This is a genomic window from Cryobacterium sp. 10C3 (genome assembly GCF_034314285.1).
GTDB classification, from domain to species: Bacteria; Actinomycetota; Actinomycetes; order Actinomycetales; family Microbacteriaceae; genus Cryobacterium; species Cryobacterium glucosi.
In genome coordinates, this window is record NZ_JAVIWF010000002.1 from 3,662,771 (window position 1) to 3,893,456 (window position 230,686).

General features: G+C 66.0%; 206 protein-coding genes, 1 tRNA gene, 1 other RNA gene, 18 pseudogenes and 1 riboswitch (2 of these 227 cut by a window edge). Of the genes and pseudogenes, 173 read left to right on the top strand and 53 right to left on the bottom strand.

Annotated elements, in window-relative coordinates; translation table 11 throughout:
- On the bottom strand, nt 1-198 hold the 5' end (the start) of the coding sequence (locus RGU41_RS18420) for an NADP-dependent oxidoreductase (RefSeq protein ID WP_322137040.1). 810 nt of this gene lie to the left of the window's left edge; only the first 198 of its 1,008 coding nucleotides appear in the window; the start codon lies at nt 196-198; the stop codon falls past the left edge of the window.
- Nucleotides 199-610: 412 nt separating this feature from the next.
- Between RGU41_RS18420 and RGU41_RS18425 the strand changes: the two genes are divergently transcribed.
- The 7 genes from RGU41_RS18425 (at nt 611) to RGU41_RS18455 (ending at nt 4,720) form a co-directional block, all read left to right on the top strand.
- On the top strand, nt 611-1,174 hold the full coding sequence (locus RGU41_RS18425) for an alternate-type signal peptide domain-containing protein (protein WP_134446719.1): 564 nt from the start codon (nt 611-613) through the stop codon (nt 1,172-1,174).
- A 203-nt stretch (nt 1,175-1,377) separates the two neighbouring features.
- The gene (locus RGU41_RS18430; protein ID WP_134558063.1) at nt 1,378-1,869 is read left to right on the top strand and encodes a hypothetical protein; all 492 of its coding nucleotides are present in this window, start codon (nt 1,378-1,380) and stop codon (nt 1,867-1,869) included.
- Nucleotides 1,870-1,872: 3 nt separating this feature from the next.
- The gene (locus RGU41_RS18435) at nt 1,873-3,063 is read left to right on the top strand and encodes an RICIN domain-containing protein (RefSeq protein WP_322137041.1); all 1,191 of its coding nucleotides are present in this window, start codon (nt 1,873-1,875) and stop codon (nt 3,061-3,063) included.
- The gene (locus tag RGU41_RS18440; RefSeq protein ID WP_322137042.1) at nt 3,060-3,191 is read left to right on the top strand and encodes a hypothetical protein; all 132 of its coding nucleotides are present in this window, start codon (nt 3,060-3,062) and stop codon (nt 3,189-3,191) included. Before RGU41_RS18435 ends, RGU41_RS18440 begins: the two co-directional genes overlap by 4 nt.
- Nucleotide 3,192: 1 nt before the next feature.
- Nucleotides 3,193-3,996, top strand: coding sequence for an LPXTG cell wall anchor domain-containing protein (locus tag RGU41_RS18445; RefSeq protein WP_322137043.1), 804 nt, complete (start codon nt 3,193-3,195; stop codon nt 3,994-3,996).
- Complete coding sequence (locus tag RGU41_RS18450) at nt 3,993-4,361, top strand: S26 family signal peptidase (RefSeq protein ID WP_322137044.1); 369 nt, start codon at nt 3,993-3,995, stop codon at nt 4,359-4,361. The genes RGU41_RS18445 and RGU41_RS18450 overlap by 4 nt, the downstream gene beginning before the upstream one ends.
- Nucleotides 4,358-4,720 (top strand): hypothetical protein, encoded by a 363-nt coding sequence (locus tag RGU41_RS18455; protein ID WP_322137045.1) that lies wholly within the window; start codon nt 4,358-4,360, stop codon nt 4,718-4,720. The genes RGU41_RS18450 and RGU41_RS18455 overlap by 4 nt, the downstream gene beginning before the upstream one ends.
- Here RGU41_RS18455 and RGU41_RS18460 read toward each other — a convergent pair.
- The gene (locus RGU41_RS18460; RefSeq protein WP_416173171.1) at nt 4,680-5,384 is read right to left on the bottom strand and encodes a YqaJ viral recombinase family protein; all 705 of its coding nucleotides are present in this window, start codon (nt 5,382-5,384) and stop codon (nt 4,680-4,682) included. The two genes, RGU41_RS18455 and RGU41_RS18460, sit on opposite strands and share 41 nt — an antisense overlap.
- Nucleotides 5,385-5,563: 179 nt before the next feature.
- On the opposite strand from RGU41_RS18460, the gene RGU41_RS18465 reads away from it, so the two are divergent.
- Nucleotides 5,564-6,310: a response regulator transcription factor gene (locus RGU41_RS18465; protein ID WP_134446731.1), complete on the top strand. Its 747-nt coding sequence runs from the start codon at nt 5,564-5,566 to the stop codon at nt 6,308-6,310.
- Nucleotides 6,311-6,485: 175 nt separating this feature from the next.
- A complete protein-coding gene (locus tag RGU41_RS18470; RefSeq protein ID WP_322137046.1) occupies nt 6,486-8,012 on the top strand; it encodes a sensor histidine kinase in 1,527 nt (508 codons plus the stop codon).
- 18 nt (nt 8,013-8,030) lie between these two features.
- Here RGU41_RS18470 and RGU41_RS18475 read toward each other — a convergent pair whose 3' ends face one another.
- Together RGU41_RS18475 and RGU41_RS18480 are read right to left on the bottom strand one after the other, a co-directional pair.
- Nucleotides 8,031-8,519 carry a MarR family winged helix-turn-helix transcriptional regulator gene (locus tag RGU41_RS18475; protein ID WP_134446733.1) on the bottom strand — a complete coding sequence of 163 codons (489 nt, stop codon included), beginning with the start codon at nt 8,517-8,519 and terminating at the stop codon, nt 8,031-8,033.
- Nucleotides 8,520-8,521: 2 nt separating this feature from the next.
- On the bottom strand, nt 8,522-10,279 hold the full coding sequence (locus tag RGU41_RS18480; protein WP_322137047.1) for an MDR family MFS transporter: 1,758 nt from the start codon (nt 10,277-10,279) through the stop codon (nt 8,522-8,524).
- Between the two features lie 417 nt (nt 10,280-10,696).
- Here RGU41_RS18480 and rplJ point away from each other — a divergent pair.
- The 4 genes and pseudogenes from rplJ (at nt 10,697) to RGU41_RS18500 (ending at nt 13,635) form a co-directional block, all read left to right on the top strand.
- Nucleotides 10,697-11,219 (top strand): annotated as a pseudogene (rplJ, locus tag RGU41_RS18485) (50S ribosomal protein L10).
- 44 nt (nt 11,220-11,263) lie between these two features.
- The gene (gene rplL, locus RGU41_RS18490; RefSeq protein WP_134446737.1) at nt 11,264-11,647 is read left to right on the top strand and encodes a 50S ribosomal protein L7/L12; all 384 of its coding nucleotides are present in this window, start codon (nt 11,264-11,266) and stop codon (nt 11,645-11,647) included.
- A 183-nt stretch (nt 11,648-11,830) separates the two neighbouring features.
- On the top strand, nt 11,831-12,346 hold the full coding sequence (locus RGU41_RS18495) for a MarR family winged helix-turn-helix transcriptional regulator (protein WP_322137048.1): 516 nt from the start codon (nt 11,831-11,833) through the stop codon (nt 12,344-12,346).
- Nucleotides 12,343-13,635: an MFS transporter gene (locus tag RGU41_RS18500; protein ID WP_322137049.1), complete on the top strand. Its 1,293-nt coding sequence runs from the start codon at nt 12,343-12,345 to the stop codon at nt 13,633-13,635. Before RGU41_RS18495 ends, RGU41_RS18500 begins: the two co-directional genes overlap by 4 nt.
- Here the strand turns inward: RGU41_RS18500 and RGU41_RS18505 are convergent.
- Both RGU41_RS18505 and RGU41_RS21110 read right to left on the bottom strand, forming a co-directional pair.
- On the bottom strand, nt 13,632-14,507 hold the full coding sequence (locus tag RGU41_RS18505) for a substrate-binding domain-containing protein (protein ID WP_322137050.1): 876 nt from the start codon (nt 14,505-14,507) through the stop codon (nt 13,632-13,634). The genes RGU41_RS18500 and RGU41_RS18505 overlap by 4 nt on opposite strands.
- Nucleotides 14,504-14,668: a LacI family DNA-binding transcriptional regulator gene (locus RGU41_RS21110; protein ID WP_416173172.1), complete on the bottom strand. Its 165-nt coding sequence runs from the start codon at nt 14,666-14,668 to the stop codon at nt 14,504-14,506. The genes RGU41_RS18505 and RGU41_RS21110 overlap by 4 nt, the downstream gene beginning before the upstream one ends.
- A gap of 365 nt (nt 14,669-15,033) precedes the next feature.
- On the opposite strand from RGU41_RS21110, the gene RGU41_RS18510 reads away from it, so the two are divergent.
- The 34 genes and pseudogenes from RGU41_RS18510 to RGU41_RS18675 all read left to right on the top strand — a co-directional run bounded on the left by RGU41_RS18510 (nt 15,034) and on the right by RGU41_RS18675 (nt 52,413).
- On the top strand, nt 15,034-16,398 hold the full coding sequence (locus tag RGU41_RS18510; protein WP_134446745.1) for an ABC transporter substrate-binding protein: 1,365 nt from the start codon (nt 15,034-15,036) through the stop codon (nt 16,396-16,398).
- 167 nt (nt 16,399-16,565) lie between these two features.
- Entirely contained in the window at nt 16,566-17,537 is a 972-nt protein-coding gene (locus RGU41_RS18515) for a carbohydrate ABC transporter permease (RefSeq protein WP_134446746.1), read from the top strand.
- The gene (locus RGU41_RS18520; RefSeq protein WP_134446748.1) at nt 17,534-18,514 is read left to right on the top strand and encodes a carbohydrate ABC transporter permease; all 981 of its coding nucleotides are present in this window, start codon (nt 17,534-17,536) and stop codon (nt 18,512-18,514) included. Before RGU41_RS18515 ends, RGU41_RS18520 begins: the two co-directional genes overlap by 4 nt.
- Before the next feature lie 114 nt (nt 18,515-18,628).
- A pseudogene (locus RGU41_RS18525) lies at nt 18,629-20,643 on the top strand (ABC transporter ATP-binding protein).
- 150 nt (nt 20,644-20,793) lie between these two features.
- Entirely contained in the window at nt 20,794-22,158 is a 1,365-nt protein-coding gene (locus RGU41_RS18530; RefSeq protein ID WP_134446750.1) for a cystathionine beta-synthase, read from the top strand.
- A gap of 25 nt (nt 22,159-22,183) precedes the next feature.
- Complete coding sequence (locus RGU41_RS18535) at nt 22,184-23,356, top strand: cystathionine gamma-synthase (RefSeq protein ID WP_134446752.1); 1,173 nt, start codon at nt 22,184-22,186, stop codon at nt 23,354-23,356.
- A gap of 104 nt (nt 23,357-23,460) precedes the next feature.
- Nucleotides 23,461-24,834, top strand: coding sequence for an APC family permease (locus tag RGU41_RS18540; RefSeq protein WP_322137051.1), 1,374 nt, complete (start codon nt 23,461-23,463; stop codon nt 24,832-24,834).
- On the top strand, nt 24,831-25,523 hold the full coding sequence (locus RGU41_RS18545) for a cyclase family protein (RefSeq protein WP_322137052.1): 693 nt from the start codon (nt 24,831-24,833) through the stop codon (nt 25,521-25,523). The genes RGU41_RS18540 and RGU41_RS18545 overlap by 4 nt, the downstream gene beginning before the upstream one ends.
- Before the next feature lie 100 nt (nt 25,524-25,623).
- On the top strand, nt 25,624-26,646 hold the full coding sequence (locus RGU41_RS18550; RefSeq protein ID WP_134446758.1) for a LacI family DNA-binding transcriptional regulator: 1,023 nt from the start codon (nt 25,624-25,626) through the stop codon (nt 26,644-26,646).
- 192 nt (nt 26,647-26,838) lie between these two features.
- Entirely contained in the window at nt 26,839-26,970 is a 132-nt protein-coding gene (locus tag RGU41_RS18555; RefSeq protein ID WP_255454105.1) for a hypothetical protein, read from the top strand.
- Nucleotides 26,967-27,677, top strand: coding sequence for an L-ribulose-5-phosphate 4-epimerase (locus RGU41_RS18560; protein ID WP_134446760.1), 711 nt, complete (start codon nt 26,967-26,969; stop codon nt 27,675-27,677). The genes RGU41_RS18555 and RGU41_RS18560 overlap by 4 nt, the downstream gene beginning before the upstream one ends.
- Nucleotides 27,678-27,892: 215 nt before the next feature.
- Nucleotides 27,893-29,017, top strand: coding sequence for a multiple monosaccharide ABC transporter substrate-binding protein (chvE, locus tag RGU41_RS18565; RefSeq protein WP_134446762.1), 1,125 nt, complete (start codon nt 27,893-27,895; stop codon nt 29,015-29,017).
- A 134-nt stretch (nt 29,018-29,151) separates the two neighbouring features.
- Complete coding sequence (gene mmsA, locus RGU41_RS18570) at nt 29,152-30,672, top strand: multiple monosaccharide ABC transporter ATP-binding protein (RefSeq protein WP_370294730.1); 1,521 nt, start codon at nt 29,152-29,154, stop codon at nt 30,670-30,672.
- A pseudogene (gene mmsB / locus RGU41_RS18575) lies at nt 30,669-31,849 on the top strand (multiple monosaccharide ABC transporter permease). The gene mmsA (RGU41_RS18570) and the pseudogene mmsB (RGU41_RS18575) overlap by 4 nt, the downstream one beginning before the upstream one ends.
- Nucleotides 31,850-32,053: 204 nt before the next feature.
- Nucleotides 32,054-33,618: pseudogene (gene mmsA, locus RGU41_RS18580) on the top strand (multiple monosaccharide ABC transporter ATP-binding protein).
- Nucleotides 33,618-34,941: pseudogene (gene mmsB / locus RGU41_RS18585) on the top strand (multiple monosaccharide ABC transporter permease). Before mmsA (RGU41_RS18580) ends, mmsB (RGU41_RS18585) begins: the two co-directional pseudogenes overlap by 1 nt.
- Nucleotides 34,942-35,033: 92 nt before the next feature.
- On the top strand, nt 35,034-36,125 hold the full coding sequence (locus tag RGU41_RS18590; protein ID WP_134558053.1) for a sugar-binding protein: 1,092 nt from the start codon (nt 35,034-35,036) through the stop codon (nt 36,123-36,125).
- Between the two features lie 265 nt (nt 36,126-36,390).
- Nucleotides 36,391-37,377 carry an ABC transporter substrate-binding protein gene (locus RGU41_RS18595; RefSeq protein ID WP_134446772.1) on the top strand — a complete coding sequence of 329 codons (987 nt, stop codon included), beginning with the start codon at nt 36,391-36,393 and terminating at the stop codon, nt 37,375-37,377.
- Nucleotides 37,378-37,495: 118 nt separating this feature from the next.
- The gene (locus RGU41_RS18600; protein WP_322137053.1) at nt 37,496-39,046 is read left to right on the top strand and encodes a sugar ABC transporter ATP-binding protein; all 1,551 of its coding nucleotides are present in this window, start codon (nt 37,496-37,498) and stop codon (nt 39,044-39,046) included.
- Nucleotides 39,043-40,092 carry an ABC transporter permease gene (locus RGU41_RS18605; protein WP_134561679.1) on the top strand — a complete coding sequence of 350 codons (1,050 nt, stop codon included), beginning with the start codon at nt 39,043-39,045 and terminating at the stop codon, nt 40,090-40,092. Before RGU41_RS18600 ends, RGU41_RS18605 begins: the two co-directional genes overlap by 4 nt.
- Nucleotides 40,089-41,108 carry a galactofuranose ABC transporter, permease protein YjfF gene (yjfF, locus tag RGU41_RS18610; protein WP_322137054.1) on the top strand — a complete coding sequence of 340 codons (1,020 nt, stop codon included), beginning with the start codon at nt 40,089-40,091 and terminating at the stop codon, nt 41,106-41,108. The genes RGU41_RS18605 and yjfF overlap by 4 nt, the downstream gene beginning before the upstream one ends.
- 96 nt (nt 41,109-41,204) lie before the next feature.
- Nucleotides 41,205-42,239: a LacI family DNA-binding transcriptional regulator gene (locus RGU41_RS18615; RefSeq protein ID WP_322137055.1), complete on the top strand. Its 1,035-nt coding sequence runs from the start codon at nt 41,205-41,207 to the stop codon at nt 42,237-42,239.
- A 1,011-nt stretch (nt 42,240-43,250) separates the two neighbouring features.
- On the top strand, nt 43,251-43,580 hold the full coding sequence (locus tag RGU41_RS18620) for a hypothetical protein (protein WP_322137056.1): 330 nt from the start codon (nt 43,251-43,253) through the stop codon (nt 43,578-43,580).
- A 316-nt stretch (nt 43,581-43,896) separates the two neighbouring features.
- Entirely contained in the window at nt 43,897-44,130 is a 234-nt protein-coding gene (nrdH, locus tag RGU41_RS18625) for a glutaredoxin-like protein NrdH (RefSeq protein ID WP_134446781.1), read from the top strand.
- A 54-nt stretch (nt 44,131-44,184) separates the two neighbouring features.
- The gene (nrdI, locus tag RGU41_RS18630) at nt 44,185-44,589 is read left to right on the top strand and encodes a class Ib ribonucleoside-diphosphate reductase assembly flavoprotein NrdI (RefSeq protein ID WP_134446783.1); all 405 of its coding nucleotides are present in this window, start codon (nt 44,185-44,187) and stop codon (nt 44,587-44,589) included.
- Between the two features lie 32 nt (nt 44,590-44,621).
- Complete coding sequence (nrdE, locus tag RGU41_RS18635; RefSeq protein WP_322137397.1) at nt 44,622-46,727, top strand: class 1b ribonucleoside-diphosphate reductase subunit alpha; 2,106 nt, start codon at nt 44,622-44,624, stop codon at nt 46,725-46,727.
- Between the two features lie 102 nt (nt 46,728-46,829).
- Entirely contained in the window at nt 46,830-47,804 is a 975-nt protein-coding gene (nrdF, locus tag RGU41_RS18640) for a class 1b ribonucleoside-diphosphate reductase subunit beta (RefSeq protein WP_134446785.1), read from the top strand.
- Nucleotides 47,805-48,221: 417 nt separating this feature from the next.
- The gene (locus RGU41_RS18645) at nt 48,222-48,539 is read left to right on the top strand and encodes a hypothetical protein (RefSeq protein ID WP_322137057.1); all 318 of its coding nucleotides are present in this window, start codon (nt 48,222-48,224) and stop codon (nt 48,537-48,539) included.
- A 179-nt stretch (nt 48,540-48,718) separates the two neighbouring features.
- Nucleotides 48,719-49,297, top strand: coding sequence for a hypothetical protein (locus RGU41_RS18650; protein ID WP_322137058.1), 579 nt, complete (start codon nt 48,719-48,721; stop codon nt 49,295-49,297).
- Nucleotides 49,298-49,401: 104 nt separating this feature from the next.
- Nucleotides 49,402-49,743: a hypothetical protein gene (locus tag RGU41_RS18655; RefSeq protein ID WP_322137059.1), complete on the top strand. Its 342-nt coding sequence runs from the start codon at nt 49,402-49,404 to the stop codon at nt 49,741-49,743.
- A 124-nt stretch (nt 49,744-49,867) separates the two neighbouring features.
- The gene (locus RGU41_RS18660; protein WP_322137060.1) at nt 49,868-51,064 is read left to right on the top strand and encodes a Fic family protein; all 1,197 of its coding nucleotides are present in this window, start codon (nt 49,868-49,870) and stop codon (nt 51,062-51,064) included.
- A 127-nt stretch (nt 51,065-51,191) separates the two neighbouring features.
- Nucleotides 51,192-51,548: a helix-turn-helix transcriptional regulator gene (locus RGU41_RS18665; protein WP_322137061.1), complete on the top strand. Its 357-nt coding sequence runs from the start codon at nt 51,192-51,194 to the stop codon at nt 51,546-51,548.
- A 52-nt stretch (nt 51,549-51,600) separates the two neighbouring features.
- Entirely contained in the window at nt 51,601-51,798 is a 198-nt protein-coding gene (locus RGU41_RS18670) for a hypothetical protein (protein WP_322137062.1), read from the top strand.
- Between the two features lie 276 nt (nt 51,799-52,074).
- Complete coding sequence (locus RGU41_RS18675; protein WP_322137063.1) at nt 52,075-52,413, top strand: Fic/DOC family protein; 339 nt, start codon at nt 52,075-52,077, stop codon at nt 52,411-52,413.
- 31 nt (nt 52,414-52,444) lie between these two features.
- Here RGU41_RS18675 and RGU41_RS18680 read toward each other — a convergent pair whose 3' ends face one another.
- The 9 genes from RGU41_RS18680 to RGU41_RS18720 form a co-directional block, all read right to left on the bottom strand.
- Nucleotides 52,445-52,822, bottom strand: a complete 378-nt coding sequence (locus tag RGU41_RS18680) for a hypothetical protein (RefSeq protein ID WP_322137064.1) — start codon at nt 52,820-52,822, stop codon at nt 52,445-52,447.
- 739 nt (nt 52,823-53,561) lie between these two features.
- A complete protein-coding gene (locus tag RGU41_RS18685; RefSeq protein WP_322137065.1) occupies nt 53,562-54,767 on the bottom strand; it encodes a nucleotide-binding protein in 1,206 nt (401 codons plus the stop codon).
- Between the two features lie 289 nt (nt 54,768-55,056).
- Entirely contained in the window at nt 55,057-55,356 is a 300-nt protein-coding gene (locus RGU41_RS18690) for a transcriptional regulator (RefSeq protein ID WP_322137066.1), read from the bottom strand.
- Complete coding sequence (locus tag RGU41_RS18695; protein ID WP_322137067.1) at nt 55,353-55,796, bottom strand: hypothetical protein; 444 nt, start codon at nt 55,794-55,796, stop codon at nt 55,353-55,355. The genes RGU41_RS18690 and RGU41_RS18695 overlap by 4 nt, the downstream gene beginning before the upstream one ends.
- Before the next feature lie 102 nt (nt 55,797-55,898).
- On the bottom strand, nt 55,899-56,483 hold the full coding sequence (locus RGU41_RS18700) for a GNAT family N-acetyltransferase (RefSeq protein ID WP_322137068.1): 585 nt from the start codon (nt 56,481-56,483) through the stop codon (nt 55,899-55,901).
- Nucleotides 56,484-56,725: 242 nt separating this feature from the next.
- Nucleotides 56,726-57,118 (bottom strand): hypothetical protein, encoded by a 393-nt coding sequence (locus RGU41_RS18705; protein WP_322137069.1) that lies wholly within the window; start codon nt 57,116-57,118, stop codon nt 56,726-56,728.
- A gap of 88 nt (nt 57,119-57,206) precedes the next feature.
- On the bottom strand, nt 57,207-57,626 hold the full coding sequence (locus RGU41_RS18710) for a hypothetical protein (RefSeq protein ID WP_322137070.1): 420 nt from the start codon (nt 57,624-57,626) through the stop codon (nt 57,207-57,209).
- A gap of 38 nt (nt 57,627-57,664) precedes the next feature.
- Nucleotides 57,665-58,168, bottom strand: coding sequence for a hypothetical protein (locus RGU41_RS18715; protein WP_322137071.1), 504 nt, complete (start codon nt 58,166-58,168; stop codon nt 57,665-57,667).
- 461 nt (nt 58,169-58,629) lie between these two features.
- Nucleotides 58,630-59,406: a GNAT family N-acetyltransferase gene (locus tag RGU41_RS18720; protein ID WP_322137072.1), complete on the bottom strand. Its 777-nt coding sequence runs from the start codon at nt 59,404-59,406 to the stop codon at nt 58,630-58,632.
- Between the two features lie 104 nt (nt 59,407-59,510).
- Here RGU41_RS18720 and RGU41_RS18725 point away from each other — a divergent pair, with 104 nt between their 5' ends.
- Nucleotides 59,511-59,921 (top strand): GNAT family acetyltransferase, encoded by a 411-nt coding sequence (locus tag RGU41_RS18725; RefSeq protein WP_322137073.1) that lies wholly within the window; start codon nt 59,511-59,513, stop codon nt 59,919-59,921.
- A gap of 97 nt (nt 59,922-60,018) precedes the next feature.
- Here RGU41_RS18725 and RGU41_RS18735 read toward each other — a convergent pair.
- Both RGU41_RS18735 and RGU41_RS18740 read right to left on the bottom strand, forming a co-directional pair.
- A pseudogene (locus RGU41_RS18735) lies at nt 60,019-60,491 on the bottom strand (DUF1990 family protein).
- On the bottom strand, nt 60,488-61,456 hold the full coding sequence (locus tag RGU41_RS18740; RefSeq protein ID WP_322137076.1) for an NAD(P)H-binding protein: 969 nt from the start codon (nt 61,454-61,456) through the stop codon (nt 60,488-60,490). Before RGU41_RS18740 ends, RGU41_RS18735 begins: the two are co-directional and overlap by 4 nt.
- 158 nt (nt 61,457-61,614) lie before the next feature.
- On the opposite strand from RGU41_RS18740, the gene RGU41_RS18745 reads away from it, so the two are divergent.
- Entirely contained in the window at nt 61,615-62,199 is a 585-nt protein-coding gene (locus RGU41_RS18745) for a recombinase family protein (RefSeq protein WP_322137398.1), read from the top strand.
- Nucleotides 62,200-62,264: 65 nt separating this feature from the next.
- Here the strand turns inward: RGU41_RS18745 and RGU41_RS18750 are convergent, their stop codons facing one another.
- On the bottom strand, nt 62,265-62,642 hold the full coding sequence (locus tag RGU41_RS18750; protein ID WP_322137399.1) for a GNAT family N-acetyltransferase: 378 nt from the start codon (nt 62,640-62,642) through the stop codon (nt 62,265-62,267).
- Here RGU41_RS18750 and RGU41_RS18755 point away from each other — a divergent pair.
- The 3 genes from RGU41_RS18755 (at nt 62,547) to RGU41_RS18765 (ending at nt 64,335) form a co-directional block, all read left to right on the top strand.
- Nucleotides 62,547-62,858 (top strand): hypothetical protein, encoded by a 312-nt coding sequence (locus tag RGU41_RS18755; protein ID WP_322137425.1) that lies wholly within the window; start codon nt 62,547-62,549, stop codon nt 62,856-62,858. The two genes, RGU41_RS18750 and RGU41_RS18755, sit on opposite strands and share 96 nt — an antisense overlap.
- Before the next feature lie 350 nt (nt 62,859-63,208).
- Entirely contained in the window at nt 63,209-63,916 is a 708-nt protein-coding gene (locus RGU41_RS18760; RefSeq protein ID WP_322137077.1) for a hypothetical protein, read from the top strand.
- The gene (locus tag RGU41_RS18765; protein ID WP_322137078.1) at nt 63,913-64,335 is read left to right on the top strand and encodes a GntR family transcriptional regulator; all 423 of its coding nucleotides are present in this window, start codon (nt 63,913-63,915) and stop codon (nt 64,333-64,335) included. The genes RGU41_RS18760 and RGU41_RS18765 overlap by 4 nt, the downstream gene beginning before the upstream one ends.
- A 545-nt stretch (nt 64,336-64,880) precedes the next feature.
- On the opposite strand, the gene RGU41_RS18770 is transcribed toward RGU41_RS18765, so the two are convergent.
- Nucleotides 64,881-65,234 carry a hypothetical protein gene (locus tag RGU41_RS18770; protein ID WP_322137079.1) on the bottom strand — a complete coding sequence of 118 codons (354 nt, stop codon included), beginning with the start codon at nt 65,232-65,234 and terminating at the stop codon, nt 64,881-64,883.
- Between the two features lie 337 nt (nt 65,235-65,571).
- On the opposite strand from RGU41_RS18770, the gene RGU41_RS18775 reads away from it, so the two are divergent.
- The 3 genes from RGU41_RS18775 (at nt 65,572) to RGU41_RS18785 (ending at nt 68,479) form a co-directional block, all read left to right on the top strand.
- Nucleotides 65,572-65,892 carry a hypothetical protein gene (locus RGU41_RS18775; RefSeq protein WP_322137080.1) on the top strand — a complete coding sequence of 107 codons (321 nt, stop codon included), beginning with the start codon at nt 65,572-65,574 and terminating at the stop codon, nt 65,890-65,892.
- 129 nt (nt 65,893-66,021) lie between these two features.
- Nucleotides 66,022-66,645: a hypothetical protein gene (locus RGU41_RS18780; protein ID WP_322137081.1), complete on the top strand. Its 624-nt coding sequence runs from the start codon at nt 66,022-66,024 to the stop codon at nt 66,643-66,645.
- A 1,198-nt stretch (nt 66,646-67,843) separates the two neighbouring features.
- Nucleotides 67,844-68,479, top strand: coding sequence for a hypothetical protein (locus tag RGU41_RS18785; RefSeq protein WP_322137082.1), 636 nt, complete (start codon nt 67,844-67,846; stop codon nt 68,477-68,479).
- 142 nt (nt 68,480-68,621) lie between these two features.
- Here the strand turns inward: RGU41_RS18785 and RGU41_RS18790 are convergent, their stop codons facing one another.
- Nucleotides 68,622-68,852, bottom strand: coding sequence for a hypothetical protein (locus RGU41_RS18790; protein WP_322137083.1), 231 nt, complete (start codon nt 68,850-68,852; stop codon nt 68,622-68,624).
- 247 nt (nt 68,853-69,099) lie between these two features.
- Here RGU41_RS18790 and RGU41_RS18795 point away from each other — a divergent pair, with 247 nt between their 5' ends.
- The 5 genes from RGU41_RS18795 (at nt 69,100) to RGU41_RS18815 (ending at nt 76,509) form a co-directional block, all read left to right on the top strand.
- Nucleotides 69,100-71,211, top strand: coding sequence for a site-specific DNA-methyltransferase (locus RGU41_RS18795; protein WP_322137084.1), 2,112 nt, complete (start codon nt 69,100-69,102; stop codon nt 71,209-71,211).
- Complete coding sequence (locus RGU41_RS18800; RefSeq protein WP_322137085.1) at nt 71,211-73,763, top strand: DEAD/DEAH box helicase; 2,553 nt, start codon at nt 71,211-71,213, stop codon at nt 73,761-73,763. Before RGU41_RS18795 ends, RGU41_RS18800 begins: the two co-directional genes overlap by 1 nt.
- A gap of 2 nt (nt 73,764-73,765) precedes the next feature.
- Nucleotides 73,766-74,404 (top strand): hypothetical protein, encoded by a 639-nt coding sequence (locus RGU41_RS18805; protein ID WP_322137086.1) that lies wholly within the window; start codon nt 73,766-73,768, stop codon nt 74,402-74,404.
- Nucleotides 74,405-75,217: 813 nt separating this feature from the next.
- Nucleotides 75,218-75,769, top strand: coding sequence for a hypothetical protein (locus tag RGU41_RS18810; RefSeq protein WP_322137087.1), 552 nt, complete (start codon nt 75,218-75,220; stop codon nt 75,767-75,769).
- Between the two features lie 182 nt (nt 75,770-75,951).
- A complete protein-coding gene (locus tag RGU41_RS18815; RefSeq protein WP_322137088.1) occupies nt 75,952-76,509 on the top strand; it encodes a recombinase family protein in 558 nt (185 codons plus the stop codon).
- 145 nt (nt 76,510-76,654) lie between these two features.
- On the opposite strand, the gene RGU41_RS18820 is transcribed toward RGU41_RS18815, so the two are convergent.
- Nucleotides 76,655-77,209 (bottom strand): aminoglycoside phosphotransferase family protein, encoded by a 555-nt coding sequence (locus tag RGU41_RS18820; RefSeq protein WP_322137089.1) that lies wholly within the window; start codon nt 77,207-77,209, stop codon nt 76,655-76,657.
- Nucleotides 77,210-77,397: 188 nt separating this feature from the next.
- On the opposite strand from RGU41_RS18820, the gene RGU41_RS18825 reads away from it, so the two are divergent.
- From RGU41_RS18825 to RGU41_RS21120, 7 genes are all read left to right on the top strand, one after another.
- Entirely contained in the window at nt 77,398-77,787 is a 390-nt protein-coding gene (locus RGU41_RS18825; RefSeq protein ID WP_322137090.1) for a hypothetical protein, read from the top strand.
- Nucleotides 77,774-78,442: a hypothetical protein gene (locus RGU41_RS18830; protein ID WP_322137091.1), complete on the top strand. Its 669-nt coding sequence runs from the start codon at nt 77,774-77,776 to the stop codon at nt 78,440-78,442. The genes RGU41_RS18825 and RGU41_RS18830 overlap by 14 nt, the downstream gene beginning before the upstream one ends.
- Nucleotides 78,443-78,638: 196 nt before the next feature.
- Complete coding sequence (locus tag RGU41_RS18835) at nt 78,639-79,427, top strand: TnsA-like heteromeric transposase endonuclease subunit (RefSeq protein ID WP_322137092.1); 789 nt, start codon at nt 78,639-78,641, stop codon at nt 79,425-79,427.
- Nucleotides 79,428-79,431: 4 nt separating this feature from the next.
- Nucleotides 79,432-81,471: a Mu transposase C-terminal domain-containing protein gene (locus RGU41_RS18840; protein WP_322137093.1), complete on the top strand. Its 2,040-nt coding sequence runs from the start codon at nt 79,432-79,434 to the stop codon at nt 81,469-81,471.
- Nucleotides 81,471-82,502 (top strand): TniB family NTP-binding protein, encoded by a 1,032-nt coding sequence (locus tag RGU41_RS18845; protein ID WP_322137094.1) that lies wholly within the window; start codon nt 81,471-81,473, stop codon nt 82,500-82,502. The genes RGU41_RS18840 and RGU41_RS18845 overlap by 1 nt, the downstream gene beginning before the upstream one ends.
- A gap of 1,176 nt (nt 82,503-83,678) precedes the next feature.
- A complete protein-coding gene (locus RGU41_RS21115; protein WP_416173191.1) occupies nt 83,679-84,635 on the top strand; it encodes a zinc-ribbon domain-containing protein in 957 nt (318 codons plus the stop codon).
- A 7-nt stretch (nt 84,636-84,642) separates the two neighbouring features.
- Entirely contained in the window at nt 84,643-85,104 is a 462-nt protein-coding gene (locus tag RGU41_RS21120; RefSeq protein WP_416172979.1) for a PA14 domain-containing protein, read from the top strand.
- Between the two features lie 166 nt (nt 85,105-85,270).
- On the opposite strand, the gene RGU41_RS18850 is transcribed toward RGU41_RS21120, so the two are convergent.
- Complete coding sequence (locus RGU41_RS18850; protein WP_322137095.1) at nt 85,271-86,128, bottom strand: hypothetical protein; 858 nt, start codon at nt 86,126-86,128, stop codon at nt 85,271-85,273.
- A gap of 524 nt (nt 86,129-86,652) precedes the next feature.
- On the opposite strand from RGU41_RS18850, the gene RGU41_RS18855 reads away from it, so the two are divergent.
- A complete protein-coding gene (locus RGU41_RS18855; RefSeq protein ID WP_322137096.1) occupies nt 86,653-86,898 on the top strand; it encodes a hypothetical protein in 246 nt (81 codons plus the stop codon).
- Entirely contained in the window at nt 86,856-87,476 is a 621-nt protein-coding gene (locus tag RGU41_RS18860; RefSeq protein ID WP_322137097.1) for a hypothetical protein, read from the top strand. Before RGU41_RS18855 ends, RGU41_RS18860 begins: the two co-directional genes overlap by 43 nt.
- Nucleotides 87,477-87,605: 129 nt before the next feature.
- On the opposite strand, the gene RGU41_RS18865 is transcribed toward RGU41_RS18860, so the two are convergent.
- Nucleotides 87,606-88,037, bottom strand: a complete 432-nt coding sequence (locus RGU41_RS18865) for an organic hydroperoxide resistance protein (protein WP_322137098.1) — start codon at nt 88,035-88,037, stop codon at nt 87,606-87,608.
- Nucleotides 88,038-88,122: 85 nt separating this feature from the next.
- Between RGU41_RS18865 and RGU41_RS18870 the strand changes: the two genes are divergently transcribed.
- The gene (locus RGU41_RS18870; protein ID WP_322137099.1) at nt 88,123-88,680 is read left to right on the top strand and encodes a MarR family winged helix-turn-helix transcriptional regulator; all 558 of its coding nucleotides are present in this window, start codon (nt 88,123-88,125) and stop codon (nt 88,678-88,680) included.
- A gap of 28 nt (nt 88,681-88,708) precedes the next feature.
- On the opposite strand, the gene RGU41_RS18875 is transcribed toward RGU41_RS18870, so the two are convergent.
- The gene (locus RGU41_RS18875; protein ID WP_322137100.1) at nt 88,709-89,578 is read right to left on the bottom strand and encodes a hypothetical protein; all 870 of its coding nucleotides are present in this window, start codon (nt 89,576-89,578) and stop codon (nt 88,709-88,711) included.
- A 157-nt stretch (nt 89,579-89,735) separates the two neighbouring features.
- Between RGU41_RS18875 and RGU41_RS18880 the strand changes: the two genes are divergently transcribed.
- Entirely contained in the window at nt 89,736-90,212 is a 477-nt protein-coding gene (locus tag RGU41_RS18880; protein ID WP_322137101.1) for a universal stress protein, read from the top strand.
- A 7-nt stretch (nt 90,213-90,219) separates the two neighbouring features.
- Here RGU41_RS18880 and RGU41_RS18885 read toward each other — a convergent pair whose 3' ends face one another.
- On the bottom strand, nt 90,220-90,621 hold the full coding sequence (locus tag RGU41_RS18885; protein ID WP_322137400.1) for a substrate-binding domain-containing protein: 402 nt from the start codon (nt 90,619-90,621) through the stop codon (nt 90,220-90,222).
- Here RGU41_RS18885 and RGU41_RS18890 point away from each other — a divergent pair.
- Nucleotides 90,620-91,252 carry an ATP-binding cassette domain-containing protein gene (locus RGU41_RS18890; protein ID WP_322137102.1) on the top strand — a complete coding sequence of 211 codons (633 nt, stop codon included), beginning with the start codon at nt 90,620-90,622 and terminating at the stop codon, nt 91,250-91,252. The genes RGU41_RS18885 and RGU41_RS18890 overlap by 2 nt on opposite strands.
- A 117-nt stretch (nt 91,253-91,369) precedes the next feature.
- On the opposite strand, the gene RGU41_RS18895 is transcribed toward RGU41_RS18890, so the two are convergent.
- Entirely contained in the window at nt 91,370-93,646 is a 2,277-nt protein-coding gene (locus RGU41_RS18895; protein WP_322137103.1) for a putative bifunctional diguanylate cyclase/phosphodiesterase, read from the bottom strand.
- Between the two features lie 88 nt (nt 93,647-93,734).
- Nucleotides 93,735-93,808, bottom strand: a riboswitch (cyclic di-GMP riboswitch).
- A gap of 134 nt (nt 93,809-93,942) precedes the next feature.
- Here RGU41_RS18895 and RGU41_RS18900 point away from each other — a divergent pair.
- Nucleotides 93,943-96,208 (top strand): annotated as a pseudogene (locus tag RGU41_RS18900) (HelD family protein).
- An 80-nt stretch (nt 96,209-96,288) separates the two neighbouring features.
- Here the strand turns inward: RGU41_RS18900 and RGU41_RS18905 are convergent.
- The 10 genes and pseudogenes from RGU41_RS18905 to RGU41_RS18950 all read right to left on the bottom strand — a co-directional run bounded on the left by RGU41_RS18905 (nt 96,289) and on the right by RGU41_RS18950 (nt 104,674).
- On the bottom strand, nt 96,289-96,648 hold the full coding sequence (locus tag RGU41_RS18905) for a CHY zinc finger protein (protein ID WP_322137104.1): 360 nt from the start codon (nt 96,646-96,648) through the stop codon (nt 96,289-96,291).
- A 10-nt stretch (nt 96,649-96,658) separates the two neighbouring features.
- Nucleotides 96,659-97,546, bottom strand: a complete 888-nt coding sequence (locus tag RGU41_RS18910; RefSeq protein ID WP_322137105.1) for a DsbA family protein — start codon at nt 97,544-97,546, stop codon at nt 96,659-96,661.
- 103 nt (nt 97,547-97,649) lie between these two features.
- On the bottom strand, nt 97,650-98,711 hold the full coding sequence (locus RGU41_RS18915; RefSeq protein ID WP_416173192.1) for a sterol carrier protein domain-containing protein: 1,062 nt from the start codon (nt 98,709-98,711) through the stop codon (nt 97,650-97,652).
- Nucleotides 98,609-99,034: pseudogene (locus RGU41_RS21125) on the bottom strand (GNAT family N-acetyltransferase); the annotation flags it as partial. The pseudogene RGU41_RS21125 and the gene RGU41_RS18915, both read right to left, overlap by 103 nt.
- Nucleotides 99,035-99,067: 33 nt before the next feature.
- Nucleotides 99,068-99,238 carry a hypothetical protein gene (locus RGU41_RS18925; protein WP_322137107.1) on the bottom strand — a complete coding sequence of 57 codons (171 nt, stop codon included), beginning with the start codon at nt 99,236-99,238 and terminating at the stop codon, nt 99,068-99,070.
- An 86-nt stretch (nt 99,239-99,324) separates the two neighbouring features.
- A complete protein-coding gene (locus RGU41_RS18930; protein WP_322137108.1) occupies nt 99,325-99,702 on the bottom strand; it encodes a LacI family DNA-binding transcriptional regulator in 378 nt (125 codons plus the stop codon).
- A 197-nt stretch (nt 99,703-99,899) separates the two neighbouring features.
- Nucleotides 99,900-101,405, bottom strand: a complete 1,506-nt coding sequence (locus tag RGU41_RS18935; protein WP_322137109.1) for an alpha-N-arabinofuranosidase — start codon at nt 101,403-101,405, stop codon at nt 99,900-99,902.
- Nucleotides 101,302-102,375 (bottom strand): carbohydrate ABC transporter permease, encoded by a 1,074-nt coding sequence (locus RGU41_RS18940; protein ID WP_322137110.1) that lies wholly within the window; start codon nt 102,373-102,375, stop codon nt 101,302-101,304. Before RGU41_RS18940 ends, RGU41_RS18935 begins: the two co-directional genes overlap by 104 nt.
- Nucleotides 102,372-103,331: a carbohydrate ABC transporter permease gene (locus RGU41_RS18945; protein ID WP_134446821.1), complete on the bottom strand. Its 960-nt coding sequence runs from the start codon at nt 103,329-103,331 to the stop codon at nt 102,372-102,374. Before RGU41_RS18945 ends, RGU41_RS18940 begins: the two co-directional genes overlap by 4 nt.
- A 65-nt stretch (nt 103,332-103,396) precedes the next feature.
- Complete coding sequence (locus RGU41_RS18950; protein ID WP_322137111.1) at nt 103,397-104,674, bottom strand: ABC transporter substrate-binding protein; 1,278 nt, start codon at nt 104,672-104,674, stop codon at nt 103,397-103,399.
- Nucleotides 104,675-104,977: 303 nt separating this feature from the next.
- On the opposite strand from RGU41_RS18950, the pseudogene RGU41_RS18955 reads away from it, so the two are divergent.
- A pseudogene (locus RGU41_RS18955) lies at nt 104,978-106,035 on the top strand (LacI family DNA-binding transcriptional regulator).
- Nucleotides 106,032-106,979: an aldose 1-epimerase family protein gene (locus tag RGU41_RS18960; protein WP_322137112.1), complete on the top strand. Its 948-nt coding sequence runs from the start codon at nt 106,032-106,034 to the stop codon at nt 106,977-106,979. Before RGU41_RS18955 ends, RGU41_RS18960 begins: the two are co-directional and overlap by 4 nt.
- A 32-nt stretch (nt 106,980-107,011) precedes the next feature.
- Here RGU41_RS18960 and RGU41_RS18965 read toward each other — a convergent pair whose 3' ends face one another.
- The 7 genes from RGU41_RS18965 to RGU41_RS18995 form a co-directional block, all read right to left on the bottom strand.
- Nucleotides 107,012-108,520 (bottom strand): xylulokinase, encoded by a 1,509-nt coding sequence (locus RGU41_RS18965; protein WP_322137113.1) that lies wholly within the window; start codon nt 108,518-108,520, stop codon nt 107,012-107,014.
- Nucleotides 108,521-108,658: 138 nt separating this feature from the next.
- Nucleotides 108,659-109,852: a xylose isomerase gene (gene xylA, locus RGU41_RS18970; protein WP_134446831.1), complete on the bottom strand. Its 1,194-nt coding sequence runs from the start codon at nt 109,850-109,852 to the stop codon at nt 108,659-108,661.
- A 127-nt stretch (nt 109,853-109,979) separates the two neighbouring features.
- The gene (locus RGU41_RS18975) at nt 109,980-111,194 is read right to left on the bottom strand and encodes a glycoside hydrolase family 3 C-terminal domain-containing protein (protein ID WP_322137402.1); all 1,215 of its coding nucleotides are present in this window, start codon (nt 111,192-111,194) and stop codon (nt 109,980-109,982) included.
- Entirely contained in the window at nt 111,113-112,375 is a 1,263-nt protein-coding gene (locus tag RGU41_RS18980; protein ID WP_322137114.1) for a glycoside hydrolase family 3 protein, read from the bottom strand. The genes RGU41_RS18975 and RGU41_RS18980 overlap by 82 nt, the downstream gene beginning before the upstream one ends.
- 2 nt (nt 112,376-112,377) lie before the next feature.
- Nucleotides 112,378-113,196 carry a carbohydrate ABC transporter permease gene (locus RGU41_RS18985; protein WP_134446835.1) on the bottom strand — a complete coding sequence of 273 codons (819 nt, stop codon included), beginning with the start codon at nt 113,194-113,196 and terminating at the stop codon, nt 112,378-112,380.
- Nucleotides 113,196-114,113 (bottom strand): carbohydrate ABC transporter permease, encoded by a 918-nt coding sequence (locus tag RGU41_RS18990; protein WP_134558039.1) that lies wholly within the window; start codon nt 114,111-114,113, stop codon nt 113,196-113,198. The genes RGU41_RS18985 and RGU41_RS18990 overlap by 1 nt, the downstream gene beginning before the upstream one ends.
- A gap of 10 nt (nt 114,114-114,123) precedes the next feature.
- Complete coding sequence (locus RGU41_RS18995) at nt 114,124-115,431, bottom strand: ABC transporter substrate-binding protein (RefSeq protein ID WP_134446839.1); 1,308 nt, start codon at nt 115,429-115,431, stop codon at nt 114,124-114,126.
- 135 nt (nt 115,432-115,566) lie between these two features.
- Between RGU41_RS18995 and RGU41_RS19000 the strand changes: the two are divergent.
- Together RGU41_RS19000 and RGU41_RS19005 are read left to right on the top strand one after the other, a co-directional pair.
- Nucleotides 115,567-115,728: pseudogene (locus RGU41_RS19000) on the top strand (LacI family DNA-binding transcriptional regulator); the annotation flags it as partial.
- 284 nt (nt 115,729-116,012) lie between these two features.
- Nucleotides 116,013-116,732, top strand: coding sequence for a substrate-binding domain-containing protein (locus RGU41_RS19005; protein ID WP_322137115.1), 720 nt, complete (start codon nt 116,013-116,015; stop codon nt 116,730-116,732).
- Here the strand turns inward: RGU41_RS19005 and RGU41_RS19010 are convergent.
- Nucleotides 116,689-118,278: a glycoside hydrolase family 43 protein gene (locus RGU41_RS19010; protein WP_241975174.1), complete on the bottom strand. Its 1,590-nt coding sequence runs from the start codon at nt 118,276-118,278 to the stop codon at nt 116,689-116,691. The two genes, RGU41_RS19005 and RGU41_RS19010, sit on opposite strands and share 44 nt — an antisense overlap.
- A 158-nt stretch (nt 118,279-118,436) precedes the next feature.
- Between RGU41_RS19010 and RGU41_RS19015 the strand changes: the two genes are divergently transcribed.
- From RGU41_RS19015 to RGU41_RS19105, 19 genes and pseudogenes are all read left to right on the top strand, one after another.
- On the top strand, nt 118,437-119,471 hold the full coding sequence (locus RGU41_RS19015) for a LacI family DNA-binding transcriptional regulator (protein WP_134446845.1): 1,035 nt from the start codon (nt 118,437-118,439) through the stop codon (nt 119,469-119,471).
- 132 nt (nt 119,472-119,603) lie between these two features.
- The gene (locus RGU41_RS19020; protein ID WP_322137116.1) at nt 119,604-120,482 is read left to right on the top strand and encodes a PAS domain-containing protein; all 879 of its coding nucleotides are present in this window, start codon (nt 119,604-119,606) and stop codon (nt 120,480-120,482) included.
- Nucleotides 120,412-120,897 carry a GGDEF domain-containing protein gene (locus RGU41_RS19025; RefSeq protein ID WP_322137117.1) on the top strand — a complete coding sequence of 162 codons (486 nt, stop codon included), beginning with the start codon at nt 120,412-120,414 and terminating at the stop codon, nt 120,895-120,897. The genes RGU41_RS19020 and RGU41_RS19025 overlap by 71 nt, the downstream gene beginning before the upstream one ends.
- Nucleotides 120,898-121,231: 334 nt before the next feature.
- Complete coding sequence (locus RGU41_RS19030; protein WP_134446913.1) at nt 121,232-122,524, top strand: extracellular solute-binding protein; 1,293 nt, start codon at nt 121,232-121,234, stop codon at nt 122,522-122,524.
- A gap of 114 nt (nt 122,525-122,638) precedes the next feature.
- Nucleotides 122,639-123,640: a carbohydrate ABC transporter permease gene (locus RGU41_RS19035; protein ID WP_134446848.1), complete on the top strand. Its 1,002-nt coding sequence runs from the start codon at nt 122,639-122,641 to the stop codon at nt 123,638-123,640.
- Nucleotides 123,641-123,642: 2 nt separating this feature from the next.
- A complete protein-coding gene (locus tag RGU41_RS19040) occupies nt 123,643-124,551 on the top strand; it encodes a carbohydrate ABC transporter permease (protein WP_134446850.1) in 909 nt (302 codons plus the stop codon).
- Nucleotides 124,551-126,904 (top strand): annotated as a pseudogene (yicI, locus tag RGU41_RS19045) (alpha-xylosidase). The gene RGU41_RS19040 and the pseudogene yicI overlap by 1 nt, the downstream one beginning before the upstream one ends.
- The gene (locus RGU41_RS19050) at nt 126,901-128,346 is read left to right on the top strand and encodes a GH1 family beta-glucosidase (protein ID WP_322137119.1); all 1,446 of its coding nucleotides are present in this window, start codon (nt 126,901-126,903) and stop codon (nt 128,344-128,346) included. Before yicI ends, RGU41_RS19050 begins: the two are co-directional and overlap by 4 nt.
- Nucleotides 128,347-128,701: 355 nt before the next feature.
- Nucleotides 128,702-129,823 carry a multiple monosaccharide ABC transporter substrate-binding protein gene (gene chvE / locus RGU41_RS19055; protein WP_134446856.1) on the top strand — a complete coding sequence of 374 codons (1,122 nt, stop codon included), beginning with the start codon at nt 128,702-128,704 and terminating at the stop codon, nt 129,821-129,823.
- A 117-nt stretch (nt 129,824-129,940) separates the two neighbouring features.
- Entirely contained in the window at nt 129,941-131,470 is a 1,530-nt protein-coding gene (gene mmsA, locus RGU41_RS19060; RefSeq protein ID WP_322137120.1) for a multiple monosaccharide ABC transporter ATP-binding protein, read from the top strand.
- Between the two features lie 6 nt (nt 131,471-131,476).
- Nucleotides 131,477-132,664: a multiple monosaccharide ABC transporter permease gene (gene mmsB, locus RGU41_RS19065; RefSeq protein WP_322137121.1), complete on the top strand. Its 1,188-nt coding sequence runs from the start codon at nt 131,477-131,479 to the stop codon at nt 132,662-132,664.
- A gap of 54 nt (nt 132,665-132,718) precedes the next feature.
- Nucleotides 132,719-133,897, top strand: a complete 1,179-nt coding sequence (locus tag RGU41_RS19070) for an ROK family transcriptional regulator (protein ID WP_134446862.1) — start codon at nt 132,719-132,721, stop codon at nt 133,895-133,897.
- 182 nt (nt 133,898-134,079) lie between these two features.
- Nucleotides 134,080-135,339, top strand: a complete 1,260-nt coding sequence (locus RGU41_RS19075) for a multidrug effflux MFS transporter (protein WP_241984983.1) — start codon at nt 134,080-134,082, stop codon at nt 135,337-135,339.
- Between the two features lie 151 nt (nt 135,340-135,490).
- Nucleotides 135,491-136,747, top strand: coding sequence for a multidrug effflux MFS transporter (locus RGU41_RS19080; protein ID WP_241975172.1), 1,257 nt, complete (start codon nt 135,491-135,493; stop codon nt 136,745-136,747).
- A 137-nt stretch (nt 136,748-136,884) separates the two neighbouring features.
- Complete coding sequence (locus RGU41_RS19085; protein ID WP_322137122.1) at nt 136,885-137,631, top strand: phosphatase PAP2 family protein; 747 nt, start codon at nt 136,885-136,887, stop codon at nt 137,629-137,631.
- A 108-nt stretch (nt 137,632-137,739) separates the two neighbouring features.
- Nucleotides 137,740-139,041, top strand: coding sequence for a saccharopine dehydrogenase family protein (locus RGU41_RS19090; protein WP_322137123.1), 1,302 nt, complete (start codon nt 137,740-137,742; stop codon nt 139,039-139,041).
- Nucleotides 139,038-140,462 (top strand): FAD-dependent oxidoreductase, encoded by a 1,425-nt coding sequence (locus RGU41_RS19095; RefSeq protein ID WP_322137124.1) that lies wholly within the window; start codon nt 139,038-139,040, stop codon nt 140,460-140,462. Before RGU41_RS19090 ends, RGU41_RS19095 begins: the two co-directional genes overlap by 4 nt.
- A gap of 97 nt (nt 140,463-140,559) precedes the next feature.
- A complete protein-coding gene (locus RGU41_RS19100) occupies nt 140,560-141,417 on the top strand; it encodes a GNAT family N-acetyltransferase (protein WP_134561655.1) in 858 nt (285 codons plus the stop codon).
- Between the two features lie 163 nt (nt 141,418-141,580).
- The gene (locus tag RGU41_RS19105) at nt 141,581-143,506 is read left to right on the top strand and encodes a helicase HerA-like domain-containing protein (protein WP_322137125.1); all 1,926 of its coding nucleotides are present in this window, start codon (nt 141,581-141,583) and stop codon (nt 143,504-143,506) included.
- 19 nt (nt 143,507-143,525) lie between these two features.
- On the opposite strand, the gene RGU41_RS19110 is transcribed toward RGU41_RS19105, so the two are convergent.
- The 3 genes from RGU41_RS19110 to RGU41_RS19120 form a co-directional block, all read right to left on the bottom strand.
- Entirely contained in the window at nt 143,526-144,026 is a 501-nt protein-coding gene (locus tag RGU41_RS19110) for a hypothetical protein (protein WP_134564563.1), read from the bottom strand.
- Nucleotides 144,027-144,282: 256 nt separating this feature from the next.
- A complete protein-coding gene (locus RGU41_RS19115; protein ID WP_322137126.1) occupies nt 144,283-144,639 on the bottom strand; it encodes a hypothetical protein in 357 nt (118 codons plus the stop codon).
- A gap of 130 nt (nt 144,640-144,769) precedes the next feature.
- Complete coding sequence (locus tag RGU41_RS19120; RefSeq protein WP_322137127.1) at nt 144,770-144,901, bottom strand: hypothetical protein; 132 nt, start codon at nt 144,899-144,901, stop codon at nt 144,770-144,772.
- A 104-nt stretch (nt 144,902-145,005) separates the two neighbouring features.
- Here RGU41_RS19120 and RGU41_RS19125 point away from each other — a divergent pair, with 104 nt between their 5' ends.
- From RGU41_RS19125 to RGU41_RS19135, 3 genes are read left to right on the top strand one after another with little or no spacing between them, the layout of a single operon-like run.
- A complete protein-coding gene (locus tag RGU41_RS19125) occupies nt 145,006-146,373 on the top strand; it encodes a TrkH family potassium uptake protein (RefSeq protein WP_322137128.1) in 1,368 nt (455 codons plus the stop codon).
- Nucleotides 146,366-147,064: a potassium channel family protein gene (locus RGU41_RS19130; RefSeq protein ID WP_134564282.1), complete on the top strand. Its 699-nt coding sequence runs from the start codon at nt 146,366-146,368 to the stop codon at nt 147,062-147,064. Before RGU41_RS19125 ends, RGU41_RS19130 begins: the two co-directional genes overlap by 8 nt.
- A 37-nt stretch (nt 147,065-147,101) precedes the next feature.
- Nucleotides 147,102-147,353 (top strand): ferrous iron transport protein A, encoded by a 252-nt coding sequence (locus RGU41_RS19135; protein WP_134446880.1) that lies wholly within the window; start codon nt 147,102-147,104, stop codon nt 147,351-147,353.
- Between the two features lie 147 nt (nt 147,354-147,500).
- Here the strand turns inward: RGU41_RS19135 and RGU41_RS19140 are convergent.
- Nucleotides 147,501-147,588 (bottom strand) — tRNA-Ser (locus tag RGU41_RS19140).
- 120 nt (nt 147,589-147,708) lie between these two features.
- Here RGU41_RS19140 and ffs point away from each other — a divergent pair.
- The 4 genes and pseudogenes from ffs to RGU41_RS19160 all read left to right on the top strand — a co-directional run bounded on the left by ffs (nt 147,709) and on the right by RGU41_RS19160 (nt 153,876).
- An RNA gene (ffs, locus tag RGU41_RS19145) (signal recognition particle sRNA small type) lies at nt 147,709-147,805 on the top strand.
- A 190-nt stretch (nt 147,806-147,995) separates the two neighbouring features.
- The gene (locus tag RGU41_RS19150; protein WP_134558025.1) at nt 147,996-150,464 is read left to right on the top strand and encodes a phosphoketolase; all 2,469 of its coding nucleotides are present in this window, start codon (nt 147,996-147,998) and stop codon (nt 150,462-150,464) included.
- Nucleotides 150,465-150,466: 2 nt separating this feature from the next.
- Nucleotides 150,467-152,691: pseudogene (gene pta, locus RGU41_RS19155) on the top strand (phosphate acetyltransferase).
- Nucleotides 152,688-153,876, top strand: a pseudogene (locus RGU41_RS19160) (acetate/propionate family kinase). Before pta ends, RGU41_RS19160 begins: the two co-directional pseudogenes overlap by 4 nt.
- Nucleotides 153,877-154,026: 150 nt before the next feature.
- Here RGU41_RS19160 and RGU41_RS19165 read toward each other — a convergent pair.
- Nucleotides 154,027-155,016 (bottom strand): LacI family DNA-binding transcriptional regulator, encoded by a 990-nt coding sequence (locus RGU41_RS19165; protein WP_416172978.1) that lies wholly within the window; start codon nt 155,014-155,016, stop codon nt 154,027-154,029.
- A 263-nt stretch (nt 155,017-155,279) separates the two neighbouring features.
- Here RGU41_RS19165 and RGU41_RS19170 point away from each other — a divergent pair, with 263 nt between their 5' ends.
- The 13 genes and pseudogenes from RGU41_RS19170 (at nt 155,280) to RGU41_RS19230 (ending at nt 175,407) form a co-directional block, all read left to right on the top strand.
- On the top strand, nt 155,280-156,209 hold the full coding sequence (locus tag RGU41_RS19170) for a carbohydrate ABC transporter permease (RefSeq protein ID WP_134449850.1): 930 nt from the start codon (nt 155,280-155,282) through the stop codon (nt 156,207-156,209).
- A gap of 61 nt (nt 156,210-156,270) precedes the next feature.
- Nucleotides 156,271-157,155: a carbohydrate ABC transporter permease gene (locus tag RGU41_RS19175; RefSeq protein ID WP_241975181.1), complete on the top strand. Its 885-nt coding sequence runs from the start codon at nt 156,271-156,273 to the stop codon at nt 157,153-157,155.
- A 76-nt stretch (nt 157,156-157,231) separates the two neighbouring features.
- Entirely contained in the window at nt 157,232-158,596 is a 1,365-nt protein-coding gene (locus RGU41_RS19180) for an ABC transporter substrate-binding protein (protein WP_134449852.1), read from the top strand.
- 98 nt (nt 158,597-158,694) lie between these two features.
- Nucleotides 158,695-160,233, top strand: coding sequence for an alpha-N-arabinofuranosidase (locus RGU41_RS19185; RefSeq protein ID WP_322137130.1), 1,539 nt, complete (start codon nt 158,695-158,697; stop codon nt 160,231-160,233).
- Nucleotides 160,230-162,350 (top strand): annotated as a pseudogene (locus RGU41_RS19190) (beta-galactosidase); the annotation flags it as partial. The gene RGU41_RS19185 and the pseudogene RGU41_RS19190, both read left to right, overlap by 4 nt.
- A 34-nt stretch (nt 162,351-162,384) precedes the next feature.
- Nucleotides 162,385-164,262, top strand: a complete 1,878-nt coding sequence (locus RGU41_RS19195) for a beta-galactosidase family protein (protein ID WP_322137131.1) — start codon at nt 162,385-162,387, stop codon at nt 164,260-164,262.
- Between the two features lie 64 nt (nt 164,263-164,326).
- Nucleotides 164,327-166,822 carry a DNA polymerase III subunit gamma and tau gene (locus RGU41_RS19200; protein ID WP_322137132.1) on the top strand — a complete coding sequence of 832 codons (2,496 nt, stop codon included), beginning with the start codon at nt 164,327-164,329 and terminating at the stop codon, nt 166,820-166,822.
- Nucleotides 166,823-166,825: 3 nt separating this feature from the next.
- Entirely contained in the window at nt 166,826-167,425 is a 600-nt protein-coding gene (recR, locus tag RGU41_RS19205; protein WP_134449856.1) for a recombination mediator RecR, read from the top strand.
- 120 nt (nt 167,426-167,545) lie between these two features.
- Nucleotides 167,546-168,886: an aspartate kinase gene (locus RGU41_RS19210; RefSeq protein WP_134450073.1), complete on the top strand. Its 1,341-nt coding sequence runs from the start codon at nt 167,546-167,548 to the stop codon at nt 168,884-168,886.
- 101 nt (nt 168,887-168,987) lie between these two features.
- Nucleotides 168,988-170,049, top strand: coding sequence for an aspartate-semialdehyde dehydrogenase (locus RGU41_RS19215; protein ID WP_322137133.1), 1,062 nt, complete (start codon nt 168,988-168,990; stop codon nt 170,047-170,049).
- Nucleotides 170,050-170,112: 63 nt separating this feature from the next.
- The gene (locus tag RGU41_RS19220) at nt 170,113-172,554 is read left to right on the top strand and encodes an EAL domain-containing protein (protein ID WP_322137134.1); all 2,442 of its coding nucleotides are present in this window, start codon (nt 170,113-170,115) and stop codon (nt 172,552-172,554) included.
- A gap of 43 nt (nt 172,555-172,597) precedes the next feature.
- Entirely contained in the window at nt 172,598-174,223 is a 1,626-nt protein-coding gene (locus RGU41_RS19225; protein WP_322137135.1) for a sensor histidine kinase, read from the top strand.
- A 26-nt stretch (nt 174,224-174,249) separates the two neighbouring features.
- Entirely contained in the window at nt 174,250-175,407 is a 1,158-nt protein-coding gene (locus RGU41_RS19230; protein WP_322137136.1) for a diguanylate cyclase, read from the top strand.
- Between the two features lie 40 nt (nt 175,408-175,447).
- Here RGU41_RS19230 and RGU41_RS19235 read toward each other — a convergent pair whose 3' ends face one another.
- Nucleotides 175,448-176,059 carry a hypothetical protein gene (locus RGU41_RS19235; RefSeq protein WP_322137137.1) on the bottom strand — a complete coding sequence of 204 codons (612 nt, stop codon included), beginning with the start codon at nt 176,057-176,059 and terminating at the stop codon, nt 175,448-175,450.
- Between the two features lie 118 nt (nt 176,060-176,177).
- On the opposite strand from RGU41_RS19235, the gene RGU41_RS19240 reads away from it, so the two are divergent.
- Both RGU41_RS19240 and RGU41_RS19245 read left to right on the top strand, forming a co-directional pair.
- Entirely contained in the window at nt 176,178-177,632 is a 1,455-nt protein-coding gene (locus RGU41_RS19240; protein WP_134449862.1) for a glycosyltransferase family 2 protein, read from the top strand.
- Entirely contained in the window at nt 177,629-178,117 is a 489-nt protein-coding gene (locus RGU41_RS19245) for a hypothetical protein (RefSeq protein WP_322137138.1), read from the top strand. Before RGU41_RS19240 ends, RGU41_RS19245 begins: the two co-directional genes overlap by 4 nt.
- 54 nt (nt 178,118-178,171) lie before the next feature.
- On the opposite strand, the gene RGU41_RS19250 is transcribed toward RGU41_RS19245, so the two are convergent.
- Nucleotides 178,172-179,419 (bottom strand): winged helix-turn-helix transcriptional regulator, encoded by a 1,248-nt coding sequence (locus RGU41_RS19250; RefSeq protein ID WP_322137139.1) that lies wholly within the window; start codon nt 179,417-179,419, stop codon nt 178,172-178,174.
- Nucleotides 179,420-179,504: 85 nt separating this feature from the next.
- Nucleotides 179,505-180,503, bottom strand: coding sequence for a glycoside hydrolase family 6 protein (locus RGU41_RS19255; protein WP_322137140.1), 999 nt, complete (start codon nt 180,501-180,503; stop codon nt 179,505-179,507).
- A 168-nt stretch (nt 180,504-180,671) separates the two neighbouring features.
- On the opposite strand from RGU41_RS19255, the gene RGU41_RS19260 reads away from it, so the two are divergent.
- From RGU41_RS19260 to RGU41_RS19505, 50 genes and pseudogenes are all read left to right on the top strand, one after another.
- Nucleotides 180,672-182,144, top strand: a complete 1,473-nt coding sequence (locus RGU41_RS19260) for a malate:quinone oxidoreductase (RefSeq protein WP_322137141.1) — start codon at nt 180,672-180,674, stop codon at nt 182,142-182,144.
- A gap of 115 nt (nt 182,145-182,259) precedes the next feature.
- A complete protein-coding gene (locus RGU41_RS19265; RefSeq protein ID WP_322137142.1) occupies nt 182,260-183,843 on the top strand; it encodes an Rv2578c family radical SAM protein in 1,584 nt (527 codons plus the stop codon).
- Nucleotides 183,844-183,996: 153 nt separating this feature from the next.
- Nucleotides 183,997-185,277, top strand: a complete 1,281-nt coding sequence (locus RGU41_RS19270; protein ID WP_322137143.1) for a sensor histidine kinase — start codon at nt 183,997-183,999, stop codon at nt 185,275-185,277.
- Nucleotides 185,274-186,308 carry a hypothetical protein gene (locus RGU41_RS19275; protein WP_322137144.1) on the top strand — a complete coding sequence of 345 codons (1,035 nt, stop codon included), beginning with the start codon at nt 185,274-185,276 and terminating at the stop codon, nt 186,306-186,308. The genes RGU41_RS19270 and RGU41_RS19275 overlap by 4 nt, the downstream gene beginning before the upstream one ends.
- 390 nt (nt 186,309-186,698) lie before the next feature.
- Nucleotides 186,699-187,418, top strand: coding sequence for a thymidine kinase (locus RGU41_RS19280; RefSeq protein WP_134449868.1), 720 nt, complete (start codon nt 186,699-186,701; stop codon nt 187,416-187,418).
- A gap of 151 nt (nt 187,419-187,569) precedes the next feature.
- Nucleotides 187,570-188,205: a response regulator gene (locus RGU41_RS19285; protein ID WP_241987385.1), complete on the top strand. Its 636-nt coding sequence runs from the start codon at nt 187,570-187,572 to the stop codon at nt 188,203-188,205.
- Entirely contained in the window at nt 188,202-190,406 is a 2,205-nt protein-coding gene (locus RGU41_RS19290; protein WP_322137145.1) for a hypothetical protein, read from the top strand. The genes RGU41_RS19285 and RGU41_RS19290 overlap by 4 nt, the downstream gene beginning before the upstream one ends.
- Before the next feature lie 160 nt (nt 190,407-190,566).
- Nucleotides 190,567-192,240, top strand: coding sequence for a GspE/PulE family protein (locus RGU41_RS19295; RefSeq protein WP_134449871.1), 1,674 nt, complete (start codon nt 190,567-190,569; stop codon nt 192,238-192,240).
- A gap of 30 nt (nt 192,241-192,270) precedes the next feature.
- Entirely contained in the window at nt 192,271-194,100 is a 1,830-nt protein-coding gene (locus tag RGU41_RS19300; protein ID WP_322137146.1) for a PilT/PilU family type 4a pilus ATPase, read from the top strand.
- Nucleotides 194,100-195,026: a type II secretion system F family protein gene (locus RGU41_RS19305; protein WP_322137147.1), complete on the top strand. Its 927-nt coding sequence runs from the start codon at nt 194,100-194,102 to the stop codon at nt 195,024-195,026. Before RGU41_RS19300 ends, RGU41_RS19305 begins: the two co-directional genes overlap by 1 nt.
- Nucleotides 194,953-195,329: pseudogene (locus RGU41_RS19310) on the top strand (type II secretion system F family protein). Before RGU41_RS19305 ends, RGU41_RS19310 begins: the two are co-directional and overlap by 74 nt.
- 136 nt (nt 195,330-195,465) lie before the next feature.
- Nucleotides 195,466-195,927 (top strand): prepilin-type N-terminal cleavage/methylation domain-containing protein, encoded by a 462-nt coding sequence (locus tag RGU41_RS19315; RefSeq protein ID WP_322137148.1) that lies wholly within the window; start codon nt 195,466-195,468, stop codon nt 195,925-195,927.
- A 135-nt stretch (nt 195,928-196,062) separates the two neighbouring features.
- Nucleotides 196,063-198,105: a prepilin-type N-terminal cleavage/methylation domain-containing protein gene (locus tag RGU41_RS19320; protein ID WP_322137403.1), complete on the top strand. Its 2,043-nt coding sequence runs from the start codon at nt 196,063-196,065 to the stop codon at nt 198,103-198,105.
- A complete protein-coding gene (locus RGU41_RS19325) occupies nt 198,105-199,922 on the top strand; it encodes a hypothetical protein (protein ID WP_322137404.1) in 1,818 nt (605 codons plus the stop codon). Before RGU41_RS19320 ends, RGU41_RS19325 begins: the two co-directional genes overlap by 1 nt.
- A gap of 41 nt (nt 199,923-199,963) precedes the next feature.
- Complete coding sequence (locus tag RGU41_RS19330) at nt 199,964-200,788, top strand: prepilin peptidase (protein ID WP_322137149.1); 825 nt, start codon at nt 199,964-199,966, stop codon at nt 200,786-200,788.
- A 55-nt stretch (nt 200,789-200,843) separates the two neighbouring features.
- Nucleotides 200,844-201,893: a type IV pilus assembly protein PilM gene (gene pilM / locus RGU41_RS19335; RefSeq protein ID WP_322137150.1), complete on the top strand. Its 1,050-nt coding sequence runs from the start codon at nt 200,844-200,846 to the stop codon at nt 201,891-201,893.
- Between the two features lie 139 nt (nt 201,894-202,032).
- Nucleotides 202,033-202,554, top strand: a complete 522-nt coding sequence (locus tag RGU41_RS19340; RefSeq protein ID WP_322137151.1) for a hypothetical protein — start codon at nt 202,033-202,035, stop codon at nt 202,552-202,554.
- A gap of 2 nt (nt 202,555-202,556) precedes the next feature.
- A complete protein-coding gene (locus RGU41_RS19345) occupies nt 202,557-203,285 on the top strand; it encodes a hypothetical protein (protein WP_322137152.1) in 729 nt (242 codons plus the stop codon).
- A 119-nt stretch (nt 203,286-203,404) separates the two neighbouring features.
- Nucleotides 203,405-204,346 carry a hypothetical protein gene (locus RGU41_RS19350; protein ID WP_134449879.1) on the top strand — a complete coding sequence of 314 codons (942 nt, stop codon included), beginning with the start codon at nt 203,405-203,407 and terminating at the stop codon, nt 204,344-204,346.
- Between the two features lie 60 nt (nt 204,347-204,406).
- Complete coding sequence (locus RGU41_RS19355; RefSeq protein WP_134449880.1) at nt 204,407-204,895, top strand: DUF6121 family protein; 489 nt, start codon at nt 204,407-204,409, stop codon at nt 204,893-204,895.
- 50 nt (nt 204,896-204,945) lie between these two features.
- Nucleotides 204,946-205,602: a spermidine/putrescine ABC transporter substrate-binding protein gene (locus RGU41_RS19360; RefSeq protein WP_134449881.1), complete on the top strand. Its 657-nt coding sequence runs from the start codon at nt 204,946-204,948 to the stop codon at nt 205,600-205,602.
- 366 nt (nt 205,603-205,968) lie between these two features.
- Nucleotides 205,969-206,343 carry a 30S ribosomal protein S12 gene (gene rpsL, locus RGU41_RS19365; protein ID WP_055787040.1) on the top strand — a complete coding sequence of 125 codons (375 nt, stop codon included), beginning with the start codon at nt 205,969-205,971 and terminating at the stop codon, nt 206,341-206,343.
- Nucleotides 206,343-206,813 (top strand): 30S ribosomal protein S7, encoded by a 471-nt coding sequence (rpsG, locus tag RGU41_RS19370; RefSeq protein ID WP_066597688.1) that lies wholly within the window; start codon nt 206,343-206,345, stop codon nt 206,811-206,813. Before rpsL ends, rpsG begins: the two co-directional genes overlap by 1 nt.
- A gap of 102 nt (nt 206,814-206,915) precedes the next feature.
- A complete protein-coding gene (fusA, locus tag RGU41_RS19375; RefSeq protein WP_134449882.1) occupies nt 206,916-209,030 on the top strand; it encodes an elongation factor G in 2,115 nt (704 codons plus the stop codon).
- 144 nt (nt 209,031-209,174) lie between these two features.
- On the top strand, nt 209,175-210,368 hold the full coding sequence (tuf, locus tag RGU41_RS19380) for an elongation factor Tu (protein WP_322137153.1): 1,194 nt from the start codon (nt 209,175-209,177) through the stop codon (nt 210,366-210,368).
- Between the two features lie 142 nt (nt 210,369-210,510).
- Entirely contained in the window at nt 210,511-210,906 is a 396-nt protein-coding gene (locus RGU41_RS19385) for a hypothetical protein (protein WP_322137154.1), read from the top strand.
- 827 nt (nt 210,907-211,733) lie between these two features.
- The gene (rpsJ, locus tag RGU41_RS19390) at nt 211,734-212,042 is read left to right on the top strand and encodes a 30S ribosomal protein S10 (protein WP_035834607.1); all 309 of its coding nucleotides are present in this window, start codon (nt 211,734-211,736) and stop codon (nt 212,040-212,042) included.
- 8 nt (nt 212,043-212,050) lie between these two features.
- The gene (rplC, locus tag RGU41_RS19395; protein WP_134449885.1) at nt 212,051-212,710 is read left to right on the top strand and encodes a 50S ribosomal protein L3; all 660 of its coding nucleotides are present in this window, start codon (nt 212,051-212,053) and stop codon (nt 212,708-212,710) included.
- A gap of 4 nt (nt 212,711-212,714) precedes the next feature.
- Nucleotides 212,715-213,365 carry a 50S ribosomal protein L4 gene (rplD, locus tag RGU41_RS19400; RefSeq protein ID WP_134449886.1) on the top strand — a complete coding sequence of 217 codons (651 nt, stop codon included), beginning with the start codon at nt 212,715-212,717 and terminating at the stop codon, nt 213,363-213,365.
- Nucleotides 213,365-213,667, top strand: a complete 303-nt coding sequence (gene rplW, locus RGU41_RS19405; protein ID WP_104100968.1) for a 50S ribosomal protein L23 — start codon at nt 213,365-213,367, stop codon at nt 213,665-213,667. The genes rplD and rplW overlap by 1 nt, the downstream gene beginning before the upstream one ends.
- Nucleotides 213,668-213,692: 25 nt before the next feature.
- Complete coding sequence (gene rplB, locus RGU41_RS19410; protein WP_322137155.1) at nt 213,693-214,532, top strand: 50S ribosomal protein L2; 840 nt, start codon at nt 213,693-213,695, stop codon at nt 214,530-214,532.
- Nucleotides 214,533-214,541: 9 nt separating this feature from the next.
- Nucleotides 214,542-214,823: a 30S ribosomal protein S19 gene (gene rpsS / locus RGU41_RS19415; protein WP_134449888.1), complete on the top strand. Its 282-nt coding sequence runs from the start codon at nt 214,542-214,544 to the stop codon at nt 214,821-214,823.
- 26 nt (nt 214,824-214,849) lie between these two features.
- A pseudogene (gene rplV, locus RGU41_RS19420) lies at nt 214,850-215,214 on the top strand (50S ribosomal protein L22).
- Nucleotides 215,214-215,976: pseudogene (gene rpsC / locus RGU41_RS19425) on the top strand (30S ribosomal protein S3). The pseudogenes rplV and rpsC overlap by 1 nt, the downstream one beginning before the upstream one ends.
- A 2-nt stretch (nt 215,977-215,978) precedes the next feature.
- Nucleotides 215,979-216,398, top strand: coding sequence for a 50S ribosomal protein L16 (rplP, locus tag RGU41_RS19430; protein WP_322137156.1), 420 nt, complete (start codon nt 215,979-215,981; stop codon nt 216,396-216,398).
- Nucleotides 216,398-216,742 carry a 50S ribosomal protein L29 gene (rpmC, locus tag RGU41_RS19435; protein WP_134449892.1) on the top strand — a complete coding sequence of 115 codons (345 nt, stop codon included), beginning with the start codon at nt 216,398-216,400 and terminating at the stop codon, nt 216,740-216,742. The genes rplP and rpmC overlap by 1 nt, the downstream gene beginning before the upstream one ends.
- Nucleotides 216,743-216,744: 2 nt before the next feature.
- Nucleotides 216,745-217,044: a 30S ribosomal protein S17 gene (gene rpsQ, locus RGU41_RS19440; protein WP_134449893.1), complete on the top strand. Its 300-nt coding sequence runs from the start codon at nt 216,745-216,747 to the stop codon at nt 217,042-217,044.
- Nucleotides 217,045-217,077: 33 nt separating this feature from the next.
- Complete coding sequence (gene rplN, locus RGU41_RS19445; protein ID WP_134449894.1) at nt 217,078-217,446, top strand: 50S ribosomal protein L14; 369 nt, start codon at nt 217,078-217,080, stop codon at nt 217,444-217,446.
- 14 nt (nt 217,447-217,460) lie between these two features.
- A pseudogene (gene rplX / locus RGU41_RS19450) lies at nt 217,461-217,808 on the top strand (50S ribosomal protein L24); the annotation flags it as partial.
- Entirely contained in the window at nt 217,808-218,407 is a 600-nt protein-coding gene (gene rplE / locus RGU41_RS19455) for a 50S ribosomal protein L5 (RefSeq protein ID WP_134449896.1), read from the top strand. The pseudogene rplX and the gene rplE, both read left to right, overlap by 1 nt.
- A gap of 108 nt (nt 218,408-218,515) precedes the next feature.
- Entirely contained in the window at nt 218,516-218,914 is a 399-nt protein-coding gene (gene rpsH, locus RGU41_RS19460; RefSeq protein ID WP_066597609.1) for a 30S ribosomal protein S8, read from the top strand.
- Between the two features lie 6 nt (nt 218,915-218,920).
- Nucleotides 218,921-219,457, top strand: coding sequence for a 50S ribosomal protein L6 (rplF, locus tag RGU41_RS19465; RefSeq protein ID WP_134449897.1), 537 nt, complete (start codon nt 218,921-218,923; stop codon nt 219,455-219,457).
- Nucleotides 219,458-219,459: 2 nt separating this feature from the next.
- Nucleotides 219,460-219,831 (top strand): 50S ribosomal protein L18, encoded by a 372-nt coding sequence (rplR, locus tag RGU41_RS19470; protein WP_134449898.1) that lies wholly within the window; start codon nt 219,460-219,462, stop codon nt 219,829-219,831.
- 35 nt (nt 219,832-219,866) lie between these two features.
- Nucleotides 219,867-220,538, top strand: coding sequence for a 30S ribosomal protein S5 (gene rpsE / locus RGU41_RS19475; RefSeq protein WP_104101028.1), 672 nt, complete (start codon nt 219,867-219,869; stop codon nt 220,536-220,538).
- Entirely contained in the window at nt 220,538-220,720 is a 183-nt protein-coding gene (gene rpmD / locus RGU41_RS19480; RefSeq protein ID WP_174774564.1) for a 50S ribosomal protein L30, read from the top strand. The genes rpsE and rpmD overlap by 1 nt, the downstream gene beginning before the upstream one ends.
- Nucleotides 220,720-221,265: a 50S ribosomal protein L15 gene (rplO, locus tag RGU41_RS19485; protein WP_134449899.1), complete on the top strand. Its 546-nt coding sequence runs from the start codon at nt 220,720-220,722 to the stop codon at nt 221,263-221,265. Before rpmD ends, rplO begins: the two co-directional genes overlap by 1 nt.
- A gap of 94 nt (nt 221,266-221,359) precedes the next feature.
- The gene (gene secY / locus RGU41_RS19490; protein WP_134449900.1) at nt 221,360-222,682 is read left to right on the top strand and encodes a preprotein translocase subunit SecY; all 1,323 of its coding nucleotides are present in this window, start codon (nt 221,360-221,362) and stop codon (nt 222,680-222,682) included.
- Complete coding sequence (locus RGU41_RS19495; RefSeq protein ID WP_174775128.1) at nt 222,679-223,293, top strand: adenylate kinase; 615 nt, start codon at nt 222,679-222,681, stop codon at nt 223,291-223,293. The genes secY and RGU41_RS19495 overlap by 4 nt, the downstream gene beginning before the upstream one ends.
- Nucleotides 223,294-223,315: 22 nt before the next feature.
- A complete protein-coding gene (gene map, locus RGU41_RS19500; protein WP_322137157.1) occupies nt 223,316-224,146 on the top strand; it encodes a type I methionyl aminopeptidase in 831 nt (276 codons plus the stop codon).
- A 198-nt stretch (nt 224,147-224,344) separates the two neighbouring features.
- Nucleotides 224,345-224,674 carry a PTS sugar transporter subunit IIB gene (locus tag RGU41_RS19505; RefSeq protein ID WP_166788281.1) on the top strand — a complete coding sequence of 110 codons (330 nt, stop codon included), beginning with the start codon at nt 224,345-224,347 and terminating at the stop codon, nt 224,672-224,674.
- A 20-nt stretch (nt 224,675-224,694) separates the two neighbouring features.
- On the opposite strand, the gene RGU41_RS19510 is transcribed toward RGU41_RS19505, so the two are convergent.
- On the bottom strand, nt 224,695-226,605 hold the full coding sequence (locus RGU41_RS19510; protein WP_134449903.1) for a BglG family transcription antiterminator: 1,911 nt from the start codon (nt 226,603-226,605) through the stop codon (nt 224,695-224,697).
- Between the two features lie 153 nt (nt 226,606-226,758).
- On the opposite strand from RGU41_RS19510, the gene RGU41_RS19515 reads away from it, so the two are divergent.
- From RGU41_RS19515 to RGU41_RS19535, 5 genes are all read left to right on the top strand, one after another.
- Complete coding sequence (locus tag RGU41_RS19515) at nt 226,759-227,061, top strand: PTS IIB subunit (protein WP_322137158.1); 303 nt, start codon at nt 226,759-226,761, stop codon at nt 227,059-227,061.
- A gap of 42 nt (nt 227,062-227,103) precedes the next feature.
- Complete coding sequence (locus tag RGU41_RS19520; RefSeq protein WP_322137159.1) at nt 227,104-227,412, top strand: HPr family phosphocarrier protein; 309 nt, start codon at nt 227,104-227,106, stop codon at nt 227,410-227,412.
- A complete protein-coding gene (gene ptsP / locus RGU41_RS19525; RefSeq protein WP_322137160.1) occupies nt 227,409-229,109 on the top strand; it encodes a phosphoenolpyruvate--protein phosphotransferase in 1,701 nt (566 codons plus the stop codon). The genes RGU41_RS19520 and ptsP overlap by 4 nt, the downstream gene beginning before the upstream one ends.
- A 65-nt stretch (nt 229,110-229,174) precedes the next feature.
- Nucleotides 229,175-230,665, top strand: coding sequence for a PTS mannitol transporter subunit IICB (locus tag RGU41_RS19530; protein ID WP_134558000.1), 1,491 nt, complete (start codon nt 229,175-229,177; stop codon nt 230,663-230,665).
- Nucleotides 230,662-230,686, top strand: the start of a protein-coding gene (locus RGU41_RS19535) for a PTS sugar transporter subunit IIA (RefSeq protein ID WP_134449908.1). The gene runs 416 nt beyond the window's last position; 25 of the gene's 441 nt are visible here — the first part of the coding sequence; it begins with the start codon at nt 230,662-230,664; the stop codon falls past the right edge of the window. The genes RGU41_RS19530 and RGU41_RS19535 overlap by 4 nt, the downstream gene beginning before the upstream one ends.

A 230,686-nucleotide genomic window follows, 5' to 3' on the forward strand; every position in this document is an offset into this window, starting at 1 on the left:
GATCGCCGCCGCCACGCCCGAGCCGGCCCGGGTCTTCGCGTCGATCGGGTTGACGCCCGCGGCGACGACCCGCACGATGAGCTCGTCGAGCACGGGAATCGGCGTCGGCACGGTGTCCAGATGTAATTCCTCGGCCGCGCCGGTGCGGTCGATGACGAGGGCACGCATGGTCGGAGGCACGTTCGTTGCATTTCCCATGAGTCCATTGTCTCCCGGCGGGCACCGGGTGGACAGCCTGAGAAACCATCGGCCACCGGCCGGATTCGGTTAGGGACGTGACTCGATCTGGGGGTGCGAAAACGACGGATGTGCCTCACCTTGGGGGCTTGGAGGTCTGGATTTGCCGTGTCGCGCCGTCATAGTCTGTCCACATAAAGGGGGACCGAAGTCCTCATTTAGGGGGACCGTTCGAGTCGAGCTCCACCGGGTGACCGGCGTGGCTTTGGCCTGTATCCGGTGACCCGTTGCCCGAGTGGAGTTTCGCGCCGCACCCGAAGTGGCGCGATCCTTCCCGCCCGGGCAACGAACGAACTGTCCTTCCCACATTGGTCGGCCGAATCTCGGCCTGCAACTACCCTGATGCCCGTCGCGGCGTCGAAAAGGATCCATCATGAACAAGCTTCTCAAAGGCTCCCTCGCTGGCGCGGTCGGCGTGGCGCTCCTCCTCGGCGGTGCGGGCACCTTCGCCTCGTGGAACTCGACGGTGACCGCTGGTGGCGCTGCGACGATCGCGGCCGGCACCTTGTCCGTTACCGAGCCGACGCCCGCCGCGCCCGGAACCTGGACGAGCACGGTGGGAACGAACGCGCCGGTCCCGATCACGAGCATCGCGGCATACAAGGCAGTCCCCGGTGATGTTCTCACCTACACCAAGGTGCTCAACATTTCAGCCACAGGCGACAACCTGAAGGCGACGCTGTCCCTGAGTGGGGCCGCGATCACTGCGACGTCGTCGAGCACATTCGACACGAAGCTGGCGACGGCACTGAGCAGCAGCGCCGCCCTCACCGCCAACTTGACCGCCGTTACCGGTGGATACTCGGTCGTCAAGGGAGCGACAACCGTGACGGTCACAGCGACCATCACCTGGCCATTCGGCACCTCCGTCGACAACTCCGCCCAGGGCGGTTCCGTAAATCTCAGCAACTTCTCGGTCCTCCTGACCCAGATCTAGTCGGTCCCGCCGGTGCGTCTGGTCTCGGCCAGACGCACCGGCTTCCTAGCCTCAGAAACACTGTTGGTCGATGAATTGGGGTGCACATGTTTCCCCTCCAAACGTCTTCCCGCATGGTTCGGATCCAGTCAGTCCTTCGAAAAGGCCTGCGAGCCGCGACGCGTGTCCCCTCTTTTCGGACCATCGTCTCGACCGCGGTCTCTGTGGCGGCCGCGATCTGCCTTGCGGTCCTCGGCGCTGGTGGCTCATACGCATACCTCAATGCGAGTGCCCCGGTGTCTGCGGCCACGACCATCAAATCCGGCACCGCGACCCTGACCGTGTCCACTCTCACCCTGCCGACCAGCGTGCTCTACCCGGGCGTCACGGTCAGTGCCCCGGTCACCGTCACCAACGTCGGTAACGTTCCGCTCGCACTCCGGATCGCCGGATTCACTCCGCCGGTTCCGGCGACGACCCTCTCGGCGTCCCTGAGCATCGGCCTCTTCGTCGGTACCTGCCCGGTCGCGCCTGCCCCGACCTGGACCGCAGTCCTCAACACCACCCCGGTCGTCACGAGTCTGGGCAAGACCCTCCCCGTCGGCGGGTCCACCACCCTCTGCGTCTCCGTCACCCTGCCGCTGTCCGCCCCTGCCACGGCCCAGGGCCTCTCCGCCGCGAACTTCGGCATCGTCATCGACGGAATCCAGGCCTGAGCCATGTCCACCGTGCAGCGCCGCGCTCCTCGCATCCGTTCGCCCAAACGGATGCTGGCGCTCGCGTTCACCCTCTTCCTTACCCTGGCAGGCACGAGCGTCGCCCAGGCGAGCTGGACCGCGCCGGGGGTGACCGCAATCGCGTCCGTCACGGCCGGCAGCCTGTCCGTCACGCAGACCGGCTTCGACACGCTTGCCGTCCTGTATGACTCGAGCACGCTGTCGGTCACCAAGGTCGTGACCGTTACGAACAAGGGGAACATCCCTGCGCCGTACACGCTTACGCTGACTGCTCCCGCGACGACACTCGCGACCAGCGTCGACCTGCAGACCTGGCCCGTCGCCTCGGCGGCGTCCTGCTCGACCGGGGCGACCTCGACCAGTCCCACCGGCCAGCACTGGACCTCGGCACTGACCTTCTCCGGCAGCGGCGCGACCGCGCTCGCCGTGGGAACGTCCGCATACTTCTGCGTGCGCAGCACGATCACGCAGGCGCAACGCTTCGCACTCGTCGGTATCTCCGCAGTGCCGACCGTCACCCTCACCTCGAGCGTCGGCAACTGGGCGATCGCCCCGCTCGCCATCTACGCGACCCAGACGGTCGCGAACACCCTGACACCCGGCGCGCCCACTTCAACCACGACGGACCACACGGCGACCCTGACCTGGGCCAAACCCGCCGACACCGCAGCCATCATCACCTACCAGGTCTTCCGCAACGGGACCCTGATCGGGACGACGACGGCGCCCACGGTGACCTACACCGACACCGGGCTCGACGTCGGCACGGCGTACAGCTACACGGTCAGGGCCCTCGATGCGGCCGGCGATGCCTCGCCCCTGTCCACAGCTGCAGTCATCGCGACCGCCGGCCCCAATTCCGGGGCCTGGTACAAGGTCAAGAATGCGACGACCGGACTCTGCATCGACGGCGAGAACCAGTCGACGGCGGCCGGAACTGCGATGATCAGCTTCGGCTGCAAGTCGACCGGTTTCGACAACCAGTCCTGGAACTTCTCGAACCCTGCCGGTGTGTCTGCGGTGAAGGCGAAGTACGCCCTCAGCTCTTCTGGGATACCGGCAGGGGCGCCGCCGCCGGCCTCGCCGCACAACTCCAGAATGCCGGGACCTCGAACCAGAGCTGGCGCATCACGGCCGTCGGGGCTGTTGGAAGCGGTACCTACCGCTTCGTGAACGACAGCGGCCAGTGTCTCGACGTCAGCGGGCAGACCACCGCAACGAACAACATCCAGCTGGAGCAACAGCCGTGCGGTGTTCTCGGGCTGGCCAGCCAGACCTTCACCATGACGTGGGTGGGCTGACATGCGCCCGCACCCGATCCGGGGTCGCCGGGTCGCGGCATCCGCCCTCGGAATCGCTGCGCTCGCGATGTCACTCGCCGTTTCGGGCGTCGCAGCGCCGGCAAGCGCCTCGGCTGGCGCCACTCCGATCGCCCCCGTCGACCTGCTCCTCAGCACCGATGGCGTGACGTTCGCGACGACGCTCAACGCCGGCCTCTTCGACGGCCTCGGCCTGCTCGTCCCGCGCGGCAGCCAGCAGGCCGCCCTCTGGGTGCGCAACCCGACCGCCGCGCCGGCCGAGGTGCGGGTGAGCGCGCACAACGTGCTGCTCCCGTCCGGCGGATACGCCGATCACATCACTCTCGCCGCGTGGAACTCCGGAACCGGCGACACCCTCACCCGCACCCTCCGCAGGCTCGACAGCTGCGCGATCGTCGTGCCCTCGCAGCCGATCGCGGCAGGCGGAACGATGAAACTCGTCGTCACGTTCACGATGGCGGATGTCTCGGGGACTGTCGACCAGGGAGCGAGCGCGAGCCTGGGCTTGCTCGTGGCGATGCGGGATGCCGTTGCCGGCCCGTTCGCGGCAGCCCCGTGTGACGACCCGGGAACGGTCGTGCCGGCATTTCCCGGCGCTCCGCCGACGCCGGTGTCCCCGACCGCCACGACTCCGACGGCGTACCCGGCAGTCGTCGGCAGCGGAATCCTCGCGCACACCGGCGTCGAACCGCCCGCACCCGTGCTGGTCGTCGGCGGGTTGTTGCTCGGGATCGGCATCTTTCTCCTGCTCGCCCGCCGTCGCCGCCCTGAGGAGGACCGCGAATGACCGAGACCCGGATCGATCCGACTCCCGAGCGGGCGTTGGCGCCCGAACCGTCCGGCGACGCGGCGAACGGACCCGCGGCAGCCGTTCCCGCCACCCCCGACGGGCCACCCACGCCGGAGAAGAGCCTGCTGCACTACCTCGGCCTCGCGGCCAGTGGTGCGATCCTGCTCCTCGTCGTCGCCATCGCGCTGCTGCTGATCGTGGTGCCCAAGGCCACGGGGTCGACGCCGCTCACCGTACTGACCAGCTCCATGGAACCCACCCTGCCGCCGGGAACGCTCATCATCGTGCGTCCGGTCACCCCGGACGAGATCCGCATCGGCGACGTCGTCACGTACCAGATCCGCTCGGGGAGCCGGGCGTGATCACCCACCGGGTCACCGCGATCAGCTCGAGCTCCGAAGGCGGACGTACCTTCACCTTCAAGGGAGACAACAACAGCGTCGCCGATGCAGACCAGGTGCTTCCGGTACAGATCCAGGGGCGCCTCTGGTACTCCGTGCCGTGGGTCGGCTGGGTCAACAACGCCGTCAACGGCCAGAGCCGCAGCTGGATCGTGCCCATCGTCGCCGGGCTGCTGTTCGCCTACATGGGATACATGTTCGCGAGCGGCGCCGTGTCCGCGCTGCGCAAGCGCCGCCGCGCGGCCGCCGCCGTGGCCGCCGGGGCCGCGAGGATCGCGTCTACGCCCGAGCCTGCTGCGCCCGGGTCGCCATTGCGTTGAGCACGTCGATCAACTGGTTCGCGTAACCGACCAGGATCGCGATCTGGTCCTCGTCGCGTTCGATCCAGCGGCATTCCGGCTGCGACCGGATCGGCACGAAGTCCCGGTGCTGCTCCCAGACCAGCAGCGTGCGATCGGCGCCGAGCACGTACTGCTGCCACCAGACCTGCCGCATATAGGAGCGCGGGATGCTGCGCCACGCCTTGTTCGTCGTCTTGATCTCCGAGAGTTCGAGCGTCCGGGCATCCGTGCCCACGCCGTCGGGGGTCGCGAGGTGGCGGCGGTGGCCGGCGGCATGGAACAGGGTCGTGCTCGGTTCGATGCCGTAGTTGTCGAGTACCCAGGACGCGATCACGGGCTCGCGGGCGCGACCGTGGTCGGTGTAGGTGTTGCCGCCGAAGTTGCTGCCGTTCATCTTGTCGTTGGCCGCGTTCTGCACCGATTTGGGAGTGGCGAGCTTGGCGACATCCGTGGCCGTGATGCCCTGGTTGCGGGCGCGCATCCAGGCCGCCCAGTCCGTTGAGTCGCCGACGATGCGCAGCAGGTGCGGTGCGATCGCCGGCGCGGCGACTGCTGCGGTGACGGCGGCGACGGATGCTGCGGCTGCCGAGGAGACCGTGAGTGACCCTGCCGGCTCAAAAAGCGGGAGCAGGGTATCGGTCACCCTCCCCATTGTGCCAGCCGCGACCGCCGTTCCCGCCCAACCGATCCGTCGAATTGGTTGGGCGCGGGGTGCGAACGATGGGGCGGCAGGGGAGGGGCAGAGCGGGCGCGAACCCCATTCACAGGAGCGCCAAGGCCCCCGCATAGGCTTTTCATAGAAAGCTCGCGATACTGAGATCTATGAGCACACGTGAAACAGACCACTCGACCCGCGGGCCGCGTCTCCATAAGGCCGACGGAAGCCCCATTCGAGTGCTCGTCGTCGACGACGAACCCACGCTCACGGATTTGCTCTCGATGGCCCTCCGTTACGAGGGCTGGGAGGTGCGCACCGCAGGCGAGGGACGCCAGGCGCTGACCATCGCCCGCGAGTTCCGGCCGGATGCGATCGTGCTCGACATCATGCTTCCCGACATCGACGGCCTCCAGGTGCTGCAGCGCGTGCGCGCCGACGGCTATGAGACTCCCGTTCTCTTCCTGACCGCGAAGGATTCCCTCGACGACCGCATCGCCGGCCTCACCGCGGGCGGCGACGACTATGTCACCAAGCCGTTCAGCCTCGAAGAGGTCGTCGCCCGGCTGCGCGGCCTGATCCGCCGCTCGACCCTGGCCGTGTCGGACTCCGTCGACCCGCGCATCTCGGTCGGTGACCTCACCCTCGACGAGGACAGCTACGAAGTCTCCCGGGCCGGCGACGCCATCGAGCTCACCGCGACCGAATTCGAACTGCTCCGTTTCCTGATGCGCAACCCACGCCGCGTGCTGAGCAAGGCCCAGATCCTCGACCGGGTCTGGAGCTATGACTTCGGCGGCAAGTCCTCCGTCGTCGAGATCTACATTTCGTACCTGCGCAAGAAGATCGATGCGGGACGCGAGCCGATGATCCACACCGTGCGCGGTGCGGGGTACATGCTGAAAACCGCGTGATGACGCCGACCGACCGGCCGGATGCGCTCGACCCGGCTGACGCGGCTGACCCGACCCACGCGGCTGACGCGGCTGACGCGGCTGGCGCGGCCGGCGCGGCCGACCGGACTGACCCGTTCGGCCCGGCCGGCTCGACCGTCCGACCCGGCCCGCAGCATCCGTCGCGGCGACCGCAGTGGCTCCGCCGCCCGCGGTGGCTGCGGCGTCCGCTCTGGCTGCGACCCGGACGCGCCCCTGGACCCTGCGCCGCCGGCTCGTGCTCGCCGTCGTCGGGCTGCTCGCCCTCGTGAGCATCTCGATCGGTGTCGTGAGCGTCACGGTGCTGCGCGCCAACCTGCTCGCGGGCCTCGACCAGCAGGTGAGCTCCGCCGCCGAACGGTCGCACTCGATGCTCGAGGGCCGCCGCGACAACGACCTCGGCGCCGCGCTGCCGGTGTTCGTGCCCTCCGCGAGCGTCATCCTCAACGGCCCCGGCCAGCCGGGCACTCTCGCCCTCGTCTTCTACGATTCCACGCTCACGGCCGGCTACACCGACGACACCGGCACGATCGTCGCACTCACGGCCCACCAGGTCGACCTCCTCGTGCAGAAGGCCGATATCCTCGCGAGCCAGACCGGTACCGCGCAGCCCGTCACCGTCGACCTCGGCGGCGATGTCGGCAACTACCGGATCCTCGCAAGTTCGAGCCGCACCGGCACCCTCTCGATCGTCGGCCTCCCGCTCAGCACGGTCGACGGCACCGCGACGCAGCTCGCCATGATCATCGGCGTCGTCTCCCTCGCTCGGTCAGTTCATCGTCGTCGCGATCCTGCGATGTGGATCGTGCGCCTCGCACTTCGCCCGCTGCAGCGCGTCACGGCAACGGCCGCCCGCGTCTCGGAGCTCCCGCTCGACCGCGGCGAGGTCAGCCTCGTCGACCGGGTCCCCGCCGCGGACACCGACCCCCGCACCGAGGTCGGCCAGGTCGGCTCCGCGCTCAACCGCATGCTCGACCACGTCGACCTCGCCCTCGAGACCCGGCAGGCGAGCGAGAACAAGGTACGGCAGTTCGTCGCGGATGCGAGTCACGAGCTCCGCACGCCCCTCGCCTCGATCCGGGGTTACTCCGAGCTCACCCGGCGCTCCGGCCAGGAGCTGCCGCCGGACGCCCTGCATGCCCTCAGCCGGATCGAATCCGAGTCGGTTCGGATGACCGGGCTCGTCGAGGACCTTCTGTTGCTCGCCCGCCTCGACGAGGGCCGCGAACTCGAACACGGCACCGTCGACCTCACGAGCCTGCTCGTCGACGTCGTCAGCGATGCGCACGCGGCCGGCCGAGACCGGGTGCTCAACCTCGAGCTTCCCGATGAGCCGATCCAGGCCATTGGCGACACGCCCCGGTTGCACCAGGTCTTCACCAACCTGCTCGCGAACGCGCGCATCCACACCCCGCCGGACACGACCGTCGAGGTCGCGCTGTCCGAGCAGGACGGCCGTGCGATCGTGACCGTGACGGATGACGGCCCCGGCATCCCGGCGAACCTGCAGACGACCCTCTTCGAGCGTTTCGCCCGCGGCGACAGCTCGCGGTTCCGCGGAACCGGAAGTACCGGACTCGGCCTCGCCATCGTCCAGGCTGTCGTGACCGCGCACCAGGGAGAGGTCACGGTGTCGAGCCGGCCGGGCCGCACCGAGTTCCGAGTGTCGCTCCCGCTCGCCTGACCCGCGGCGTGGCGCGGGCTACGGGGTGTTGAGCTGGGCGAGGAGCGTGGCGAGCTGGTGCAGGTCGTCCGTCGGCCAATCGCTCAGGCGCTTGTGCACGATCGCGGTCTCACCGTTTCGTACGGCGTCGAGTTTGGCCCGTGCCAGGTCTGTGACGGCGAGGAACCGGGCGCGGCCGTCGTCCGGGTCGACTTCCGTGCGCACGAGACCGAGTTCGCAGAGCTGCTTCGCCTGGCGGCTGATCACGCTCTTGTCCACGTAGAGCGCAGCGGCGACCGCGCTCGAGTGCGTCGGCCCGTAGCGCTCGATGTGGCGCAGGAGCTTGAACGCGAACGGCTGCAGCGACGCGTCGATGAAGAGCGCGGCATCCCGCATGCTCGCCCGGATCAACCCGGCGAGCACGCTCAGCTGCTCCTCGACCTCGGCGATCGCCGTCGCCGACTCAGCGCCCGGTGCGTCCTCCCGCTCGTCGGTGTGCGTGGACGCTGTCGGAGTCCCCTGGATCATGGTCACAGACTACTGACTCTGTGCGCGCCGGGCTGGTCGTCCCGCGGCAGGTGAATCACCCCGGTCGGGTTGTTGAGCCCGGCGGGGGCGAGGCCGGCGGATGCCGCGCTCACCTCGATCAGGATGTCTTCCATCTCCTCGACCTCGGTTTCGCGCTCGGCAGCGCGCCCGGCTTTGTCCTCTGCGGCGCGCTCCGCGGCAGTCACGCCGGTGTGCCCGGCCGACGTGCCGTCCCCGGAACCTTCGCGGGCCCTGGCAATGCCCGTCTTCCGGCCGAGGGACGCGTTCGGCAGCAGGGTGACCATCACGAGGGTGATCACGGCGAGCGGGATGCCGAGAAGGAAGACCGTGCCGACGCCGGACCCGTACGCGGATTCGACGAGGGTGCGCACCGCGGCCGGGAGGTCCGCGATGCGCGGGATGGCGCCGGAGCCGAGCGCGCTCGCCGCGGCCATCTTGTCGGCGGCGCTGAGCGCGCCGACGCCGTCGGTGATGTGCTGCGCGACCGCCGTGCCGAGCACGGAGCCGAGCACCGAGACGCCGATCGTTCCACCGAGGCTGCGGAAGAAGGTGACGCTGCTCGTGGCGACGCCGAGGTGCCTGACCTCGATCGAGTTCTGCACGACGAGCACGAGGTTCTGCATCAGCATGCCGAGGCCGGAGCCGAGCACGAACATGTAGACGCCGACGAGCACGAGATCGGTCCGGTAGTCGAGGGTCCCGAGGAACAGCAAGCCGACGATCACGAGCGCTCCGCCCGAGACCATGATCGCCTTCCACTTGCCCGTGCGGCTGATCAGGGTGCCGAACGTGACCGAACAGATCAGGTAGCCGCCCATCATCGGGATGGTCAGCAGGCCGGACTGGGTCGGCGTGGCTCCCCGGGCGAGCTGCATGTACTGGCTGAGGAAGACGGAGGTGCCGAACATGGACACGCCGACCGAGATGCTCGCGATCACCGCGAGGGTGAAGGTGCGGTTCTTGAACAGGGTGAGCGGGATGATCGGCTCGCTGACCGTGAACTCCACGAACACCGCGGCGACGAGCAGCACGACAGCGCCGCCGACCATCAGGAACGAGGGCACGGATGCCCACTCGAACTGGGTGCCGGCGATGGTCACCCAGATCATCAGGAGCGACATGCCCGCAGTGATGAGGATCGCGCCGAGGTAGTCGATCTTGACGACCCGCTTGACCCTGGCCGGGAGGTGCAGGGTGCGCTGCAGCAGGATGATCGCGAGGATCGCGACGGGCAGTGCGATAAAGAAGTTCCAGCGCCAGCCGAAGGCGTCCGTCACGACACCGCCGAGGAGCGGACCGCCCACGGTGCCGAGGGCGAGGACCGCGCCGAAGAGACCGGCATAGCGGCCGCGGTCACGGGGGCTGATGATGTCGGCCATGATGATCTGGCTGAGCGCGGCGAGGCCGCCGGCGCCGAGGCCCTGCAGCACCCGGAAGCTGATCAGGGTGCCGGTGTTCTGCGAGAAGCCCGCGAGTGCGGAACCGAGGACGAACACCACGAGGGAGAGCTGGATGAGCAGCTTGCGGTCGAAGAGGTCGGCGAACTTGCCCCAGATCGGCGTGCTCACGGTCGTCGCGAGCAGGGTCGCCGTGACGACCCAGGTGTATGCGGACTGGTCACCGTGCAGGTCGGAGAGGATGAGCGGCAGCGACGTGCTGACGACGGTCCCGGCGAGGATCGAGACGAACATGCCCATCAGCAGGCCGGAGAGGGCCTCGAGTACCTGCCGCTTCGACATCGGCGTGTCCGAGTCGCGGTGGGGGAGGGGCTGCCGGTCCTGCGGGTTCTGCGGTGGAGCGGTACGAACGGATGAAACGCGAGACATGAAACTCCTGGGGCGTGTAATTGACAAGCATCAACTATATCTCGATAGTGGACTCAGGTCAACTACCTATGCCGTTCCGCTCACGGGCTGAGGGGCGGATGCCGCGATTTGCGCCCGCCAGCGGCATCCGTTACAGTGAACGAAGCCAAAGACCGCCGGTTGTCGCTGCCCAGTAATGGACGGTGACCGAAGGTTCACTCATGTGAACAGCCCGCGCAGGAATCGAAGTTCAGTTTCAGTTCGCAAGGACTGCTCAGCTCCGGCGCTTGCGCTGGGGCTTTTTCATGTCTGCGCCCCGGGCTACCGGCACATGAAACCAAGAGGAGCGCCATGGCGAACAAGGAAGCAACGGTCGCCGAGCTGACGGAGAAATTCCAGAGCTCGACCGCCGTTCTGCTCACCGAGTACCGCGGTCTCACTGTTGCGCAGCTCAAGACGCTGCGCGTTTCCATCAGTGCGGACGCCACGTACGCCGTGGTAAAGAACACGCTCACCAAGATTGCGGCCAACAACGCCGGCATCACGTCGTTTGACGACGAACTCGCCGGCCCGTCCGCCATCGCCTTCGTGCACGGAGACCCCGTCGCCGTCGCGAAGACCCTGCGTGCCTTTACCAAGGCAAACCCTCTCCTGGTAGTGAAGGGTGGTTACTTCGACGGTAGCCCGCTCACTGCCGAAGAGGTAGGCAAGCTCGCCGACCTCGAGTCCCGTGAAGTGCTGCTGGCCAAAGCTGGCCGGCGCGTTCAAGGCCTCGCTGTTCGGAGCCGCATATCTGTTCAACGCACCGCTTTCGAAGGCTGTTCGCACCATCGAAGCACTGCGTGAGAAGCAGGAGTCCGCGAACCAGGCATAGGCCTGCTAGCGGTGAGTAACTAAGAAACTATAGGGAGAATAATCATGGCAAAGCTTTCCACCGAAGAATTGCTCGAACAGTTCAAGGGCCTGACCCTCATCGAGCTTTCCGAGTTCGTCAAGGCGTTCGAGGAGACCTTCGAGGTCACCGCAGCAGCCCCCGTCGCCGTCGCCGGTGCCGCTGGCCCCGCCGCCGCCGTTGAAGAGGTCGAAGAGCAGAGCGCCTTCGACGTCATCCTCGAGTCCGTTGGCGACAAGAAGATCCAGGTCATCAAGGTTGTGCGCGAGCTCACCAGCCTGGGCCTCGGCGAGGCCAAGGCCGTTGTCGATGGCGCGCCGAAGGCCGTCCTCGAGGGCGTCACGAAGGAAGCCGCCGAAAAGGGCAAGGCTTCCCTCGAGGCCGCCGGCGCCACCGTCACCCTCAAGTAGTCGGGCCCCCAGGGGGTTCACTCGAGGTCGACAGGCGTCAGCCGTTCGATTCGCAACACGCCGAGGGCGTCGCATCCACTGGATGCGGCGCCCTCTGCTGTTCAACCCGACCGAACCCGGGCGCGGGCCGATGTCCATAGCCGGGCTATGGACATAGATAGCCAAGCTATGTACAGTGGGGGAATGCCTTCTGACCTTCCCGCACTCCTCGGTGACCTGATCACCGTGAACCACCGGCTCACGCGGGTCGCCGCCCACGCCGCGGACAGCCGGGAGTCGCCGGCCGTCTGGCGCACCCTGAGCGTGCTCCGCCAGCTCGGCCCGATCCGCCTCGGCGAGATCGCCGCCCGCAGCCGCATCTCGCAGCCGACCGCGACCAAGCTCGTCGCACACCTCGTCGAACGCGGCTGGGCCGCCCGTCTCGCCGACCCGCTCGACGCCCGCGTCACGAGCACCGTGATCACTGCTGCCGGCGACGCAGCGCTCTCCGCCTGGCGCAGCGAACTCGCCGAAGCCCTCCTGCCGATGTTCGACGGGCTGGCGGATGCCGAGCTCGCCACGATCCGCAACGCCGCGACAGCCTGCGCGAACGCCTCGACCGGCAGCGAGGTGCCCGTGGAGCGGGTGACTACCGCGGCCGTCACTACGGCACGTGTGCCTGCGTCTGAGCCTGGCCGTCCGGCCGGAGCCCGCGCATGAGCCGCGTGACCGCGCTGGCGGAACACGGAACCCCTGCCGCAACCGACGTGCAGGGACGACGGGAAGGCGCCGGCAGCATCCTGCACCAGCCGACCGCGGTCTGGGCCGTCGCCTTCGCGTGCGTGATCGCGTTCATGGGCATCGGCCTCGTCGACCCGATCCTGCCTGCGATCGCCCGCGACCTCGCCGCGAGCCCGACCCAGACCGAGATGCTCTTCACGAGCTACCTCGTGATCACCGGGATCGCGATGTTCTTCACGAGCTGGCTGTCCAGCAGGATCGGCGCCAAGCGCACCCTGCTGATCGGCCTCGCGCTCATCATCGTGTTCGCGCTCGCCGCCGGCCTGTCGCAGAACGTCGAGACCATCATCGGCTTCCGCGCCGGCTGGGGCCTCGGCAACGCCCTCTTCATCTCGACCGCGCTCGCGACCATCGTCGGCGCGGCATCCGGAGGCACGTCCTCGGCGATCATCCTCTACGAGGCGGCCCTCGGGCTCGGCATCGCGATCGGCCCGCTCATCGGCGGGCTGCTCGGCAGCATCAGCTGGCGCGGGCCCTTCTTCGGCAGTGCGGCGCTGATGGCGATCGGCTTCGTGGCGATCATCGGGATGCTGAAGAAGGAGCCGCAGAAGCCCGCGCCGATCCGGCTGTCCGCACCCTTCCGGGCGCTCGCCCGGCCGGGGCTCGGCATCCTCGCGAGCGCGGCCCTGTTCTATAACATCGGCTTCTTCGTGCTGCTCGCGTACACGCCGTTCGCGCTCGTGCCGCTCGGCCTGGGCAGTGCGATCACCCTCGGCCTGGTCTTCTTCGGCTGGGGCATCTCGCTCGCCGTCACCTCGGTCTGGGTCGCCCCGCTCCTGACCAGGCGGATGCGCCGCAGCCGGGTGCTCTGGCTCGTGCTGCCCCTGCTCGCCCTCGACCTCGCGGCAGCGGGCGTGCTGATCGGCTCGGCCACCGGTGTCGTCACGTGCGTCATCGTCGGCGGGCTGCTGCTCGGCGTGCTCAACACCGTGCTCACCGAATCCGTGATGGAGGCGACCGACCTGCCGCGCCCGGTAGCGTCCTCCGCCTATTCGGGCGTGCGGTTCCTCGGCGGGGCGATCGCGCCGCCTGCCGCAACCCTGCTCGCGGAGTTCTTCGGGCCGGCGGTCCCGTTCTACGCCGGGGCGGCATCCGTTCTCGTGGCCGTCGCGATTCTCGTGCTCGGCCACCGCCACCTCGCCCGTGCTGACGGTGCGATGGAGGACGAGCTCGAAGAGGCAGAGGCGATCGGCGCCGGAGACAGCTAACTGCGTGGCCGGTGCGGGCCGCTCGTGCTCGACCGGATCACGAGGTTCGTCGGCAGCACCGTGAGGTATCCGTCTTCCTCGAGCCGCGCGTCCGCGTCCGTCGGGCGCGCGAGTTCGGTCAGGAGCGCGCTCACGGCGAGGCGTCCCTGCCTGCGTGGATGCTGCTCCAGGGTCGTGAGGCGGAACATGTCCGCGTACGGATGCCCGTCGATGCCGATCACGGACAGCTCGGCCGGCACCTGGATGCCGAGTTCCCGCGCCGCGACGATGACGCCGATGGCGATTTCGTCGCTCGCGGCGAAGATCGCGGTCGGACGGGTACGCGGGTCGCCGAGCACGGACAACCCCACATCGTAGCCGCCGGGCATGCTGAATTCACAGGGGTAGAAGCATCGGTCCGTCGAGCGGCCTGCGTCGCGCATGGCAGAGTAGAAGCCACTCAGGCGCTGGCTGTGCACCCGGAAGTCCATCTCGTCGATCGGATCTCCGCCGACGTGCACGACGTCGACGTGGCCGAGGCCGAGCAGGTGTTCGGTCGCGAGCCGCGCTGTCGCGACATCGTCGATCGCGATCGTGTGCACGTCCCTGATCGGCCCGCCGATGCCGATCAACGGCCTCCCGAGGCGGTGAAGTCGATCGACCTCCGCCTCGCTCAAGGCGACGCCGACAGAGATGACCCCGTCGAACCGCTTGCGAGCGAGGAAGTACTCGAAGACGCTGTCGCGTTCGGCGGACGCTGCCGGGAGATTGTAGAGCGTCATGTCGTAGCCCTCTGCGAGCAGGGCCTGTTCCAGGCTCTCGAGCACCTCGGAGAAGAACCACCGGCTGATGAACGGGATGATCACGCCGACGTTCTTCGTGCGCCCGGTCACGAGGCTCGCGGCGTTCGGCGAGGCGACGTAGCCGATCTCCTCGCGGCCGCGACGACCCGGAGCCGCGTCGCCTCCGAAACGTAACCGCGACCGCTGAGTGCGCGGGATGCCGTCGCTTTTGCAACGCCTGCGAGGCGTGCCACGTCGGCGATTGCGCTCACGACTCGTCCTCCTTTGGATCGGTAACGAAAGAGTAGCGCTCCTTTCGCTGTTACTGGAACCGGTTCCAGCAGAAAGGGCTGAACTGTGACACTTTTAATGCCCGCGTGTGCGTGGTCGCGCGATCATCGCCGGAATCTTTGCGATTTCGTGACAAAGATTGTCTTGCCAATCCCGCTGACCTCCCGTAGTTTGTGATGTGGAACCGGTTCCTTACTTACGAAGGCAGGGGAATCGGATACCGGGCACGATCCCGTATTGCAGTTCTTGATTCCCGCAGTACATTCCCGCAACACAGTCCCGCATCACATTTCGGTACGTGAACCGCATAGCTCGCGTACCCGCATCACTCAATGAGGAGAAACGCATGAGCGTGAAGCAGCACCGCCGGCTCTATCTGCCGCTGGCCACCGCGGCCGTGGTCGGACTCGCCCTGACCGGATGCACAGGCGACATCGCCGCATCCAGTTCGTCGTCGTCCAACTGTGCCGACTACGCGTCCTACGGGACGTTCAAGGACAGCCCCGAGGTCAAGATCGGTGGCACCATCCAGGACGTCGAGGCCGATCGCCTCGTCAATTCCTGGGCCGACTTCCAGTCCTGCACGGGCATCAAGGTCACCTACCAGGGCACGAAGGAATTCGAAGCCCAGATCGCGGTGCTCGCCGAGGGTGGCAACGCTCCCGACATCGGCATCATCCCGCAGCCGGGCCTCTTCAACAAGCTCGCTGCTGCCGGCTTCCTCAAGAAGGCGCCGGCCGCCGTCGAGGCGAACGTCGACAAGTGGTGGTCGAAGGACTGGAAGGGCTACGGCACCGCAGCTGACGGCACCTTCTACGCCGCCCCGCTGATGGCGAGCGTCAAGGGCTACGTCTGGTACTCGCCCGCGGAATTCAAGGCCAAGGGCTACGAAATCCCGAAGACCCTCGATGAACTGACCGCACTCACCGCGAAGATCGCGGCCGACGGCGACCACAAGCCGTGGTGTGCCGGTGTCGGATCAGGTGACGCAACCGGCTGGCCGGGAACCGACTGGGTCGAGGACTACGTGCTTCGCCAGGCCGGCGCGGACACCTACGACAAGTGGGTCACGCACAAGATCCCGTTCAACGACCCCGCCATCGTGAAGGCGTTCGACTCCGTCGGTGCGATCCTCAAGAACCCGGACGACGTCAACGGTGGTCTCGGCGATGTCTCGTCGATTATCTCCACGCAGTTCGGCGACGCGGGCCTCCCGATCCTCGACGGTAAGTGCTCCCTGCACCACCAGGCCTCGTTCTACGAGGGCTTCTGGAAGAAGGCGGACGGCTCCGCGGTGACGGTTTCCCCCACGGGCGATGTCTACGCGTTCCTGCTTCCCCCGGTCAAGGCCGGCGGCGACCAGGCGGTCACCGGTGGCGGCGAGCTCGTCGGAGCCTTCAAGACGAGCGACGCGATCACCGCGACGCTCACCTACCTGTCCAGTGACACCTGGGCGAACAACCGGGTCAAGGAGGGCGGCGTGATCAGCGCCAACACCGGCCTCGACCCCGCGAACGCCTCGAGCGACCTGCTCAAGCAGAGCATCACCATCCTGCAGGACCCGAAGACGGTGTTCCGTTTCGACGGTTCCGACCTGATGCCCGGTGCCGTCGGCACCGACTCGTTCTGGAAGGGCATCGTGTCCTGGCTGAGCGGCGACAGCAGCCAGAAGGTCACGGACACCATTGAGGCGAGCTGGCCGAAGAGCTAGTTCCCCGGGGCATCCGCTAGCGGATGCCCCAACCGGGGCGGGGCCTGCCGAGAAGTCGGCGGGCCCCGCCACCCGCCTCCCGCACGACCGCACCACCTGCACCACCCACACGACCTCCACGCGACCCCTCGCACGACCGCTTCGCGCACGATTGAAGGGACCGGCCAATGACGACCGCAGACTTACTCGGAAAGATAATCCAGGTAGTGGGGGCACTGGCAGCGTTCGCGCTTGTCATCGGTCTCCTGCTTTTCCTGATAGACAGGGCGCCCAAACGCGGGCGCGACTATTGGCAGCTGACTTTCTTCATCGCGCCCGCCCTCCTCCTGCTGCTTGCCGGTTTGATCTACCCGGCATTCCGCACCTCCCTCCTGGCGTTCACCAACAGTTCGGGTGCCTATGTCGGCGCCGAGAACTTCGTCTGGATGTTCACCCAGCCGGCTGCTCTGATCACCCTGGGCAACACCCTGATCTGGGTTGTCGTCGTGCCGACGATCTCAACGGCCATCGGCCTCGGCTACGCGGTCTTCATCGACAAGTCCCGGGGAGAGAAATACTTCAAGGCCCTCGTCTTCATGCCGATGGCGATCTCCTTCGTCGGTGCCGGAATCATCTGGCGCTTCATCTACGACTACAAGTCGGGAGGAAGCGACCAGATCGGCCTCCTGAACCAGATCGTGGTCTGGCTCGGCGGCCAGCCGGTGCAGTGGCTCCAGACCTCGCCGATCAATACCTTCCTCCTGATCATCGTGATGATCTGGATCCAGACCGGATTCGCCATGGTCATCCTCTCCGCAGCCATCAAGGGGGTCCCGACCGAGCAGATCGAGGCCGCCGAACTCGACGGAACCAACGCCTGGCAGCGGTTCACCAACGTGACGATCCCCGGCATCCGCGGCTCGCTCGTCGTCGTGATCACGACTATCTCGATCGCCACCCTCAAAGTCTTCGACATCGTACGCACGATGACCGCCGGTAACTTCAACACGAGCGTCATCGCCAACGAGATGTACACGCAGGCATTCCGAGCCGGTGAGCAGGGCCGTGGCGCTGCGCTCGCGATCGTGCTGTTCCTGATGGTGCTGCCGATTGTCATCTACAACGTACGAATCATGCGCAAGCAGAGGGAGATCCGATGAGCGACAACGTAGTCGACCTGCCCATCGTCGGCACCAAGAAGAATGCCCTCGAGGTCGTCACCGTCGGCACCAAGTCGGCCAGGGTGAAACGGCGCCTCACATCGCGCACGGCGACGGTCGTGTCGCTCGTCATCGCGATCCTCTGGACGCTGCCGACCTTCGGCCTGTTCGTGTCCTCCTTCCGGCCCGCCGGGCTGATCACCACGACGGGGTGGTGGACCATCCTGCAGAACCCGGGCTTCACGCTCGACAACTACAAGGAGGTGCTGCTCTCCACCTCGCAGTCCTCCCCGCAGCTCGGCGCGTACTTCGTGAACTCCCTCGCGATCGCGATCCCCGCCACGATCTTCCCCCTCGTGATCGCCTCGATGGCCGCGTACGCCTTTGCCTGGATCAAGTTCAAGGGCAGTGGCGCACTCTTCGTGCTCGTGTTCGCGCTGCAGATCGTGCCCCTGCAGCTCGCGCTGATCCCGCTGCTCCAGATGTTCACCGCGATCCTGAAGCCCGGGCAGGAGGCGCTGCACCAGCTGATCCCGATGATCCCGGCGCAGAACTACCTGCCGGTCTGGATCGCGCACACGATCTTCGCGCTGCCGCTGGCGATCTTCCTGCTGCACAACTTCATCTCCGAGATCCCGAGCGAGGTCATCGAGGCGGCCCGTGTCGACGGCGCCAGCCACGGCCAGGTCTTCTTCCGGATCGTGCTGCCGCTCGCGGTGCCCGCGCTCGCGTCCTTCGCGATCTTCCAGTTCCTCTGGGTCTGGAACGACCTGCTCGTCGCCCTGATCTTCTCGGGCGGCACGCCGGATGTCGCCCCGCTCACGCAGCGCCTGGCCGAACTCACCGGTACCCGAGGGCAGGACTGGCAGCGCCTCACGGCCGCGGCCTTCGTGTCCCTGATCGTGCCGCTCATCGTGTTCTTCAGCCTGCAGCGCTACTTCGTGCGCGGCCTGCTGGCCGGCTCGACGAAGGGCTGACCAGGCCCGGGCATCCGCTCGAACAACAACTGTGCCCGTAACGGACACCTATGCCCCGCGCAACGGGAACAGGTGTCCGGAGCGGGCACAGTTGCGTGCCCTGCAGGCGAGCGGATGCCGCCGCGGCGACGTTTAGGCTGGCTTCATGAGTGCAATGCACGGCCACGGTGGCGGGTCGGCCCCTCCGGCCGGCCTGGACAGTACGGACGCCCGCGCGGGCGGATCAGCGGCGGTGACCCCGTCGCCCAGCGCGCCGAGAATGCCGAAGCACCGCGGATACCGAACCTCCTCGGCAGGATTGCCGCGCTGTTCGCACCGCACCGCACCGCGCTCACTGTCACCGTCGTGCTCGTGATCATCAGCGCCGCGCTCTCGGTGGTCCCGCCTCTGCTCGTGCAGCGCGCCTTCGACGAGGGCCTGTTCCCGCCGGGGGAGAGCCCAACCTGCCCCGCCTCGCGACCCTCGTCGGGCTCATGATCGCGATCTACCTCGGTTCCCAGCTGCTCGGGGTGTGGCAGACCTGGCTCACCGCGAGTGTCGGCAACACCGTGATGGGCGCCCTGCGCGTACGACTGTTCACTCACCTGCAGGCCATGGAGCTGAGCTTCTTCACCCGTACCAAGACCGGGATCATCCAGTCGCGGCTGCAGAACGACGTCGGCGGCGTCGCGAGCGTGCTCACGAACACCATCTCGAGCCTGCTCGGCAACGCCGTCACCGTGATCGCCGCGTTCGTCGCGATGCTCCTGCTCGACTGGCAGCTCACGATCGTCGCCCTGATCCTGATGCCGATCCTCGTGATCGCCCAGCGCCGCGTCGGCCAGGTCCGCGCCCGGATCGCGGCGAAGACCCAGGAATCGCTCTCCGACATGACCGCGATCACGCAGGAGACCCTGAGCGTCTCCGGGATCCTGCTCTCCAAGAGCTTCACCAGGCAGCAGGCCGAGATCGGCCGCTACTCGGACGAGAACGACAACCAGGTACGACTGCAGGTCAGCCAGCAGATGAGCGGCCAGTGGTTCTTCGCCATGGTCAGCATTTTCCTCTCGAGCATCCCCGCGATCGTCTACCTGGTCGCCGGCCTGCTGATGAGCAACGGTTCCGCCGACATCACCGCAGGCACGATCGTCGCGTTCACGACCGTGCAGTCCCGGCTGCTGTTCCCCCTGCTCGGCCTGATGCGGGTCGCACTCGACCTGCAGACCTCGAGCGCCCTCTTCGCGCGGATCTTCCAGTACCTCGACCTCGTCCCGGCGATCCAGGATTCCCCGGAGGCTCTCGCGGTGCCCGAGACCGGCCCCGCCACCGGTCGCGTCGAATTCGATGCCGTCACGTTCGCCTATCCGGATGCCGCCGGTGAGTCCCGGCCCACCCTCGACCAGGTCTCGTTCACGATAGAGCCCGGCCAGTTCGCCGCGTTCGTCGGGCCGTCCGGCGCCGGGAAGACGACCGTCTCCTACCTGATCCCCCGCTTCTACGAGGCGACGGAAGGGCGAGTCCTGTTCGGCGGCATCGACGTGCGCGATCTCGCCCAGCAATCCCTCGTCTCCCACATCGGCATTGTGAGCCAGGAGACCTACCTCTTCCACGCGACGATCGCCGAGAACCTCCGCTATGCGAAACCGGATGCCACGGCGGACGAACTCGAGGCCGCCGCCCGGTCCGCGAGCATCCACGACACGATCGCGTCCTTCCCCGCCGGCTACGACACGGTCGTCGGCGAGCGCGGGTACCGGCTCTCCGGCGGCGAAAAGCAGCGCATCGCCATCGCCAGGGTGCTCCTGAAGAACCCGGAAGTGCTCATCCTCGACGAGGCGACGAGCGCCCTCGACGCCATCTCCGAGCGCGTCGTGCAGGCGGCACTCGACACCGCGTCCCGCGGCCGCACCACGATCGCGATCGCCCACCGGCTCTCGACGATCGTCGCGGCCGACGTGATCTTCGTCGTCGACGGCGGCCGGATCGTCGAGAGCGGGACCCACGGCGGCCTGCTCGCCGCGAACGGCGTCTACGCGCGGCTCTACTCCGAGCAGGTCGCGAGCCCGGGCGCCGTCTCGGGTGCTGTCCCGGCCGTGGCCCCGAGCACCCCTGTGATTCCGCCCCGCCCGCTCACCGACGAGCGGTACTAGAGTTGAAGGGTGCTCGTCCGTCTGAAGTGTCCGTGTTGTCCGGGTCGCTGACCGACCCCTGACGCCCCACCCCGATCACTCCTCGCCCGTCCCGTGCGTGAGCCCCAGGCCGTGCGGTGACATTCACGACACCTCGACGAAGGATCTTCCATGAAGATTGCAGACACCATCCTCGACCTCATCGGCAACACGCCACTGGTCAAACTCAACAAGGTCACCGAGGGGATCGGCGCGACCGTGCTGGTCAAACTCGAGTACTTCAACCCGGGCGGCTCCGCGAAGGACCGGATCGCCACCCGAATCATCGATGCCGCCGAACGTGACGGCCTGCTGCTGCCCGGCGGAACCATCGTCGAACCCACGTCCGGCAACACCGGCGTCGGCCTCGCCCTCGTCGCGCAGCAGCGGGGCTACCGGTGCGTGTTCGTGCTGCCGGACAAGGTCGGCGAGGACAAGCGCAACGTGCTCACCGCGTACGGCGCCGAGGTCGTCGTGACCCCGACATCCGTCGCGCCCGACGACCCGGAGTCGTACTACAGCGTCTCCGACCGGCTCGCCCGGGAGATCCCCGGCGCCTTCAAGCCCAACCAGTACGCCAATCCGAACGGGCCGCTCAGCCACTACGAGTCGACAGGTCCGGAGATCTGGCGCGACACCGACGGCACCGTCACCCACTTCGTCGCGGGCGTCGGCACCGGCGGAACGATCACCGGCACCGGGCGTTACCTCCGCGAGGTCTCCGGCGACACGGTGCGCATCATCGGCGCGGACCCGGAAGGCTCGGTCTACTCCGGCGGCACCGGCAGGCCCTACCTCGTTGAAGGCGTCGGCGAGGACTTCTGGCCTGCGGCATACGACCCCGCCGTCGTGCACGAGGTCATCGCCGTCTCCGACGCCGAATCCTTCGCCATGACCAGGCGCCTCGCACTCGAAGAGGGCATCCTCGTCGGCGGTTCGAGCGGCATGGCCGTGGTCGCGGCCCTTCGCGCCGCGGCGACCCTCCCGGCCGACGCCGTCGTCGTCGTGCTGCTGCCCGACGGCGGTCGCGGCTACCTCGGCAAGATCTTCAACGACAAGTGGATGCGCAGCTACGGCTTCAGCAACGCCCCGGCCGGGCACACCGTGGCAGACCTCCTCGAGAGCAAGACCGGCACCCTGCCTGCCTTCGTCTACGTGCACCCGATCGACACCGTGCGCGACGCGATCGAGGCCATGACGGTGTCGAGCGTCTCCCAGCTGCTCGTGTTGACCGCCAAGCCGCCGGTCGTGATGGGCGAGGTGCTCGGCGCGATCGACGAGCGCCACTTGATGGAGCTCGTCTTCTCCGGCGAGGCGAAACTCACCGACAAGATCAGCGCCTACGTCGGCGATTCCCTGCCGATGATCGGCGTCAACGAACCCGTCGCGTCCGCCCGTGCCGCCTTCGCCCACGACGATGCGCTCCTCGTCACCGCCGATGGCAAGCCCCTCGGCGTCATCACCCGCCACGACCTCCTCACCTACCTCAGCGCCTGAGCGCCCACCACCAAAGGACCCACGGATGCCCAGCACCCCGAACTTCGACACCCTCGCCATCCACGCCGGACAGGAATTCGACCCGACGACCGGAGCCGTCATCCCGCCGATCTACCTGACCTCGACCTATGTGCAGGAGAGCATCGGCCACCTGCGCGGCGGCTACGAATACAGCCGCGGCGGGAACCCGACGCGCACCGTGCTCGAGACCCTGCTCGCCGCCCTCGAGGGTGGCGCGCACGGCCTGTCGTTCGCGAGCGGCCTCGCCGCGGAGGACACCATCCTGCGTGCCCTGCTCGCACCCGGCGATCACATCGTGCTCGGCAACGACGTCTACGGCGGAACGCACCGCCTGATCAACACGGTGCACGGCGCGGTCGGCATCCGCAACACGACCGTCGACCTGTCCGATCTCGCCGCCGTCGAGGCCGCGATCATTCCCGGTGAAACGAAGATCCTCTGGGTCGAGACGCCGAGCAACCCCCTCATGAAGATCAGCGACATCGAGGCGCTCGCCACGCTCGGGCACCGTTTCGGCGTCACCGTGATCGTCGACAACACGTTTGCGAGCCCCGCCCTGCAGCATCCGCTGGCGTTCGGCGCCGACGTCGTCGTGCACTCGACCACCAAGTACCTCGGCGGTCACTCCGACGTGCTCGGCGGGGCCCTCGTGATCAATGACGATGCGCTCTACCAGAAGGCGCAGTTCCTGCAGTTCGCCACAGGACCCGTCTCCGCACCCCTCGACGCCTGGCTCACCGTGCGCGGCATCAAGACCCTCTCGGTGCGGATGGACCGGCACTGCTCCAACGCGCAGGCGATCGCCGAACACCTCGACGGCCATCCAGCCCTCGAAGCCGTCTACTACCCCGGCCTGCCGAACCACCCCGGCCACGAGCTCGCCAAACGCCAGATGAGCGGCTTCGGCGGCATGCTCTCGATCGCGTTCGCCGGCGGGGCCGCCGCTGCCCGCGCCTTCGCCGAGTCCACGAAGCTCTTCCAGCTCGCCGAGTCCCTCGGTGGCGTCGAGTCCCTCGTGAACTACCCCGCCGAGATGACGCACGCCTCGGTGCGTGGAACAGAACTCGAGGTCGCAGACAACATCATCCGCCTCTCCGTCGGTATCGAGGACAAGGCCGACCTGATCGCCGACCTCGACGCTGCCCTCGCCGCCGTCGCCCACCTCACCCGCCCCTAACGGATTCGGCTGCGGCCGGTGCGGGCCGCAAGTTGGCAGGAATTCGACGGAGTGTGTCACGTCTGCCATTTCGCCGGGGCATGGTCGTCCGGCAGCATAGGACCATGACCCAGCCGATGGATGCCCCCGTGAGCCCCGCCCCCACCGGCTCCGGGAGTCTGGGCCTGCTGCAGGGCACCGCGCTGTACATCGCCGCGGTCCTCGGCACCGGGATCCTGGTGCTGCCCGGACTCGCGGCCGCTGCGGCAGGGCCGGCCTCCCTGCTCGCGGTTCTGATCGTCTTCGTGCTGTCCATCCCGCTCGCGGGCACGTTCGCCGCCCTCGCCGCCCGATACCCGGACCCCGGCGGCGTGGCGAGCTACGTCCGCACGGCCCTCGGCCAGACATGGGCGCGGATGACCGGCTACTGGTTCTTCTTCGGCGTCGGCTTCGGCGCCCCGGTCGTCGCCATGCTCGGCGCGGAATACGTCGTCGCGATCCTCGGGGTGGAGCAGGCCGCCGTACCGATCGTCGCCCTCCTGATCCTTGTTCCACCGTTCGTGTCCAACTACCTCGGTGTCCGGGTCTCCGGAGCCGTTCAGCTCATCCTCACCGGAGCGCTGCTCGTCATCGTCATCGGGGTCGTCACCGTCGCCTTCCCCGCCGCAGAGCCCGGAAACTTCCAGCCGTTCCTGACCCACGGCTGGACCGGCGTCGGCGCCGCCGTCAGCCTTTTCGTCTGGGCCTTCGCCGGCTGGGAGGTCGGCACCCACATCGCGGGGGAGTTCCGCAATCCCCGCCGCGTCATCCCGGCGGCGACGGCGATCGCGCTCGTGGTCGTGGGCGCGGCCTACCTCGCGCTGCAGTACGTGACGGTCGCCGTCCTCGGCGGCGCTGCGGGAACGGGCGCCGTCCCCCTGCTCGCCCTCGTCGCCCAGGCGCCCGGCGGCGTCGGCCCGGTCTCGGTCGCGGTGATCGCAGCGATCGTCGCCCTCGGGGTGCTCAACGTGTACCTGGGCGCGTTCGCCAAGCTCGGCGCCTCGCTCGGTCGCGACGGCGACCTCCCGCTCTGGCTCGCCCGCGGCGTCGAATCCGGCGGCGTCCCGCGCCGCAGCCTCTCCGTGGTCGCCGTGCTCACCGGTGGGTACTTCACGATCATGGTGACGCAGCACCTGCCCCTGTCGGTCTTCATCCTGATCCACACGAGCTCCATGGTCGCGATCTACACTCTCGGCATGATCGCCGCCGTGCGCCTCCTGGACCGCTACAGCCTCGGCTGGTGGCTCGCAGCGGTCAGCGTGGCCCTCACCGGCGCGCTGCTCGTGCTCGCGGGCCCGAACCTCCTCGTTCCCGCCGTGCTCGCCCTCGTCGCCGTCGTCATCGGCCGGGTCAAGAAGCGCCGGACGAACCCCCTGCGCTCCCGCACACCCGAACATTCGCCCGGAAGCGCTCGCTCAACACGTCCCCGCCCAACCCGAACCGCCCAGGAGAACACATGACCGTCGCCCGTGCCCGCCTGATCGATCTCAGCCACACCATCCGGGCGGGCCTCGTGACGTACCCGGGGCTGCCGGCTCCCGTGATCGAGCCCTTCCTCACCCGTGCGGCCTCGCGCTCGGCCTACGCGCCCGGCACCGAATTCACCATGGACGTGATCACCCTGATCGGCAACACGGGCACGTATCTCGACAGTCCGTACCACCGGTACGAGGGTGGAACGGATCTCGCCGGCCTCGACCTCGATACCCTGGTCGATCTCCCCGCCGAGGTATTCCATCTGACGGATGCTGCGGCCCGTGGCATTCCCGCAGCGGCATTCGCCGAGCGAGGCTCCGGCCTGGCCGGTTCGGCCGTGTTGATCCACACCGGCTGGGACCGCCACTTCGGCACCCCGGAGTACAGGGCGGGGGCTCCCTTCCTGGCCGAAGACGCCGTCGGGTTCCTCGTCGGTGCCGGCGTCGCCCTCGTCGGGATCGACTCGCTCAACATCGACGACACCGAGGGGAGTGGGGAGAGGCCCGCCCATTCGGCCCTGCTCGCAGCCGGCATCCACGTCGTCGAGCACCTCACCGGGCTGGGGGACGTACCGGCCTCCGGCGGGACGTTCTCGGCGGTACCTCCGAAGATCGAGGGCTTCGGCACTTTCCCGGTGCGGGCATTCGCGCGGGTACCCGGCCCGGTCCGCTGAGGCCGGATTCCCGCTATGTGACGGTCACATCGCGCCTCCCCGGCGGTGCATACTGGGGGTGCGTAATTTTCTTGTGACCGTGCTCATAGACGAGGCCCCGATGACTGCTGAACTGCCCACTGGTCGGGCTCCCAGCATCCGGGACGTTGCACGCCTCGCCGGAGTCTCGCATCAGACGGTGTCGCGAGTACTCAACAATCACCCGAGCATCCGAGATTCGACCAAGGCCCGCGTGCTGCAGGTGATCGAGGAGCTCCAATACCGACCCAACCGGGCGGCCAGGGCGCTGTCGAGGGGGCGATCGCGCACGATCGGCGTGCTGTCGGCCTCCGGGGCCCAGTACGGCCCCGCGAGCAGCATCGCCGCGATCCAGGATGCGGCGCGGGAGGCGGGCTATTACGTCAACACCGCGAACCTGACCTCGGTCGACACTGTCTCGATCGAAGCGGCACTCGACCACCTGATGTACCAGTCGGTCGAGGGGATCGTGGTCATCGCCCCCCAGGTCCGCGTCTTCGACGTCCTCGAACAGCTCTCGATCGAGGTGCCGTATGTCACACTCCAGTCGACGGGCCGGCCCAATGACCACGCACTCTCCGTCGACCAGATCCACGGTGCACGACTGGCCACACGGCATCTCATCGACCTCGGGCACCGGCGCATCTTCCACCTCGCCGGGCCGCAGGACTGGATCGAGGCCGAGGCGCGGATGCGCGGGTTCCTGGAGGAAATGGGGGCGATGGACGTGCCGACGACCGCCCCGATCCTCGGGGACTGGACGGCGGACTTCGGCTATCACGCCGGGCGCGAACTGTTGCGGCAACGCGACTTCACCGCCATTTTCTCCTCGAACGACCAGATGGCGCTCGGGATCATGCACGCGGTCAGGGATGCGGGGCTCGACATCCCACGGGATGTGAGCATCGTCGGGTTCGACGATATTCCGGAGGCGCCACACTTCTGGCCGCCGCTCACGACCGTGCGCCAGGACTTCGCGGAACTGGGCCGCCGGTGCATCGCCCTCCTGCTCGGCACCATCGCCGGTGACGACCCGGATAAGTTCCGCGCACCGATCATTCCCGAGCTCATCGTCCGTGGCTCCACAGGGCCCCCTGCCTTCTGAATCCGGCGCGTTTCGGGTGGTTACCAAAACGCAACCAGCCACTTTTTCGCCCTGACTTGACAAGGACGCCCACTGCGGGCGTAGTGTGAGCACAGCGATTGTGACCGTTCACATTTCGTGACAATGTAAGTACGCACGTGAGTACGCAGACGGCCATGGCCTCAGCACCGCATGACAAAGGAGTCGAATTTCGTGATCGAGAACGCACAGGCCGCGCCCGCAGCCGACGCATCCGCCGAGATCTCTGTCATCGGAGGCGATCGCCGACCGAACGCCCTCACGCGCGGTGCGGGTATCTCCACCGGTACGGTGGCGTTCGCATGAGCACCTACGGACCCCAGATCGAGGTCGCGATCGCTCGCATCCGCGCCGATGTCGCCGACCTCCACGCCGAACTCACCCGCAACGGCCTCGTGGTCTGGACCGGCGGCAACGTCTCCGGCCGCGTTCCGGGCGCAGACCTCTTCGTGATCAAGCCGAGCGGCGTCGACTACGCCGACCTCGCCCCGGAGAACATGATCCTGTGCGACCTCGACGGCGCAGTGATCCCCGGCACCCCCGGCTCGGACCGTTCCCCGTCGAGCGACACCGCCGCCCACGCCTACGTCTACCGCAACATGCCCGAGATCGGCGGTGTCGTGCACACGCACTCCACCTACGCGACCGCCTGGGCCGCCCGCGGTGAGGAGATCCCCTGCGTGATCACGGCCATGGCCGACGAGTTCGGCGGCCCGATCCCGATCGGCACCTTCGCGATCATCGGTGACGACACGATCGGCCGCGGCATCGTCGCGGCCCTCACGGGACACCGGTCCCGGGCCGTCCTGATGCAGAACCACGGCCCATTCACGATCGGAAAGGACGCCAGGGACGCGGTCAAGGCCGCGGTCATGGTCGAAGACGTCGCCCGCACCGTGCACATCGCCCGCCAGGGCGGCGCACTCATCCCGATCCCGCAGGCCGCGATCGACTCCCTCTACAACCGCTATCAGAACGTCTACGGACAAGCGCCGCAAGGAGCACTGAAGTGATGCCCGCTCTCTCCACCACTCTCGACCCCCACGATTTCGCCGCGATTGCTCGCACCGAGCTTCTCGTGACCGATAAGACCACCACCCTTCGGGATTTCACCCGCTAGGTGCGTTGGAACCAGGCCTACTACCGACTGGCACAAGGCCTGTAATCACATAGCAGCACCAATACAACTGCCATCAGAGTTGATAACAGATCCACGAAAGGTAATTCAGTGAAGACAAGTAAGGTCCTCGCAGGCATCGCTGCCATTGGACTCGCACTCTCCCTCGCTGCCTGCTCCGGCGGACGTGGCGACACAGCCACCACCACCGCTGCAGCGGGCGCCAACGCCGGTGCACTTGTCGGCGTCGCAATGCCCACCAAGTCCAGCGAGCGCTGGATCAAGGACGGCGACGCTGTCAAGGCCTCCCTCGAGAAGCTCGGCTACAAGGTCGACCTCGAATACGGCGAAGACAAGATCCCCACCCAGGTCCAGCAGATCAGCAACATGCTGACGAAGGGCGCGAAGATCCTCATCATCGCGTCGATCGACGGCACCGCGCTCAGCGACCAGCTTGACCAGGCCGCAGCGGCCGGCGTCAAGGTCATCGCGTACGACCGCCTGATCAACGGCAACAAGAACGTCGACTACTACACCACGTTCGACAACAACGAGGTCGGCGTGCTGCAGGCCACGAGCCTGCTCACCGGACTCGGCGTGCTGGACAAGGACGGCAAGGACACCGGCAAGACCGGCCCGTTCAACGTCGAACTCTTCGGCGGCAGCCCCGACGACAACAACGCCACGTTCTTCTTCAACGGCGCCATCTCCGTCCTGCAGCCGTACATCGACAAGGGCGTCATCGTCGTCAAGAGCGGCCAGGTCAGCTTCACCCAGGTCGCCACCCTGCGTTGGGACCCGGCGACCGCCCAGAAGCGGATGCAGAACCTCATCGCGAGCACCTACTCCGACGGCTCCAAGGTCGACGGCGTGCTCTCCCCGTATGACGGTCTCTCCATCGGCATCATCTCGGCTCTGACGAGCTCGGGATACGCCACCGACAAGCTCCCGATCATCACCGGTCAGGACTCCGAGGCCGCTTCGGTCAAGTCGATCATCGCCGGCCAGCAGTACTCCTCCATCTACAAGGACACGCGCCAGCTCGGCGACGAGGCCGTGAAGATGGCTGACGACCTGCTCAACGGCAAGACCCCCGAGGTCAACGACACGAAGAGCTACAACAACAAGGTCAAGGTCGTCCCGACCTTCCTGTTCGCTCCGCAGGTCGTTACCAAGGACAACTACAAGGCCCTGCTCGTCGACACCGGTTACTACACCGAGGCCGACCTCAAGTAGGTTCTTCGCTCCACCGGCAGTGGCGGCGGGTCACCCCGCCGCCACTGCCAGCACCGAAAGCACCAGCACCACAACCACCACCCACCCTCTCTCCACCGGAAGAAGAAGTAACGGTGACAACGAATATTCTCGAGATGCGCAGCATCACGAAAACCTTTCCCGGAGTGAAAGCCCTCCAGGACGTTTCCCTCGCGGTGAAGCGAGGCCACATCCACGCGATTTGCGGTGAAAACGGTGCAGGAAAGTCCACCTTGATGAAGGTGCTCTCCGGCGTCTACCCGCACGGCACCTACGAGGGCGAGATCGTCTTCGAAAATGAGCCGGTCGCCTTTAAATCCATCAATGACTCCGAGGCCTCAGGCGTCGTCATCATCCACCAGGAGCTGGCGCTGAGCCCATTCCTCTCCATCGCCGAGAACATCTTCCTCGGCAACGAGCAGCAGAACAACGGCTGGATCGACTGGAACAAGACCAACATGGAGGCAGCCAAGCTGCTCGCCAGGGTCGGTCTCAAGGACAACCCGATCACCAAGATCCGCGACATCGGCGTCGGCAAGCAGCAGCTCGTGGAAATCGCGAAGGCCCTGTCCAAGGAGGTCAAACTCCTGATCCTGGACGAGCCGACCGCAGCACTCAACGACGAGGACTCCGCGCACCTGCTCGACCTGATGAAGCACCTCAAGGGCCAGGGCGTCACCTCGATCATGATCAGCCACAAGCTGAACGAGATCAAGGCCATCGCCGACGAGGTCACCATCATCCGTGACGGCAAGCTCATCGAGACGCTCGACATGCACACCGATGACATCTCCGAGGAGCGCATCATCAAGGGCATGGTCGGCCGCGACCTCGGCAGCCGCTACCCCGACCACACGCCGAACATCGGTGAGGAACTCCTCCGGGTCGAAGACTGGAACGTCTACCACCCGCTCGACCACCAGCGCCGGGTTGTCAAGGACGCGAACATCACCGTCAGGGCCGGCGAGATCGTCGGCATCGCCGGGCTGATGGGCGCGGGCAGGACCGAGCTCGCGATGAGCGTCTTCGGCCACAGCTACGGGCACAACATCTCCGGCACCGTGTACAAGAACGGCGTCAAGATCAACACGAGCACGGTAGCGAACGCCATCGATCACGGCCTGGCGTACGCAACCGAGGATCGCAAGCGGTACGGTCTCAACCTGATCGAGGACATCAAGCGCAACATCTCCACGGTGGGCATGCACAAGATCGCCAAGCGCGGCTGGGTGGACTCCAACCAGGAGATCGTCGTCGCAGAGGGCTACCGCAAGAGCATGAACATCAAGGCTCCGACGGTTGAGGCCCTCGCCGGGAAGCTCTCCGGCGGAAACCAGCAGAAGGTCGTGCTGTCCAAGTGGATGTTCTCCGACCCGGATGTCCTCATCCTCGACGAGCCCACCCGCGGCATCGACGTCGGCGCCAAGTATGAGATCTACGGAATCATCAACCGCCTCGCCGACGCAGGCAAGGGCGTCATCGTGATCTCGTCCGAACTGCCGGAACTGATCGGCATCTGCGACCGGATCTACACCATCTTCGAAGGCCGGATCACGGCGGACGTCGCCCGCGGGCAGACGACGGCCGAATTCCTTATGCAAAACATGACCCAGGAAAGGGACAAGGACAAGCGATGAGCGTGTTCAGATCTTCACTTAATTACCTCGCCGGCCAGCTGCGGCAAATCGGCCTGTTCATCGCCCTGATCGCGATCGTGATCTTCTTCCAGGTGGCCACCAACGGCATCACCCTGAAGCCGATCAACGTCACGAACCTGATCGTGCAGAACAGCTACATCCTGATCCTCGCCGTCGGCATGGTCATGGTCATCATCGCCGGCCACATCGACCTCTCGGTCGGTTCGGTCGTCGCCTTCGTCGGCGCCATGTCCGGCGTGATGATCACGCAGTGGAATGTGCCGTGGTGGCTCGCGATCATCCTGTGCCTCGGTGTCGGCGCCCTCGTGGGAATGTGGCAGGGCTTCTGGATCGCCTACTTCGGGATACCGGCCTTCATCGTGACCTTGGCCGGTATGCTCACCTTCCGTGGGCTCACCCAGATCGCACTGCAGAACAAGCAGATCTCGCCGTTCCCCGACGAATTCCGCGCCCTCGGCAGCGGATTCCTCCCCGACCTCGGCGGCGGAACCAGTGCTGTCGAACCGCTGACCCTCGGTATCGGCATCATTGCGACGCTCTTCCTGGTGCTCCAGGGCATCCGCCAGCGCCGTGCCCGCGCGAAGTACGACGTCGAAGACGAGCCGTTCGCCTGGTTCCTCACCAAGCTGGTGTTCACCGCAGCGATGATCCTCGGCATCACGTACCTGCTCGCGAGCTACCGTGGCACGCCCATCGTCCTGATCGTCCTCGGCGTCCTGATCGTCGTCTACGCATCCGTGATGTCGAACAGCGTCTTCGGCCGCCACATCTACGCCATCGGCGGCAACCTGAACGCCGCTGCACTGTCGGGCATCAAGACCAAGCGCGTCACCTTCATGCTCTTCGTGAACATGGGCGTCATCTCGGCACTCGCCGGGCTCGTCTTCACCGCCCAGCTCAACCTCGCCAACCCGAAGGCCGGTGACGGCTTCGAACTCGACGCCATCGCCGCCGTCTTCATCGGTGGCGCCGCGGTCACCGGTGGTATCGGTACCGTCACCGGCGCCATCATCGGTGGTTTCATCATCGGGCTGCTGAACAACGGCATGTCGATCCTCGGTGTCGGAACGGAGTACCAGCAGCTCATCAAGGGCCTGGTGCTGCTCGGTGCCGTCGGTTCGACGTGTACAACAAGCGTCGCTCCGGCGGTCGCTGACCCGCACAAGCACGCGAGAGCGGGCCGGTCGTCTTCGGACGACCGGCCCGCTTTTGCGCCTGCGATCTGCCTTTTGTGTATCCGACCAGCCGTTACCCAAGCGTGACACGTCGCGGCAGCAGGGAGCCTGTTGCTCGCGGCCACTGCCGGTTACTATCTGTGGCATCTGGCGCAAGGAGCACAATGATGTCCACCCAGCACGTCATGAACGACGAGCCCGTCCGCGCGGACGGGCCGGTCATTCTGGAAATGCGATCGATCACGAAGGAGTTCCCCGGGGTCAAGGCCCTGTCCGACGTGTCCCTCACCGTGAAGGCCGGGGAGATCCACGCCATCTGCGGTGAGAACGGCGCAGGCAAATCCACCCTCATGAAAGTGCTCTCCGGGGTGTACCCGTACGGGACCTATGACGGCGACATCGTCTACCAGGGCAGGACCGTGCATTTCCGGGACATCCGCTCGAGCGAGGAAGCCGGGATCGCGATCATCCACCAGGAACTCGCGCTGATCCCCGAGCTGTCCATCACCGAGAACATCTTCCTCGGCAACGAGCCGACCCGGTGGGGCGCGATCGACTGGATCACGGCCAAGAAGACCGCCCTCGAACTGCTCGCGCGGGTCGGGCTCCGCGAAGATCCGGACACCCTGATCAAGAACATCGGCGTCGGCAAGCAGCAACTCGTGGAGATCGCCAAGGCGCTCAGTAAGTCGGTCAAGCTCCTGATCCTCGACGAGCCGACCGCGGCGCTCAACGAAGCGGACTCGCAGCACCTGCTCGACCTGATCCGGGGTCTCAAGGGCAAGGGGATCACGTCGATCATGATCTCCCACAAGCTCAACGAGATCGAACAGGTCGCCGACTCCATCACGATCATCCGTGACGGGAAGACGATCGAGACCCTCGACGTGGTGCGGGACGGGGTCAACGAGGACCGCATCATCCGCGGCATGGTCGGCAGGAGCCTCGAGAGCCGCTTCCCCGACCATGTCCCGAGGATCGGAGAGGTGTTCTTCGAGGTCAGGGACTGGAACGTGCAGCATCCGCAGGTCACCGAGCGGATGGTGGTCAAGAACTCGAGCCTAACCGTGCGGCGCGGGGAGATCGTCGGCATCGCCGGGCTCATGGGAGCCGGCCGCACCGAACTCGCGATGAGCATTTTCGGCCGGTCCTACGGCACCTTCCTCTCCGGACGGATGTTCAAGGACGGCAAGGAGATCGAACTGAGGAACGTGGCAGAGGCCATCGACCACGGACTCGCCTATGTGAGTGAAGACCGCAAGGCGCTCGGCCTCAACCTGCTCGACGACGTGAAGCGTTCGATCGTGTCCGCGAAGCTCTCCAAGATCTCGGCCGGTCCCGTCGTCAACGACGGCAAGGAGTACTCGATCGCGGAGGGCTACCGCACGAGCCTCCGGATCAAGACGCCGACGGTCGATTCCGGGGTCAGCAAGCTCTCCGGCGGCAACCAGCAGAAGGTCGTCCTCGCCAAGTGGATGTTCACGGACCCCGACCTGCTCATCCTCGACGAACCCACCCGGGGCATCGACGTCGGCGCCAAGTACGAGATCTACGGCATCATCCAGAACCTCGCGGCGCAGGGAAGGGCGTCATCCTGATCTCCTCGGAACTCCCTGAGCTCCTGGGGCTCGCCGACCGCATCTACACGGTCTTCGAGGGTGCGATCACGGACTGCATCCCCGCGGCGGAGGCCGACCCGGAGACCCTGATGAAGAGCATGACGAGCGCCAGAAAGAAGGTTCGCAGCTGATGACTACCGAGACCACGACCACGAGCGAGGCGCGCAGCGCGCGGAAGCTGTTCGGCGGGGAAACCTGCGTCAGTTCGGCATCCTCTTCAGCCTGATCGCGATCATCCTGCTCTTCCAGTACCTCACCAACGGCCTGACCCTGTCCTCAGGAAACCTGATCAACCTCGTCAGCCAGTACTCGTACATCCTGATCCTCGCCATCGGGATGGTGATCGTGATCATCGCCGGGCACATCGACCTGTCCGTCGGGTCCGTCGCCGCGTTCGTGGGCATCGTCGTCGCAACCTCGATGAAGGACTGGAACCTGCCCTGGCCTCTCGCCATCCTCTTCGGCCTCTTCGTGGGCATGCTGATCGGGGCGTGGCAGGGTTGGTGGGTCGCCTTCGTCGGAGTGCCGGCCTTCATCGTCACCCTCGCCGGCATGCTCATCTTCCGCGGCGGCAACCAGCTGATCGGCAACGCGAACACGGTGCCCGTCCCCCTGGCTTCACCACCATCGGCTCCGGGTATCTTCCGGAGGTGGGGCCGTACACCGGGTACAACAACCTCACCCTCCTGCTCGGGCTCATCATCGTGATCGCCGTGATCTGGCGGGAGATCCGGGCGCGCCGCGTGCAGCGGATCATGGGTTCGACGCCGTCCCCGCTCTGGGCGAGCGTCGTCAAGGTCGTGCTGCTCAATGCGGTCGTCGTCTACGCGTCCTTCCTCTTCGCGGGCGGCCGCACCGGAACGAGCTTCCCGGTCTCCGGGATCATCCTCGGGGTGCTCGTGCTCGTGTACTCGTTCGTCACCCGGAACACGATCTTCGGCCGTCACGTCTACGCGGTCGGCGGAAACAAGCTCGCCGCCGAACTCTCCGGCGTCAAGTCCCGCCGGATCAACTTCCTCGTGATGATGAACATGTCGATCCTGGCCGCCCTCGCCGGCATGATCTTCGTCGCCCGCTCGGTCGCTTCCGGACCGCAGGACGGGCTGAGCTGGGAGCTCGACGCCATCGCCGCCGTCTTCATCGGCGGTGCGGCGGTCTCCGGCGGAATCGGCACGGTCACGGGCTCCATCATCGGCGGTCTCGTGATGGCCGTGCTCAACAACGGGCTCCAGCTCCTCGGTGTCGGAAGCGACCGGGTGCAGATCATCAAGGGTCTCGTGCTTCTCCTCGCCGTGGGGGTGGATGTCTGGAACAAGAAACAGGGCCGGCCGTCGATCCTCGGGTTCATGACCCGGAACCGGAAGACCACCCCGGCTCCGGACGAAGCGCCGATGGTCGTCCCCGACTCCGGGACGCCGGACACGGCCAGACCGCCGGCGAGCATGCCCTCCTGATCCGCGGCATCCGCATGACCTCTCCCGACCTCGCTCCACACCCTGCACAGCACAATCCCTGCTCCACCACATTGAGTAGAAAGCGATCGAACATGCGAAAACTCCTTGCGACTACAGCGCTCGCCGCCGTAGCCCTGATGGCACTCTCCGGGTGTTCCACCCGCACCGACACCACGGGCGGTTCCACAGCGGCCGCCGGATTCCCGGCGGACTCGGTGATCGGCGTCGCGCTTCCCTCGAAGACCTCTGAGAACTGGGTCCTCGCCGGAGGCCTCTTCGAAGACGGCCTCAAGACGGCCGGGTTCAAGGGCGACGTGCAGTACGCCGGCGCCTCGACGACGGTCAAAGACCAGCAGGACCAGATCTCGGCGATGGTCACCAACGGCGCCAAGGTCATCATCATCGGCGCGGCAGACGGCGGCCAGCTCGGCACCCAGGTGAAGGCGGCGAAGGACGCGGGTGCGACGGTCATCGCCTACGACCGGCTGATCCTCAACACGCCGGACGTGGACTACTACGTGGCGTACGACAACTTCAAGGTCGGTGAGCTCCAGGGCCAGGCCCTCCTCGATGGGCTCGCTTCCCGGAAGGCAGCCGGGCCGTACAACATCGAGCTCTTCTCCGGTTCCTCCGACGATGCCAACTCCGCGGTCTTCTTCAACGGCGCGATGAGCATCCTCCAGCCGAAGATCGACGACGGCACCCTCGTCGTCGCCTCCGGCCAGACCGACATCAAGCAGACGGCGACCGCCGGCTGGAAGGCCGAGAACGCGCAGAGCCGGATGGACTCGCTCCTGACCAGCACCTACGGGGACAAGGCCCTCGATGGCGTGCTCTCCCCGAACGACACCCTGGCGCGGGCGATCATCACCTCGGTGAAGGCAGCAGGCAAGCCCATCCCGATCGTGACCGGCCAGGACTCCGAGGTGGAGTCGGTCAAGTCGATCATGGCCGGTGAGCAGTACTCCACGATCAACAAGGACACCCGCCTGCTCGTCGCCCAGGCCATCAAGATGGCGCAGGCGTTGCAGAAGGGCGAGGCCGTCGACGTGAACGACACCAAGTCGTACGACAACGGCGTCAAGATCGTTCCCGCCTACCTGTTGCCTCCGGTCATCGTGACGAAGGCCAACGCGGCAGAGGCCTACGCGAACGATCCCAAGCTCTCGCCGCTCACCAAGTAACAGATATCGCATCATCCGGCGGAGCCGGCCCCGGCCAGGGGTCGGCTCCGCTTGCATGAGGGGCCTCGGTTATGAGCGTTCACAATCGCCGAACGGATGCCGGGGATCCCCGCTTCACAGGAGATAGAAAAGATATCGGGAGGGCTTGTGAACGCGCGCTTGTGAGCGCTAACATTTCGACATCGACCAGAACGACCTGGTCGCCCGGCACCGAGACACGCAGCAGAATGTTCCGCCGGGACGCTAAACAAGGAGGTTTAGTCACATGATCAGGAAGATGATCGGAGCGGTCGCCGTCGGCGCCTTTCTCCTGGCCCTCACGGGATGTTCCACTGCCGCAGACACCAGCTCGACGGGCGCTGCGAAGGCGCCGGGCGACATCGTCGTCGGCTTCGCCCAGGTCGGCGCGGAGAGCGGCTGGCGGACCGCGAACACGAAGGACATCCAGGATGCGTTCGCCGCGTCCGGAATGCAGCTCAAGTTCTCGGATGCGCAACAGAAGCAGGAGAACCAGATCAAGGCCATCCGCTCGTACATCACCCAGGGCGTCGACGTCATCGCGTTCTCTCCCGTCGTAGAGACCGGCTGGGACGCGGTCCTGAAGGAAGCAAAGGACGCCGGGATTCCGGTCGTCCTCACGGACCGTGCCGTCGACTCGAAGGACGACAGCCTCTACGTGAGCTTCCTCGGTTCCGACTTCATCAAGGAAGGCGAGAAGGCCGGCCAGTGGGTCGTCGACGAGTACAAGAACCAGACCGATCCGGTCAAGATCATCCAGCTCGAGGGCACGACGGGCGCGGCTCCCGCCATCGACCGTGCGGAGGGCTTCGCGGACGTCATCAAGGCCGATCCGAAGTTCCAGATCGTCGCATCGCAGACCGGCGACTTCACGAGGGCGGGCGGAAAGCAGGTCACCGAGGCGCTCCTGAAGTCCAACCCGGACGCCACCCTGATCTTCGCCCACAACGACGACATGGGCCTCGGCGCGATCGAGGCCGTCGAAGCGGCGGGCAAGGTGCCGGGGAAGGACATCAAGATCGTCACCATCGACGCGGTGAAGGACGGCATGCAGGCGCTCTCCGACGGCAAGATCAACTTCATCGTCGAGTGCTCTCCGCTTCTCGGCAAGCAGCTGGTCGACATCGTCAAGAAGGTCGTCGCGGGGGAGAGCGTCGAGAAGCGCATCCTGACGGAGGAGACGACCTTCACCCAGGAGCAGGCGACTGCCGCACTTCCCACCCGTCAGTACTGAGCGGATCCGGTACCGCTTCGCCGCTCTCCGGCGGCTCGGATCGGCAGGCCATCCGGCCGGCCGGTCCCTGCCGCCGGGAACCGGCATCCGCTCGCACGACGATGAAGAGAGAACGTGAATGAACGCACACGCCCCCGTCGTCGAGATGACGAACATCTCGATCTCCTTCCCCGGCGTCAAGGCCCTCGACGGGGTGAACTTCCGGATGTTCCCCGGCGAGGTGCACTCGCTGCTCGGGGAGAACGGTGCAGGCAAGTCGACCCTGATCAAGGCGCTGACCGGTGTCTATGCGATCGACAGCGGCCCGGCCGACAGTGGCGAGATCCTGCTCGCCGGCAACCGGGTCTCGTTCGCGGGCCCCGCCCAGGCCCAGAATGCCGGGATCAGCACCGTCTATCAGGAGGTGAACCTGCTCGGAAACCTGAGCGTCGCTGAGAACATCATGCTCGGTCGGGAACCCCGCCGGTTCGGCGGCATCGATTGGCGGGCCACCCGGCGTCGGGCTGTGGAACTCCTCCGCGGCCTGCACCTCGACATCGATCCCGGTTCACTGCTCGGTTCGCACTCGCTCGCTGTCCAGCAGCTCGTCGCGATCGCCAGGGCCATCGACGTCAACGCGAAGGTCCTGATCCTCGACGAGCCGACGTCGAGCCTCGACGCCGACGAAGTCGCCGAACTCTTCCGGGTGATCCGCGAGCTCAAGGCCGAGGGCGTCGCGATCCTCTTCGTCTCCCACTTCCTCGACCAGGTCTATGAGATCTCGGACCGCCTCACGGTACTTCGGAACGGCAAACTCGTCGGCGAATACCGCACGGCAGAGATCCTGCGCCTCGACCTCGTGCAGAAGATGATCGGCAAGGAACTCGCGATCCTCGACGCCCTCGAGCGGCGGATCGTCGAGCCGGGAGGCGGGGAAGACGACGAAGTGCCCCTTCTGGCCGCGACGGCGCTCGGGCGCAAGGGGTCCATCGCGCCGGTCGACCTCCGGGTCTACACCGGCGAGGTCGTCGGGCTCGCCGGTCTCCTGGGCTCCGGGCGCACCGAGCTCGCCAGGATCCTCTCCGGCATCGACCGACCGGACTCCGGGGAACTGGTGATCGACGGCACGCCGCACCGGTTCCGAACGCCTCGTTCGGCCCTCGCGCGGGGAGTCGCCTACTCCTCGGAGAACCGCCGCGCCGAGGGCATCGTCGAGGACCTCACCGTGCGGGACAACATCGTGCTCGCGCTGCAGGCCGACCGCGGCTGGTTCCATCCGATCTCTCGGAAGCGCCGCGACGAGCTCGCGGTCAGCTACATCCAGGCCCTGAACATCCGGCCGGCCAACCCGGACGCCATCGTCAGGAACCTCTCCGGAGGCAACCAGCAGAAGGTGTTGCTGGCCAGGTGGCTCGCCGTCGCGCCGCGGCTGCTGATCCTCGATGAACCGACAAGGGGCATCGATGTGGGCGCGAAGGCCGAGATCCAGAAACTCGTGGTGAACCTCGCCGAAAACGGGATGTCGGTGCTGTTCATCTCGGCGGAACTCGAGGAGGTGCTGCGCCTCAGCAGCAGGATCGCGATCATGAGGGACCGCAGGCTCGTCGCCGACATCGTCAATGACGACCTGACCGTTGACAGCCTCCTGGCCATCATCGCCGACGGCGAACTGACGGCGGTGGAACGATGAACCGGATGTTCTCGAGCCGCTTGTTCTGGCCGGTGGTGATGCTGCTCGTCCTGTTCACCATCAACCTCGTCGCCTTCCCCGGCTTCTTCAGCCTCGAGGTCAAGAACGGGCACCTTTTCGGCAGCCTCGTGGACATCGCCCGCAACGGCGCGCCGACCCTCATCATCGCGGTCGGAATGACTCTCGTCATCGCGACGCGTGGGATCGACCTCTCCGTGGGCGCCGTGTGCGCGATCGCGGGTGCCGTGGCCTGCTCGATCATCCTCGGTTCCCCGGAACCGGGCAGCATCGGCACGGTCGCGGTCGCCGTGATCGCCGCGCTCCTGATCGCCCTCGTCCTCGGCCTGTGGAACGGGTTCCTGGTCGCCGTGCTCGGGATCCAGCCCATCATCGCGACCCTGATCCTGATGACCGCCGGGCGCGGCGCGGCGATGCTCATCACGGAGGGCCAGATCCTCACCGTGAACAGTCCTCCCTTCAAGGTCATCGGGTCCGGATTCGTCCTCGGCATCCCGGTTTCCGTCGTCATCGCGGCCGTCATCTTTGCCGCAGCCGCCCTGCTCACCCGGCGCACGGCCCTCGGGCTCCTGATCGAATCGGTCGGAATCAATCCGGAGGCGAGCAGGCAGGCCGGCGTCCGGTCGCGGGGCCTCTTGATCACCGTGTACACCTTCTCGGCATTCGCGGCCGCCATCGCCGGCCTCATCCTGACCTCGAACCAGACGGCGGCCGATGCCAACAACACCGGCCTCTTCATCGAACTGGATGCGATCCTCGCGGTGGTGATCGGAGGAACCTCTCTCGCAGGCGGCCGGTACTCACTCCTCGGCACCCTCGTCGGCGCCCTCGTCATCCAGACCCTCGTCACAACGGTGTACACGGTCGGCATCCCACCCATCGCGACGATGGTCTTCAAGGCCGCGGTCGTGACGGCCGTCTGCCTGCTGCAGTCGCCAACGACGAACGCCACGTTCGGCCGCTGGCGCCGGTCACTCGGCCGGGGACGTCCGGGCACCCGAACCGCCGAAAGGGCGTCCGTCTCATGAGCATCGACACCTCCTCCGCGCCCGTCGACGCGGGCCGCCGACTGCTCGGCCGGGTCTCGTCCGCGTTCACGAGCCCGAAGTACGGCCCCGTCCTCGTGACCCTCGTGCTGCTCATCGCCATCTTCGCGATCGGTGGCAGCCGCTATCGTGGCTTCGTTTCCGGGCCCGTGATCCTCAACCTGTTCGTCGACAACGCCTACCTGATCGTGTTGGCGGTCGGGATGACGTTCGTGATCCTGACCGGGGGCATCGACCTGTCGGTCGGGGCCGTCCTCGCCCTGTCGACCATGATCGCCGCGAGCCTGCTCCAGTCCGGCTGGTCTGCCTCGGTCGTGATCCCGCTCATCCTCGTGCTGACATCGGTGCTCGGACTCCTGGTCGGACTCATGATCCACATCTTCAAGATCCAGCCGTTCATCGCGACCCTCGCCGCGATGTTCCTCGCCAGGGGACTCTGCTACGTGATCAGCAAGGACTCGATCTCGATCACCGACCCGGTCTTCGTCAGCCTCGCGCAGACCAGGATCTCGTTCGGCGGTCGCATGAGCATCACGGCGAGCGTCGTGATCGCCCTTCTTGTGGTCCTGGTCGCGTTCCTCGTGCTGCACTACTCCCGGCTGGGCCGCACCGTCTACGCGATCGGCGGCGGGGAACAGTCGGGCATGCTGATGGGACTGCCGGTGGCCAGGACCAAGGTGCTCGTCTACGTGATCAGCGGATTCTGCTCCGGCCTTGCCGGGGTGCTCTTCACCTTCTATACGCTTTCGGGATACAGCCTCACGGCGGTCGGCACCGAACTCGACGCGATCGCCGCGGTCGTGATCGGCGGGACCCTGCTCACGGGTGGGTACGGCTTCGTGCTCGGCTCTGCGCTCGGCGTGCTCGTGCTCGGCACGATCCAGACGATCATCACCTTCGAAGGCACCCTCAGCTCGTGGTGGACCCGGATCTTCATCGGCGGGCTCCTCCTCGTCTTCATCGTCCTTCAGAAGGTCCTGACGGCACGCCGTCGATAACGCGTCCGGCGAGAGCGTGTCGGCCACGGCACCCGCGCGTGAGCCAGAATAAGGGGACAGAGAGACGATGCGTTGAACACGCATCGGTGGGAGCCGATGAGCCTGGTGAGCAAGGACGATGAGAAGGCGCGCGTCGCCAACATCTTCGACGTCGCGCGGCTGGCCGGCGTCTCGCACCAGACGGTCTCCCGGGTGCTCAACGACCTTCCCAATGTGCGCCCCGCGACACGGGAACGTGTCGAGAACGCGATCAAGCAGCTCCGCTACCGGCCGTCACCCGCTGCGCGCGCCCTCGTCACCCGCCGCTCCCGGACGATCGGCCTGATCACAACAGGAGGACCGGACTATGGACCCTCGAGCACCGTCCTGCGGTTCAACGAGGCGGCGAGGGACGCCCGGTACGCGGTGAGCATGGCGAGCATGCTCGAGTCGGACCCGGAGTCGTTGCGTTCCGCCGTTGAGCTCCTCCTGCGGCAGAACGTCGAGGCGATCGTGCTGATCGCGGCGCACCGCAGCGCCCTCGAGGCCGTCAGGGGCATCGAACTCGGGGTGCCCCTCATCGCGGTGGAGTCGAGCGGCCGCGGCGGATTCCACCGGGTCGGCGTCGACAACTACCGCGGTGCGCGGATCGCCGTCACGCACCTCGCCGAACTCGGCCACACCAATATCGTGCACCTCGCCGGACCGGCCGACTCCGTCGACGCCATCGAACGAGCCAGGGGCTGGCGTGACGAACTGGGCGACCGCGGCCTCATCGCGAGGGAACCGCTGATCGGCGACTGGTCGCCGGCGAGCGGGTTCCGCCTCGGCATGGACCTGATCGAATCCGGCTCCTATGGCGACTTCACGGCCGTGTTCGCCGGCAACGACCAGATGGCACTCGGACTCATCCACGCCCTCGTCCGCAACGGACTCGCCGTGCCGGACCGCGTGAGCGTCATCGGGTTCGACGATATCCCCGAGGCCGCGTTCTTCTCCCCGACACTGACGACCATGCGCCAGGACTTCGACGAACTCGGCCGCAACATCCTGAGCACCCTCCTCGCCGTGCTCGAGGACGAGGAGGCGCCCGACCTGCCGAGCTCGGTCCCTGAACTCGTCGTCCGCGAGTCGACCGCCCCGCGCGCCTAGCCGCTCCCGGCGGCGACACGCCCGCGCATCCGTTCGTGGCGGTGGTTTCGTCTCGGGGTGAGCGCTCGTTGGCGCGCCGCGAGTCGCTACGCGCGCCCCGGGGAGGGGTGCGTTCGTGCGGGCTCCGGCATCCGTTCGTGGCGGTGGTTTCGTCTCGGGGTGAGCGCTCGTTGGCGCGCCGCGAGGCGCTACGCGCGCCGCGAGGCGTGATGCGCGCACCCGAGACGTGACGCGCGCCCCGAGGTGGCGGGTCCTCAACGGGGCGGATGCGGCGGCGACTGTCCACGACAGTCGCGGCAGCCGAGCGCGCCTGGGTGGTACCGCCGAAACTCGGGCGATGACAACTCGACTCGACACCCTCGCTGTTCGCTACGGTGAGCTGATTCCAACCGGGGCCCTCAATGCCACTGGCCTCAATTCCACGGCGATCGATGCGCTGCTCAGAGACGGCACGCTGGTGCGCATTCGGCGGGGGATGTTCGTCTGGGGAGCACTCTGGCGGGAGTCGGACCCGGACGACCGGTACCGGTTGTTCGTTCGGGCTACTGCCGCGTGCGCCATGCGACCCCTTGTTCTGTCGCACATCTCGGCAGCCGCGCTGCACGGCCTCCCGTACATCGGTCTGTGGCCACGCGAGGTGCATTCCCTCAATCCGGAAGCCACGGGTGGGAGCCATGCCCGCTTCCTGACGGCGCATCGCGGAGCGCCCGCGCCCGACGCTGTCGAGGTGGCCGGATGCACCGCGACATCGCTCGTCCGTACCCTCGTCGACGTCGCCGCAGGAACGAATTTTCTGACGGCCGTGGTCATGATCGACCACGCGCTCCGGGTGGAACAAGCGCGGGTCGCTGACGATTTGCGTCTCGGACGTGCGGGGGCTCGAGCGATCTCAAAAGATGACCTGCTCACCGAACTGGCGCTCGTGAATCCGCGGCGCGGCTATCGGCAGGCCGAGGTGGCGATCGACTTCGCCAATCCGCTCTCGGCCAATGGGGAGAGTCGCTCAGCCGGGTGCGCTTGTTCGAGCTGGGCTTCGTCGTGCCCGAGTTGCAGGTGTGTTTTCCGAACGTCCGTGGGCACGACTACTGGGTCGACTTCTACTGGCGTGCCGTGCGGAAGATCGGCGAATTCGACGGGCATCAGAAATACACCAGGGGGCGAATCCTGGCGGGACGCGATCCGGCTGAGGTCGTCGTGAAGGAGAAGACGCGTGAGGACGCGCTTCGGGACCGCTCAGACAGCTTCATGCGCTGGGACTGGAGCCTGGTCGAGTCTCCCCGGCGGTTCCACGAGTTTCTGATCGAACACGAGGTGCCGCGGGTGGCGACACGCCCGCGGTGAGTTATCCACAGAGGTGCGAATGCTGATTCTGCAGGATGTGGATAACCCGGCGATTTCCGCGGGAAAGCGGGCCTCCGAATGCGCCAGCCTGTTGACAACATCACGAATGTCGGTGGATAACTACATAATTGTAATTACCGCATGTAGTGGCCATTCCCATTGGGAGGCACTACATGTAGTATTGATCTCCAGCACAGCAACGCCGCAACACCCGTGACATCCCGCGTTTCGCAGGGCCGCATCGCACTTGCACAGTCGTACTGGCGCACTCACTTCTGAACCACTACTCTTCTGAACCACGAGAAAGGCCTTCCACATGGCAATCACGGTTTACACCAAGCCCTCCTGCGTGCAGTGCACAGCCACCTACCGGGCCCTCGACAACAAGGGCATCGAGTACGAAGTGCTCGACCTCTCCGTCGACGAGAACGCCCTCGAGGCCGTCAAAGCACTCGGCTACCTGCAGGCGCCCGTCGTCATCACCGACGAGGACCACTGGTCCGGCTTCCGCCCGGACAAGATCAACGAACTCGCCGCACGTCTCGCCTGAGCGGTCTGCGCTACGGGACTGAAGCACGCGGTTCGAGAGTGAGGCCGGCATCCAATGGCTGAGATCGTCTATTTCTCCAGCACCTCGGGGAACACCCAGAGGTTCGTGGAGAAACTCGGCCGGCCTGCCGCACGCATCCCGTTGTACGCGCGCGACGAGCCGCTCCGGGCGACGGAGCCCTATGTGCTCGTCGTGCCGACCTATGGCGGCGGCGAGGCCAGGGGAGCTGTGCCGAAGCAGGTCATCCGCTTCCTGAACGACGAACACAACCGTTCGCTCATCCGCGGCGTGATCGGCGCGGGCAACATGAACTTCGGCACGGCATTCTGCATCGCGGGGGACATCATCGCGGCAAAGTGCAACGTGCCGCATATGTATCGATTTGAAGTATTGGGAACTCCGGATGATGTGCGCATCGTTCACGACGGATTGGAATCATTTTGGAAGCAACAGCCGTGAAAGTAGCCCCGCACGCGCAGGTCGCGCTGGCGATGGACTATCACTCCCTCAATGCCATGCTCAACCTCTATGGGCCGAACGGGGAAATCCAGTTCGATAAGGACAGGGAGGCGGCCCGGGAGTTCTTCCTGCAGCACGTCAACCAGAACACGGTGTTCTTCCACTCCCTCCGGGAACGCCTCGACTACCTGGTCGAGAAGGAATACTACGAGCAGGCCGTGCTCGACCAGTACTCCTTCGAATTCATCACGAGGCTCAACGACCTCGCGTACTCGAAGAAGTTCCGCTTCCAGACCTTCCTCGGTGCGTTCAAGTACTACACGTCGTACACGCTCAAGACCTTCGACGGCAACCGGTACCTCGAGCGTTTCGAAGACCGCGTCGTCATGACCGCACTCGGCCTCGCCCAGGGCGACGAGAAGCTCGCGACCGGCCTCGTCGAGGAGATCATCGCCGGCCGTTTCCAGCCCGCAACGCCGACGTTCCTGAACTCGGGCAAGGCGCAGCGCGGCGAACTCGTCTCCTGCTTCCTGCTCCGCATCGAAGACAACATGGAGTCGATCGCCCGCGGCATCAACTCCTCGCTCCAGCTCTCCAAGCGCGGCGGCGGCGTCGCGCTGCTGCTCAGCAACATCCGTGAGTCCGGCGCCCCGATCAAGCAGATCGAGAACCAGTCGAGCGGCATCATCCCCGTGATGAAGCTCCTCGAAGACTCCTTCAGCTACGCGAACCAGCTCGGCGCCCGCCAGGGTGCCGGCGCCGTGTACCTGCACGCGCACCACCCCGACATCATGCGCTTCCTCGACACCAAGCGTGAGAACGCCGACGAGAAGGTGCGGATCAAGACCCTGTCGCTCGGCGTCGTTATCCCCGACATCACCTTCGAGCTCGCCAAGAAGGACGAGGACATGTACCTGTTCTCGCCCTACGACGTCGAGCGCGTCTACGGTGTGCCCTTCGCCGACATCTCCGTGAGCGAGAAGTACCACGAGATGGTCGACGACCCGCGGATCAAGAAGTCCAAGATGAAGGCGCGCGACTTTTTCCAGACCCTCGCGGAGATCCAGTTCGAGTCCGGCTACCCGTACATCATGTTCGAGGACACCGTCAACGCGGCGAACCCGATCAAGGGCCGCATCAACATGTCGAACCTGTGCTCGGAGATCCTCCAGGTCAACACACCGACCACGTACAACGAAGACCTGTCCTACGACACCATCGGCAAGGACATCTCCTGCAACCTCGGGTCGATGAACATCGCCCTGTCGATGGACTCGCCGGACTTCGGCAAGACCGTCGAAACCGCGATCCGTGGCCTCAACTCGGTCTCCGAGCAGAGCCACATCGCCTCGGTTCGTTCGATCGAAGACGGCAACGACAAGTCGCACGCGATCGGCCTCGGCCAGATGAACCTGCACGGCTACCTCGCCCGCGAGCGGGTGTACTACGGCAGCGAAGAAGCGATCGACTTCACGAACATCTACTTCTACACGGTGCTGTTCCACGCCCTCCGCGCCTCGAACACCCTCGCCATCGAACGCGGCCACGCGTTCGCCGGCTTCGAGGACTCGACGTATGCCTCCGGCGCATTCTTCGACAAGTACACCGACCAGGCGTGGGTCCCGTCCACCGCCCGCGGCGCCGAGCTGTTCGAGAAGGCCGGGGTGCGCATCCCGACCCAGGCCGACTGGGCCGAGCTGAAGGCATCCGTCATCGAACACGGCATCTACAACCAGAACCTGCAGGCCGTGCCGCCGACCGGGTCGATCTCCTACATCAACAACTCGACCTCGTCGATCCACCCGATCGCCTCGAAGATCGAGATCCGCAAGGAAGGCAAGCTCGGACGCGTCTACTACCCGGCCCCGTTCATGACGAATGACAACCTGGACTTCTACCAGGACGCCTACGAGATCGGCGCGGAGAAGATCATCGACACCTACGCCGCGGCAACGCAGCACGTCGACCAGGGTCTCTCGCTCACGCTCTTCTTCAAGGACACCGCGACGACCCGCGACATCAACAAGGCGCAGATCTACGCGTGGCGTAAGGGCATCAAGACCATCTACTACATCCGTCTCCGCCAGATGGCCCTCGAGGGGACCGAGGTCGACGGCTGCGTCTCGTGCATGCTCTAGGCACAGCACCCGCTTCATCTACTGTGGATGCTGTAATCACAGTGCACGCTGACTCGTCCGATACCGGCCGAAGACTGAGACAGGCCGAAAAAGGAACACGAAATGATTGACAAGCTCAAGCTCATCTCGCATGTCGATGCGATCAACTGGAACAAGATCGAAGATGAGAAAGACGTCGACGTCTGGAACCGGCTGACCAACAACTTCTGGCTGCCGGAGAAGATCCCGCTGTCGAACGACGTGCAGTCCTGGAACCAGCTCACCCCGGTCGAGCAACAGCTCACCCTGCGCGTGTTCACCGGCCTGACCCTGCTCGACACGATCCAGGGCACCGTCGGCGCAGTCTCGCTGATCCCCGACTCGATCACCCCGCACGAAGAGGCCGTCTACACGAACATCGCGTTCATGGAGTCCGTGCACGCCAAGAGCTACTCGTCGATCTTCTCCACCCTGAGCAATACCAAGGACATCGACGAGGCGTTCCGCTGGTCGACGGAGAACGTCAACCTGCAGCGCAAGGCCTCGATCGTGATGGACTACTACCAGGGCGACGACCCGCTCAAGCGCAAGGTCGCCTCGGTGCTGCTCGAGTCGTTCCTGTTCTACTCGGGCTTCTACCTGCCGATGTGGTTCTCCAGCCGCGCCCGCCTGACCAACACGGCCGACCTCATCCGCCTGATCATCCGTGACGAAGCGGTGCACGGCTACTACATCGGCTACAAGTTCCAGAAGGGCCTCGAGGCGGCGACGCAGGAGCGTCGCGACGAGATCAAGGACTACGCGTTCAACCTCGTCTTCGAGCTCTACGAGAACGAGGTGCAGTACACCCAGGACCTCTACGACACCGTCGGCCTGACCGAGGACGTCAAGAAGTTCCTGCACTACAACGCCAACAAGGCCCTGATGAACCTCGGCTACGAGGCCATCTTCCCCAAGGAGGTGTGCGACGTGAACCCGGCGATCCTGTCCGCGCTCTCGCCGAACGCCGACGAGAACCACGACTTCTTCTCCGGGTCGGGCTCCTCGTACGTGATCGGCAAGGCCGTCAACACGGAAGACGCCGACTGGGACTTCTAGCCCTGGTGTTGTTTCGCGATTTAGTTGGCCATTTCGCAAATTAGTTGGCCATTTTCGCATCTGACTTGGCCACGTGGGGCAGCGATGCTCCTTCAGCTAATTGCTTTCCCGATTTGAAGGGGCGCTGCGAATGGCGAACGTAAAGCGACCTCTACCTATTGAATTGTGCACGGGTTGGCCGGAGAATCCTTCGGACAACCCGAGCGCAGAGGTTGTGCGTCAGTTCGCCCTGAACGTTCGAGATGCAATCGGCGACAACAGCGCGCGGTCCGTTGCCACAGAATGCGGGCTCAGTCACGTAACGGTTCTGAATGCGCTCAACGGCAAGAGTTGGCCGGACGCATGGACCATCACACACCTCGAGCGCGGGCTGAACGCTGAGCTCTGGCCGCATGCTGCAATCAGAGCGGAGATGACATGAAACATCCCTACCGAATCGCGAGGCAAGCGCACTTAGGCGATTTCCTCGACGAACTCCGAACCGCAGGCTTAATCGCCTGGGTCTGGAGCTACCCTGGCTCCAGCGGGGAGTACACAATCACCGAGAACGGCAAGCAGCCACGGCTGTACGGAACGAGAGAAGCCGAGCTGTTGGCCGAGCGTTACGCCGCGCGGGCGGCGACGGTTTGGTTTCCCGTGCCACACCCAGGTGGGCGGGACCAGCTGACCGAAACGCAGAAACGCATGGAAGCTGCACGCCACGAGATTGCCCACGCCAGCGGTGACGATGAGTAGCTCGTCGCGCGTGGGCGCTCCAAGATAGAGCGCCGCGTACGCAGCGCCATGACGCATGTGACCCAACTTTGCTTCACACAGAGGGCCACCGACGGCGTTGTCTGTAGGTGCAAGTAGGGTGGCAAAAGACCGCTCAGGGACACTGAAGCGGGATTTTATTTTGAAATCAGGGGGAAAAGTTGACGAGGAATACGCTCGCCGAAGCTGCGTTGGAACGACCAACGATTTCGATTTACCAGAATTCTGAACATATAGCCGGTCTCGTGCAGCAGTTGCTGGACTCCCCGCTTGTCACCTCGACCATTGAGGAGACACATAGCGATTCGTCGAAGACTAAGTCGGGCGACGCTGATGCGACGTTGACGGCAGACGCTACGGCGAAATTCCCGTTGGTCGGCAAGGCTACTGTTGCGGGCGATATCACTCTGGCCGGCTCCCTCGCAAAGGCCGTCAGCACTGGCTCACGGTCCACGCAGTCGTTTGTGTACTCGCAGGCCTTCTACCTGAACGTTGTTCGCCGTGCGTTGAAGGAGAAAGGCTTACTGCGCACCCTTAGTTCCGTTGCTGACGCCGAGTCAATTGAGGGTGGCGAGTTCGTGGAGTATCAAGCCACTTTCAGGCCATCAGAACTTGTGACAATCATGGATGTTGTTACCCCCGAACTCGTCTCCCAGATCGCGAAGTTCATCGTCAAGAAAAAGAGCTTGCCCTCTTCAATGACTATGGCGACCTGGAGAAGGTACGAATTGCTGCCCTGAAGATGGAGCATACTGGGACGGCGCAGGGGGACCTCTGGGGAGACGTTACGAGAGCAGTTCAAGCTGACTTTCGACGGGACAAGACCCGCGAATACTACGGACTCGTGGGGAGCGATGACGACACGTTCACTGCAGTCACTATCTGCGACAACCCTCATTTCGTCGTAGACGATGAAGACAGGATTCTCGACGGCGTGTTCACTGTTCTCGGGAAGGCAATTTCCCCGGCCGAAGAGAATGTTCCGGTTCTTCAGAGAAACAAGCTTCTCCGCAACGTGAACCCTGACGGTGTTGACGCTCTGATTGCCGGCATGAAGGCGACCCTCAGCTCACAAAGCCCAGCAAAGTTCGGCGGCACCACCGTTGACGCATTGCTCAATCCAGAACTCACTTCCCGTATCGCAGGGAAGTCCATTCGAATCATCCCGCTAGCGATTTACGCGTAGACAGCAGCCAAGCGAAGTCCATTGAAGGGCGGTCAATTGTTCCCTCGTCACCGACTCGGTTCTACTCACACTTAGCAGGGCTCATAGCAATGGATAAGTAACCAAGAATCGGTATGCTCGCTGCATGACCACGTCTAAGGAGAAGTCGCACTGGCTGGCTATCCACTACGAAGAACGCACTTGGCACAAGGTGCAGGACGAGTACGGCTCACGCACCCAAAATCGCCTGGCCTCAGGCCCATACCTTGCGTCGGTGCCCGCGTTCATCGCTGATCTCCAGTTGCCGCTCGACACCGAGCTGCAAGCCCTGACCGAAGAGGCCGTGAGTGAGCTGGCTCGGTTCGATGCGGAAGTCGGTCACCTCACAGCACCATTCGCGGCCGTTCTCCTTCGCGCCGAGAGCGCTGCCAGCTCAGAGATTGAGCACCTGACCAGCGACGCACGGGAGATAGCCCTGGCGGAACTCGGTGAGCGGGCCTCAGAGGATGCGCAGCTCATCGCCGACAACGTCCGAGCTATGCAAGTGGCTCTGGCCATGGCCGAGTCGATCGACGGCATCGCCATCCTGGAGATGCACCGCGCACTCCTCGAGCACAGCAACCCGCGCATCGTCGGGCATTGGCGTGACCAGCAGGTTTGGATCGGAGTCAATAGCGTGGGGCCGCACTTCGCACAGTTCGTCCCACCACATCACGATCGGGTCCCTGCGCTCATGGACGACCTCGTTGCCTTCGCCAACCGCGTCGACCTTCCCGTGCTCGCTCAGACGGCGATCGCTCACGCCCAATTCGAGACCATCCACCCATTCCCCGACGGCAACGGGAGAGTCGGTCGCTCTCTCATTCAGGCGATGCTGCGCGGGGGCGAACTCACGCGGAACGTGGTTGTTCCGGTCTCCGCGGGGCTGCTCCGTGACACCGGTCGATATTTTGATGCCCTGAGCGCGTACCGGTCCGGAGACGTCACCCCGATAGTCCGTTCCATCGCGGAAGCATCGTTCGCAGCGGTGCACAACGGTCGCATCCTCGTGGCTGACCTGGAAAACGTGCAGGCGGAATGGCGCGGGCGCATCCGCGCGCGACAGGACTCAGCAGCCCACCGGCTCGTGGGCATTCTGCTGCGCCAACCCGTGCTCGGCGCAGCGGCAGCCGCGGCTCAGCTGGGCATCTCGACCGTCAACGCTCAGGTCGCCATCGACCGTCTCGTGGACGCCGGCGTCCTGACTCAGATCACAGACGGGCGACGGAACCGGATTTGGCTCGCGCCGGACGTCATCCGGGTCCTCGACGAGTTCGCTCCCCGAGCGAAGCGGCGCCGATAGTCCGGCGAGGAGCGCACGTACACGACGGCGGAGGTCGACGAGGAGCTAAGACTGGATTTTTGACAGACAAAGTGCCCCACAACAACTAAAATTGACAGTTACACCTGTCAAACCGAGAGGAGCAACCATGGTCACCGGACGTTCACACGTACGCACGCGTCTGCTCACGGAGCTCGGCTCGAACATCTCCCGTTGGCGGACACTCCAGGGCCTCAGCGCCACGGTACTGGCCGAGCGTGCCCACATCACCCGGGATACCCTTCGAGCTATCGAGACCGGCACAGGGGCTCCCCGCATCGACTCGCTGCTCGCGGTGCTCTTATCGCTTCACATGGCCAACACCGTCGTTGCGAGTACCGACCCCTGGAACTCGCTAGCGGGACGAGCGTTGATGGACGAACTGATCGGCACGCCAAACGAGCGGCGGTGGATGACCGAACCACCCGATGGGCCGATCCCGATCGCACGCCGCGACGACCGCTAGACGTCCGAATTCATTCCTCATCTGAACACCGAGCCAGGCCAAGGAGGCCGTCATGAGCGCATCGGCTGCTGATAACAGCGCCGCGTCCAAGGCTCGCCAGCGTGCTGTCGAGGACGCTGTGCATAGCGGCGAGATGGAAGGCCTCAGCGTTGGCGACGAGTTCACTGCAGACGCCGCTGAGTACGCCCGTGGCACCATAAGCCTTACTGAGCTAGGCCGCCGAGTCCGCGCGCGCAATGGCGTTGCCTGAGCCCGCTGAGGTGTTCGTCGACCCGTATGTAGACCCGGCGACGGGGATACTGCGCAACCGGGTCAGCGCCACGGCACAGGTCATCCTCGATGCACACGAAGCCGAGCTCACAGCGCTTGCTGCGATCGAGCTAGCAGAGCACCCGATTAAGCCAACAGGCGATCTTCGCCAGCTGCGAGCTATCCACAAGCGGCTACTTCATGACGTCTACGACTGGGCGGGGAGCTACGCACTGTCGATCTGCGCAAAGGTGGCAGCCCAGCTGCAGAGTTCTTCATGCCGGTCTCGCGCCTCGAGTCCGGCGCCGGGTTCGCCTTTCAGGAGCTCGCCGAAGAACACTTTCTCCGAGGCTTAGAACCAGAGCAGTTCGCGAGGCGTATCGCGCATCACTACGACCAGGTGAATTACCTGCACCCGTTCCGCGAAGGCAATGGGCGGGCGCAACGGATCTTCTGGACGCAGATTGCCCAGCGGGCCGGCTACGAGCTGGACTGGCGCGGCATAACCGGCGCAGCGAACGACCAAGCATCGAGGGAAGCGATGGAGAAGCAGGATCTCGATGGGCTTCGGGAAATATTCCGCGCGATCGTGAAACCACTAGGTGCGACCAAGTAGTTCCAGAAGAGCCGTATCAGTTGGCAGCGACTCAGCCGGCATTGACGAAAGCGCGGGCCGCCGCCATCACGTCACGAACTCGGCCCTCGGCGATTACCTCTGCCGGCGCCGCGTCTCTGAGCTGGGTGTTCATGCCGATAAACCAGGCCCGTACGACCTCGTCGGAGTCGACCTCGGCCAGCAGCTCGACGATCTCGAAGGTGTCGCGCAACAACTGCTGGGCGTGCATGGTCGGCTTCGCCTCGCCTGCGAACCATCGCGAGACTTGCCGCGGGGTCTTCCCCGTGATGACCGCGACGACATCCCGCCCCAGGACCTTCTGAAGGCGCGCCACGATCGACGGTAACGCCAACGCAACGGATTCCTTGTGCGCCGAGCGCCGCAGCGGGCGCATTGCTGAGTCTGTCATCCACTTAGCGTACAAAGCAGTCAGCCCAAGAGACAGGGTGAGGTCACCAGATACGACATTATGTGTCGATACGAGCAGTGACACGGCGTTCTCCGCTTTATCGCTCGAAGGCGGCAGGACATCTTCACTGTGATTACTGGGGCGGCAGATACTAACGAATAGCCCGCGTATTCCTGCGGCTCTGCCACCCGAAACGATAAAATCATCATGATCCGATGGGGGCCAACGATGACCGAGAGCCCACCCGACTCCTCCGGGTTGCGAAGCAGGAAATGATGAGCGAAACCACGAATTACGGAACCGTCGGCGGGGAAGACATTACCGATGCGGTGATCAATTGCCTCGTGCAAAATGCCGAGGCGGGCTTTCCCGGCGTCACTCCCCGCCGAGCCACGGGACGGCCTGCACATCAAGAGATGAGGCCCAGCATGTCGCAAGCGAATCCCGCAGCCGGGCGCTGACTGCTTGAAGGGATCAGCTCACGAAACGGAATAAATAACACGCTAAGACTGGCTGGCGCGTGAGCTGCGGGTTTTCTCGGAATCCGTCTATGAGGACTGATGTGAGAATCTCGTTTCGAGAAGTACTTTCGAGAACGGGACTTCTTTGATTTTCCGTGTAGTGCGGTCACCCAACTTGATCTTCTTTTTTCCTCGTTTTCGAGAACAAGGCCAAGAAGTAATGAAACGAACAAGTATGTCCGCAAGGGGAACCCTCAAGAGCGGCCGTTGCGGTTGCGTTACACTTTGAGATTGTTTCGGTCGACGCTAATGCCGTCGATCTGCTCCAGCTCTCGCGCCAACTGGAGCTGCCAGTTATTGGTTTCTCGATCGATGTACACGAGGCCGCTCAGATCTGATGGCAATTCAACGTTTCCTTCGGTAATGGCGATGACCTTGCCGCGTTCGAGGCGTCCGAAGAAGTATCCGAGTTCAAACACGACGTTCTGTCGCGCGCGCGGCTTTGATTCGCTGGCTCCTGCCTTGGAACCTTGATCGTCCGGTGTCAGAAGCACAATGGCCGCGGCGGCCCTGGCTGCGTGTGTCTCGAACTTCTCAAGAACGGTCTGGCCTTCGTTGGCTTGCTCATGCAGGATCGTTGGCTCTATTCCAGTCAGCTGCTGGACGACTCGGGTGACATGGTACTTCGCTGCGTCGTCGTGGCCGTGAACGATGAAGATCGTCGGAACTGTGGGGATTACCGCAGGCACTGTCGCTCCGTTCATTTCGGGCTTGACTGCCGCCTCAAGTCTTCTGCCCTCGATTGTGCTGATGACCTCAAGATAGTTGTGCGCGTCCTGCAGGTCTCGGTAGGGGCGAAGTCTCGAACCGCGTAAGCTCGTGACCCACTTCGTATCCACTTCCGAAAAGCTGAACGGGCAGTTGTACTCATGGTTGAGGATCTGGCTCGTCACCGTATCGGAGAGTGCCGTCGGTTTCTCGCGCGTCGATTTTGATAGCCAGCTAGAGGTGAACTTGTCCAGCTGCACCAGCTCCGCCGTAGCTTTGGTCGGGTCCGGTGTCAAGCCCTTCTCCCAGTCGGCCAGCATCGCCACGACGCTAACGATGGCTTCAGCCACTTTCGGATTGATCTGCTCAACTTCGGTGAGTCGGATAATGCCTGCAAGGCTCAAACCGACAGTCGAGTCCGCAGTCGGTTCCTCATGAAAGTCCGAGTCCCAGACGAGGCCGTAGCGGCGACCATCGTTGGTCGCCGGGCCAATCTTTGGAAGCGACCGGTAAATCTCAAGGCAGGAAGAAGAGTCGATCTCAGGTGCTTCACGGTCGAGCATTCGCTCGACGTAGTCCCACGTCGGCCAATTCCCATACCCGCCAGGTCCCTGGCGTGAAATCTCATCCCAGATGATCCTGAGCAGCTTGATTTGGAGCGGCGTGAGTTCATCATCAAGCGCCGTGGCGTGGCGCGGTGGTTTTCCGATGTCCATAATTGAGCCCTCCGCCTTCTGAGTCAATCTTCGATGCCAGGACGGGAACATGGTTGATGCCACTCCGACGTGCCTCCGCAGCGCGGACGAACCACGCAAACGAGTGCATCTCGACCAGATCGGGTGCGCGTAAGCCGCGGACACAGATTCAGCCGCCAGACCCTCGAGCCAGGGAGCGCAGTTGGCGTCGCATTTGGGAACCCTCACCGGGATTGCGTCGAGTCCGGTGCGCCGGCGAGTTGGCCTTTGGGATCGGTGATTCTCGAAGGGAGCACCGGCCCGGAGGGTTCTAGAGTTTGGTCATTTGGCGCAGGGCCCGGATGTGGGATTTATACGCCGTTCGGCCGTCCCTCGTCAGTGCCACCCACGTCCAGGCGCGTCCGCCGGATGTCCGTTTGAAGACGCGCACATAGCCTGCCTCTCTGAGAGTGGCGAGATGCTTGCTCAGTGACGAGTCGCTGATTCGCAACGAATCGCGGAGAGCAGAAAACTCCGCCTCCACCACCTCAGACAAGAAAGCGCAGATCGCCAATCGACGGGTGGGATGAATGGTCTCGTTGAGTTCGGCTGTCCCAGCCACGATCGTCATCTCCTCATCGAGGACGACAACGTTCGTTCGAATACCCATCCGCTTGCCACCAACAGCACGCAGACGACCGCGCCGGCAACCCAGGCAACCCACGTGACACCGAGCTTGATGACGAAATACCAGCCTGCTGCCAAAGTCGCAAGGCTGAGTATCGCGAACACGACGGCATAGCCCGTAGCACGGCCGTGACCGAATTCCGTTGTCCGGGTGCCCGTCACGGCTCGTCGCGCAATCTCCAGAAGAGTAGTAGAAACAACCATCGCCAGCACGGCAATGCTTCGGCCAATTCCTTCGGCTAACAGCACGGCAACGGCCGCCGCACCGATAACGACTCCGTCCGCCGGGTAGTACCACCACGGCGACCGAGAGCGTCGCACAGCCACCCGACGTGACGCGTCAGCGACCGCCAGCGCTTCCTCGGCAAGGCGTTCATTTTCCATACAGGAAAGTGAACATCCGAATCGACGGCATGTCAACCCGTTCGGGAGTCCCAAGCTGCACGACGGCCAAAAGGACCTGACCCGCGCACCGCAAGCCGAACGTTAAACGTTCTCTATCAACCAACGCAGGGCATCGCCCCCGAGATCCCGATCTGAGAAGATTTCCCCAGTGATGCCCGCTGCGACTGCAGCCGTTGTTGGCCCTGCCCAGACCTTTCTCAGACCGGCACGGACGGCCACCCGCGCAGAGGCAGGATTATTGGAGAGTACACGGGCGGTGATGGCAGCCGAGTCATTCTGTGCTCTGACGGCAGCGACCGCAGCAAGGGCGATTTCCGTCGCGAAACCTCGCCCCCACGTCGCCGGGGAGAGGCGGTACCCGAGGTTCCAGACGAGCGCTGGAGTCATGTTCACGCCGCCCGTACCTATGAACGTGCCAGCTCTCAGCGCATCGTCCGACCCCGGGTCGCCCACGCGAACCGCCCATTGACCAATGTCATGTTCTCGCCGGCTCTTGATGGCGTCGTCGACGATCCTTCTGGACTGCTCTCGAGTGTTGTGACGACCCACGGGCAAGTGCAACCACGTGTCGGGATCGCTGTAGACGCCAAAAACTGAGTCGAGATCGTCAGGAGTCAGAGGTGAGAATGCAAGGCGAGCGTCCTGCGCTAAATCTAAATTCGTCATCGAGACCATTGTTCCCAATCGCACCGACACTGAGCTGCGGGCTGTCCGCAAGCCGGACGGTCAGCGCGACGAATTTGCGGCCTTCCCGTCCGATGGCATCGCGTGCTGATGCTGTGTCAGTAGGGAACCTCTTGCGGGACGGTTCCACGGTGGTGTGATCGGTCTTTCTCAGAACAGCAGACGTTTCTGCACCCCGGAGTTGGATATGAAGGGGTATTGCTCTAGACCGCGAATCGAACGGGTTACCGCAACGATTGCAACTGCGTGTCGTACTTCGTTGTTTCGCCCTCAGTCCAGACTTCGACGAAATAGGTGAGGTGGAGCTTTGTCCCGTCCCATTGCATCGCGTGAGCGAATTGTCGCGATTCCGTGTGGACGCCCGGACTGTCCATAGTTTGTGTCCAGCCGTTCGCTGCCAGTGCCTGCGAGTAGAAGGCGAGGACCTCGCGCTGCTGGTGCGTTGTCGTCCCGGATATACCGGTCGTGGCCACGTCGCCGCCATCGAGCCCGAATTGAACCCGTCCCGGGACATTGTTGATCCGGACATCGGTGCTGCCCGGGTAGGTCAATGCGGCTTCGGGTTGTTTGGCCAGGCTGTCGATGGATTGTCCAGGCACGCAGCCAGTCAGAAGCATGCAGATGCTGGCGGCGGCGACCGCGCTCAGGAACCCAGATGATCTTCGCATCGGTCTCCTGGTCTGCTGCGTCGCGTTCGTCACTGGATTACCGCAACGATTCAAGGTGAGTTTCGTACTTCGTTGTTTCACCCTCAGCCGTGACGGCGACGGCATACGTGAGGTGGAGCTTCGCGTTGTCCCACTGCATCACGTGAGCGGGTTGTCCCGACGCCGTCTCGGCGTACGGACTATCACTGGTTTGTGTCCAGCCGTTCGCTGCCAGTGCTTGCGAGTAAAAGGCGAGGACCTCGCGTTGCGTGTGCGTTGTCGTCCCGGATATTCCGGTGACGGCCACGTCGCCGCCATCGAGGCCGAATTGAACCCGTCCCCGGTCATTGTTGATCCGGACATCGGTGCTGCCAGGGTAGGTCAATGCGGCTTCGGGTTGCTTGGCCAGACTGTCGATGGATTGCCCGGGCACGCAGCCAGTCAGCAAGAGCAAACACATGCTGGCTGCGGTCACCACGCTCAGAAACCGAGATGCTCTGCGCACGTTTTTCCCTGTCACTTCGGATCATCGAGGTAAACGCTGCGGCCTGTTTGCCCGTTGATATTGACGGTCACGTACGTTGAACCCGGAGGCGCCGGCTTCAACGCGAGGTCGTAATACACAGGGAGGTACGGGGACCCGGCTTGGATAGTCACTGACACGTAGCCCCACCCGTCTCTCCCGCTGATGACGATGGGGTCCGCGCTGCTTGATCCTATGGATCCTGTGGCAAATGTTGACTCCGTGGGAAATCCGAATTGTGGGTAGGTCCGGCGGTAGTAATCCAGGAGCGCGGAGGGACTGCCTGGAGCGGCGAAGACGGTCGCGACCCCGGCGTCCTTCGCTATATTCGGTTCGGAGCTTCCGAGGTACTCGGCTCGGTCGAGCAGATCACCACCGGGTGGAGGATCGTTGAGGATGGGAACGACCCGAATCTGTGAAACTGTTTTCCCCGCGTCGGGCGCGTTGAACGAGCATCCCGCCACCCCGAGCACCACGGCCACGCCGACACCGAACACGACGCCTAACCTCACGCAACCACGCATGCTCAGGCCCCCGCTCGAGTGACGATTCATCCTGTGATCTCAGTTCCCGATGCTCTCACGCAGACCCGTAGCGTTCACGCAGCGAACGACGATCGCGGCGCACGATCCACAGCCGCAGCTACTTTCTAGCAGTGCACCAGGAACTCAAACCAGCCCCCAAGAAAGGGCAACCGATTCAAAACATCGCAAATGCGGATCGCCACCCAGAACAAGAGAACCGCTCAAATCTCCGCCCTCCTCAACGACCCATCTCATATAGGCGTAAGAGGGACGGTCAGCGCGACGAATTTGCGGCCTTCCCGTCCGATGGCATCGCGTGCTGATGCTGTGTCAGTAGGGAACCTTGAGTGACGCGCACGGAGCATGAATTGCGGAGGCAGGAGGTTGCCCAACTGGGGTGCCACGGAGGGGTAGCTGTTGAGACGGGCGAGTGGCTAGAGTCCGATCACGGAGTAGTGGCGTTCGATTCCCGCGGTGGCGTGACCCCACTCGCTGCTGGCGACACGTTCCTGGTGGGCTTCAAAGGCGGATGCCTGCTCGAAGCGCTCTTCGACCTGCCACACCAGGGGATTGCTCGTCCGGGTGACGTTGAACGAAAGGCATCCCGGTTCGGCGCGGGTGAGGGCAAGGTGCAGTTGTAGGTGTTCCCGGACAGTTCCCGCTTGGTCTTGGGTGAGGCAAACAAGCTGCCCGCTGAGGGACACCTCGCCGCCGACTAGCTTCTTCTTCATCTTGAAATTGGTCAGCTGCACGCCGGCCGTCATCGAGTGCTGTTCTGCCTCGACGGTGAATCCGGAGCGCTCAAAGACGGGGCGGGCTGTAATGCTGACGTCAGCTGTCAGCTCCGTCAGATGCTCCTGGCTCGCTCGGGCCTCCGCATGGCCGATCAGTTGCCGTGCCACCCCGCGTCCTAGGTAGCGAGGAGCGACGAACATCATGTCGATATATCCCTCAGAGTCCACGTCGGAGAAACCCGCCGGCACACCATGCACGGTCGCCACGTAACTGTTCCGTGCCTGCATCGCCGTATGCCAAGTGGATAGCTCGCGTGCTTCTGGCCGAGCCCACGCCTGAATCTGTTCCGGTGAGTAGTCGGCGGCAGCGGTCTCGGTCACTGCGGCAAGGAAGATCGCTAACGTGTCTGCGGCATCCGCGTGACCATACGGTCGAATGACAACGACCGGCCTGTCGGTAATTGTGTTCAGTTCCACAGAATCAGCATCCCACGGCGATCGTTCATGACCGTGCGGCACTTTCGGCGACCGGTCGTAGACAACGGTTCTCGTTTGCTTCCCAATTCCGGCAAGCTGGAGCTATGCGAATCTCCCACCTGACTTCGGCAGACACGGAGGCCGTCATTTCACTCTGGCACCAAGTAGGACTGACCCGACCTTGGAATCCGTCCGAGCGGGACCTGCAGCGCGCCCTCGACGGCCGTACTTCCACGGTCTTTGGAGGTTTCATCGATGAGCGGTTGGTTGGCACCGTGATGGTCGGGGAAGACGGTCACCGTGGTTGGATCTACTACCTCGCCGTGGATGAGAGTCAGCGCGGAACCGGGCTGGGGCGACAGTTGATGACGGTTGCCGAAGATTGGCTTCGCCAACGAGGCGCCGTGAAGGTTCAACTTATGGTCCGCTCAGCCAACGAGGCAGTGCTGGGCTTCTACGACCACCTCGGCTACGAAGACGCCGACGTCCAGGTGCGATCGAAATGGTTGGTGTAGCGAGCATCCCGCAGACCGAACCCCAAGCGGACATCCGCGATTTCGCTCCGACAGAGGTTCAAAGCGTGTCCATCGCCAGCGCTGATGGGTGTGCAGCTCAGCGAAGTGAGCGCAGGTAGCGTCTGCGCGCGATGCGTTGGGCGATGAGCAGCAACGGGTAGAGGGCTCGCCAGGGCTGTTGTGGCGCGGGGCGCGTGAGTGAGCGCACGGTTAGACGCACCTCGTCGCCGTGTCGGTGCACGATGAACGCTTCTTCGCCGCTGACGGGGGCCCCGGCATGGTCCGGTACGCGAAGCCGACCCGGTCGAGCTCCTTGACGACGGCCACGACCTCCACCGGCTCAACGACGGTTACCTTGAGTAGACGTGCGGTGACGACGACGCGATCGCCCTGCGAAACCGGGCTGGTCGAGTCGACCGCAAACCCGCTTGCCGTTTTCACCCGCCATCGGAGTACGTCCCGGGCGACGCGCTCCCAGACAGAGTCACCACGTCCCACGACCGCCGATACCTCCGAGCGACGGTATCCCCGGTCGCTCGAGGGCCAGTCGCGAAGCTCAGGGCTGGTCATGCGTCACGTCCTTCACCCCGTCCAACGGGCTCTTGACCGGTGCCTCGCTCGTGCAAGTGTCCGCGACGTCGCGAACGCGAGCCACTGATTCGCAGATCGCTCCAGCTGAAGCCCTCCGAATCGGGCAACGCGTCGCGGATTTGTGCGTCGTTGAAGGCGAGATGTGGACGGAGATCGTCCGGTAGCTCCGCAGCCGGAAGAGCAGCGTCCGTGACGCCTTCGGCCAGCATTCTCGCTTGGGCTTTCGCCAGAAGCGGCACCGTCATCGCCCATTCTGTGAACTGCGCCAGGACATAGTGGAACGCGACTGGCAAACGTACGATGACCAGGCGGCGGTTGAGAACTCGGGCAACTCGACGAGCGGCTTCGCTCAGCAGCAGGGTCTCGCCGCCGCGGACGGCGACGGTTTGATCTGTCAGGCGAGCGTCGAGCGCGGCGACCAGAATGTCAACAAGCTCACCAACCGGGACGGGGCTGATCGACTTCTCCCGAAGTCCAACAGAGGCGAAGATCGGGATCGTCTGGATTGTGCGGCTGAGGTGATCGACGAGGTGGTCGCCGCGGCCGTAGATCATTCCCGCTTTCAGAATCGTGTAGTCCAACCCTGAAGAACGAATCATCTCCTCGGCCGCCCATTTTGACTCGTGGTACGGCGAACCGGATCCTGGGCGGGCGCGCAAGAAGCTGAGCATCACGATCTTGCGGACGCCCGCGCGTCGTGCCGCTTCGATCACCGCGGCCGTGCCTTGCACGTGGACACGGTTGAAGGTCTGCTCACCTATTTCACGGTTGATGCCTGCGCAATGAGCCACCACGTCGCAGCCCTCAAACGCCCGTGTCAGCGCATCCACATCATCGACGGGCGTGCCAGAGCGGCGAGACACGACTGACACGTCGGACGCCGCGAATCGTTCCGCGAGGTGGCTGCCGACGAATCCGGTTCCACCAGTAATGGCTACTCTCATAGTCTGACTATGGCGTACCCCGCAGCTACTCGTTACAACCTTGTCCGTCCCACTCGCACAATGCGCTTGGCCCACCCCCTTCCGAAGCCCTCCCAAAAGACGGACGGCTATCGACGCGGTTCTTGAGCAATTCGGCCGCAGCGATCAATCTGCCCTTCATGAATGAACTATTGATTGGCTACGCACGCGTATCCACAAACGAACAAGACCTGACCGCTCAACAGAACGCCCTTGAACGGCTCGGAGTCAGGCCAGCTCTCATCTACACAGATCACGGCCTGACCGGCACCAACCGTGCTCGCCCCGGCCTTCGAGAGGCTCTCGCCGCGTGCCGCGGCGGTGACACGCTAGTCGTTGCCAAGCTCGACCGGCTGGCGCGTTCCCTTCGAGACGCCAAAGACATCATCGACGAGCTCACCGCCAAGGATGTGAAACTCAGCATCGGAGGATCTGTTCACGATCCCAACGATCCTGTCGGGCGGCTCCTCTTCAATGTGCTCGCAATGGTTGCCGAGTTCGAGTCAGATCTCATCCGAGCCCGAACCCGTGAAGGCATGCAGGTAGCGAAAGCGAAAGGGCGACTGCGCGGAAAACCACCCAAGCTCTCAAACGCACAGCAACGGCACCTGATGGAAATTCACGATGCTGGAACGCACTCCACCGCAGAAATCGCCGAACTCTTCAACGTCGCCCGCTCGACGGTCTACCGAACCATCCAACGACAATTGGCACCAAAACACTGAACGCAACTATCGACGTTCCCGTTGCACCGAGACCAAGTCCTGCAACGGGAATGCCTTGCGGGCGATTATTCGTGAACGTCAGCTTCGGCTGTTCCGAGTTTGCTCACGGGTCGGATCATCGCCAGGCGCGGCCAGGATTCCAGCCCTCGCGCGGCTTCTGTCTCCATTCGAGCGCCCATAGCCGAGCCCCAGTCACGTGGCAAGAAAACACGGAAGCCGAGGCGCTCATAGTATGGCGCGTTCCACGGAACGTCTCGGAATGTGGTCAGCGTCACAGCGGGGAGTCCGCGTTCACGTGCCCAAGAGTCAGCCACGACAATCAGTTGCGCTCCGATTCCGCGACGTGCATGCTCCGGGTGGACCGTGACCTGCTCAATATGGGCAGCTCCGTCCACCTGCTCCAGGAGCAAGTAGGCGACGATTACACCGTCGACGAGCCACACAAACGCTCCATGGTCCGCGACGAAGCGTTGGAAATCCTGCCTGCTGATCGGTTGATCATCGGCGACTATCGCCATGTTGATGTTGCGGAACGACTCTCCGGCGGCTCGCTCGATCTCGGTGATCCGGAAGTGGTCCTCGAGACTGGAAAGACGTCGCACCTTTCGATTCTCCCATTCCCGCTCAGGACCTACTCGCACAGGAACCCTCACTGCTGATTGACCTCCTGTCGTGCTTCCCACGAAGCAGTCTGTAATCGCGAGCCCCACGCCGATTGTGTCTTGCCTATTGTATTTTCTGGGTGAGACAATGGGGCATACACAAAGGAGCGTGCATTGTGGAACTACTTAGTGACCTCATGGAAAATCTGAGCCAATCAACGTGGCTGGCGTCCGGCGGCCTCGTTGTCCTTTCGATTGCCATCCTTACGTGCGCGAGACTGGGTGGTCCCCGAAAACTGGTGGTTAGGCGACTCGTTTCGTCGATTGGCCTTCCCGTTGACGAAAGAGCAGACCAAGCGGTTAGCGCCGCACAAGGTCGACGTGCCGTCGGCATCGCGATAGGTGGCGTGGTCGGCACGGTCTCGGCAACCTGGTTCGTGTGGCTCGTGGGCGCTGATCGCGACGGGCCGGCGCCTCTCTTCCTGATCGGAGCATATGCCGTCGCGGCCTCACTCGGTCGCGCGGTGGCGTCGATTTCGGGGGAAGCGAAGAAACTGGGCGGGACCGACCATGTTGCCCACGTCCGGTTCAGGAATCTCAGCGACTATATCCCCGGTTGGGAAAGGGTTGCCGCCCGCACAATGGTGGGAGTGGCCATCGCCACCCTCAGCTTTGAAATGGCGCTGCCATGGATCGCTACCGACGATTTGGGGCAAGTCTTTCCCGAAACGTTCAGCGTGGCAGCGACGGCAACTCTTCTGGCCGTTGTGGCGCTGATCGGATTCGAGGTCGGGGGCAGACTGATTCTGCGAGTTCGACAGAGTCAAGGATCAGAATTGGGTTTGGCGTGGGATGACCTGCTGCGTTCGTTCGCAGTCCGCGACCTGGCCACCGCTGCGTTTCTATTGGGAACCTTTGGAGTCTTCTTCGCTGTTCAGGAGGTTCTGATGGCCATGAACCCCATAGACCCGCCGTTCATTGCGTCTGCTGCGGGCTTCAATCTGGTGGGCACATTCGTGGTCATCGCCGCCGCGTTGGAGTCTCTGCTGCCACGACCTCGGCAGCACATCCTCCGTCGCCGGTACCCTGACCTGGTCAGCGTCGGTGCCCAATGATTCTCCGAATTGATGCAGCGTCTCCGACACCGCCGTTCGAGCAACTCCGGCTACAGATACTCACCATGATAAACACTGGTGCTCTCGTCCCCGGAACGCGTCTGCCCACCGTTCGGGCCCTTGCCGCGGACCTTCGTCTGGCACCGAACACAGTCGCCCGGGCATACAAAGAACTTGAAGAAGCTGAATTGCTGCAGACCAGGGGCCGAGCTGGCACCTTTGTCAAAGCTGGTACAGACACGGCGGCCCATCACGCGGTCAAAGCCGCGCGCGACTACGCGGACCTGATGCGGAAGCTTGGGGTTACAGGCCAAGAAGCCATTTCCTACATCAACGCCGCCGTGCAGAACTCCGGCCTGAGCGAGACAATAGACTCCCGGCCGATCCCCATAGGCGATGAGGCCACCCCCGAAATCTAACAATCGGGTAAACCGGGCAAGTCCAGAGCCATTTCTAATGGTTAGTAGCTGGCCTGGGGCTGGCTGGCCGGGAGCGCCGATGCTGTGTCACATGGGAACCCTCAAAAGCAATCCTTCGCAGTCATTCCGTGAGTACCCCTTCGGATTGGCCATTGACGGGTGCGTAGGGTGAGGTCATGCGAAATGAACGAGGGTTGTTCCCTTGGTGGGTCACACGAGTGTTCTTTTCCCTCGGCGCTATGTCGATCTTCTCTTTTGTTTTCCAGGTGCTTCTTCGATCAGCAAGTCCCTATTCTTGGGTCCTGATTCCGGTCGGTCTTGCTCTTATCGCGGTGTCTGTCCGTGGCCCCTGGGACAGTGAGGCTAGCGGTCGGAATCGGTCCGTTCTCGGATTTAAGGCACGGCCTGGTCCCGACCAGGATCGCTAGTTGGCGCTCCGCAGAACTTCGCCGTAGCGGCTCGGGTTCGGAGCGCCGCGGAAGGATCCTTGAGCAGGGCCGCCGCAAGGTCATCGAGGACGAGCGATGCAGCTGTAGGCGGTGCCGTTATCTGCCGTGAATCCACGAAAGGAAACGTTCCTTTCGTGAGCGTCGTTTCCGTGCCACAGCTTCGGCGCTCAGCAGTGGCCGCCAACCAAAGTGCTCTCGTTCAAGTCTCTCCTCTTCGACTCCAAGGGGCACCCACTCGAATTCCCATTCACGCGCCAGTTCTTCGAGGTAACTGCCGTCGTCAATGTAGTTGTCCCCCGGGGCGTCTGGTTTGGGAGAAGGGTCAATCACCATGACCCACCAGTCGTCCTTGTGTTCCGGATAGATATAGGCGTAACGACCGGCCCACGGACCCGCTTGGATCCTGGCGATGCGTCCTTGCTCACCCCAGAATTCTTCCCCAAGCCACATGCTCAGACCCTACAGCGCTAGCCATTGGGACATGCGAACCACCCCGGCCACCGCTGGACATTTGCCGACGCGGGCAATGGACGCTGATCTGCCGAGCTCCCTAGCCTGCCCGCAAGCCGGACGCTCAACGGACACTCCCGCGCCGTTACTGGGCTCCGCAGCACGCCTTGAAGCGAGGTGCCCGTATAGCCCGCCCGTAAGCTTTTCGCACTCAGGTGCGTCAAATGCACGAGGTCAGGAAAGGGCCTGAGGCTCCTTGGCGTGTTATTTATTCCGTTTCGTGAGCTGGCCCCTTGAAGAGCCTGAATACGTGGCGACGGAGCCGAGTATTCGGGAGATGACCAGGCGCCTGAACGCTGCCCTGGGCGAGACGCTCGTCGCCGTGCTGGCTGACTCGAAAGATGCCACGGCCTCGCACGAATGGGCCACAGAGGGCGGCCCACAGCCGCGACCAGAGGCAATACCACGACTCGCTTTTGCCTACGAGCAGTGGCAGAAGATCGCCGAGGTCGAGGGCGAGCAGGTCGCCCGGGCGTGGTTCATCGGGGCGAATCCATGGCTGGACGACGACACCCCCGTCAACGCAATCCGCGAAGGTCGGCTCGAGGAGGTCGGCCACGCTGCGCAGGCTCTCGTCGACGATTCATTCAGCGGCTGAGGCTGAGGCTACGCACCGCTCCATTGACGATCGACCCGTGACGAGGGTGTCACCCGCATAGCTAACTGTGGAGCACCCATGGATGCGCCGCACTCGCGACCCGCTGCAGGAAGCCATACAGTGAACGCCATGCATGACGCGCCCAAAGAGACCCTGCTCCCCGCAGACAGCTTCCTGGGAACCGGAATCCTGTGCGCCCTAGACATTGACGGCGTGTTGAACACCATCGACGTCGAGCAGTGGGAGCGCAATCGCCGGACCGGGCAATCATTCGAGAAGGCGATGCCGCCTGTGGTTGACGGCTTCGAGCGTCGTCATGTCCGCACCGCTCACGGTGACAAGTACTGGGTGGACATCGACCCGAAGGTCATTGACGCACTCGATAAATTTATCAGCGCCAATAACATCGAACTCGGTTGGCTGACCACCTGGGGCCCGAACGTGCTTGCCTTCATTGAGCAGGCGCTCGACGGGAAGCTGGCGGGTGGATTCGTGCTGGCCAAGAAGCCCGAGCGCCGCCGCGGCGCCGTACCTGCGGAATGGAAACGTGCAGCGCTCCGTGCCCGGATCGAGAGCACCGGGCAGCCTTGGATCTGGGCGGACGACGAGGAGATCGCGATTGGTCGCACCTGGCCGGACTTTGACGATGACCCGATCTTCGCTGTGCCGCACTTGATGGTCGAGCCGGCGCCCACGATTGGGCTCACTGTGGACCACGTCGTTGCCATGGAGCGGTTCGCTGAGTCACTCTGAGCCACAAGATCATTGACAGATATAGTCCGACATCGGACCACATTTGTATGCACCTCTCTACGTCTCAACCGCGCAGGTCCTGATTGACGACGTCTAGGCGCTGAAGGAGCCAATCACCACTCTTCTTGCTCTTATTCGTGTTTAGCAAGGACAAGCACCATCTAGGCCGAGTTGGATGATCTTGACTGACGCATCCAGGCAGCGATGGCTTGAAGTGAGCCCTCGCGGTCGCAACGCGCACCGAGATGCTGCCTAACGGTACCGATCGGCGGCATGCACTCGAGGAAGACATCTAGCCGGTTACGAGCTCGCTGTCGTGGCGAGAAAAGAAACTACTTAGCGGCGGGCGACTGAGAAAGCTTGACGATCCACTTTGGCGTCTCCACGCCGCCGCGGCGGTCTGCGTTCACTCGAACACGCGCGGCTACGGCCTGAGCTTTCGGGCTAGGTCGACTGTCACTCTGACGTTGCTGAATCTCGTTGATCGTCATGGTGGGCCTCCTGTTCCTGTACTAATTATGCGTGAGGTAGCCTGAAAATACCACGCCTGATTGCAGGACGGATTTCGTTGATGGGTAGTTGATGGAGTGGCACCTACGCGCATCGGGTGGCCCGGGAATACGCGGAAGTTCCACGAGATTTTCGTTGACTACTGACCACTCTCGGCGACACAACTCGGCCGGCGCCTGATGACACGGTCTTCCCGCCTCGATCTCTGCTCGACAGCCAGCGGCGTTCTCGGTCATTGGCAGAGCGGGGCCGAACGGGAGTGCTGTGCGGTGCCTGGAAAACAAGAAACCCCCGCAATAGCGAGGGGCATCTGAGGTAGTCACGCCGGTCCATGCCCGACGCTCATACCGGCTACGTTACAGTCAATCAGCCATAGAGGCGTTGCTTGGGCGAGCACAGCGTCACATACATAGGGTTAATACAGATTAATAGAGATTGATAGAAATAGTCGTGTGCCAGGGAGCGAAGATGATCACCATCACAGAGAGCGACGGGCGCGGTCTTCCTCATCGGCGCGATCGTGGATCTCGGCGACTCGCTCGGCCATTCCAGGCTGCGCCAAGAGGGCGTCGAGGCGGTCGTTCCCATCGACAAATTTCTTAGCCAAGTTCATTCCTCCCTGTCGCTGCGCAGAAAATGTGACTTCAGTATCCTACGAAGAAGAAGTCACGGCGCGAAGGAGTCCCGAATGCCCGACGCAACGACCAACACCGAGGTCCAGAAGAGCCTCCAGGGCCTCCGTGATGCCGCCGAGGCACAGGGTCACGACGATGAGCTAGTGGTCAGCCTTCTTCGAGAAATGACTGACTTGATAACGAAGCGCCAGCCCCGTGGTGGCGCGCTCTCTGACGAGCAGGTCGCGTTCCTGATCGAGTCGGGAGATTTCACCGAAGAAGAATTCGCCGAGACCGAGGCCAGCCTCGCACGAGGCGACTTGGTGAAGCTGGAGCGCACGACTCGGCTGGGGGCCATCACTGATTCGCTCAGTGTTGCCGAGGTTGCCCAGGTGCTGAGCGTGGACGCAGCACGCGTGCGCCGGCGCCAAGCCAAGGGCGACCTCTACGCTTTCCTGGCCGGCGGCAAGCGCCGCTACCCTCTCTGGCAGTTCACCGGCGATCCAGCGCAACCGGTCCTCCCGGGCCTCACGGTGCTGGTACACGGTCTCCCGGCAGACATGCACCCCGCGAGCATCAAGGGGTTCATGAGGACCCCACAAGAGGATCTGCGGGTCGACGGCGAACGGATGACACCGGTGGACTGGCTGCTGAATCGCGGCGACGCACAGGCGCTCGTGTCCATCCTGGGGAGCTTCCTGCAGATGTGAGACCCCGCTCGGCGTTCGTGCAGCCCAGGTGCCGGCTATCGGTTTCCGGACACGCGATTAGCCGACCTAACCGTTCCGCTGACCAGCGAAAGATACTGATCGGCAGTCCAGCAAACAAGTTGAGTCGCAGACTCTGACCGTTTCAGCCAGCACGCTCGACCATCAGCATCGTCCCGGCTCGCTTGCCGAGCCTGAACCGACGACCAAGTTCCGGTCCACCAGGGACAACAACTTCTACGAGTGCCTCGATATCAATCTTCTTGCCGGAGGCGGAAGGAGTGACCTCCCGGACCCGGTACCCGGTGCCATCCCAGAGCGTGATCAGGTCACCAATTCGGACATCGGCAGCCGGGCGTCGATCAGAGTGTTCCATGCCCTAAGCATGCCCTGCTCTGCGAGTCGGTCGGGGCGGTCACGGTGATGGCCCCGCCGTCGGAGTGAAGCGTTGTCACGGTCTCTCCTGAGGCGCATCTGGTGGCCAGAATTGTCTCCCACGCGCCACCATGCGCGGCCTATGGCGCGCTTCGCGCCCGGGTTCACCCAGCGATAGGCTCAGAGGTAGGTTCGTCGTCAACTTTGCCTGAAGTCGCGAACGCTACCTACGTAATGGGGGACAGACGATGTCGCGGCTTACAGATCTCCTGCGCGCTGCGAAGCAGCTGGACCCGCAGCTGGGTGCCGATCTCGAGGAAGAGCTCAAGCCTCTTCAGAAGCGCCTGCCATTCGGGTTGAACTTCGAACGCCACGCGCCCGAGGCCGTCGAGCTGGCGGGGCACAAGATCCGCAAAACGAGCAAGGTCCGAGTCCTTCCTCCTCGCGGCTCGACCGCGCGCGGTGACCAGCGGCTGTGGCGCGTTGAGTCCATTTCGGGCGACATCGCCGAGATCTCACTCTTCGACGCGGCCGAGCCCGAGAACACGACGGTGCCGGTCGATGATCTCGTGCTCGTTGCAGAGTTCCGTGACCGGATCTACCCGGGCCTGCGCCCCGACGGCACCGTCGAGCGGGGCGGGGACAAGCCGTTTCACACCGTCATCAACGGCGAGAACTTCCACGTCTTGGAGCAGCTGACCTTCACTCACGAGCACGCTGTGGACGCGATCTACATCGACCCGCCGTACAACTCTGGCTCTCGTGACTGGAAGTACAACAACGACTATGTCGAGGGTGACGATCTCTACCGCCACTCGAAATGGCTGGCCTTTATGGAGAGACGCTTGAGGATCGCCAAGCGACTGCTGAAACCCGAAGACTCAGTTCTGATCGTCACGATCGACGAGAAGGAGTACCTGCGCCTCGGCTTGCTCCTTGAACAGACCTTCCCTGAGGCGCGGATCACGATGGTCACGTCGTCAATCAACGGTGCAGGTTCCACCCGGAGTGGGACTTTCAATCGCTCCGCGGAGTACCTGTACTTCGTTCAGTTCGGCGCTTCCGCGCCTGTGGCCTTGCCACTCGCCGAAGAGTGGAATCCCGTCGCGACGCGGAACAAGAATGACATTCGCTGGAACTTGCTGATGCGCTCGGGGACGCAGCCGTTCCGCACCACGCATCCCAATCTCTTCTATCCGGTCTACGTTACAAATACTGATGACGGTCCTGTGTTCGATTCGGTAGGCGAACCGTTCTACGGTGAGGGCTGGAAAGAACAAGCTTCGCCGGATGGCACTACGGCCGTTTGGCCAATCAGGCGGGACGGCCGAGAAGGCCGATGGCAAATCAGCCCAACCGCGCTGCGTGAGCTGATCGGTAGCGGAAGCGCGCGCTTGGGGAGGTGGAACGACTCACGGACGACCCCCTACTACCTAAAGCAAGGTGAGCGCACGAAAGTTGCGGACGGAACGTTCAAAATTTCTGGTCGGCGCACAGACGGCTCAATTATTACGGACAGTTCTGACTACCTCGCAAGGTTCGTGCCGACCGATGTTTGGCGCATCTCATCGCACGACGCGGGAAACAGCGGTTCCCGTCTCATCTCGACACTGATGCCGGATCGGAAGTTCCCGTATCCCAAATCCCTGTACGCGGTAGAAGACGCACTGCGATTCTTTGTTTCGGACAACCCCTCCGCAATTATCCTCGACTTCTTCGCTGGCTCCGGGACGACTGCTCATGCGGTCATGCGCCTCAACAAGCAGGATGGCGGCACGCGGCAGTGCATATCAGTGACGAACAACGAGGTATCGGCCGAGGAGCAGGCGAAACTCCGCGAGGGTAGCCTCCGCGCCGGGGACCCCGATTGGGAGACGTGGGGCATCTGCGACTACATAACCAAGCCGCGCATCCGCGCCGCAATCACAGGTCTCGCCCCGGACGACGTACCGATCAAGGGGGACTACAAGTTTGTCGACGAGTTCCCAATGTCCGACGGCTTCGATGAGAATGCTGCTTTTTTCACGCTCACATATGAGTCACCGTGGATGGTCAGCAACGATCGTGCATTCGCGGCAATCGCGCCGATGCTTTGGTTGCGCGCCGGCGCTCAAGGTAGCCGAATCGACTCGCTGGATGATGGCTGGACCATCGCAGAGACGTATGGCGTTCTCAAGGATCTCGACCGGTCGTCCGAGTTCGTCGCCGCACTGAAAACGGTCGAAAACTTGCGCATCGCGTACATCGTCACCGACGACGAGGGCCGCTATCAGCAGGTCGCAAATGAGCTCCGCGGGATAGAGACGGTCCGCCTTTATGAGGACTATCTACGCAATTGCGAGAGCACAGGAGACTACTGATGCGTTACACGCTCAAGGACTATCAGGACGACGCCGTCGGCGACACGCTCCGCGAACTCGCCTCGGCGAGAGACTTCTATCGCAGCGCGAGCAAGCGTGTATCTTCGGTCGCGCTAACGGCCACGATGGGAGCGGGTAAGACCGTCATGGCCGCCGCGGTGATCGAGGCATTGTTCTGGGGCAACGACGATTACAGTGTGTCACCGGACCCTGGCGCCGTGGTGCTGTGGTTCAGCGACGACCCCGCGCTCAACCAGCAGACCCGGCACAGGTTAGAACAGGCATCGGACCGTCTCCGCAATCGGCTTGTGACGGTCGAACACCCTTTTCGGTACCCAAAACTGCATGCCGGGCACGTCTACTTCCTCAATACGTCGAAGCTCTCGAAGAACAGCCTCCTTGTGCGAGGCCACGATGACTCGAACACCCTCGATGGTGTGTCAACGCACCCAGACACAGTGCCTTTCACGTTCTGGGACACGCTGCGCAATACCATCGAGGACGAGGGGCTCACGCTCTACATGGTGCTCGACGAGGCCCACAAGGGTATGGGCAAGCGCCCCGTCGAAACCCCCACCATCGTGAAGCGGCTCATCAACGGGCACGGCAGCGTGCCGCCAGTGCCGATCGTCTGGGGCGTCTCTGCAACTGTCCAGCGGTTTGAGGAGGCGATGTCCGCCGCGGAGGTCCAGTCGAACCGAGTGCACCTCGGTACGGTGCAGGTCGACCCGGTCCGGATCCAGGAATCAGGGCTACTGAAGGACGACATCGTCCTGGACTTCCCCGCCGAGACGGGCGACTTCAACACCGTGCTTCTGCGACGGGGCGTGCGCAAGGTCAAGGCGCTGTCCGCAGCGTGGGCTGTATACGCAGCCGAGCAGGGCGACGAGGCGATCAAGCCGTTGATGGTGCTCCAGGTACCGAACAAGCCCGCTCCCGATGAAGTCGCCTCCGCCATCGACGTGATTCACGACGAGTGGCCCGAGCTCGAATCCGACGCATTCGCGCACGTCTTCGGAGATCACACCGCCCAGACGTTTGGCGCTCACAGCGTGCCATACATCTCACCAGAACGGGTGCAGGACGCCACCTACGTCCGCGTGCTGCTCGCGAAGGATGCGATCAGCACTGGCTGGGACTGCCCCCGTGCCGAGGTGATGGTTTCATTCCGCCCTGCAAAGGACGAGACCCACATCGCGCAACTCCTCGGCCGGATGATCCGTACCCCGCTCGCTCGCCGCATCGAGGGTGACGATCTGCTGAACAGTGTCGAGTGCATCCTGCCGAAGTTCAACAAGGCCACAGCCAGCCTCGTGATCGAGAAGATCATGGGCAACGATCTGATGGGCGGAGGAGGCACCGGTCAGCGCGTGCTGGTTGACCCGAAGCTCATGACGCCAAACGCAGTGGTGCCTGACGAGGTCTGGACTCTGTTCAGCGCCCTTCCTGCGGAGACGCTGCCGCGCAAGCACGCCAACCCGATCAAAAGGGTGACCTCGCTAGCGCACGCGCTTGCTGCTGACCAGCTCCTCGCTGACGCTGGAAAGCTCGCCCACGAACGTCTTCATGGTGTGTTGAATGGAGTCGCTGCCCAGTACCCGAAGGACATGGCCAAGGCCGTGGAGGACGTGCTGACGGTCGCAGGCACCACGCTTCACGGGTCAGCGCGTTATGGCACACGGGCTGACGGCGCGTTCATCGAAGTCGCGGACGACAGGGCCATTCAAGACTCCTACCGCAGCGGTGCGCGGACGATCACGCCTGACGTCGCGCGCACATACATCGAGCTCCTGACCGAGGACGCCGAGGACGAGGAGGCGTTCCGCGATGCCCACGTCAAAGTCGCCTCTCTCGCGATGCTGCCGCAGACGCGCCCGGCGCTCGATGCCGAGGCCGACAAGATCGCAGCCGAATGGCTGAACCAATACCGTGTTGCGCTCAAGTCGCTTCCTGAGTCCCGCCAGAGCCTTTATGCCGAGATCACGGCGATGAGCACTGATCCTCAGCTCATCTCGATGGCCTTACCGAGAAATCGCCAGGAGGAGACGAAGCGCGCCGTCGGCGAATCAGAGCAATTGCTCGATCGTCGACCTCTGCACCTGCTCGCAGACGAAGTGGGCATGTTCCCTGTCGGCAAGCTCAACCCGGACGAGGTTGAGGTTATCGACACGGAGATCGCGCACGGCGACATGCTCGCCTGGTACCGGAACCCGACCGGGGGACGGGACTCAATGAGCATCGCCTACCAGGACCGCCATGGTGACTGGCGCACGCTACGGCCTGACTTCCTGTTCTTCGTCAACACCGAGTTCGGCGTGCGAGCGAGCATCGTCGACCCGCACGGCTCATGGTTGCCTGACGCGGTTTGGAAGCTGCACGGCATGGCCCGTTTCGCCGAGGTCTATGGCGACCGGTTTCACCGGATCGAGTCCATCTCGCGGATCGACGGCGAGTTCCGTGTGCTCGACTTCAAGCTCGCCGAGGTGAGAGCGAAGGTCCTTGCCGAGTCTGACGCACGGTTTGCCTACGACAACGCAGCGGTGGCGTACTAACCGTGGGCAAAGCGAGCAGGCTGAAGGCCGACCGTGCGGCGAAGAGATGTCCGGCCTTAGAACGTCAGTCACCGGAAGACGAGCTAAGTGCTGCTGTCGTGGTTGTCGGCGAGCTCTTCGGAATTGAAGCAGACTGCGCGTCGGCAGCAGGTCTTCTAGTCGAAATCGGTGCGCAACTTGGTCACGTGCTCCGACCGCGACCTGTCTCTGTGATCATTCGCGAGAAGACGACGAACACGCTCCTGACGATGGGCCCGAGAGCGAGTGAGAAGTTCAGCGCCGAGCAGCTGTCGCGGATGGAGAACCATCGACCGGGCGGCCGAGACACGGGCCACATAGTTGTGACTTCTGACGATCACCGGCTGATGCTCGACCCCAACATGCGACAGTTGGGCAGCCATGGAATCAACGCGCCGAGTATCGTAATTCGCGTCCGCAGCACGGAGCCTGAATCAGGTGAGTGGGAGTTCAGCAGCGAGACCCTGGACCTCATCTACATCGTTGACGACGGGAACGAGGCGCTGCTGCCGCCCTATGAGAATGCGCGCCGCGAAAGCGTCGACTATGCCCGAAAGATTGCGGATGACATCCGCGCGGGTGTCGATCCAGTTTCGATCGCCGCTCGAATTAGGAAGAGCTGACGAAGCGCCACCGATGTCACCTTTTTCGTTCGAGAAGATGAAAGGTTCGTCATGCAGGTCAGATCCGAGCTCAGGACGTTCACTCCGACCGAACTCGCGGGAAGCATCAGAACTGAGTTGTTGATCATGGAGGGATCTACGTCGGATTCTCTGAGCCTCGAGTCCGAGCTGACTGCGCAACAGGTGCGGGATGTCATCACGGCAATTCCGGTACTTGTTTGGGAGCAGCCGTTCGACAGCTTCGACCAATCAGCGCGTGAGTCGGCGACGCTCCTGGAGCTCATCGACATACACGACGGCTATGCCTTACCTATGACTCTGAAGTGTGCCGAATCAACCCATTTCGCAGTTGAGGATGGCTATCTTCGGTTCTCATCTCCGTCGCGTGACCTGGGATTCTTGGTCGGCCAGCGATTCAAGATTCACGAACGTTTGGCGTGGTTCCTAGGCCGATGCCAATCAATCTCGATCGTAATATCTTCACGCTGCGCCATTCAAGTGCGGAGCATCTCAAACGATGGGGAGCGGCCTCGTGTTGCTGTGCACCGCGGGAGCTTTGATTCGAAGCAGTATTCAGCTCTCGTTCTTCATTCGGCGGATTGGTCGGAGGCGTTCATGGCAAACACAAGTCATTACGCGGGATCAGCCGATGATTCCGACCACCATTGCCGGACATACTTGGCAACACCAGAAGAGATTGACATCCCCCAAGGAATCGTCTATCGCGGAAGTTGTCTGGGTTGCGGAAGTGCGGGGCGTAGTACCGAGCACTGCACACCAAACTGGATTGCATCGGAGCACAAGGTAGTGCCCGTGACAGCACCGATCTTCTGCGCCCAATGCAACGGCCATTTTGGGAATGAACTCGAAGAACCGATTTCAACCCTGATCCGCAGTGGAAGTCTCGTTCGTGAACTTGGATCAGAACTATTCATCCGTTGGGCGATCAAGACGGCGCTCGCCCTATCCACTGCATCAGACTCGCCCATCGACGAGTCATGGATGCGGGCGATCCGCCTCGGGAAGGTGCCTGTGGGCTTCAGCGTTTTCGCCGATACGACAGTGAGAATGGCACCGGGGTACCTCTACATCGTCACGCAGTTCTCGCGGTCGTTCGTGGAACGAGGAGCATTCCTCTTCACGTACGCAATGGATGGGCTCTTGTTCATTGTTCTTCGTGACACCACCGGTGCTATTGAACTCCCAGAATGGTCGAGAGTGCATCCGTCTGAGGTCGCCCGCAAACGGCAGCCGGAGGGACCGGATCTCAATAAGCTTCATTTCCAGATCATGGAGGCCATGACTGGCCGCGAGATGGGGCATGTCGAATCTCGAGCCAAGCCAGTCCGCTCCAAACGGGCTTAAGGCCAGGTCGCGGGCATCTAGCTGCTTCGCCCTCTTTGAGCTCGTCCATCAGGGTGCACCTCAGTGAGCAGGTCGAGATTCCTCCAAAATAGCGTCAATCAGGGTAGGTGATTGATATGATTGGACAGAAGCGACGGGGGATCTTAAGCATGACTGGACACAAAGGGCAAGTGGTTGGCTACGTGCGCGTCAGCGCCGCCGACCAGAATGAAGCGCGGCAGGTCGAAGCACTCGGCCCCGTGGACAAGATGTTCTCCGAGAAGGTTTCGGGTAAGAACGCCCACGACCGGGCACAGCTCCAGGAGATGCTCGCCTACGTGCGAGATGGCGACAAGGTACGGGTGAAGTCACCGGACCGCCTGGCCCGTTCGACGACAGACCTTCTCGCGCTCGTCGAACAGCTCAAGGGGAAGGGCGTTGCTCTGGAGTTCGTCGACAACCCCGCCTTGAATTCGGATACCCCGCAAGGGGAGTTCATGCTCACTGTTCTCGCCGCTATCGCTCAGCTGGAGCGCAAGACCATTCGCGAGCGGCAGGCAGAGGGCATCGCAATCGCCAAGCGTGACGGCAAGTACGAGAAGTCACCGAAGCTAGCACTGGACCAGATCGCACAAGCACGCGAGCGGATCGACGCTGGAGTGCCGAAGGCGTTGGTGGCCCGCGACCTAGGAGTGTCGCGCCAGACGCTCTACGCCGCGCTGAACGGCTCAGGGAAATACACTGCGCTGGCGGGACTCTAGAGCAATGTTGCCTCGCACGGACAAAGGCGAGCACCTCTCCCGAAGCGTGGCGGCAACTGCCGGCCGAAGGCGTTCCTGGCCGCCCGGCGTTCGCGCGGACCAACCCCGCGCGCGGCCCTTGTCGCTTTCCGCGCTCGCACACTACTCATCCGCGCCCAGGTCGACACTCGCCGTCATCCCGTACGGGGAACGGTCTGCGGACGACGGAATCCCTCTTACTATTCGGCTCGTGTTCCGCAAAGATCGCCACCAACCTTCGGCAGCGCTCGGGGTCGGTGGTGAGGCCATTGTCCAGGCCCCACAGCCAGTAGTCCACGCTGCGGTACAGGACCCATTTCCATGCCCGTTCGCGGTCGAGTTGTGCCTCGCGGACGACGGTGTCGAAGTGGAACAAGACTTCAGCATCATCTTTCATCTCGTCCAGCCGAGTCCACAGGATCCGGGCAAGGTCGTATTCGATGTCGCCGCGAAGTTGTACGGGGTCTACGGCCAGCCATGGCTCTCGTGTTCCAGCGAGGACCTGGTCGAAGTGGAGGTCGGCGTTGACAGCGTCATCGTGCGGAGTGGAATTCAGATCCCGGGCAATCGTGAGTGTTCGTTCGAGGATGGACCGATCGAACGGCTGGTCAAGCCGTTCCCATTCCGCAGCAAGCATGGGGCTTCGGGCAGCGACCACATCCGCCGTGGAGACCGCGGTCACGATGACATCCAACACCGTGTCGAGGAACTCCTCGGCGGCCTTGGGGTGAGCCGGCGCGTCAGTAGTGCTACCGCAGCAGCGTCCAGTTCTGATTTCGAAGGCTCAAGGGATTGACGTCGCCCAGGTTGGTAATTATTATTAACGCATCGAATTGGTTTGCATCATAGGGAGCAGCCATGGATTCGCTAGTGCACGCAACGACTGGCCACTTCATTGTGGTGACGGAGTCGAGTAGTCGATACCTCATTGATTTCGGTCGCCAAATTCTCGTTCGTCTCCCGAAAGTGGGCGACGGGCTGTACGAGACGATGCGGGGCGACCGCCACCCGGTCCAGCTGCTTCATCCAATGGAATGCGTTGTTGGTCGAAGCATGTGGCTGAGAATCAACCTTGGCGTTCCGGGTGTTCTGTTCACAGACAGGACGACATCAACGGTGGTTGCCATCGTCGAAGTCCCCGACGATAGCGGTGGTCAGGAACTTAATTTATTGGTCTGTGTCCTCAGCCAAGGCGCTGAGCGGGTCAACGGTGTTCCGGAGGCGCTCGCGGGGGAGGCTGGGCCAGATGGAGACTGTTGACGAGCTCACTGGTGACGAGGGCGGCATCTTGCGCGTGACGACCCTCGGTAGTACCCACATCGTCAACCTCATGCGGGGCACCATCACCCGCATCCCAGGCGTCGGACGGAGTGCCCGCATCAACGATGTTGAACGCCCACTGCGCACCCTTGACGCATGCAAAGTCGGTGAAGTCGGGCGGTGGACGATGATTTCAGACGACTACCTCACCGAGTGCTACTGGCATCACACCTCGACTATCCAGCGCATCGAACGCCTCACGGGGATGGAGCTCGTGAAGGCGACTGCTGAGGTCGCGCTCCAAAATATCGCTGCCGGCGATGGCCTGTTCACCGCTTCTGAGGTCGCTGAGATGATTGGCGAGAGCGACGCGCCTGTGCGCCAAATGTTTACGTCCGGCCAACTCATCGGTCTCACGTGGAAAGACGAGCTGGCCTTCCCTGGGTGCCAGTTCGGGCCCGACCATGATCAGGTCGCGGCGTTCGTCCAGCCGCTCATTGCCGCCGCTGCCGAGTTCGGCTACTCACTCCGAGGCTTGACGTTTTGGCTCTACTCGCCGACGAAGCACTTTGGTGGCGCGCGACCAGTGACGTTCATTGACGACCCAGAGGCGCTGGAGTCAGCCTTTCGCGCACAGGTGGGTGTCGAATGGTGACGCAGGGAGTCTCCCTTGACGAATTGGCCGAAGTCGGGCTTGAACCGGTGCGCGCCCAAGCGATGGGCATCATACGCGCTGAGAATTCGACACGCCGACCATCTCCTGCGAGACCGCGTCAACACGGGTGTACTACTGGGAACGTGAGCGGCACTCAATTTCGGACGCACTTCGTTGCAGGGCAATAGGTATCCCGATGTCGGGCGCACTGGTAGCCAACGCGCAACTGACTCAGGCGCCGGGAACAGACGCCCCCGATGTAATCCTCTCGTCGACCATTCGCTGGTTCGATTCCCAGAAGAAGAAACACGCTGCCAGGCCCACCCCAGCTCTCCTCCACGAGCACTTCGACACGAACACAGCGAGTCGTGTCGGCGCGAAGTATCCAGGGCGACGTAACTTCCACGGCAGCTACTGGTTTTCCGGCACCGCACAGCATGTGAAATTTGAATCCGGATTCGAGCAGACAGCGCTCATGGTCCTCGATTTCGACGGTGACGTAGCGGGAGTCGCCGCCCAGCCCTTCCTCATCGACTTCGGGAGCAAGCAAACGCCATCTACTCACGTCCCGGACCTCTTCTTCGTTCGCCGAGACGGGACGCAAAGTGTCCTCGACGTTCGGCCCGACATTCGGGTGGACGAGAGAGCAAAAGCGTCATTTCTCGCTACTCGCGAAGTTTGCGAAGGCATCGGATGGAACTACGACGTTTTCGCTTGGATAGAGCCCACCTACCTCAAGAACATTCAATGGCTCGCGAGATACCGCCACCCGCGGAATGCGCCTCCGGTCGAGTTCGGGCTCCGGCTGCTTGACTATTGCGCGCAACCGCGACGAATCAGCGACCTTGCCGCCGCATTTCCGCAGTGCAATCCCGCTCGAGTCCTTGTCTGGAGCTATCACCTTCTCTGGCGCCGAGCCCTCACCGTAGACATGCGTGCACCGCTGTCACCGCAACATCTCATTCAGGCGGTGCAGTATGCCTAGACAGGTGCAGCTCGGCAGCGAGCTCACCCTCGACGGAGCTAACTACCTCGTTGTTGAAATTGCGAACTCGACGCTCACGCTGCGGAACCTCGAAACTCGCGACCGTCGGCATATGCACATCACCGAGCTCTTCATGCGCGGGCAACTGGAATCGACAGAAACAGTGCCGATAGCAAGCGACGCAGACATATCTTCAGTCGCGACCATGAATCAGAAAGCGAACGACGATGCCGAGTTCTGGCGCGAGCATGTTGAGGAAGTGCTCTACGGGCGCAGATATTCGGCCGAACCGAGCGAGAAGACGCGGGTCAGATACGACCCGGGCGTGCGTGCTCTATATCGTCGTATTGAATCGAAGGTCACTGAACTGTCGCGGCCGCCGTACCGGCTGAAAGTTTCAGCGCGGACAGTCCGGCGGAAAGTCCGTCGATACGAGACTCTGGGGTTCGCGGGTCTTGTCGACAAGCGGCTACTCCGCACCGAAGGGCCACTCAACCGCGCAGACGAGCGCATCGTGGAAGTCCTGCAAGACGCAGTGGAGGACCAAACAAACCGGTCCAGCGTCACCCGAGGCAAAGTCATCGGCGACGCGGTGAAAGTGCTCCGCCGGCGATACGGCAACGACTTGAAACTCCCGCACATCTCGACGATGTACCGGTATCTGGACGAACTCACCGCCGGAAAAGAGACCTTCGGGCTGGCCACATCTCGACGGTCACGCGCCCGAAGCCCCAAGCACACTTACGGGCAACTCAGGGCCACTCGACCAGGAGAATACGCGCAAATCGACTCGACGAAGATGGATGTACTTGCACTAGATGAGCAGGGCAGGACTTGCCGCGTTACCGTCTCCATCATCATCGACGTGTTCACGTGCAGCATCATCTCGTTCGTGATGCGTCCCGAGGCATTGAAAGGCGTCGACCAGGCGCTGCTTCTCGCTCGAGCATTCGTGCCGGCGCCTTTCCGACCACACCACACTGAACAGATGAAAATGGCACAGTCGGGCCTCCCCTTCGAACACTTGCTCTCACTTGACGAGAGATTCGCAGATGCGCTCGCGATGCCGTACATCGTTCCCGAGACCATCACAACCGACAACGGCAGCGACTTTTTGACCCCCACATTTACTTCCGCTTGCGCAAAGTACGGCATCGCCATTTTGGAGTCGGCAACCTACTCGCCAACTGACAAAGCCAAAGTTGAAAGAACATTCGGCAGTATCAACAGCCTGTTCACTCAACACCTCAACGGATACGTCGGCAACTCGCCAGGAAACAGAGGCTACAAAGTTGAAGGACAACGCCTGTACTCCATCGTGACCTTGCAAGAAATCTTCGAAGAGTGGATTGTCCGCATATGGCAGAACCGCCCCCACCGGGGATTGCGCGACCCGCTCGCACCATCAATCTTGTTGACACCAAACCAGATGTACACGGCGTCTATCGGTGTGTCGCCAAGCCTCACACTCCCCGTTTCGGAGTCCGACTACATCGAGCTGCTCCCGTCGACCACGCGCACCATTCAAAGAGATGGAGTGCACATTGGCAATCGCGTATACGACTCCGAACAGCTGCATCCATTCCGCGCGACGAAATCGCCACGAAAATCAGATAAGGGGAAGTGGGAAGTCCGATTCGACCCATACAGCCCAGCCGTGGTGTGGGTGCGGAACTACGAAAAGGCCACATGGATGGAATGCGGTTGGAAGAATATCGACAGCTTCAACTCACCCTTCTTCACCGAAACCTGGCAATCCGCGCGCGAACTGGCCCGGGCGCAAGGACTGGGAGGAAGCGTCGACCACATCGTTGCGCTCCAACAGATTCTTGAACGCCGGGAACCAGAACTTGCAAAGGCTGCCACAAAGAAGGGGCGGAAGGAGACTGCCGACAAACTGGTTGCGCGTGACTATGTGCCTCGTCCGGAGGCTATGGCAGTGCCAAGACGCGAAGCTCTCAACCGGCTGCCGTACGTTGACCGAACCCTAGCGATAACAGGCACGAAACCCGACGGGTTAATGGATGGGAACGAGTCGCTCTAATGAAACTGCTTGATGCTTCGCCAACTGAATCCGTCACTGATCTGCCCACGCTGGAGGCGCGCCTGAGACGAATCTCGAACAGGCCGAGAGTCTTGACAGCGGAGGAGTATCTGCGACTGAGCGGTGAGGAGAGAGAGGTGTACGACGACGCTCGAATGCTTTACCTCAACCGCGACCTAACCGTGGACACTCCGGCTGTCAAAGCCGCGCTGACTGATATACGGCGCCTGCTGCTCACAAACTACGGAAAGCCTGCAGGGCGACACGGGCTGTTGCTCAGCGGGCCTTCTCTAGTTGGAAAGACGCACACAGCCTTCGCGATTCTCCACGCTGCTATGAATCGGTATTTGGCTGACTATCCGGAGCCACGCGCCGAGGGAAGGATTCCTCTCGTTTACCTCGAGGTTCCGGCCGTCGCAACGGCGAAGTCCATGATGCAGCAGTTCTGCAACTTTCTAGGAATACCCAGAGGCCCCAGGTACACGCTCGAAGAACTCACCTATATGGCGACCCAAATCATGCTTCGAGGAAAGACAGCCCTCATCGTTGTCGATGAGGTTCACAATCTTAGTTCCACATCGAAAAACACCAGAGACGCCATCCGTGCTCTCAAAGGCCTTTCGAACGTGCTCCCTGCCACGTTCATCTACTGCGGTCTGAACCTCGAAGGGAACGACCTACTTACAGGCGACGAAGGAATGCAGATTGCAGGGCGGTTCACGCTCCGCCGGATGTTGCCGCACTCATACGGCTCCTCGGATGCTCGTGACAATTGGACATCGACTGTTGAAGCGTTTGAATCAGGGCTCGGCCTAATCAAAAGTGAGGGGCGATGCCTTGAGGGTGAAGAAGAGTACCTCTTCAGCAGGACCAACGGGTCCATCGGCTCTCTCGGGTTTCTTCTGCGAGCGGCGGCCATCGAATTGCTCTTCGCCGACTCTATCCACGAGCACGGCGAGGAGAGAATCACACGCGAATTGCTGGACTCAATCCCTCTAGATATCGCCGCTGAACGCGGAGCAATCGCTTAAAGCTAACTGATGATGACGCAGATGGGTGAGCTTCCAATGCGGACGCGAGTCCGTCACCTCGAAACCGTAGATAGCTTTTGGGACAGGCTTAGCCACGCCAATTCAATTGAATTTCTGACCCATTCGCGACTCGAACACGGCAGACGTCAAGTTGTCGATGGTGCCGAGGATGCGGAGAACAATTTCGTAAATTCAGTGGAAGACCTCGGGAAGCTGCCAAGGGGTTGGTTCGAACGCCAACGTTTGGCGGCGAGCCCAAGCTGCTCGGCTCACGCGTGTGACTGCGCGGCGCTCCTCGGCGATAGCTTCTTCCTTTGCGTTCTTTGCGCCGCGGGTGTGAGCATCGCCCAATGCGCACATATCGGCGGATTCGTGTGTTCTCAGCACAACCGTTGGGTAGGGCCCGGCACTGACCCGTCATCTCAGATTTCCGTTGACGCTTTCCCAAGCTACCGCCGTGCTAACCAAACCCTGGCCCACCTTGCGCGCCTTCCCAATTTCGATACCTACCAGTTCACGACGCTTTGGAGAGTTGTCTGTTCATGGGCAGAAATCGACGGACACAACGAGGCTTTCCCGCTCGCAGCGCACCCAAAATACGACCGTGAATCTCACCGGTATGCGGAGACATTCCCCACAACGGTAGCGCTCCTGAAACAGCTGCTTTCCGGGCGATTCTTGACAAGCCTCCTAAGCCCGACCAACACCAAAACCGATGTGCTCGACCTGTTGGGCGAAGTGCTGGTCCGGGAAGTGCGCGGCCCCACCGGCAGCTTGGCGGAGGAGCTGCGAATCTGGTTGCGCCCAACCTTCTTCCGGGTGGCGACCGCGACGCGGGATGAGCCAGACGGGAAACGGGAAGCTGCGTATCCGGTTGAAAAAGTCTGGAGGCATGACCTATGCCTGGACGGTATCGACTACTCGGCTTGGCCACAGCTTCGCTCCGGCGTGATGCCAGGATTCCCGGAATTTAACAGCCCTGACTCCCCAATGCATATTGAACCCGTGTACACACGCATGGATAAGCCGAGCGCCTATAGTTCCTTGCGCAACACGCGGGGCGATTTGCGCATGGAGTTTTGGTGGCACGGCCTCGGCCGGCCCTTCGACACCCTCAGAAGCGGGGACAGTGGAAACTGCACCTGGATTTGCCCTAACGGGCATGTGACCACATCCATGTGCGAGGTGAAAGTAGCAGCGGCAAAGGCGGTCTGTGCATTCTGCAACCAGAAGCGTCCAATACCCGGGCTGAGCGATTTGGAAGCGACGCACCCGTTCACGGCGAGGTTCTGGAATCCGATTCGCAATGCGCCCCGCGAAATTCACACGGTATCGGCTGGCTCAGCATATGACGCTTGGTGGCGCTGTCCAGACCGAGGTCATGAGTTTCAGCGACCCGTCTACCAGTTCGTCGTTCATCCAAGCTGTCCAGGGTGCGGAGACCCCCATCGATACCGTGCCGTCATAGATGTTCGCTCGAAGTACCCACAGTTCGCTCGGCAATGGGACCCCGAAAGAAACTCTTCGCCAGAACCGCCACCACTGGTAGACGAGTACCGCAACGAGGTTTGGTGGATTTGCGATAAAGGGCATCCCTTCAGCTCGACGGTTCGCGACCGACAACGGCGAGACGGCAACTGCCCAATCTGCACCTCAAGACGCTTGCTGCCCGGGGTAACTGACCTCGGGGCCGTGTACCCATCGATTGCAGTCGAGCTTCACCCAACACTTAATGATGGCCTGCGTGCAGAGAACATCTTTGCCCATTCGCAGAAGAAGCTCTGGTGGCTCTGCCCAAACGGGCATGAGTACCAATGCGTTGTCGCGGTCCGAACCCGACACTGGGTGGGCTGCACAAAATGCACAGGCAGACGAATTGTTGAAGGCGAGACAGACCTCGGAAGCGCAGTTCCAGAAGTTGCATCCCGGTGGCATCCGACGATGAACGGGGCACTCACGCCTGCCGACGTGCACCCTGGCTCAGCTCAAAAGGCTTGGTTCACGTGCCGCTGTGGGAAACCGTACCAAACCGAAATCCGGATGATGCGCCCTGACAGATACTGCCGGAAATGCACCGACTATCTCCGGTGGCACGCTATTGCAAGGCGCGAGGGTGTGGGCGCTTCGCTCTAGAGTCGAGATGTGGCTAACTCGACCTGCCACGTACTTCGACAACGTCAGCTTGGCGGGCACGCCCAAGGCCTACGGGCTTGGCATTGGCACTGCCGATGGTACATTCTCGAGAGACTGGGGTCTGTCGGCTCCGATCGCCAATATTCCGGCTGATGGTTGGTCACTGCCGCTGACGGGTCTGGTCACGTTCCCGACAGGCGGCATATATCACCTGCAGACCCAGGCGGACGACGGAACCCGGATCTGGATCGACGACAACCTTGTCCTTGATGACTGGAAAAACGCGGCCTCCCATTGGTCCCCGGACGGCAACGTAACAGCGACAGCCGGCAGACATCCCGCATCAGGGTGGAGTACTTCGATACCGCTGCCACAGCCAGCCCCCGGTTGTACTGGACGGGGCCAGCCTGGCGTCGCGCGCGGTTCCGGTGAGCTCATCCCCATGAGCTCGCTACGCCCGGGCCATTGACAAGTGGCCAAGTCAGATGCGACAAATTTGACAGTTCTTAGTGAAATCGGTGGCCAACTCCTTGCGAAAGTGGCCAACTAAATCGCGAAACGACACCTGGACCGGTAGGACGGCGGAAGGCCGGGAGCGCACTGCGCCCCCGGCCTTCCTCGTTCGCTCCGGCCGGCTAGTGGGCGGCCGTGGCGTCGGCGTGGCCCGAAGCGTCGTGCCCCGAAGCGTCGTGCCCCGTGTCCTGCGCTGCGCCGTGTGCCAGGTGCTCGGCGATCTTCTGGATCTCCGGGCCGTAGGTCCCGGTCCCGGCGTCGGTGGCGATCTGCTGGGCAGCGGCATCCTGCTGCTCCGCCGGCAGTGCCTTGAGCGCGGTCAGGGCGCTCTGCAGCTCGACCGGGAGCTTGTCGAACAGGGCGGGGTTGTCGACAAGGCTCAGGGCGAGCTTGGTGACGGCGGGACCCGCGTCCGTGGTGTCCGTCGCGGTGTCGCCGCCGGCGCCGGGGGTGCCGGCGTCGAGGCTGCCCTCGAGCGCTGCGTGCAGGGCGGCGCGCAGCGGATGCTCCGGGTCGGCCTGGATCGCAACGGCGAGCGCCTGCGCCTGCCCGCCATAGTTCCCGGCGAGAGCCGACGTGGCGATGAATTCGGCGGCGGCGGTGCGGTCCCCGTCCGAGGCCTGCGTGAGGGTGGTCAGGTCGGCCTGCAGATTCGCAGGCAGGCTCGCAAAGAGCTCGGCGTGATCGGAGATCGTCGCGGCGACCTTCTGGGCCTTCTCGCCGAAGTCCTGTCCGTGCGCGAGGTCCCCGCGCAGCTCGTGCGCGACGGAGCTGAAGAACGAGGCGCCCGGGGTAGCGGGGGCGGATGCCGACGGGGTCGACGGGGTGCCCGGTTCGGCGGTTCCGCCCAACGGGCTGGCCGTTGCTCCCTGCATGCCGGTGCCGAGCAGGGCACCCGCGGCGAGCACGGAGGCGGCGCCGATCGTGAGGCGCTTCTTTCGAGAGGTGGCGGTAGCCGAGGAGTTCTTGTTCTGGGTCACAGTTATTCCTTTCGATTGCGTGCGGCCGACGGTGGGTGCAATCCAGGGCGGGCCCGGATGGCGAACCGATGCCGGCAGCACGTGGCGAGTCTAGGCAGCCCGGTCGGCCAGACCCTCCGTGTCTGCTGGGTGCCCAGCCCAGGAGACGGATGAGTGTTGCCAGGACTTCCCGCCCAATGTCGGCCGTCGTCCGGCAGGCATCCAGGGTCAGGTTGCCGCTCTCACCGGGCGTTTCCGGGGCCGGTCCAAGCGCGCGACTCTCCGTGGATGGCGACACCGGGTCCGGGCCCGGCGGTGCAGGAATTACGCTCTCGGCTGAGTCGGCGGCCGCAGCGTGTCCCTCGTTGGGGGACTAGTGCTCAACGTGAGGATGTGTCACCATAGACAGAATATCTCATTACCTGGTTCCACCCGTTGAGTCTGACGAACAGTCAGCTCCGGCGACGTACGCGCGACACTGAAGTGATTTGACACTGGAGTTACCGGGTTCAGCACCACGATCTGGTACTTCGGAGTCCCCTTAAATGAACAAGAATCACCTGGCGGCAGCGCTTGCGCTTTCGCTGGCTATACTCGGCCTCATCGCCCCCACGAACGTTTCTTCCGCCCAGGCGGCGACGCCGTCGTCCGTCAAGGTCGTCGACTCCGCGAACATCATTACGGACCCGGCCTGGTTCACACAGGCGTACAACGAGGGTATCCGTCTCTACGTGATGCACTCGACCGCGTGGGGCAGCTGCGCCCCTGGGAGCACACACAGGCCCAGCTGAAGATGGCGCTCGACGCCGGCCTCAAGATCGCCGTCTATACCCGGGATGCGACGTGCTGGCAGGGCGGGATCGCCGCGGCCGGCCCGTACCAGTCGCAACTGCAGTTCTTCGCCCTCGACGTCGAGACCGGGAGCTCGCCGGTCACCCGCGCGATGGTCGACGGGGTGCGTGCGATGGGTGTGCGGCCGGTGATCTACAGCGGTTCGGGGATGTGGCCGAGCATCATGAACAACAGCGGCGCCTTCGCCGACGTGCCGCTCTGGGACACCAATGCCGGTGCGGTGAACTACAGCGGCTGGCTCGCCGACACGGGCGCGCCCGCTGCGGTGTCATACGGCGGCTGGAACACCGCCGCGAATCCGCGGATCGGCGTGCAGCAGAAGTTCGAGCACAACCTGAACGGCGTCCTCGTCGACCTGAACTCGTTCGACGCGACCTTCCTCGGCCTCGGTGCCACGGCGCCCGTGGCGCCCGTGGTCGTGGCGCCTGCGCCGACGCCGACGCCGACGGCCACTCTCACCCCGACTCCGACTCCCACGCCGGCGCCGGCGAAGGTTCGGATCCACCACCGGCGCTGACGCGGGCATCCGCTCGCCCGCCGGACCGAGCGCGGGCGTTCCGCCGCCACGCGGGTGGTCGACCACCCGCGCAACGGCGGAAGACCCGCGCTCGGCGATGCGCTCGGGGCGCGGGGGTGCGGCGGGGGGTCAGTCCTCGTCGGGGATGACGACGAGAGTCACCGGGATGTTTCCGCGCGTGGCGCGGGAGTACGGGCAGACCTGGTGGGCCGCCTCGAGCATCTCCTGGGCGACGACGGGGTCGACGCCGGGCAGCTGGGCCTCGATCGTGACCTCGAAGTCGAAGCCGGTGGCCATTCCGCCGACGAGGTGCACCTCGAGTGAGACGGCGGAGTCGGTGACGCTGACCTTGCGCTGGCGGGCGACGCCCTTGAGCGCGTTGTGGAAGCACGCCGCCCAGCCGCTCGCGAAGAGCTGCTCGGGGTTCGTGCCCGCGCCGCCGTCGCCGCCCATTTCGGCCGGAATGGACAGGTCGAGGTCGAGCTTGTTGTCGCTCGTGACGACCTTGCCCGTTCGTCCGCCCCAGGAAGTGGCGGATGCGGTGTAGACGGCGGTGCTCATTGTGTCTTCTTTCGTGGTGGGCCGGGGCAGACTGGGGGTGGCCCTTGTGGAAGTGCTTCGTATTCGAAACAACTAGGAGCGAGTCGTGAGTATTCCCCCATCGGGCGGTGCGAATCCGGGCGATCCTGAGCGGATCGGCGCGGCCCCGAGTGTGTCGCCCGCGGAGATGCGAGCCTGGGCGGCCATCGTCGAGACCGCGAACATCGTGCAGTTCGCCGCAGACCGCCAGTTGCGGGATGCCGTGGGCCTGACCCTTGCCCAGTTCGAGATCCTGCTCCGGCTCCTCGAGGTGCCAGAGGGGCGGTTGCGGATGACCGACATCGCGGACGCGCTGACGGTGTCCCGCAGCGGACTCACTTATCAGGTCGCCCGGCTCGAGGCCCTCGGGCTCGTGGAGCGACGCCCGTCACCCGGCGACGAACGTTCCGTCATCGCGCACATCACCGCAGCGGGTCGGGCAGCACTCGCCGCCGGCGGACCGGGTTACGTCACGCTCGTGCGTGAGATGCTCTTCGACCGCATCGGGCCGGAGGAACTCGCGACGGTCACCGAGATCCTCGGCGACGTGCGCGCGCAGCTGCGGTCACGTCCGAAGCGGTCGGCGTTCCGGCGTTCCCGCGGCGCTGCCGCTGCGGGGGATTGACCTCCCGGCGCCGCTCACGCCGTCGGGATCAGCTCGGTGCGGGGCACGGCTGCCCGCCGACGAGATTGAGGCAGGACGCGAACACGGAGGGGTACGGTTCACTCAGCGAGGATCCGAACCAGGTGTTGTAGAACAGCCAGAAATTCAGGTTTCCGTGCGTCGAGCATCCGCCTCCGTCGCCGTTCGTGTCGGCGAGTGCCGCGGCATCCGGCTGGTACGGGGTGTAGTTGTACAGGTTCGCCGTGGCCTGGTTGCGGATCTGAACCGTCGCCGCGCCGCACGCGGCGTCGGGGTTGTACGCGACGCTGACCGCGCCGACCTTGTAGGCGCGTTCGGGCTCCTGGGTGTACTGCCGGAACTGCCACGCGGCCCGGTAGACCTGGTTGAAGAAGCCGAAGTACTCCGCGGCGCAGTCGGCGGTATCCGGGCAGCCGTAGCCCGTCGCCCGCAGGTAGCCGGATGCGCTGGGCCGGGTCAGCAGGGACTGTTCCTTCTGCAGCAGCACGAGGAGAACCCGCGGGCTGATCGTGCAGGCCTCGGCGACCTTCTCGATGATCGTGCTCGCACGCTCGTTCGGCTCGCCCGCGTACGCAGCGCAGTGGCCGGGGCCCTGCGCGGGTTCGGACACGGTCGACTCGCGGTACTCCCAGAGGCACGGCGACTCGTCGCGTCGCACACAGTTCCGGCCTTCCAGGAAGGACTGCACCTCGTCGGTCGTCATCGCATTGGGGTTGAAGAAGTTGTAGTCACTGATCAGGGCGCCGGCGTCGAAGACGGCGGGATCGGAGGGCGCCGTCCGCGGCACGACGACCGAGCGCACGAGGAAGCCGCCGGCCACGATCGCGGCGACCGTCGCGACGGCGATGAGGATTCGTCGCTGGGAGGCGCGGAGAGGCATGACTCCACCCTAACCGGGCCCGGCAAACGATCGGGGCCGGAGAGGTGCCAGCGCCAGGGCTGACGCGGGGCTGACGGTGCGGGGTGGCCGCGACGGTTTTTCTCGCGGTCGGGGGTGTTTTCCGTCGCGCCCCCTTTGCCGGGAGTAGCGTGGGAGCATGTCAGGCATCGATGCAGACCAGTCTCCAGCTCCCACCGGCAGTATCGTCGTCGGGCACGACGGCTCCGACTATGCGAACCATGCGCTCGCGGTCGCCCTCGACCTCGCCGGGCCGCTCGGCGCATCCGTCGTCGTCGTCCGGGCCTGGTCGATCGACACGGCCCCACGCCCGGCCGACTGGAAGTTCGGCTATGTTTCGCCCCTCACCGACTACGCCGGCGCGGTACGGGAGAAGCTCGAGGCCGATGCCGGGCCGATCGCGGCGAAGCATCCGGGAGTGCCCGTCGAGTACCGGGCGGCGTACGCGACGCCGCTCAGCTGCCTGATCAGTGTTTCCCGCGGCGCACGGATGCTGGTGGTCGGCTCCCGCGGGCGCGGCGGCCTCGCCGGGATGCTGCTCGGGTCGGTCAGTGAACAGTGTGTGCGACACGCGGACTGCCCTGTGCTCGTGGTGCGGCCCGGCGTACCGGCCTGAGCGGCCCCTAGCGTCCGGCCGCGGGGCTCCTGAGGTCGGCGACCGACGCCCGGGGGATGAGTTCCGTCGGGAGTTGGATGTCCTCGACCGGCTGACCCGGTGACTCGATCTCGGCCACGAGCCGTTCGACGGCGAGCTCTCCGAGTTGCTCGACCGGGCGCGCGACGACGGTGATCCCCGGGACCATGTATGCCGCCCACGGGCTGTCGTCGACCGTGACCAGGGACACTTCGCGTCCGATCGCGAGCCCCCGCGAACCCGCGACCTTGAGCACGGACAGCGCCATGTCGTTGTTGGAGGTGAAGATGACCGTGGGTGGGGAGGCCAGGTCGAGCATCTCTGCGACCGCGGCCTCCGATGACTCGGGGACGTCTTCGCTGAAATGCCAGACCTGGTCTTCGGGAGGGATGCCCGCGTCCCTCTCGGGGGCTCACCAGCCCAACGGCGGCAAGATCTACCTCGACGGCGTCGAGCGGACCTGGGGTTCGCCCCGGGAGGCGCTCGAGGCCGGCGTCGAAACCCTCCACCAGGACTCGGGGCTCGCCCCTCACCTCACGGTGTCGCAGAACGTGTTCCTCGGCCGGGAGAAGACCGTCAAGGGAATCTTCGGCAAGATGGGCTTCCTGGCCCGCAAGGAGATGGAGCATGACGCCCACGAGGACCTCGAGCGCGTCGGGATCGCCGTTCCGGCATCCGACCGCCCGGTGTCCCAGCTTTCCGGCGGTCAGCGCCAGGCCGTGGCGATCGGCCGCGCCGTGGCGTGGGCGCGCCGCGTGATCATCCTCGACGAGCCGACCAACCACCTCGGTGCACGGCAGGCCGGCGAGGTGCTGCATGTGATCAAGGCCGCGAAGGCGAAGGGGCTCGGCGTGATCTTCATCTCGCACACCCTACCTCATGTGCTCGAGGTCACCGACCGGGTCGTCGTGCTGCGGCTCGGCAAGATCGTCATGGATGCCCCCACCTCGGAATTCGACGGGGATCGCCTGATCGGTGTGCTCACCGGAACCATCCAGACGGTCAGGGTCGAGGGCGACTGACCCGCCGGTCGGACGCTCCGGGAAGCAAACGAAGCAGCCCCCTGGCGGCGCACTGCAGACACTCGCAGTGCTCCGCCCGGGGGCCGTCTTCGTGTCCTGAGACCGTGCGCGCTGGTCTCAGACGCTCGTGCGGAGCAAACCCCCGACATCCGTTTCCGCCCCGCCCGCTTCGGCGCGATTGGCCTCCAGCCAGGCGGTCAGGTCGGCGGCCGACAGGGGACGCGAATAGCGGTAGCCCTGCACCCCACCCGTGCCGAGGGCCTCGAGGAGACGTTGCTGGTCAAGCCGCTCGACGCCCTCTGCGACCGTCGCGACGCCGAGCTGGGCGCACAGCCGCACGATCGCCTCGATGACGGAGCGGTCGAAGGGATTGGACACCGCGCCGGCGACGAAACTCATGTCGATCTTCACGATGTCGACGGGGAGCGCGCGCAATGACGTCAGGGAGGCATAGCCCGTGCCGAAGTCGTCGATTGCGATCCCGACGCCGAGCGCTCCGATCGCGCGGAGGCGACCGATCGCGGCGGGGGAATCCAGTACGACGGTCTCGGTGAGTTCGATGATGAGATCCTTCGCGAGGGTCCCGGTGTCGGCCAGGCAGCCGATGATCGAGTCGACGAACCCCTCGCGGTCGAGCTCGTGGGCCGAAACGTTCACGTGCACGGCCACCGTCGCTCCAGGATTGGCCGTCCGCCATGCCGCGGCGTCGAGGCAGGCGCGTCGCATCACGAAAGCGCCGATACCGATAATCGCTCCGGTCCGCTCGGCGACATCGATGAAGTCACCGGGGAAGAGCAGGCCGCGTTCCGGGTGTTGCCAGCGGACGAGGGCCTCGACGGCGGTGCACTGCAGCCCGGGGAGATCGAGGATGGGCTGGTAGTGCACGACGAGCTCGTCGGCGGCCGCCGCGGCCGCGAGCTGCCATTCGAAGGTGACCCTGGGATTGTCCACGCGGAGGAGGCCAGGCTCGAAGACCTGGACGCGGTTCTTGCCGTTGGCCTTCGCCGCGTACATCGCCACGTCCGCCTGGTGCACCAGATCCTCGATGTCGATCCCTGCTGCTGCTGTGGCGATGCCGATGCTGACGCCGACTTGCGCGGTGTTCCGCTCGAGGGTCACCGGTTCGGCGATCGACCTGCCCAGGTCTGTGGCGATGCAGAGGGCATCGGAATCACTCTTGCCGGCCAGGATGATGGCGAACTCGTCGCCACCGAGCCTGGCGCAGATGGCATTGCTCCCGGTGTTTGACCGCATCCGCTCGGCGACCTCGATGAGGAGTTCGTTTCCGGCCCGGTGTCCGAGAAGGTCGTTGACGTCCTTGAAATCGTCGAGATCGAGGAAGAAGATGTGGACGCCGCTGGCATCGTCGACCGTGCCCAGGATCGCGGTGAGCTTGGTCATGAACGACGCACGGTTGTTGAGACCGGTAAGCGGGTCCGAACTGACCTGGACCGTGAGCTCCCCCTGGACCGTACTGTTGCGGAGGGCCAGCGAGACCTGGTTGGAGAGCGCCCGGACCGAAACGAGGGCCTCCGCCGGGATCTTCCCGGGGGCGCCAACGAAGATCCAGGCATTCGCCTGCGCGTTCGAGGCGAGGCAGGCCCAGGCCAGGGGAGCGCCGACGGCGGAATCCAGTGCGCTCGGGTCCGCGATGGTCGAGCCCGTCGTGGAGCCGCCGCTGGATGTGGCGACGACCTCGGCCGGGAGTTCCGTGGGCAGGACGGCGAATTCGCCCGACGAGCCAACTACCCGGAGTGCGGGACCGTCGCGTACGACCCGGACGACACGCAGTCCGGGGGTCGCGACGCAGATCTCCTGGGCCGCGGCCCAGCCGATGACCCAGATGTCCGCCTCGTCGACGACGCCGAGCAGCAGGGATCCGGTCGCCGCGAGTTCGCGGTCGCGGCGCATTGACTGTTCCATGGACCGCAGAACGATGCTCAGTTGGCGCACGATCACGAAAGTGAGGAAGACGGTCGGAATCGTGCCCAGGGTGGTCGCGGGTAAGATCACGGCGGTCGGCCCATGCACCGGGGCCCACAGTAGGACCGTGGTGACGAGTCCAAGCGAATAGAGGGTGCAGCGAACGAGGGACCTGGTCGTGGAACCGTAGAGTCCGCGCAGCCAGACGGCGCCGAAGACGACACCGAGTGCGGCAGCGGGATCCGGCAGCGCGAGGGCGAGTGCGACGAAGGCGACGGAATCGATCAGGTCGAGAATGAGCGGAACCCGTCCCGTGACGAACCCGTAAGACCAGGAGGCGATCAGGACGGCCCCGGTCGTGAGGGCGATGAGGAGCGCTCCTTCAGTGTCGGAGGCCAGGATCGCGGGGATCGTGAGCAGGAGCGTGGCGATCGCGAGCCAGGTGAAGAGCCACCGGGTGCCCTCCGTCATTCCTTCCGGGCGGCGAAATGGATTCCAGAGCCTGGAGAAATGGGCTTGTGGATGCTGTGTGCCGGTCATGTGAGGCCGAGTCCCGTCAGTGTGTAGGCCGGCGAACCCAAGGGTCCCGTGCCTTTGCGACCCCGCCTTTCGACGGGTGTGCCTGTATGAGACCGCAGAAATGGGTGCTTCCTCACACAGGCCAAGCCTAGCCGCCCCCTGCCCGAGGGCCATTCCGGTCGAGAGCGACCGGTGTTGCGGTCACTCTCGACCGGAAAGGAGCACCCATCCGTGTCGGGTAAACTCGAATGTCGGATTTGAGGGGTGTTTCGGTGGTCGACCTGGAGCTTGAACGGGAACAGAACTACGTGGCAACGCTGTACGCGCGTCTGGACGCGCTGCAGCGGGAGGCCGAGGACCAGCTGACGGCGGTGCGGTTGCTCGACGTCGGCGGAAATCATCAGACCCGCTCCGAGCGGGACACCTTTGCGCGCCTCTACGAGGACCGGATCGTGCAGTTGCGGGAGATCGACGACCGGCTGGCGTTCGGCCGGCTCGAACTGGCCGCGGACGACGCGAGCGGCGACTCCGTGTTCCGCTACATCGGCAGGGTCGGGCTGCGCGACGAAGACTTGCAGCCGATGCTGCTCGACTGGCGGGTGCCGCAGGCGAGTGCGTTCTATCAGGCGACGGCCGCGACCCCGCTGGGAGCCAGGGCCAGGCGTCACCTGCAGTCCAGGGGGCGGACCATCATCCGGATCGAGGACGAGATCCTCGACGCCGAACGCCTCGGCGGAGAATCCTCCGAACATCAGGGGGAGGGAGCGTTGCTCTCCGCGCTGACCGCCCAGCGCACCGGGCACATGCCCGACATCGTCGCGACCATCCAGGCGGAACAGGACCGGATCATCCGCTCTGACCTCGCCGGAGTGCTCGTCGTCCAGGGCGGGCCGGGCACGGGGAAGACCGCCGTCGCGCTGCACCGTGCGGCGTACCTGCTCTACACGCATCGCGATCGCCTGAAGCACAACGGGGTGCTCATCGTGGGGCCGTCCCGCTCGTTCCTGCAGTACATCGAGGCGGTGCTGCCGTCGCTCGGCGAGACCGGGGTGGTTCTCTCAAGCGTGGGGCAGCTGTACCCGGGCGTCGAGGCGACCCGCGAGGACGTCCCCGCCGTCGCGGCGCTCAAGGGCCAGGCTTTCATGGCCGCGCTCATCGCCCATGCGGTGCGCTCCCGGCAGCGGATCCCGGTGGGGCCCCGTCAGCTCGAGGTCAACGGCGACAAAATCACCCTGGCCCCGCAGCTCGTGGCGAACGCGATCGCCAAGGCGCGCGAGGGCGGCAAGCCGCACAACCTCGCGAGGGTCACCTTCGTGAAGACCGCGATCGGCGCGCTCGCGCGCGACTGGCTGCGCCAGCTGCAGCAGGGCGGCGCCTCGATGGACGAGTCCGACCTGCCGATGCTGCGCGAAGACCTGCGGCTCGGCACATGGCGTGCGCGTCGCGCTCAACACCGCGTGGCTGCCGCTCACCCCCGAGAAGCTCGTGCAGGATCTCTACGCACGCCCGCAATGGCTCGCCGAGCTCACCCCGGGCTGGAGTGCGGAGCAGAGGGCGCTCCTGCACCGGGCCAGGGACGCCGAGTTCACGATCGCCGATATCCCGCTGCTCGATGAGGCGGCCGAGCACCTCGGCGAGTACAACGTCGTCGACGCCGCCCAGAAGCGCGAGCAGAAGGAACAGCGCAAACGCGACATCGAGAATGCCGAACTCGCAATCGCGAACATGGACGTGAAGGGTCTCGTCAACGCGCGCGCCCTGGCAGACAACTTCGCTGAGCTCGGCGACCGGGCCACGACCGCCGAGCGTGCGGCCGTCGACCGCACCTGGACATACGGCCACGTCGTCGTCGACGAGGCGCAGGAACTCTCGCCGATGCAGTGGCGGCTGCTGCTGCGCCGGGGGCCGCGCCGGTCGTTCACGGTCGTCGGCGATATCGCGCAGGCCGCATCCGCCTCAGCATCCGGCAGCTGGAAGGAGGCGCTCGCGCCCATCCTCGACGCCTCCCTCGAGGCCGGGCGCTGGCGCCTCGAGGAACTGACCGTGAACTATCGCACACCCCGCCAGATCGCGACCGCGGCCGAGGAGATGGCGATCGCGCACGGGCTGCCGGTGACGCCCTCGCGGGCGGTTCGCGCGAGTGAGTGGCCGATAACCGTCGAAGCGGATGTCGCGGCAGCGGTTCACCGCGAGCGCGCGCTGCGTGCGGGCGGTACCCTCGCCGTGATCGCTGCCGATGCGGCGCTTGAGGCCGTCGGGGCGGAGCTCTCGGCGGAGTTCGGGGACCGGGTCGGTCTCGGCGCCCTCGGGCTCGGCAGGGAGATCGCACTCCTCGGGCCTCGCGACGCGAAGGGCCTCGAGTTCGACGCCGTGATCGTCGTGGATCCCGCAGGCATCGTGGCCGCCTCGGAGCGCGGGGCCGGATCGCTGTATGTCGCCATGACCCGCGCGACGCAGCGTCTCTACCTCGTCGCCGACCTGAACTCCGCGCTGCCCGCCGGCCTCACCCGCTGACCCTCGCCCGCTGAGCCTCACCTTCGCGCCGCCCGTGAAGTTCCGCGACGGGACCGCGCCGGGCGGGCGAGGCGGCGGGGTCAGGGGCTGGGCGCCTCGAAGTAGAGGTGGGCGTGCGCCCGGCATCCGTCGTTGAAGGGCGCCGCGCAGTGCGGGCAGCGTGTCGCGGCACGGTAGTCGGTGATGCTCAGGGTGCGGAGGCAGGCTCCGCAGAGGATCGCCTGCTCCGCCCAGAGCGCGACCGGCCACTGCCGCGCGGCATGATCGGCCGCGGCGGCGTGGCAGAGGTGGCAGGGGTAGAACCGGCGGCAGCAGTAGAACCGGATCGCGACGACATCCGCCGCCGTGTTGTAGTGAACGCACCGCGTCTCGTCGTCGACGGGCTCGCCGAACACCTCGAGGTCGGTCGTGCCCAGCAGTTTTCGGCCCGGTGGCTGCACCAGCGGCCGCCTACTTCTTGGCGGCTGCGGTGACCTGGTCCTGGACGAAGGTGGAGAACACCGTCGCGTCGGTCAGGGAGCCGGTGTAGGCGACGCCGTTGACGAGCACGGTCGGGGTTCCGGCGACCTTGGTGAGGGTCGTCGAGTTGGGCAGCGGGCCGGCGAGGGCGCGCTTGGTCGCATTGCCGACCCAGGACTTGAAGGCACCGTCAGTGATGCACTTCGTGATGCCGGCGTCCGTGGCTCCCGCGGTCGTGACCAGGCTCACAAGTTCCTGATCCGTCAGGCCGGCGGTGCTCTCAGCGGGTTGCTGGGCGAACAGGGCGGCGTTGACGGCCGGGAATGCGGCGGGCTGGTAGTTGGCCACGCACACGGCGGCGTTCGCTGCCCGGGTCGAGTACTTCGTCCCGGCCGAGTTGGCGTCGAGGATGGAGATCGGGTGGTACTCGAGCGTCGCGTTGCCCGCGGTGACCCAGGAGTTGATCGCGGTGCCGTTGGTGGTCTCGAACTGGCCGCAATAGGGGCACAGGTAATCGGCGTAGACGACGATGTTCGCAGTGCTCGTGAGCGTGGTCTGGTCGGTCGCGACCGGCGTGGCGTCCGCGGCGAGGGCGGCCGTCGGGACGGCGGTGATGGTCGTTCCGTCGCCGGTGAGCAGGACCCCATCGCTGGCCATGTTCAGCGGGCCGGCGGCCGCGGGGCCGTTGCTGTTCACGATGACGAGGGCAACGACGACGGCGATCGCAACCAGTCCGGCACCGATGCCGCCTCGCAGGAACAGCTTGTTTCGCTTGTCCTTCTTCTGCTGGGCTTCACGCATCAAGCGGGCGCTCTCCCGTGCCGCATCGCGGCGGTCCTTCTTCGGGGGCGTGCCTTTGCCGGGGAGGTTGCTGTTCATAGACCCTGTACACCGTTTCGTCGCGAGTGACTTATCGAATCTAGGTTAGGCCGTCCACCTCCACGCCCCGTGCCATCGGGCTGGGAGCCAGCTGTGAGGAGGGTTAGAACCAGGTGCTGAGGTGCGGCGGCTGCCCTGAGCGGAATGCGGCGTCGACCTGCGTCGCGGCATCCTCCGTGTGCTCGGTGACCCTGCCGGCGCGGCTCAGCACGACGGCGCTCGGGCCGCCCAGGTAGAGGGCGGAGAGGGCGGCGACCGAGAGGCTGAGGTGGGCCGCTCCCGCCGGGGTGGCCTCGCCCGCGGCGAGCGGATGCGCCGAGCCGGCACCGTCTGGAGAGACAGTGAGCAGGAACTCGCCCCCCGCGATGCCGAGGTCGTCGGAGACATCGAGGAGGAAGACGCCGGGTGCGGCGTATCGGCGGTGCTCGAGTGCGGCAGGCACGTCGAGGAGGCGCAGCCAGAGGTGGTCGCGTTCGGCGGAGGCGCGCACGGCCCGGGGGTTCTCGAGCTGCCAGACGAGGGGCTCCGCGGTACTCCGGAGCGGGGCGGAGACCTCTCCGATGAGGTCGAGGTCGAGCAGGAAGCGCCAGAGTGCTGTGTATGCCGCGTCGGTCGCCGCGACCAGGTCGACGACGTCGAGCCGACCAGGGTAGGCGTCGCCCTCGAGCGTGACGCTGTAGACCGCGAATCCCTTCGGTCGGCCGGTCGGGTCGTCGAAGCGCACCGTCTGCCGCGTCGGGGTGGCGGCGGTCGTCGGGGTCGGGGCTGCCGCCTCGGACGGCTCGGCCAACGCGGGGGTCGTGAGTCCGAGGATCTGGTCCCAGAGGCTGTCGCGACGGTCGACGTCACCGGCGCCGCGCCTTCTGGCGGCGTCGAAGATCGCCGGGGCGTCGTGGCGCAGCGATTCGGGGAGACGAAGTGCAGCCGCCCCGTGTCCGTCGGGGCTGCCGGGGCCGGCCGTGCGTCGCCGGTGGTGATGGTGATGCTTGCCTGGTGCGCGGCCGGCCCGAACCCGTATCGCGCGTAGATAGTGGCCTCCGACACGGTGAGCATGGCGAGTGGCAGGCCGAGCCCGTGCGCGGTGCGGAGCTCGGCGGTGAGCAGGGCGCGGGCGAGGCCTCTGCGGCGGTGCGTCGGCGAGACGGTGACCGAGCTGATCGCCCAGGCGGGCAGCGTGCCGCCGCCGGGGACGCTCAGGCCCATCGGCCAGGACCGCACCGTCGCGACCGGGGTGAGCGGATCGGCAGCGGTCGCGTCGAGGACGGCCGTCACGCGATCCCCTGCGGTGTTCGCCAGGCGGCGGACAAGTTCGTTGTCGTCGGGCGCGCCCTCGTGGAAGCCGCGCGCTGTCGCGCGGTGCCAGTGTCGCCGGGCCTCGGTGTCTGCGGCGTCGATCAGGCGCAGTTCGAGGCCGCCGATCGCGAGCACGGCCGCCGATTCCTCGTCGATGGGCGTGCGTGCGAAGTCGGGTGCCGTGTAGTCGTTCACGGCCCTACTGTACTGGCCGGGGACCGGCCGGAGTCAGCTCGCGACGGTCGCGGCTGGCGTCCCGGGCCCGGGGACCGGAGGGACGAGCGCTCGTGCGACGGCCGCGCGGCCGACGGCGGCGAGGGACTCCGGCCCCGCCTCGGAGTCGATCTCGCCGCGTGGCACGGTCGCGAAGCCGAGGGAACGCTCGCCGAGTACGATCACCCGGCCACCGCCGGCCTCGAAGGAGCGCAGCTCGTCCGTGAGCGGAGTGCCGTCCGTGTCATCGGGGGACGGCGGTCCGGCGAGGATCAGGATCCGGGGCGCTGCCCGCGCAGGGATCGGACGAGTGCGAGTTCACGGTCGGGATCGCCTGCCGTGACGGTCACCGTGACGGTGAGTCCGGCATCCGCTGCCGCGTCGATCACGCCGGATGCCAGGAATGCGTCGCGCGGGTCCGCGATGTCGGTGACGACAAGGGCGACCGTCCGGGTGCTTCCCGTGGCAACGGCCTGCGCCGAGAGGTTGGGAGTGTAGCCGAGCTGGGCGGCGGCCGTGAAGACCCGGTCGCGGTAGTCCCCGTTGACGGTGCGGGTGCTGCCGTTCAGGGCACGCGACGCGGTGGCGAGGGACACGCCAGCCGCGGTGGCCACGTCGAGCAGGGTGGGTAGCCTGGATGACGGACTCATCGGTCCATCCCCTTCCTGGGGACTGGCGGGCCGGGTCGCGGTTCGGGTCGCGGTTCGGCAGGTGCTTGTCATTGTGGCACGCCGGGCGCGGGGAAGGCGTGTGCGGGCCTGAGACTCTCCTGCGGAACCGGGAATTCCCCCGGCGGGGCGACCGGGGGAATTCTGCCTGCCGGCAGTGGCTGCCGGGCGTTCGGAACCTAGTTCAGCGCGAGTGCCGACCAGGAGACCGGCGGCAGGATGACGGTGAGTACCCCTTCGGTGAGCAGCACGCCGTCGAGGGGCTTCAGGCCGACCCGATTCTGGTCGGCGAGTGTGTTCCTGGCGTAGACATCCGCATCGTGCAGGGTGACCGCTTCGGTGAGGAACGTCGCGTCGAGGCCGGAGACGTCGATCGACACCTGGATCGACTCCGTCTGGCTGCGGTTCACGAGGAAGACGGCGGATGCGCCCGTCTCGGCATCGAAGGTCGCGACGGCGTCGACGAGGGGCGCTGCACCGTAGAGGGCCGTGTCATAGGTCCCGGCATCGATCCGGGGCTTCAGCACGACGCCGCGGGCGAGTCTCGAGGTCACCGAGAACGGGAAGAACGTGGTCTGGCGCCAGCTCGCCCCGCCCGGCTCGGTCATGATCGGCGCGATGACGTTGACGAGCTGCGCGAGAGAAGCGGATCCGACCCTGTCGTGGTTCTGCAGGAGCGTGATCAGCAGGTTGCCGAGCACGACGGCGTCGGCGACGGAGTAGACGTCCTCGAGCTGCCGCGGCGCGTGGCGCCACTCCTCGTTGACCTCCTCCGAGGCCTGGTGCTCGTCGAGGTACCAGATGTTCCACTCGTCGAAGGAGAGCTGGATGGTCTTCTCGCTGCGGAGCTTGTACTTGACGTGGTCCGCCGTGGCCTTCACCGTCTCGATGAAATAGGTCATCTCGAGGGAGGACGCGAGGTACGAAGCGAGGTCTCCCTTGCGCTCCTGGTAATAGGCGTGGCAGGAGACGTAGTCGACGTATTCGTAGCTGTGCTCGAGCACGACCCGCTCCCACTCCCCGAAGGTCGGCATCGCAGAACCGGAGGAGCCGCAGACGACGAGCTCGAGGCTCTTGTCCGCGGTCTTCATGGCGGATGCGGTGCGAGCCGCGATCTTCCCGTAGTCGTCGGCAGACATATGGCCGATCTGCCAGGGTCCGTCCATCTCGTTGCCGAGGCACCACATCCGGATGTCGTACGGCTCGACCGCGCCGTTCCGGATTCGCTGCTCGCTGAGCGCCGTCCCGTCGGGCTGGTTGGCGTATTCGAGAAGGTCGAGGGCGGCGTCGATGCCGCGGGTGCCGAGGTTGACGGCCATCATCAGCTCGGAGTCCGTCAGGGCGCACCAGCGGGCGAACTCCTCGAGGCCGACCTGGTTGCTCTCGAGCGAGTGCCAGGCGAGGTCTCGGCGCACCGGTCGGTCCGCGCGCGGTCCGACGCCGTCCTCCCACTTGTACCCGGAGACGAAGTTGCCGCCGGGGTAGCGGATGGTCGTCGAGCCGAGCTCCTTGACGAGGTCGACGACGTCGAGCCGGAACCCGTCGGCGTTGGCGGTCGGGTGGCCGGGTTCATAGATGCCGTCATACACGCACCGGCCGAGATGTTCGACGAAGGAACCGAAGATCCGGCGGTTGATGGGTGCCACGACGGCTGAGCGGTCGATGACGATTGTTGCCTGTGTCACGCGAGGAAAGTCCTTTGGAATCGAGATGGGTGGAAGAGGTGCGGATGCTTACTTGACGCTGCCGAGGGAGAGCCCGCCCTGCCAGTACTTCTGCATCGTGAGGAAGGCGATGATGAGCGGGATAACGGAGACCAGTGCTCCGACGATGACGATGGTCCAGAGCGACTGCCCGCCAGTGTTGACGCCGGCCTGGGTCTGCAGGGCGCCGAGCCCGACGGTGACGGGGAACAGGTTCGGGTTGGAGAACATCACGAGCGGCAGGAAATAGTTGTTCCAGGTGCCGACGACGCTTCGAGCAGCAGCACGGTGACGAGGGCCGGGCGGAGCAGGGGAGCGCGACGCGGAAGAAGATCCGCAACTCGCCGGCCCCGTCCATCCTTGCGGCGTCGATCATCTCGTCCGGGATCGCATCCTGGGTGTAGACCCGCATCAGGTAGACGCCGAAGGGATTGAGCATGGACGGCAGGATCACCGCCCACATCGTGTTCGTCAGGTGGGTCGCGCTGAACATCACGAACATCGGGATGACGAGGGCCGTCGCGGGGACCATGACCGAACCGAGCACCAGGGCGAAGAACGGGGTGCGCCCGGCGAAGCGGTACTGCGCGAAGCCGTAGCCGGCGAGCACCGAGATGACGGTCGCGCCGATGCCGCCGGTGAGGGCATAGAGGAACGAATTGCCGAGCCAGTGCCAGTACAGCCCGTTCGAGTACGTGAACAACAGCTGGATGTTGTCGATCAGGTTGAACTTCCCGAACCAGAGCGGGCTCGTGTCGCCGCTGAAGAGCGTCGCCTGGTCCTTGGTGCTCGCGACGATGAGCCACCAGAACGGAAGCGCGAAATAGAGGATGAGGCCGACGAGGACGAGGTGCGGCAGGACGCGACGCCCGCCGGCCCGGCTGGCCTCGCGGGAGGCATGGGACCGCTGCTTCTCCGGTCGCGGTGAGGTGGTCGAAACGAGCACGGTCATGAGTTCAGTCCGCTCTTTTTACGGGTGAAGTGCAGGAAGATATAGGAGCCCACGAAGACGACGAGCCCGAGGGCGAACGAGATCGCCGAGGCGTAGTTGAATTGCGAATAGGAGAACGCGAGCGTGTATGCGTAGATGTTCGGCGTGTACGAGGCGGTGATCGATCCCGAGGCCATGCTCCGCAGGATCTGGGGCTCCGTGAAGAACTGCAGGGTTCCGATCAGGGCGAAGACCAGGATCAGGACGAGCGAGGACGAGATCATCGGGATCTTGATCCGGAGCGCGGTCTGCCAGGCGTTGGCGCCATCGATCTTGGCCGCCTCATAGATCGAGGTGTCGATGCCCTGGAGCGCCGCGTAGATGATGATCATGTAGTAGCCGGCCCACTGCCAGGTCACGACGTTCACGAGGCTGCCGAAGATGTTGTCCGGCGACAGCAACTGCGGCGCGTTGAGGCCGAACCAGCCGGCGACCTCTGCGGCGGGGCCGAAGCTCGGGCTGTAGAGGAAGCCCCACATCAGGGCGCCGATCACGGCGGGAACCGCGTAGGGAACGAAGATCATCAGCCGGGAGAACTTGGAGAACCGGCTCGTGATCGAGTCGAGCAGCAGGGCAGCGCCGAGCGAGACGAGCATCTGGATCGGGATCAGGATGATCGAAAACCGCACGACGAGCCAGACGCCCTCGAGGAAGAGAGGATCGGTGAAGGCCTTGGCGTAGTTGTCGAGGCCGACCCAGTGGGTGCCCGTTGCCACGGTCTTGTTCTGCAGGCTGAGGATGAAGGCGTAGACGAGGGGCGTGAGGAGGAAGAGCACCAGGAAGACGGCGAAGGGGGCCACGAAGAGCCACCCCCAGCGTGCACGCCGGGCGCTGACGCCCGATCCGAGCCGGCCGGGTTTTTTCAGGAAAGCACGGTCCGGGGTGACGGAGCGTCTCTCGATGGTTGAGGACAACATTGTTCCTTTCCAGGGGCCGGGTGGTCGGCCGGTGCGTGAGCCCGGCCGACCACCGTGGGTCCGGGTTATTTGACCGTGTACCCCTGTGAGGTCGCGTACTCCGTGACGGCCTTCTGGTACGTCGCGAGGGCATCCGCCGGCGTGGCGGCACCGCTCGAGACCGAGTTGACGGCCTCGGTGAGCTTGTCGTACGCGAGGTTCTGGAACGGGCTGACCTGGAAGCCGCTGTAGTCGTTCGCGGCGGCGAGGAAGACGTCCTTGTTGATCTGCTGGCCGCCGAAGAAGTCGTAGGCGCGATCGGTGAAGTACGAGGAGGTCAGGATCGGCTTCCAGAGCGGGAAGAGTGCGGCCTTTTCAATGCCGAGCTTCCAGGCCTCTTCGGTTCCGAAGATGTCCTTCGCGACGGTCGCGGCGGCATCCTTGTCCTTGGCCTGGCTCGTCACCGAGAAGGCCGATCCGCCGATGTTGACCTGCTTCGGCGTTTCGCCTGCCCACTGCGGGATCGGGGCAGCCTGCCAGACGGCACCGCTCTCGGCGCCGGTGAACCCGGCGAGGTAGCCGGGCAGCCAGGCCGCCGCGATCGTCGAAGCGTAGGTGCCGTCGACGAGGTGCGTGTTGTAGTCGGTCGTCGACGCGTCCTCTGTGCCGACAAGGCCCTTGGAGACCAGGTCCTGCCAGTAGGTGAGGACCTTGAGGCTCGCGGCGTCGTTCAGGTCGACCGTGACGTTCGTTCCGTCGACGGTATAGGGAATCGAGCCGGCCTGCGCGAAGAGCGCCTGCTGGTATGCCCGGCCGTTGCCGGCGAAGTCGGTGATCATCGAGGTCGATCCGGCATCCTTGAGGGCCTGCGCGGCGGCCGCGTATTCTTCCCAGGTCGTCGGAACCGCGATGCCGTACTTGTCGAAGATGTCCTTGCGATAGAGCATGCCGACCGGTCCGCCGTCGACGGGGATGGCGTAGACGCCTGCCCCGCTGGACTCGTCGGCCCAGGCGCCCTCGGAGTAGTTCTGCTTGATGTCGGCCGTGTAACTCGTCAGGTCGGCGAGGGCGTCCCGCGGGATGTAGCTCTGCACGACCTCGGTCTCGAGCATGATGACATCGGGAGCACCCGAGCCGGCCTCGATGGCCGTCGAGAACTTGGTGTACTCGTCATTGCCCGCACCGACGTTGGTCCAGCAGACCTGCACCTTGTCATGCGTGTTGTTGAACAGGTCGACGACCGATTCGAATTCGGGATACCACGCCCAGACGTTGACCACGGTTGCGGCAGAGTTGACGATCTTGTTTTGGCAGCTTGCTTCGGCCGCCCCGGTTGAGCAGCCGCTGAGCGTTGCGGCGAGCATGATGGTGACGCCCCCGTTGCCAGAATCTTTTTCACTTGTGTTGGTCCATTCCCGGTGTGCAGACACCCTTGTCTCGGTATTGGCGACGGGATCCGCTGAGCCGATCGCATCGTTTACATCGTTGTAAGTAAACGATGTAACTAGATTCTGTCGAGGCGGACATCGATTTGTCAAGCGGTCTGACCCAGATCGTCACAGGCTGCCGTGATCAGGCCGGATCCCACCCACCGCCTGCCATACAACGTTGTACTATGCGAGGAGACGAACGCTGCTGCGAACGTCGCCCGAATCGGAAGGGGCTCCATGGCGGCAACACTGCACGATGTGGCACAAATCGCCGGAGTCTCGATCAAGACCGTCTCCAACGTGATCAACGATCACCCCCACATCCGCCCCGCCACCAAACAGCGGGTGCTCGAGGCCATCGCCGAGCTCGACTACCACCCCAATCTCTCGGCACGCAGCCTGCGTTCCGGACGGACGGGCATGATCGGCCTCGCCCTCCCCGAGTTGTCCCTGAGCTACTTCGCCGAGCTCGCGGATGCCGTGATCCGCTCGGCGGAGCGCCATGGCGTCACCGTCCTGATCGAACAGACCGGGGAGACCGGGACCGGGAGATCGGCCTGCTCTCGAGCCCCCGGCGCCAGCTCACCGACGGCCTGATCTTCAGCCCTCTCGGCATGGGCAACGACGACGCGGACTTCCTGCGGGTCGGCTACCCGCTCGTGCTGCTCGGGGAGCGGATCTTCAACGGGCCGACCGACCACGTCACGATGCGCAACGTCGATGCCGCGAGGGCGGCGACCGAACACCTGATCCGGCGGGGACGGCGCCGGATCGCTGTGGTCGGTGCGCACGAGGGCGAAGTGATCGGCTCGGCCGGCCTGCGCCTGCGCGGGTACCGGGAGGCCCTCGAGGCCGCCGGAATTCCCTTCGACCCCGCCCTGATCGGGTTCACGACCCTGTGGCACCGCTCGAACGGCGCCACAGCGACGCGGGAGCTGCTCGCCTCCGGCGTGGAGTTCGACGCCGTGTTCGGACTCAACGACACCCTGGCCCTCGGCGCCATGCGCGTGCTCCAGCAGGCTGGGCTGCGCATTCCGGAGGACGTGGCGCTGATGGGCTTCGATGATCTCGACGAGACCCGGTACAGCCTTCCGACGCTCTCGACGGTCGATCCCGGGAGGGCAGAGATCGCCGAGACCGCCGTGCGGGTGCTGCTCGAACGGATCAATGCCACCGCCCCGGAGGCGCCGAGAGAGTTCCTGGCCGACTTCCGGGTGATCGAGCGTGAGTCCTCGGAATCGCGCGAACCGGTGACCGTGCCCGGGGCATCCGAAGAGCGAGGACAGGAATCATGACGAGCGAGACCACGACGGCGGGACCCAACCCCGCGCCGAGCGGCGAGCAGTACGAGATCGCGGGACACGGCTACCGCGCGGTCGTGACCGAGATCGGCGCGTGCCTCCGCCTGCTGCAGTACGAGGGGCGCGACCTGGTCGTGAGCTTTGACCGGGACGAGGCCATGGTCGGCTTCCGGGGCGCTCTCGCGGCACCCTGGCCCAACCGGATCGCGGACGGTCGCTACCCGGTAGACGGAGTGGCCGTGCACGTGCCGGTCAACGAGCCGTCGCGGGACTGCGCGCTGCACGGGCTCGTGTTCGACCGGGCCTGGCGGCTGCTCGCGCAGGCTCCCGGCGAGGTCGTGCTCGGACTCAGGCTGCCCGCCGGTCCCGGCTATCCCTTCCAGCTCGACTTCACGGCCCGGTACGCGCTCGCCGCGGATGGACTGACGACCACGATCGAGGTGTGCAACTCCGGAGCGGGCACGGCGCCGTATGGCGTGTGCCCGCATCCGTACCTGCGCGCGGGGGATTCCCCGCTGGACAGCTGGACGCTCATGCTTCCGGCCGACCGGTTCCTCGAGGTCACACCGGACCGGCTGCTGCCGGTCGGAGTCGTCGACGTCGCGGCCGGCGACGGTGCCTTCGACTTCCGGGAGCCCCGGGTGCTGGGTGCGACGGAGATCGACCATGCGTTCACGGGCATCATCCAGGACTCCGGCGGGCGCGCGACCCTCGAACTGCGGGAGGCCGACGGACGCGGTGTGGCCATGAGCTTCGGGCCGGAATGCCCGTGGCTGCAGGTGCACACCGCGGACCTGCCGCTGCCAGGGGTCACCCGGCTCGGCCTCGCGGTGGAGCCGATGACGTGCCCTCCTGACGCGTTCAACTCCGGCATCGACCTCGTGCGTCTGGCGCCAGGAGACACCCACGAGGCGAGCTGGCGGATCAGCGCGCTCTGACCCGGCAGGCGGGGTGGGTCGGAGCAGGTGGGTCAGACGCGGTGGGCGGCGTACTGCGAGCGGATGACGGGGCGGAAGTCGATCGCCGGCTCCGCCGCGAGCGAGATGCGCCACTCCGGTCGCGCTCCCGTCAGCGCCCACGCCGCCTGCACGGCTGCGCCGTCGGCGACATACTCGCCAGGGGCCGGAACGACGACGGGGTTGTCGAAGAGCTGCGCCGCGATGCCGCGGACGGCCGGGTTCTGCGCCGCGCCGCCGATCAGGAGCACCCGGGAGACGACGACACCCTGGCCGCGCACGGCCTCGAGGCCGTCAGCGAGCCCGCAGAGCAGGCCTTCGATCGCCGCGCGGGCGAGGTTCGGCCGGGTGGTCGAGGCGAGGGTGAGCCCGAAGAGGGTCGCGGTCGCGTTGGGCAGGTTCGGGGTGCGCTCGCCTTCGAAATAGGGCTGGAGCACGAGGCCGTTCGCGCCGGCCTCCGCCTCGAGGGCGAGTCGGCCGAGCTCGTCGTGGTCCACGCCGAGGAGTCCGCGCACCGCGTCGAGCACGCGCGCGGCGTTGAGCGTCGCGACGAGCGGAAGGAAGAGCCCGCTCGCGTCGGCGAACCCCGCGACCGTGCCCGTGGCATCCGTTGCCGGGGTCGCGGTCACCGCGAAGACGGTGCCGCTCGTGCCGATCGACACGATGACGTCGCCGTCGCCCGCTCCGAGGCCGAGGGCGGCGCCCGCGTTGTCGCCGGCGCCGACGCCGACGACGATGCCGGCGGGTACCCAATTCGACGGGGATTCCAGGTCGGTGAACGATGTAGTGGTCGTCTCAGGTGTCGAATCGGCACGATCTCCGTCGAATTCGTCAGGGGAGGCGAGGCTGAGTGCGACCGTCTCTCCGGCGATCTCACCCGGGCCGAGCACGCGCGGCAGCACGGCCGCGTGCCCGAGGGCGCGCTCGAAGAGGTCGAGGTCGTACTCGCCCGTGATCGGCGACCAGTAGCCGGTGCCGCTCACATCGGAGCGGTCCGTGGTCAGCGCCGTCAGGTCGGGGCCGAGAGGGCTCTCGTCGGCCGGGCCGAAGCCGCGCAGCCGCCAGGTGAGCCAGTCATGGGGGAGCGCGACCGCGGCGACGCGCGCTGCGTTGCCCGGTTCGGCGTCGCGCAGCCAGCGCAGCTTCGTCGCTGTGAACGACGCGACCGGCACAAGGCCGGTGCGCTGGGCGTATTCGGCGGCGCCGACCTCGTCGATCAGCTCTGCGGCTGCGGGGGCGCTGCGGGTGTCGTTCCAGAGCAGGGCCGGGCGGATGACGCGGCCGTCGATGTCGAGGACGACCATGCCGTGCTGCTGGGCCGCGATCGAGATCGCTGCGACATCGCCCAGTCCGCCGGCGTCGGCGACGGCGGCCTGCAGGGCCTCCCACCACTTCTGCGGGTCGACCTCGGTCCCCTCCGGATGCACGGCGCGACCGCTGCGAACGAGCGCACCGGTTTCCGTGTCACGAACGACGACCTTGCAACTTTGGGTCGAGGAATCGACTCCGGCAACCAGTGACATGACTACATTCTCCGCTTCGAGAGGGGTGGGGTGCGAGTGAGGACGTGCGGGCGCGGCGGGCGCGAACGCGCCCCGGCCGGTTTGTCGCGCCCCCAGATGAGCGTGACACGCCGGCCGGGGCGCGCAGGTGGTGCTGTGCTAGTTGCGGGCGCCGAGCAGGTGCTCGAGGGCCAGCTGCTGCAGGCGAACGAAGCCGAAGCCCTTGCCGCCGAAGTACGCGTCGGTGTCGAAGTCTTCGTAGGAGGCGCGGTCGGCGAGCAGGTCGTCGTAGGTCTCGCCTTCGCCGAGGGTCGGCAGCGCGAGGTCGGGCACCTTGGCCGCGGCGAGCATCTGCTGCACCTCGGGGTCGGCGCGGAAGGACGCGGCGCGTTCCTTGAGCAGCAGGTACGTCTGGATGTTGGCCCTGGCGGAGTCCCAGACGCCCGTGATGTCCTCGGTGCGGCTCGGCTTGTAGTCGAAGTGGCGAGGGCCCTCGTAGGTCTGGCCGCCGTTCGGGCCGCCGTTTTCGAGCAGGTCGACGAGAGCGAAGGCGTTGTGCAGGTCGCCGTGGCCGAAGACGAGGTCCTGGTCGTACTTGATGCCGCGCTGGCCGTTGAGGTCGATGTGGAAGAGCTTGCCCTGGTACAGCGCCTGGGCGATGCCGGCGGCGAAGTTGAGCCCGGCCATCTGCTCGTGGCCGACCTCGGGATTCACGCCGACCAATTCGGGGCGCTCGAGGGTCGTGATGAACGCCATCGCGTGACCGATCGTCGGCAGCAGGATGTCGCCGCGGGGTTCGTTCGGCTTGGGCTCGATCGCGAAGCGGATGTCGTAGCCCTTGTCGGTGACGTAGTCGCCGAGCAGGTTGACGGCTTCGCGGTAGCGGGAGAGGGCCGAGCGGATGTCCTTGGCCGAGTCGTACTCCGCGCCTTCGCGCCCGCCCCACATCACGAAGGTCTTCGCGCCGAGTTCGGCCGCGAGGTCGAGGTTGCGCAGCACCTTGCGGAGGGCGAAGCGGCGGACGCTGCGGTCGTTCGAGGTAAAGCCGCCGTCCTTGAAGACGGGCTCGCTGAACAGGTTCGTCGTGATCATCGGAATGATCAGGCCGGTGTCTGCACACGCCTGCTTGACGCGGTCGATCTGCGACTGGCGCTTCTCTTCCGTGCAGCCGAACGGGAACAGGTCGTTGTCGTGGAAGGTCAGGCCGTACGCCCCGATTTTCGCCAGGTTCTCCACGGCGTCGACGACGTCGAGCGGCGGACGAGTCGGCCCACCGAAGGGGTCAGCGCCGTTGTAGCCGATGGTCCAGAGGCCAAAGGAGAATTTGTCTGCGGGGGTGGGCGTGATGGCCATGAGGTTCCTTGTCTGTCAGCGACGTTGATGATTTGTTGTATCTATAAACATATTAGGGGAAAAGCGGATGCCGCGCTACCGTCTTCCGGCAATCGGTGCGACCGGAACGGGCCGGTCGGGCGGGGCTTCAGCGCGGGGCGACGGTCGCCGCGGCCACGAGGGCGCGGGTGTGGTCGACGGTGCGCACGGGCCCGGTGAGCCGCAGGTTGAGGGGTGCGGCGACGAGCGCGCTCGAGTGCCCGAGCCGCAGCTCGAGAGCACCTGGTTCGACGATGCGGTCGCCGTCCCTGCCCGTGAACGCGGACAGGTCGGCGTGCACCGTGAACTCGACGCGTGCGCTCGCACCGGCATCCAGCTCGACCCGCGCGTACCCGATCAGCCGGTTCACCGGGCGCACGACCGAGGCGACCGGGTCGTGCAGGTAGAGCTGCACCACGTCGGCCCCTGCGAGGGCACCCGCGTTCGTGACCGTGAGGGTGACCGTCGTTGCGGCATCCGTGGTCATCGAGGCCGCGCCGATCGCGGCATCGGTCCACTCGAATCGGCTGTAGCCGAGACCGTGGCCGAAGGCGAAGCGTGCGGTCGGGTCGAGGTTGGAGACCTCGTTCAGGCTCCCGAGCGGCGCGGCGAGGTACCCGCCGGGCTGGCCGCCCGCGTGGTTCGGTACGCTCACGGGCAGCCGGCCGGACGGGTTGACCCGGCCGCTGATCACGCCCGCGAGTGCCCCGGCGCCCTCCTCGCCGGGGAAGAACGACTGCAACACGGCCGCTGACCGTTCGGGTGCATCGTGCAGGAAGTGAGGGCGTCCGGCGACGAGCAAGGTCACGACGGGGGTTCCGCTCGTGAGGACCGCGTCGAGCAGCCGCCACTGCCGACCGGGCAGTTCGAGCGACTCGGCGTCGCAGCCCTCCCCGCTGGTCCCCCGCCCGAACAGTCCGGGCCGGTCGCCGAGCACGATGATCACGAGGTCGGCGTCGGCTGCGGCACGTGCGGCTGGCGCGATGCCGGTCTCGTCGGTCCCATCGACGGTGACGCCGGGCGAGTATGTCACGGTCGCCAGGGGGTACTCAGTGCGAACTGCTTCGAGCACGGTGCGGATTTCGATTCCGATCGGCACCTCGGGGTGCAGGGTGCCGACGTGGCCGGGGAACGAATAGCAGCCGAGCAGGTTGAGCGCGTCGTCGGCATTGGGGCCGACGACCGCGATCCGCAGCGGTGAGCCGGTGGATGCCGGCGCGAGCGGCAGCAGGCCGTCGTTCGTCAGCAGCACAACCGATTGTTCGGCGATCCGGCGCGCGACGCTCCGGCTCGCGGCGGGATCAAGATCGACCCGCCCGCGCACGGCCTCGACGTCGGCGAGGTCGGTCTCGGTCCAGCCGGCCGGGAGCGGCGACCAGTCGGCGTCGAGCAGGCCGAGGTCGAGCTTCTGCAGCAGCACACGCCGGGCTGCGCGGTCGATGTAGTCGGTCGGGAGCCGGCCGGCCTCGATCTCGGCGAGGAGCGGTTCCGCGAAGGTCTTGACGGTCGGCAGCTCAACGTCGACGCCGGCGCGGAGGGCCTGCACCGCGGCATCCCCCAGGTCTCGGCGATCGCGTGCAGGGTCTTCAGGAAGGCGATGCCGAAGTAGTCGGCGACGACCGTTCCGGTGAAGCCCCAGGTGTCGCGGAGGAGCCCGGTGAGCAGGGTCGGGTCTGCGGCGGTCGGCACGCCGTCGATGTCGGTGTACGCGTGCATCACGGAGCGGACCCCGCTCTCGCGCACCGCCATTTCGAACGGCGGGACGAGCACGTCGTTGAATTCGCGGCTGCCGATCGAGACGGGGGCGAGGTTGCGGCCGGCCTTCGATGCGGAGTAACCGATGAAGTGTTTGAGGGTCGCGACGATGCCGGCGGACTCGAGACCGCGCACATAGGCGGTCGCGATGGTGCCGACGAGGATCGGGTCCTCTCCGATGGTCTCCTCGACGCGGCCCCAGCGGGCGTCGCGTACGACGTCGAGAACGGGAGCGAGGCCCTGGTGCACTCCGACGGAGCGCATGCTCGCGCCGATCCGGCCCGACATCTCCTGCACGAGGCCGGGGTCGAAGGTCGCGCCCCAGGCCAGCGGCACCGGGTATGCGGTCGCGCCCCACGCGGTGAAGCCGGCGAGGCACTCCTCGTGGGCGAGGGCGGGGATGCCGAAGCGGCCGGCCGCGACGATGCGACGCTGGCTGCGCGCGAGGGAGACGACGCCGACGGCGGCGTCGACGGGCCCGGAGCCGAACGGCCGGGTCAGCTGGCCGAGGCCGTGCGGCAGGAGGGCGTCGAGGTCGAGGACGTCCTCCATGTCGTGCTGGTACGGGGCGACGCCGCCGCCGTCGTTGGAGGCGCCGACCCAGACTCCGTAGAGCTGGGCGACCTTCTCGCGCAGGGTCATCGCGGCGAGGAGGGTGTCGACGCGCTCGGCGGGGGAGCGTGCGGTGTCCTGCCAGGCGTGCGGCGCTGCATCCACCGGGGAAGGGGCTGGGGAGAGTGTGTCGGTCATGATTACTTGCCTCCGACGCCCATGAGGCCCTGAACAAGGGCGCGCCGGGCGAATAGGTACACGAAGAGAACCGGGAGCATCGAGAGCAGCACGGCCGCCATCAGCCCCGGAATGTTGACACCGTACTGCGACTGGAAGTCGAACAGTCCGAGGGTGATCACCTTGGTCGAGGCCGACTGGGTCAGGATCAGGGGGAACAGGAAGCCGTTCCAGGCCTGCAGCGCGGAGAAGACGATGATCGTCGAGATGCCGCTCTTGGAGAGGGGAAGCACGAGCTGGAAGAAGCTGCGCATCGGCGTCGCACCGTCCATGGCCATGGCCTCGTAGAGCTCCGGGGTGATGTCGCGCATGCTGCCGGTCAGGATCAGGGTGCAGATCGGCAGGCAGAACGCCGCCGTCGGCAGGATGATGCCGATCAGGCTGTCGTAGAGCCCGGCGACCGAGATCAGGTAGAAGATCGGCACGATGACGGCCTGAGCCGGGATCGCGAGTCCGAGCAGGAAGGTGCGGAAGATCAGCGAGATTCCCCGGCTGCGGCTGCGGACGACCGCGTAGGAGAGCGGTGGGACGACGAGCACGACGATCGCGACGACGCTCACCGTGACGATGACGGTGTTCCACACGTAGGTGAGGAACCCGCCCGTGACGAGGGCGCCGAAGTTGTCGAGGGTGAACGAGCTTGGCAGAGACAACGGGCCGGCGGATGCGTAGCCCTGCTGCGTCTGGATCGTCGCCGTGACCATGACGTAGATCGGGACGAGGACGATCAGGAGCCAGATGATGCTGCCGGCCCCGGCGAAGTAATTCGGTCTGGGCTTCATCAGATGCCTTCCTGGGCGCTGTTCATCTTGTCGTAGCCGGTCGCCCTGACCATGATGAGCGAGATGGCCGTCGCGATGACCACGAGGACGAGCGCGATCGCGCTGCCGACGCCGAAGTCGAAGGACTGGAACGCCTTCCGGTACATGTAGTACGGCGTGATGGTGGTGTCGGTGCCCGGCCCGCCCTTGGTCAGGATGAGCACGGTGTCGAAGGTGGTGAGGCCGCCGACGACCATCAGGATGCCGGAGGTCACGATGGTGTTGCGCAGCTGCGGCAGGGTGATGCTGAAGAACTTGCGCATCGTGCCTGCGCCGTCGATCTCGGCGGCCTGGTAGAGCACGGGCGGGACCGACCGGGCAGCGCCCTGGTAGAGCAGGGTGTGCAGCGGGGTGAACTGCCACGCGCCGACGAAGGTCAGCACGGCGATCGCGCCGGCCTGGCTGCCGAGCAGGTTGCCGTCGCCGCCGAAGATCCCGGCCAGCTGGCCGGGGATGCCGAAGTTCGGGTCGAGCAGGGCCCGCCAGAGCACCGAGACGGCCGCGGAGGAGAGCAGCAGCGGGATGAAGTAGATCGCGGAGAGGACGGCGCGGTTCTTCTGCTGTCCCGCGGCCCAGACGCCGAGCAGGATGCTGAGCGGGGTCTGGATGACGACGCCGAGCAGGGTGAGTAGGGCGCTCAGCCAGAGGCTCTGCATCATGACCTTGTCGCCGAGGAGCTTGTTCCAGTTGTCGAGCCCGTTGAACTCGGGAGAGCCGAGGCCGCTCCAGCTCGTGAAGGACATCACCGCGACGCCGATGAGGGGGACGATCGCGAAGAGGGCGAAGAAGATTGTGGCGGGGAGGGCCCAGGCGAAGCCCGGGCGGCCCACGTTGGGGCCGCCCGAGTGCCGTGAGCGCCCGGTGGTTGGACGCTTCATGGTCAGTTACCTAGAGTGCCTGCATCGCGGAGATGAAGCCGGCGACGTCGAGCTTGCCGGTGAAGAACTGCGAGACCGCGGTCTTCATGTCGGCGGATGCCGACTGGGGGTAAGCCTGGTCCCAGGAGAGCTGGAACGCGGGTGCGTCCTTGACCAGGTTGAACTGGAAGGTCGCGTATGCCGGGTCGGCGGCCTGGTCGAGGAACTTCTCGGTCGTGGTCGTCGTGGGGAGGTTGCCGATGCCGAGCTGGGCCTGGACGAACTCGTCGGAGTACATCAGCTTCAGGAAGTCGCGGGCGGTGTCCGGGTAGCGGGTGGCCTTGATGACCGAGTAGTAGTTGTTCGTGTTGCCGACGAGGTCGGCGCCGTCACCCTTGCCATCGGCGATCGACGGGAAGCCGGTGTAGCCGAGGTTGGCTTCGGTCCACGCCTTGTCCGCGGTCTGCTGGGTGGAGTACTCCCACGAGCCCATGAGCTCGAAGGCGGCCTTGCCGGTGCGGAGCAGAGCGGGCGAGCCGCCGTCGACGAAGCTCACGGAGTCGAAGTTGGTGCCGAAGGCGCCCGCGTCGATGAGGGACTTGAGCTTGGTGAGTGCTGCCTTGCCGTCGGCGGAGTCCCAGACGGTGGTGTCGCCGCCGATGGCCTTCGTGAGGAGGTCGGGGCCGGCGACACGGTCGAAGAGGTACTCGAACCACATCAGGGTCGGCCACTGGTCGGCGCCGCCGAGGGCGATCGGGGTGATGCCCTTCGCCGTGAGGACCTTGACGTCGGCGAGCAGGTCGTCCCACGTCTTCGGGGCGGTGATTCCCGCATCCGTCAGGACCTGCTTGTTGTTGAACAGGATGACCGGCTGGGTGCCGCGCATCGGGATGCCGTACGGCACGCCGTCGATCGCGGCGGCGTTGAAGACCGAGGGCAGGAAGCTCGACTCGAGGGCCGGGTCCGACTTGATCATGTCGGTGAGGGGGAGGAGGAGGTTGGCCTTCACGAACGGCTGGATGCTGCCGCCGCCCCAGTTGAAGAAGACGTCGGGCGCCGCGTCGGTGCTGATGATCGTCTGGAGCTTCTGCTGGTAATTGGCGCCGGGGATCCGGTCGAGGATGACCTGGACCTTGGAGGTGGCGTTGAATTTGTCGACCATGGCCTGCTCGACGGTGTTACCCGCGTCTCCGTAGACGGCGACGTGGATGACATTCTCCGGACGGTTGCTGTTGGCTGTGCTGCCTGATGTGCCGGAGCACGCGGAGAGCGTGACTCCCAACGCGATTACTGCGGATGCGGCGACGGCTCGTTTGAGCCACCTGCTCGTGTTCGACATTGAACGCCTCTCGAAAGTTTCGGCAAAGTTGCCGAAAGTGATTAGGATGACTGGAGTCTATGGCGCAGGGTTTGTTGCGTCAAGCGACAAACCAAACGGATGCACGGAGCCGAGGCTTCGGGGAAGAATGAGGCCATGTCGATCGTCGAAGAAAGCCGGGAGAGTCCGGACCGCGTGACCCTGTCGGCGATCGCCGCGCTCGCGGCCGTGTCGCTCTCCACCGTGTCCAAGGTGCTCAACGGCCGCGGCGACGTCGCCCCTGCGACGCGCACCCGGGTCGAAGAGCTGCTCTCCCGCAACGGGTACAGCCGTCGCGGCGACGCCGCAGCCTCCGCGCCGTTGCTCGAGCTCGTCTTCCACGAGCTCGAGAGCGTCTGGGCGATCGAGATCATCCGCGGGGTGGAGCGCGTCGCGCGGGCGAACGGGCTCAGCATCGTCCTCACCGAGAGCGGCGACAGGCACGCGCCGTCCGTGGAATGGATCGACGGCGTGATCGCCCGCAATCCGGTCGGCGTGATCCTGGTCTTCTCGGACCTCTCGGGGAGCAGAAGCAGAAGCTCGCGACCCGCGGTATCCCCTTCGTGGTCGTCGACCCGGCGGGGGAGCCGACCCCGGACGTTCCCTCGATCGGCTCGGCGAACTGGTCGGGCGGCCTCGCGGCGACCCGGCACCTCATCGACCTCGGGCACACCCGGATCGGCATGATCGGGGGTCCGGTCGACATGCTGTGTTCGGTCGCGCGGATCGGCGGGTACCGTGCCGCGCTCGAAGCGGCCGGAATCGCCTACGACTCCTCCCTCGTGCTCGACGGTGACTTCCACCCGGAGGGGGCCCGGGTGCGCGCGGTCGAGCTGCTCGACCGGCCGGACCGGCCGACCGCCATTTTCGCGGGGAGCGACCTCCAGGCCATGGGCGTGTACGAGGCGGCCAGGGCGCTGGGGCTGCTCATCCCTGCCGACCTCTCGGTCGTCGGCTACGACGACCTCCCCTCGCCCGGTGGGTCGGGCCGCCGCATGCACGACGATCCGGCAGCCGCTCACCGAGATGGCGGAGGCCGCGGCGAATCTCGCGGTCAGCATGCGGCATTCCCCTGGCGGCACCGTGCAGCGGATGGATCTTGCGACGAGCCTCGTCACGCGGCACAGCACGGCCCCTCTCGCCTGACTCCCAACCGATTCGACGGACTCTTCTGGTCCATTTCGCGGGGGAGCGGGTGTGAAGGGCTTTCCGGGCAGAATCCCCGTCGAATCGGTTCGGTCAGGGCGTGGCGGATGCCGTCGGCACGTAGTCGAAGCCGGTGACCGTGACCGGGTGGCCGGGCTCGCCGCTCACGAAGGGCCCGACGACGGTGCCCACGAAGCCGCCGGCGCGCTCGGTCGTCAGGAGGGCGGCATCCGTCACGGCGACGACGCGCGTCTCGCCGGCGACCGTGACCGTGAAAGCGACCCCCGCCGCAGACAGCTCCGCGGTGAGGCCGAGCAGGGAGCCCGGTGCGACGGGGTCGAGCGGCACGCTGCCGAGGACCGTGTCAGCCCCGTCCGCGCGCGCGATCGCGGTCGCAGTCCAGCCGGCCGGCGCGTGCGCGAGCTCGATGCGCAGGCCGAAGTTCTCGCTCTGCCGCAGGGCGAGCCCGGCCGTGACCCCGGGGTACGGCAGCACCAGGCGGAGACCGGCCCGCACGTCGGGATGCCGCAACCGGTACCCCAGGAACGCGGCCGGCGTCCTCGTCGCGGGTCGTGGCGCCGATGTCGACCCGGCCGGGTCCAGGGCCGGCGGCGCAGGAGGCTCGAGGTGCAACCCTGCCGCAGAGGTGTGCGCTCCCGGCACCGGCCCGCGCACGCCGAGCCAGTGCGCCGCGAGCGGCCCGACCGGGAATGTGTCATGCAGTTCGGCCGGGGTCGGCGCATCCGCGCTCGTGAACGGTGTGTTTCCGCGCTCGCCGAGCCGGCCTGCACCCGGGTTGACCACGGGCCAGCCGGACTCCCAGGCGACGGGCGCGAGGAAGGTCTCCCGTCCGAGCACGTGCCCGCCCGCGCGGCTGCGCACGCCGAGGGCGAGGGCCCACCAGGAGCCGTCCCCTGCCTCGACGAGGTCGGCGTGCCCGACGTTCTGCACGCTCGCGGTGGCTCCCAGCTGGCGGTGGCTGAGGACCGGGTTGCCGGGGTTCCCGACGTATGGGCCCGTGACGGACCGGGAGCGGGCGACCGAGACGGCGTGGTTCCGTTCGGTGCCGCCCTCGGCGGCGAGGAGGTAGATCCACCCGTCGTGCGCGAAGAGGTGCGGGCCCTCCGCCCACACCGCCCCGGCAACCGCGCCATTCCAGAGGATGTGCTCCTGGCCGAAGAGTCGCCCGGCGACCGGGTCGAGCTCGCGGAGCCAAATCTCGGTCTGGCCGGGGTATGCGCCGGGTTCGACGAGGCGGCAGCCGGCCCACCAGACCCTGCCCTCGTGGAAGAAGACCGTCGGATCGATGCCGCGCGCGCCCTCGAGGAACACCGGATCGGACCAGGGCCCGGCCGGGTCGGTCGTGGTGAGGAAGAACGACGCGTCCGCCGCGCCGCCGACGACGGTGCAGGCGAGGAAGAACAGACCGTCGTGATGGCGCAGGGTCGGCGCGTAGAGGCCGCCGGAGTCCGGCACCCCGGCGAGGTCGAGCAGGCCGGCCTGCCCGGTGCGGTCGATCGCGTGGCCGAGGGGTGTCCAGGTGACGAGGTCGGTGCTCGAGTGCAGTGGGAGACCGGGGAAGTACTCGAACGACGAATTGGCGAGGTAGAAGGTGTCGCCGACCCGGCAGACCGAGGGATCGGGGTACATTCCGGGCAGGACCGGATTCGCGAAGACCGTCATGCTTGACCACCCTAGTGACCGGACCGCCGGCATCCGTGACCCCTGACCCGTTTAAGTCGATTCTCACAACAAATCCGGGACGGGGTGGTTCTGGTCCGTTGGTTCATGGGTCAGACTGTGCGACAAGACATTTATTATCGGGAAGCGAGGTCGGCGCCATGGCGAGCATCCACGATGTTGCGCGGGTTGCCGGTGTCTCGATCAGCACGGTGTCCTACGCGCTGTCCGGCAAGCGGTCGATCGCGGCATCCACGCGCGTGCGCGTCCTCGATGCCGTGGAGAGTCTCGGCTATCGTCCGAACGCGGGGGCCAGGATGCTCGCGGGCACCCGCACCAACATCTTCGCCCTCACGGCGCCTTTTCACGCGGACACCTATGCGCCGGCCCACATGGCCTTCGTGCTCGCGGTCGCGCAGGCCGCCCGCGAACACGACTACGACGTGCTGCTGCTCACCCAGGACGAGGCGACGAGCGGACTGCGCCGGGTGGCGTCGAGCAGCCTCGTCGACGGCATCATCGTGCTCGACGTCGCGGGCGATGACGACAGGGTCGCGGTCATCCGCGAGCTCGGCGTGCCGGCGACCTTCATCGGGATTCCCCGGGATGCTGCCGGTCTCGTCTGCGTCGACCTCGACTTCGAGGCCGCTGCGGCGCTCGCGGTCGAGAAGCTGGTGGCAGCCGGGCACCGGTCGATCGGCCTGATCGGGCACTCTCCCGGCGTCTATGCCCGCGGCTCGAATTTCCCGCCCCGGTTCCGCGACGGTTTCTTCGCGGCCGCTGCGGCCCACGGGGTCGAGACGGCGTTCGTGATGCCCGAACGGGACGGCCCGAGCGTCCGGATCGCCCTCGATGCGCTCTTCGCGGAGCGCCCGGACATGACGGCGCTCGTCCTCCATGCCGAGGAGAGCATACACACCGCGGTTCTGGACGTGCTGCGGGAACGCGGCCTGCGGGTGCCGCGGGATCTCTCCGTGCTTGCGGCCTGCGCGAGCTTCGAGACCGATCACTTCGAGCCTCCGCTCGACACGATTCCGCTCGTCGCCGCCGACTCCTGCTGGCGCGCGGTCACGCTCGCGATCGAGCAGGTGAGCGGTCCGATCGAACCCCGTATCGAGCTCGTCCCTCCGCGTTTCTACGAGCGCGGCTCGATCGCACCGCCGCCGGATCGGCCAGGGGCCTCCCCGCGATCCTGACCCGCTCCCGACCCGGGAAGCCGGGTCCCACCACCGGATCTTCTCCGGGAACGGTGCGGAACGCTCCGGGACCTGTACCCTCCAAGTGGGGGAGCTTCGACGGGTTCCCGTGGTCGCATTCCTCGGGCAAAGGTGACGATAGACGACTACGAGGCACTCGTGGCAGAACGGGACCTCCTGCGAACCGCAATCGACCGGCTCCCCGCCCTGATCGGGCACTGGAACAACGACCTCCGTTGCGACCTCGCCAACACCGCGTACGGCATGCTGCTCGGCGGCGACGCCGCGGCAATGCGCGGCCGGCATATCAGCGAGGTGCTCGGCGCCGAGCTCTACGCGAGCAACTTTCCCATGGTGCGTGGTGCACTCGACGGAATCCCGCAGCATTTCGACCGGACCCTCGTCGACGCCGGTGGCGTGACGCGCCACCTGCAGGTCGACTACCAGCCCGACATCGCCGGAGGCTTCTTCGTGCAGGTTGCCGACGTCTCCGAGCGGATGGCGGCGCAGCAACGTCTCGGGGAAGTGCTCGAATTCCAGAACGCCGTCCTCGAGACCACCCCCGACCTGATCACGGTGTTCGACCTTGACGAGGAGAAGCTTCTCTGGGCGTCGAAGTCCCTGAGCGAGACCTACGGCTACAGCGTCGAGGGCCTGTCGGATCCCGCGGAGCGGGACCGCGCCGTTCCAAGCGAAGACCGGGGCATCTACCGCGCTGCCCAGGAGCGAGTGCGGCTGGCCCTCGATCACGAGGTCGTGCACTGCCGGCACCGGATGGTGACCGCCGACGGGCGCAGCCTGTGGGTCGAGCGCGGACTCACCCCGTTCAAGCGCAACGTCGAGGGCCGCGTCACGCAATACCTGAGTGTGTCGCGCGACATCACGGGACTCGTCCACGCAGAGCGCCAGCTCGACAGGGCCGCGAACCACGACCGACGGCTTGACCGGCCTGGCCAATCGCCGGCAGTTCATTTCGGCCCTCGAGGAGGCCGTCGGCCGGGAGTCCGGTGAGGTGGCGCTGGTCTACTGCGACCTCGACGACTTCAAGTCCATCAACGACCGGCATGGTCACGCCGTCGGCGACACCGTGCTCTGCCTGGTCGCCGAGCGACTGAGTGCCGTAGTCCGGCCCAGCGACCTCGTCGCGCGCCTCGGCGGAGATGAATTCGTCATCCTGATCACCGGCGGGATTCCCGAGGCGTCCGCCCTCGTCGAGCGCATCACCGAGCGGATGCGCCCCGTGTTCCCGATCGGAGACCTCACGCTCGCCGTCCGGGCCAGCATCGGCGTGGCCATCGGGGCCCCCGGCGCGAGCGCGGAGGATCTGTTCGCGCGGGCGGACGCCGACATGTACCGGATGAAGCCGGGTACCCCGCGGCGCGCTCTCCGTGCGCGGGTGCGCCGCGCCGCCGTCGGTCGTCGATGACGTCCCTGAGGTGTCGCATATCGATGTTCAACCCGCGTGTGAACCTCGATATGCGACACCTCAGGTGGAGGATCCGGGGGATCGCGGCCGGGCCGGATGCTCGCGCGACGCGGATATGTTGCGAATATCAACAAACAACTTGTGCCCGCATCCGCAGGCCCCTATGCTTCAAAGCGACCCAATGTCGAAGCGTTTCGGCGGGCGATAAGCACAGCAATTATCGAAGCGTTTCGATTCGCTCGCGCTCGGGTCGTCATCGGCGACAGGAATCGGTGTCGCCACTACAAGGAGGTAGAAAGTGAGATTAGGAAAGCGCGCCCTCGCTGTCGTCGCAATGACGGCAGCAGCGGCACTCTTGACCGGCTGCGCAAGCGGTTCAACCGGCGGATCCACGAGCGCCAGCTCGGCTGGCCCCGTCGACGGCACGGGGAAGACCCTGACGCTCTGGGACTTCGAGTCCGATACCAGTGCGATGGGAATCGCCTGGAACGAGGCGATCAAGGTCTTCGAGAAGGAGACCGGCGCGAAGGTGAAGTTCGAAGCGAAGAGCTTCGAGCAGATCCGTTCGACCGCGAGCCAGGTCCTCAACTCCGACCAGGCCCCCGACATCCTCGAGTACAACAAGGGCAACGCCACCGCCGGCCTGCTCGCAAGCCAGGGGCTGCTCAGCAACCTCGACGACTACGTCAGCCAGTACGGCTGGGACGCGAAGCTCGCCCCCTCCCTGCAGACCACCGCCAAGTATGACGAAAACGGCATCATGGGCTCCGGCTCCTGGTACGGCGTTCCGAACTACGGCGAATTCGTCGAGGCCTATTACAACAAGGACATGTTCGCGAAGTACAACGTCGCGATCCCGACCACGCAGGCCGAGTTCGAAGCCGCACTGAAAACCTTCAAGGACGCCGGGATCACCCCGCTGGCGGAGTCGGCAGCCGAGTACCCGCTCGGCCAGCTCTGGTACCAGCTTGCGCTGACCAAGGCAGACCGCAGCTTCGTCAACGACTACCAGCTCTACACCGGTGACGTCGACTGGCAGGGCAAGGAACTGACCTACGCGACCAACACCATCAAGGACTGGACCGACAAGGGCTACATCTCCAAAGACGCCACCGGGACCAAGGCAGAGGATGCCGGCACCGCGTTCATCGCTGGGACGAACCCGATCTTCTTCTCCGGCAGCTGGTGGTACAACCGCTTCACGACAGAGATCAAGGGCTTCGATTTCGGCACCTTCCTCTACCCCGGCGCCACGATGTCTCCCGGATCCAGCGGAAACATGTGGGTCGTCCCCGAGAAGGCCAAGAACAAGGACCTCGCCGCCGCATTCATCGACATAACGATGCGCCCGGAGATCCAGGCCCTGATCGGCAACAACGGTGGCGTCCCCGTCGCCGCGAACGCCTCGGACATCACGGACCCGAAGAGCCAGGAACTGATTGCCAACTTCAACACGCTCACCGCGCGCGACGGCATCGGCTTCTACCCCGACTGGCCCACCCCGACCTTCTACGACCAGCTGAACGCCGGCCTGCAGGAGCTCATGAACGGCACCAAGTCGTCCAAGGACGTCCTGACCGAACTCGGCACCGAATACAACGACGGCATCAAGGACATCAAGAAGTAGTCCGCCGCGGGTCGCGCCTCCCCGGCGCGACCCGCACCCCTCTTCCTGCCGCGCAGGCCCGGCGTCGTGGCTGCGCGGCAGACCCCTGAACTGAAGAAAGGCAAGGCGATGGTTATGACAGCCCCGCTGGCCACTGAGACAACCGAATCGCACCCGCCCCGGCCGGGCAAGCCTGCGGGCAAGCGCGTTCGCCGCGCACCCGTGCAGAGCCTCATCCCCGGTGCGGGCGGCAAGGGTTTCTGGCTCTACCTGGTGCCGGGCCTGCTCCTGCTCACCATCATCGTCCTGGTTCCGCTGGGCTGGAACTTCTTCCTGACCTTCACCAAGTACCGCGGTATCAAGCCTCCGGTCTGGATCGGCCTGGACAACTGGACCAAGCTCTTCGGCGACGACGTGTTCTGGACCTCGTTCGGGAACTCGATCGCCATGATCGTGGCCATGGTCGTCGTCCCAACCCTGCTCGGCCTCGTGCTCGCGGCCATGCTCTTCGACCTCGTCGGCAAGAAGTTCGGCGGCAAGATCGCAAGCTTCCTCCGCGCCACCTACTACCTCCCGCAGATCCTGCCGACCGTGATCGCGGCGATCGTGATCGGCTGGATCCTCCGCCCGGAGAACGGTGCCCTCAACCAGGTGCTCGGCGCCATCGGACTCAGCGGCCTCGAACACAACTGGCTCGGCAGCCCGGACACCGCGATGGCCTGCATCATGGTCATCATGATCTGGGTCCAGCTCGGCTACCCGATCGTGATCTTCATGGCCGCCCTCCAGCGCGTCGACCCGGAACTCTACGAGGCTGCGGAGCTCGACGGCGCCAACTGGTTCCAGCGGTTCCGCGCCATCACCGTCGGCATCATCCGCCCGGAGATCTTCGTCGTGACCCTGACCTGCACGATCGCAGCCCTCAAGGTGTTCGGCCCGATCTACGCACTGACCCGCGGCGGGCCGGGCACATCGACCATGGTGCCGAGCTACTACTCCTACAGCGAGTTCTTCCAGAACCAGCAGGTCGGCTACGGCGCAACGATCGCAACCGCCCTGACCGTCGTGGTCGCCATCGTCGCGATCATCTTCATCACTTTCCAGACCCGGCTCGAGCGCCAGGACGAGGAGCGCTAGCCATGACTACCCTGACCGACAAGATCCGTCCCCGCCGCGATTCCGGCGCCCCGGAACCCAAGCCGCTCAAGCTGCCCAAGGTGCACACCCGCAAGACCACCGGCGACTGGGTCATCCTGTTCATCGCCATCATCATCGGCCTGTTCATCGCGATCCCGTTCGTGATGATCGTGATCAACTCCTTCAAGTCTCCGGCCGACTACAACAGCTCCGGCCCCCTTGCCCTGCCGAGCAACCTCTACTTCGACGGCATCATCAACTTCTGGACCAGGGTCAACTTCCCGGAGAAGCTCTGGAACAGCGTCGTCATCTCGAGTGTCGTCGCCGTGGCCGCCGTGCTGCTGTCGATGTTCAACGCCTACGCGATCGGGATCGGCCGCATCCGCGGTCGGACCTGGATCGTCGTCCTCATCCTGCTCGCCAACATGGTGCCGCAGGAGGCCCTGCTCTACCCGCTCTACTTCATGTTCAAGCAGGTCGGCCTCTACGACAACATCTGGGCCGTCATCATCATCTTCACGGTCATCCAGAGCGCCTTCGGCACCTACCTGCTGTCGAGCGTCTACGGAACCTTCCCGAAGGAACTCCTCGAGGCGGCCTCCCTCGACGGCGCGAGCCGCTGGCAGATCCTCTGGCGCGTCGTCTACCCGATCAGCCGGTCGACCCTCGCGGTGCTCCTGATCTTCTTCTTCATCTGGACCTGGAACGAATTCCTGATCCCGTTGACGTTCCTGGTCAGCAACGCGAACCAGACGGTCCCGGTCGCGATCAGCGTGCTGCAGGGCGATCGCCTGATGGACGTCACCACCACGAGCGCATCCGCATTGCTCGGCCTCCTGCCGACGCTCGTCTTCTTCCTCATCTTCCAGCGCACGCTGACGCGTGGCATTACCGCAGGAGCAGTCAAGTAATGAAGTTCACCGATGGATTCTGGCACGTGCGACCCGGCGTCACGCCGCTCTATGCGCAGGAGGCGTACGACCTCGAGGTCGTGCCCTGCGCGACGGGTGACGGCAACGCACTGCGGATCGACGCCCCCACCAAGGTCATCGCCCACCGCGGCGACGTGCTCAACCGTGCCCTGCTCTCGGTGACGCTGTCCTCCCCGCTGCCCGGCGTGATCCGGGTGCGGGTGGCCAAGAACACCGGCGGAGCCACGGAGCCCGGGTTCGAGCTCGACGGCGCCGTCACCGGCAGCGGCATCGTGTCCGTCGACGCGGACGGTGGGACGGTCACGAGCGGCCCCCTGACCGCGCGCATCGACAGGGGAGCCCCTGGAGCCTCCGCTTCGAGGCCGACGGGCGCACCCTGACCGAGAGCGGGCCGAAATCGATCGGCTACCTGCAGCTCGCCGACGGCGCGCCGATCGCGGCGGAACCCACCGGGGTCTCCGGCGTCACGGAGACCGGGCTCGCCGCCGCATCCGCTTACGTGCACGCGCGGCTCGGGCTCGGTGTCGGCGAACTCGTCTACGGTCTCGGCGAACGCTTCGGCCCTCTCGTGAAGAACGGCCAGACCATCGACATCTGGAACGCCGACGGCGGCACCTCGAGCGAGCAGTCCTACAAGAACATCCCGTTCTACCTCACCAACCGGGGCTACGGCGTGCTCGTCAACCACGCAGAGCACGTCTCCTTCGAGGTCGGCACCGAGTCGGTCGAACAGGTGCAGTTCTCCGTCGCCGGAGAGTACCTCGAATACTTCGTGATCTACGGGCCGACGCCCAAGGACGTGCTCGGCCGCTACACGGAGCTGACCGGGCGCCCGGCCCAGGTGCCGGCCTGGTCGTACGGCCTCTGGTTGTCGACCTCGTTCACGACCCAGTACGACGAGGCGACGGTCAACTCCTTCATCGACGGCATGGCCGAACGCGACCTGCCGCTCTCGGTCTTCCACTTCGACTGCTTCTGGATGCGCGAATTCAACTGGACCGACTTCGAGTGGGACCCGCGGGTGTTCCCGGACCCCGAGGGGATGCTCGCCCGCCTGCACGGCAAGAACCTGCACGTGAGCGCCTGGATCAACCCGTACATCGCCCAGCGCGCCCCGATCTTCGCCGAGGCCCAGGCGGCCGGCTACCTCGTGAAGAGGGTTGACGGCTCCGTCTGGCAGTGGGACTTCTGGCAGGCAGGCATGGGCCTCGTCGACTTCACCAACCCGGATGCCGTCACCTGGTTCCAGGGCAAGCTGCGGCACCTGCTCGACCAGGGCGTCGACGCCATCAAGACCGACTTCGGCGAGCGGATCCCGCTCGACGTGGTCTGGCACGACGGTTCAAGCCCGGAGCGGATGCACAACTGGTACACCCAGCTCTACAACGCCGCCGTGTTCGAGGTGCTCCAGAAGCACCACGGCGTCGGCGACGCCGTTCTGTTCGCGCGCTCCGCGACCGTCGGCGGCCAGAAGCAGCCGGTGCACTGGGGCGGGGACAACTCCTCGAGCTACGAGTCGATGGCGGAGACGCTGCGCGGCGGGCTCTCGCTCGCCCTCTCGGGCTTCGGGTTCTGGAGCCACGACATCGGCGGCTTCGAGGGCATGCCCAATGCGGCCGTGCTCAAGCGCTGGCTCGCCTTCGGCCTGATGTCGAGCCACTCCCGCCTGCACGGCTCCACGAGCTACCGGGTGCCGTGGCTCTTCGACGACGGCACGGAGGAACCGGGCCAGAGCGCCGTCGACGTCACCCGTCGCTTCACGAAGCTCAAGCTCTCGCTGATGCCCTACCTGTACCAGGTCGGCCTCGAGGCGCACCGCACCGGCATCCCCTTCATGCGACCGATGCAGATCGAATTCGCCGGCGACCCCGCGGTCGACTATCTCGACCGCCAGTACCTGCTCGGCCACGACCTGCTCGTCGCTCCCGTCTTCAGCGAGGCCGGCGACGTGTCGTACTACCTCCCCGCCGGGACGTGGACGAACTACCTGACCGGCGAGACCGCGGCCGGACCGGCCTGGCGCCGCGAGACCCACACGTTCGACAGTATTCCGTTGTGGGTGCGGGAGGGTGCTGTGCTCGCGACGGGCGCCAGGGACGACCGGCCGGACTACGACTACACCGATGACGTCCTGATCACGGTCTATCCCGGCGGCGACGCCACCAGGACCGTGCTCGTGTCGGATCCGCTCGGCGATTCCGTCGTGACCTTTACGATTGTGGAAGACGGCGACGGGGTCACGGTGCAGAGTGACTCGGACGCCGCGTTCCGCGCCAGGCGCGCGGGAGGCGACACCTCAGCATCCGCGAATCGAAAGGCCACCCTCTCATGACCGATTCCCGCCAGGGCAACCCGGACTACCGCGACTCGGGGCTGGAGTTCCCCGCCGGATTCGTGTTCGGTTCGGCGACGGCCGCGTACCAGATCGAGGGTGCCTTCGATGAGGATGGCCGCGGCCCGTCGATCTGGGACACCTTCAGCCACACGCCCGGCGCGATCCTGAACGGTGACACCGGCGACAAGGCGAGCGACCACTATCACCACCTCGAGGAAGACCTCGACCTGATGCAGCGGCTGGGCCTGCACGCGTACCGGTTCTCGATCTCGTGGTCCCGGATCCAGCCCACCGGCCGCGGCCCGGTCAACGAGAAGGGCCTCGCGTTCTACGAGCGGCTCGTCGACGGGCTGCTCGAGCGCGGCATTCGTCCGATCGCGACGCTCTACCACTGGGACCTCCCGCAGGCCCTGGAGGACGAGGGCGGCTGGACCAACCGCGAGACCGCGTACGCGTTCGCCGAGTACGCGCGGATCATGGGCGCGGCTCTCGGCGACCGGATCGACACCTGGACGACGCTCAACGAGCCGTGGTGCTCCGCGTACCTGGGCTACGGCTCCGGGGCGCACGCGCCCGGTCGAACCGACGGTGCGGAGGCGTTGACCGCGGTCCACCACCTCAACCTCGCGCACGGGCTCGCGATCACGGAACTCCGGAAGGTCGTCACGAACGACCCGGACTTCTCGATCACGCTCAACCTGCACGTCGTGCGAGGCGAGGGCCCCGGTGGGCCAGAGGCCGTTCGGCAGATCGACGGCCTCGGCAACCGGGTCTTCCTCGGTCCGTTGCTGAAGGGCGAGTACCCGGCGGATGTCCTCGCCGACACCGCAGCGATCACCGACTGGTCCTTCGTGCGGCCCGGCGACACCGAGATCATCCACCAGCCGATCGACGTGCTCGGCGTCAACTACTACTCGACCACGCGAGTGCGGCTCTGGGACGGCGAGGCCCCGCGCCAGAGCGCCGACGGCCACAAGGACGCCGCCGGCTCTCCCTGGCCCGGCGCCGACCGGGTCGAATTCGTGCAGCAGGCCGGCCCGTACACCGATATGGGCTGGAACATCGAGCCCGCGGGCCTCGAGGAACTGCTCGTGTCGCTCAGCGAGGAATTCCCGGACCAGCCGCTCATGATCACCGAGAACGGCGCAGCCTTCCCGGACACCCTCGTGCAGGAAGCGGACGGCCCCGCCGTGCACGACCCGCTGCGCACCGACTACCTGCAGCGGCACTTCACCGCCGCACACCGGGCCCTCGCGCGCGGCGTCGACCTGCGCGGGTACCAGGTCTGGTCGTTCATGGACAACTTCGAGTGGGCCTATGGCTACTCGATGCGGTTCGGCATCGTCTACGTGGACTACGACACCGAGGTGCGCACCCCCAAGGACAGTGCCCTCTGGTACGCGAAGCTCGTCGCCACGGGAATCATCCCCGCCGCCTGATCCCCGGAGGCTGATCCCGCCGCCTGATCCCGCTACCTTCCGGTCGAGAGTGCCCGTTTCCGCGGTCGCTCTCGACCGGAAAGGTCACTCTGGCGCGCCGGGAAAACCGTGCACGCGCACGGTTTTGCGGTTTGGTGCAACAAATTCGGTTCCGGCCCTGAATTCTCACGTTGTAATTGCCAGATCTGCGTCCCTGGCCCAAAAGAGGGGGTGACTCGGGGCCGAATCCTGTTATATGTTGGATGCGTCAACATAAGCGCGTGTCGCCATGTTGATGACAGCGTTACAAGGGGGTAATGGTGGTTTTCCTGCCGCCTCCTCGTGCGATCACAGCATTCAGAGCAGAAAGCAGATCATGACGAAAACCAAGAGGCTGTTCACGATTGTCGCTACGGGGGCCGTTGCGCTCTCGCTCGCGGCGTGTTCAACGGCCACCACATCAGGGACCGGAAGCACCACGGCAGCAATCGCGGACTGCAACGTCGGCATCTCGATGCCCACGAGAAGCCTCGAGCGCTGGATCAACGACGGCGAAGGCCTCAAGACCAAGCTCGAAGGGGCCGGCTGCACCGTCGACCTTCAGTACGCCGACAACAAGACCGACCAGCAGATCAGCCAGATCCAGAACCAGGTCGCCGGCGGGGCCAAGATCCTCGTCGTCGCAGCGATCGACGGCAAGGTACTCGCACCGGCACTCGCCGACGCGAAGAAGCAGGACGCCACGGTCATCGCCTACGACCGCCTGATCAACGGGACCGCCGACGTCGACTACTACGCGACGTTCGACAACTACAAGGTCGGCCAGCTCCAGGGGCAGTTCATCGAGAAGGAACTCGGCCTCAAGGACGGCAAGGGTCCGTTCAACCTCGAGCCCTTCGCCGGCAGCCCCGACGACAACAACGCCAAGTTCTTCTTCTCCGGCGCATGGGACGTGCTCCTGCCCTACGTGACGAGCGGCCAGCTGGTCGTCCCGAGCGGCAAGGCTCCGAAGACGAACGACGCGTGGACCACGATCGGAATCCAGGGCTGGGCGTCCGACAAGGCACAGGCCGAGATGGACAACCGGCTCTCCTCGTTCTACGGCAACGGCGCCAAGGTCAACGTCGTGCTCTCCCCGAACGACAGCCTCGCGGTCGGCATCGAAGCCTCCCTGAAGTCGGCCGGCTACACCGCAGGCACCGACTACCCGATCATCACGGGCCAGGACGCGGACAAGGCGAACGTCAAGGCCATCCTCGCGGGCACCCAGTCGATGACCGTCTGGAAGGACACCCGTACCCTGGGCGCCCAGGTCTTCACGATGATCCAGTCGATCGCGGCCGGCACAACGGTCGAGGTGAACGACACCAAGACGTACGACAACGGCAAGAAGGTCGTCCCGTCCTACCTGCTGGCCCCTGAGGTCGTCACGAAGGACCTCGTGCAGACGAAGCTCATCGATTCCGGGTTCATCAAGGCATCGGACGTCGGCCTCTAAGCCGTACCGAAGAAACCGAATTCCGTACCGACTGCGGTGGTGGCGGGGCCCTGGGCTTCGCCACCACCGTGGTCGGTACGCACCCGAACGACGTATTCGCTGACAGGAGCGACACACATGAACGGTCCGATTCTTCGGATGATCGACATCGGGAAAGACTTCAGCGGGGTCAAAGCCCTCGACTCAGTCACCCTCGAGGTCGAGCGCGGCAAGGTGCACGGCATCTGCGGTGAGAACGGCGCAGGCAAGTCGACGCTGATGAAGGTGCTGAGCGGCGTCTACCCGCACGGCAGCTACGACGGCACGATCGAATTCGAGGGGGAAGAGGCCCAGTTCAGATCGATCAACGACAGCGAAGCGGTCGGGATCGTCATCATCCACCAGGAACTCGCGCTCAGCCCGTACCTCTCGATCGCGGAGAACATCTTCCTCGGCAACGAGAACGCCACCCGCGGCGTCATCGACTGGAACAAGACCAACCTCGAGGCCGCGAGCCTGCTCGCCCGGGTCGGTCTCGACGAGAACCCGGCCACGAAGGTGCTCGAGCTGGGCGTCGGCAAGCAGCAGCTCGTGGAGATCGCCAAGGCGTTGTCGAAGCGGGTCAAGCTCCTGATCCTCGACGAGCCGACCGCGGCTCTCAACGACGAAGACTCCGACCACCTGCTCGACCTGATCGAGCACCTGCGGGGCCAGGGCATCACGAGCATCATCATCTCCCACAAGCTCAAGGAGATCCGCCGGATCGCGGACACGGTGACCGTGATCCGGGACGGCAAGACGATCGAGACGATCGACATGCACGGTCCCGACGCGACCCAGGCCCGCATCATCCGCTCGATGGTCGGCCGCGACCTCAACAGCATGTTCCCGCCCAGGGACCCGAAGATCGGCGCAGAGATCCTCCGGGTCGAGGACTGGAACGCGTACCACCCGGTGGACACCAGCAGGAAGGTCGTCGACAACGCCTCGTTCACCGTGCACGCGGGCGAGGTCGTCGGCTTCGCCGGGCTGATGGGCGCGGGCCGCACCGAACTGGCCATGAGTATCTTCGGACGCTCGTACGGCACCAACATCACCGGCCGGGTCTTCAAGAACGGCACCGAGATCTCGGTGCGCACGGTCGACGAAGCCATCCGCAACGGAATCGCGTACGCGACGGAGGACCGCAAGAAATACGGGCTCAACCTGATCGGCGACATCACCGTGAACGTCTCGGCGGCGGCGCTGGCGACCCTCGCCCGGTTCGGCGTGATCGACCGCCACCGCGAGTACAAGGTCGCGGACGACTACCGCAGGCGGATGAACATCAAGGCGCCGAGCGTCTCGTCGATCACCGGCCAGCTCTCCGGCGGCAACCAGCAGAAGGTCGTGCTGTCGAAGTGGGTCTTCACCGGCCCCGACGTGCTCTTCCTCGACGAACCGACCAGAGGCATCGACGTCGGCGCCAAGTACGAGATCTACGGCATCATCAACGAGCTCGCCGCGGCAGGAAAGGCCGTCGTCGTCATCTCCTCCGAACTACCGGAGCTTCTCGGCATCTCCGATCGCATCTACGCGATCTCCGAGGGTCGCATCACCGGCGAAGTCGCCGCGAAGGATGCCACCCAGGAAAGCCTCATGCACCTCATGACTGCGGGAAAGGACTAGACCGCAATGACCACCACCACCCCAGCCACGCGCAAGCCCCGGCTGGCCATCAACTTCCGCCAGTACGGCATTCTCGCCGCGCTCGTCGTCATCATCGTTCTGTTCGAAGTGCTCACGAAGGGCCGGCTGCTGCTGCCCGGCAACGTGAACAACCTCATCCAGCAGAACGCCTACGTGTTGATCCTCGCGATCGGCATGGTCGTCGTGATCATCGCCGGCCACATCGACCTCTCGGTCGGCTCCGTCGTCGCCATGGTCGGTGCGGTCTCGGCCATCGCGACGAACCAATGGGGCTTCCCGTGGTGGGCGGCCGTGTTGCTCGCCCTCGTCGTGGGTGCGGTCGTGGGCGCCTGGCAGGGCTTCTGGATCGCCTTCGTCGGCATCCCCGCCTTCATCGTGACCCTCGCCGGCATGCTGATCTTCCGCGGCCTCACGCTCGTCCTGCTGACCGGTGGCACGATCAGCGGGCTGCCGGACTCCTTCACGGCGATCGGCGCAGGTTGGTTGCCCGGAGTGCTGGGTGAGCTCGGCGGACGGGACACCCTGACTCTCGCCCTCGGCGCCATCACCTGCATCGCCCTCGTCGCGCAGCAGCTGCGCACCCGTGTTACCCTGCGGCGCCTCGAGCTGCCCATGGAATCCGTCGTGCAGATGGCCGTCAAGTCCGGCATTGCGGTCATCGCGATCATGTGGCTGGCCTGGCTGCTCTCCGGCTACCGCGGCACCCCGATCATCCTGATCATCCTCGCCGTCCTGATTCTCGGCTACACGTTCATGCTGAACCAGACCGTCTTCGGCCGTCACGTCTACGCGATCGGCGGCAACCTCTTCGCCGCCATGATGAGCGGCGTGAAGACCAAGTGGGTCAACTTCTACGTCTTCGTCAACATGGGCGTGCTCGCCGGACTCGCCGGCGTGGACAGCACGGCCCGGGCAGGCGGCGCCGTGGCTTCGGCAGGGCAGAACTACGAACTGGACGCCATCGCCGCGGTCTTCATCGGCGGCGCAGCCGTTCAGGGCGGCGTGGGAACGGTCGTCGGAGCCATCGTCGGTGGCCTCGTGATGGGTGTCCTGAACATGGGACTGTCGATCCTCTCGGTGGATGCCGCGTGGCAGATGGCCATCAAGGGTCTCGTCCTCCTGCTCGCGGTCGCGTTCGACATCTTCAACAAGCGGCGCAGCGGCGGACGCTGACCCCGGGGCGCGGGCGGTAGCCTTGTGCAACACGCGCGGACGGAGGAGTACCAGGTGCAGGGAAACAACCACGACGACATCCGTCGGCACAACCTGTCGGTCATTCTGCGCCTCGTCCACCGCAACGGGCCCACCTCCCGCGCCCAGCTGACCCGCCTCACCGGGCTGAACCGGTCGACCATCGCCGCCCTCGTCGGCGAGCTCGCCCAGCTCGGCCTCGCGGGGGAGCGGGACCCGGACTCGACGAACCAGGTCGGCCGGCCGAGCCCCATCGTGCACGTGGCCGCCGCGGTCGTCGCCCTCGCCGTGAACCCCGAGATCGACGCGGTCACGATCGGGATCGTGGGCCTCGACGGCACCGTGCACCGCCGCATCCGCTACCCGACCGAGCACACCCCGAGCCCGACGGAGGCCGTCAACATCGCCGCAGCCGTCATCGACGGGATGCGCGGCGAGCTCGAGGCCCGGTTCCGGGTCGTCGGCATCGGTGTCGCCGTTCCGGGCCTCGTGCGCGCCCACGACGGGCTCGTCCGGCTCGCCCCGCACCTCGGCTGGATCGACGAACCGCTCACGGACATGCTCGAGCAGGCCACCGGGTTTCCCGTCGTGGCCGCGAACGACGCGAGCCTCGGGGCGCTCGCCGAACGCTACTTCGGCGCGGGCAAGGGCATCACCGACCTGATCTACCTGAACGGCGGGGCAAGCGGCATCGGCGGCGGCATGATCGTCGGCGGCCTGCCCGTCGGCGGCGTCGCCGGCTATGCGGGCGAGTTCGGCCACACCCGCGTGAGCGGAAGCTCCCGCGTCGACTCCGCGGGGATCACGGGAACGCTCGAGGCCGAAGTGAGCCGGGAGGAACTGCTCGCGGTGCTCGGACTCTCCGGCTCCGGCGCGGACGCCGACGAACTCGAACGCGCCCTGCTCTCGACGGAATCCGCCGAGGTCCAGGCCGAGGTGCACCGCCAGCTCGACTTCCTCGCGGTCGCGCTCGGCGGGGCGATCAACATCCTCAACCCGCAGCTCGTCGTACTCGGCGGCTTCCTCGGCGCGCTCTTCAACGCGGATCCCGAACGCCTCCGCGCGGCCGTCGGTACCTGGTCGCTGCCGTCCTCCTTCGGGAGCGTGCGGATCACCGCGGCGGAACTGGGATCGAACCTGTTGATGATCGGTGCAGCGGAGCTCGCCTTCGAGGGCATCCTCGCCGACCCGAACGGGTTCGGCGTCTCCGACTGATCCGTCCGGCGTGTCGCGGTCCGGCGGGAATAGCCGGAGGGGCGCCCGCCTTGGCACCAGTGGGCGAGAGTGTCTTTCGTCGTGTGCACCCGGGCGCACGACAGGCGCGGTGACCGTCCGGCCTGCACCCAGCATGCGTCCCAGCGCCAGCCCCCAGCACCCACAGTGAGGACACGTCCGCCGTGAGCACCGCCACCGCCCCCATTTCCGTCGTCCGGCATCCCGGAGATGCCCTGACCCGGCCGCAGCGCCTGGTCTACGTGCTCGTGCTCGGAGCCCTCACCGCGCTCGGCCCGTTCACGATCGACCTCTACCTGCCCGCGTTCCCCACGCTCGAGAGCGAACTCGGCGTCTCCGCTGCGGCCATCCAGCTCACCCTGACCGGGACCATGATCGGCTTCGGCTTCGGCCAGCTCGTCGTCGGGCCGTGGAGCGACCGGGTCGGTCGGCGCCTGCCTCTGCTCCTCGCGACCGGGTTCCATATCCTTGCCAGCGTCGGCGCCGCACTGTCCCAGGACATCGTCTGGCTCGGCGTCTTCCGGGTGCTGATGGGCTTCGGCGCGGCGGCGGGCGCGGTCGTCGCCCTCGCGATGGTGCGTGACTTGTTCGGCGGCAAGCCGCTCGTGCGGATGCTGTCCCGGCTCGCCCTGGTCAGCGGGCTCGCCCCCGTGCTCGCCCCGGTGATCGGGTCGCAGCTCCTCCTCGTGATGAGCTGGCGCGGCATCTTCTGGGTGCTCGCCGGCTACGGCGTCGTCGTCGTGGTGGCGGTCGCGTTCCTGATCGTCGAAACCCTCCCGACGCTGGAACGCCACGCCTCCGGGCACAACACACTCGCCCAGCGCTACCGGGCCGTGCTCGGCGACCGCACCTTCGTCGGGGTCGCGATCATCGGAGCGATGACCTTCACCGGGCTGTTCTCCTACCTCTCCGCCTCGCCCTTCCTGTTCCAGCAGGTGTACGCGTTCAGCCCGCAGCAGTACGGGGTGCTGTTCGCGGTGAACTCGCTCGGCATCGTCGCGGGCGTGCAGCTCTCCTCTGTGCTGATGCACCGTTTCAACGTCGCCCCGCAGTGGATCATCGCCGTATCGACGATCGTGCTGCTCACGGCGGCGATGGCGATCCTCGTGCTCGACCGCGCCGGCGCCGGCCTCTGGGGCACCCTCGTTCCGCTCTGGGTGTTCATCGCCGCGTGCGGCTTCACCTTCCCGTCGGCGCAGGTGATCGCGCTGGATGCGCACGGTCACGAGGCCGGGACCGCCGCGTCGCTGCTCGGCGCGGCCAACTTCGGGGTCGCGGGGCTGATCTCCCCGATCGTCGGACTGCTCGGGGTGGGCACCGCCGTGCCGATGTCCGCGGTCATGGGCGTGACGGCCGTTGTCTCGATCGTCGTGCTGTGGACCCTCGTGCGGCCGCGGTCGCTCGGGACGCTCGACGCGGCCTGAACCGCGCGGCCCGCGCCGGGCGCGACGTAGGCTGGACGCAGGTGCGACCTGGCACCCTGGGGACTCTCGATGCAGCCGGACCCGGCCCGCGGCATCCTGACTCGCGGGAAACCGAGCAAAGGACCCCGCCCTGACCACCGAATCACTGACCGTGATCACCGCCGCAGACCTGCGGGCGACCGGGAGGCACCCGGGTGATGCGCTGTCCCGCGGGCAGCGGCTCGTCTACGTACTCATTCTCGGCGCGCTCACGGCGCTCGGCCCGTTCACGATCGACCTGTACCTTCCCGCGTTCCCGACACTGCAGAGCGAGCTCGGCGTCTCGGCGGCCGCCATCCAGCTCACCCTGACCGGCACCATGGTCGGGTTCGGGCTCGGCCAGCTCATCGTCGGGCCGTGGAGCGACAAGGTCGGCCGCCGACTGCCGCTCATGCTCGCGGCCGGCTTCCACATTGCGAGCAGCGTCGGCGCCGCGCTCTCGCCCGACATCGTCTGGCTCGGTGTCTTCCGCGTGCTGATGGGCTTCGGCGCCGCGGCGGGCGTCGTCGTCGCCCTCGCCATGGTGCGCGACCTGTTCGGCGGCAAGCCGCTCGTGCGGATGCTGTCCCGACTGGCCCTGATCAGCGGACTCGCGCCCGTGGTCGCTCCTGTTCTCGGCTCGCAGCTGCTGCTCGTGATGAACTGGCGCGGCATCTTCATCGTTCTCGCCGGGTACGGCGCTGTCGTGATCGCCGCGGTCGCCATCTGGATCGTCGAGACCCGGCCGGTGAACGAGCGCCACCACGCCGGGCACAGCACCCTCGGCCAGCGTTACCGGGCGGTGCTCGGCGACCGCACCTTCGTCGGGGTCGCGATCGTCGGCGCGATGACCTTCACCGGGCTGTTCTCCTACCTGTCGGCATCGTCGTTCCTGTTCCAGCAGGTCTACGCGTTCACGCCGCAGCAATACGGGGTGCTGTTCGCGGCGAACTCCCTCGGCATCGTCGTCGGGGTGCAGACGAGCTCCCGGCTGATGCACCGCCACAACGTCGCCCCGCAGTGGATCCTGGCCTGCTCGACCGCCGCGCTCGCCGTGTTCGCGACCCTGATGCTCGTGCTCGGCCTCGTCGACGCCGGGCTCTGGGGCGTGATCGTGCCGCTCTGGTTCTTCATCGCGGCGTGCGGATTCACCTTCCCCTCCGTGCAGGTGATCGCGCTCAACGCGCATCCGCACGAAGCGGGCACGGCGGCGTCCCTCCTCGGGGCGGGCAACTACGGGCTCGCGGGTCTCGTCTCGCCGGTCGTCGGGATGCTCGGGGTCTCGACCGCGGTGCCGATGGCCGCGGTCATGCTCGGGACCGCGCTCGCATCGGTGTGCTCCCTGTGGTTCGTGTTGCGCCCGCGGACGGTCCCGCGCCTCGCCCACTGAGCGCGCCCGCCGGGCAGCTGCGGCCGGTGCGGACAACTGCGGCCGGTGCGGACGACTGTGGCTCGTGCACGGGAAACAGGTGTCCGTGGCGGGAACGGGTGCGGGGGTCCGCCCCGAGGTCGGCCTAACATGGCCTGATGGACGATGACAGCGCCCGCGCACCCGAGCCAGACCCTGCACCCGCCGTCGCCCCGGAAACCGCGGCGGCCCCGGCGGCGCGACGCGTCGCCCGGCGCTGGCCTCTCCTCAGCGGTCTCGTGGCGGTACTCCTTGCCGCGGGCCTCGGCGCCCTGATCGTCTTTCGCGACAACGGGAATCCGCTCGTTATCGACACCGAGTGGATGGCCGAGATCATCGAGCACCGGGCGCCGATCTGGGAGTACGCCTCGCTCGTGATGAACTTCCTCGGCGCGGGAATCGCCGGGGTCGTGATCATCCCGATCCTGATCCTGGTGGGACTGCTCCTGCTGAAACGTCCCTGGGCGGCGGGCTACTTCCTGGTGGCAACGATCGTCAGTTCCGGGCTCGTGCAACTTCTCAAGAACCTGTTCGGCCGCGCCCGCCCTCAGGACATGCTGGTCACCAGCGATTTCGGTTCATTCCCCTCCGGGCATGTAGCGAATGCGGCGACGATGGTCGTCTGCCTCGCCCTGATCTTCCCGAAAGTGTGGGTCTGGGTGGCCGGCGCGGTCTGGGCCGTCGCGATGATGGTCAGCCGCACCTACCTCGGCGCGCACTGGCTCACCGACACCATCGGCGGCCTGCTGCTCGGCATCGGCGTCGCCGTGCTGCTCTGGGCGCCCCTCGCCGCGAAACTGGACGGCGAGCGCCGGCTGGCCCGCCGGCATCCGCCCGCCCCAGAACCGGTTCGGCACCCCTTGTGAGGCTTGTGTACCCGGGACGGGTGTTTCGGGCCGTTTGAGGCGAAAATTCCGTCGAATTGGTCGGGATGCGGGGCAGACAACGGCGGATGAGCGCGGTAGCGTCATCGAATGAGAATCCTCCTTGTCGGGGCGGGCGGCGTCGGAGACGCGTTCGCGAAGATCATCGCCCGCCGGTCGTTCTTCGAGCGGTTGATCGTGAGCGACTACGACATCGGCCGGGCGGAACGGACGATCGCCGCCGTCGCAGCGAAGTACGGTGACGAGAGCGCGGCCCGGTTCACAGCGGCCCAGATCGATGCGGGGGATCCGGACCGCGTCGCATCCGTCGCCCGGGAACACGGCGCGACGCACGTGATGAACGCGGTCGAGCCGAAGTTCGTGCCGAGCGTGTTCGCCGGGGCGCTCGCCGCAGGCTGCGACTACCTCGACATGGCGGCGAGCCTTTCCGAACCGCACCCGACCGACCCGTACCACGAGACCGGCGTCAAGCTCGGCGACGACCAGTTCGCGCTCGCCGCAGACTGGGAGACCGCCGGGCGGCTCGCCCTCGTCGGGATGGGCGTCGAGCCGGGGCTGTCCGACGTGTTCGCCCGGTACGCCGCAGACCACCTGTTCAGCGAGATCGACGAGCTCGGCACCCGCGACGGCGCCAATCTCGTCGTGCGCGACGAGTCCGGTGCCGAGATCTTCGCGCCCTCGTTCAGCATCTGGACCACGATCGAGGAATGCCTGAACCCGCCGGTGATCTTCGAGAAGGACCGCGGCTGGTTCACGACGCAGCCGTTCAGCGAACCGGAGATCTTCGACTTCCCGGAGGGGATCGGCCCGGTCGAGTGCGTGAACGTCGAGCACGAAGAGGTGTTGCTGATGCCGCGCTGGCTCGACGCGAAGCGGGTCACCTTCAAGTACGGGCTCGGTGAGGAGTTCATCGGCGTGTTGCAGACCCTGCACCGCCTCGGCCTCGACAGCGTGACCCCGGTGCGGGTGCGCAGTGAGTCCGGGCCCGTCTGGGTCGCGCCCCGCGACGTCGTCGCGGCGAGCCTGCCCGACCCGGCCACGATCGGACCCCGGATGACCGGGAAGACCTGCGCCGGGGTCTGGGTCACGGGCACAGGGGTCGACGGGGAGCCGCGCGAGGTGTACCTGTACCACGTAAGCGACAACGAGTGGACGATGCGCGAGTACGACGCCCAGTGCGTGGTCTGGCAGACCGCCCTCAACCCGGTGATCGCCCTCGAACTGCTCGCGACCGGCGCCTGGAGCGGACTCGGTGTGCTCGGTCCCGAGGCGTTCGACGCGAAACCGTTCCTCGACCTGATGAGCGCGAGCGAGGAATCCGGTGGATATGGCGAGCCCTGGGGGCTGGAAGACCGGCTGGTGCGGCCCGCTTCCGCGGCCGACCCGGCATGATCAACGGCGAGGTCTCGTTCTGGTGGAACCAGCTCGGCCGGCCGACGCAGCGTCCGCCGCTACCCGGTGCTCTCCGCGCCGACGTCTGCATCGTCGGCGCCGGCTACACCGGACTCTGGACCGCCTACTACCTGAAGAAGGCGGCGCCCGGCCTGCGCATCGTGATCCTCGAGCAGCGTTTCGCCGGTTACGGGGCCTCCGGGCGGAACGGCGGCTGGCTGACGAACTCGATCACGGGAGGACGCGAGCAGTATGTCGCCACCCACGGGCGGGACTCCGCGGCCCGGTTCCAGACCGCGATGAACGACACCGTCGACGAGGTGATCCGGGTCGCCGCCGCCGAGGGCATCGACGCCGACATCGTCAAGGGCGGCGAGTCCACCGTGGCGTGCGACGTGCCCCAGCAGCGGCGGCTCGAGGCGAGCGCCCGGGCCGAACAGGAGTGGGCGGAAACGGATGTCGAGCTCCTGACGGCTGCGGAGGCATCCGCTCGCGTGAACGTCGTCGGAGCCACGGGAGCGATGTGGCACCCGCACTGCGCTCGCATCCACCCGGCGAAACTCGCCGCCGGACTCGCCGGGGTCGTCGAGGCACTCGGCGTCGAGATCTACGAGGACACCACCGTGACCGAGATCACGCCGCACCGCGCGGTCACGGCGCGCGGGGTCGTCGCCGCCGACGTCGTCGTGCGGGCGACCGAAGGCTTCACCGCGGGACTGCGCGGCCTGCACCGGGCCTGGCTGCCGATGAACTCGTCGCTGATCGCGACGGCGCCGCTCGCGCCGGCGGTCTGGGAGAGCATCGGCTGGGACGCTTGCGAGACCCTCGGCGATATGGCGCACGCCTACATGTACGCCCAGCGCACCGCCGACGACCGCATCGCGATCGGCGGCCGCGGGGTGCCGTACCGGTTCGGGTCGCGGACGGACTCCGACGGGCACACCCCTGCGGGCACGGTCGACGCGCTGCGCGGCATCCTCAACCGGTTCTTCCCCGCGACGACAGGGGTGACGATCGACCACGCCTGGTCCGGCGTGCTCGGGGTTCCTCGGGACTGGGCCGCGACGGTCGGCCTCGACCCGGCGACCGGGCTCGCCTGGGCGGGCGGGTACGTCGGAACCGGGGTCGCGACCACGAACCTGGCCGGGCGCACGCTGACCGAGCTGATCCTCGCGCGGGCCGCCGGGAACGCACCGGGCGGTGCGGCCGGTGGTGCGGCCGGTGCTGCGGCCGCGCTGAGTGAGCTGCCCTGGGTCAACCATCGGGTGCGGAACTGGGAGCCCGAGCCGCTGCGCTGGCTTGCGGTGACCGGGCTGTATCGCGCGTACGGGATCGCGGACCGCGCCGAGCACGGCGGCCGCCGCACGACGACCTCGCCGCTCGCGACGATCGCCGATCGCGTCTCGGGCCGAGGCCACTGAACCGATTCGACGGAGTTCTTGGGTGTCGAACGCGTGGGAGCGCGGTCGCGGCGGACGCCCTGGGTCGGGCCGGCCGCGGATGTGGTCTACTCGAGGCATGAACGTTCCGCCGGCGCCCCGTGCGCCCGATGCTTCCGCCGAAACTTCCGCCGAGACCCTCGTGGCCGCATACCGGGTCGCGTTGGCCGCGGCCGACGCGGCCGCGGTGAGCGTGCGTGCGGCGCGCCCCGAAGACCTGCCCGCGGTCGTCGCGCTCTTCGAGCGCACCTGGGGTGCCGGACGCAGCCCGGACGCCTCCCTCCTGCGCGCCCTCGACCACGCCGGTAACACGGTGCTCGTCGCCACGAGTGACGCCGATGCTGCACCCGCGTTCGTCGGGGCCGCACTCGGCTTCCTCGGCTGGACGGGCGGCATCCACCTGCACTCGCACATGACGGCCGTCGCCCCCGGGCTGCGCGGCGGCGGGGTCGGCTACGCGCTCAAGCTCTTCCAGCGCGCGGTCTGCCTCGAGCACGGCGTCGACGAGATGCGCTGGACCTTCGACCCGCTGATCCGCCGCAACGCGCACTTCAACCTCGTGAAACTCGGGGCAGAGGTGACCGACTTCCACCCCGACTTCTACGGGCGACTCGACGACGCGATCAGCGGCAGCGACCGCAGCGACCGGTTCGAGGTGCGCTGGCGCCTCGACTCGCGTCGGGTGCGTGCGGCGCTCGCCGGTTCCCCGCGGCCGCAGTGGAGCAGCGCCGAACCGACCCGCGACGGGCTGCCCGCCCCAGAACCCCTGCGGCTCGACCCTGACTTCGAGCGACTCCGCGACGACGCACCGGATGCCGCGGCCCGGCAACGCACCGACTCCCGCGTCGTGTTCGCCGAGGCCTTCTCCCGCGGCCTCCGGCCCGAACTCGCCGGCGACTCCTGGGTGTTCACCTCCCGCCCCGCAGACCCCGCCTGACCCGCCTCGCCCCGCCCTATCTCCCCCGACACGCCGCCCTTCGTGCGCGTGTGTTCCGCGAGAGCGCACTTGTGGCCCTTAAACCCGAGGTTTAAGGGCCACAAGTGCGCTCTCGCGGCCGGGATCTTGGCGCACGGATCGCGTGTGGGACTAGGATCGCGCCATGAATCCGAGCGACGCCGCCGATCACCTGTCCGAACTCCAGGCCGCAGCCGAGGCCGCGGTCGCCGCGGCCCGCCAGGCGCAGGCCGACGCCGAAGCCGCCCTCGCGAGAGTGCAGGCTGCGGCCGTTCAGGAGCAGGCGGATGCCGCGACGGCGACCGCCCAGACCGGGTCCGGCCCGGCGGCACCGGTGCCGGCACCCGCGGCACCCGCGGCACCTGCGGCGCCCGCGGCACCTGCGGCGCCCGCGGCACACGCAACACCGCTCACGGCCGCCCAGGTCGACGTGATCCGGGCCGGCTACGCCTTCAGCGGGCCGGCGCTCGAGATGGGGGCCCTCGTCAACGGCGACGCCCTCGCCGACGTGCCGATCCGGATCCCGCTCGCGATGACCAACCGGCACGGCCTCGTCGCCGGCGCCACCGGAACCGGCAAGACCCGCACCCTGCAGGTGCTCGCCGAGCAGCTCTCCGCGCACGGCGTGCCCGTGTTCGCCGCCGACATCAAGGGCGACCTGTCCGGGGTCGCGACCGCGGGCGTGCCGAACGACAAGCTGCTCGCCCGCACCCGCGGCATCGGGCAGGACTGGGCCGGCCAGGCCGCCCCGACCGAGTACTTCTCCCTCGGCGGCACCGGCCGCGGTGTACCGGTGCGCGCGACCGTCGCCGGATTTGGCCCGCTGCTCTTCAGCAAGGTCCTCGGCCTCAACGACACCCAGGAGTCCAGCCTCGGCCTCGTCTTCCACTACGCCGACCAGGCCGGCCTGCCGCTGCTCGACCTCACCGACCTGCGCGCGGTCCTGAGCTTCCTGACGAGCCCGGCAGGCAAGGCCGAGCTCGCCGGTCTCGGCGGACTGTCCCCGGCGACCGTCGGCGTGATCCTCCGCGAGCTGATCACCTTCGCCGACCAGGGCGCCGACGTGTTCTTCGGCGAGCCCGAGATCGACACCCGGGAGTTCCTCCGCACCGCGCCGGACGGCCGCGGCGTGATCAGCCTGCTCGAGGTGCCCGGCGTGCAGAACCAGCCAGCGCTCTTCTCGACGTTCCTGATGTGGCTCCTCGCCGACCTCTACAACGACCTGCCAGAGGTCGGCGACCTCGACAAGCCCAAGCTCGTGTTCTTCTTCGACGAGGCGCACCTGCTCTTCGCGAACGCCTCCAAGGACTTCCTCGCGTCGATCACCCAGACCGTTCGGCTCATCCGCTCGAAGGGAGTCGGCATCTTCTTCGTCACCCAGACCCCCAAGGACGTGCCCGGCGATGTGCTCGCCCAGCTCGGCTCCCGTGTGCAGCACCAGCTGCGGGCCTTCACCCCGGACGACGCGAAGGCGTTGCGGGCGACCGTTTCGACGTTCCCGAACTCCGGTTACGACCTCGAAGAGGTGCTCACCGGGCTCGGAACCGGCGAGGCGATCGTGACGGTGATGAACGAGAAGGGCGCCCCGAGCCCCGTGGCCTGGACGCGGCTGCGCGCGCCGCAGGGGTCGATGTCTCCGACTGCGGATGCCGCGATCGAGTCGGCCGTCGCGGCCTCGCCGCTCCTGGCGACATACGGCGCCGCGATCGACCGGGAGTCTGCGCGGGAGATCCTCGCGACCAAGCTCGAGGCGGCGAACCGGGCCGCGGCCGAGCAGCAGGCGGCAGAGCAGGCGGCGCTCGATGCGGCGAAGGCGGCCGCGGAGCGCGAGAAGGCGGACAAGGCCGCCGCGGCGCAGGAGGCGAAGGATGCGCGGGCCGGGGAGCAGGCCGACCGGAAGGCGCAGGCCGAATACGACCGGCTGATGCGGCAGACCGCGGGCCCGGCGCGCACCCGCACGAGCGCGAAGCCGCAGAAGAGCGTGCTCGAGGAGGTGCTCGGGTCGTCCGTGACGAAGTCGATCCTGACCGGGGTCGTTGCCGGCATCTTCGGAACCCGCCGCCGGCGCTGAGCCGCCGCCCGGCATCCGCTCAGCTTGTGTGGGAGGTGTAGCGGCGCTCGAACCAGTAGAGCAGCTCGGGCCGGGACCGGTTGAGGTCCTGCAGCGTCATCGGTTCGGCGACCCGCACGATCGGCGCGTCGAGCTGTTCGACGATCATCTCCATCGCCCCGCGCGAATAGAACTGGCCGCGCATCCGCAGCAACAGCCGGCCGTCGAGTCCCGTGATGAACAGCTGCGGATGCGTGTCGAGCGCGCCGCTTTCGTAGAGGTCGAGCAGCACGATGGTGCCGATCACGGACTTGTCGTAGCTCGTGACCCTGCCCAGGAAGCCGCGTTCGGAGACGCCGTCCCTGTCGACCCAGATCACGGTGCGGAAGAACGCGATCGCGGCGAGAACGCAGATGGCGACGAGGATGATCTGGCCGACGAAAACCGGTCGCCAGGAATCTGTCGGGATCGTGAGCCAGTAGAGCACGGCGGAAACCGGGGCGACGAGGGCGAGCACGGACAGACCGGACTGCCGGAGCAACCGGCCGTGCGGTCTCAGAGCGTGCGCCCGAATGAGCGGTCCCCCAGTGACTTTCACCTTAAGCGTTCCCCCTAGCCGGTGTACCCAGATTATCGCGAATGAGAGAGCGTGCCGGATAGCCACCTTAAAGGGGACAGCACGCCGCACCCCGGTGCCCGGGTGCGTGCGGGCGAGACGCCGGAACCGGGCGGCACGAGGGGATCGTGCCGCCCGGTGCCGGGTGGAGGCTGCGGTGCAGCCGGTCGTGCGGGCCGGGTCAGTGGCCGAGGATGCCGCCGAGGTCGATTCCGGTGCCGGTGCCGTTCGTGGCGCCGGTGCTGCCGGAGCCGCTGAGGGCACCGTCGACGATGTCGCTGACGCTCGCACCGATGTCATCGACCGACGCCGAGGTGCCGTTGCCGGCCGGAGCGGTGACAGGAGCGGTGACGGGCGCGGTCGTGTCGGTGGTGAGCGGAGCGGTCACGGGAGCCGTGACGGCCGTGTCGTTGCCGGAGGCGACCGGGACGTCATTGCCGGACGCGACCGGGACGGAGGTGCCGTTGCCGATCGAGGCGCCGTTTCCGACGGAGTTGCCCGAGACGACCGGGCCGGAAACCAGCGGGGCGTTCAGCACGCCGCCGCCGAGGGCATCCGTGCTGGTTCCGTTCGCGCCGGACCTGTTCAGGCCGGACCCGTTCGCGTCGATGCCGCGCAGCGCGTCGTTCAGCAGGCCGAAGTCGACCGTGTTGGCCAGGCTGCTGCTGTCACTGCCCGAGGGGGCAGACCGTACCGGTTTCCGCTGCCTGCGCCGGGGCGACGAAGCCGCAGACGATGAGGGCGGATGCCGCGACTCCGGTGATTCCGAATGCGGTGAGACGCTTCGTGATGGTGTTCATGAGAGCTCCATTTCGTAGTTCTGGTCCGGCCTCGGGTATTCCCCGGGCCGCACAAGTAGTCCGGAGCCCTCGTCGAGGCGGATTGGAATCCGTAGAGTGGGCTCGTGCCAGACTCTCCCAGCGCGCACCGCCGCGCGCAGCCACCGAGATTCCGGGCGCACCCGGCCCAGGCCGGCGTCGCGGCCTTCGCGCTGGCGATCCTCGTCGGCACAGCGCTGCTGATGCTGCCGATCGCGCGGGTGGGTCCCGGTGGGTCGAGCCTGCTCGAGGCGATCTTCACCGCGACGAGCGCGGTCTGCGTCACCGGGCTCGTCGTCGTCGACACCGCGACGCACTGGGCGCCCTTCGGGCAGGTCGTGATCATGCTCCTGATCCAGGTGGGCGGCCTCGGCATCATGACGTTCGCGTCCGTCGTCGGGCTCTCGGTGCTGCGGAAGATGAGCCTCCGCTCCCGGATCACTGCCGCTGCCGAGGTCAAGAGCGTCGGACTCGAGGACGTGCGCGGTCTGGTGCTCGGCGTCGTGGGGACATCCGTGCTGATCGAGCTCTGCGTCGCCGTGGTGCTGAGCCTGCGGTTCCTCTTCGGCTACGGCGAGCCGCTCGGGAGGGCGCTCTGGCTCGGGCTGTTCCACGCGGTGTCCTCGTTCAACAACGCGGGGTTCGCCCTGTTCAGCGACAACATGATCTCCTACGCGACCGACCCGTGGGTCTGCCTCCCGCTCGCCGCGGCGGTCATCCTCGGCGGTCTCGGCTTCCCCGTGCTCGTGCAGCTGCGCCGGTACCCGCGCCTGCCGCGGAAATGGGTGATGAACACCCGGCTCGTGCTCGCAGGCACCGTTGTGCTCCTCGTTGCAGGCGCCGTGTACCTCACAGCAGTCGAGTGGTCGAACCCGTCGACCCTCGGGCCGTTGGGCTGGTCGGACAAGATCCTGGTCGGATTCTTCCAGTCGGTCCAGGCGCGCACGGCGGGCTTCAACAGCATCGACTGGGGCCAGATGGACTCGGCGAGCCTGCTCGGCACCGACGTGCTCATGCTGATCGGCGGCGGCCCCGCCGGAACCGCGGGCGGCATCAAGATCACGACCTTCGCCGTCCTGTTCTTCGTCCTCGTCGCGGAGATTCGCGGCGAAGGGACGGTCACCGTGTTCGGCAAGCAACTCGCCCGCTCGGTGCAACGCCAGGCCATCACGATCGTGCTGATCGCCGTGGCCGTGATCGCCTTCTCCACCGTCATCCTGATGCTCCTGACCGATTTCAGCCTCGACGCGCTGCTCTTCGAGGTGATCTCTGCCTTTGCTACCGTGGGGCTCTCGACCGGCATCACCGCGGCCATTCCTCCCGGCGGGCAGGTCGTGCTGATGCTGCTCATGTTCATCGGCAGGCTCGGCCCGATCGCCTTCGCGTCCGCCCTCGCACTCCGGCAGCGGCCCAGCACCTTTGAACTCCCCATAGAAAGGCCGATCATTGGCTAAGTTCTCCCTCTTCGGGCGTCGCTCGTCCTCCCGTCTCACCCCGGAGGACGCCGTTGTCGTGATCGGCCTCGGCCGGTTCGGCAGCTCCCTCGCCCTCGAGCTAATGAAAAGCGGCACCGAGGTGCTCGGGATCGACGGCGATGCCGATATCGTCCAGGCGCACAACGGCCTGCTCACCCACGTCGTGCGCGCAGACTCGACGAAAGAGGAGACCCTCCGCCAGCTCGCGGTCGCCGACTTCAGCACAGCGGTCGTCGCGATCGGCGGCGACATCCAGGCGAACATCCTCACGGCGTCGCTGCTGCTCAAGCTCGGGATCGGCAACATCTGGGCCAAGGCGGTGAGCGAACCGCACGGCGCGATCCTCGACCAGCTCGGCGTGACCCACGTGATCTATCCGGAGAAGGACATGGGCAAGCGGGTCGCGCACCTCGTGCGCGGGGTGATGCAGGACTATCTCGAGATCGGCGAGAACTTCGCCCTCGTCAAGATGGCGCCCCCTCGCGTGATCGTGGGGGTCTCGCTCGGCGAGTCCCGGGTGCGTCCGGTGCACGGCGTGACCGTGACCGCGTTCTTCCACGAGGGGGCCGGCTGGAGCTACACGACCCTCGAGACGGTTCTCGAGGCCGGCGATGTGATCCTCGTCGCGGGGGAGACCGAGCGGGTCGAGGCGTTCAGCAGGCTGCGCTAAGGCCGGCGCAGAGGTTGGCGCCGCGTAGGCTCGCCCTATGAGTAGTGCAGCAGTGGCCGCCGCCCGCTTCGTGACAGAGGCCGCGATCGGGACCCGCGTCGTCGTGCGCCGCACCATCGAGGGCGGCGTGACGGATGCCGTCGGCTACCTCCGCGCGTGCGGTCCGGCCGACTGCGTGGTCGAGACGAAACGCGGTCTCGTCACGATCGTGCTTGCCGAGATCGTGGCCGCGAAGGAAGTGCCGCCGCCGCCGGCGCCGCGTGCGCCCCGGCATCCGTTCGCCGACTGACGAGTCTTTACTGGCGGAGAATGGGGGATTCGAACCCCGGCTGTGGGCGCTGTGCGCTCACCCGGTGATGAATCTTTACTGGCGGAGAATGGGGGATTCGAACCCCGGCTGTGGGCGCTGTGCGCTCACCCGTTGATGAATCTTTACTGGCGGAGAATGGGGGATTCGAACCCCCGAGGGCTCTCACCCAACACGCTTTCCAAGCGTGCGCCATAGGCCACTAGGCGAATTCTCCTGGCCGGTCATTTCCCGAAGGTAACAACCTCGAAGAATCTTACCTGTTTCTGAAGGCACTTGAGAACGCGCTGCGCAGGGACCTGCTTTTGGCTCGGTGCGGCTTTGCGCATAAACTGGGAACGGCTCCTCGCGTGGCGCTATCTCAGCCAACTCCCCCAGGACGGAAACGTAGCAAGGGTAACTGGGCTCTGGTGGGTGCGCGAGGAGTTTTTTCATGCCCGCGCGGCCTCGAAAAGCCGTTTCCGCAGGGCACTCTGACGCCCACCCGGGCCGAGGCCTGGGCATGCCGCGCACTAGTCACTACGCGCGCGTCGCATACTGCGCACAATTCCGTGATAACGATTCCATATCTACTCATAGACTGGGCTATGCGCGGATCGCGCCCCGACAGTGCCGGAGGCACCCATGGTCAACACGTCCGATAAAACCTTCTTGTGGCCCACCCAGCAGCCACGTCCGCTGAGCGATGAAGCGCTCGCGAGCGTAGACGCCTGGTGGCGAGCCGCGAATTATCTTTCGGTAGGGCAGATCTACCTGCTCGACAATCCGTTATTGCGGGAACCGTTGACCCGCGACCACATTAAGCCCCGCCTGCTCGGGCACTGGGGAACGACCCCCGGACTCAACTTCATTTATGCCCACCTGAACCGCGCGATCCAGGAACGCAAGATCAGCACCCTTTACGTCACCGGCCCCGGCCACGGTGGGCCCGGCATGGTCGCCAACGCATACCTCGACGGCACGTACACCGAGATCTACCCCGGTGTCGAGCAGAGCGAACGCGGCGTCAAGGCCCTGTTCCGCCAGTTCTCCTTCCCGGGCGGAATCCCGAGCCACGCTTCACCGGAGACCCCCGGTTCGATCCACGAGGGCGGCGAGCTCGGCTACGCGCTCAGCCACGCTTACGGCGCCGCGTTCGACAACCCCGACCTGCTCGTCGCGGCCGTCGTCGGCGACGGCGAGGCCGAGACCGGACCGCTCGCCACCAGCTGGCACTCCAACAAGTTCGTCGACCCGCTCGTCGACGGCGTCGTGCTGCCGATCCTGCACCTCAACGGGTACAAGATCGCCAACCCGACCATCCTCGCCCGCATCCCCGAGGAGGAACTCCTCGACCTGATGCGCGGTTACGGCCACAAGCCGTACATCGTTTCCGGCGGATTCAACGAGGAAGACCCGCTCCTCGTCCACCAGCGCATGGCCGAGACCCTCGACGAGGTGCTCAACGAGATCGCCGACATCAAGGCCCGCGCCCTCGCCGGCGACACCGAGCGTCCGCGCTGGCCCATGATCATCCTGCGCACCCCCAAGGGCTGGACCTGCCCGACCACGATCGACGGCCTCAAGGTCGTCGACTCCTGGCGTTCGCACCAGGTGCCGCTCAGCAACGCCCGCGACACCGAGGCGCACACCCGCCTCCTCGAGGGCTGGCTCGCCTCCTACCGTCCCGAAGAACTGTTCGACGAGTCCGGTGCGCCGGTCGCGAAGATCACCGGGCTCGCCCCGGACGGTGAGCTGCGGATGAGCGCGAACCCCGTCTCCAACGGCGGCCTGCTCCGCAAGGAGCTGCGCCTTCCCGACTTCCACGACTATGCCGTCGATGTTCCCTCCCCTGGAGCCACGACGGATGAGGCCACGAAGGTCCTCGGAACCTGGCTCGCGGATGTCATCAGGGACAACCCAGACAACTTCCGGATCTTCGGGCCGGATGAGACAGCATCCAACCGTCTCGCCCCCGCCGTGTTCGCTGCGACGGAGAAGACCTGGAACGCCGAATACCACGAGGGCGACACCAACCTCGAACGCGCCGGCCGCATCATGGAGATGCTCAGCGAGCACCAGTGCCAGGGCTGGCTCGAGGGCTACCTGCTCACCGGTCGCCATGGCCTCTTCAACTGCTACGAGGCCTTCATTCACATCGTCGACTCGATGTTCAATCAGCACGCGAAGTGGCTCAAGGTCACCCGCGAGATCCCGTGGCGCCGCTCGATCTCGAGCCTCAACTACCTGCTCTCCTCGCACGTCTGGCGCCAGGACCACAACGGCTTCTCCCACCAGGACCCGGGCTTCATCGACCACGTCGTGAACAAGAGCGCGGATGTCGTGCGCGTCTACCTGCCCTTCGACGCGAACACGCTGCTCTCGATCTACGACCACTGCCTGCGCAGCGTCGACTACGTGAACGTCGTCGTCGCAGGCAAGCAGCCCGCGCCGAACTGGCTCACCATGGACCAGGCCGTCGCACACTGCGACCGCGGCCTCGGCATCTTCGACTGGGCAGGCACCGAAATCGCCGGCACCGAACCGGATGTCGTCCTCGCCGCAGCCGGAGAGGTCCCGACCCTCGAGATCCTCGCCGCCGCCGCGATCCTGCGCGAAGCGATGCCCGACCTCAAGGTCCGCGTCGTCAACGTCGTCGACCTGATGCGCCTGCAGTCCGAGGCGGACCACCCGCACGGACTCAGCGACGCCGAGTTCGACGCCTACTTCACCGCGAACAAGCCGATCGTGTTCGCATACCACGGGTACCCGTGGCTGATCCACCGCCTGACCTACAAGCGCCACGGACACGCGAACCTGCACGCCCGCGGGTACAAGGAAAACGGCACCACGACGACACCGTTCGACATGGTCATGCTCAACGACCTCGACCGGTATCACCTGGTGATGGACGTTATCGACCGCGTCCCCGGACTCGGCGCGCGCGCCGGTGTTCTCCGCCAGGAGATGCAGGATGCCCGCCTCCGCGCCCGCGACTACACGCGTGCGTTCGGTGAGGACATTCCCGCGGTCACCGAGTGGGTGTGGGATGCGAACGGCATCGGCGCCACCCCGGTCGATGTGGGACTTTCCACAGGTGGGGATAACGTCTAATCGTGGCTGACAGTATCTACATCACCTCCGCCGAGGGTTATACAGGCAAATCTACGATCGCGCTGGGTGTTCTGGACACCCTGCTTCGTTCGGTCGAACGGGTCGGCGTTTTCCGTCCCGTCGCCCGTTCTTCCAACCATCCCGACTACGTGCTCGAGCTCCTGCTCGAGCACCTCTCCGCAGGCAAGGCCGCAAGTGCGACCGCTGCAACGAGCACCCCGCTCACCTACGACGAATGCGTAGGCGTACATTATGACGAAGTCCACCTCGACCCCGATGCGGCACTCGGCCGTATCGTGCAGCGTTACAAGGCCGTCGAGGCCCAGTGTGACGCGGTCGTCGTCATCGGAAGCGATTACACCGACGTCGGCAGCCCCACCGAGCTCGCCTTCAACCTCCGCATCGCCGCCAACCTCGGCGTCCCTGTGCTGCTGGTTCTCGGTGGACGCGTGGGCTCCGGCCAGGGCGAGACGCTCAACCAGGATGACAGGCTCGGCCAGAGCGACCCGCGCACGCCGGACGACATCCGCCAGTTGACGGATGTCACCATCGCCGAACTGCGCAACGAGCACGTCTCGCTGCTCGGCGTCATCGTCAACCGGGCAGATCCGACGCGCCTGGACGACGTGATCGGCGCCGTCCGCGACGTCGTCGACGCCCCCGGAAGCGAACTCGCGAACGTGCCGGTCTGGGCGCTTCCCGAGGACCCGTACATCGTCGCACCGAGCATGAAGAGCATCCTCAAGGCCGTGAAGGGAACCCTCGTCAAGGGGGACCCCGCGCTCCTGTCCCGTGAGGCCCTCGGAGTCGTCGTCGCGGCGATGTCGATGGTGAACGTGTTGCCCCGCCTGTTCGACGGGGCCGTCGTGCTCATCCCGAGCGACCGTCCCGATGTGCTCCTCGCCGTGCTGATGGCGAACTCCTCTGCGACGTTCCCCTCGATCGCGGGCATCATCCTCGTCGGCGGCTTCGACCTCCCGACGGAGATCGAACAGCTCGTCGAGGGGCTCGCTTCTTCGGTGCCGATCATCCGTACCGAACTCGCGTCCTACGAGGCCGCGGTGCGCATCACGCACACCCCCGGCCGGATGGCCGCGGATTCGCAGCGCAAGCTCGACACCGCGCTCGCCCTCTTCGAAGGCCACGTCGAGGCATCCGTTCTGCTCGACCGCCTCAAGGTGAGCCGCGCCGACGTCGTAACGCCGCTCATGTTCGAGTACACGCTGCTCGAACGTGCCCGGAAGAATCGCAAGCGCATCGTGATGCCCGAGGGGAGGACGACCGCGTGCTGCGCGCCGCCGCGACCCTGCTGGCCCGCGATGTCGCAGACATCATCATTCTCGGGGAAGAGGTCGAGGTCCGCTCCCGCGCGATCGGGCTCGGCATCGACATCGGGAAGGCCCAGGTGATCAGCCCCTTCAACGAGGAGCTCCGCACCAAGTTCGCCACAGAGTACGCCCGCCTGCGCGCCCACAAGGGCGTCACCATCGACCAGGCCAGGGACGTCGTCACCGACGTGTCCTACTTCGGCACGATGATGGTGCAGATGGGACTGGCCGACGGCATGGTCTCCGGTGCGACGCACACCACGGCGCACACGATCCGCCCGAGCTTCGAGATCATCAAGACCCGCCCGAACACGTCCGTCGTGTCGAGCGTGTTCTTGATGGCCCTCGCGGACAAGGTCCTCGTCTACGGTGACTGCGCCGTGAACCCCGACCCGACCGCAGAGCAGCTCGCCGACATCGCCATCTCCGCTTCGGAGACGGCCGTCGAGTTCGGCATCGAGCCGCGCATCGCGATGCTGTCGTACTCGACAGGCGAGTCGGGCAAGGGGGCGGACGTCGACAAGGTCCGCGCCGCGACCGCGCTCGTCCGCGAGCGTCGCCCCGACCTTCTCATCGAGGGCCCGATCCAGTACGACGCGGCAGCGGATGCTGCTGTCGCCGCTGTGAAGATGCCGGCTTCGGCCGTGGCCGGCCGGGCCACCGTCTTCATCTTCCCGGACCTCAACACCGGCAACAACACCTACAAGGCCGTCCAGCGCAGTGCTGGCGCCCTCGCGCTCGGCCCTGTCCTGCAGGGCTTGCGCAAACCGATCAACGACCTTTCCCGAGGAGCACTTGTGCAGGACATCGTCAACACCGTTGCGATCACCGCAATCCAGGCGGCGTCACTCGACTCCGCTGCCGCCGCTGCTGCCGCGACTGCGACGGTCTCAGCATGAGCGCCGTCCTGGTCATCAACTCCGGTTCCTCGTCGTTCAAGTACCAGCTGATCGACATGCAGACGGAGACCGAGCTCGCGAGCGGTCTCGTCGAGCGCATCGGTGAGGCGAGCGGGCACGCCCGTCACACCGCCGCCGGTTCCGACCGCGTCGAGCAGACGCTGCCGATCCCGGACCACACCGCCGGATTCGCCGTGATGCTCGCCGCGTTCGCCGCCAGCGGCCCGCAGCTCAGCACGGCGAACCTTGTGGCCGTCGGCGCACCGGGTCGTGCAGGGTGGCAGTATCTTCCAGGGTCCGACCGTGATCGATGACGAGGTGCTCGCCCAGATCAGCGCGCTCTCCGACCTCGCGCCGCTCCACAACCCGGCACACGTTCAGGGCATCAACGCGGCCAGGGCACAGTTCCCGGACGTGCCCCACGTTGCCGTCTTCGACACGTCGTTCCACCAGACGATGCCGGCACCGGCGTACACCTACGCGATCGACACCGCGCTGGCCGCCGAGTACGGCATCCGTCGTTATGGAGCACACGGCAGCTCGCACAAGTTCGTGTCCGAAGCCGCTGCGGAGTTCCTCGGCCGCCCGCTCGCCGAGCTCAAGACCATCGTGCTGCACCTCGGAAACGGGGCGTCGGCGTGCGCGGTCGACGGTGGAAAGTCCATCGACACCTCGATGGGCCTCACCCCGCTGCAGGGACTCGTCATGGGTACCCGCTCCGGCGACATCGACCCCGCCGTGCTGTTCCACCTGCACCGCAAGGCCGGCATGTCGATCGAAGAGCTCGACACCCTGCTGAACAAGAAGAGCGGCATGCTCGGACTGACCGGCAACGGTGACATGCGCGACGTCGAGGACGCCGCGATAGCCGGGGACGCGGTCGCCCAGGCTGCCCTCGACGTCTACTACCACCGCATCCGCGGTTACGTGGGCAACTACATCGCCCAGCTCGGTGGACTCGACGTGATCGTCTTCACCGCCGGTATCGGCGAGAATTCGGGAATCATCCGGGCCGGCGCCCTCGCCGGACTCGAATTCCTCGGCATCGAGATCGACCCGGCGAAGAACGACCCGTTCTCCCGGGTCGCCCGCGTCATCTCGACCGATGACTCGAAGGTCACCGTGCTCGTCATCCCGACGAACGAGGAGCTGGAGATCGCTCGCCAGACCCTCGCCGTCATCTAGCAGCACCGAAGTCGACGGCCGCTCCCTTCGGGGGCGGCCGTCGCGTGCGTGAACGCACCCCGCTACTGCTCGCGAGAGTGCACTTTGGCCCTTAAAACGGCGGTTTAAGGGCCAACAGTGCGCTCTCGCGAACGGGGCGTGGCGGATACCTCAGGCGGTTCTGGGGGCTGTGCTTCCGCGCACCACGAGGTGCGTGTGCACGATCGTGGTGCCAGGAACGGACGCACCGGGGGAATCGATCTGCCGCAGGAGCTTCTCGATGCAGAGCCGGCCGACCTGGGCGAAGTCCTGGTGCACCGTCGTCAGTGGGGGCCAGAATTCACCGGACTCGCGCATGTCGTCGAAGCCGACGACGCTCACGTCGGCGGGCAGGGCCCGGCCGGCCTCATGCATCGCGCGCATCACACCGAGGGCCATCTGGTCGTTGGACGCGAAGATGGCCGTGACGAGCGGGTCGGCGGCGAGGGTCACCCCGTGCACGTAGCCGCTCTGCGCACTCCAGTCCCCTTCGAGCACGTGGGGCACCGGGGCACCGGCCGCCTTCAGGGTGTTGCGCCACGACGCCGTGCGGCGACCGGCCGAGAAGGAGGACTCCGGGCCGGCGATGTGCCAGACCGTGCGGTGACCGAGGTCGAGCAGGTGCTGGGTGGCCAGGCGGGCGCCCTCGGTCTGGTCGGTGTCGACGACCGTGTACCGGGAACCGGCGTCGGAGTCGACGATGACGACGGGAAGCCCGGTCGGCACGGTCACGTCGATCCGGTCGAGCATGTGGGCTTCCATGATGATCACGATGCCGTCGACGGCCTGCTCGGCCAGCCGGGTCACGGCGCCGGTGACCGCACCCTGGGTGGGTCTCGTCACCGGGATGAGGGTGATCGAGTACCCGGCCTCCGCAGCCGCCATCGCCACCGCGTCGAGCGTGCGCATGTTGCCGAAGCTCGACAGGGTGAACATGATCACGCCGATGGTGCTGAACCGGCCCGACTTGAGGGCGCGGGCGGCGCTGTTCGGGCGGTAGCCGATCTCATCCATGGCCGCGAGCACGCGGTCCCGGGTGTCGGAGTCGACATTGCTGCGGGCGTTCACCACTCGGGAAACGGTCTGGGACGAGACGCCGGCCAGGGCCGCGACATCCGCCATCGACGGCAGGCGCTGCACACCGCGGGTCAGGGGACTCTGGGGAGTCGGGTGAGTCGGGTGACTCGGGGGAGTCGAGGGCGCGGAGGTGCCGGCGCCTTCAGCGGGGCTGATCTTTGCCACGTTCCCTCCCGGGTCCCGGAAAATGCTTCCGTATGTTTACGTAAACATGCTAGCGTGCTTACACGTCATGTTTACGCAAACATGACCAGGAACCTCGAACTCCATCATCCGCCGCACCACACTATCGAGTCAGAGAAACAGGAATGACGACGCTGTCAACGCTCACCCCCAGTGGCCAGGCGCTTTCCGGCCCACGGAAGCCGCACGTGCAGAAGCGCGACTGGACCGGCTGGAAGTTCATCGCCCCGTTCATGGTCGTCTTCACCCTCGTCCTGATCGCTCCGGTACTGTATTCGATCTACCTGAGCTTCTTCAAGGAACAGCTCGTCGGGGGCAACTCCTTCGTCGGCTTCGCGAACTACGGCCAGGCGCTCACGGATCCCCAGTTCTGGGAGTCGATGGGGCGGGTGACCCTGTTCTTCGTCGTGCAGGTTCCGATCATGCTCGGCATCGCACTCTTCGCCGCCCTCGCGATCGACAGTGCGCGCCTGCACCTGTCCAGCTTCTTCCGCATCGCGATCTTCCTGCCGTACGCCGTTCCCGCGGTGGTCGCCACCCTGATGTGGGGCTTCATGTACGGCACGAAGTTCGGCCTGGTCGGCAACCTCAACGACTTCTTCCACCTCGCCATTCCTGACCCGCTCGGGAGCAGCTGGGTGCTCGCGAGCATCGGCAACATCGTCACCTGGGAATTCATCGGCTACAACATGATCCTGTTCTATGCGGCGCTCCGGGTGATCCCGACCGACCTCTATGAGGCGGCCTCCCTCGACGGCGCCGGCGCCTTCCGCATCATCCGCAGCATCAAGATGCCGGCGCTGCGTCCCGCGATCGTGATCGGCGGCATCTTCTCGGTCATCGGCAGCTTCCAGCTCTTCAACGAGCCGAGCATCCTACAGTCCCTGGCGCCCAACACCATCTCGACCTACTTCTCCCCGAACATGTACGCGTACAACCTGTCGTTCGCGGGCCAGCAGTACAACTATTCGGCCACCATCGCGATCATCGTCGGCCTCTTCACTGCCGTCATCGCCTACATCGTGCAGAACTCCGGTTCGCGGAAGGAGGTCTGAGATGTCCACCACTGACCAGGCCAGAGTGAACGTGCCCGCAAGCCAGGCCAGGGCCCCACGGATGTCCCGCTACACCCGGACGAACAAGTCCAACCAGGGCCTGCACACCAAAAAGTCGATCCTGCTCACCATCATCATGGGCGCGCTGGTCCTCTACAGCCTGCTGCCCTTGTTCTGGCTCTTCGTGAACTCGACCAAGACCCAGGCCGAGCTGCTCAACTCCTTCGGCCTCTGGTTCAGCGGCCCGAACGCCCTCTGGGACAACATCGTCGCAACCGTCACCTACAACGACGGAGTCTTCGTCCGCTGGTTCGGGAACACCCTGATGTACGTCGTCGTCGGGGCGGGAGGGGCCACCTTCCTCGCGGCACTCGGCGGTTATGGACTGGCCAAATTCAACTTCCCGGGCAAGAAGGCCGTCTTCGCCGTCGTGCTCGGTGCCGTGGCGATCCCCGGCACGGCCCTCGCGGTCCCGACCTTCCTCATGTTCAGCCAGATGGGCCTCACGAACACGCCCTGGGCGGTCATCCTGCCCTCGTTGATCAGCCCGTTCGGCCTGTACCTGATCTGGACCTACGCCCTCGATGCCGTGCCGACCGAGGTGCTCGAGGCCGCACGCATGGACGGGGCAGGCGAATTCCGCACCTTCTTCACCATCTCCCTCAAGCTCCTCGCCCCAGGCCTCGTGACCGTGCTCCTGTTCACCCTCGTGGCCACCTGGAACAACTACTTCCTGCCCCTGATCATGCTGAGCGAACCGACCTGGTACCCGCTCACCGTCGGACTCAAGCAGTGGAGCAATCAGGCCCAGACCGTCGGCGGCGACGTGATCTACAACCTCGTGATCACCGGTTCGATGCTCACAATCATCCCGATCGTCGTCGCGTTCCTGTTCCTGCAGCGCTACTGGCAGTCCGGCCTCGCCGCCGGCAGCGTCAAGGCGTGACCCCCCCGACCCATTCGACCGCACCACCTGTCCCGCATCGCAGTTCATCCATTTACAAGGAAGTGAAAGGCATTTCATGAAAGCACCACACAGCACCAGGAAGGCACTGCGTCGCACCGCGGTCGTCGTCGCCACCGGACTCGCGCTCAGCATGTCCCTCGCCGCGTGTTCCGGATCCGGAACCGGATCGACAGCATCGTCGACTGCCAGCGCCGCGGACATCACCGCGGCCCTGAACGAGAAGTCGACCATCACCGTCTGGGCGTGGGCCCCGGCCGTGGAGAAGATCGCCGCGGCGTTCGAGAAGGAACACCCGAATGTGACCGTCAAGGTCGTCAACGCGGGAACCGGCAACGATCAGTACATCAAGCTCCAGAACGCGATCAAGGCAGGGTCCGGCGCGCCGGACATCGCCCAGATCGAGTATTACGCGCTTCCGCAGTTCGCGTTGTCCAAGTCGCTCGCCGACCTCAGCGCATACGGCTTCGACTCGTACGCGTCCGAATACACCGACAGCACCTGGGGATCGGTCAAGCTCGGCGACGGCATCTACGCCCTCCCGCAGGACTCCGGCCCCATGGCCATGTTCTACAACAAGGCCGTCTTCGACAAGTACGGCCTCACCGTTCCCACCACCTGGGACGAGTACGTCGCAACGGCCAAGAAGCTGCACGAGGCCAACCCGAACGCCTACATCACCAACGACACCGGCGACGCCGGCTTCACCACGAGCATGATCTGGCAGGCCGGCGGCCAGCCGTACACCACGACGGACTCCACCAAGGTCAGCATCAACCTCCAGGACGCGGGCTCGAAGAAGTTCGCAGACACCTGGAACACGCTGCTCAGCAACGACCTCCTCGCCGCAACGCCCAGCTGGAGCGACGAATGGTACAAGGGCCTCGGCGACGGCACCATCGCCACCCTCAACATCGGTGCCTGGATGCCCGGCAACCTCGAGTCCGGTGTGAAGGAAGCCGCCGGTGACTGGCGGGTCGCACCGCTGCCGACGTACACGGCAGGCGACAAGGCAAGCGCCGAGAACGGCGGCGGTGGAGATGCCATCCTCGAGCAGAGCAAGAACAAGCTCGTCGCAGCCGGTTTCCTCCAGTACATGAACGAGGGCGCGGGCACCCAGATCTCGATCGACGCCGGCGGATTCCCGTCGACCGTCGCCGACCTGAACTCCGACGCGTTCCTGAACGCCACGAGCGACTACTTCGGCGGCCAGAAGATCAACCAGGTCCTCGTGCAGTCCGCGAAGGACGTCGTTCCCGGCTGGAGCTACCTCCCGTTCCAGGTCTACTCGAACAGCATCTTCAAGGACACGGTCGGCCAGGCGTATGCCGCCAAGTCCGACCTCAATGCCGGGTTGACCGCGTGGCAGAAGGCCACCGCGGACTACGGCAACCAGCAGGGCTTCACCGTCACCAGCAAGTAGCATCCTGCGCCACCGTCGGAGAAGGGTGGGCCTGGACCAGGCCCACCCTTTTCCGTCGCCTTCACCACCGTCGTACCGAACAAAGAGGATCTTCTCCCGTGTTGCACGCCCGGCTCAGCATCACCCGCGACAACGTTGTGGCACCCGTTTCGCCCCGGATCTTCGGCTCCTTCGTCGAACACATGGGCCGCGCCGTGTACACGGGCATCTACGAGCCCGGTCATCCCGCCGCGAATGCGGAGGGATTCCGCCAGGACGTGCTCGACCTGGTGCGGGAACTGAACCCGAGCCTCGTCCGCTATCCCGGAGGCAACTTCGTCTCCGGCTTCCGCTGGGAAGACAGCGTCGGCCCCCGCGACACGCGCCCCGTGCGCCTCGACGTGGCGTGGCACAGCATCGAGACCAACGAGGTCGGCCTGCACGAATTCGCGGCCTGGGCGGAGACCGCGGGCGTCGAGGTGATGCAGGCCGTGAACCTGGGCACCCGGGGCGTCGCGGAAGCCGCGGCCCTGCTCGAATACGCCAATCACCCGGGAGGCACCACCCGCTCCGAGGAGCGCAGGGCCAACGGTCGCACGGAACCGTTCGGCATCCGCGTCTGGTGCCTCGGCAACGAAATGGACGGCCCCTGGCAGATCGGCCACAAGACCGCCGAGGAATACGGGCGCCTCGCCGCCGAGACCGCCCGGGTGATGAAATGGGTCGACCCCACCATCGAACTCGTCGTCGCCGGCAGCTCCAACGCCGAAATGCCCACCTTCGGCAGCTGGGAACGCACGGTGCTCGGGCACACCATCGACCTCGTCGACCACATCTCCCTGCACGCCTACTACGAGGAGAAGCCCGGCGACCTCGGCAGCTTCCTGGCCTCCGGCGTCGGCCTGGACCGCTTCATCGGAGACGTCGTCGCGATCGTCGACGACGTGGCGGCGGAACGGGGCGTCGACCGCTTCATCGGCATCAGCGTCGACGAGTGGAACGTCTGGTACCAGACCCGCTTCAACGAGGTGGACAAGGAGGACCTGCTCACCGGCGACTGGAACGCCCACCCCCGGCTGATCGAAGACGAGTACAACGTCAGCGACGCCGTCGTCGTCGGTTCCCTGCTGATCTCCCTGCTGCGCAACAGCGACCGGGTCTCGATGGCCAACCTCGCCCAACTCGTGAATGTGATCGCCCCGATCAGGTCCGAACCCGGCGGACCGGCCTGGCGACAGACCACGTTCTTCCCCTTCGCGTTGACCGCGGGCGCAGCCCGCGGCGACGTGCTGGCCACCGCGATCCACTCCGACACCTACGAAACCGTCGCCCACGGCACCGTCGACGTAGCGGATGCCGCCGCGACGGCCACCGACGACGAGGTCGTGCTGTATCTCGTGAACCGGTCGAGCACCACCCCGCTCACCCTGGACGTGGACCTGGCCGGGGCACCCGCCGGAGCGATCCGGTCCGCGCGGAGCGTGCACGCCCCGGACGGCGGCGACCGGTTCAGCACGAATGCCCTCGATCATCAGGAGACGGTGGCACCCGTCGAGCTCACGGGCCTGACGCTGTCGGAAGACGGTGCCCGCCTCACCGCGGTGCTGCCGGCACTGTCCTGGTCCATCGTCCGCCTGGCCGCCCGGAGCGCGTCATGAGCACCGTGAGCGCGACCATCGCGGCAACATCGACAGCGACCCGCTGGGTGCGCTGGCCGGATGCGCACACACTCGCCGACGGCACGGAGAGCCTGGCGTCCGGAACCGCCCGTATCGCATACGGCGCCGACTACAACCCCGAGCAGTGGCCGGAGGCGGTCTGGGCCGACGACATGCGGCTGATGCGCGAGGCCGGCGTGAACATCGTCAGCGTCGGCATCTTCTCCTGGGCGCTGCTGCAGCCCACCATCGACAGCTGGGATTTCGGCTGGCTCGACCGCGCCCTCGACCTGCTGCACTCCAACGGCATCGCCGTCGACCTCGCCACCGCAACCGCGAGCCCGCCACCCTGGCTGACCGAGGCGCACCCCGAGGTGCTGCCCGTGAACCGGCTCGGCGAGACCATCTGGCCCGGCGGCCGCCAGCAGTGGCGTCCGACCTCACCGGTCTTCCGCCGGTACGCCCTGGCCCTCGTCGAGAAGATGGCCATGCGCTACGCCGACCATCCCGCACTCGCCATGTGGCACATCAGCAATGAACTCGGCTGCCACAACGTCTACGACTACTCTGACGACGCCGCTGCGGCCTTCCGCGGCTGGCTCGCAGGCCGGTACGGCTCGCTCGTCGAACTCAACCGGGCCTGGGGCACCGCGTTCTGGTCCCAGAACTACTCGAGCTGGAGCCAGATCCTGCCGCCGCGCCTCGCCGCCACCCACCCGAACCCCACCCAGCAACTCGACTTCGCCCGGTTCTCCAGCGACGCACTCAAGGACTACCTGGTCGCCGAGCGCGAGATCCTGCGGCAGGCGACTCCCGAGGTTCCGATCACCACCAACTTCATGGTGATGGGGGAGACCCGCGGCATGGACTACGCGGACTGGGCCGACGAGGTCGACATCGTCTCCAACGATCACTACCTGCTCGTCGCAGACCCGGAGGCCTTCGAGGAGCTGTCGTTCTCGGCCAACCTGACCGGCCAGATCGCGCATCGTGCGCCCTGGTTCCTGATGGAGCATTCCACCAGCGCCGTGAACTGGCAGCCGGTCAACCAGGCGAAGTCGCCCGGCCAGCTGCGCCGCGACAGCCTCACGCACGTCGCGCATGGCGCGGACGCGGTCTGCTTCTTCCAGTGGCGACAGTCGCTGGCCGGCGCCGAGAAGTTCCATTCCGCGATGCTCCCGCACGCGGGTGAAGACAGCACCGTCTTCCGCCGGGTCGCCCGCTTCGGCGGCGACCTCGCCGGCCTCGCCGAGGTCGCGGGAAGCCGGACCCGGCAGGCCCGCATCGGCATCCTCTTCGACTGGGACTCGTGGTGGGCCTCCGAGCTCGACTCGCACCCCACCGAGCTGCTGCGCTACAAGGCCGAGGCGATGACCTGGTACACCGCGGCGCTCGCGAACGGGCTCCAGGCCGACATCATTCCCGCCCGATCGGTGCTTCACGGACCCGGCCTCGACGGCTATGACCTCGTGATCGCCCCGATGCTCTACGTGGTCACGGCAGACCTCGCGGAAGCGCTCACCGGCTATGTGACCGGTGGTGGCCACCTCACGGTCGGCGTCTTCTCCGGCATCGCCGACGCCGACGACCACATCCACCCCGGCGGCTACCCCGGTGCCTTCCGTGAGCTGCTCGGCGTGCGCGCAGAGGAATTCGGCGGCCTGCTCGCCGGCCAGGCCGTCGGACTGTCCGGCGACCTGCCCGCGGGCTCGACAGGGACGCTGCTCACCCACGACGTCACCGTGCGGAACGACGTCGACGTGCTCGCGCGCTTCGACGACGGCCCGTTCCCCGGCGTGCCGGCCATCACCGGCCGTGCCGTCGGTGCCGGACGGGCCAGCTTCGTCGGGACGGTACTCGACAGGGAAGCCCTCGTCGCCCTCGTCGGTCGCTTCGCCGCGGATGCCGGCATCGCCTCACCGCTGCCCTCCGACGTGCGCGGCACTGTCCAGCTCGCCGTGCGTGAGACGGACACCCTCGAGTACCTCTTCTACATCAACCATTCCGCGCATGCGGTCACGGTGGCACTCACCCCGTTCGATGGATGCCTCACGGCCGTCGATCTCGGAGGAAGCACCCTGGCCGCCGGCTCGCTCACCCTCCCGGCGACCGGGGTCGCCGTGCTGAGCCGGCCGCGGGCGGGGAGTGACCGTGGCCGACTTCGCGATCGGCGAGACCGACTTCCTCCTGGACGGCACGCCGTTCCGGGTGCTCGCCGGCGCCATCCACTATTTCCGGGTTCATCCGGACCACTGGGCGGACCGGATCCACAAGGCCCGGCTGATGGGGCTCAACACGATCGAGACCTACGTGGCGTGGAACGCGCATTCGCCGGTTCGCGGGCAGTTCCGCACCGATGCCGGGCTCGACCTGGCCAGGTTTCTCGACCTCATCGCGGCGGAGGGGATGTACGCCATCGCGCGGCCGGGTCCCTTCATCTGCGCCGAGTGGGACAACGGCGGCCTGCCCGGCTGGCTTTTCCGCGACCCGGCCGTCGGCGTGCGGCGCAACGAACCGCTCTACCTCGCGGCGGTCGCCGAATACTTCGGGCAGCTGCTGCCGATCGTGGCCTCCCGCCAGATCGACAGGGGCGGGCCCGTCATCCTCGTGCAGATCGAGAACGAATACGGCGCATACGGCGCCGACAAGGACTACCTGCGTGCGCTCGTCGACCTCAACCGGGCCGGCGGCATCACGGTGCCGCTCACCACGATCGACCAGCCCACCGACCAGATGCTGACCGACGGCAGCCTTCCCGGCCTGCACAAGACCGGCTCGTTCGGGTCGCGGGCCACCGAACGACTGGCGACCCTGCGCCGCCACCAGCCGACGGGGCCGCTCATGTGCGCCGAATTCTGGAACGGCTGGTTCGACCACTGGGGAGCCCACCACCACACCACCTCCGCGGAGGACTCGGCCCGTGAGCTCGACGCCCTGCTCGCCACCGGCGCTTCCGTGTCGCTCTACATGTTCACCGGCGGTACCAATTTCGGCTTCACCAACGGGGCCAACGACAAGGGCGTGTTCCAGCCGACGGTCACGTCCTACGACTATGACGCTCCGCTCTCCGAGAGCGGGGAGGTGACGGAGAAATACCTCGCCTTCCGCGAGGTGCTCGCCCGGTACGGGCCGGTGCCGGCCGAACTGCCCGAAGCCGTTCCGGCGGCGCCCGCCTTCGAGGTCGAGCTCGATGAGTCGGTGACGCTCTGGGACGCTCTGCGCGAGCTGGCGGACCCGGCCGCCGAACCCGTGCCGGGGCTGCCGAGCATGGATGCCCTCGGCCAGTACACCGGATTCGCGCTGTACCGCAGCAGGCTGGCCCCCGGCGCACATCTGCTCTCCTTCGGCGCGATCCGCGATCGCGCCCAGGTGTTCGTCGACGGCAATCCCGTCGGCGTTCTGCAGCGCGACCACCACGACCGGTCGATCAGCCTGCCGAAGGGGTCCACGCTCGACCTCCTCGTCGAGGACCAGGGCCGGGTCAACTACGGCCCGAGAATCGGGGAGGACAAGGGCCTGATCGGCCCGGCGACCCTCGACGGGGCGCCGCTCGGGAACTGGCAGGTGCTGCCCCTCGACCTGGACGGATTCGCCGCAGCCGGTAGCCGGCTCTTCGCCCAGCATCCGCGATGCTCCGACGGGGGCGGCGAGCGCGATCTCGATCCCGACCTGGACGTCGATCTGACATTCGCCTTCGACTCGCTCCGGGCCGCCGAGCCCGCCGCGGACACGGTCGCCGTGGAGGCCCCGGTCGGCTCGCTGAGCGGACCCGCGTTCGCGCGCGGCTCGTTCGACGCAGAGCAGGGACGCGACCTCTTCCTCAGCACGGCCGGCTGGGGCAAGGGCCAGGCCTGGATCAACGGGTTCAACCTCGGGCGGTTCTGGGACCGCGGACCGCAGAGCACCCTGTACGTGCCGGGCCCGGTGCTGCGGGAGGGCAATGAGCTCCTCGTGCTGTTCCTGCACGGAACCGGAAGCAGCCGGGCCCGCTTCGTCTCCCGCGCCGACCTCGGCCACACCGATTTCTAGCGGTCTCCGCCCGGGACCCCGGCCCCCGGGCGGGACTGTCAGCGGTCCCGGCTACGATTGACCCGTGGTTACCGCCCTGTATCGCCGCTACCGGCCAGAGACCTTTGCCGAGATGATCGGCCAGTCCCAGGTGACCGAACCCCTGATGACGGCCCTGCGCACGAATCGGGTGAACCACGCGTACCTGTTCAGCGGCCCCTCCGGCTGCGGCAAGACCACGAGTGCGCGCATCCTCGCCCGCTGCCTCAACTGTGCAGAGGGCCCGACCGACACCCCGTGCGGTGTCTGCCCGAGCTGCGTCGAGCTCTCCCGCGACGGTGGCGGCTCGCTCGACGTCGTCGAGATCGATGCCGCGAGCCACAACGGCGTCGACGACGCCCGCGACATCCGGGAGCGCGCCATCTTCGCGCCCGCCCGCGACCGCTACAAGATCTTCATCCTCGACGAGGCGCACATGGTCACGCCGCAGGGCTTCAACGCTCTGCTCAAGATCGTCGAAGAGCCGCCGGAACACGTGAAGTTCATCTTCGCGACGACCGAGCCCGAGAAGGTCATCGGCACGATCCGCTCGCGCACCCACCACTACCCGTTCCGGCTCGTCCCGCCGGGCCCGATGCTCGAATACGTGCAGACGCTCTGCGAGAGCGAGAAGGTCGCCGTCGCACCCGGCGTGCTTCCGCTCGTCGTCCGCGCCGGCGGCGGGTCGCCCCGCGACACCCTCTCGCTCCTCGACCAGCTCATGGCCGGTTCCGACGACCACTCCGTGGATTACGACCGCGCGGTCGCCCTCCTCGGCTACACGAGCGCGTCCCTGCTCGACGAGTCGATCGACGCGATCGCCGCCCGCGACCCCGCCGCAGCCTTCGACGCGGTCGACCGGGTCATCCAGACCGGCCAGGACCCGCGCCGCTTCGTCGAAGACCTCCTCGAGCGCATGCGCGATCTCATCGTCGTCGCCGCAACCTCCGCAGCGGGCGCGTCCGCCGTGCTCCGCGGGGTTCCGCAAGACGAGATCGAGCGGATGGCCGTTCAGGCCGCCAAGTTCGGCCCGGCCGAGCTCTCCCGCACCGCCGACATCCTCAACACCGCACTCACCGAGATGACCGGCGCGACCTCGCCCCGGTTGCACCTCGAACTCATGATCGCCCGCGTGCTGATCCCCGCGAGCGACGACTCCACCCGCGGCGCGCTCGCCCGCGTCGAACGGCTCGAGCGCCGCATCGGTGTTGGTAGGAGCGCTGTGGGTGCAAGCGATGTCGGTACAAGCGGTGCCGATACGAGCTCGGCCGCATCGGTGGCTCCCAGCTCCGCGACGCCCGCCGTTTCGTCTCCGACGGATGCTTCGCACGCCCCCGATGCACGCCCCGTGCCGGTCGCCGATCGCGGTGCGCCTGCGCCCGAAGCCCCCGTGACCCCCGCGGTCTCCACTGTTCCCACGAGCCCTCCGGCAGGTCAGGCATCCGTCGCGCCGGCCGTCGTTGCCGCGGCCCGCCCGATCGGGCCGGTCACGTTCCAGCAGGTCAAGGACGCCTGGCCAGAGGTCCTCGAGGCCGTCCAGACCGCCAAGACGAGCGCGTGGCTCGTGCTCTACACGGCGAACGTGCTCGAATTCCGCGACGGCGACCTCCTCGTGCTGTCGTTCCCGAGCCAGAAGGATGTCGCCGGCCTCAAGCAGTCAGCCGCGCCGGGGGAGGGCGTCGGCGACTACCTCAAACGGGCGGTCAATTCGGTCCTCGGCTTCACGCCGCGCCTCATCGCCAAGGTCACCGAGCCCGGGGCATCAACCCCCGTCGCCGGCCCGTCAGCTGTGCCCAGTGCGTCGCCCGCGCCAGAGCCACAGACATCGAGCCCTGCCGCCGCCGCGTCGCAGGCCGCACCGCCGGCCGCTGCGGTGAGCGACGGCGCCGCCGACACACCGTTCGGACGCCCGGACGCGTCAGCATCACCGACCGGACCCTCGGCCACCGCAGGGTCCAACGCCCCGACCCGGGCATCCGCTCAGCCGGCATCGGCACCGCGGTCCACCCCCGTCGAGCCGACCGGCTCCGTCACCGCCTGGGCGACCGTCGCGATTCCGGGCGCGGGCGACGCGTCCACCGGGGCGACGGCCCCCGCGACCGCACCTGCCGCGACCGCTGCCCCTGCCGCCGCTGCACCGAACGCGGCAACACCGGCACCCTCGGCTCCGGCGGCGCCCGGCCCCACGGCATCCGCTGCCCGACAGGGTGAACCGCCATACGACGACGAACCGCCGCCGTACGACGACAGCGACGTGCCGCCGGACGAGGACACCCCACCGGACCGCAACGCGGGCTCGGCCAGACAGGGTCAGAACCGGTCGCCCGCGCGCCAGGTTCCTCCCGCACCCGAGGCGCAGCCGGCACCGGTCGATCGCAACGTCACTCACACCGGGCCGAACACCATCGCCCCGAACGGCAGGCGCAGCCCGGCCTTCGAGGAGAAGCAGCGCTACGGGGAATCCGTCGTCCGCGAGGTCCTCGGTGCGACCTTCCTCGAAGAACAGCCGTACGAACCGGCACCCCGAACCAGAGGCGACTGACCCATGTACGAAGGAATCGTCCAGGAACTGATCGACGAACTCGGCCGCCTGCCCGGAATCGGGCCGAAGTCCGCGCAGCGTATCGCGTTCCACATTCTGCAGACCGAGAGCTTCGACGTCACCCACCTCGCCAATGTCCTCCTCGAGGTGCGCGACAAGGTGCGCTTCTGCGAGATCTGCGGCAATGTCTCCGAGCAGCCGACGTGCATGATCTGCCGCGACCCGCGCCGCAATCCCGCGATGATCTGCGTCGTCGAAGAGGCCAAAGACGTCGTGGCGATCGAGCGCACCCGCGAGTTCAAGGGGCTCTACCACGTGCTCGGTGGCGCGATCAGCCCCATCGACGGCATCGGGCCAGACCAGCTCCGCATCCGCCAGCTGCTGCAGCGCCTCTCCGACAACACCGTCCAGGAGGTCATCATCGCGACCGACCCGAACCTCGAGGGCGAGGCGACGGCGGCCTACCTGTCGCGCCTGCTGACGACCCTCGAGATCACGGTCACCCGGCTCGCCTCCGGCCTGCCCGTCGGTGGCGACCTCGAGTACGCCGACGAGGTCACCCTCGGCCGTGCCTTCGAGGGTCGCCGCACCGTCTCGAGCTGACCCCGGCTCCACGCCCGCGTGCGCGGCGTCACATTGCCGGTGCCGAATACATCAGCATTTAGGATGGAAGACGGGGCTATGCCCGCCATGCCCGCAGACCCGAACCCCCAGGAGCGCCACGTGAGCTTGATCGTGCAGAAGTTCGGCGGATCATCCGTCGCAGACGCCGAAAGCATCAAGCGCGTCGCCAAGCGCATCGTCGACACCCGCAAGGCCGGCAACGAGGTCGTCGTCGCGGTCTCCGCGATGGGCGACTCCACAGACGAGCTCCTCGACCTCGCCCACCAGGTCACCCCGATCCCGGCACCGCGCGAGCTCGACATGCTCCTCACTGCAGGCGAACGCATCTCCATGGCCCTTCTCGCCATGGCGATCAAGAGCATGGGCTACGACGCGCGCTCCTTCACCGGCAGCCAGGCCGGCATGATCACCGACGCGCACCACGGCGCCGCGCGCATCGTCGACGTCACGCCCGGTCGCATCCGCTCGGCTCTCGACGAGGGCGCCGTCGCGATCGTCGCAGGCTTCCAGGGCTTCAATCGCGACACCATGGACATCACGACCCTCGGTCGCGGCGGCTCGGACACCACGGCCGTCGCCCTCGCCGCCGCCCTGAACGCCGACATCTGCGAGATCTACACGGATGTCGACGGCGTGTTCACCGCGGACCCGCGCGTCGTTCCCCGGGCGCACAAGCTCGACCGCATCTCGAGCGAGGAAATGCTCGAGCTCGCCGCAGCCGGCGCCAAGGTCCTCTACATCCGGGCCGTGGAATACGCCCGGAGGCACGGGGTGACCCTGCACGTGCGCTCATCGTTCAACAACAATCTCGGCACGATCGTGTACAACCCCGACACGACCGACCCGGCGACCGCGCTCCCGGATGGAACCGTTGGCACGCCTCCCGTTACCAGTACGACCGAATCCCTGATCGGAGAAAAAGTGGAAGAGCCCATCATCGCCGGGATCGCCGCCGACCTCAGCGAGGCGAAGGTGACCGTCGTCGGCGTTCCCGACATCCCCGGCAAGGCCGCGCAGATCTTCAAGATCGTCGCGAACACCAACGCCAACGTCGACATGATCGTCCAGAACGTGTCCGCCGCCTCGACCGGGCTGACCGACATCTCCTTCACCCTTCCGAAGTCGGAAGGACAGCGGGTCCTGACCGCGCTGACGAACGAACGCGGAAACGTCGGGTTCGCGAGCCTGCAGTACGACGACCAGATCGGCAAGCTCGCCCTCGTCGGCGCGGGCATGCGCACCAACACCGGTGTCTCCGCGAAGCTGTTCGCCGCACTCTACGAGGCAGGGATCAACATCGAGATGATCTCGACGAGCGAGATCCGCATCTCGGTCGTCACCCGCGCGGACACCATCAACGAGGCGCTCCGGGTCGTGCACACCGCGTTCGACCTCGACGACGACGCCGAGGCCGTCGTCCACGGCGGCACCGGCCGCTGAGCCGCGCCGCCCCGGCATCGCCGGGAACCGAGCCACACACACCGCGTCACCCGCAGTCAGACCGTCAGACAGCACGACAGACAGATACTAGGGAAGAAACCGTGAGCAGCACAGCAGGAATCCACATCGGAGTCGTCGGGGCAACCGGCCAGGTGGGCGCCGTCGTCCGGCACCTGCTCGAGCAGCGGGACTTCCCGGTTGCGGGCATCCGCTACTTCGCCTCTGCCCGTTCGGCCGGAACCACCCTGCCGTGGAAGGACGACCGGATCGTCGTCGAAGACGCCGCGACGGCCGACCCGACCGGGCTCGACATCGCGATCTTCTCCGCCGGGGCGACCCTGTCCAAGGTCCAGGCCCCCCGGTTCGCCGCTGCCGGCGTCACCGTGATCGACAACTCGTCCGGCTGGCGGATGGACCCCGACGTTCCCCTCGTCGTCAGCGAGGTCAACCCTGAAGCCATTCACCACGCGGTCAAGGGCATCATCGCGAACCCGAATTGCACCACGATGGCCGCGATGCCCGTGCTCAAGGTCCTGCACGACGAAGCCGGGCTGCAGCGCCTGATCGTGAGCACCTACCAGGCCGTATCCGGCAGCGGGCTCGCCGGTGCCCAGGAACTGGCCAGCCAGATCCGCGCCGCCGCGCACAGCGACAACCTCCTCCAGCTCGTCCACGACGGGTCCGCCGTCCCGATGCCCGAACCCGTGCTGTACGTGCGCCCGATCGCCTTCGACGTCGTTCCGCTCGCCGGTTCGATCGTCCACGACGGACTCTTCGAGACGGACGAGGAAAAGAAGCTGCGCAACGAGAGCCGCAAGATCCTCGAACTGCCCGACCTGCTTGTCTCGGGTACCTGCGTGCGGGTGCCGGTCTTCACGGGCCACTCCCTGTCCATCAACGCCGAATTCGCGAACCCGCTCTCGGTCGCCCGTGCGCTCGAGCTGCTCAAGGATGCTCCGGGCGTCGTGCTCACGGACGTCCCCACTCCGCTCGAGGCCGCGGGCAAGGACCCGAGCTTCGTCGGTCGGGTCCGCCAGGACCCCGGAGTGCCGGATGGGCGTGGACTGGCCCTGTTCATCACCAACGACAACCTGCGCAAGGGCGCCGCGCTCAACGCCGTCCAGATCGCTGAACTCGTCGCCGCGGACCTGCTCGCGTCCTGACCGACGGTGACTTTTCCGGTCGCGGAGGCGACCGCCGGACCGCGTGCACTACTGTGGAACACCATGGGCGGGTATCGCGTTTCAGAGGGCGTGCGGCGCGTGATCATCGCACTCTTCGCGACCATCGCCGGCGTCGTCGTGGTCTCCACGATCCTGTCGCTGACCGGTCAGCCGGGGTCCGCCTGGTGGGTCGCCGCCACCGGTGTCTTCTGCGCCGCAGCGCTCAACGTCTGCTGGGTGCGCCTGGGCCCTGAACGGCATCGCAGCCCCGTCGTGAGCCTGCCCATCCTGGTGCTGCCCGTGCTCTACACCGTCGTCAGCCCGCTGGCCGCGGCCGGCGCCATCGTCCTCGGAGTGCTGCTCATCGTCCTGGTGCGCTCCCGACGCGTCGACGTCGCCCTCTACAGTGCCGGACTCGCGGGAACCGGCAGTGCCGCGGCCGTCGCCGTCCTCGCAGGCGCGACCGCCTTCGGCCTCCCCAGTTATCTCGCCGCCGGTTGCGCCGGCGCCGCGTATGTCGCGCTCGTGGCGATCATCGAATACCTGCGGATGGTGTTGGTCCGGCCGATCGCGAACCGCACCGGCCCCCTGATCGCGCCGGCGCGGCTGGCGCTGATGTTGCTCGGCTGTGCACTCCTGTCCGCGCTCGTCGTGCTCTTCCACGACGCAGGCCTGGCCGTCAGCCGGGACCCGATCGTGTTCGTGATCGCAACCCTGCTCGCCTTCACTCTCGCCGGCGTCGGGATCAAGCTCATCGGCCGCGTCGTCACGATGCGAAGCCGGCTCACCGGCCTCATCACGGGCGCTGCGGCGCTCGGCGCCGCCGGGCGCGAGGACATCTCCGCCGGCCGTGTCCAGTCCGGGCCTGAGGACGATGCCGAGGCGACCTCCCGGGTCCTCGCACTGCTTCACGAGGCCGTGCGGACGACCATCGGCGTCGAGTACGTCGCCGTGCGCGACCACGCGGCGCGCGTCGGGGAGATCAGCGCCCCCATCCTGCTGTCCGAGTCCGACACCCGGTTCGTCGTCGCGGGCCGCGAGCCGATGGGTGGCGTCTTCACCGCCGACGACAGGAGCGCACTCAACGCCCTCGCCCGCGCGGCCGAACTCGCGATGAGCGCCCACTACAACATCGGCGGCCTCACCGCCCGCGCCAACACCGACCCCCTCACCGGCCTGCCGAACTACCGGGCCTTCCAGACGGCGCTCGCGAACATCAACGACCACCGTGACTACTCGGAGGCCCTCGCCGTCCTGTTCCTGGACCTCGATGACTTCAAGCGCCTCAATGACCGGCACGGGCACCAGAGCGGAGACGACCTGCTCAGGGAACTCGGCCGCAGGCTGCGCATGGTCGTGCGACCGAGCGACGTCGTCGCTCGCGTCGGCGGCGACGAATTCGTCGTGATCCTCACTCACCTGGCCTCTCTCGGCGAGGCGAAGGAGATCGCCGAACGCATCCTCGAGACCTCCGTGCAGCCGCTCACCCTCGGCTCGAGCAGCTACACCCCGACGCTCAGCATCGGCCTCGCCTATTCGGCCCACCGGGAGACGGATGTCTCCCAGCTCGTGCAGGACGCCGACCGGGCCATGCTCGCGATCAAGAAGTCGCGGCGCCGCGGCGGACCGGCCAACGAGAGCAGCATCAACATCTCTAGCCACCGCTCCTCCCAGATCAACGACATCATCGCGCACGCCATCGACGAGGACCTCCTCGAACTCGCATTCCAGCCGATCGTCAGCCTCGTCACGGGCCAGATCTGGGCGTTCGAGGCACTTGTCCGCTACAACGACCCCGTTCTCGGCCCGCTTTCGCCGCCGTCCATCGTGGAGAAGGCCAAGGGACTCGGCCGGATGGACGCCCTCACCCGGCAGGTCGCCGTGAAGGCCATGGCCGCGGCCGCCGACTTCCGCCTCGTCGAACCCCGGGTCACCTGCATGGCCATCAACGTCGAGGCCGGGCAGATCGTGCCCGACCGGGTCGGCACCTTCATGGAGGACCTCGCCGGACGGTATCCGGGAATCTCGCTGTGCCTCGAACTCAACGAGCGTTCCGTCGCCAGGGTGACCCCCGCCATCCGCTCGCAGGCCGACCGGCTGCGCGACCTGGGGCTGCTGATCGCCCTCGACGACTACGGGTCCCAGGACTCCTCGGTGGACGCGCTCGTGCGGATGCCACTGGACATCCTGAAGATCGATCGCAGCCTCGTCGATGACCTCGACGACATCCGCCAGCGTGAGGTGCTCACCGCGCTGCAGGGCTTCGGCGACAACCTCGAATACTCGATGATCGTCGAGGGCGTGGAGAACGAGGCGATGGTCAGGCACCTCGCTGCCATCGGCATCCGCAGCGCCCAGGGCTTCCACTACGGCGTTCCGGAGAGCTTTGAGAAGACCCTGTCCCGTCTCGAGCGCTATGGGGCCGCAGCGGTCGTCCCCGCTGGCGACCTCCCGATCGGTCCAACCGTTGGAGCAGAGACTCCTGCTGCAGCCCCGGCGACCTGACCGATAGTCTCAGTCCATGAGTGAGACCGGGATGGACCGAGCGGTGAGGTCGAATCTTTCGCGCCTCGACCGTTCCGTCTTCCTCTCCCAGCTTCTCCTCGCCGGGGCGACCCTCTTCCTCGTCGCTGTCACCGGGCTCACCGCGATCCAGCGGCTGAGCTCCCCGATGTTCTTCCTCGGCGTGCTCCTGATCTTCATCGTCACGGCCGTCAGCGCCCTCGTCACGTGGAGCGACCACTCCAAGTACTGGATCGTCCTGCTTCCCGTCGTCGACATCATCGCGATCGTGCTGATCTGGCAGGCCGCGACCGCGATCGGCGCGAGTTTCCTCCTGGTGCTTCCCGTGATCTGGCTGTCGACGCACTTCGGAGCGCGGGGTGCGACGGGGAGCGTCATCCTGGCGGCCGTCATGATCTGGGGCGGGACCCTGTTCCGTTCCGTGCCCATTTCCCTGGCCGACGTTCCCCAGCTCGCGATGATACCGACCATGCTGGGCTTCGTCGCGGTGACCACGCACCTGACGACCAAGCGCGCCGCGGCGCAGCGGGTGCTCCTCACCCAGCAGGCCGGCCTGTTCGAGTCGGCCCTGCGACGTTCACGCCGCCAGGAGCAGACCCTCGACGAACTCTTCAACGCTGTGGACTTCGGGGTCGTCGGATTCGACCGTGCCTCCACGGCGAATTTCCTGAACCGTGCCCAGCGCGAGCTGCTCGCCCTCTATGGCACGACAGACAACCGGCCGGCAGTCGTCAGCACGGTGTTCCACGAAGACAGGGTGACCCCGTACGACGAGGTGGACCGGCCGTACTCCCGGGCGCTCCGCGGGGAGACCATCGACCGCCTCACCGTCTGGGTCGGCGAACCCGGCCAGCAGCAGGCTGCCCTCCTGGTCTCCGCGCGACCGATCACCGACGAGAACGGCGACTACGACGGCGGTGTCATGGTCTCGCGCGACGTGACCGCGGAAGTCAGGGCGATCCAGGCCCGCGACGACCTCGTCGCCTCGGTGTCCCACGAGTTGCGCACACCGCTCACGTCCATCCTCGGCTACCTCGAACTCGCTCTCGATGACGAACGTCTCGACCCGTCGACCAGGGGCATGCTCGAGGTCGCGTCGAAGAACTCCGACCGACTGCTCGAGATGGTCTCCGGGCTGCTCACCGACGCGAGTGATTCGAAGCACGAGCCTCCGCTCAATGTCGCCCCGTGCGACCTGGCCGGGATCGTCGCGGACGCTCTCGAATCCGCCGGCCCTTCGGCCTCCAAACGCACCATCGGGTTCGACGTGGAGGCCCTTCCCGCCGTCACTGTCGAAGCGGATGCGTTCCGCTTGCGGCAGGTCGTCGACAACGTCCTCTCGAACGCGATCAAGTACAACGTCGAGTCCGGGCGGATCGGGGTCACGCTTGCCGTCGCCGATGGGCTGGCGGAACTGCGGATCTCGGATACCGGCAGGGGGATGACCGTCGAGGAACAGACCAAACTGTTCGACAGGTTCTACCGTGCGGACTCGGTACGGAATTCGAGCGTGCACGGCACCGGGCTCGGGCTGAGCATCAGCAGGGACATCATGCGCAAGCACGGGGGCGACCTGCGCCTCGAATCCACCAAGGGCAAAGGCTCGGTGGCGGTCTTCACGCTACCCCTGACGTCCGTCGCCAGCCGATAGACTGCCCTCAGAAGGGGGCCCAGCACTTGGACTCGACCACGCTCTTTATCGTCAGCGCGCTCATCGTCGTGCTCTGCGGGGTGTCGTTCATCCTGAACACGGCCCTCAACCGCAATGACGCGGCGGGCAAGCTCTGGAGCCTCGCCTTCATCGCAGGGATCGCCGTGGCCTTCGGCTACGGTGTGGCGATCATCGGGGCATCGAACTGGTGGGGTCTCGTGGTCGGCAACGTCGGCCTCGTCGTGCTGTCCGGGGCGTTCTGGAGCGGTTCCCGCCTCTACAACTCGCGGGAGTCCCTGCTGTGGACCGTCGGAGCGGCCGGAGCGGTCGTCGCGATCTGGACGCTCGTCACGGCGCCGGGCGGCGACGGCTGGGGCGCCTCAGGGGTGACCTGGGCGGCCATGGCCGCCTTCGGCGCCCTGGCCGGTTCTGAGGCGCTGCGGGGCAGGCTCGGCAGGAACATCAACGGCAGGATTCTGGGTCTGAGCCTCTGGATCCTGACGGTCTACACATCGGCGCGGGTGGTCGCCCTGATCGTGCTCGGCCACGACCACCCGGACTTCTCCCGGTTCTTCGGAACAGGATCTGCGTCGATCGTCAACATGTCCCTGATCGTGGTCGGTTCCATCGCCATTTCGATCCTCCGCGCCGAGAAGCTCGGCAACAACGCCGTCGGGGACTTCACCGATGGCATCCACTCTGCGGCGGGAGTGATGACGTCGGGTGCCTTCGTGCAGGCGGCGACCGACCACATCGAGAGGGCGGACCGCTGGCAGCTCGGACTCGCCGTGATCGGTGCCGACATCGACAACCTCCCGGAGATCAACACCGCCTTCGGGCGCGCCGCAGGTGACGCGGCCATCGCCCGGTTCGCCCAGACTCTGCGGTACAGCGCGCCCGTGATGGCCCTGATCGGGCACCCCGCCGCCGGCAGCTTCCTCATTCTCGTCAGTGTTTCGTCCGCCACGGAGGCCCGGAGCATCACCGAACGCATCCAGACCGCGCTCGTCGACGAACCGGTCACGGACTCCTATCGCATCCGCCTGACCGCGAGTTTCGCCATCGCGGACACCTTCGACCACGGCTACGAGCTCGGCGTACTCACGTCGGCCGTCACCGAGGCCATCCGCACGCTCAAGCGCGGCGGTGGCAACGACATCACGGTCGTCTCCGAAGCGGCCTGAGACCCGACGGACCGAGTCGCGGAAGCCGGCCGACCGGCGGCTATCCGGCGGGGGTGAGCGCGACGGTGATCTCGTCGCTCGCCGTCGACTTGGCGAATGCCGCCGAGGTCGGCGTCGACTGCACGAGGACCTCGTAGGTGAATGCGAGCGTGATGCTCGTCGCAGCGGGGTCGACCGCGGGCAGGATGAACGTCTGGCTGTAGCTGTACGGCGTCTTGATCAGGTAGCCGGGCGCGATCGAGGCCTGGTCGACCGAGGCGGGCGGGGCGGTCAGGGGGCCGCTGGGGCCCTTCACGGACGCGGCGACGCTCACCCGGGAGAGGTAGACGGCCTGGCCGTCGTCCGTTCCGAGGGTTCCGATCAGAGAGAAGCTGATCGGCTTGTTCGCGGCGGGTGTCCATTCGCCGATGTTGAGCGTCGACCAGTAGTTCACGGCGAGGGTGACATCGCCGGCCTTGAGGTTGCGGGTCGTCGAACCGGTCGCGAGGTCATTGATCACCGGAATGATCGGGGCCACCGAGAAGGTGGCCGTCGGCGTGCTCGAGGCGAGACCCGTCGACCAGGGTGCCTGGCCGCATCCGCTCAGAGACGCTGTGAGCAGAAGACCCAGACCGAGCGCGGCAAGCACTCGTGAGAGGGAACGAGCAGGCATGAGGACTCCCGTGGATCGTGGTTCAAGCCCGAACAGGGGGCTGCGCTTGAGCTTATCTTGCGGAGACCTTGACCGGGGGTGTGGCAAAAGTTGCGGTTCGGATGGGAGAGTAAGACCTGTGAACGAGAACCCCCAGAATTCCCCGTATGTCAAGGCGCAGCCCCCGGTTGACCCTTCCCTCGCGGCCTACGCGAACGATTTCACGGAAATCGTCGACGCTCTGCCCGTGTTCCGCCCGACCATCGGGTGCATCGTTCCTGCGTACAACGAAGCGGACTCCATCGCTTCAGTCCTGGATTCCCTGCTCGCCCAGACCCGTCTTCCCGACGTGATCCACGTCGTCGTGAACAACACGACGGACGACACGGTCGAGATCGCCAGCCACTACGCCGGCCCGCACATGCGGATGACCGACGGTGTCGAGCAGTTCACCGAGATCTTCGTCCACGACATCGGGGAGAACCCGGACAAGAAGGTCGGTGCGCTCAACTACGGCTTCTCGCTCATCGAGGGCTGCGACTACCTCCTCGGCGTCGACGGCGACACCACCGCAGACCCCCGCGCGGTCTGGCACCTCGAGGCCGAGATCTCCTCCGACACCCGCGTCGGCGGCATCTCCGCCATTTACAGCATCGACGACAGCCAGATCGACGGCACGATGGGTAAGTTCCTCATCGCCGGCCAGCGCACCCAGTTCGCCGCCTTCAACATGCAGAACATGCTCCGCGGCCGCAACATGGCCGTCCTCGGCGGGCAGTTCTCGATCTTCTCGATCCGGACCCTCCAGGAAGTCATGATCGACAGCAAGCAGTCCACTCCGTGGGTGAAGGACAGTGAGGTCGAGGACTCCCTCCTCTCCCTGCAGATCAAGAGCGCCGGCTACCTGACCAAGATCAGCGCCCAGGCCCGCGCCAACGTCGGCGGCATGACGACCCTGCGCGGCCTCGACGCCCAGCAGGTCAAATGGAACTTCGGCGCCATCGAGCTGATGTGGCCCGGCCAGCGCGGCGACACGAAGGGGCAGCCCTTCCACCCCAACCTCCGGCTCCGCTGGATCGAGAACTTCTCGATGGCCGTCAACATCGTCACCCGTGGTCTGTTCATCATCTTGCTCGCCGCATCCCTGTCGATCGGCGCCTTCGTGTTCAGCCCGGTCTGGCTGATCCCGCCGCTCGTCGCACTGCTGCTCAACTTCCGCACGGCCTGGTCGATGAAGAACCGCAACGGGCGGGACTTCTTCTTCGCGCTGGCCTGGTTCCCCGCGGAGATCTACATGTGGGTGCGAATCGGACACTTCCTCAGGGCCTGGACGAAGTTCGCGAGCAACAAGCAGGTCGACAACTGGGCGGAGCAGGCCAAGGCAGAGCGCGGCTCCGGAAACGCCTTCCTTTTCCCGCTCATCTTCGCGACGGCCTTCTTCGCCGCGCTCGTGTTCATCTGGCTGCAGCTGCCCGTGGTGGCGCAGTCGACGGTCCTCTGGATCGGCTGGCCGATCCTCGGCGTCACCACCATCATCCAGACCCTCACCATGTTCGGCACACTCGTCAAGCGTCACCGGGGCTACCGGGTGTGATCGCCCTACTCGAAGACGGGGCGCTCGAGACGCTGCTCAACCAGGTGGGCGGCGATACCTCGCTGCGTCACCGATTCCTGCGCGACTTCGTCGCCCTCTGGCCCAGCCGGGCCGAACGGCTTGCGGAGTCCCTCGCCCGGCCTGACCTGGAAGAGGCGCACGTCGTCCTCCTCAGCATCCGTTCGACGAGCACGATGGTGGGAGCCGTCGTGCTCGAAGCGACCGCTGCCCTCGTGCACAGTGCGCTCTCGCGCAATGATCTGCCGGGCTGCCTGCAACACATGCGGCGGCTTGTCGAGGTGGGCGAAGCCACCTGCGCCGAGCTCGCCGTGCTGACGACCAGGGCAGAAGACGCCGAGCGCGCCCAGAAGGCCTGGCAGGCTCAACAAGGGCAACAGCAGGCTCAGTATGAGCAGCAGTCCCACTTCGGCGACCGTGCAGTTCAGCCGCGGCGCTGGGAATTCCCCTCCACGCACGCTCACTGAAACAGGGACGAGCCTCAGGCCCGCCCCTGCGGCATTCCGGCGGAGTGCCGGGCCTCAGTCGTCTTCGGAAGCCGCCAGCCGGTAACCTACGCCGCGCACGGTCTCGAGCCAGCGCGGGGTGGTGAGGCTGTCGCCGAGCTTGCGGCGCAGGTTGCCCATGTGCGCTTCGACGGCACGCTTGTCGGCCTCGTTCACGTAGTACGCGGTCACGTAGCTTTCGCCGCGCAGGAGGAGCGCGAGGTCCGCCTTGCTGCGCACGCGGCGCTTGGAGTCGAGCAACGCGGCGAGCAGGTCGAATTCGGTGCGGGTGAGGTCGAGCTCCGCCGTGCCGAGTACCGCGAGACGCATTTCCGGGCTCAGGCGCAGGCCGTTGTGCTCCATCCAGTCCGCGGCGTCCGGAACGGCGGGCTGCGGCGCGATGAGTGCGAGCGCGTTCGAGGGGGCGGATGCCTGCAGCTGGGCCACCGGGGGAGCCTCGGGCGTCGGGGCGGGCGCCCAGCCCTGCGGGGGCGCCGGCGCATACTCGACCGGGGCGGGGACCCAGCCAGACGGCCCGGGGACGTATCCGGGCGGTGGGGCCTGCTGATACTGCACGGGCGGCGCGGCCTGCTGCGGTGGCGCCTGCTGGTACTGCGCGGGCGGCGCCTGCTGATACTGCGGTGCCCGCGGCCGCTGCGGGGCCTGCTGGTAGGTCGTCGGCTGCGCAACGGGCGGCTGCTGGTAGTGCGGAGCCGCTGCGGCCGGCGGGTACTCGACCGGAGGGCCCTGCGCGTATTCCGGCGCGGATGCGGCCTGCGCGTAGTCGGTGGTGGCGTGCTCTGAGGTCGCATACTCGGCCGGCGCTGCCGGGAAGCCGGAGTCGTCGGAAGCGTCCGCAGACGGGGCATCCGCATAGGTCGAAGACGGTGAGACGAGGGCCTGACGGGGACGACGCATCATGGCGTCGATCCTGGCGCGCAATTCGCGCGGGCGGAACGGCTTGGTCATATAGTCGTCTGCGCCGGCCTCCAGGCCCTGCAGGGTGTCGATTTCCTCGTCGCGCGCGGTGAGCATCACGATGTAGGTCGAGCTGAAGGCGCGAATGCGCTTCGCGGTCTCGAGGCCGTCCATACCCGGCATGCTCACGTCGAGGGTCGTGACGATCGGGTCGTACGCCCGCACCGCGCGCACGCCGTCGACACCGTTGCTCGTCGCGATTGCGTCGAAACCGGCCTGGGTCAGCACGGCCTCGAGGAGATGACGGATATCGTCGTCGTCCTCGATGATGACAGCAACGCGCCGCTCACTCTCCGTTGTTTCCATGATCTATCTCCTAGCTGCTTCGGCCTGCGACCGAAAACGAACAATGAACGGTGTGCTGTCGAGGGAGTGCCGGCGGCACCGGGGCTTACCATCCGGCGGCCTTGGTGAGCGCGAGTGCCTGGGCGTTCCACCAGTCCCCTGCCGTGGGGCCGCCGTTGCAGGTTCCGTCGCTCTCGCCCGGCTGCTTGATCCAGAGGTTCGCATCCTGGGCGCCCTGGTTCGAGACGACGGAGGGCAGGACGCCGAGGGCGCGGCCGGGGGGATTGCACCACTCGCCGTTCGAGCCCGCACCGTTGCGGGAGGTGTCGATCACGTAGTGGGCGCCGTCGGTGAGGTCGGAGACCTGCTGTGCATACGCGTGCTCGGCCGCGGAGTCCATGTAGTTGGACACGTTCGTCGCGAAACCGCGCACGGAGGCAATGCCCGAGCGGTTGAGCAGCCCGGCCATCGCGGACGGGGCGATCCATTCGGAATGGCCGGCGTCGAGGTAGACCGTTGCGCGCGTGGGTGCGAGGAGGTCGACCGCGGTGTGCACCTCGTGAACCCGCTCCTCGACGTTGTTGCACTGGGTGGCGAGGGAGAGGGCATCGGGCTCGAGGATCACGACGGCCTCGCGCAACGTCAGGCTCGTCGCGATCGCCTGCACCCAGCCGGGGTATTCGAGCACCGAGAGTCCGCCGGCCGAGAAGTTGCCGCAGTCCCGGTTGGGGATTCCGTAGAGAACGAAGACGGCCGTCTTCCCGTTTTTCATCGCGGCATCTGTGATGGTCGCGACCTCTTCGCCGACCGTGTCGAGCGGATACTTCTCCGGCGTCAGCCAGATCGCCGCGGGCTGGGCGGCGAGCCGGCCCAGCGCCGTCGCCTCGGCCGAGGTCGCCCCGGACCTTTCGGCTGCATCCGCTGCGGCCTGCGCCGCCGAGGAGGACGGATTAACGTAGAACGAGGTGGTCGCCAGCGGGTTCACGGTCTGACCTCCGGGTACCTGCAGGGCGAAAGCGCTGACGAAAGTGCCGAGGGCAAGCACGGGCACCGCCAGGGCGATGATGCCGAGGACGAGACCTGTACGCGAGCCGGACGAATGCACGAACCCACCCTATCGGGGGGTTATACAGATATGTTACGCAGGAGTATCGTCTGACGGATCTTTGTTCCGTTTTGGTGTCCCATTTCGCCCCCAGTCCGGGGTGATCGGCGGTATCGGGCGCGGTCAGGCGCCCGTGCGCGCGGCGTTACACTCGAACGTGTGAATCCAATGGCGCAGGTTGATGTCGTACTTATTGGTGGCGGCGTCATGAGCGCCACTCTCGGCACCTTGATCAAACAGGTGCAGCCCGACTGGAGTATCGAGGTCTACGAGCGCCTCGGCGAGGTCGCCCAGGAGAGCTCGAACCCCTGGAACAACGCGGGGACCGGTCACGCTGCCCTGTGCGAGCTCAACTACATGCCCCAGGCGAGCGACGGAAGCGTCACCGCCGACAAAGCCGTGAGCATCAATGAGCAGTTCCAGATCAGCCGCCAGCTCTGGTCGTCCCTGGTTATCGACGGCGTTCTGCCCGAACCGACGAAGTTCATCAACTCGACGCCGCACATGACGTTCGTGCACGGCAAGTCCAACGTCGAGTACCTGCGCAAACGGTTCGCGGCGCTCAAGGACCAGCCGCTCTTCCACGGGATGGAATACAGCGAAGACCCGGCCGTCATCGGCACCTGGACCCCGCTGCTCACGAAGAACCGCCCGAAGAACCAGCGCATCGCCGCGACCCGGATCGCCTCGGGCACCGATGTCGACTTCGGCGCACTCACCCGCTACCTCTTCGACGACCTCGCAGCCAAGGGTGTCGGCGTCCACGTCAACCAGCAGGTCACCGGCCTGAAGAAGCTGACGGACGGCACCTGGCGGCTGAACCTCCGGCGCCTCGTCGGCGGGCACCCCAGCACGGTGAAGGCCCGCTTCGTGTTCGTGGGTGCCGGCGGCGGCGCGCTCGCCCTGCTGCAGCAAAGCGGCATCCCCGAGGCACGCGGCTTCGGCGGGTTCCCGATCAGCGGCCAGTTCCTGCGCACGACCAATCCCGCGGTCGTTGCCCAGCACCAGGCCAAGGTTTACGGCAAGGCCGCCGTCGGCGCCCCGCCGATGTCGGTCCCGCACCTCGACACCCGCCACGTCGAGGGGGAGGCCTCGCTACTGTTCGGGCCCTTCGCGGGGTTCACCCCCAAGTTCCTCAAGTCGAGCACCTGGTTCGACCTCCCCTTCTCTGTCCGTGGGCACAACATCGGCCCGATGCTCGCCGTCGCCCGGCACAACGTCGGCCTGATGAAGTACCTCTTCGGCGAGGTCTTCGCGTCCCGCACCGTCAAGCTCAAGGCCCTGCAGGAGTTCATGCCGACGGCGAAGATGGCCGACTGGGAGCTCATCACCGCGGGCCAGCGTGTCCAGGTGATGAAGAAGGACCCGAAGGAGGGCGGAGTGCTGCAATTCGGAACCGAGGTCATCACCTCGGCCGACGGCAGCATCGCCGGCCTGCTCGGGGCATCCCCCGGGGCATCGACCGCGGCTCCGATCATGGTCGACCTGCTCAAGCGCTGCTTCCCCGAGCAGTACCCGGCCTGGGAACCGCGACTCCGCGAACTGATCCCGAGCCTCGGCACGACCCTGTCGGACGACCCCGCCCGCGCCGCAGCCTCCCTCGCCGCGACCGCCGCGACCCTGCACCTCACCAACCCCTGACCGATCCCCAACCCCTGACCGATCCGACGGAGTCGGGCACGATCTCCGTCGAATCGGTGAGGGCGGATGCCGCGTCACCCTTGCGCAAGTATCGAACGTGTGTTCGAATGTATGCATGCGGTGGAGCGGGCAGGAACTCACGACGGAACAAGCGGGCGCGCTTCCCGGCCTTGCCCGGCTGAACAACCTGGTGCGGAGCGTGCGCACCCCCGAGTTCGCGGGGATCACCTTCCACGAGATCCTGGCCAAGTCCGCGCTCAACCGGGTGCCCGGCCAGAGTGCCATGCCGTTCGGCTGGACGATCAACCCCTACCGAGGCTGCTCCCATGCGTGCACATACTGCCTGAGCCCGGAAACGCTCATCCTGATGGCCGACGGACGGCAGAAGCCACTCTGGGAGGTCAGGGTTGGCGATGCGATCATGGGCACGGAGACCGTCGGCGCCTACCGGCGGTATGTGCAGACCACAGTGCTCGCTTCCTGGGACACCCGGAAGCGCGGCTACCGCGTCATCCTCGCTGACGGCACCGAGCTCGTGGCCAGCGGAGACCACCGCTTCCTCACCGAGCGAGGGTGGAAGTTCGTCACCCGCGCCATGCGCGGGGACGGTCAACGTCCCTACCTGACCGAGAACAACAAACTCATGGGTTTCGGGCTCGTAGGGCCCGCCATTGACCGGAAGCTGTCCATCGCCGGTGCAGCCGTGAAGTCCGCGGCTTTGCTTCAGGTCGTGTCCGTCGAGGATCTGGGGACCACGATGGACATGATCGACATCACGACCGGGACCGGCGACTTCATTGCGAACGGGGTCATCAGCCACAACTGTTTTGCCCGCAACACGCACACGTACCTCGACCTCGACGCCGGCAAGGACTTCGACAACGAGATCATCGTGAAGGTCAACGTCGCGGAGGTTCTCCGCAAGGAGCTCGCCAGGCCCGCCTGGGAGCGCAACGCCGTCGCGCTCGGCACCAACACCGATCCCTACCAGCGTGCAGAGGGTCGCTACCGGCTGATGCCGGGCGTCATCGCGGCGCTCGCCGACTCCGGCACCCCGCTCTCGATCCTGACCAAAGGCACCCTGATCCGGCGCGACCTCGATCTGCTCGTGGAGGCGAGCACGCTCGTGCCGGTCGACCTCGCCCTCTCGATCGCGATCTACGACGACGAGCTGCAGTCAGCGGTCGAGCCGGGCACCCCATCCACGGCGGCGCGCCTCGCCACGGTGACCGCCATCCGGGAGCGCGGCCTGCGCTGCTCCGTGTTCATGATGCCGATCCTGCCGTTCCTCACGGACACCCGGGCGCACCTCGACGACGCCCTCCGCCAGGCGAAGGCTGCCGGGGCCTCCGACGTGATGTACACCGCGCTGCACCTGCGGCCGGGGGTGCGCGACTGGTTCATGCAGTGGCTCGCGAGGGACCACCCCGACCTCGTGCCCCGCTACCACGAGCTCTACGGTCGTAACGCCTACGCACCCAAGGGCTACCGGCAATGGCTCGCGCTCCGGATCAAGCCGCTGATCCGGGCGCACGGGCTCGAGCACGGGCTCGAGGATCCCGTCACCGGCGGCGTCCGCTCCCGCGCGCTCGCCCGCCCCGCGCCCGCCGTCCCTGCGTTCCCTGGCGAGCCCGTGCCCGGCCCGGGGTTACTCATTGCGGGTGAGCTCCCACCTGAGCTGCACCCGACCCTGTTCTGAACTGCGGCTCCGCACAGCGGATGCCTCGCTGCGCCCCCGCCCCGGCTGAGGTGTCGCAGATCGACGTTCAACGCCCACGCGAACCTCGATTCGCGACCCTTCACGCCAGAAGGACTCCACCGGATGCGATAATCGACGGAGAACGGAGCGGCAATGACCCTAGGCCTCCCCGACCATCTGGTCGGTACCTCGGTCGGGCGTGCCCTGGCCCAGGCCACGCACTGGTTCGGCCTCACCTGCCTGGTCGGTGCCCTCGTCTCGATCGCCGTTCTCGGCATCAGCCACCCGAGCGCGCAGATCGGCGTGAGCCTGATCGGGATCCTCTCGATGGCGATCCTCCTCTTCCTCCTGTCCCGCCACCGCACCGTGCTGCTCTCGGTCGCCTACCTTCTCGTCGGCTCCGTCGTCACCTACGTCGTCAGCGTCACCCTGCTCGGGCTGCCCGAGCTCTTCCACAGCTCGGACGTCTTTCTCGTGTCCATGCCGAAGATGGCGCTGCTGATGGTCGGCGGCGTCGGAACGGGCGCCCTCGTGGGCGTGCTCTGGGGCACCGCCGGCTTCATCCTCGCCGAAACCGTGACCGTCCTCGCCGCCCTCGAAACCGGGGTGCCCTATCACCCCGATGCGTTCACGGTGTCGACGTACCTCTTCCTCGTCGGGGTGATGCTCGTGAGCGGCCTCGGCCGGCGCAGGCACCGTCCCGTCCAGCTCGCCATGCACCGGGCGCTGCAGGAGGACCAGTCCCGGCTGCTGCGGCACGAACTCGACGTGCGCGCGGTCGCCCTCAGCCAGGACACCACGCTCAACCAGCTTGTCGCGCTCGTGCACGCCCACCCCGGGCCACTCGGCCCGCACCTGGCCGCAGGCATCCGTGAGACCGTGGACACCCTGCACGGCACCAGCTGGCTCACCGACTCCGACGAGCGACTTTCCGGACCGGACGGCTGGCTCGACAGTGCCGTCTACTCCGCGATCGAACGCTGCCGTGACCGCGGCCTCGTCGTCGAGGTCACGGGGGAGCGCGCCGCCCTCGGCCGCCTCGACGCGGTCGCCGACCGCGAGCTCGGCCTCGCCGTGCAGCAGTGCCTGATCAACGTCATCCTGCACGCCGGCATCGTCTCCGCCGAGGTCGTCATCGAATCCACCGACCGCGATCTCTCGGTGATGGTGATGGATGCCGGCCGCGGCTTTACGGAATCGGAGACCGGCGCCGACCGCCTCGGCCTTCGCCAGGCGGTGCGCCGCCGGATCGAGCGCCTCGGCGGCTCTGTCACGATCATGACCCGTCCCGGTGCAGGCACCTCCGTGCTCCTGACGGTGCCTGCGTCTCCCGGCGACGCCGTCGAACGGCCCGGCACCGGTGCGGCAAGCGGCCCGGCATCCGATCCGGCCGGCGACACCGCGAGCGACGCCGGGATCGGCTGGCCGCTATGAGCCGCAGCTCCCTGACCCAGCAACAACTCGATCCGCTCGGAGCCCTCGCCGCGTGGCCACTCGCGCCGGCGATCGCCGCGATCGTCACGGTCTCCGCAGTCACGGCCACGATCACCCAGGCCGGCCAGACCGGCAACGCGCTCCTGGGCTCCCTCGCGATCGCGGCCGTCACCCTCGCCGCGATCCTGCTCGTCCTCGCCTCCCGCCCGAGAAACGCACCGTTCCGCGCCGCCGCGCACGTGGCCATCGCCGTGCTCGCCCTCGCCGCCTACCTGCTCGAACAGGCCTCGCGCTGGAACCACAACGCCCTGATCCAGGACGACTTCGGTCCCGTCGCGATCGGCCTTCTCCTGCTCGGCCTCGCCCCCTACCGACCGTGGCGCCAGATCGCGGCCTCCGCCGGGGTCCTCGCGCTCGTCGTCGCCGCGGTGACCTGGGTGCAGGCGCCCTTCCACTCCATCGACGTCGCCCCCGTCGTCTTCGCCGCCGTCGCGGTCACCCAGGTCCTCGCTCCCGCGCTCGCCGGGGCCGCCTACTCCCGTCGCCTCGTCGGCTCACTGCTGGCCTGGCAGACGGATGCCCGCCGTGCGATCATCGAGCGCACCGAGGAGACCAGGGCCCGCGTGGTCAGGGCCGTCGTCGAGCAGCAGCGCACCGAACTCGCCGCCGGCGTGCTCCCGCTGCTCACCGAGGTCCTCGAACGCGGCGAGATCACCAAGGCCGACATCACCCGGGCCGGTGCGCTCGCCGCCGACGTGCGCAAGGCGCTCCTTCGCGAGCTCGACAAGACCTGGCTCGACGCGGCCATCGCGAGGAGCGCGCGGCACTCCTGGCCCGCGGCATCACCCCGCTGCTCGTGGTCGCCGATCCCGACCGCCGCGCCGCCGCCTTCCATACCGACCAGCGCGCCGCGACCGCGGCCCTGCTCGGCGCCCTCTGCTCGGCGCCGGGCTTCGACCCCTGCAGCCTCGTCGTTCAGGTCACCGCGGGCGACGAGTTCCGCGGCACCGGGTCCCCGCGGCCGGCCCTGACCCGGTCGCCGCTCACCACGACGTCCGAGATCCCGCTGAGCACCTCCCCGCTCCGCACGATCCCCGACCGCGGACCCCGGCGCGAGACGCCCCCGGGCGCCGGCGCCCCGGCATCCGCCCCCCGGCTCGACCAGGTCACGATCCAGGTCGGCATCGACCTGCCCGCCCGGGCCGTTCGCGCCCTGCTGCGGCCCTACCTCGGCGTCCTGCACGTGGTGTTCGGGCGGGTACGCGTCTCCACGAGCCGGGCATCCGGTCGTCGTCCGCTCATGACGCTCGAGTTCGACGCGGAACACGGCCCCGAACGCCGACGCGTCGCACGCCCAGTACGCTGAACTGACCCGGGGCAGACGAACGCGCCGGGTGGCGCAGAGGGGGATTCCAGGTACCGTGGCAAAACTGTACTTTCGCTATGGAGCGATGAACAGCGGCAAGAGCACGTCGATGCTCCAGGCCGCATACAACTACGAGGAGCGCGGCCATCGTGTGCTGCTCGCCAAGCCGTCTGTCGACACCAAAGGTGATCGGGGCATCCTCTCGCGCCTCGGCGTGACGCGCGGCGTCGACTTCCTGCTCACCCCTGAGACGGATGCCTACGCCCTCTTCCAGGAGCACCGCGCTCAGGTCGTCGCCCGCGACGGGCTCGACGTCAGCGCCCTCCTCGTCGACGAGGCGCAGTTCCTCACCGAGGCCCAGGTCGACGACTTGCTCCGCATCGCGATCCTCGAGAACATCCCCGTCCTGGCGTACGGGATCCGCACCGACTTCCAGACCGTCGCGTTCCCCGGCAGCCGCCGCCTGCTCGAGATCGCGCACAGCCTCGAAGAACTCAAGACCATCTGCCGCTGCGGGCGCAAGGCCGTCTTCAACGGCCGCAAGATCGACGGGCGCTTCGTCTTCGCTGGCGACCAGGTCGCGATCGACGGGGCCTTCGTCACCTATGAGTCCCTGTGCGGCTCCTGCTACCTCGAGGAGAGCGGCGGGCGCCTCGGCCATCGGGCCATGAACGAGGGGAGGGGGCGCCCGGCTGTCTCTCCAGAAGACCTCGTCCCTGGCGAGACTGCGAGCGCCCCACATGCCCCCCGGCGCGTTCCCCCGGTTTCACCCTAGGACCAGCACATCACCGTCGAAAAGCCGTCACTTCCGGTGGCACCCGAACACGCACGCCGGCGGCAGGAACACCATCCAGCTTCACCGCACCGCAGGCGCCGTCCCCGTACGGCCTGACCGAAAGTTTCTCGTGCCCAGCTATCGCATTGCCTTGATCGATGACCACGAGATCGTCGCGCGCGGTTTCGCCGCCCTCTTCGGGGCGCTCCCGGAGATCCAGGTCGTCGCAACGGTCGCTTCGGTGACCGAACTGCTCGAATCGACCGCGCAGGCCAGCCACCCGGTCGACCTCGTGATCCTCGACCTGCGGCTGTCCGACGATTCGGCCGTCGGCGACAACGTCGACCGGCTGCGCTCCGCCGGTTCGGCCGTCCTCGCCTTCACCGCGGGCGACGACGCCGTGCTGATGCGCACGGCCGCCCGCAGCGGGGTGCTCGGCGTGGTGCGCAAGTCCGAACCGACGGCGGTGCTGCTCGACGCGGTGCTCCGCGCCGCCGCCGGGGAGCCGATCCCCTCGACCGAGTGGGCTGCCGCCCTCGACGGCGACCCCGAGCTCAACGACGCCGGGCTCAGCCCGCGGGAACGCGAAGTGCTCTCCCTCTACGCGGCCGGCGCGAAGGCCCCGCTCGTCGCCGCCCGCACCGGCCTCGCCGAGGCGACCGTGATCGACTACATCCGCCGGGTCCGTTCGAAATACCAGCGCGTCGGGCGCCCGGCCAACACGAAGATCGACCTGTACAAGCGGGCCCTCGAAGACGGCATCCTGCCGGTCCCCGGCCAGCCGTGAGGCGCGGCCGGCGCCCGCTCGCCGGCCTGACCGCCGCCGAGCGCCTCGCCCGGGTGCTCTATACGTCGATCGGTCCCACCGCGGTGGTGTTCTGCCTCCTCAGCCTGGGCTCCTTCCTCAGTCAGGTCTGGGCGCCGCGACCCCTTCCCGCGATCCTGATCTGGGCCCTCGTCTTCGGGCTGCCCGTTGCGCTCGGTGTGCTCTCCCGGCGGGCGTCGCTGAGACTGCTGCGCCGGATCGCGCTCGCCGAGGGCGTCGTGTTCCTCGCCATCCTCGTCTTCTGGTTGTCGTTCCGGGCCACCCCGCTCCCGGCCGGCGCGGACATCCCCTGGGCCCTGACCTTCACCGGGGTGCCCGTCCTCGCCGTCGGCGTCGCCACCCGCGACCGCGTGGGCTGGGCCTATCTCGTCGTCGTCTGCGCGCTCAGCGGCCTCGTCCGCGCCGCGACATCGACGGATCCCCGGCCGGTCCTCGTCGGCCTCGAAGACGCCGTCTACTCGATGCTCCTCGTCGGCGTCTTCCTCGGGCTGATGATGGCGGCCCGCCGCAATGCCGTCCGGGTCGACGCTGCGACGGTCGCCACCCGGGCGGACATCGCTGCCGCCGCGGCGGGAGTGGCCCGCAGCCGCGAGCGCGTGGCGATCGACGCGCTCGTGCACGACAGCGTCATCTCCACCCTGTTGATGGCCGGCCGCGGCGGCATTCCTGCCGCAGCCCTCGCCGAGCACGCCGCCACCACCCTCGTGCGCCTCGACGCGGTCAGGGACCGCGCCCCCGGGCAGCTCGTCCCCGGCCCGGAACTGACCCGACGACTCGAAGCCCTCGCCGCGCAGATCACGCCCGACGCCGTCGTCAACTCCGACCTCGACGACCGCTCAGTAGTGACGGCCGCAGCCGCGACGGCCCTGCTCGGCGCCGTCGGCGAGGCCCTGCGCAATTCCCGGGTCGCTGCGGGGGTCGGCCTTGACCGCCCGGTGCAACGCAGCGTCACCGCACGGATGCAGGGCCCCGGCCTCCGCATCACCGTCCGCGACGACGGGGTCGGTTTCGATCCCGCCGGCGTCCCGGCCGAACGCCTCGGCATCGCCCGCAGCATCGTCGAGCGGATGCGCCGCGTGGCGGGAGGGGCGGCCACGGTCTGGTCGCGGCCGGGCGCCGGCGCCGAGGTCGTGGTCTCCTGGACGCCGGAGGCGACGACACTGGCCATGCCGGTCGCCCCGGGAACCCCGGCAACGCCCGCAGCCATCCCGCTGCTCGTCACCCTGCCGCGGAGCCTCGCCCTCGTCCTCCTCACCGTCTTCGCCGCGGTGCACCTGCTCCTCGCTTTCGGAGACCCCGGCCCCGCCGCAGGCCGGCCCCTCACCGCCCTCGGCCTGCTCCTGATCGTCGCCGCCGCGGCGTGGCTCCTGGTCATCGTCCCCGACCCGATTCCCCGCCGGGCCCCTGTCGTGGTGATCCTGCTCGCCACCGCGGGGGCCGCGCTCGCCTCGGCAGTCGTCGCCCCGGCATCCGCCCAGCCGTTCGCGCACTGGGCGTTCGGCGCCGTCACCCTGCTGCTCGTCCTGCTCGCCACCCGCGGTCGTCCCGGTCCGGCCTGGGCCGGCTACGGCCTGCTCGTCGCGGTCGGCCTCGGCTGGGCGCTTCTGAACGGGCTGGGCGTCGCCGACGGCCTCACCCTCGTGGTGCGGCACGCCGCCACCCTGCTCGCCGGGGCGGTCTTCGCCGTTGGGCTCACCCGTTCGACCCGCACCCTCGCCGTGCTCAACCGGGAGCGCGCGGTCTCCATCGCGACGACCGCGAGCGCCGAAGCGGGTGTCACCGAACGGGAATCGGAACTCGCCCGAGTGAACGCGCTCGCCCGGCCTGCCCTCGAGCGCCTGGCCGGCGGGGAAGACCTCGATCCGCCGCTCCGCGCCGAGTGCCTCATCGTCGAGGCCACCCTGCGCGACGCCATCCGGGCCAGGACGCTCTTCGTCGAACCCGTGATCACCGCCGCCCGCGCCGCACGGCTCCGCGGCGTCGACGTCACCCTGCTCGACGACTCCGGCGGACGGCCCCCGAGGTGCTCGCCGCGGTCGCGGGCATCGTCGCCGGCCAGCTCGATCTGCTCGACGCCGGTCGCCTCACCGCGCGGCTCCTCCCGCCCGGCCGTGACGACGTCGCTTCCCTCGTCGTCGAGTCCACGGGCACCCGGATGCTGACGGTTTCGCCGGTCGGAAAGCTCCGCACCCCCTGATCGTGGGTCTGTCCCGGACTCGAATGCGGGGTTAGCGTTGGGCGTTACCAACTTTCCCGGGCGTGGATAGATTTGCTGCGTGCGCTCGCGGTTCTCTGCAGCTTCAGCCGGCGGGGGAGGATCACGTGGCTTCACTGACCGAGATTCTCATCCTGCACGGGCTGCTGCCGATCGAGAAGCTCGACACCCTCATGGCCGGTGACCCGGCCGACGAAAGCGCCGTGCGTGCACTCGTCGACTCCGGGGTGATCACCGAGGCGCAGTTCGCCCGTGCCCGCGCCGAGCAGGCCGGCCTCGCCTTCGTCGAACTGATCGACTTCCCCGTCGACCGGCTCGCCGTCGCCCTCGTCACCCCGGCAATGAGCCGCAGGCACCAGGTGCTGCCGATCGCGATCGAGGGCGGCCGCCTCGTGCTCGCCATGGTCGACCCCGGCAACGTGTTCGCGATCGACGACGTGCGCGAGTCCGCACGGATGCGGGTCATCCCCGTCGTCGCAGAGAAGAACGACCTGCTCGCCGCGATCGCCCGCTACCACCGCGCCGACGACGAGCTCAGCAACCTCACCACCACCATGGAGGACGAGCAGGCCACCGTCGAGGCCGCATCGGCCTTCGGCGTCTCCGACTCGCTCGACGACGACGCCCCGATCGTGCGCTTCGTCAACCTCCTCGTCAGCCAGGCTATCCAGGACAAGGCCTCGGACATCCACATCGAGCCCGCCGAGCACAACCTGCGGGTGCGGTACCGCATCGACGGGGTGCTGCACGAGATGCAGCGGGCGCCCAAGAGCATCCAGAACGGCGTCATCTCGCGCCTCAAGATCATGAGCGACATCGACATCGCCGAGCGTCGGAAGCCCCAGGACGGCCGGATGTCGGTCAGCCACGCCGGCCGCCAGATCGACCTCCGCGTGGCGACCCTGCCCACGGTCTGGGGCGAGAAGATCGTCATGCGAATCCTCGACAACTCCTCGACGACGATGGACCTGCACGACCTCAACCTGCTCGAGCACAACTACGAGGCGTACAGGAAGTCGTACACGAAGCCCTACGGGATGATCCTCGTCACGGGCCCGACCGGGTCCGGCAAGTCGACCACCCTGTACACCACGCTCAACTCGGTCGCCCGCCCGGAGATCAACGTGATCACGGTCGAGGACCCCGTCGAGTACCGGATGAAGGACATCAACCAGGTACAGGTGAACCCCAAGGCGGGGCTCACCTTCGCGAGCGCGCTGCGGTCCATCCTCCGCAGCGACCCCGACGTCGTGCTCCTCGGCGAGATCCGCGACCACGAGACCGCGCAGATCGCCATCGAGGCGTCGCTCACCGGCCACCTCGTGCTCTCGACCCTGCACACCAACGACGCGCCGAGTGCGATCACGCGCCTGACCGAGATGGGTATCGAGCCCTTCCTCGTCGGCTCCGCCCTCGACTGCGTTGTCGCCCAGCGCCTCGCCCGCCGCCTCTGCGACCGCTGCAAGGCCCCCGCAGAGGTCACCGTCGAGCGCCTGAACCAGCTGCGCTTCGGGTTCGACCCGACCCAGCCGCTGCCGGTGCTCTACCAGCCCATCGGCTGCCAGAACTGCTCGAAGACCGGGTACCGAGGCCGGCTCGCCGTGCACGAGGTCATGACGGTCTCCGAGAACATTGAACGGCTCGCCGTCGACCGCGCCTCGAGCGCGGACATCGGCCGGGCCGCCCGGTCGGAGGGAATGATTTCCCTCCGTGATGACGGCTGGGAGAAGGTCCGCATGGGCCTGACCTCGATCGAAGAGATTCTGCGAGTTGTTGCATAGCGCTCGTCGCATGCCGAAAGGAAAGAACGCATGGACAAGCCCATCTATGAAATTCCGGCCGTCGAGCCGGGAGAGAACGTCTCCTGGTGGGACCAGATCGCGGCCGGCCCCGCCGAGAGCGCTGCCCTCGAGAAGGCGGATGCCGAGCGCACCGCGGCCGAGCAGGTCGCGGCCGAGCGCACCGCACGCCTCCAGGCCGCGGTCGACAGCGCGGCGGCCGAACGTCGCGGCGCCGGAATCGACGAAACCGGCGGCCACGGCTTCGAACGCCGCAGCGTCCGTCGCGCCGAACCCGATTTCGCCCCGGCGCCCCTCCAGGGATTCGCGGCCCCGGCGGCATCCGCTGACGAGGACCTCGACGACATCGATGTGAACCAGGCCGGACCGCCCCGTTCCGCGATCGACTACACGCTTCCGCTCCCGGTAGCGGCCCCGTACACGCTCCCGCAGCCGGTGGCCGCACCGCACACTCCCCTGGGCACGCAGCCGATGGAGCCGCCCACCGGGACACCTTTCGTCGTTCCCTTCGTTGTGCCCACTGCCGCCGCCGAGCAGGAACGGGTCGCCGACCCGGCGCTGACCCCGCCGCAGCCGTACGTCTCGCAGAACGCGCGCCCGGCCGGTCGCCGCGCCGCGATCCAGGCCGAGCCGGAGACCCACACCGAAGGCGCCCGCCCGCATTCCCCCGTGCACGTCGGCCCCGACGGCCGCCCCGCCGACCAGGACCTGATCGACGCCCTCCACCTCGTGCTCGAGCTCGAGGCATCCGACCTGCACATCACCGTCGGCGCCCCGCCCACGATCCGCATCGACGGCGCCCTGCGCCCGATCGAGGGCCTCCCGGCCTGGATGCCGGAGAAAGTCAGGACGGCCCTCGAGAGCATCATCTCGCCCGCAGACCTCGCACGATTCGAGGACGACCGCGAGCTCGACTTCGCGTACACCGCCGCCGGCGCCCGGTTCCGAGTGAACTTCTACCACCAGCGCAACTCGATCGGTGCAGCCTTCCGGCTCATCCCGCGCGAGATCAAGCCGCTCAAGGAACTCGGCGTGCCCGAGTCCGTCGGCCGATTCTCGCTGCTGCCCCGCGGTCTTGTCCTGGTCACCGGGCCCACCGGTTCGGGTAAGTCCACGACCCTCGCCGCGATGGTCGACCTGGCCAACAGCACGAGGCCCGACCACATCGTCACGGTCGAGGACCCGATCGAGTTCCTGCACAAGCACAAGAAGTCGCTCGTCAACCAGCGCGAGGTCGGCCACGACACCAAGAGCTTCGCCGCCGCGCTCAAGCATGTGCTGCGCCAGGACCCCGACATCATCCTGATCGGCGAGCTCCGCGACCTTGAGACCATCTCGGTGGCCCTGACCGCCGCCGAGACCGGCCACCTCGTCTTCGCGACCCTGCACACCCAGGATGCCGCCCAGACGATCGACCGCATGATCGACGTGTTCCCGCCGCACCAGCAGGGACAGATCCGTACCCAGCTCGCGGCGACCCTCCGCGGCGTGGTCTGCCAGACCCTCGTCAAGCGCGCCAACCAGAAGGGCCGCGTGGTCGCGACCGAGATCCTCGTCACGACACCCGCCATCGCCAACCTCATCCGCGAGGGCAAGACCCACCAGATCACGTCGATGATGCAGGCCGGTGGCGGCGAGGGCATGCACACCATGGACCAGCACCTCGCCGACCTCGTCGACTCCGGCCAGATCACCCGCCAGGCGGCCCTCGACAAGGCCCACGACGTGGAGAGCCTGCAGCAGCTGATCAAGCGCGCCGACACGACGACCGACGACTCGTCCCGGACTATGGGCAGCGGTGGCGTCGACTACGGCGACACCTACTCCATCCCGCAGCGCTGATGTCGACCGCGCAAGCCTGGGCCTACGTCGGTCGCGACAACAACGGCAAGACCGTCAAGGGCAAACTGGATGCCGCGAGCGAGGGGGCCGTGGCCTCGCGCCTCGGCGCCATGGGTATTTCGCCCGTCTCGATCAAGGTCTCCGCCGAGGGCACCGGCCTGAATCGCGAGATCAATATCCCCGGTTTCACGAAGGGCGTCGGCCTCAAGGACCTCGCGATCATGAGCCGTCAGATGGCGACGATGATCGGCTCCGGACTGTCCCTGCTCCGCACGCTTAACATCCTCGCGGAACAGACCGAGAGCAAGCCGCTCGCCAAGATCCTCAAGCAGGTGCGCGACGACGTGGAGACCGGCGTCTCGATCTCCGAGTCCTTTGCGAAGCACGGTCGTGACTTCCCGCCGATCATGATCAATATGGTGCGGGCGGGCGAGACCGGCGGCTTCCTGGACCGGGCCCTCGAGTCCATCGCAGCGAACTTCGAAAAGGAAGTCAAGCTGCGAGGGACGATCAAGTCGGCACTGACCTACCCGGTGATTGTACTGATCATGTCGCTCGTCTCCGTCTTGATCATGCTCATCTTCATCGTTCCGATCTTCGACGACATGTTCAAGGGCCTGGGCGGCGGACTGCCGCTCCCGACTCAGATTCTCGTCAACGTGTCCCATTCGATGATCTATGTCGTGCCCGTTCTCGTCGTAGGCGGCGTCGCGTTCAGCATCTGGTGGGGCCGGAACAAGAACACCGAACGGGTGCGTCGAGTCAAGGACCCGATCCATGCTCAGGCTGCCGGTCTTCGGCAGCCTGTTGAAGAAGATCGCCGTGGCCCGGTTCAGCCGCAACTTCGCGAACATGATCGGCGCCGGCGTACCGATCCTGCAGGCACTCAAGATCGTGGGCGAGACCTCAGGAAACTGGGTGATTGAGAACGCGCTCGTCAAGGTAGCCGAGTCCGTGCGCCAGGGCCAGTCGATCTCGGCACCACTCCTGGCACAGCCCGTTTTCCCCCGATGGTTACCCAGATGATCGCCGTCGGTGAGGACGCCGGCTCTCTCGAGACCATGCTGAACAAAATCGCCGACTTCTACGACCAGGAGGTCGAGTCGTCCACCGAGCAGCTCACCGCCGCGATCGAACCGCTCATGATCGCCTTCCTCGGGGTCGTGATCGGCGGAATGGTCATCGCCCTGTACATGCCGATCTTCAGTCTCGCCGGCGCGATCAAATAGGACACGCCGCGATCCGCCCTCGTACTGGGGGTGCGATTGCATGCAATACCCCTCATTCATGGGTCGCCGCTGAAAAGACCCTGCAAATACGCTTGGAGTCCGATCGGGCCCGATGGCCGGTTCCACACCTAACTGAATGGATCTCACAGTGGTCACTCGCGCGCTCAACGCCCTCAACCTCCGCCGCAAGAAGCTCGACGAGAACGAAAAGGGCTTCACCCTGATCGAGCTCCTCGTCGTCGTCATCATCATCGGCATTCTCGCCGCGATCGCAGTCCCGGTCTACCTGGGAGTCCAGAGCAACGCCAAGGACAGCGCGATGAAGGCTGACCTCGACGGCCTCAAGACCGCCGTGATCGCTTTCCAGAGCACGTCCGCGACGCAGTCCCTCCCGGCCAACATCGCTACGGATCTTGCTGGAACGGTGACCGTGAACACCGCGAACTACACGACGCAGCCTGCCCTGACGGTCACAGCCGCAGCCGCCGGTGCACCCGCGAAGTTCTGCATCATCGCAAAAGCAACTAATGGAAATTTCGGGATGGTGTCCGGAACTACGGCGCCGGCAATCTCGGCCGCCGCGCCTACCTGCCCGTAGGCACGATGTAGCCAGATCGCGGCGGGCGTTGCGACAGCAGCGCCCACCGCGATTTTGTCTATTCGGTCCGACTTACGGTGTGAGGACCGACCAACTGAACCAAAGAGATAGATGAGCGGCGCCCGGAGGGCTTTCATGCGCACAATTTGTGCCACATTGCGTCCCGCCCTTCGCGGACTCCGGCGGTCAGACGGTCTGTCCCTCATCGAGATCATGGTCGCCATGATGATCTTCGCGATGATCGCGCTCGGCGTCGGCTACGCGATGGTCAGCACCCTTGCGCTTTCCCGTGACAGTACGTCGCGTGAAACAGCGTCCGGCATTGCCTCGAGCGAGATCGATGCGGCCAGAGCACTCGGCAATCCGTTTTCCGTGCTTGATATCCCCGCGCATACGGTCACCACGGCAGCCTCGGAAGATTACATTGTCACGCGAACGACCGCGTGGGTCACTCCCGCGGGAGCAGCGTCGACTTGTGGAACGGGGGGCGGGGCTCTCCAGTACAAGCGCATCACGATCACCGTCAGCTGGCCGAATATCCGTCCAAACTCGCGCCCGGTCGTCGTCGATACCCTTCTAGCGCCAAGCGCCCGGATAAATGATCCGACGAAGGGCACCCTGCTCATCTCGGTAAAGAACGCTCGTGGCCTGGGGCAGCCCGGGGTGACCTTCACGGCGGTTTCAGCGCTCGGTTCAGTCACGACTACTCCGACGGATGCCGACGGCTGTGCCTTTGTGCTTCAAGCGGCACCCGGCGACTATGCCGTGAAGCTCACGACCACAGGCATGATCGACTCGACGCAGGTTGCGAATCCGGTCCTCACGCGTACGGTCGCGGCGGGGACAAGTGCCTCTTATTCATTCCAATACGATACGGCCGTGCGGTTCACTCTCAATTACGCGTCCAATATCGTAGCTCCGCTGCCGAAGATCCCGATCGATCTCGACTACACCTTCATCAACAGCCTGGGTAATTGGGCACTCAAAGCGACGAGCAACCACGTCGATCTGCACCCATACACGGTCGGCTATCAGACATTCGCTGGCAAGTTTGCAGCGACCGGATGCCCTTCTCCTGACCCGGAAGCCTGGGCCCCCGACACTCGTGTGACGCCGGCGCTCGTTGCGGTTCGCGGAGCCATTGCGGCACCTGTCCCGGGCGTCCCAGTCACAGTCAACGTGCCCATGGGCGGCGCCACCGTGACGTCTGGGACGGCAGGCTGGCTCACTGCCGTATCGGACCCGGCCACCCCGGTGCCCGGCGAACCCTCATGCCTCACCTCGGCGACAACCACGATGACCTATAACTTCGGCAACATCGTGCCGTCGTCGGGTACCGTGCGCATCGCGCTTCCTTTTGGTTCCTGGAGACTCTTCACGAGTACGAGTAGCGGAGGGGCACTGACTCAGCTGCCCCAGACACGAGTGACCTTGCTCACACATGGCCTCCCCGGACGCTACCGGCCTGTTCGTTCTGGACCCGCGATGAGGCCGGCCGAGCCGATGCGTCGGCCCGAAACCGAATCGGGAATCACCCTTGTTGAGCTTCTCGTGAGCATGATGCTTCTGGGCCTGATCCTTGCGATGGCTTCCGGACTTTACTCGAGCGTCGTCCGCTCTGTTTCGATAAGTCGATCCCTGGACAGCAGTACCCGGGTGGCGTCGACTGCGGCCAACGAGCTCGGTCAGGTGATCCGCTTCGGCACGACACTGAAAGTGGCCGGATCGAGTATCGCTTCGTCAGCATTCAGCTTCGCGGGCCGAGAGAGCCTGGTGCTCTTCAGCAATACCGACGTCGACGCCTTCGCGAGTGTGGCTGTTCGTCCTCCCAAACCCACGATGATTCGGTTCTCGATCGACCCCACGAGCCGCGCCCTGATCGAAAGCCGATGGACAGCGACGGCCTCCGGGGCAGCCTGGGTCTTCGCCGCGACGACAACTCCCCCGAACTCAAGCCTCAATCTGGGCTCGAGCTTCGTTGACCCCGGCGCGGGAGCTCCCCTTTTCAGCTACTTCGACAGCAGCGGCGTTGTAATTGCCGCGCCGACCACCGGAAGCATGGTCTCAGCAGATCTTGCCCGCATTGCAACCGTTCTGCTCACGGTCCGAGTTCAGGGCAACGGCGGAGCAGGCGCTGCGCCGGTCGTCATCGAAAACACAGTTGAGGTGGTCTCGTGATGTGGCTGCAAACCAAGGTCCAGAAGCGCATCCATCATGAAGAGGGCGGAGTCGCCCTTGTCGCCGTCATTGGTCTGGCGATTGTGATGCTTCTCCTGGCGGCCACCGCACTAAGTTTCACCGCTAGCGGCACCGTCAAAGCGCGCAACGATCAGGATTCGACTGCCGCACTCGCGGCGGCCTACGCCGGCGTGGACGAATACGGCAGTCGACTGTCCAACGACAGCACCTACGAGAAGTTCGGCAATCCGGCCGCCCCCTTCACTATCGGGACCGGAAGCACGACGACCGTTTCGATGCCCGCGCCTGGCAACGAAAACCCCGCCTTCGGTGTGGGAAGCGCGGGCACCTGGGGAACCGTCGCCGGCGCTGGAGGTCGGGCGTCGTTCCGCTACGAGGTAGACAATTCCCTCTACTCTTCATCCGGAATCGTGCGGATCCGATCCACCGGCAAAGTCGGCGCGTCGACCCGCAGCATTGTCGCCAACCTCAAGCAGAAAGGGTTCATCGACTTCCTCTACTTCACCAATTACGAATTCATGGACCCGCAGATTACGGGAAGTACCCGGTGCGTCGACCCTGCCGATGTGCGGCACGCCCCGCACGACCCGGATTGCACGGAAATTCAATTCGCAAGCGGGGACATCCTCGATGGGCCGGTTCACTCCAACGACCAGATGCGTATTTGTGGAGCGAAGTTTCTCCAGGGAGTAACCACGAGCAGTACGTTGACACCGAATTACGTCAACACCTGCCCAGGAACCCCAATCGTGTTCGGAACAGGCACCCCGGCCCCCACGGGTCCCGTGTGGGCCCCGTCTCTTGACATGCCGCCCACAAACGCGTCCATGCCTAACGAGACGCGCGTCGACTTGCCCGCGGACGTTCCGCGGCCGGGGTGCATGTACACCGGACCGACCACGATCACGTTCGACGCGACTGGTCATATGCGCGTCATTTCTCCGTGGACAAAGTTCACGAGGCCGTCGTACACCGTGGGAATTCTGAGTCAGAATCCTATCGAGTGCGGTGACCTGGCCTCATTGAACTCGCCAGCAGGCGCCCTTGTGACCGTTCCGGATCAGAACCTGATTTTCGTTCAAACCGCTTCGTCGACCTCAACCGACCCAAACTACTGGGCTCCGGGAGCCACGCCCGCCAACTTCAGCTGCACCGGCAGCGGTGGAGACCAGGGCTGGACCTATGGTTCCCCGGTTGCCCTGCGCTACCCGGTGGCAACCGAGGATCGCGCACCGACGTCCACGTCTGCCCTTCCCGCCTACCAGTGCAGGACGGGCGACGCCTTTGTGAAGGGCGTCGTCAAGGGTGCGGTCACGGTTGCAACCGATAACTTCATTTACGTCACGGGTAACCTCACCTACGTCGATCCAGCCTTCGACGTTCTCGGGCTCGTCGCGCAAAATGCTGTGTGGGTGTGGAACCCGATGGATTGCCCGGCCTCCGGCGGACGCTCTGCCTGTACGGAAGTAACCACGGCCAATGGAGGAGCGCCCCTCGGCGACAGGGAAATAGACGCTGCCATCCTGTCGATAAATCACACGTTCCAGGTGCAGAACTATGACACCGGTGGCAGCCACGGCACACTAACGGTCCTGGGAGCTATTGCGCAGAAGTTTCGCGGTACCGTCGGCACCGGCACCGGCACCACCGGTTTCCTGAAGAACTACAAGTACGACAGCCGCCTGCACGGGGCAGCGCCGCCCAAGTTCCTGGCCCCGACATCGACGACATACGGCGTGACCCAGTACGTCGACGTCGCGACTGCATTTGCTGCGGATGGGACGGCGCTGCCGTGACATCGACTACCTCGGCTGACGTTCTACCGGTCATCGTCGCATTGTGCGCCGTCGTCGGCCTCGTCGTCGGTTCCTTCCTCAATGTCGTGATCTACCGTGTTCCGGCAGGCCTCTCGATCGTGTCACCGCCCAGCGCGTGTCCGCGCTGCGGGGCCTCCATCCTTCGACGGGACAACATTCCGGTGGTCTCCTGGGCTCTCCTGCGTGGCAAGTGCCGCGACTGCCGGACGCGGATCTCGGTGCGGTATCCGCTCGTGGAAACCGGAACAGCCGTCTTCTTCGTGGTGGTCGCCGTCTACGTGTGGACTGGTGCGTACGCTGGCCAAGTTGGACCCGACAGCGCGGGTGCGTCCTGGACCCCCGCGGTGCTCGTTTTGCTCGCGGTCCTGTATCTGGCGGCGGTGAGTATCGCACTGGCACTGATCGACCTCGATACCAATCGGCTGCCAAACAGGATCGTGCTGCCGAGCTATCTCGTCGGAGCAGGGCTGCTCGGGTCGGCATCAATCGTGACGGGTGACTATACGGCGCTGATCCGTGCCGGCATCGGTCTCGCAATCCTTTGGGCCCTGTACCTGGTCATGGCGCTCGCTTATCCAGGCGGAATGGGTTTCGGCGACGTCAAACTCGCCGGTGTGCTCGGACTCTACCTCGGCTACCTCGGCTGGGGGCCCCTTGTGGTTGGTGCCTTCGCGGCCTTCCTGCTGGGCGGGGTTTTCGCGATCGGCTTGCTCGCAACCCGACGCGCCAATCGCAAGAGTGGAATCCCTTTTGGGCCCTGGATGCTGGCGGGCGCGTGGGTCGGAATCTTCTGGGGAAACCAATTGTGGAACAGCTACCTGAGCTTCATCGGCATAACACAGTGACGGAACGCAACATCGTTGCTCGTAGTGACGTCCAAATCAGTAGAGGAATGACAACGTGACAACAAGCATCGTGGGGATAGACATCGGAAGCTCGGTTCTGCGAGCCGTCGAAGTGAGCGACCCGCAATCTGTCAAACCGATCCTGCTCCGCTACAGCCAGATTGGCCTGCCGGACGGAGCGGTCAACAGCGGCGAGGTCATAGAACCGAACACCGTTGCCGCAGCGCTCAAGCAGCTTTGGTCGTCCGGCGGGTTCAAATCCAAGAACGTCGTGCTCGGCATGGGCAACCAGCGGGTGCTCGCCCGCGACCTGAGCGTCCCAAAAATGTCACTCGCCCGCATCCGCGAGACCTTACCGTTCGAGGTGCAGGAAATGCTTCCGATCCCGGTCGCCGAAGCCCTGCTCGACTTCTACCCGATCTCCGAATCCGAGGGTGAAAATGGACCGGTCGTCAACGGGCTGTTGATCGCGGCGGTTAAGTCGGCTGTGCTCGCGAACGTCAAAGCCACTCAGCTCGCGGGACTGATGACTGTCGACGTAGATCTGATTCCATTCGCCTTGACTCGCATTCTCGTGAGCAGACCGGGCATCGCCGGCACAGTCGCGTTGGTCGACATCGGTGGCAGCACCACGAGTGTCGTCATCGCGACGAACGGGGTTCCGCAATTCGTGCGAATTATTGCTACAGGCGGTGATGACATTTCGCGAGCCCTGCAGGACGAACTCAAGTCGACTCCCGAACAGGCAGAATCCGCCAAGTGCGGTCTCGGACTGGCCACCGGAACAGTGCCCGAGGCGGACAAGCGTGCTGTGGAAGTCATTTACAAGATAGCCAGTGAACAGTTGACGAGCCTCCGCAACACCATCAGCTATTTCGTCAACACACGGCCGACCAATCCGGTGGGACAGATCGTGCTCAGTGGGCGCGGCGGGCAATTGCGCGGGTTGCCCGAAGCACTCGCCGAGATGACCCGAATGCCCGTGGTCGTCGGTGACCCGTTTGTCACGGTCGGTCTCGCGCGGGACGTCGACGCGAACGACCTCAGGCTCAGCGGGTCTACATTTGCCGTGGCGCTCGGCCTCGCCTTGGGAAGTGCGGCATGAGCCGCGCCAGCAAGGCCGCGGAGCTCATCGTCGGCGGTGTGCCCCGTGTAGATCTTCTCCCCCGGAGATCTACAAGGAACGTGCTGCTGCCGTCATCCGGCGGCGCCTGCTGATCGGTGTTTTCGGTGTGATCGCCATCATGGCCGTCGGAACCGGCGCCTCGACCGTGCTCGCACTCCAGGCCCAGGGTCAACTGGCGGACGAACAGGCACGCACCTCGAGTCTCCTCGCCGAGCAGACCAAGTACATCGAAGTTCGATCCGTGCAGGCGAAAGTCACGCTTGTGCAGGCGGCCCAGCAAGTGGGCGTGTCGACGGAAATCGACTGGAAGAAATACCTCGACAGCGTGCAGGCGACTCTGCCGTCCACCGTTTCGATCGACACGGTGACTCTCGACTTTGCCTCCCCGATATTTGCCTATGCGCAGCCCACCGCGCCTCTGCAGGGCGCCCGCGTCGGTACCGTGAAGTTCACCGCGAAGAGTGCAGTGCTGCCTGACGTCCCCACCTGGCTGAACGCGCTCTCTACTCTGCCGGGATTCGCTGACGCATTGCCCGGGTCTGTGACTCTGGATGCGACCACGAAGACTTACACCGTCGACATCACCATGCACGTCAATGATGCCGCGTACGCCAAGCGCTTCGCGACTGTGGGGAAATGAACATGGACAAGAACAGAATCTGGGTTATCGGGTCAGTCGTCGTCATGGTTGCCGTCCTCGCGATGGGCCTGTTGCTGGGAATCCAACCACAGCTCACGGCGGTCGCGACAGCCGATCAGTCGCGCGCCGCCGTGGAGGCGTCGAATGCAGGGCAAGCAACGGTACTGGCCAAACTCAAATCCGACTACGCCGGTATCGATGCGCTCAAGGCCGAGCTGGTTCCCCTGCAGGCTTCCGTGCCGAGCGGCACGGAGATGCCGAGTTTTGTCACTCAGCTCGATGCGCTCGCCGGGTCAAAGTCGGTGACTCTGACCGGCATGACCGTGTCCGATGCCGTTCCGTATGCGGCTCCGGCCGCACTCGCTTCAACTGGTACGAATAGCGCCACGACCGGAACACCCGCGGCCGTCATGCCGGTCACGAACGCGCAGATCACGGCAACGACTTTCGCTTCGCTCGCGGTGTCGATCACGGTCACAGGAAGCTACGCCCATGCCCTCGACTTCATCAGCGGACTTCAAAGCGGTCAGCGGCTCTATTTGGTGACGGGGATCACGACGGCACCTCTCGCCGCGGACTCGACCACCGACGCGAAGACGAGCGCGACAGGGGACATCACGGCCACAATCACCGGCCTCGTCTACGTGCTCGTCCCACCCGCGACTGCGGCGACACCCGCGGCGACTGCGGCCGCGACGCCGACGCCTACCCCGACGCCCGCGGCGAAATAGCCCCGAACGGCCGCCGCACCGAATCACAAATCGCGCGGCCAAGCTCCCGATCGGGGGCCGGGCATGTTGTTATGGTTGCTGCAGAGAGCTACGGCCACCCGGCCCGCGAGGAGTGCAGCATGAGCGACCCGACATCAGACGAGCGCAACACGACCCCCGAGACGGATGCCCCGACGGCCGCGTACGCGCGGTCCGAGACGGACCCGACCGACCAGCCGGCTCCGAGCGAGCCGGCGCACGCCGCCGCAGTGCCCGCTGACGAGTCGGTACCGGCACCGCTCGCCGAGCCCGCAGCATCCGCCCCCGTCGCCCCTGTCGTCGTCCCCGAGCCGGTCGGCGAGCCGATCTCCTACGAGACCCCCACGGCCGTCTCGGCCGAGGCCGCACATGAGGACGCCCAGGTCGCCACGCAGGACCAGACGGCAGCGGAGCATGCTCCCGTCACCGACTACACCCCCGGCTACACGCCCGCGGTTCCCGTGCAGGCGCCCGCGGGCCCCATCTACATCCAGGCCCCGGCCCCGCCCGTCGACAAGGGCAACCGGGGTGCCGGCGTGCTGCTCGTGCTTCTCGCGACAGTTGTGTACTCCATCGTCTACGCGCTCGTCGCCTTTGGCATCGCCGGGGCCGGCAGCGGCTCGGTCGCCGACGCCGCCGCGAAGTTCACCGACTTCATCGTGCTTCCGGTCTTCTACGTGCCCGCCGTGTTCTTCTTCATCGGGTTCTCCCTGCTCGTGCTGATCGTCAACCGCGGCGGCTGGTGGGCATACGTGCTCTTCGGCTTCCTCGTGGCCGTCATCGTGTACTTCTCCTACATCGGAGCGGCGCTGCTGACCGTGCAGGCCTGGAACTTCACCCCGTCCGAAGCGGTCCGCTTCATCACCGCGCAGTGGCTCAGCCCGTACGCGATCGCCGCCGCCGTCGTCGCCCGCGAGGTGCCGATCTGGTTCGGCGCCTGGATCGCCCGCCGCGGACGCACCGTCACGGCCCGCAACGCCGCCGCCCGCCAGGACTACGACCGCCGCCTCGCCGAAGGGCCGCAGCTCTCCCGTCCGCAGTAATCCCGAACAGTCCGAAGCCGGCCGGCGGAATCGCCGTAGCGGGGGAGTGAGGCCTGAGCGATGCGCGACTATCAGCGATACGCGGCCGTCGTCGCCGTGTTCGCGGCCGTGCTCTACGCGGCGCTGCTCGTCGCGGCCTTCGGCATGATCAGCCTGCTCGCCGACATCGAGGTCATCCCGGTGACGGATGCCGGCCCGCTCGTCGGTCCCGGAATGGCGGCGGCGGCCGTGCTGCTGGTTTTCGCTCTCCTGCTGTGGCTCGGGCTGCGGGCATCGCCGCGCCGCCAACGGGTGGCGCTCGGGTACGCGGCCGGAACCGGCATCGCCGCGTTCCTCGGGTTCGTCGCCGCCGGCTCCGTGCTCTATCCCCTGGGAAACGGGCAACTGTTCAGCGGGCTGACCTTCGCCGCGGCGGTGCTGCGCGAGCCGTTCGCGGCGACGACCGGCATCCTCGCCTTCGTCGTCACCCTGCTGTATTCGCTCGTGCTCGCCTCCCGCATCAACGAACACGGCCGGCCGCTGTGGCCCTGGGAACGCCCGGACGAATAGGGCGAAATCTCCCCGCCGAACACCTGCGGCATCGAGTAACCTTAATGTCCATGGATGGTTCCATCGAAGCACGCGTCGGCGATGTCGTCGACGACTGGCTGAGCTGGCTCCCCAAGTGGCGACCCGGCACGCACACCCGCAGGACGCGGCTGTGCCGCACCTGTTTCGGTTCGCCCGTCATCCGCGCCGCCGGCCTCACGACCGATGTCCCACACGCGGTGCAGCACGCCCTCGCCATGCGCGTGAAGGCTGTGATTGACGGCTCCGTCGACGCGTACACCGAGTCCACCCTCCCGCTGCTCAGCCGGGAGATCCGTGCGAACGAGGAACGCAAGGCCGCCGTCGCGAGCTATCGCCCGGCCGACGGCCTCGACCCCGAGTTCGCCGGCCTCGAGCTCGACCCGCCCGCCGAACGTGAGGCGCCCTACCTCTTCACCTTCGCCGAACTCGCGCGCCCCGCCTCCCCGGCCGCGTTCGTCGCCGAACCGGCGCCACTCACCGCGGAGGAGAAGGCGGCAATTCGCGCCGAGCTGCGCCTCGCCGACGAGTACGCGGCCGAGGTCGGCGGCCAGGTCTGCATGGCGTTGTACCGCCATCGTGAGCGGATGCGGGCCGCGGTGAACGAGTTCGTCGAGCCCTGGGTGCAGTCCCTGCTCGCCGATCTCGACAGCACCCTCAACTCCCCGCTCTGGCCTCACGGCCTGTGAGTCGCGGACGAGTGGGGGACAAGCCGCGTGGGCCACGCGCGTGCCCGGCCCGCCGCATCCGCTCGACGGAGGCTCGCCATTTGACCGGGCTACCCGAGGGGAGTTAGTATTTCGGGGTGTGCGCTTCGTCGTGCGCTTGAGTCATGCCATCGCGATCTCGTCGTGCCGCACCTTGGGCGCCCAGACACGGCACGCATGCTGGGTTTGCTCACCGAGCAGCCCCCACGGCATACCCACTGAAACGCGCGGAACTTGTTCCGCGTGCGCCGGCGGGTCCAGATGAACTCGACAAGGACCGGAAACGGAACGAATCGAATGCTAACCATCAATGAGCTGTCACCGTGCAGCAATAACAAGGAGTAATTAGTGCCAACCATTCAGCAGTTGGTCAGGAAGGGCCGCAGCCCCAAGGTCACCAAGACCAAGGCTCCCGCCCTCAAGGCCAACCCGCAGCAGCGCGGCGTGTGCACCCGCGTGTACACCACCACCCCGAAGAAGCCGAACTCGGCTCTCCGCAAGGTCGCCCGCGTCAAGCTGTCGAACGGTACCGAGGTCACCGCCTACATCCCCGGCGAGGGTCACAACCTGCAGGAGCACTCGATGGTGCTCGTGCGTGGCGGTCGCGTGAAGGACCTCCCCGGTGTTCGTTACAAGATCGTTCGCGGCGCACTGGACACCCAGGCTGTCAAGAACCGCAAGCAGGCTCGTAGCCGCTACGGCGCCAAGATGGAGAAGAAGTAATGCCTCGTAAAGGCCCAGCGCCCAAGCGTCCCGTTATCGCTGACCCGGTATACGGCGCCCCCATCGTCTCCCAGCTCGTCAACAAAATCCTCCTCGACGGCAAAAAGGGCCTCGCCGAGCGCATCGTTTACGATGCACTCGAGGGCGTCGTTGCCAAAAACGGTGCGGATGCTGTCGTCACGCTGAAGAAGGCGCTCGACAACGTGCGCCCCACCCTCGAGGTGCGTTCGCGCCGCGTCGGTGGTTCCACCTACCAGGTGCCGGTCGAAGTCAAGCCGCACCGCGCCAACACCCTGGCTCTCCGCTGGTTGACCAGCTACGCCAAGGCCCGTCGCGAGAAGACCATGACCGAGCGCCTCACCAACGAGATCCTCGACGCGTCCAACGGCCTCGGTGCCGCGGTCAAGCGTCGTGAAGACACACACAAGATGGCCGAGGCGAACAAGGCCTTCGCACACTACCGCTGGTAGTCGCGATCCGGTGAGCGAGCGGGGCGGGTCACCCGCCCCGCTCGCCCACCGGCTTGTCTTGTTTCGCCCCACACACCCCCAAAAAACGTCCGGAGGACACCCGTGGCACTTGATGTGCTCACCGACCTGAGCAAGGTCCGCAATATTGGCATCATGGCGCACATTGACGCTGGCAAGACCACCGTCACTGAGCGCATCCTGTACTACACGGGTGTCAACCACAAGATCGGCGAGACCCACGACGGCGCCTCGACCATGGACTGGATGGCGCAGGAGCAGGAACGTGGCATCACGATCACCTCCGCTGCGACGACCTGTTTCTGGGCCGGCAACCAGATCAACATCATCGACACCCCTGGCCACGTTGACTTCACCGTCGAGGTGGAGCGTTCGCTCCGCGTCCTCGACGGCGCGGTTGCCGTGTTCGACGGCAAGGAGGGCGTTGAGCCCCAGTCCGAGACCGTCTGGCGCCAGGCCGACAAGTACGACGTTCCCCGCATCTGCTTCGTCAACAAGATGGACAAGCTCGGCGCGGACTTCTTCTACACCGTCGACACCATCGTCAAGCGCCTCGGCGCGAAGCCGCTCGTCATCCAGCTGCCGATCGGCGCCGAGAACACCTTCGAGGGTGTTGTCGACCTCGTCGAGATGCGTGCACTGACCTGGCGCGGCGACTCCAAGGGTGACGTCGAGATGGGATCCCACTACGAGATCGAGGTCATCCCGGCCGACCTCGTCGAGCAGGCCGCGGTTTACCGCAAGCTGCTCCTCGAGACCGTCGCCGAGACCGATGACGACCTCATGGAGAAGTACTTCTCCGGCGAAGAGCTCACCGTCTCCGAGATCAAGCACGCGATCCGCAAGCTCACGGTCAACAGCGAGATCTACCCGGTCCTCTGCGGCTCCGCGTTCAAGAACCGCGGCGTCCAGCCGATGCTTGACGCCGTCATCGACTACCTCCCCACCCCGCTCGACGTGCCGGCCATCGAGGCCCACGACGCGCGCGATGAAGAGGTCGTCGTCATGCGTCACTCTGATGCGTCCGAGCCGTTCACGGCCCTCGCGTTCAAGGTCGCGGTGCACCCGTTCTTCGGTCGCCTCACCTACATCCGCGTCTACTCGGGACACCTCGACTCCGGCGGCCAGGTCATCAACTCGACCAAGGGCAAGAAGGAGCGCATCGGCAAGATCTTCCAGATGCACGCCAACAAGGAGAACCCGGTGGCCTTCGTGACCGCCGGTCACATCTACGCGGTCATCGGCCTCAAGGACACCACCACCGGCGACACCCTGTGCGACCCGAACCACCAGGTCGTACTCGAGTCGATGACGTTCCCTGACCCGGTCATCGAGGTTGCGATCGAGCCGAAGACGAAGCAGGACCAGGAAAAGCTGGGTCTCGCGATCCAGAAGCTGGCCGAAGAAGACCCGACCTTCCGTACCGAGCAGAACCAGGAAACTGGCCAGACGGTCATCAAGGGAATGGGTGAACTTCACCTGGACATCCTCGTCGACCGCATGCGTCGCGAGTTCAACGTCGAGGCCAACGTCGGCAAGCCCCAGGTCGCGTACCGCGAGACGATCCGCAAGGCCGTCGAGCGTCACGACTACACCCACAAGAAGCAGACCGGTGGATCCGGCCAGTTCGCGAAGATTCAGATCGCGATCGAGCCGCTTGAAATCACTGCCGAAAAGGGTTACGAGTTCCTGAACAAGGTCACCGGTGGCCGCATCCCCAGGGAATACATCCCCTCGGTCGACGCGGGCATCCAGGACGCCATGCACGTCGGTGTTCTGGCCGGCTACCCGATGGTCGGCGTTCGCGCCAGCCTGCTCGACGGTGCCGCGCACGACGTCGACTCCTCGGAGATGGCGTTCAAGATCGCCGGTTCGATGGGCTTCAAGGAAGCCGTCCGCAAGGCGAACCCTGTTCTTCTCGAGCCGCTCATGAGCGTCGAAGTTCGTACGCCTGAGGAATACATGGGCGACGTCATCGGCGACCTCAACTCCCGCCGTGGTCAGATTCAGACCATGGAAGACGCGAGCGGCGTCAAGGTCATTCGTGCCTTCGTTCCGCTTTCGGAGATGTTCGGTTACATCGGCGACCTGAGGTCCAAGACCTCCGGGCGTGCCGTGTACTCGATGACCTTCGAGAGCTACGCCGAGGTCCCCAAGGCTGTTGCCGAAGAGATCATCCAGAAGAACAAGGGCGAATAGCCTGGGGCCCTCGGGCCTTTTCCGGGCCTTCGGGCCGAATCGCTTCGGCCTCCCGGCCCGAGTAACATAAGTACACAAATCCAGCAGTTTCACCGGCCGCAAACCAGCGGGCGGTGAAGCCGAGAGTCCTGAGGAGGACCCACAGTGGCCAAGGCCAAGTTCGAGCGGACTAAGCCGCACGTAAACATCGGAACGATCGGTCACGTTGACCACGGAAAGACCACGCTGACTGCAGCGATCTCCAAGGTCCTTGCCGACACGTTCCCTTCCAAGACCAACGTTCAGCGCGACTTCGCGTCGATCGACTCGGCTCCGGAAGAACGCCAGCGCGGCATCACGATCAACATCTCCCATGTTGAGTACGAGACCGAAAAGCGTCACTACGCTCACGTTGACTGCCCAGGTCACGCTGACTATGTGAAGAACATGATCACCGGTGCTGCGCAGATGGACGGCGCGATTCTCGTTGTCGCCGCAACTGACGGCCCGATGGCTCAGACCCGTGAGCACGTTCTTCTCGCCAAGCAGGTCGGCGTGCCGTCCCTGCTCGTCGCGCTGAACAAGGCCGACATGGTCGACGACGAAGAGATCCTTGAGCTCGTCGAGCTCGAGGTTCGCGAACTCCTCACCGCCCAGGGCTTCGACGGCGACAACGCTCCTGTTGTCCGCGTGTCGGCGCTCAAGGCGCTGGAAGGCGACCCGAAGTGGGTCGGCAACATCCTGGAGCTCATGCAGGCCGTTGACGACTACTTCCCGGAGCCCGTCCGCGACAAGGACAAGCCCTTCCTCATGCCGATCGAGGACGTCTTCACGATCACCGGTCGTGGCACCGTCGTCACCGGCCGCGCCGAGCGTGGAACCCTCAAGATCAACTCCGAGGTCGAGGTTGTCGGCATCCGCCCGACGATCAAGACCACGGTCACTGGTATCGAGATGTTCCACAAGCAGCTCGACGAGGCATGGGCCGGCGAGAACTGTGGTCTTCTTCTTCGTGGCACCAAGCGCGAAGACGTCGAGCGCGGCCAGGTCGTCGTCAAGCCGGGTTCGGTCACGCCGCACACCGACTTCGAGGGCACCGCGTACATCCTGTCAAAGGAAGAGGGCGGCCGTCACAACCCGTTCTACGCGAACTACCGTCCGCAGTTCTACTTCCGTACCACCGACGTCACCGGCGTCATCACGCTGCCCGAGGGCACCGAGATGGTCATGCCCGGCGACACCACCGACCTGACTGTCGCGCTGATCCAGCCGATCGCCCTGGAAGATGGACTCGGCTTCGCTATCCGTGAAGGTGGCCGCACCGTCGGCGCCGGAACCGTGACGAAGATCATCAAGTAGTTCTTCACCACCTGCACCACTGAAACGGGTCGGTCCTTCGGGGCCGGCCCGTTTTTGCGTCCCCGCGAGACCCTTGTCGTGGGCGTGCCCCGGTTCTATCGTGGGTCGCGGTCGCACTGAAGCGGCCGGACTGGAGTGGATCATGGGACTGGACGACATCACGAAGAAGGCCCAGGAGTTCCTGGGCGACAGCAAGGTCACCGAGGCCCTGCACAGCGAGCAGGCCGAGGACATCAGCGACAAGCTGCTCGACGGCACGGCCGACGCGGATCAACAAGGTCACCGGCAACAAGTTCGAAGACCAGATCGAGCAGGCCCGCGCCGCCGCCGACACTCACGTCGGCACCGACTAGCGCTCGCGCGGCGAGCGTCCGCAGCGAGCGTCCGAGTCGGCCGCGGCGCTCAGGATGCACCACTCGAGCGCGGGTGTTCCGCCGTTCCGCGGGTGCTGTGCCAGGCGCTGAACGGCGGAACACCCGCGCTCGAGTCTGAACGCAGTCCTCCACAGGAGTGGATGTCGTCGGTAACGCACGAATGACGCCTTCGACCTCCAGATGTGCTCCGTGGGTCACATGCTCTGCAGCATGACTGAACACATTCCACCGGACCACCCTGCGGACCACTTGTTGTCCTAGCCGACTATCAGCATTGGGGGAGGCTGACGGGAAGATCAAGTACTTCGATCCCGTCATGAGGGACGGGCGTACGCCCGAGGAAGTGCTGTGGGATGAAAAGCGCCGTGAAGATGGGGTGCGTCGGCAGGTGCACGGCTTCACTCGCTGGGGTTTCTCCATTGCGTTGAGCAGGATGCGCTTTGCGCGGGCGTCTGCTGGAGCTTGGGCTGCCTGTTCGGAGACCGGGCCTCCGCACGTGGTGAATGGCGTGTCTGTATCGAGCGCGGGCCCCGGCAGAGGGAAACGAGCGCGAAACGGGCAGCGAAGCGCTGGAAACGGGGCGAAAGGGGGCCGAAACGCGCGACACGCCGGTCGCGACACGCCCGGGTTGCACAAAGACCTACCCCTGTGGCAGACTCTTCTAGTTCAACACTTTCGACTGCCGCGCTGCACGCGGTGTCGGGATCACTGCCAGGCAGTGCATAACCGGTGTCCACAGGGCGCACGGTTAGGCCGCGGGTAGCAGAACAGAGCTTAAACCAACAGCCGGGAAAGCATGGGAAATCCATGCCTTCCCCCATGCCCCGGTATGGAGAAGCGGTTGGCTCGGTTCAAAGTCGTGCGGCTGGAAGGCTGCGGGACGAGGAATCGAAATTGACAGATGAACAGTGGTGCGACAGCAGCAGTGCTACTACGGCGTCCAATGCAGCCTTCGGGATGTACGAAGCCTTGACAAGAAAGAGAGTTCGACATGGCGGGACAGAAAATCCGCATTCGGCTTAAGTCTTACGACCACGAGGTCATTGACATCTCGGCGCGCAAGATCGTCGACACCGTGACCCGTGCGGGCGCGACAGTCGTCGGCCCCGTGCCGCTTCCGACCGAGAAGAACGTGGTGTGTGTCATCCGTTCCCCTCACAAGTACAAGGACAGCCGGGAGCACTTTGAAATGCGCACCCACAAGCGTCTGATCGACATCATTGACCCCACCCCGAAGGCCGTCGACTCGCTCATGCGTCTCGACCTTCCGGCGGACGTCAACATCGAGATCAAGCTCTAGGGCCCGCGATGTCTTACTCCGATACCAAGACCACCAAGGGTCTCCTCGGCAAGAAGCTCGGCATGACCCAGGTCTGGGACGAGAACAACAAGCTCGTTCCCGTCACCGTCATCGAGATCTCGCCGAACGTTGTCACCCAGATCCGCAGCAAGGAAATCGACGGCTACGCCGGCGTCCAGATCGCTGCAGGCGCCATCGACCCGCGCAAGGTGAACAAGCCTTCCGCCGGACACTTCGAAAAGGCGGGCGTCACGCCTCGCCGTCACCTCACCGAGCTCCGCACCGCGGATGCCGCTGACTACACCCTGGGACAGGAACTCACCGTTGACGGTGTCTTCGTTGCCGGCTCCAAGGTTGACGTCATGGGCACGAGCAAGGGTAAGGGTTTCGCCGGTGTTATGAAGCGTCACAACTTCAAGGGTGTCTCCTCCTCCCACGGTTCCCACCGCAACCACCGCAAGCCCGGTTCCATCGGTGCTTCCTCGACCCCGAGCCGTGTCTTCAAGGGCATGCGCATGGCCGGTCGTATGGGTGGCGAGCGCGTCACCGTGCTGAACCTCAAGGTTCACGCCATTGATGCCGAGAAGGGCCTCATGCTGGTCAAGGGTGCCGTTCCCGGTGCCAAGGGCCGCCTCGTATTCGTCCGCACTGCCGTGAAGGGAGCGTAACCGCATGGCCACCACGCTCGATCTCATCGATGCAACCGGCGCAAAGTCCGGTTCCGTTGAACTGCCCGCCGAAATCTTCGACGTCCAGACCAACATCCCCCTGATCCACCAGGTCGTCGTCGCGCAGCTCGCTGCCGCACGCCAGGGCACGCACAAGACCAAGCGCCGCGGAGAAGTTTCCGGTGCCGGTCGCAAGCCCTTCAAGCAGAAGGGAACCGGTCGCGCTCGTCAGGGCTCGATCCGCGCGCCCCAGATGACCGGCGGTGGCATCGTCCACGGACCGACGCCCCGCAACTACGAACAGCGCACCCCCAAGAAGATGATCGCGGCAGCACTGCGCGGATCGCTTTCCGACCGCGCCCGCGGCGACCGTCTCCACGTCGTCACCGCACTGTTCACTGCAGAGACGCCCAGCACCAAGGGCGCCATCACGCTGCTCACCCAGATCGCCAGCAGCAAGCACGTGCTGGTCGTTCTCGAGCGCACCGATGAGCTGACACTGCGCAGCATCCGCAACCTCCCGACGGTGCACGTGCTGTCCTGGGACCAGCTGAATGCCTACGACGTTCTCGTCAGCGACGACATCGTCTTCACCCTGGGCGCGTTCGACGCGTTCGTGGCGAGCAAGACCAAGAAGGAAGAGGTGTCCGCATAATGGCTACCCCGATCAACAAGGATCCCCGCGACGTCATCATCGCTCCGGTCGTCTCTGAGAAGAGCTACGGCCTGATCGACGAGGGCAAGTACACCTTCATCGTGGACCCGCGCTCGAACAAGACCGAAATCAAGCTCGCGATCGAAAAGATCTTCAAGGTGGAGGTCGCTTCGATCAACACCATGAACCGCATCGGCAAGACGCGTCGCACGAAGTTCGGTCAGGGCAAGCGCAAGGACACCAAGCGTGCCATCGTCACGCTCAAGTCCGGTTCCATCGACATCTTCACGGCCGTCGGCTAAGCGGCGCGGACTAGAGGAATAAGAAATGGCTATTCGTAAGTTCAAGCCCACGACTCCTGGTCGTCGCGGTTCATCTGTTGCGGACTTCGCAGAGATCACCCGTTCGACCCCGGAGAAGTCCCTGCTTCGCCCCCTGTCCAAGACCGGTGGCCGTAACAACCAGGGTCGCATCACCACCCGTCACATCGGTGGTGGACACAAGCGTCAGTACCGTCTCATCGATTTCCGTCGTAACGACAAAGATGGCATCAACGCCAAGGTCGCTCACATCGAGTACGACCCGAACCGCACGGCGCGCATCGCGCTCCTGCACTTCGTTGACGGCACCAAGCGCTACATCATCGCCCCGAACAAGCTGAACCAGGGCGACATCATCGAGTCGGGTTCGGGTGCTGACATCAAGCCCGGCAACAACCTGCCGTTGAAGAACATCCCCACCGGTACCATCATCCACGCGGTCGAACTGCGTCCGGGCGGCGGTGCCAAGATGGCCCGCTCCGCCGGTTCGTCGGTTCGCCTCGTTGCGAAGGATGGCATCTACGCCCAGCTGCGCCTGCCGTCCGGAGAAATCCGCAACGTCGACGCCCGCTGCCGCGCCACGATCGGCGAGGTCGGCAACGCCGAGCAGTCGAACATCAACTGGGGCAAGGCCGGCCGGATGCGCTGGAAAGGCGTTCGCCCAACCGTTCGTGGTGTTGCCATGAACCCGGTTGACAACCCACATGGTGGTGGCGAGGGAAAGACGTCCGGTGGACGTCACCCCGTCAGCCCCTGGGGCCAGAAAGAAGGCCGTACCCGGCACCCGAACAAGGAAAGCGACAAGCTCATCGTTCGTCGCCGTACTGTCGGCAAGAAGCGTAAGTAGGAGTAGACGATGCCACGCAGTCTCAAGAAAGGCCCTTTCGTTGACGACCACCTGCTTCGCAAGGTTGTCCGGGCGAATGAAGCCAGCAGCAAGAACGTAATCAAGACCTGGTCGCGCCGTTCTATGATCATCCCCGACATGCTCGGGCACACCATCGCGGTTCACGACGGACGCAAGCACATCCCGGTGTTCGTCACCGAGAGCATGGTCGGGCACAAGCTCGGCGAGTTTGCGCCCACCCGCACCTTCCGTGGTCACGTGAAGGACGACAAGAAGGGCCGTCGCCGCTAACGCGGTGACGTGAAGGAGGAGAAGAAATGGTGGAGTCGATCGCACGCGTGCGTCACATCCGCGTTACCCCCAGAAGGCTCGTCGCGTCGTCAACTTGATCCGCGGCAAGCAGGCCCACGAGGCCCTGGGAATCCTGAAGTTCGCAGCGCAGGGCGCCAGCGACCCGGTGTACAAGCTGGTGGCCTCGGCCATCGCGAATGCACGAGTCAAGGCCGATGCAGCGAACACATACCTGGACGAGCAGGACCTCTTCGTGAGCCAGGCATTCGTTGATGAGGGTACGACCCTCAAGCGTTTCCAGGCCCGCGCACAGGGTCGCGCATTCCAGATCAAGAAGCGTACGAGCCACATCACTGTTGTGCTCGCCACTCCTGAGGAGGGTACGAAGTAATGGGTCAGAAAGTAAACCCGTATGGCTTCCGTCTGGGAATCACGACCGACCACGTGTCGCGTTGGTTCTCTGACAGCACGAAGCCGGGCCAGCGTTACAGCGACTTCGTCGCTGAAGACGTCAAGATCCGCCGCCTGCTGAGCACGACCCTCGACCGCGCGGGAGTTTCGCGCATCGAGATCGAGCGCACCCGTGACCGCGTTCGCGTCGACATTCACACCGCCCGTCCGGGCATCGTGATCGGTCGTCGTGGCGCCGAGGCCGAGCGGATCCGCTCCGACCTCGAGAAGCTCACGAGCAAGCAGATCCAGCTCAACATCCTCGAGGTCAAGAACCCTGAGGTCGACGCCCAGCTCGTTGCCCAGGGCATCGCAGAGCAGCTCTCCGCTCGTGTGGCTTTCCGCCGCGCGATGCGCAAGGGCCTGCAGGGCGCCCAGCGCGCCGGCGCCAAGGGTGTTCGCATCCAGGTGTCCGGTCGTCTCGGCGGCGCTGAGATGAGCCGCTCGGAGTTCTACCGCGAGGGACGCGTGCCACTGCACACCCTGCGTGCTGAACATCGACTACGGCTTCTACGAAGCCAAGACCACCTTCGGCCGCATCGGCGTGAAGGTCTGGATCTACAAGGGCGACATCACCAACAAGGAACTCGCCCGCGAGCAGGCCAACGCTAAGTCGTCCCGCCCCGAGCGTCGTGACGACCGACCCCGCCGTGCGCCCCGCGCAGAGGCCGCGGCGCCGGTTGCAGCAGGAGTTGAGGCATAACCATGTTGATTCCACGCAGAGTCAAGCACCGTAAGCAGCACCACCCGGGCCGCACCGGCCACGCAACCGGTGGCACCGAGCTGTCGTTCGGCGAGTACGGCATCCAGGCCATCACCCCCGCGTATGTGACCAACCGTCAGATCGAGTCCGCTCGTATCGCGATCACCCGTCACATGAAGCGCGGCGGCAAGGCCTGGATCAACATCTATCCTGACCGCCCGCTCACCAAGAAGCCGGCCGAAACCCGCATGGGTTCCGGTAAGGGTTCTGTGGAGTGGTGGGTCGCCAACGTGAAGCCGGGTCGTGTGCTCTTCGAAATCGGCGGTGTCACTGACATCGTCGCCAAGGAAGCGCTCACCCGCGCCATTCACAAACTGCCGTTGAAGGCACGCATCATCAAGCGCGAGGAGGGCGACGCATAATGGCGATCGGATCCAAGGAGCTCGCCTCAGTCGAGCTCGACACTTTTGAAAACGAACGACTGTTCGACGAGCTGAAGAAGGCCAAGGAAGAGCTGTTCAACCTGCGCTTCCAGTCGGCCACCGGTCAGCTTGAAAGCCACGGCCGCCTCCGCGCGGTCAAGCGCGACATCGCTCGTATCTACACGGTTCTCCGTGAGCGCGAGTTGGGCATTCGCCCGACGCCCGCACCGGTCGAAGCGGCCGTCAAGGCCGACAAGGCAGAGAAGAAGCCCAAGAAGGCCCCTAAGGCTGCAGAATCCGAAACGGATGCTGTCGCTGAGGCCGTCGAAACGAAGGAGGCCTAGTCATGGCGAAGACTGACGAAACGGTCGTCGCAGCCGAGGCAGAAGCTCTCGTTCGCGGCTACCGGAAGACGCTGCGCGGCTACGTGACCAGCGACAAGATGGACAAGACCATCGTTGTCGAGGTCGAAGACCGCGTGAAGCACCCGTTGTACGGCAAGGTCATCCGCCGTACGTCCAAGCTGAAGGTCCACGACGAGGCGAACATCGCCGGCGTCGGAGACCTGGTCCTGATCAGTGAGACCCGTCCGCTGAGCGCCACCAAGCGCTTCCGCCTGGTCGAGATCCTCGAGAAGGCCAAGTAAGCCTCGCGCTTACTTGATAGAAGGGTATAAAAAGTGCTTCAGCAAGAATCACGACTCAAGGTTGCCGACAACACGGGTGCCAAGGAACTGTTGACCATCCGCGTCCTCGGTGGCTCCGGTCGTCGTTACGCAGGCCTCGGTGACACCATCGTCGCCACCGTCAAGGACGCGATCCCGGGCGGAAACGTCAAGAAGGGCGACGTCGTCAAGGCCGTCGTCGTTCGCGTCAAGAAGATGACCCGTCGTCCAGACGGTTCGTACATCAAGTTCGATGAGAACGCCGCAGTGATTTTGAAGAACGACGGTGACCCCCGGGGCACCCGAATCTTCGGACCGGTCGGTCGCGAGCTTCGCGACAAGAAGTTCATGAAGATCATCTCGCTGGCACCGGAGGTTATCTAAATCATGGCCAGACTCAAAAGGGTGACCTCGTACAGGTCATCAGCGGCCGCAGCCAGGCACGCGGCGGCGACCGTGGCAAGCAGGGCAAGGTCATCGCCGTGCTCGTGGAGAAGAACCGTGTCCTCGTCGAGGGCATCAACTTCGTCACGAAGCACGTTCGTGTCGGCCAGACCCAGCGCGGCACCAAGACCGGCGGCATCGAGACCATGGAGGCGCCGATCCACGCGTCCAACGTGGCCATCGTCGACCCGGAGACCAAGAAGCCGACTCGCGTCGGCGTCCGCATCGAAGAGGTAACGAAGGACGGCGTCACCAAGACGGTCCGCATCCGTTACGCCAAGAAGTCAGGGAAGGACCTCTGATGACCGACACGATCGTTGCTGCGGGCGAAGCGCCCGTCAAGACGCTTCCGCGTCTCAAGCAGAAGTACCGCGACGAGATCTCCGCCAAGCTCTCCACCGAGCTCGGTTTCACGAACGTTCACCAGATTCCGAACCTCGTGAAGATCGTCGTCAACATGGGTGTCGGCGAGGCAGCTCGCGACGGCAAGATCATGGATGGCGCCGTCTCCGACCTCACCAAGATCACCGGCCAGAAGCCGCAGGTCACCAAGGCCCGCAAGTCCATCGCGCAGTTCAAACTGCGCGAAGGACAGCCCATCGGAACCCACGTCACCCTCCGCGGCGACCGCATGTGGGAATTCCTGGACCGGCTTCTGAGCCTCGCCCTTCCCCGTATCCGTGACTTCCGCGGCCTCTCGGACAAGCAGTTCGACGGTGCAGGCAACTACACCTTCGGTCTCACCGAGCAGGTCATGTTCCACGAGATCGACCAGGACCGGATCGACCGTCTTCGCGGTATGGACATCACCATCGTGACGACCGCCAAGAACAACGAAGAAGGCCGTGCGCTGCTCAAGGCGCTTGGCTTCCCCTTCCAGACGGCCGAGAACACCAAGTAGTACCGGCTAGTTTTGAACCCTGGGGCTGGACAACCGTCCAGCCCCACCACGACCAAGGTCGTCACCCGTGTAACGGATGAACGAAACCAGGCGAGAAAGGCACCACAAATGACAATGACAGATCCGGTCGCAGACATGCTGACCAGACTGCGCAACGCTAACTCGGCGTACCACGACACAGTGTCGATGCCGCACAGCAAGCTCAAAGCGCACATCGCAGACATCCTCAAGGCGCAGGGTTACATCTCCGCCTGGGATGTCAAGGATGCAGAGGTCGGAAAGACCCTCACGCTGAACCTCAAGTTCGGTCCGAACCGCGAGCGTTCCATCGTCGGCATCAAGCGGGTTTCCAAGCCCGGCCTGCGCGTGTACGCAAAGTCGACCGAAATCCCCACCGTTCTCGGTGGCCTCGGCGTTGCCATCCTGTCCACCTCCAGCGGTCTGCTCACCGACCGTCAGGCCGAGAAGAAGGGCGTAGGCGGAGAAGTTCTCGCCTACGTGTGGTAGTCGACAATGTCACGTATTGGAAGACTCCCCATCCCGATCCCCGCGGATGTCACGGTTGCCACTGAGGGCCGCCTCGTCAGCGTCAAGGGCCCGAAGGGTGAGCTTGCGCTCACCGTCGCCAACCCGATCCAGGTGTCGATCGAAGACGGCCACGTTGTCGTCACCCGTCCGGACGACGAGCGCGCATCGCGTTCGCTGCACGGCCTGACCCGCACCCTGATCGCCAACCAGATCATCGGGGTGACCGTGGGTTACACCAAGGGCCTCGAGATCGTCGGTACCGGTTACCGCGTCGCCCAGAAGGGCACCGCGGTCGAGTTCGCCCTTGGCTTCTCACACCCGGTCCTCATCGAGCCGCCCGTCGGCATCACCCTGACCGTCGAGGGCGTCAACCGCCTCACGGTCGGTGGCATCGACAAGCAGGCCGTCGGCGAGGTCGCCGCCAACATCCGTAAGATTCGCAAGCCTGAGCCCTACAAGGGCAAGGGTGTGCGTTACGCCGGCGAGATTGTTCGCCGCAAGGCCGGAAAGAGTGGTAAGTAACCATGGGTCTCGGAACTAGAGGTAAGAGCAAGGCCGCTGCCCGCGGACGCAGGCACACACGTCTTCGCAAAAAGGTCGTTGGGACGGAGCTTCGTCCCCGTCTCGTCGTCACCCGTTCGGCTCGCCACGTCTTCGTGCAGGTCGTCGACGACAGCAAGGGTTTCACCCTTGCGTCGGCATCCACGCTCGAGACGGACATGCGCACCTTCGATGGTGACAAGACCGCCAAGGCCCGTAAGGTCGGTGAACTCGTCGCCGAGCGCGCGAAGGCCGCCGGTATCGACGCCGTCGTATTTGACCGTGGCGGCAGCAAGTACGCGGGACGCGTCGCTGCCATCGCCGAGGGAGCTCGAGAGGGTGGATTGAACCTGTGACCGCTGAAACCAGTAACACAGCAGCCAAGGAGACCGTGGTGGCCGCTGAGGCACCCGTCGAAACCGCTGCGTCAACCGCTCCGGCACAGAACGAGCCTCGTGAGGCTCGTCGTGGTGGCCGTGAGCGCAACCCGAACAAGGATCGCGGAAGCCGCGACGCCGACAAGAGCCAGTTCCTGGAGCGCGTTGTCACCATCAACCGCGTTTCCAAGGTGGTGAAGGGTGGTCGTCGCTTCAGCTTCACCGCCCTCGTCGTCGTCGGTGACGGCAACGGACTCGTCGGCGTGGGATACGGCAAGGCCCGCGAGGTCCCGACCGCTATCTCCAAGGGCGTCGAGGAAGCGAAGAAGAACTTCTTCCGCGTTCCCCGCGTCGGCCTGACGATCCCGCACCCCGTCCAGGGCGAAGCCGCAGCGGGCGTTGTCCTGCTGCGTCCCGCCGCTGCCGGTACCGGCGTTATCGCCGGTGGCCCCGTCCGCGCCGTGCTCGAATGCGCCGGCATCCACGACGTCCTGAGCAAGTCGCTCGGTTCGTCGAACACCATCAACATCGTCCACGCCACCGTCGAGGCACTGCACCAGCTCGAAGAGCCGCGTGCCGTTGCCGCCCGTCGTGGCCTCGCGTACGAAGACGTGGCCCCGGCCCGTTTCCTGCGCGCCGACGCCGCGGCTGCTGCTGCAGCAGCGGCAGCAAAGGCAGGTGCCTGATGGCTCGCCTCAAAGTGACACAGATCAAGTCCAAAATTAGTGAGAAGCAGAACCAGCGCGACACGCTTCGCAGCCTGGGTCTCAAGCGCATTGGCGCTGTCGTGATCCGCGAGGACAACTCGCAGAACCGCGGCTATGTCAACACGGTTGCTCACCTCGTGAAGGTCGAGGAGATTGACTAATGGCTGACGAGAAGGACGCTGCCGCCAAGGCAGCAACCAAGCCCGCCACCGCAAAGAAGGCTGCCCCCAAGGCTGCGGCCGCGAAGACTGCACCCGCTGAGAAGCGCGAGCAGGTGCTGAAGGTCCACCACCTTCGCCCCGCTCCCGGTTCGAAGAAGGACCGTATGCGCGTCGGCCGCGGTGAAGGATCCAAGGGTAAGACCGCGGGTCGTGGCACCAAGGGCACCAAGGCACGCTACAACGTGCGCATCGGCTTCGAGGGTGGGCAGATGCCTCTGCACATGCGTACCCCGAAGCTGCGCGGGTTCAAGAACCCGTTCCGCGTCGAGTACCAGGTCGTCAACCTCGACCGTCTTGCCGAGCTCTACCCGAACGGTGGCGATGTCACCATCGCCGACCTGGTCGCCAAGGGCGCCGTTCGTGACAACGAAAAAGTCAAGGTGCTCGGTAACGGTGAAATTGCCGTTAAGCTGAACATTGCGGTCGACAAGGTCTCCAGCTCAGCTGAGCAGAAGATCGTCGCCGCGGGTGGCTCAATCAAGTAAGTCCGTAGACGCTGATCGAGCTTGTCGGGCGTCGCCATCGTTCATTCGATAGCGGCCCCGGCAGGCTCGTTTCACGTTAGTAACTGGAGGCCTTTTGTTCAGCGCCATAGCGCGGATCTTCCGCACGCCCGACCTTCGTAAGAAAATCGGATTCAGCCTCGGTATCGTGGCTCTGTTCCGACTGGGCTCGTTCATCCCCTCTCCCTTTGTGGACTTCGGAAACGTGCAAGCGTGTCTCGCGGCGAACCAGGGCACCAGTGGCCTGTACGAACTCGTCAACCTGTTCAGCGGTGGCGCGCTGCTGCAGCTGTCGGTCTTCGCGCTCGGCATCATGCCGTACATCACGGCCTCGATCATCGTGCAGCTCCTGCGCGTGGTCATCCCACACTTCGAGACCCTCTACAAAGAGGGCGCGTCCGGGCAGAGCACGCTCACCCAGTACACGCGCTATCTCACGATCGCCCTCGGCATCCTCCAGTCGACGACGCTCATCACGGTCGCCCGCAGCGGTGCGCTGTTCGGCACCTCCTCCAGCTCCGAGTGCTCGCAGCTCATCACCAACGACGCCTGGTACGCCATCATGCTCATGGTCATCACCATGACGGCAGGCACCGGCGTCATCATGTGGATGGGTGAGCTCATCACCGAGCGCGGCATCGGCAACGGCATGTCGCTCCTCATCTTCACGTCCATCGCGGCCCGCTTCCCGAACTCCCTCGGCTCGATCCTCAACCAGAAGGGCCTCGACACCTTCCTGATCGTGATCGCGGTCGGACTGCTGGTCGTCGCGGCCGTGGTGTTCGTCGAACAGTCGCAACGACGCATCCCGGTGCAGTACGCCAAGCGGATGGTCGGACGACGCACCTACGGCGGCAACAACACGTACATCCCGATCAAGGTCAACATGGCCGGCGTCGTCCCTGTGATCTTCGCGTCCTCGCTGCTGTACCTGCCGGCCCTGATCGCGCAGTTCAACCAGCCGGCTGCCGGACAGGCCCCGGCGGCGTGGGTCTCCTGGGTCACGAACAACCTGACCAAGGGCGACCACCCGCTCTACATGCTGATGTACTTCCTGCTCATCGTCGGGTTCACCTATTTCTACGTCGCGATCACCTTCAACCCGGAAGAGGTCGCCGACAACATGAAGAAGTACGGCGGATTCATCCCCGGCATCCGTGCCGGACGCCCGACGGCCGAGTACCTCGACTTCGTGCTGACCCGGGTGACCCTGCCCGGTGCGCTCTACCTCGGCCTGATCGCCCTGCTGCCGCTGATCGCATTCTCGGTGATCGGAGCCGACCAGAACTTCCCGTTCGGCGGCGCCAGCATCCTGATCATCGTCGGTGTCGGCCTCGAGACGGTCAAGCAGATCGACTCCCAGTTGCAGCAGCGTCACTACGAAGGGCTCCTCCGATGACCCGCTTGCTCGTGATCGGCCCGCCCGGCGCCGGCAAGGGCACCCAGGCGGTTCGCCTGGCCGCTGCCTTCGGTATCCCCGCCGTCTCGACCGGCGACATCTTCCGCTTCAACGTGACGAACCAGACCGAACTCGGCCTCAAAGCCAAGGCGTTCATGGACAAGGGCGCCTACGTGCCCGACTCGCTGACCAATGAGATCGTCGCCGACCGGCTCGCCCAGGCGGATGCCGCTGGCGGTTTCCTCCTGGACGGTTACCCGCGCACGCTCGAACAGGTGCACGAGCTCGACCGCCTGCTCGACGCCGAAGGCACCGCACTCGATGCCGTCGTCCAGATCTCAGCGGACACCGACGAGGTCGTCGCCCGTCTGCTCAAGCGCGCGGCCGAACAGGGCCGAGCGGACGACACGGCCGACGTCATCCGTCACCGTCTCGAGGTTTACTCGGAGCAGACCGCTCCGCTTATCGACGTGTACGGGGCCCGCGGGCTCGTTGTCACCGTTGACGGCCTCGGTGCCGTCAATGCGGTGACCGAGCGCATTCTGAGTGCCCTCGCGGAGCGCGAGCTTCACGCCGTCGACATCAACACGGACGCACCGAGCGCGTCCTGATCCGTTTGCGGGGAACCAGGCAATGAGCCTTCGTCGATCCATCTACAAGTCGCCGGCACAGTTGCGGCTGATGATCGCACCGGGCCTCGCGACCGCCGCGTCCCTCGACGCGGCCCGCGCTCTGATGCGGGCCGGTGTCACGACCCTCGAGCTCGATGCGGCCGCAGAGGCCGCAATCGTGGCCCGCGGCGGCCTGCCGAACTTCAAGCTCGAGCAGGGTTACTTCCACACGGTGTGCGCGAGCGTGAACGAGGACGTCGTCCACGGCATCCCGGGCGCCCGTGTCCTCGCCCCTGGCGACATCGTCTCGATCGACAGCGGCGCGATCCTCGACGGCTGGAACGGTGACGCCGCCTTCAGCTTCGTGATCCCGGACCCGAGCAGGCCTGAGGTCGTGGCCGAACGCCAGAAACTCTCCGACGTCACGGAGCAGTCCCTGTGGCACGGGATCGCCCGCCTCGCTGAGGCGCGGTACCTCAACGAGGTCGGCGACGCCATCGAGGACTACATCGAGTCGCAGGGCAGCTACGGCATCCTGACCGACTACGTCGGCCACGGCATCGGCCGGTCCATGCACGAAGCCCCTCCTGTCTTCAACTACCGGGTGCGCCAGAAGGGACCGGAGGTCAAGCCCGGACTCGTCGTCGCCATCGAGCCGATGGTCGTGCTCGGATCGATCGACACCTTCGTCCGCGACGACGACTGGACCGTCGCGACGAGTGACGGCCTCGCGGCCGCGCACTGGGAGCACAGCGTCGCCGTGCACAAGGACGGCATCTGGGTGCTCACCGCCGAGGACGGCGGCGCAGCCCAGCTCGCCGCCCTCGGCGTCATCCCCGTCCCCATCCCCTAACCACCCCGCCGCCGCCCCAACACGCGCGCGTACCTCCGCGAGAGCGCAATTTTGGCCCTTAAGACCCGGTCTTAAGGGCCAAAAGTGCACTCTCGCGGGCGGGAGACGGCGCGCCGGGGCGCGGCATCCGCTAGCCAAAGGCCCTGATTAGCGGGAAGATGGAAGTGGGCAGAGCCCGCCGAAGAAATGAGCAGGTCAATGAGGATTCTCGTAGTTTGCGGTGCCGGGGCGTCCAGCGCCTTCGTCGCCCATCGCATCCGCCACACAGGTGAGGCCAGGGGTCTCGAACTAACGGTTCACGCCGGCAGCGAATCCGACCTTCCCGGGTCATTGGACCCGATCGACGTCTTGCTCGTCGGCCCGTATCTGGCCCCGCGTTACGAGAAGATCCGCGCGGAGGCGATCAAGCGGGGCGTCGGCGTCGCGCTCCTGCCCGACACCGTGTTCGCCTCCCAGAACGGCGACGAGGCACTCGACCTCGCCATCTACGCGTTCAAATCGCGCGGCTGGGCGGAACTGCGCGCCTGATCCCGGTTTCCCCGTGAGGGCTACTGGTCCATCAGGTGCACGAGCTCGTCGATGAAGGATGCGAAGTCGACCGACCTGCGGACCAGCCGCTGCACGTCGTTGCGGTCGGAGAAGACCTCGACGAACTGGTCGAAGACATCCTGGAAGCTCTTGCGCCCCGCGGCGCTGAACGCCACGAGCGCGACGACGTTGACCCGAGCCTCGCCCCAGTCCATCGGGGTGTCGTTGATCACGATCGCGATCGACGTGCGGTTCGCGGTCATCGACATCGAGTGCGGCACGGCCAGGTTGTCGGTGAACGCCGTCGAACTCATCAGTTCGCGCTCGATCGCGCCGACGATGTACTCCGGCTCGATGATGCCCTGCGCGGCCATCCGGTCGCCGAGCGCGCGGATCATGGCGTTTTCGTCGTTCGCGTAGAAGTTGTGCGAGAACAGCGAGGCGTCGAAGAACTGCAGCAGGTCGTCCTTGAGATGCGCGCGCCTGCGCAGCCGGCGCACCCGGCTCGCGGCCTTCCGGACCCGCTCGATGTCGGCTTCGGTCAGGAACGGCTGGATGACGATGATCCCGTCACCGAGGCTGCCCGGATCGATCGTCGTGAGCACGAGGTCGGCCTCGAGCCCGCTCCAGTCCACGTCGCTCCTCGTGACGACGGAGACGACCTCGAGCTCATCGCCGAGGACACGTTCGATGCGTTCCCGCAGCAGGACGTGCATGTCGTAATAGTTCGGGCAGACGATAGCGCAGCTGACGAGGTCGACCCGGCGGGACTGCTGCTGCAGGTGCGCGCCGACGTGCATCGCGATGTACGCGATCTCGTCGTCGTTGATCACGATCCGCTCCTGGCGCTGCAACTGGCTCGCGATGTACACCGCGAGCTCGTAGATCATCGGGTAGCCCGTCTTGATGGACCGGGTGAGCGGATTGTGTGCGAATGACCGGTCCTGGGCGCGGTTGATCAGGTTCCGAACGTGCAGGGTGAGCCGCACGATGAACGTCTCCTCGGTGAGGTCGACGAGGAATTCCTCGCTCGCCTGCGTCACGATCTGCCTGACCGCGTCGAGGTCCTCCGGGCGCACGAAGTTCTCGATGAGCTTCTTCGCCGGCTGGTCGTGACCCGGCGTGATCACCCGGGTGGTGAGGAGGAGTCCGATGTAGTCGAGGTCCCCGAGCGCGAGCTCGACGTCGAAGTGCCGCTTGATGAGCACGGCGAGGGCCCTGGTCATCTCGTCAGGGGGAGTGGCCTCCGGCTCGGCGGGGAGCGGCGCGGCGCGCTTGGTGACGCGGTCGACGGCGATCGCCACGTGCAGGAGCACGTCGTTGGTGCCGTACTCGTTCACGAAATAGCCCTGGGCGTCGAGCATGGCGATCAGGTCGGTCTTGAACGCGCTGAGGCTCTTCGACGCGAACTCGCGCTGGATGGTCTCGAGGTTGAGCATCCCGCGGTCGGTCTCCTCGCGGAACATCCGGCTGAGCAGCCGGCGCCGGTCCGTCTCCGATCCGGCCAGGGTCACGACGCTGCCGCGCCTCCCGAGCGTGAGCCCGGTCTCCGGCAGCAGCGACCGCACCCGGGCGAGATCGGCCTCGATCGTCGAATCACTCACGAAGAGCTCCGCCGCGAGGCTGTACACGTCGAGGCCGCTGTCCGACTCGGTGAGCCGCCTGACGAGGGCATAGAGCCGGTTCTGCCTGGTGTCCGGCTCGACCGGCTTGCGGCTCGACCGGAACACGGCGTACGCCTCGAGATCCAACCGGTACCCGGCCGTCCCCGATTCGATCACGTCGAGCGGATGCGCCGCCGCCTTCACGTTCGTCACGTAACTGCGCACGGTCCGAGGGGTCACCCCGAGGTGGTCGGCGAGTTCGCCGGCGGTCACCCAGACCGGCGTCTGCGACAGATACTCCAGCATCCGCGTTTGTTTGTCGCTCATCGCACAAAACTCCACATTGTCGTAGCTAGTCAATCATGCTGCACCCCTCCGGTATTCCCGCGCCGTGTTTCCGGGGTGCGGAAACAGCTCTACTGGCCGGGGCCAGGCCATCGGACGAAACTGAAAGAGTCGAAACACCGAAAGGCTGAGTCAATGAGGATTCTTGTGATCTGTGGTGCGGGCGCGTCCAGCACCTTCGTCGCGCTGCGGATGCGCCGGACCATTTCCGAGCGTGGCCTGGTCGCCACGGTCGCCGCGGCCAGCGAAACAGAACTCCCCGATGCCCTCGACGGCATCGACGCCCTGCTCGTCGGCCCGCACTTGGCCGCACGATTCCCCGAGATCCGGGCGCAGGCGGCCGAACACGGCGTGGGCTGCGCTCTCCTGGCCGACACGATCTTCAAGGCCCGCGACGGAGCCGAAGCACTCGACGCGGCGCTCGCAGCCGTGGCATGACCCAGTACAGCACTCCACTCTCCACCGGAAGGAACCCCACCGATGATTGAACGCACAGTTCGAATCGGCTCGGCGAACGGCCTGCACGCCCGCCCCGCGAAACTCTTCACCAAGGCGGCAGCCGACTCCGGCGTCAAGGTCACCATCGAAAAGGCCGGCGGCAAGGCGGTCAACGCCGCCAGCATCCTCGCCGTGATCTCCCTCGGCCTCGGCAACGGCGACGAGGCCACCATCGCGACCGTCGACGACGGGGCCAGTGCCACCCTCGACACCCTCGTATCCCTGCTCGCCGCCGACCACGACCTGCCTGCCGCGGACGCGGCGGCCTCCGAAACGCGGGTCGCGGTATGAGCCTCGCGACGGCATCCGCCACGTCCGGCACCGACCTGACCGGAACCGGCATCGGCCAGGGCGTGGCCATCGGCCGGGTGCTGCGGATGCCCGAACCGCTCCCGGAACCGACCGACACCCCCAGCGCACTCACCCCGGAGGACGAAGGCGCCCGAGCCGCGGCCGCGCAGCGTTTTGTCGCCGTCGACCTCGAAGGCCGCGCCGAACGCGCAGGCGGAGCGGCCCAGGAAGTCCTCGAAGCCCAGGCCATGATGGCAGAGGACCCCACTCTCGTCGACGACCTCACCGAACGGCTCGCGACCGGCAAGACCGCGGAACGCGCCGTGTTCGAGGCCTTCTCCGCTTTCCGCGACCAGCTCACCGAACTCGGCGGGTACCTCGCCGAGCGTGCGGCAGACCTCGACGACGTGTCCCAGCGGGTCATCGCCCAGCTCGGCGGCCGGGCAGCCCCCGGCGTGCCGGAGCAGGAAGAACCGTTCATCCTCGTCGCCCACGACCTCGCCCCCGCCGACACCGCGCTGCTCGACCTCACCCGCGTTCTCGGTCTCGTCACGAGTGACGGCGGCCCCACCTCCCACACCGCGATCCTCGCCCGCGACAAGGCGATCGTCGCGATCGTCGGCGCCGCAGGGGCAACCGACCTCGCCGACGGCACCCTCGTGATCGTGGACGCCGCAGCCGGCACCGTGACCGTCTCCCCGACGGAGGCCGAAGTCGAAACGGCCGAAGCCCGCATCCGTGCCCGCGCCCTGCGCGCCCAGGCCCCGACCGGCCCCGGCCGACTCCGGGACGGTACCCCGATCCCGCTCCTCGCGAACCTCGGTTCCGCCGACGGCGCCGCCAGGGCCGTCGAACTGGGCGCGGAAGGTGTCGGCCTGTTCCGCACCGAGTTCCTCTTCCTCGGCTCCCGGAACGCACCGACGATCCTCGAGCAGGCGGAACAGTACGCACGCCTGCTGCATGCCTTCCCCGGCAAGAAGGTCGTGGTGCGTGCGCTCGACGCCGGAAGCGACAAGCCGCTCGCGTTCCTCAACGACGCAGCGGAGGAGAACCCCGCACTCGGCCTCCGCGGCCTCCGGGCCCTGCGCGCCTCCGAAGACATCCTCCGCGAACAGCTGACCGCGCTCGCCGAAGCGGATGCCGCGACCGACGCCGACGTCTGGGTGATGGCGCCCATGGTCGCAACGGTCGAGGAGACCACCTACTTCGTGGAACTCGCCCACAAGCTCGGGCTCAAGACGGCCGGCGTCATGGTCGAGATCCCCTCGGCAGCACTCCTGGCCGACCGCATCCTGCAGCACGCGGACTTCGCGTCGATCGGCACCAACGACCTCACCCAGTACACCCTCGCCGCCGACCGTCTCCTCGGTTCCGTGGCGGGCTACCAGAACCCGTGGCACCCCGCCGTGCTTCGCCTGATCGGAGAGGTCGGCCAAGCAGGCCGCTCCAGCGGCAAACCGGTCGGGGTGTGCGGAGAGGCGGCGGCGGACCCACTGCTCGCCGTCGTGCTCGTCGGACTGGGGGCCACGAGCCTGTCCATGTCCTCTGCGGCACTCTCCGACGTCCGGGCGGAACTCGCCCGGTTCAGCGCGGAGGAGGCCGGGCAACTCGCCGCGGTCGCCCTCGCGGCAGACGGCGCGGCATCCGCTCGCGCCGCGGCGACGAAGCTCGCCGCCACCTTCTCTCACACGGACTAGTCCGTGCGAGTCGTTTCACCGCTCACCCGCAATCACAACCCGAACACACAACGAAAGGCAGAGAAATGACGACGACGTCAACTGACACGAAGAGCGGAGGCGGAGCGCGCGTCCACGTGCAGCGCTTCGGCACCTTCCTCAGCGGCATGATCATGCCCAATATCGCGGCGTTTATCGCGTGGGGCCTCATCACCGCGTTCTTCATCCCGACCGGCTGGACCCCGAACGAGACCGTCGCCAAGATGGTCGACCCGATGATCTTGTACCTGCTCCCGCTCCTGATCGCCAACACCGGTGGCCGGATGGTCTACGGCGTCCGCGGTGGCGTCATCGCCTCGATCGCCACGATGGGCGTCATCGTCGGCAGCGCGATCCCGATGTTCATCGGTGCGATGATCGTCGGTCCGCTCTCCGCCTGGCTCCTCAAGAAGCTCGACAGCCTGTGGGCGGGCAAGATCCGCCCCGGTTTCGAGATGCTCGTGGACAACTTCTCCTCGGGTATCCTCGGCGCCATCCTCGCCCTGGGCGCGTTCTTCGGAATCGCTCCGGTCGTGACCGGCTTCAGCACCATGCTGGAGGGCGGAGTCAACTGGCTCGTCTCCAACAACCTGCTGCCGCTCGCGAGCATCCTCGTCGAGCCCGGCAAGGTGCTGTTCCTGAACAACGCCATCAACCACGGCGTGTTCACCCCGATCGGCGTGCAGCAGGTTGCTGAATCCGGCAAGTCGCTGCTCTTCCTGATCGAGGCGAACCCCGGCCCCGGCCTCGGCCTGCTCCTCGCGTTCTCCTTCTTCGGGGTCGGACTGGCCAAGGCCAGTGCACCCGGCGCGATCATCATCCAGTTCCTCGGTGGAATCCACGAGATCTACTTCCCCTACGTCCTGATGAAGCCGATCCTCATCCTCGCCACCATCGGCGGCGGCATGACCGGCGTCGCGATCAACGTCGCGTTCCACACCGGCCTCCGCGCCCCGGCCTCGCCCGGCAGCATCTTCGCCGTGCTTCTTCAGACCGCACCGGACAGCTACGTCGGCGTCGTCCTCTCGGTCATCGGCTCCGCGGCCGTGTCGTTCCTGATCGCCTCCGTTATCCTCCGTGCGAGCCGCAAGCGCGACATCGCCGCCGGACTCGACAACGACCTCACCGAGGCCGTCGCGAAGACCGAAGCCCTCAAGGGCAAGTCCTCGAGCGTCCTCGGCAACCTCGCCGCTGCGGGCACCACGGATGCCGCCACCGCGGCCGCCGCAGGCCACCAGCTGAGGAACATCGTCTTCGCGTGCGACGCAGGCATGGGGTCAAGCGCCATGGGCGCCTCCGTCCTGCGGAACAAGATCAAGAAGGCCGGTATCGAAGGAATCACGGTGACCAACCAGGCCATCGCGAACCTCGACGGCACCGCCGATCTGGTCATCACCCACCAGGACCTCACCGCGAGGGCCCAGCAGAAGTCACCGGCATCCGTGCACGTTTCGGTGTCGAACTTCATGAACAGCCCGAAGTACGACGAGGTCGTCGAATTGCTCCAGAGCAAGGCGGACTCAGAGGCCACACTGTGACCGATCAGATCCTCGAGCCCG

What these genes read in the sequence shown, in the direction of transcription:
- RGU41_RS18800 (WP_322137085.1), top strand. Translation starts at nt 71,211, where the DNA reads ATGCGTTACACGCTCAAGGACTATCAGGACGACGCCGTCGGCGACACG.
- RGU41_RS19100 (WP_134561655.1), top strand. Translation starts at nt 140,560, where the DNA reads ATGAACGTTCCGCCGGCGCCCCGTGCGCCCGATGCTTCCGCCGAAACT.
- RGU41_RS18645 (WP_322137057.1), top strand. Translation starts at nt 48,222, where the DNA reads ATGAAACATCCCTACCGAATCGCGAGGCAAGCGCACTTAGGCGATTTC.
- RGU41_RS18765 (WP_322137078.1), top strand. Translation starts at nt 63,913, where the DNA reads ATGATTCTCCGAATTGATGCAGCGTCTCCGACACCGCCGTTCGAGCAA.
- RGU41_RS19180 (WP_134449852.1), top strand. Translation starts at nt 157,232, where the DNA reads ATGAAAGCACCACACAGCACCAGGAAGGCACTGCGTCGCACCGCGGTC.
- nrdI (WP_134446783.1), top strand. Translation starts at nt 44,185, where the DNA reads ATGGCTGAGATCGTCTATTTCTCCAGCACCTCGGGGAACACCCAGAGG.
- nrdE (WP_322137397.1), top strand. Translation starts at nt 44,622, where the DNA reads ATGGACTATCACTCCCTCAATGCCATGCTCAACCTCTATGGGCCGAAC.
- RGU41_RS18865 (WP_322137098.1), bottom strand. Translation starts at nt 88,037, where the DNA reads ATGAGCACCGCCGTCTACACCGCATCCGCCACTTCCTGGGGCGGACGA.
- RGU41_RS19530 (WP_134558000.1), top strand. Translation starts at nt 229,175, where the DNA reads ATGACGACGACGTCAACTGACACGAAGAGCGGAGGCGGAGCGCGCGTC.
- RGU41_RS18445 (WP_322137043.1), top strand. Translation starts at nt 3,193, where the DNA reads ATGCGCCCGCACCCGATCCGGGGTCGCCGGGTCGCGGCATCCGCCCTC.
- RGU41_RS19095 (WP_322137124.1), top strand. Translation starts at nt 139,038, where the DNA reads ATGATCAACGGCGAGGTCTCGTTCTGGTGGAACCAGCTCGGCCGGCCG.
- RGU41_RS19030 (WP_134446913.1), top strand. Translation starts at nt 121,232, where the DNA reads ATGACGGCAGCAGCGGCACTCTTGACCGGCTGCGCAAGCGGTTCAACC.
- RGU41_RS18685 (WP_322137065.1), bottom strand. Translation starts at nt 54,767, where the DNA reads ATGGACATCGGAAAACCACCGCGCCACGCCACGGCGCTTGATGATGAA.
- RGU41_RS18835 (WP_322137092.1), top strand. Translation starts at nt 78,639, where the DNA reads ATGTCGGGCGCACTGGTAGCCAACGCGCAACTGACTCAGGCGCCGGGA.
- mmsA (WP_370294730.1), top strand. Translation starts at nt 29,152, where the DNA reads ATGCGCAGCATCACGAAAACCTTTCCCGGAGTGAAAGCCCTCCAGGAC.
- RGU41_RS18500 (WP_322137049.1), top strand. Translation starts at nt 12,343, where the DNA reads ATGAGCCGCGTGACCGCGCTGGCGGAACACGGAACCCCTGCCGCAACC.
- RGU41_RS18790 (WP_322137083.1), bottom strand. Translation starts at nt 68,852, where the DNA reads ATGGAACACTCTGATCGACGCCCGGCTGCCGATGTCCGAATTGGTGAC.
- RGU41_RS18880 (WP_322137101.1), top strand. Translation starts at nt 89,736, where the DNA reads ATGTCAGGCATCGATGCAGACCAGTCTCCAGCTCCCACCGGCAGTATC.
- chvE (WP_134446856.1), top strand. Translation starts at nt 128,702, where the DNA reads ATGACGAAAACCAAGAGGCTGTTCACGATTGTCGCTACGGGGGCCGTT.
- rplW (WP_104100968.1), top strand. Translation starts at nt 213,365, where the DNA reads ATGGCTACCCCGATCAACAAGGATCCCCGCGACGTCATCATCGCTCCG.
- RGU41_RS19270 (WP_322137143.1), top strand. Translation starts at nt 183,997, where the DNA reads ATGACCCTAGGCCTCCCCGACCATCTGGTCGGTACCTCGGTCGGGCGT.
- RGU41_RS19345 (WP_322137152.1), top strand. Translation starts at nt 202,557, where the DNA reads ATGGACAAGAACAGAATCTGGGTTATCGGGTCAGTCGTCGTCATGGTT.
- RGU41_RS18845 (WP_322137094.1), top strand. Translation starts at nt 81,471, where the DNA reads ATGAAACTGCTTGATGCTTCGCCAACTGAATCCGTCACTGATCTGCCC.
- yjfF (WP_322137054.1), top strand. Translation starts at nt 40,089, where the DNA reads ATGAGCATCGACACCTCCTCCGCGCCCGTCGACGCGGGCCGCCGACTG.
- RGU41_RS18965 (WP_322137113.1), bottom strand. Translation starts at nt 108,520, where the DNA reads ATGTCACTGGTTGCCGGAGTCGATTCCTCGACCCAAAGTTGCAAGGTC.
- RGU41_RS19040 (WP_134446850.1), top strand. Translation starts at nt 123,643, where the DNA reads ATGACTACCCTGACCGACAAGATCCGTCCCCGCCGCGATTCCGGCGCC.
- RGU41_RS18605 (WP_134561679.1), top strand. Translation starts at nt 39,043, where the DNA reads ATGAACCGGATGTTCTCGAGCCGCTTGTTCTGGCCGGTGGTGATGCTG.
- RGU41_RS18590 (WP_134558053.1), top strand. Translation starts at nt 35,034, where the DNA reads ATGCGAAAACTCCTTGCGACTACAGCGCTCGCCGCCGTAGCCCTGATG.
- RGU41_RS18560 (WP_134446760.1), top strand. Translation starts at nt 26,967, where the DNA reads ATGAGCACCTACGGACCCCAGATCGAGGTCGCGATCGCTCGCATCCGC.
- RGU41_RS18830 (WP_322137091.1), top strand. Translation starts at nt 77,774, where the DNA reads ATGGAGACTGTTGACGAGCTCACTGGTGACGAGGGCGGCATCTTGCGC.
- RGU41_RS19120 (WP_322137127.1), bottom strand. Translation starts at nt 144,901, where the DNA reads ATGAACACCATCACGAAGCGTCTCACCGCATTCGGAATCACCGGAGTC.
- RGU41_RS18515 (WP_134446746.1), top strand. Translation starts at nt 16,566, where the DNA reads ATGACGACCGCAGACTTACTCGGAAAGATAATCCAGGTAGTGGGGGCA.
- RGU41_RS19495 (WP_174775128.1), top strand. Translation starts at nt 222,679, where the DNA reads ATGACCCGCTTGCTCGTGATCGGCCCGCCCGGCGCCGGCAAGGGCACC.
- RGU41_RS18780 (WP_322137081.1), top strand. Translation starts at nt 66,022, where the DNA reads ATGCATGACGCGCCCAAAGAGACCCTGCTCCCCGCAGACAGCTTCCTG.
- RGU41_RS19090 (WP_322137123.1), top strand. Translation starts at nt 137,740, where the DNA reads ATGAGAATCCTCCTTGTCGGGGCGGGCGGCGTCGGAGACGCGTTCGCG.
- RGU41_RS18740 (WP_322137076.1), bottom strand. Translation starts at nt 61,456, where the DNA reads ATGAGAGTAGCCATTACTGGTGGAACCGGATTCGTCGGCAGCCACCTC.
- RGU41_RS19035 (WP_134446848.1), top strand. Translation starts at nt 122,639, where the DNA reads ATGACAGCCCCGCTGGCCACTGAGACAACCGAATCGCACCCGCCCCGG.
- RGU41_RS18695 (WP_322137067.1), bottom strand. Translation starts at nt 55,796, where the DNA reads ATGGAAAATGAACGCCTTGCCGAGGAAGCGCTGGCGGTCGCTGACGCG.
- RGU41_RS18940 (WP_322137110.1), bottom strand. Translation starts at nt 102,375, where the DNA reads ATGACCGTGCTCGTTTCGACCACCTCACCGCGACCGGAGAAGCAGCGG.
- RGU41_RS18595 (WP_134446772.1), top strand. Translation starts at nt 36,391, where the DNA reads ATGATCAGGAAGATGATCGGAGCGGTCGCCGTCGGCGCCTTTCTCCTG.
- rplO (WP_134449899.1), top strand. Translation starts at nt 220,720, where the DNA reads ATGGCTGACGAGAAGGACGCTGCCGCCAAGGCAGCAACCAAGCCCGCC.
- RGU41_RS21120 (WP_416172979.1), top strand. Translation starts at nt 84,643, where the DNA reads ATGTGGCTAACTCGACCTGCCACGTACTTCGACAACGTCAGCTTGGCG.
- RGU41_RS19050 (WP_322137119.1), top strand. Translation starts at nt 126,901, where the DNA reads ATGACCGATTCCCGCCAGGGCAACCCGGACTACCGCGACTCGGGGCTG.
- RGU41_RS18530 (WP_134446750.1), top strand. Translation starts at nt 20,794, where the DNA reads ATGAAGATTGCAGACACCATCCTCGACCTCATCGGCAACACGCCACTG.
- RGU41_RS18520 (WP_134446748.1), top strand. Translation starts at nt 17,534, where the DNA reads ATGAGCGACAACGTAGTCGACCTGCCCATCGTCGGCACCAAGAAGAAT.
- RGU41_RS19250 (WP_322137139.1), bottom strand. Translation starts at nt 179,419, where the DNA reads ATGGAAACAACGGAGAGTGAGCGGCGCGTTGCTGTCATCATCGAGGAC.
- RGU41_RS19010 (WP_241975174.1), bottom strand. Translation starts at nt 118,278, where the DNA reads ATGACGGTCTTCGCGAATCCGGTCCTGCCCGGAATGTACCCCGATCCC.
- xylA (WP_134446831.1), bottom strand. Translation starts at nt 109,852, where the DNA reads ATGGCCATCACGCCCACCCCCGCAGACAAATTCTCCTTTGGCCTCTGG.
- RGU41_RS19355 (WP_134449880.1), top strand. Translation starts at nt 204,407, where the DNA reads ATGCGCGACTATCAGCGATACGCGGCCGTCGTCGCCGTGTTCGCGGCC.
- RGU41_RS19360 (WP_134449881.1), top strand. Translation starts at nt 204,946, where the DNA reads ATGGATGGTTCCATCGAAGCACGCGTCGGCGATGTCGTCGACGACTGG.
- RGU41_RS21115 (WP_416173191.1), top strand. Translation starts at nt 83,679, where the DNA reads ATGTGCGAGGTGAAAGTAGCAGCGGCAAAGGCGGTCTGTGCATTCTGC.
- RGU41_RS18535 (WP_134446752.1), top strand. Translation starts at nt 22,184, where the DNA reads ATGCCCAGCACCCCGAACTTCGACACCCTCGCCATCCACGCCGGACAG.
- RGU41_RS19315 (WP_322137148.1), top strand. Translation starts at nt 195,466, where the DNA reads ATGGATCTCACAGTGGTCACTCGCGCGCTCAACGCCCTCAACCTCCGC.
- RGU41_RS18775 (WP_322137080.1), top strand. Translation starts at nt 65,572, where the DNA reads ATGACCAGGCGCCTGAACGCTGCCCTGGGCGAGACGCTCGTCGCCGTG.
- rpsH (WP_066597609.1), top strand. Translation starts at nt 218,516, where the DNA reads ATGACAATGACAGATCCGGTCGCAGACATGCTGACCAGACTGCGCAAC.
- RGU41_RS19385 (WP_322137154.1), top strand. Translation starts at nt 210,511, where the DNA reads ATGGGACTGGACGACATCACGAAGAAGGCCCAGGAGTTCCTGGGCGAC.
- RGU41_RS18855 (WP_322137096.1), top strand. Translation starts at nt 86,653, where the DNA reads ATGAACAAGAATCACCTGGCGGCAGCGCTTGCGCTTTCGCTGGCTATA.
- nrdF (WP_134446785.1), top strand. Translation starts at nt 46,830, where the DNA reads ATGATTGACAAGCTCAAGCTCATCTCGCATGTCGATGCGATCAACTGG.
- RGU41_RS18465 (WP_134446731.1), top strand. Translation starts at nt 5,564, where the DNA reads ATGAGCACACGTGAAACAGACCACTCGACCCGCGGGCCGCGTCTCCAT.
- RGU41_RS19170 (WP_134449850.1), top strand. Translation starts at nt 155,280, where the DNA reads ATGACGACGCTGTCAACGCTCACCCCCAGTGGCCAGGCGCTTTCCGGC.
- rpmC (WP_134449892.1), top strand. Translation starts at nt 216,398, where the DNA reads ATGGCGATCGGATCCAAGGAGCTCGCCTCAGTCGAGCTCGACACTTTT.
- RGU41_RS18705 (WP_322137069.1), bottom strand. Translation starts at nt 57,118, where the DNA reads ATGCTTCTGACTGGCTGCGTGCCTGGACAATCCATCGACAGCCTGGCC.
- RGU41_RS19515 (WP_322137158.1), top strand. Translation starts at nt 226,759, where the DNA reads ATGAGGATTCTTGTGATCTGTGGTGCGGGCGCGTCCAGCACCTTCGTC.
- RGU41_RS18670 (WP_322137062.1), top strand. Translation starts at nt 51,601, where the DNA reads ATGAGCGCATCGGCTGCTGATAACAGCGCCGCGTCCAAGGCTCGCCAG.
- RGU41_RS19175 (WP_241975181.1), top strand. Translation starts at nt 156,271, where the DNA reads ATGTCCCGCTACACCCGGACGAACAAGTCCAACCAGGGCCTGCACACC.
- RGU41_RS18785 (WP_322137082.1), top strand. Translation starts at nt 67,844, where the DNA reads ATGCCCGACGCAACGACCAACACCGAGGTCCAGAAGAGCCTCCAGGGC.
- rpsJ (WP_035834607.1), top strand. Translation starts at nt 211,734, where the DNA reads ATGGCGGGACAGAAAATCCGCATTCGGCTTAAGTCTTACGACCACGAG.
- rplP (WP_322137156.1), top strand. Translation starts at nt 215,979, where the DNA reads ATGTTGATTCCACGCAGAGTCAAGCACCGTAAGCAGCACCACCCGGGC.
- mmsB (WP_322137121.1), top strand. Translation starts at nt 131,477, where the DNA reads ATGACCACCACCACCCCAGCCACGCGCAAGCCCCGGCTGGCCATCAAC.
- RGU41_RS18450 (WP_322137044.1), top strand. Translation starts at nt 3,993, where the DNA reads ATGACCGAGACCCGGATCGATCCGACTCCCGAGCGGGCGTTGGCGCCC.
- RGU41_RS18475 (WP_134446733.1), bottom strand. Translation starts at nt 8,519, where the DNA reads ATGATCCAGGGGACTCCGACAGCGTCCACGCACACCGACGAGCGGGAG.
- nrdH (WP_134446781.1), top strand. Translation starts at nt 43,897, where the DNA reads ATGGCAATCACGGTTTACACCAAGCCCTCCTGCGTGCAGTGCACAGCC.
- RGU41_RS18550 (WP_134446758.1), top strand. Translation starts at nt 25,624, where the DNA reads ATGACTGCTGAACTGCCCACTGGTCGGGCTCCCAGCATCCGGGACGTT.
- RGU41_RS18895 (WP_322137103.1), bottom strand. Translation starts at nt 93,646, where the DNA reads ATGACGGAGGGCACCCGGTGGCTCTTCACCTGGCTCGCGATCGCCACG.
- RGU41_RS18910 (WP_322137105.1), bottom strand. Translation starts at nt 97,546, where the DNA reads ATGAACAGCAACCTCCCCGGCAAAGGCACGCCCCCGAAGAAGGACCGC.
- RGU41_RS19340 (WP_322137151.1), top strand. Translation starts at nt 202,033, where the DNA reads ATGGCCGTCGGAACCGGCGCCTCGACCGTGCTCGCACTCCAGGCCCAG.
- RGU41_RS18510 (WP_134446745.1), top strand. Translation starts at nt 15,034, where the DNA reads ATGAGCGTGAAGCAGCACCGCCGGCTCTATCTGCCGCTGGCCACCGCG.
- RGU41_RS18795 (WP_322137084.1), top strand. Translation starts at nt 69,100, where the DNA reads ATGTCGCGGCTTACAGATCTCCTGCGCGCTGCGAAGCAGCTGGACCCG.
- RGU41_RS18990 (WP_134558039.1), bottom strand. Translation starts at nt 114,113, where the DNA reads ATGAAGCGTCCAACCACCGGGCGCTCACGGCACTCGGGCGGCCCCAAC.
- RGU41_RS19135 (WP_134446880.1), top strand. Translation starts at nt 147,102, where the DNA reads ATGAGTAGTGCAGCAGTGGCCGCCGCCCGCTTCGTGACAGAGGCCGCG.
- RGU41_RS19350 (WP_134449879.1), top strand. Translation starts at nt 203,405, where the DNA reads ATGAGCGACCCGACATCAGACGAGCGCAACACGACCCCCGAGACGGAT.
- RGU41_RS19520 (WP_322137159.1), top strand. Translation starts at nt 227,104, where the DNA reads ATGATTGAACGCACAGTTCGAATCGGCTCGGCGAACGGCCTGCACGCC.
- rplB (WP_322137155.1), top strand. Translation starts at nt 213,693, where the DNA reads ATGGCTATTCGTAAGTTCAAGCCCACGACTCCTGGTCGTCGCGGTTCA.
- rplR (WP_134449898.1), top strand. Translation starts at nt 219,460, where the DNA reads ATGGGTCTCGGAACTAGAGGTAAGAGCAAGGCCGCTGCCCGCGGACGC.
- RGU41_RS19265 (WP_322137142.1), top strand. Translation starts at nt 182,260, where the DNA reads ATGCGGTGGAGCGGGCAGGAACTCACGACGGAACAAGCGGGCGCGCTT.
- RGU41_RS19320 (WP_322137403.1), top strand. Translation starts at nt 196,063, where the DNA reads ATGCGCACAATTTGTGCCACATTGCGTCCCGCCCTTCGCGGACTCCGG.
- RGU41_RS18435 (WP_322137041.1), top strand. Translation starts at nt 1,873, where the DNA reads ATGTCCACCGTGCAGCGCCGCGCTCCTCGCATCCGTTCGCCCAAACGG.
- RGU41_RS18480 (WP_322137047.1), bottom strand. Translation starts at nt 10,279, where the DNA reads ATGTCGAAGCGGCAGGTACTCGAGGCCCTCTCCGGCCTGCTGATGGGC.
- RGU41_RS19105 (WP_322137125.1), top strand. Translation starts at nt 141,581, where the DNA reads ATGAATCCGAGCGACGCCGCCGATCACCTGTCCGAACTCCAGGCCGCA.
- RGU41_RS18745 (WP_322137398.1), top strand. Translation starts at nt 61,615, where the DNA reads ATGAATGAACTATTGATTGGCTACGCACGCGTATCCACAAACGAACAA.
- rpsS (WP_134449888.1), top strand. Translation starts at nt 214,542, where the DNA reads ATGCCACGCAGTCTCAAGAAAGGCCCTTTCGTTGACGACCACCTGCTT.
- RGU41_RS19150 (WP_134558025.1), top strand. Translation starts at nt 147,996, where the DNA reads ATGGTCAACACGTCCGATAAAACCTTCTTGTGGCCCACCCAGCAGCCA.
- RGU41_RS18875 (WP_322137100.1), bottom strand. Translation starts at nt 89,578, where the DNA reads ATGCCTCTCCGCGCCTCCCAGCGACGAATCCTCATCGCCGTCGCGACG.
- RGU41_RS18545 (WP_322137052.1), top strand. Translation starts at nt 24,831, where the DNA reads ATGACCGTCGCCCGTGCCCGCCTGATCGATCTCAGCCACACCATCCGG.
- RGU41_RS19085 (WP_322137122.1), top strand. Translation starts at nt 136,885, where the DNA reads ATGGACGATGACAGCGCCCGCGCACCCGAGCCAGACCCTGCACCCGCC.
- RGU41_RS19300 (WP_322137146.1), top strand. Translation starts at nt 192,271, where the DNA reads ATGGACAAGCCCATCTATGAAATTCCGGCCGTCGAGCCGGGAGAGAAC.
- RGU41_RS18770 (WP_322137079.1), bottom strand. Translation starts at nt 65,234, where the DNA reads ATGTGGCTTGGGGAAGAATTCTGGGGTGAGCAAGGACGCATCGCCAGG.
- RGU41_RS19235 (WP_322137137.1), bottom strand. Translation starts at nt 176,059, where the DNA reads ATGCCTGCTCGTTCCCTCTCACGAGTGCTTGCCGCGCTCGGTCTGGGT.
- RGU41_RS18680 (WP_322137064.1), bottom strand. Translation starts at nt 52,822, where the DNA reads ATGACAGACTCAGCAATGCGCCCGCTGCGGCGCTCGGCGCACAAGGAA.
- mmsA (WP_322137120.1), top strand. Translation starts at nt 129,941, where the DNA reads ATGAACGGTCCGATTCTTCGGATGATCGACATCGGGAAAGACTTCAGC.
- RGU41_RS19220 (WP_322137134.1), top strand. Translation starts at nt 170,113, where the DNA reads ATGGGCGGGTATCGCGTTTCAGAGGGCGTGCGGCGCGTGATCATCGCA.
- map (WP_322137157.1), top strand. Translation starts at nt 223,316, where the DNA reads ATGAGCCTTCGTCGATCCATCTACAAGTCGCCGGCACAGTTGCGGCTG.
- RGU41_RS18690 (WP_322137066.1), bottom strand. Translation starts at nt 55,356, where the DNA reads ATGACGATCGTGGCTGGGACAGCCGAACTCAACGAGACCATTCATCCC.
- rplC (WP_134449885.1), top strand. Translation starts at nt 212,051, where the DNA reads ATGTCTTACTCCGATACCAAGACCACCAAGGGTCTCCTCGGCAAGAAG.
- RGU41_RS18600 (WP_322137053.1), top strand. Translation starts at nt 37,496, where the DNA reads ATGAACGCACACGCCCCCGTCGTCGAGATGACGAACATCTCGATCTCC.
- rpmD (WP_174774564.1), top strand. Translation starts at nt 220,538, where the DNA reads ATGGCTCGCCTCAAAGTGACACAGATCAAGTCCAAAATTAGTGAGAAG.
- RGU41_RS18665 (WP_322137061.1), top strand. Translation starts at nt 51,192, where the DNA reads ATGGTCACCGGACGTTCACACGTACGCACGCGTCTGCTCACGGAGCTC.
- RGU41_RS18660 (WP_322137060.1), top strand. Translation starts at nt 49,868, where the DNA reads ATGACCACGTCTAAGGAGAAGTCGCACTGGCTGGCTATCCACTACGAA.
- RGU41_RS18675 (WP_322137063.1), top strand. Translation starts at nt 52,075, where the DNA reads ATGCCGGTCTCGCGCCTCGAGTCCGGCGCCGGGTTCGCCTTTCAGGAG.
- RGU41_RS18890 (WP_322137102.1), top strand. Translation starts at nt 90,620, where the DNA reads ATGCCCGCGTCCCTCTCGGGGGCTCACCAGCCCAACGGCGGCAAGATC.
- RGU41_RS18945 (WP_134446821.1), bottom strand. Translation starts at nt 103,331, where the DNA reads ATGTTGTCCTCAACCATCGAGAGACGCTCCGTCACCCCGGACCGTGCT.
- RGU41_RS19505 (WP_166788281.1), top strand. Translation starts at nt 224,345, where the DNA reads ATGAGGATTCTCGTAGTTTGCGGTGCCGGGGCGTCCAGCGCCTTCGTC.
- rplF (WP_134449897.1), top strand. Translation starts at nt 218,921, where the DNA reads ATGTCACGTATTGGAAGACTCCCCATCCCGATCCCCGCGGATGTCACG.
- rpsQ (WP_134449893.1), top strand. Translation starts at nt 216,745, where the DNA reads ATGGCGAAGACTGACGAAACGGTCGTCGCAGCCGAGGCAGAAGCTCTC.
- RGU41_RS19015 (WP_134446845.1), top strand. Translation starts at nt 118,437, where the DNA reads ATGGCGAGCATCCACGATGTTGCGCGGGTTGCCGGTGTCTCGATCAGC.
- rpsG (WP_066597688.1), top strand. Translation starts at nt 206,343, where the DNA reads ATGCCTCGTAAAGGCCCAGCGCCCAAGCGTCCCGTTATCGCTGACCCG.
- RGU41_RS19275 (WP_322137144.1), top strand. Translation starts at nt 185,274, where the DNA reads ATGAGCCGCAGCTCCCTGACCCAGCAACAACTCGATCCGCTCGGAGCC.
- RGU41_RS18980 (WP_322137114.1), bottom strand. Translation starts at nt 112,375, where the DNA reads ATGACCGACACACTCTCCCCAGCCCCTTCCCCGGTGGATGCAGCGCCG.
- RGU41_RS18725 (WP_322137073.1), top strand. Translation starts at nt 59,511, where the DNA reads ATGCGAATCTCCCACCTGACTTCGGCAGACACGGAGGCCGTCATTTCA.
- RGU41_RS18540 (WP_322137051.1), top strand. Translation starts at nt 23,461, where the DNA reads ATGACCCAGCCGATGGATGCCCCCGTGAGCCCCGCCCCCACCGGCTCC.
- RGU41_RS19165 (WP_416172978.1), bottom strand. Translation starts at nt 155,016, where the DNA reads ATGGCGGATGTCGCGGCCCTGGCCGGCGTCTCGTCCCAGACCGTTTCC.
- RGU41_RS18700 (WP_322137068.1), bottom strand. Translation starts at nt 56,483, where the DNA reads ATGACGAATTTAGATTTAGCGCAGGACGCTCGCCTTGCATTCTCACCT.
- RGU41_RS18755 (WP_322137425.1), top strand. Translation starts at nt 62,547, where the DNA reads ATGCTCCGGGTGGACCGTGACCTGCTCAATATGGGCAGCTCCGTCCAC.
- RGU41_RS19260 (WP_322137141.1), top strand. Translation starts at nt 180,672, where the DNA reads ATGGCGCAGGTTGATGTCGTACTTATTGGTGGCGGCGTCATGAGCGCC.
- recR (WP_134449856.1), top strand. Translation starts at nt 166,826, where the DNA reads ATGTACGAAGGAATCGTCCAGGAACTGATCGACGAACTCGGCCGCCTG.
- RGU41_RS18495 (WP_322137048.1), top strand. Translation starts at nt 11,831, where the DNA reads ATGCCTTCTGACCTTCCCGCACTCCTCGGTGACCTGATCACCGTGAAC.
- rplL (WP_134446737.1), top strand. Translation starts at nt 11,264, where the DNA reads ATGGCAAAGCTTTCCACCGAAGAATTGCTCGAACAGTTCAAGGGCCTG.
- RGU41_RS19510 (WP_134449903.1), bottom strand. Translation starts at nt 226,605, where the DNA reads ATGAGCGACAAACAAACGCGGATGCTGGAGTATCTGTCGCAGACGCCG.
- RGU41_RS18425 (WP_134446719.1), top strand. Translation starts at nt 611, where the DNA reads ATGAACAAGCTTCTCAAAGGCTCCCTCGCTGGCGCGGTCGGCGTGGCG.
- RGU41_RS18615 (WP_322137055.1), top strand. Translation starts at nt 41,205, where the DNA reads ATGAGCCTGGTGAGCAAGGACGATGAGAAGGCGCGCGTCGCCAACATC.
- RGU41_RS18950 (WP_322137111.1), bottom strand. Translation starts at nt 104,674, where the DNA reads ATGCTCGCCGCAACGCTCAGCGGCTGCTCAACCGGGGCGGCCGAAGCA.
- RGU41_RS18930 (WP_322137108.1), bottom strand. Translation starts at nt 99,702, where the DNA reads ATGAGTCCGTCATCCAGGCTACCCACCCTGCTCGACGTGGCCACCGCG.
- rplE (WP_134449896.1), top strand. Translation starts at nt 217,808, where the DNA reads ATGACCGACACGATCGTTGCTGCGGGCGAAGCGCCCGTCAAGACGCTT.
- RGU41_RS19305 (WP_322137147.1), top strand. Translation starts at nt 194,100, where the DNA reads ATGTCGACCGCGCAAGCCTGGGCCTACGTCGGTCGCGACAACAACGGC.
- ptsP (WP_322137160.1), top strand. Translation starts at nt 227,409, where the DNA reads ATGAGCCTCGCGACGGCATCCGCCACGTCCGGCACCGACCTGACCGGA.
- rplD (WP_134449886.1), top strand. Translation starts at nt 212,715, where the DNA reads ATGGCCACCACGCTCGATCTCATCGATGCAACCGGCGCAAAGTCCGGT.
- RGU41_RS18995 (WP_134446839.1), bottom strand. Translation starts at nt 115,431, where the DNA reads ATGTCGAACACGAGCAGGTGGCTCAAACGAGCCGTCGCCGCATCCGCA.
- RGU41_RS18960 (WP_322137112.1), top strand. Translation starts at nt 106,032, where the DNA reads ATGACGAGCGAGACCACGACGGCGGGACCCAACCCCGCGCCGAGCGGC.
- RGU41_RS18985 (WP_134446835.1), bottom strand. Translation starts at nt 113,196, where the DNA reads ATGAAGCCCAGACCGAATTACTTCGCCGGGGCCGGCAGCATCATCTGG.
- RGU41_RS19325 (WP_322137404.1), top strand. Translation starts at nt 198,105, where the DNA reads ATGTGGCTGCAAACCAAGGTCCAGAAGCGCATCCATCATGAAGAGGGC.